Origin of the sequence: Paenibacillus sp. FA6, assembly GCF_051550225.1 — a bacterium.
Taxonomy (GTDB): Bacteria; Bacillota; Bacilli; order Paenibacillales; family Paenibacillaceae; genus Paenibacillus_AQ.
This window is the reverse complement of sequence record NZ_CP188820.1, coordinates 4959739-5190424: the sequence shown is the minus strand read 5'-3', so window position 1 is coordinate 5190424 and position 230686 is coordinate 4959739. Positions and strand designations below refer to the sequence as shown.

183 protein-coding genes, 1 tRNA gene, 4 pseudogenes and 4 riboswitches (1 of these 192 cut by a window edge) are annotated in these 230686 nt (G+C 42.3%); of the genes and pseudogenes, 46 read left to right on the top strand and 142 right to left on the bottom strand.

Features of this window, described 5'->3' with window-relative positions:
- Positions 1 to 588 precede the first annotated feature (588 nt).
- The 8 genes from ACP8HI_RS23490 to ACP8HI_RS23455 all read right to left on the bottom strand — a co-directional run bounded on the left by ACP8HI_RS23490 (position 589) and on the right by ACP8HI_RS23455 (position 10505).
- Positions 589 to 2202, bottom strand: coding sequence for an extracellular solute-binding protein (locus ACP8HI_RS23490; RefSeq protein WP_438348530.1), 1614 nt, complete (start codon positions 2200 to 2202; stop codon positions 589 to 591).
- Positions 2203 to 2225: 23 nt separating this feature from the next.
- The gene (locus ACP8HI_RS23485; protein WP_438348529.1) at positions 2226 to 3098 is read right to left on the bottom strand and encodes a carbohydrate ABC transporter permease; all 873 of its coding nucleotides are present in this window, start codon (positions 3096 to 3098) and stop codon (positions 2226 to 2228) included.
- 14 nt (positions 3099 to 3112) lie between these two features.
- Positions 3113 to 4024: an ABC transporter permease gene (locus tag ACP8HI_RS23480; RefSeq protein ID WP_438348528.1), complete on the bottom strand. Its 912-nt coding sequence runs from the start codon at positions 4022 to 4024 to the stop codon at positions 3113 to 3115.
- 155 nt (positions 4025 to 4179) lie between these two features.
- Positions 4180 to 6300: a glycoside hydrolase family 3 N-terminal domain-containing protein gene (locus tag ACP8HI_RS23475; protein ID WP_438348527.1), complete on the bottom strand. Its 2121-nt coding sequence runs from the start codon at positions 6298 to 6300 to the stop codon at positions 4180 to 4182.
- A gap of 11 nt (positions 6301 to 6311) precedes the next feature.
- Positions 6312 to 7697 carry an alpha-galactosidase gene (locus tag ACP8HI_RS23470; RefSeq protein ID WP_438348526.1) on the bottom strand — a complete coding sequence of 462 codons (1386 nt, stop codon included), beginning with the start codon at positions 7695 to 7697 and terminating at the stop codon, positions 6312 to 6314.
- 5 nt (positions 7698 to 7702) lie between these two features.
- Positions 7703 to 8614, bottom strand: a complete 912-nt coding sequence (locus ACP8HI_RS23465; RefSeq protein WP_438348525.1) for an ROK family protein — start codon at positions 8612 to 8614, stop codon at positions 7703 to 7705.
- A 26-nt stretch (positions 8615 to 8640) separates the two neighbouring features.
- Positions 8641 to 9354, bottom strand: coding sequence for a 6-phosphogluconolactonase (locus ACP8HI_RS23460; RefSeq protein WP_438348524.1), 714 nt, complete (start codon positions 9352 to 9354; stop codon positions 8641 to 8643).
- 20 nt (positions 9355 to 9374) lie between these two features.
- Positions 9375 to 10505, bottom strand: a complete 1131-nt coding sequence (locus tag ACP8HI_RS23455; protein WP_438348523.1) for an ROK family protein — start codon at positions 10503 to 10505, stop codon at positions 9375 to 9377.
- 204 nt (positions 10506 to 10709) lie between these two features.
- On the opposite strand from ACP8HI_RS23455, the gene ACP8HI_RS23450 reads away from it, so the two are divergent.
- From ACP8HI_RS23450 to ACP8HI_RS23435, 4 genes are all read left to right on the top strand, one after another.
- The gene (locus ACP8HI_RS23450; protein ID WP_438348522.1) at positions 10710 to 11405 is read left to right on the top strand and encodes a response regulator; all 696 of its coding nucleotides are present in this window, start codon (positions 10710 to 10712) and stop codon (positions 11403 to 11405) included.
- The gene (locus tag ACP8HI_RS23445) at positions 11398 to 12402 is read left to right on the top strand and encodes a sensor histidine kinase (protein WP_438348521.1); all 1005 of its coding nucleotides are present in this window, start codon (positions 11398 to 11400) and stop codon (positions 12400 to 12402) included. The genes ACP8HI_RS23450 and ACP8HI_RS23445 overlap by 8 nt, the downstream gene beginning before the upstream one ends.
- Before the next feature lie 107 nt (positions 12403 to 12509).
- Complete coding sequence (locus ACP8HI_RS23440; RefSeq protein WP_438351961.1) at positions 12510 to 13271, top strand: ABC transporter ATP-binding protein; 762 nt, start codon at positions 12510 to 12512, stop codon at positions 13269 to 13271.
- Complete coding sequence (locus ACP8HI_RS23435; RefSeq protein WP_438348520.1) at positions 13261 to 15207, top strand: FtsX-like permease family protein; 1947 nt, start codon at positions 13261 to 13263, stop codon at positions 15205 to 15207. Before ACP8HI_RS23440 ends, ACP8HI_RS23435 begins: the two co-directional genes overlap by 11 nt.
- 155 nt (positions 15208 to 15362) lie before the next feature.
- Here the strand turns inward: ACP8HI_RS23435 and ACP8HI_RS23430 are convergent, their stop codons facing one another.
- Complete coding sequence (locus ACP8HI_RS23430) at positions 15363 to 19100, bottom strand: S-layer homology domain-containing protein (RefSeq protein WP_438348519.1); 3738 nt, start codon at positions 19098 to 19100, stop codon at positions 15363 to 15365.
- Between the two features lie 74 nt (positions 19101 to 19174).
- Positions 19175 to 19894, bottom strand: coding sequence for a hypothetical protein (locus ACP8HI_RS23425; protein WP_438348518.1), 720 nt, complete (start codon positions 19892 to 19894; stop codon positions 19175 to 19177).
- Between the two features lie 398 nt (positions 19895 to 20292).
- On the opposite strand from ACP8HI_RS23425, the pseudogene ACP8HI_RS23420 reads away from it, so the two are divergent.
- Positions 20293 to 21534: pseudogene (locus tag ACP8HI_RS23420) on the top strand (bacitracin ABC transporter permease); the annotation flags it as partial.
- 199 nt (positions 21535 to 21733) lie between these two features.
- Here ACP8HI_RS23420 and ACP8HI_RS23415 read toward each other — a convergent pair.
- Entirely contained in the window at positions 21734 to 23527 is a 1794-nt protein-coding gene (locus tag ACP8HI_RS23415) for a stalk domain-containing protein (protein WP_438348517.1), read from the bottom strand.
- 199 nt (positions 23528 to 23726) lie between these two features.
- Here ACP8HI_RS23415 and ACP8HI_RS23410 point away from each other — a divergent pair, with 199 nt between their 5' ends.
- Positions 23727 to 23903 (top strand): hypothetical protein, encoded by a 177-nt coding sequence (locus ACP8HI_RS23410; RefSeq protein ID WP_438348516.1) that lies wholly within the window; start codon positions 23727 to 23729, stop codon positions 23901 to 23903.
- Positions 23904 to 24012: 109 nt separating this feature from the next.
- Here ACP8HI_RS23410 and ACP8HI_RS23405 read toward each other — a convergent pair whose 3' ends face one another.
- Positions 24013 to 24528 carry a DUF2179 domain-containing protein gene (locus ACP8HI_RS23405; protein ID WP_438348515.1) on the bottom strand — a complete coding sequence of 172 codons (516 nt, stop codon included), beginning with the start codon at positions 24526 to 24528 and terminating at the stop codon, positions 24013 to 24015.
- A 98-nt stretch (positions 24529 to 24626) separates the two neighbouring features.
- On the bottom strand, positions 24627 to 24971 hold the full coding sequence (locus ACP8HI_RS23400; protein WP_438348514.1) for a PHP-associated domain-containing protein: 345 nt from the start codon (positions 24969 to 24971) through the stop codon (positions 24627 to 24629).
- Between the two features lie 23 nt (positions 24972 to 24994).
- Here ACP8HI_RS23400 and ACP8HI_RS23395 point away from each other — a divergent pair.
- A pseudogene (locus tag ACP8HI_RS23395) lies at positions 24995 to 25393 on the top strand (MurR/RpiR family transcriptional regulator); the annotation flags it as partial.
- A 108-nt stretch (positions 25394 to 25501) separates the two neighbouring features.
- Here the strand turns inward: ACP8HI_RS23395 and ACP8HI_RS23390 are convergent.
- Complete coding sequence (locus ACP8HI_RS23390; RefSeq protein WP_438351960.1) at positions 25502 to 26962, bottom strand: DHA2 family efflux MFS transporter permease subunit; 1461 nt, start codon at positions 26960 to 26962, stop codon at positions 25502 to 25504.
- A gap of 267 nt (positions 26963 to 27229) precedes the next feature.
- Between ACP8HI_RS23390 and ACP8HI_RS23385 the strand changes: the two genes are divergently transcribed.
- The 6 genes from ACP8HI_RS23385 to ACP8HI_RS23360 all read left to right on the top strand — a co-directional run bounded on the left by ACP8HI_RS23385 (position 27230) and on the right by ACP8HI_RS23360 (position 34622).
- A complete protein-coding gene (locus ACP8HI_RS23385) occupies positions 27230 to 28117 on the top strand; it encodes a TetR/AcrR family transcriptional regulator (protein WP_438348513.1) in 888 nt (295 codons plus the stop codon).
- Between the two features lie 178 nt (positions 28118 to 28295).
- Positions 28296 to 28802, top strand: coding sequence for an RNA polymerase sigma factor (locus ACP8HI_RS23380; RefSeq protein WP_438351959.1), 507 nt, complete (start codon positions 28296 to 28298; stop codon positions 28800 to 28802).
- 1 nt (position 28803) lies between these two features.
- A complete protein-coding gene (locus ACP8HI_RS23375; protein ID WP_438348512.1) occupies positions 28804 to 29685 on the top strand; it encodes a DUF3298 domain-containing protein in 882 nt (293 codons plus the stop codon).
- A gap of 226 nt (positions 29686 to 29911) precedes the next feature.
- Positions 29912 to 31501, top strand: coding sequence for a methyl-accepting chemotaxis protein (locus ACP8HI_RS23370; RefSeq protein ID WP_438348511.1), 1590 nt, complete (start codon positions 29912 to 29914; stop codon positions 31499 to 31501).
- A gap of 522 nt (positions 31502 to 32023) precedes the next feature.
- Positions 32024 to 33481, top strand: coding sequence for a methyl-accepting chemotaxis protein (locus tag ACP8HI_RS23365; RefSeq protein WP_438348510.1), 1458 nt, complete (start codon positions 32024 to 32026; stop codon positions 33479 to 33481).
- A 151-nt stretch (positions 33482 to 33632) separates the two neighbouring features.
- Positions 33633 to 33719, top strand: a riboswitch (cyclic di-GMP riboswitch).
- A 109-nt stretch (positions 33720 to 33828) separates the two neighbouring features.
- A riboswitch (cyclic di-GMP riboswitch) is annotated at positions 33829 to 33916 on the top strand.
- Positions 33917 to 33971: 55 nt separating this feature from the next.
- The gene (locus ACP8HI_RS23360) at positions 33972 to 34622 is read left to right on the top strand and encodes an anthrax toxin lethal factor-related metalloendopeptidase (protein ID WP_438348509.1); all 651 of its coding nucleotides are present in this window, start codon (positions 33972 to 33974) and stop codon (positions 34620 to 34622) included.
- A gap of 68 nt (positions 34623 to 34690) precedes the next feature.
- Here the strand turns inward: ACP8HI_RS23360 and ACP8HI_RS23355 are convergent, their stop codons facing one another.
- From ACP8HI_RS23355 to ACP8HI_RS23305, 11 genes are all read right to left on the bottom strand, one after another.
- Positions 34691 to 40111: a MucBP domain-containing protein gene (locus ACP8HI_RS23355; RefSeq protein WP_438348508.1), complete on the bottom strand. Its 5421-nt coding sequence runs from the start codon at positions 40109 to 40111 to the stop codon at positions 34691 to 34693.
- A 70-nt stretch (positions 40112 to 40181) separates the two neighbouring features.
- Positions 40182 to 40275, bottom strand: a riboswitch (cyclic di-GMP riboswitch).
- A gap of 211 nt (positions 40276 to 40486) precedes the next feature.
- The gene (locus tag ACP8HI_RS23350) at positions 40487 to 41449 is read right to left on the bottom strand and encodes an N-acetylglucosamine kinase (protein ID WP_438348507.1); all 963 of its coding nucleotides are present in this window, start codon (positions 41447 to 41449) and stop codon (positions 40487 to 40489) included.
- Positions 41450 to 41512: 63 nt separating this feature from the next.
- On the bottom strand, positions 41513 to 42652 hold the full coding sequence (locus ACP8HI_RS23345; protein ID WP_438348506.1) for an exo-beta-N-acetylmuramidase NamZ family protein: 1140 nt from the start codon (positions 42650 to 42652) through the stop codon (positions 41513 to 41515).
- Positions 42653 to 42728: 76 nt separating this feature from the next.
- Complete coding sequence (locus tag ACP8HI_RS23340) at positions 42729 to 43433, bottom strand: PIG-L deacetylase family protein (protein WP_438348505.1); 705 nt, start codon at positions 43431 to 43433, stop codon at positions 42729 to 42731.
- Between the two features lie 2 nt (positions 43434 to 43435).
- Positions 43436 to 44401, bottom strand: a complete 966-nt coding sequence (locus ACP8HI_RS23335; protein ID WP_438348504.1) for a GNAT family N-acetyltransferase — start codon at positions 44399 to 44401, stop codon at positions 43436 to 43438.
- A 27-nt stretch (positions 44402 to 44428) separates the two neighbouring features.
- Positions 44429 to 45625, bottom strand: a complete 1197-nt coding sequence (locus ACP8HI_RS23330; RefSeq protein WP_438348503.1) for an anhydro-N-acetylmuramic acid kinase — start codon at positions 45623 to 45625, stop codon at positions 44429 to 44431.
- 1 nt (position 45626) lies between these two features.
- Positions 45627 to 46487 (bottom strand): carbohydrate ABC transporter permease, encoded by an 861-nt coding sequence (locus ACP8HI_RS23325; RefSeq protein ID WP_438348502.1) that lies wholly within the window; start codon positions 46485 to 46487, stop codon positions 45627 to 45629.
- Positions 46488 to 46504: 17 nt separating this feature from the next.
- A complete protein-coding gene (locus ACP8HI_RS23320) occupies positions 46505 to 47407 on the bottom strand; it encodes a carbohydrate ABC transporter permease (RefSeq protein WP_438348501.1) in 903 nt (300 codons plus the stop codon).
- Positions 47408 to 47497: 90 nt separating this feature from the next.
- Positions 47498 to 48943, bottom strand: coding sequence for an ABC transporter substrate-binding protein (locus ACP8HI_RS23315; protein ID WP_438348500.1), 1446 nt, complete (start codon positions 48941 to 48943; stop codon positions 47498 to 47500).
- A 56-nt stretch (positions 48944 to 48999) separates the two neighbouring features.
- Positions 49000 to 49914: an N-acetylmuramic acid 6-phosphate etherase gene (gene murQ / locus ACP8HI_RS23310; protein ID WP_438348499.1), complete on the bottom strand. Its 915-nt coding sequence runs from the start codon at positions 49912 to 49914 to the stop codon at positions 49000 to 49002.
- A gap of 229 nt (positions 49915 to 50143) precedes the next feature.
- The gene (locus ACP8HI_RS23305) at positions 50144 to 51007 is read right to left on the bottom strand and encodes a MurR/RpiR family transcriptional regulator (RefSeq protein WP_438348498.1); all 864 of its coding nucleotides are present in this window, start codon (positions 51005 to 51007) and stop codon (positions 50144 to 50146) included.
- Positions 51008 to 51305: 298 nt separating this feature from the next.
- On the opposite strand from ACP8HI_RS23305, the gene ACP8HI_RS23300 reads away from it, so the two are divergent.
- Positions 51306 to 52604, top strand: coding sequence for a 6-phospho-beta-glucosidase (locus ACP8HI_RS23300; protein WP_438348497.1), 1299 nt, complete (start codon positions 51306 to 51308; stop codon positions 52602 to 52604).
- A 16-nt stretch (positions 52605 to 52620) separates the two neighbouring features.
- The gene (locus ACP8HI_RS23295; protein ID WP_438348496.1) at positions 52621 to 53652 is read left to right on the top strand and encodes a BadF/BadG/BcrA/BcrD ATPase family protein; all 1032 of its coding nucleotides are present in this window, start codon (positions 52621 to 52623) and stop codon (positions 53650 to 53652) included.
- Positions 53653 to 53734: 82 nt separating this feature from the next.
- Here the strand turns inward: ACP8HI_RS23295 and dhaK are convergent, their stop codons facing one another.
- Entirely contained in the window at positions 53735 to 55495 is a 1761-nt protein-coding gene (gene dhaK, locus ACP8HI_RS23290; protein WP_438348495.1) for a dihydroxyacetone kinase subunit DhaK, read from the bottom strand.
- Between the two features lies 1 nt (position 55496).
- Entirely contained in the window at positions 55497 to 56633 is a 1137-nt protein-coding gene (locus ACP8HI_RS23285) for a glycerol dehydrogenase (protein WP_438351958.1), read from the bottom strand.
- A gap of 244 nt (positions 56634 to 56877) precedes the next feature.
- Between ACP8HI_RS23285 and ACP8HI_RS23280 the strand changes: the two genes are divergently transcribed.
- Positions 56878 to 57915, top strand: a complete 1038-nt coding sequence (locus ACP8HI_RS23280; protein WP_438348494.1) for a PocR ligand-binding domain-containing protein — start codon at positions 56878 to 56880, stop codon at positions 57913 to 57915.
- Positions 57916 to 57919: 4 nt separating this feature from the next.
- Here ACP8HI_RS23280 and ACP8HI_RS23275 read toward each other — a convergent pair whose 3' ends face one another.
- On the bottom strand, positions 57920 to 59503 hold the full coding sequence (locus ACP8HI_RS23275) for a PTS sugar transporter (RefSeq protein WP_438348493.1): 1584 nt from the start codon (positions 59501 to 59503) through the stop codon (positions 57920 to 57922).
- A 248-nt stretch (positions 59504 to 59751) separates the two neighbouring features.
- Here ACP8HI_RS23275 and ACP8HI_RS23270 point away from each other — a divergent pair, with 248 nt between their 5' ends.
- Together ACP8HI_RS23270 and ACP8HI_RS23265 are read left to right on the top strand one after the other, a co-directional pair.
- The gene (locus ACP8HI_RS23270) at positions 59752 to 61545 is read left to right on the top strand and encodes a putative bifunctional diguanylate cyclase/phosphodiesterase (protein WP_438348492.1); all 1794 of its coding nucleotides are present in this window, start codon (positions 59752 to 59754) and stop codon (positions 61543 to 61545) included.
- A 213-nt stretch (positions 61546 to 61758) separates the two neighbouring features.
- A complete protein-coding gene (locus ACP8HI_RS23265) occupies positions 61759 to 63396 on the top strand; it encodes a histidine kinase N-terminal 7TM domain-containing diguanylate cyclase (RefSeq protein WP_438348491.1) in 1638 nt (545 codons plus the stop codon).
- Positions 63397 to 63409: 13 nt separating this feature from the next.
- Here ACP8HI_RS23265 and ACP8HI_RS23260 read toward each other — a convergent pair whose 3' ends face one another.
- Together ACP8HI_RS23260 and ACP8HI_RS23255 are read right to left on the bottom strand one after the other, a co-directional pair.
- Positions 63410 to 63751, bottom strand: coding sequence for a zinc ribbon domain-containing protein YjdM (locus ACP8HI_RS23260; protein WP_438348490.1), 342 nt, complete (start codon positions 63749 to 63751; stop codon positions 63410 to 63412).
- A 68-nt stretch (positions 63752 to 63819) separates the two neighbouring features.
- Positions 63820 to 64704: a LysR family transcriptional regulator gene (locus ACP8HI_RS23255; protein ID WP_438348489.1), complete on the bottom strand. Its 885-nt coding sequence runs from the start codon at positions 64702 to 64704 to the stop codon at positions 63820 to 63822.
- A 235-nt stretch (positions 64705 to 64939) separates the two neighbouring features.
- Between ACP8HI_RS23255 and ACP8HI_RS23250 the strand changes: the two genes are divergently transcribed.
- Positions 64940 to 66130 carry a coenzyme F420-0:L-glutamate ligase gene (locus ACP8HI_RS23250; RefSeq protein WP_438348488.1) on the top strand — a complete coding sequence of 397 codons (1191 nt, stop codon included), beginning with the start codon at positions 64940 to 64942 and terminating at the stop codon, positions 66128 to 66130.
- A gap of 259 nt (positions 66131 to 66389) precedes the next feature.
- On the opposite strand, the gene ACP8HI_RS23245 is transcribed toward ACP8HI_RS23250, so the two are convergent.
- The 3 genes from ACP8HI_RS23245 to ACP8HI_RS23235 form a co-directional block, all read right to left on the bottom strand.
- Positions 66390 to 67403, bottom strand: a complete 1014-nt coding sequence (locus ACP8HI_RS23245) for a phosphotransferase enzyme family protein (RefSeq protein ID WP_438348487.1) — start codon at positions 67401 to 67403, stop codon at positions 66390 to 66392.
- A 128-nt stretch (positions 67404 to 67531) separates the two neighbouring features.
- Complete coding sequence (locus ACP8HI_RS23240; protein WP_438348486.1) at positions 67532 to 67798, bottom strand: CD3324 family protein; 267 nt, start codon at positions 67796 to 67798, stop codon at positions 67532 to 67534.
- A 205-nt stretch (positions 67799 to 68003) separates the two neighbouring features.
- Entirely contained in the window at positions 68004 to 68978 is a 975-nt protein-coding gene (locus tag ACP8HI_RS23235) for an aldo/keto reductase (RefSeq protein ID WP_438348485.1), read from the bottom strand.
- Positions 68979 to 69410: 432 nt separating this feature from the next.
- Here ACP8HI_RS23235 and ACP8HI_RS23230 point away from each other — a divergent pair, with 432 nt between their 5' ends.
- Positions 69411 to 70151, top strand: coding sequence for a diphthine--ammonia ligase (locus tag ACP8HI_RS23230; protein ID WP_438348484.1), 741 nt, complete (start codon positions 69411 to 69413; stop codon positions 70149 to 70151).
- A gap of 91 nt (positions 70152 to 70242) precedes the next feature.
- Here the strand turns inward: ACP8HI_RS23230 and ACP8HI_RS23225 are convergent, their stop codons facing one another.
- From ACP8HI_RS23225 to ACP8HI_RS23210, 4 genes are all read right to left on the bottom strand, one after another.
- Positions 70243 to 71304, bottom strand: coding sequence for an endonuclease/exonuclease/phosphatase family protein (locus ACP8HI_RS23225; RefSeq protein ID WP_438348483.1), 1062 nt, complete (start codon positions 71302 to 71304; stop codon positions 70243 to 70245).
- Between the two features lie 210 nt (positions 71305 to 71514).
- Positions 71515 to 72630, bottom strand: a complete 1116-nt coding sequence (locus tag ACP8HI_RS23220) for a PsbP-related protein (RefSeq protein ID WP_438348482.1) — start codon at positions 72628 to 72630, stop codon at positions 71515 to 71517.
- A gap of 69 nt (positions 72631 to 72699) precedes the next feature.
- Complete coding sequence (locus tag ACP8HI_RS23215) at positions 72700 to 73443, bottom strand: NADP-dependent oxidoreductase (RefSeq protein ID WP_438348481.1); 744 nt, start codon at positions 73441 to 73443, stop codon at positions 72700 to 72702.
- 227 nt (positions 73444 to 73670) lie between these two features.
- On the bottom strand, positions 73671 to 74153 hold the full coding sequence (locus ACP8HI_RS23210) for an SRPBCC family protein (protein WP_438348480.1): 483 nt from the start codon (positions 74151 to 74153) through the stop codon (positions 73671 to 73673).
- A gap of 207 nt (positions 74154 to 74360) precedes the next feature.
- Between ACP8HI_RS23210 and ACP8HI_RS23205 the strand changes: the two genes are divergently transcribed.
- Both ACP8HI_RS23205 and ACP8HI_RS23200 read left to right on the top strand, forming a co-directional pair.
- Positions 74361 to 75065 (top strand): response regulator transcription factor, encoded by a 705-nt coding sequence (locus tag ACP8HI_RS23205; RefSeq protein WP_438348479.1) that lies wholly within the window; start codon positions 74361 to 74363, stop codon positions 75063 to 75065.
- A complete protein-coding gene (locus tag ACP8HI_RS23200; protein WP_438348478.1) occupies positions 75062 to 76723 on the top strand; it encodes a sensor histidine kinase in 1662 nt (553 codons plus the stop codon). The genes ACP8HI_RS23205 and ACP8HI_RS23200 overlap by 4 nt, the downstream gene beginning before the upstream one ends.
- A gap of 60 nt (positions 76724 to 76783) precedes the next feature.
- Here the strand turns inward: ACP8HI_RS23200 and ACP8HI_RS23195 are convergent, their stop codons facing one another.
- Together ACP8HI_RS23195 and ACP8HI_RS23190 are read right to left on the bottom strand one after the other, a co-directional pair.
- Complete coding sequence (locus ACP8HI_RS23195) at positions 76784 to 78604, bottom strand: ABC transporter ATP-binding protein/permease (RefSeq protein ID WP_438348477.1); 1821 nt, start codon at positions 78602 to 78604, stop codon at positions 76784 to 76786.
- Entirely contained in the window at positions 78605 to 80554 is a 1950-nt protein-coding gene (locus ACP8HI_RS23190) for an ABC transporter ATP-binding protein/permease (protein ID WP_438348476.1), read from the bottom strand.
- A 188-nt stretch (positions 80555 to 80742) separates the two neighbouring features.
- Between ACP8HI_RS23190 and ACP8HI_RS23185 the strand changes: the two genes are divergently transcribed.
- Both ACP8HI_RS23185 and ACP8HI_RS23180 read left to right on the top strand, forming a co-directional pair.
- On the top strand, positions 80743 to 81729 hold the full coding sequence (locus tag ACP8HI_RS23185; RefSeq protein WP_438348475.1) for an SDR family NAD(P)-dependent oxidoreductase: 987 nt from the start codon (positions 80743 to 80745) through the stop codon (positions 81727 to 81729).
- Entirely contained in the window at positions 81726 to 82829 is a 1104-nt protein-coding gene (locus ACP8HI_RS23180) for an undecaprenyldiphospho-muramoylpentapeptide beta-N-acetylglucosaminyltransferase (RefSeq protein ID WP_438348474.1), read from the top strand. Before ACP8HI_RS23185 ends, ACP8HI_RS23180 begins: the two co-directional genes overlap by 4 nt.
- Positions 82830 to 83155: 326 nt before the next feature.
- Here ACP8HI_RS23180 and ACP8HI_RS23175 read toward each other — a convergent pair whose 3' ends face one another.
- Positions 83156 to 83377, bottom strand: coding sequence for a hypothetical protein (locus ACP8HI_RS23175; RefSeq protein ID WP_438348473.1), 222 nt, complete (start codon positions 83375 to 83377; stop codon positions 83156 to 83158).
- A gap of 134 nt (positions 83378 to 83511) precedes the next feature.
- Positions 83512 to 83661: riboswitch (cyclic di-AMP (ydaO/yuaA leader) on the top strand.
- A gap of 169 nt (positions 83662 to 83830) precedes the next feature.
- Here ACP8HI_RS23175 and ACP8HI_RS23170 point away from each other — a divergent pair.
- From ACP8HI_RS23170 to ACP8HI_RS23155, 4 genes are all read left to right on the top strand, one after another.
- Entirely contained in the window at positions 83831 to 85201 is a 1371-nt protein-coding gene (locus tag ACP8HI_RS23170) for a TrkH family potassium uptake protein (protein ID WP_438348472.1), read from the top strand.
- A gap of 237 nt (positions 85202 to 85438) precedes the next feature.
- Positions 85439 to 86020, top strand: coding sequence for an RNA polymerase sigma factor (locus tag ACP8HI_RS23165; RefSeq protein WP_438348471.1), 582 nt, complete (start codon positions 85439 to 85441; stop codon positions 86018 to 86020).
- Between the two features lie 7 nt (positions 86021 to 86027).
- Positions 86028 to 86720, top strand: coding sequence for a DUF4179 domain-containing protein (locus tag ACP8HI_RS23160; RefSeq protein WP_438348470.1), 693 nt, complete (start codon positions 86028 to 86030; stop codon positions 86718 to 86720).
- 126 nt (positions 86721 to 86846) lie between these two features.
- On the top strand, positions 86847 to 89990 hold the full coding sequence (locus tag ACP8HI_RS23155) for an ATP-binding response regulator (RefSeq protein ID WP_438348469.1): 3144 nt from the start codon (positions 86847 to 86849) through the stop codon (positions 89988 to 89990).
- A 104-nt stretch (positions 89991 to 90094) separates the two neighbouring features.
- On the opposite strand, the gene ACP8HI_RS23150 is transcribed toward ACP8HI_RS23155, so the two are convergent.
- On the bottom strand, positions 90095 to 90643 hold the full coding sequence (locus ACP8HI_RS23150; RefSeq protein ID WP_438348468.1) for a hypothetical protein: 549 nt from the start codon (positions 90641 to 90643) through the stop codon (positions 90095 to 90097).
- A 97-nt stretch (positions 90644 to 90740) separates the two neighbouring features.
- Between ACP8HI_RS23150 and ACP8HI_RS23145 the strand changes: the two genes are divergently transcribed.
- Positions 90741 to 91655 carry a phosphatidate cytidylyltransferase gene (locus ACP8HI_RS23145; RefSeq protein WP_438348467.1) on the top strand — a complete coding sequence of 305 codons (915 nt, stop codon included), beginning with the start codon at positions 90741 to 90743 and terminating at the stop codon, positions 91653 to 91655.
- A gap of 146 nt (positions 91656 to 91801) precedes the next feature.
- Here ACP8HI_RS23145 and ACP8HI_RS23140 read toward each other — a convergent pair.
- The 18 genes and pseudogenes from ACP8HI_RS23140 to ACP8HI_RS23055 all read right to left on the bottom strand — a co-directional run.
- Positions 91802 to 91948 (bottom strand): annotated as a pseudogene (locus ACP8HI_RS23140) (catalase); the annotation flags it as partial.
- 145 nt (positions 91949 to 92093) lie between these two features.
- Complete coding sequence (locus ACP8HI_RS23135; protein WP_438348466.1) at positions 92094 to 93911, bottom strand: alpha-L-fucosidase; 1818 nt, start codon at positions 93909 to 93911, stop codon at positions 92094 to 92096.
- 46 nt (positions 93912 to 93957) lie between these two features.
- Positions 93958 to 95124, bottom strand: coding sequence for a glycoside hydrolase family 88 protein (locus ACP8HI_RS23130; RefSeq protein WP_438348465.1), 1167 nt, complete (start codon positions 95122 to 95124; stop codon positions 93958 to 93960).
- Positions 95125 to 95170: 46 nt separating this feature from the next.
- The gene (locus ACP8HI_RS23125; protein ID WP_438348464.1) at positions 95171 to 95638 is read right to left on the bottom strand and encodes a hypothetical protein; all 468 of its coding nucleotides are present in this window, start codon (positions 95636 to 95638) and stop codon (positions 95171 to 95173) included.
- 716 nt (positions 95639 to 96354) lie between these two features.
- Complete coding sequence (locus ACP8HI_RS23120; protein WP_438348463.1) at positions 96355 to 97914, bottom strand: extracellular solute-binding protein; 1560 nt, start codon at positions 97912 to 97914, stop codon at positions 96355 to 96357.
- A gap of 209 nt (positions 97915 to 98123) precedes the next feature.
- Positions 98124 to 99863, bottom strand: a complete 1740-nt coding sequence (locus ACP8HI_RS23115) for a sensor histidine kinase (RefSeq protein WP_438348462.1) — start codon at positions 99861 to 99863, stop codon at positions 98124 to 98126.
- 128 nt (positions 99864 to 99991) lie between these two features.
- Entirely contained in the window at positions 99992 to 101017 is a 1026-nt protein-coding gene (locus tag ACP8HI_RS23110) for a response regulator transcription factor (RefSeq protein ID WP_438348461.1), read from the bottom strand.
- Between the two features lie 198 nt (positions 101018 to 101215).
- On the bottom strand, positions 101216 to 102076 hold the full coding sequence (locus tag ACP8HI_RS23105) for a carbohydrate ABC transporter permease (protein WP_438348460.1): 861 nt from the start codon (positions 102074 to 102076) through the stop codon (positions 101216 to 101218).
- Between the two features lie 19 nt (positions 102077 to 102095).
- Complete coding sequence (locus ACP8HI_RS23100) at positions 102096 to 102989, bottom strand: ABC transporter permease (RefSeq protein ID WP_438351957.1); 894 nt, start codon at positions 102987 to 102989, stop codon at positions 102096 to 102098.
- Between the two features lie 172 nt (positions 102990 to 103161).
- Positions 103162 to 105555, bottom strand: a complete 2394-nt coding sequence (locus tag ACP8HI_RS23095) for a glycoside hydrolase family 95 protein (RefSeq protein ID WP_438348459.1) — start codon at positions 105553 to 105555, stop codon at positions 103162 to 103164.
- Between the two features lie 301 nt (positions 105556 to 105856).
- Complete coding sequence (locus tag ACP8HI_RS23090) at positions 105857 to 108319, bottom strand: discoidin domain-containing protein (protein WP_438348458.1); 2463 nt, start codon at positions 108317 to 108319, stop codon at positions 105857 to 105859.
- 304 nt (positions 108320 to 108623) lie between these two features.
- Complete coding sequence (locus ACP8HI_RS23085) at positions 108624 to 110396, bottom strand: copper amine oxidase N-terminal domain-containing protein (protein WP_438348457.1); 1773 nt, start codon at positions 110394 to 110396, stop codon at positions 108624 to 108626.
- Positions 110397 to 110421: 25 nt separating this feature from the next.
- Positions 110422 to 110766 carry an EamA family transporter gene (locus tag ACP8HI_RS23080; RefSeq protein ID WP_438348456.1) on the bottom strand — a complete coding sequence of 115 codons (345 nt, stop codon included), beginning with the start codon at positions 110764 to 110766 and terminating at the stop codon, positions 110422 to 110424.
- Between the two features lie 2 nt (positions 110767 to 110768).
- The gene (locus ACP8HI_RS23075; RefSeq protein ID WP_438348455.1) at positions 110769 to 111170 is read right to left on the bottom strand and encodes a DUF2304 domain-containing protein; all 402 of its coding nucleotides are present in this window, start codon (positions 111168 to 111170) and stop codon (positions 110769 to 110771) included.
- A complete protein-coding gene (locus ACP8HI_RS23070; RefSeq protein WP_438348454.1) occupies positions 111160 to 111912 on the bottom strand; it encodes a glycosyltransferase family 2 protein in 753 nt (250 codons plus the stop codon). Before ACP8HI_RS23070 ends, ACP8HI_RS23075 begins: the two co-directional genes overlap by 11 nt.
- Complete coding sequence (locus ACP8HI_RS23065) at positions 111906 to 113156, bottom strand: ArnT family glycosyltransferase (RefSeq protein ID WP_438348453.1); 1251 nt, start codon at positions 113154 to 113156, stop codon at positions 111906 to 111908. Before ACP8HI_RS23065 ends, ACP8HI_RS23070 begins: the two co-directional genes overlap by 7 nt.
- Positions 113157 to 113363: 207 nt before the next feature.
- A complete protein-coding gene (locus ACP8HI_RS23060) occupies positions 113364 to 114590 on the bottom strand; it encodes an ATP-binding protein (protein ID WP_438348452.1) in 1227 nt (408 codons plus the stop codon).
- A 3-nt stretch (positions 114591 to 114593) separates the two neighbouring features.
- Positions 114594 to 115301 carry a response regulator transcription factor gene (locus tag ACP8HI_RS23055; protein WP_438348451.1) on the bottom strand — a complete coding sequence of 236 codons (708 nt, stop codon included), beginning with the start codon at positions 115299 to 115301 and terminating at the stop codon, positions 114594 to 114596.
- A gap of 385 nt (positions 115302 to 115686) precedes the next feature.
- Between ACP8HI_RS23055 and ACP8HI_RS23050 the strand changes: the two genes are divergently transcribed.
- On the top strand, positions 115687 to 115815 hold the full coding sequence (locus ACP8HI_RS23050) for a polysaccharide biosynthesis protein (protein ID WP_438351956.1): 129 nt from the start codon (positions 115687 to 115689) through the stop codon (positions 115813 to 115815).
- A 283-nt stretch (positions 115816 to 116098) separates the two neighbouring features.
- On the opposite strand, the gene ACP8HI_RS23045 is transcribed toward ACP8HI_RS23050, so the two are convergent.
- The 9 genes from ACP8HI_RS23045 to ACP8HI_RS23005 form a co-directional block, all read right to left on the bottom strand.
- The gene (locus ACP8HI_RS23045; protein WP_438348450.1) at positions 116099 to 116386 is read right to left on the bottom strand and encodes an alpha/beta-type small acid-soluble spore protein; all 288 of its coding nucleotides are present in this window, start codon (positions 116384 to 116386) and stop codon (positions 116099 to 116101) included.
- Between the two features lie 103 nt (positions 116387 to 116489).
- On the bottom strand, positions 116490 to 118088 hold the full coding sequence (locus ACP8HI_RS23040) for a hypothetical protein (RefSeq protein WP_438348449.1): 1599 nt from the start codon (positions 118086 to 118088) through the stop codon (positions 116490 to 116492).
- Positions 118081 to 118794, bottom strand: a complete 714-nt coding sequence (locus ACP8HI_RS23035; protein WP_438348448.1) for an ABC transporter ATP-binding protein — start codon at positions 118792 to 118794, stop codon at positions 118081 to 118083. Before ACP8HI_RS23035 ends, ACP8HI_RS23040 begins: the two co-directional genes overlap by 8 nt.
- Before the next feature lie 215 nt (positions 118795 to 119009).
- Positions 119010 to 120494: a protein adenylyltransferase SelO gene (locus tag ACP8HI_RS23030; protein ID WP_438348447.1), complete on the bottom strand. Its 1485-nt coding sequence runs from the start codon at positions 120492 to 120494 to the stop codon at positions 119010 to 119012.
- A gap of 205 nt (positions 120495 to 120699) precedes the next feature.
- The gene (locus tag ACP8HI_RS23025) at positions 120700 to 121029 is read right to left on the bottom strand and encodes an SPW repeat protein (RefSeq protein WP_438348446.1); all 330 of its coding nucleotides are present in this window, start codon (positions 121027 to 121029) and stop codon (positions 120700 to 120702) included.
- 165 nt (positions 121030 to 121194) lie between these two features.
- Positions 121195 to 122478, bottom strand: coding sequence for an MBL fold metallo-hydrolase (locus tag ACP8HI_RS23020; protein WP_438348445.1), 1284 nt, complete (start codon positions 122476 to 122478; stop codon positions 121195 to 121197).
- 3 nt (positions 122479 to 122481) lie between these two features.
- Positions 122482 to 124152, bottom strand: a complete 1671-nt coding sequence (locus ACP8HI_RS23015; RefSeq protein WP_438348444.1) for an ABC transporter permease — start codon at positions 124150 to 124152, stop codon at positions 122482 to 122484.
- Between the two features lie 43 nt (positions 124153 to 124195).
- On the bottom strand, positions 124196 to 125266 hold the full coding sequence (locus ACP8HI_RS23010; protein ID WP_438348443.1) for an ABC transporter substrate-binding protein: 1071 nt from the start codon (positions 125264 to 125266) through the stop codon (positions 124196 to 124198).
- Positions 125267 to 125467: 201 nt separating this feature from the next.
- A complete protein-coding gene (locus ACP8HI_RS23005; RefSeq protein WP_438348442.1) occupies positions 125468 to 126442 on the bottom strand; it encodes an ABC transporter ATP-binding protein in 975 nt (324 codons plus the stop codon).
- Between the two features lie 183 nt (positions 126443 to 126625).
- Here ACP8HI_RS23005 and ACP8HI_RS23000 point away from each other — a divergent pair, with 183 nt between their 5' ends.
- The 3 genes from ACP8HI_RS23000 (at position 126626) to ACP8HI_RS22990 (ending at position 129166) form a co-directional block, all read left to right on the top strand.
- Entirely contained in the window at positions 126626 to 127549 is a 924-nt protein-coding gene (locus tag ACP8HI_RS23000; RefSeq protein WP_438348441.1) for a LysR substrate-binding domain-containing protein, read from the top strand.
- 88 nt (positions 127550 to 127637) lie between these two features.
- On the top strand, positions 127638 to 128501 hold the full coding sequence (locus ACP8HI_RS22995) for a hypothetical protein (protein WP_438348440.1): 864 nt from the start codon (positions 127638 to 127640) through the stop codon (positions 128499 to 128501).
- 197 nt (positions 128502 to 128698) lie between these two features.
- Positions 128699 to 129166, top strand: coding sequence for a hypothetical protein (locus ACP8HI_RS22990; RefSeq protein ID WP_438348439.1), 468 nt, complete (start codon positions 128699 to 128701; stop codon positions 129164 to 129166).
- 22 nt (positions 129167 to 129188) lie between these two features.
- Here the strand turns inward: ACP8HI_RS22990 and ACP8HI_RS22985 are convergent, their stop codons facing one another.
- The 22 genes from ACP8HI_RS22985 to ACP8HI_RS22880 all read right to left on the bottom strand — a co-directional run bounded on the left by ACP8HI_RS22985 (position 129189) and on the right by ACP8HI_RS22880 (position 161402).
- On the bottom strand, positions 129189 to 129998 hold the full coding sequence (locus tag ACP8HI_RS22985; RefSeq protein WP_438348438.1) for a hypothetical protein: 810 nt from the start codon (positions 129996 to 129998) through the stop codon (positions 129189 to 129191).
- Between the two features lie 72 nt (positions 129999 to 130070).
- Positions 130071 to 131189, bottom strand: a complete 1119-nt coding sequence (locus ACP8HI_RS22980) for a response regulator (protein WP_438351955.1) — start codon at positions 131187 to 131189, stop codon at positions 130071 to 130073.
- Entirely contained in the window at positions 131189 to 132919 is a 1731-nt protein-coding gene (locus tag ACP8HI_RS22975) for an ATP-binding protein (RefSeq protein WP_438348437.1), read from the bottom strand. The genes ACP8HI_RS22980 and ACP8HI_RS22975 overlap by 1 nt, the downstream gene beginning before the upstream one ends.
- Positions 132920 to 133112: 193 nt before the next feature.
- Positions 133113 to 137495 (bottom strand): S-layer homology domain-containing protein, encoded by a 4383-nt coding sequence (locus tag ACP8HI_RS22970; RefSeq protein ID WP_438348436.1) that lies wholly within the window; start codon positions 137493 to 137495, stop codon positions 133113 to 133115.
- Between the two features lie 46 nt (positions 137496 to 137541).
- Complete coding sequence (locus tag ACP8HI_RS22965; protein ID WP_438348435.1) at positions 137542 to 137946, bottom strand: hypothetical protein; 405 nt, start codon at positions 137944 to 137946, stop codon at positions 137542 to 137544.
- A 207-nt stretch (positions 137947 to 138153) separates the two neighbouring features.
- A complete protein-coding gene (locus tag ACP8HI_RS22960) occupies positions 138154 to 138660 on the bottom strand; it encodes a hypothetical protein (protein WP_438348434.1) in 507 nt (168 codons plus the stop codon).
- A gap of 13 nt (positions 138661 to 138673) precedes the next feature.
- Positions 138674 to 139219 carry a hypothetical protein gene (locus tag ACP8HI_RS22955; protein ID WP_438348433.1) on the bottom strand — a complete coding sequence of 182 codons (546 nt, stop codon included), beginning with the start codon at positions 139217 to 139219 and terminating at the stop codon, positions 138674 to 138676.
- On the bottom strand, positions 139212 to 140945 hold the full coding sequence (locus tag ACP8HI_RS22950; protein WP_438348432.1) for an ATP-binding protein: 1734 nt from the start codon (positions 140943 to 140945) through the stop codon (positions 139212 to 139214). Before ACP8HI_RS22950 ends, ACP8HI_RS22955 begins: the two co-directional genes overlap by 8 nt.
- Positions 140942 to 141622: a response regulator transcription factor gene (locus tag ACP8HI_RS22945; protein WP_438348431.1), complete on the bottom strand. Its 681-nt coding sequence runs from the start codon at positions 141620 to 141622 to the stop codon at positions 140942 to 140944. The genes ACP8HI_RS22950 and ACP8HI_RS22945 overlap by 4 nt, the downstream gene beginning before the upstream one ends.
- Positions 141623 to 142020: 398 nt before the next feature.
- Positions 142021 to 142827 carry an ABC transporter ATP-binding protein gene (locus ACP8HI_RS22940; RefSeq protein WP_438348430.1) on the bottom strand — a complete coding sequence of 269 codons (807 nt, stop codon included), beginning with the start codon at positions 142825 to 142827 and terminating at the stop codon, positions 142021 to 142023.
- Entirely contained in the window at positions 142824 to 143570 is a 747-nt protein-coding gene (locus ACP8HI_RS22935; RefSeq protein WP_438348429.1) for an IucA/IucC family C-terminal-domain containing protein, read from the bottom strand. Before ACP8HI_RS22935 ends, ACP8HI_RS22940 begins: the two co-directional genes overlap by 4 nt.
- Positions 143571 to 143582: 12 nt before the next feature.
- Positions 143583 to 144629 (bottom strand): FecCD family ABC transporter permease, encoded by a 1047-nt coding sequence (locus ACP8HI_RS22930; protein WP_438348428.1) that lies wholly within the window; start codon positions 144627 to 144629, stop codon positions 143583 to 143585.
- Positions 144622 to 145638 (bottom strand): FecCD family ABC transporter permease, encoded by a 1017-nt coding sequence (locus tag ACP8HI_RS22925; protein ID WP_438348427.1) that lies wholly within the window; start codon positions 145636 to 145638, stop codon positions 144622 to 144624. Before ACP8HI_RS22925 ends, ACP8HI_RS22930 begins: the two co-directional genes overlap by 8 nt.
- Before the next feature lie 119 nt (positions 145639 to 145757).
- Entirely contained in the window at positions 145758 to 146777 is a 1020-nt protein-coding gene (locus ACP8HI_RS22920) for an ABC transporter substrate-binding protein (protein ID WP_438348426.1), read from the bottom strand.
- A 98-nt stretch (positions 146778 to 146875) separates the two neighbouring features.
- On the bottom strand, positions 146876 to 148504 hold the full coding sequence (locus ACP8HI_RS22915; RefSeq protein WP_438348425.1) for a helix-turn-helix domain-containing protein: 1629 nt from the start codon (positions 148502 to 148504) through the stop codon (positions 146876 to 146878).
- A 411-nt stretch (positions 148505 to 148915) separates the two neighbouring features.
- Positions 148916 to 150445 (bottom strand): malate:quinone oxidoreductase, encoded by a 1530-nt coding sequence (locus tag ACP8HI_RS22910; protein ID WP_438351954.1) that lies wholly within the window; start codon positions 150443 to 150445, stop codon positions 148916 to 148918.
- Between the two features lie 642 nt (positions 150446 to 151087).
- Positions 151088 to 153718, bottom strand: coding sequence for a family 16 glycosylhydrolase (locus ACP8HI_RS22905; RefSeq protein ID WP_438348424.1), 2631 nt, complete (start codon positions 153716 to 153718; stop codon positions 151088 to 151090).
- A 525-nt stretch (positions 153719 to 154243) separates the two neighbouring features.
- Positions 154244 to 155815, bottom strand: coding sequence for a response regulator transcription factor (locus ACP8HI_RS22900; protein WP_438348423.1), 1572 nt, complete (start codon positions 155813 to 155815; stop codon positions 154244 to 154246).
- Between the two features lie 3 nt (positions 155816 to 155818).
- On the bottom strand, positions 155819 to 157657 hold the full coding sequence (locus ACP8HI_RS22895; protein ID WP_438348422.1) for a sensor histidine kinase: 1839 nt from the start codon (positions 157655 to 157657) through the stop codon (positions 155819 to 155821).
- Between the two features lie 140 nt (positions 157658 to 157797).
- The gene (locus ACP8HI_RS22890; protein WP_438348421.1) at positions 157798 to 159447 is read right to left on the bottom strand and encodes an extracellular solute-binding protein; all 1650 of its coding nucleotides are present in this window, start codon (positions 159445 to 159447) and stop codon (positions 157798 to 157800) included.
- 105 nt (positions 159448 to 159552) lie between these two features.
- Positions 159553 to 160437, bottom strand: coding sequence for a carbohydrate ABC transporter permease (locus tag ACP8HI_RS22885; protein ID WP_438348420.1), 885 nt, complete (start codon positions 160435 to 160437; stop codon positions 159553 to 159555).
- 17 nt (positions 160438 to 160454) lie between these two features.
- Positions 160455 to 161402, bottom strand: a complete 948-nt coding sequence (locus ACP8HI_RS22880; RefSeq protein WP_438348419.1) for an ABC transporter permease — start codon at positions 161400 to 161402, stop codon at positions 160455 to 160457.
- 120 nt (positions 161403 to 161522) lie between these two features.
- On the opposite strand from ACP8HI_RS22880, the gene ACP8HI_RS22875 reads away from it, so the two are divergent.
- Complete coding sequence (locus tag ACP8HI_RS22875) at positions 161523 to 162272, top strand: glycoside hydrolase family 16 protein (protein ID WP_438348418.1); 750 nt, start codon at positions 161523 to 161525, stop codon at positions 162270 to 162272.
- Between the two features lie 185 nt (positions 162273 to 162457).
- Here the strand turns inward: ACP8HI_RS22875 and ACP8HI_RS22870 are convergent, their stop codons facing one another.
- Positions 162458 to 162811: a DoxX family protein gene (locus ACP8HI_RS22870; protein ID WP_438348417.1), complete on the bottom strand. Its 354-nt coding sequence runs from the start codon at positions 162809 to 162811 to the stop codon at positions 162458 to 162460.
- A gap of 180 nt (positions 162812 to 162991) precedes the next feature.
- On the opposite strand from ACP8HI_RS22870, the gene ACP8HI_RS22865 reads away from it, so the two are divergent.
- Positions 162992 to 163381 (top strand): winged helix-turn-helix transcriptional regulator, encoded by a 390-nt coding sequence (locus tag ACP8HI_RS22865; RefSeq protein WP_438348416.1) that lies wholly within the window; start codon positions 162992 to 162994, stop codon positions 163379 to 163381.
- Between the two features lie 30 nt (positions 163382 to 163411).
- On the opposite strand, the gene ACP8HI_RS22860 is transcribed toward ACP8HI_RS22865, so the two are convergent.
- The 4 genes from ACP8HI_RS22860 to ACP8HI_RS22845 all read right to left on the bottom strand — a co-directional run bounded on the left by ACP8HI_RS22860 (position 163412) and on the right by ACP8HI_RS22845 (position 169271).
- Entirely contained in the window at positions 163412 to 165682 is a 2271-nt protein-coding gene (locus tag ACP8HI_RS22860; protein WP_438348415.1) for a glycoside hydrolase family 31 protein, read from the bottom strand.
- 39 nt (positions 165683 to 165721) lie between these two features.
- Positions 165722 to 167335 (bottom strand): extracellular solute-binding protein, encoded by a 1614-nt coding sequence (locus ACP8HI_RS22855; protein WP_438348414.1) that lies wholly within the window; start codon positions 167333 to 167335, stop codon positions 165722 to 165724.
- A gap of 68 nt (positions 167336 to 167403) precedes the next feature.
- A complete protein-coding gene (locus ACP8HI_RS22850) occupies positions 167404 to 168243 on the bottom strand; it encodes a carbohydrate ABC transporter permease (RefSeq protein WP_438351953.1) in 840 nt (279 codons plus the stop codon).
- 104 nt (positions 168244 to 168347) lie between these two features.
- Positions 168348 to 169271: an ABC transporter permease gene (locus ACP8HI_RS22845; RefSeq protein WP_438348413.1), complete on the bottom strand. Its 924-nt coding sequence runs from the start codon at positions 169269 to 169271 to the stop codon at positions 168348 to 168350.
- A 337-nt stretch (positions 169272 to 169608) separates the two neighbouring features.
- On the opposite strand from ACP8HI_RS22845, the gene ACP8HI_RS22840 reads away from it, so the two are divergent.
- Positions 169609 to 171327 (top strand): sensor histidine kinase, encoded by a 1719-nt coding sequence (locus ACP8HI_RS22840; RefSeq protein WP_438348412.1) that lies wholly within the window; start codon positions 169609 to 169611, stop codon positions 171325 to 171327.
- 13 nt (positions 171328 to 171340) lie between these two features.
- A complete protein-coding gene (locus tag ACP8HI_RS22835; protein WP_438348411.1) occupies positions 171341 to 172945 on the top strand; it encodes a response regulator transcription factor in 1605 nt (534 codons plus the stop codon).
- Between the two features lie 81 nt (positions 172946 to 173026).
- On the opposite strand, the pseudogene ACP8HI_RS22830 reads toward ACP8HI_RS22835, so the two are convergent.
- Together ACP8HI_RS22830 and ACP8HI_RS22825 are read right to left on the bottom strand one after the other, a co-directional pair.
- Positions 173027 to 173191 (bottom strand): annotated as a pseudogene (locus tag ACP8HI_RS22830) (ATP-binding cassette domain-containing protein); the annotation flags it as partial.
- A 221-nt stretch (positions 173192 to 173412) separates the two neighbouring features.
- Positions 173413 to 177156: an S-layer homology domain-containing protein gene (locus ACP8HI_RS22825; protein WP_438348410.1), complete on the bottom strand. Its 3744-nt coding sequence runs from the start codon at positions 177154 to 177156 to the stop codon at positions 173413 to 173415.
- Between the two features lie 455 nt (positions 177157 to 177611).
- Here ACP8HI_RS22825 and ACP8HI_RS22820 point away from each other — a divergent pair, with 455 nt between their 5' ends.
- Complete coding sequence (locus tag ACP8HI_RS22820; protein WP_438348409.1) at positions 177612 to 178157, top strand: DUF7010 family protein; 546 nt, start codon at positions 177612 to 177614, stop codon at positions 178155 to 178157.
- 329 nt (positions 178158 to 178486) lie between these two features.
- Here ACP8HI_RS22820 and hprK read toward each other — a convergent pair whose 3' ends face one another.
- Complete coding sequence (gene hprK, locus ACP8HI_RS22815) at positions 178487 to 179404, bottom strand: HPr(Ser) kinase/phosphatase (RefSeq protein WP_438348408.1); 918 nt, start codon at positions 179402 to 179404, stop codon at positions 178487 to 178489.
- Positions 179405 to 180124: 720 nt separating this feature from the next.
- On the opposite strand from hprK, the gene ACP8HI_RS22810 reads away from it, so the two are divergent.
- The 3 genes from ACP8HI_RS22810 (at position 180125) to ACP8HI_RS22800 (ending at position 182985) form a co-directional block, all read left to right on the top strand.
- The gene (locus tag ACP8HI_RS22810) at positions 180125 to 180631 is read left to right on the top strand and encodes a hypothetical protein (protein ID WP_438348407.1); all 507 of its coding nucleotides are present in this window, start codon (positions 180125 to 180127) and stop codon (positions 180629 to 180631) included.
- 139 nt (positions 180632 to 180770) lie between these two features.
- Positions 180771 to 181457: a response regulator transcription factor gene (locus ACP8HI_RS22805; RefSeq protein WP_438348406.1), complete on the top strand. Its 687-nt coding sequence runs from the start codon at positions 180771 to 180773 to the stop codon at positions 181455 to 181457.
- Complete coding sequence (locus ACP8HI_RS22800) at positions 181408 to 182985, top strand: HAMP domain-containing sensor histidine kinase (RefSeq protein ID WP_438348405.1); 1578 nt, start codon at positions 181408 to 181410, stop codon at positions 182983 to 182985. Before ACP8HI_RS22805 ends, ACP8HI_RS22800 begins: the two co-directional genes overlap by 50 nt.
- A gap of 174 nt (positions 182986 to 183159) precedes the next feature.
- Here ACP8HI_RS22800 and ACP8HI_RS22795 read toward each other — a convergent pair whose 3' ends face one another.
- From ACP8HI_RS22795 to ACP8HI_RS22755, 9 genes are all read right to left on the bottom strand, one after another.
- A complete protein-coding gene (locus ACP8HI_RS22795; protein ID WP_438348404.1) occupies positions 183160 to 183363 on the bottom strand; it encodes a hypothetical protein in 204 nt (67 codons plus the stop codon).
- Positions 183364 to 183652: 289 nt separating this feature from the next.
- A complete protein-coding gene (locus ACP8HI_RS22790) occupies positions 183653 to 184936 on the bottom strand; it encodes a stalk domain-containing protein (RefSeq protein ID WP_438348403.1) in 1284 nt (427 codons plus the stop codon).
- Between the two features lie 229 nt (positions 184937 to 185165).
- A complete protein-coding gene (locus tag ACP8HI_RS22785; RefSeq protein WP_438351952.1) occupies positions 185166 to 185540 on the bottom strand; it encodes an S-layer homology domain-containing protein in 375 nt (124 codons plus the stop codon).
- 186 nt (positions 185541 to 185726) lie between these two features.
- Positions 185727 to 185897, bottom strand: a complete 171-nt coding sequence (locus ACP8HI_RS22780) for a hypothetical protein (RefSeq protein ID WP_438348402.1) — start codon at positions 185895 to 185897, stop codon at positions 185727 to 185729.
- 360 nt (positions 185898 to 186257) lie between these two features.
- A complete protein-coding gene (locus tag ACP8HI_RS22775; RefSeq protein ID WP_438348401.1) occupies positions 186258 to 187364 on the bottom strand; it encodes a M56 family metallopeptidase in 1107 nt (368 codons plus the stop codon).
- Positions 187349 to 187729, bottom strand: a complete 381-nt coding sequence (locus ACP8HI_RS22770) for a M56 family metallopeptidase (RefSeq protein WP_438348400.1) — start codon at positions 187727 to 187729, stop codon at positions 187349 to 187351. Before ACP8HI_RS22770 ends, ACP8HI_RS22775 begins: the two co-directional genes overlap by 16 nt.
- The gene (locus ACP8HI_RS22765) at positions 187729 to 188094 is read right to left on the bottom strand and encodes a BlaI/MecI/CopY family transcriptional regulator (protein WP_438348399.1); all 366 of its coding nucleotides are present in this window, start codon (positions 188092 to 188094) and stop codon (positions 187729 to 187731) included. The genes ACP8HI_RS22770 and ACP8HI_RS22765 overlap by 1 nt, the downstream gene beginning before the upstream one ends.
- Positions 188095 to 188514: 420 nt before the next feature.
- Positions 188515 to 189969, bottom strand: a complete 1455-nt coding sequence (locus ACP8HI_RS22760; protein WP_438348398.1) for an ATP-dependent nuclease — start codon at positions 189967 to 189969, stop codon at positions 188515 to 188517.
- On the bottom strand, positions 189966 to 191144 hold the full coding sequence (locus ACP8HI_RS22755) for a DUF262 domain-containing protein (protein ID WP_438348397.1): 1179 nt from the start codon (positions 191142 to 191144) through the stop codon (positions 189966 to 189968). Before ACP8HI_RS22755 ends, ACP8HI_RS22760 begins: the two co-directional genes overlap by 4 nt.
- Before the next feature lie 441 nt (positions 191145 to 191585).
- On the opposite strand from ACP8HI_RS22755, the gene ACP8HI_RS22750 reads away from it, so the two are divergent.
- Positions 191586 to 193136 (top strand): RNA-directed DNA polymerase, encoded by a 1551-nt coding sequence (locus ACP8HI_RS22750; RefSeq protein WP_438348396.1) that lies wholly within the window; start codon positions 191586 to 191588, stop codon positions 193134 to 193136.
- 294 nt (positions 193137 to 193430) lie between these two features.
- On the opposite strand, the gene ACP8HI_RS22745 is transcribed toward ACP8HI_RS22750, so the two are convergent.
- The 6 genes from ACP8HI_RS22745 to ACP8HI_RS22720 all read right to left on the bottom strand — a co-directional run bounded on the left by ACP8HI_RS22745 (position 193431) and on the right by ACP8HI_RS22720 (position 200094).
- Positions 193431 to 195995 carry a S8 family peptidase gene (locus ACP8HI_RS22745; RefSeq protein WP_438348395.1) on the bottom strand — a complete coding sequence of 855 codons (2565 nt, stop codon included), beginning with the start codon at positions 195993 to 195995 and terminating at the stop codon, positions 193431 to 193433.
- Positions 195996 to 196001: 6 nt separating this feature from the next.
- Positions 196002 to 197018 (bottom strand): AAA family ATPase, encoded by a 1017-nt coding sequence (locus ACP8HI_RS22740; RefSeq protein WP_438348394.1) that lies wholly within the window; start codon positions 197016 to 197018, stop codon positions 196002 to 196004.
- Between the two features lie 217 nt (positions 197019 to 197235).
- The gene (rlmH, locus tag ACP8HI_RS22735) at positions 197236 to 197715 is read right to left on the bottom strand and encodes a 23S rRNA (pseudouridine(1915)-N(3))-methyltransferase RlmH (protein ID WP_438348393.1); all 480 of its coding nucleotides are present in this window, start codon (positions 197713 to 197715) and stop codon (positions 197236 to 197238) included.
- Between the two features lie 366 nt (positions 197716 to 198081).
- Positions 198082 to 198234, bottom strand: a complete 153-nt coding sequence (locus ACP8HI_RS22730) for a hypothetical protein (RefSeq protein ID WP_438348392.1) — start codon at positions 198232 to 198234, stop codon at positions 198082 to 198084.
- Positions 198235 to 198543: 309 nt separating this feature from the next.
- The gene (locus ACP8HI_RS22725; protein ID WP_438348391.1) at positions 198544 to 198711 is read right to left on the bottom strand and encodes a CxxH/CxxC protein; all 168 of its coding nucleotides are present in this window, start codon (positions 198709 to 198711) and stop codon (positions 198544 to 198546) included.
- Between the two features lie 147 nt (positions 198712 to 198858).
- A complete protein-coding gene (locus tag ACP8HI_RS22720; protein WP_438348390.1) occupies positions 198859 to 200094 on the bottom strand; it encodes a S1C family serine protease in 1236 nt (411 codons plus the stop codon).
- Positions 200095 to 200508: 414 nt separating this feature from the next.
- Here ACP8HI_RS22720 and ACP8HI_RS22715 point away from each other — a divergent pair, with 414 nt between their 5' ends.
- A complete protein-coding gene (locus ACP8HI_RS22715; protein ID WP_438348389.1) occupies positions 200509 to 200742 on the top strand; it encodes a hypothetical protein in 234 nt (77 codons plus the stop codon).
- Positions 200743 to 200837: 95 nt separating this feature from the next.
- Positions 200838 to 202013, top strand: coding sequence for an IS200/IS605 family element RNA-guided endonuclease TnpB (tnpB, locus tag ACP8HI_RS22710; protein ID WP_438348388.1), 1176 nt, complete (start codon positions 200838 to 200840; stop codon positions 202011 to 202013).
- 80 nt (positions 202014 to 202093) lie between these two features.
- Here tnpB and ACP8HI_RS22705 read toward each other — a convergent pair whose 3' ends face one another.
- The 23 genes from ACP8HI_RS22705 to rpsF all read right to left on the bottom strand — a co-directional run bounded on the left by ACP8HI_RS22705 (position 202094) and on the right by rpsF (position 226747).
- Positions 202094 to 202900, bottom strand: coding sequence for an MBL fold metallo-hydrolase (locus ACP8HI_RS22705; protein ID WP_438348387.1), 807 nt, complete (start codon positions 202898 to 202900; stop codon positions 202094 to 202096).
- A gap of 5 nt (positions 202901 to 202905) precedes the next feature.
- Positions 202906 to 203658, bottom strand: coding sequence for a two-component system regulatory protein YycI (yycI, locus tag ACP8HI_RS22700; RefSeq protein ID WP_438348386.1), 753 nt, complete (start codon positions 203656 to 203658; stop codon positions 202906 to 202908).
- Between the two features lie 46 nt (positions 203659 to 203704).
- Positions 203705 to 204985 (bottom strand): YycH family regulatory protein, encoded by a 1281-nt coding sequence (locus ACP8HI_RS22695; RefSeq protein ID WP_438348385.1) that lies wholly within the window; start codon positions 204983 to 204985, stop codon positions 203705 to 203707.
- On the bottom strand, positions 204982 to 206808 hold the full coding sequence (gene walK, locus ACP8HI_RS22690; protein WP_438348384.1) for a cell wall metabolism sensor histidine kinase WalK: 1827 nt from the start codon (positions 206806 to 206808) through the stop codon (positions 204982 to 204984). The genes ACP8HI_RS22695 and walK overlap by 4 nt, the downstream gene beginning before the upstream one ends.
- A complete protein-coding gene (gene yycF, locus ACP8HI_RS22685) occupies positions 206808 to 207533 on the bottom strand; it encodes a response regulator YycF (RefSeq protein WP_438348383.1) in 726 nt (241 codons plus the stop codon). The genes walK and yycF overlap by 1 nt, the downstream gene beginning before the upstream one ends.
- Positions 207534 to 207869: 336 nt before the next feature.
- Positions 207870 to 209375 carry a peptidoglycan DD-metalloendopeptidase family protein gene (locus ACP8HI_RS22680; RefSeq protein ID WP_438348382.1) on the bottom strand — a complete coding sequence of 502 codons (1506 nt, stop codon included), beginning with the start codon at positions 209373 to 209375 and terminating at the stop codon, positions 207870 to 207872.
- 292 nt (positions 209376 to 209667) lie between these two features.
- Positions 209668 to 210444 (bottom strand): hypothetical protein, encoded by a 777-nt coding sequence (locus ACP8HI_RS22675; protein ID WP_438348381.1) that lies wholly within the window; start codon positions 210442 to 210444, stop codon positions 209668 to 209670.
- A 371-nt stretch (positions 210445 to 210815) separates the two neighbouring features.
- Positions 210816 to 212105: an adenylosuccinate synthase gene (locus ACP8HI_RS22670; RefSeq protein WP_438348380.1), complete on the bottom strand. Its 1290-nt coding sequence runs from the start codon at positions 212103 to 212105 to the stop codon at positions 210816 to 210818.
- A gap of 229 nt (positions 212106 to 212334) precedes the next feature.
- Complete coding sequence (gene dnaB / locus ACP8HI_RS22665; protein ID WP_438348379.1) at positions 212335 to 213693, bottom strand: replicative DNA helicase; 1359 nt, start codon at positions 213691 to 213693, stop codon at positions 212335 to 212337.
- 1 nt (position 213694) lies between these two features.
- The gene (rplI, locus tag ACP8HI_RS22660; protein ID WP_438348378.1) at positions 213695 to 214138 is read right to left on the bottom strand and encodes a 50S ribosomal protein L9; all 444 of its coding nucleotides are present in this window, start codon (positions 214136 to 214138) and stop codon (positions 213695 to 213697) included.
- Complete coding sequence (locus tag ACP8HI_RS22655) at positions 214135 to 216129, bottom strand: DHH family phosphoesterase (protein WP_438348377.1); 1995 nt, start codon at positions 216127 to 216129, stop codon at positions 214135 to 214137. Before ACP8HI_RS22655 ends, rplI begins: the two co-directional genes overlap by 4 nt.
- A gap of 11 nt (positions 216130 to 216140) precedes the next feature.
- A complete protein-coding gene (locus ACP8HI_RS22650; RefSeq protein WP_438348376.1) occupies positions 216141 to 217067 on the bottom strand; it encodes a DUF2232 domain-containing protein in 927 nt (308 codons plus the stop codon).
- Positions 217064 to 217366, bottom strand: a complete 303-nt coding sequence (locus ACP8HI_RS22645; protein ID WP_438351951.1) for a MazG-like family protein — start codon at positions 217364 to 217366, stop codon at positions 217064 to 217066. The genes ACP8HI_RS22650 and ACP8HI_RS22645 overlap by 4 nt, the downstream gene beginning before the upstream one ends.
- Positions 217367 to 217444: 78 nt before the next feature.
- Positions 217445 to 217864, bottom strand: coding sequence for a CBS domain-containing protein (locus tag ACP8HI_RS22640; protein WP_438348375.1), 420 nt, complete (start codon positions 217862 to 217864; stop codon positions 217445 to 217447).
- 122 nt (positions 217865 to 217986) lie between these two features.
- On the bottom strand, positions 217987 to 218985 hold the full coding sequence (locus ACP8HI_RS22635; RefSeq protein WP_438348374.1) for an LCP family protein: 999 nt from the start codon (positions 218983 to 218985) through the stop codon (positions 217987 to 217989).
- 204 nt (positions 218986 to 219189) lie between these two features.
- Positions 219190 to 220155: an ABC transporter ATP-binding protein gene (locus ACP8HI_RS22630; protein WP_438348373.1), complete on the bottom strand. Its 966-nt coding sequence runs from the start codon at positions 220153 to 220155 to the stop codon at positions 219190 to 219192.
- A complete protein-coding gene (locus ACP8HI_RS22625) occupies positions 220152 to 221141 on the bottom strand; it encodes an ABC transporter ATP-binding protein (RefSeq protein ID WP_438348372.1) in 990 nt (329 codons plus the stop codon). The genes ACP8HI_RS22630 and ACP8HI_RS22625 overlap by 4 nt, the downstream gene beginning before the upstream one ends.
- A 32-nt stretch (positions 221142 to 221173) precedes the next feature.
- Positions 221174 to 222097 carry an oligopeptide ABC transporter permease gene (gene opp4C, locus ACP8HI_RS22620; protein WP_438348371.1) on the bottom strand — a complete coding sequence of 308 codons (924 nt, stop codon included), beginning with the start codon at positions 222095 to 222097 and terminating at the stop codon, positions 221174 to 221176.
- Between the two features lie 12 nt (positions 222098 to 222109).
- Positions 222110 to 223072, bottom strand: coding sequence for an ABC transporter permease (locus ACP8HI_RS22615; protein ID WP_438348370.1), 963 nt, complete (start codon positions 223070 to 223072; stop codon positions 222110 to 222112).
- Positions 223073 to 223160: 88 nt separating this feature from the next.
- A complete protein-coding gene (locus ACP8HI_RS22610; protein WP_438348369.1) occupies positions 223161 to 224927 on the bottom strand; it encodes an ABC transporter substrate-binding protein in 1767 nt (588 codons plus the stop codon).
- A gap of 708 nt (positions 224928 to 225635) precedes the next feature.
- Positions 225636 to 225908: a 30S ribosomal protein S18 gene (gene rpsR / locus ACP8HI_RS22605; protein ID WP_438348368.1), complete on the bottom strand. Its 273-nt coding sequence runs from the start codon at positions 225906 to 225908 to the stop codon at positions 225636 to 225638.
- A 21-nt stretch (positions 225909 to 225929) separates the two neighbouring features.
- Positions 225930 to 226415, bottom strand: coding sequence for a single-stranded DNA-binding protein (gene ssb, locus ACP8HI_RS22600; protein ID WP_438348367.1), 486 nt, complete (start codon positions 226413 to 226415; stop codon positions 225930 to 225932).
- A gap of 47 nt (positions 226416 to 226462) precedes the next feature.
- Positions 226463 to 226747, bottom strand: coding sequence for a 30S ribosomal protein S6 (rpsF, locus tag ACP8HI_RS22595; protein ID WP_438348366.1), 285 nt, complete (start codon positions 226745 to 226747; stop codon positions 226463 to 226465).
- Between the two features lie 246 nt (positions 226748 to 226993).
- Here rpsF and ACP8HI_RS22590 point away from each other — a divergent pair, with 246 nt between their 5' ends.
- Positions 226994 to 227188, top strand: a complete 195-nt coding sequence (locus ACP8HI_RS22590; RefSeq protein WP_438351950.1) for a YjzC family protein — start codon at positions 226994 to 226996, stop codon at positions 227186 to 227188.
- A 474-nt stretch (positions 227189 to 227662) separates the two neighbouring features.
- On the opposite strand, the gene ACP8HI_RS22585 is transcribed toward ACP8HI_RS22590, so the two are convergent.
- From ACP8HI_RS22585 to ACP8HI_RS22570, 4 genes are all read right to left on the bottom strand, one after another.
- Positions 227663 to 227753, bottom strand: a tRNA-Ser gene (locus ACP8HI_RS22585).
- Positions 227754 to 227818: 65 nt separating this feature from the next.
- Positions 227819 to 228034 (bottom strand): DUF951 domain-containing protein, encoded by a 216-nt coding sequence (locus ACP8HI_RS22580; protein ID WP_438348365.1) that lies wholly within the window; start codon positions 228032 to 228034, stop codon positions 227819 to 227821.
- 4 nt (positions 228035 to 228038) lie between these two features.
- Positions 228039 to 228905: a mechanosensitive ion channel family protein gene (locus ACP8HI_RS22575; RefSeq protein ID WP_438351949.1), complete on the bottom strand. Its 867-nt coding sequence runs from the start codon at positions 228903 to 228905 to the stop codon at positions 228039 to 228041.
- A gap of 63 nt (positions 228906 to 228968) precedes the next feature.
- A complete protein-coding gene (locus tag ACP8HI_RS22570; RefSeq protein WP_438351948.1) occupies positions 228969 to 229217 on the bottom strand; it encodes a DUF3343 domain-containing protein in 249 nt (82 codons plus the stop codon).
- A gap of 133 nt (positions 229218 to 229350) precedes the next feature.
- On the opposite strand from ACP8HI_RS22570, the gene yyaC reads away from it, so the two are divergent.
- Complete coding sequence (yyaC, locus tag ACP8HI_RS22565) at positions 229351 to 229956, top strand: spore protease YyaC (RefSeq protein ID WP_438348364.1); 606 nt, start codon at positions 229351 to 229353, stop codon at positions 229954 to 229956.
- Here the strand turns inward: yyaC and ACP8HI_RS22560 are convergent.
- Both ACP8HI_RS22560 and ACP8HI_RS22555 read right to left on the bottom strand, forming a co-directional pair.
- Complete coding sequence (locus ACP8HI_RS22560) at positions 229910 to 230431, bottom strand: DUF4446 family protein (protein WP_438348363.1); 522 nt, start codon at positions 230429 to 230431, stop codon at positions 229910 to 229912. The genes yyaC and ACP8HI_RS22560 overlap by 47 nt on opposite strands.
- Positions 230432 to 230494: 63 nt before the next feature.
- A protein-coding gene (locus ACP8HI_RS22555; RefSeq protein WP_438348362.1) for an aminotransferase class V-fold PLP-dependent enzyme crosses the window boundary here: on the bottom strand, positions 230495 to 230686 show its end. Its footprint extends 948 nt past the window's final position; 192 of the gene's 1140 nt are visible here — the last part of the coding sequence; the start codon falls outside the window, past its right edge — the gene reads right to left on this strand; the stop codon is at positions 230495 to 230497.

Genomic DNA, 230686 nt, shown 5'->3' with positions numbered 1-230686 from the left:
ACTCAAAAATTTTATCAAGATTCAATAATGTTTTATAGTTAAATCTGATAAAAACATACAAATATAAAGATACTAAACCAATAATAAATAACACGGGAAAACGTCCCCATATTATCTCACTGATAAGTAAAAATGCAAATATAATCACTACTGTCTTATAAAAGTATACGATGGAGTAGAAAAATGAAGCTCTTAATATATTAATTATTTTAGTTTCATATGACAGGATCGAAATATATGTAATGAGATTAAACGAAATAATGAATGAAGCTAATAACAATTCTACAAAAGAGGCATTATTGATCATTAAAGAATAAATAGTATATGCCGAGAAACAGTTGACGATCGCAGCAAATAAAAATTGCATCCAAATACGCTTTGTTAGCTTTATATTAGAGAACATCTTCTTCCCATCAATGATGTTTATTACACAGTGGCATAAATATAATAGTGAAATCGGAATGGATAAAAGGGGAATAGAAGTGATATAGAAAAGGATATTCAGCACTATTAATTGTATTAACAATACTAGATTGTTATATAAATTGCTCTCGATACTAATCATTTCTATTCCCCCTAATTTACTATTTACAGCTTTTTCTTGTTAGCTTCTATTTGATTGTTTCTTTCTTCAACTAATTTATCATAACCATTATCTTTTCGGTACTTAATAAATTCATCCATTGCTTTATCAACTTCACTATCCGATTTAGCATCTAAAATTTTAGCAACCGTTTTAGACCAGTTTTGATTGATCTTTTCTGCATTCCTAGAGGATTCCTTAGATAAGTATACATCTAAACCCGCTAATTCAAATTGTGGAGCGGTATATTCTAATGTCCATTCTTTGGCTTGGTGTAAAGCTTTAGGGAACTGGGAAATACCCATTTGTCGTGAAAGTAGTGCACTATCCTGTACCCATAAGTGAGTTGTTAATCCAATCTCCTTCTCAAATCCAGCCGGATCCGTTTGTTTAAACTCAAGCAAGTCTTGATTTAACACTGGATTTCCATCCACCATGGTATACGTCTCACCTTCTCTACCATAGTTCATGACTGTATTACCATATTCACTAACCATATAGGTGAGGAACTCCATTGCTTTTTGAGGATCTTTAGCATCTTTTGAAATGAAGGTTTGTGTCCAACCCTCAATTGAAGTACCTGGTAATGCGGCTTTTCTCCCCATTGTTGACGCTGGTCCATTAATAGCAATGTATTCTTTACCCGGATTATCGTTTGCCCATATTGACATTGTATCCGTTTCACTAATTAGATCTGAGGCAAAATAGGCGAAATAACTACCATTCGTAAGTCTTGCATCTTTGTCATCTCTTGTCATTGCAATCATATCTCGATCGGTTAACCCTTTTTGTCGAACATCAACAAAAACCTTTAACCATGTTTGAAGATCTTTATCTGTATACCGATCATAGTATTTTCCGTCTTCTGTAAGGATAGGAACTCCGATAAAGTCTGCTAGAGTTCTATTAAATACCCCATTTGACTCTGAACTATCGTTAAAAGGAGATATTCCAATAGGAATGACTGATCTTCCAAGCTCATCTTTGACATCTAATTTTTGTACAGCTTCCAAAGCCGTAATAAATCCTTCAGATGTAGTCATATCAGGTTTGCCAATTTGCTCATATATATCTTGTCTTACTATGAAAGCCTGATTAGCGTAAATGCCACCCTTTTCATAATCTGTCATTGTATTTGAGAAATTGGGATAACCATAAATATGTCCATCTTCTCTTGTGAAAAACTTAAGTGTTTCGGGTTTGGCAGCTTTCTCTAGAAAATAAGGATCATATTTCTCTGCTAATACATCAAGTGGAAGGGCGAACTTATCCGCATCCTTAATTAAAGGATTCCCCCCATCCATTGTAATAATATCTGGGAATTCTCCAGATGCCATCATCGTATTTAATTTGTCATCCGTACCGCCTAGATAAGTAATATTAACCCCTGTATCCTCAGTAATAAATTTAGAAGACATATCAGTTCCCCAGGTCTGAGCGAACCAGTCAAAGTTAATATACCAATCTAAGTCTGCTGTTCCCCCATCATTCTTCCAGCTCGGTGTATCTTTATCAACTATAATAGTCGAATCAGCAGATTTCACCTCTTCCTTTTTTCCACAGCCAACTAACGAGAATACTAATATTAACGATGTAAAAATAATAATTGCTTTTCTCATAACGCTTCCCCCTTCTATAATCCTTATTCTTTTACTCCTCCGACTAACATTCCACTAATAAAGTACTTTTGCAGGAATGGATAAACCAACATAATAGGTAAAGTTGTAACGATCATTGTAGCTTGTTGCAAAGACTGTGTTGTAAATGCCTTCGAAATATATACTCCGGCTTTCGCAGAACTTGCTGCTCCTGTGCTTGTTAATAACTGATACAAATAATATTGAATCGGATATAAAGATTTATCTGTAATATAAAGTTTTGCTACAAAGAAATCATTCCATTGATACACGCCATGGAATAAAGCTATTGTTGCAAGTACAGGGCCAGATAGAGGTAGAATTATTTTGTAAAAGACTTGAAAGAAGTTTGCCCCATCAATCTTGGCAGACTCTTCTATAGAATCTGGCAAGTTCCTAAAGAAGTTCATTAAAATAATCATGTCATAAAAACTAAATAATACTGGAATGATGTATACCCAAAAGTTATTTGCTAATCCGAGAGATTTAACAACTAAAAATGTTGGAATCATTCCACCACTAAAGAACATTGTGATTATTCCCATTCGAATAAACACTTTTCTTCCCATTAAATACGGTTTACTCATTGCATAAGCTGCAAAACCTGTAATAATTAAGTGGCCTGCAACACCGATTACGGTTTTTGCAACAGTGATACCAAATGCCCGATAAATGGTTAGATCTTTCAAGATAGTTTCATAATTTGCCAACGTAAATTTCCTTGGGTATAAATAAATCCCCCCTTTCATCGCGTCATAACCGTCATTAAATGATAATGCAACGATATTAATTAACGGAAAAACAATTAATGAAACAAAGAATAACATGAACATAATATTGCAAATATTAAATAGCCTTCCATCTCTCTCAAAACCCATCTTCACACCTCCTTCTAAAATATTGAACTATCACTTAATTTTTTTGTTAAGAAATTGGCAATTAACAAAAGAATGACTGAAACAACAGATGAAAAGATTCCAACCGCAGTTGCAAAGGAAAAGTCTCCTTGTGCTAAGGCTAAGTGATACACGTATGAATCTATAACTTCACTTCGAAGCACGTTTGAAGAGTTTTGTAATACCAATGTCTGTTCCAAGTTCGATCCTAAGACAGAACCTACACGCAATACAAACATTAAGACGATGATATTTCTAATTCCAGGAATCGTTACATACCATATTCTTTTTAATATCTTTGCCCCGTCGACTTTCGCTGCCTCATATAAGGATGGATCAATCCCCGACATTGCGGCTAGATATAAGATTGTCCCCCATCCCACCTCTTTCCAAATGTCGGAAAAGGTCGCTACCCACCAGTATGCATTTGCATTTGCCAGAAATGCTATGGGTTCAGAAATGACATGCATTGATAATAACAAGCTATTGACTAAGCCTGTTGAGCTTAACCAGGATATCATCATTCCACCAAGAATTACCCAAGAAAGAAAATGAGGTAGATAGGAAATGGTTTGAGAAATCCTTTTGAAAAGTCCTAATCGTAACTCGTTAATTAAAATGGCTAGTATGATTTCTAGTGGAAAACCAATTAGCATTTTCATAAGACTAATTGCCAATGTATTGGTCAACACATTATAGAAGTCTTGATCTCCTAGAAATGCCTTGAAATTCTCAAGACCTAAAAATCCCGACCCTATAAAACCTGATAATGGAGAATAATCTTGAAAGGCTATGATTAATCCCAACATGGGTACAAAGGAGAATACAATCATTAGTATGATACTTGGCCATATCATAGCTTGTAACTGCCATTGAGACTGAAGTCTTTCTTTAAATTTGTAATACATCTTTATACATCCCCTCATCATTCTGCAAAGGTCCTAATGTCCATTCATGTAAGCGCTATCCTTTAAGATATTATATCCTCTATATTACCTAGCATCAATGAAACTTTATAACATTAATTAATGTCCTTTAATAAATTAACAAAGAATAAGCTGACTCAATACTCAATAGTAAACAGAGACTTTTCAAGATTATTGATATATACCTGAAATTCCCCAGGTTCAACTGTTTGCTGTAAATTTGCATTTAAATACTGAAGATCATCTAAAGTAATAGCGATTTCTACTGTAACCATTTGATTTGCAGGAACTGTAACGACTTGGTATTTTTTCATTTCACGCGTTGGACGTACAGTCCTCGATACTAGATCCTCAATATACAATATAACAATTTCAGAATATTCATATCGACTTGAGTTGTTGATTTGGAATGAGACTTTTATGTCTTGATCTTCCGTTATCTTCTCACTCGAAATATTAAAATTTGAGTACTCTGTATTGGTATAAGTTAACCCGTGCCCAAAAGAGAATAGTGGCCCAATCTCACAGTCTTGATATCTACTACTATAACTTGAGTCATTTGCCGGGCGTCCTGAACTGTATTCATTATAGTAAATAGGTGCTTGACCCGAATAACGTGGGAATGACATCGTTAATTTCCCTGAAGGTGTATCCTTTCCTATGATGAGTTCAGCAATTGCTATTCCCGCTTGTGTGCCTGGATACCAGCACCACAGTAGAGCAGGGATATCGTCAATGATATCTTGGAGCGCTAAAGGTCTACCTGAGAAGCAAACGCAAGCATAAGGCTTATTTGTCTTCTTAACATCTTTTATAAGCTGTTGCTGTCTTGCTTCTAATTCGATGTTAACACTGCTATGCCCTTCCCCACTTCGTTCCCAGTGCTCTCCAACGGCGACTACAATATAATCACAATTTTCCAACTCGGATTTCGGACAATCTTCCAATGTTTCATATCCATTTACCTCAAGCGAATCGTCCACTAGTTTCATGCCTTCAGCTAAAGTAACTACATCATCAAAGCTCCCTTTACACTGCCAATTGCCAAGTAGTTCCCTTGTGTTTGAGAAAGGTCCAACTATGATTACCTTTTTATATTCCTTACCTATCGGCAACATTTGGTCATTTTTTAATAACACACAACTTTTCTTAGCAGCTTCTTTAGCAAATTCTAAGGATTCCGAATTCAAAATAACGGTTCCTTCTAGTTCTTCATCTACATAAGGGTTCTCAAATAATTCCATATCATTTTTAAGTTGTAAAATTCTCAAGACAGCGGCATCTATATCATGTATGAGTGTTGGATTCTCTTCTAAAATGGTTTCATAATGCTCAAGGTATAACGTTGAGACCATTTCAATGTCTATTCCCGCTTTTAAAGCCAATTCAGCTGCTTCCTTGCCATTCTTGGCCACTCTATGATTTTGTAGTTCTGAAACCGCGCCCCAATCTGAAATAATAATATCTTCAAATTGATATTTCTCTCTCAAGATATCTTTCAGCATTTCTTCACTTGCAGTCACAGGTACCCCATTAAATGTATTGAATGAGCTCATAACAAATCTCGGTTTCTCCTGCAGAGCTATTTCGTATGGCTTACCGTAGTATTCAAAGAACTCCCTCATAGACATATCAACCGTATTATAATCCTTACCAGCAATACCTGCCCCATAAGCCGCAAAATGTTTCAAACAAGCTGCTACCCCAGACTTGGGGATCTTCCCTTCATCACACTTCTGATAGCCTCTGATCATGGCTCCACCAAGATTACCAGATAACAGATGGTCTTCTCCGAACGACTCCATCACTCTTCCCCATCTAGCATCTCGCACAAGATCCACCATGGGTGAAAAGTTGACATGTATTCCAGAAGCACGTAATTCGGATGCGGTATCCTCTGCTACCTTCTGCACAATCCTTTCATCCCAAGTACAAGAAAGGCCCAATGGAATTGGAAAAATGGTCTTATACCCATGAATGGCATCATGCATAAACAGCAAAGGAATCTTTAGCCTTGATTTCTTTAAATACTCCGATTGCACTAGATTCGTTATCTTTGCACTCGAAACACCAATTACACTACCTATCGTATATAACGTGTCTTCTTCAAACATGTGACCTGAGAAATCAGGTCCGGTTTCCACCATTTCACTATCCATCTCGCCCACATAATGTTCCCCGGTAATTTGAGAGAGCTGTCCGAACTTTTCTTTAAGTGTCATCTCTTGAAGCAACTCTATTATTTTATTATTCTCCATATCAAACCTCACTATTTCCATTCTAGTTTAGGTAGAATATCCTTTTGTAATTCGCACATGTCGTCAATCATTGCGCATGCTTGATAATAAGTAGGAGCTTGTGGATCTAGCAAAATGGCTTGTAACAATTTCGTCTTCGACTTTTCTACAAATGCCTCTAGTAATAGTTTATGAATCGTTCCCTGAATATGAATGGTTCCAATAACTGCCGTTGGCAATTCAACTGTCATGGGTATAAGTGCAATCCCACTTCCATTAACAATGGCTTGAGTCTCAACTACCATATCATCAGGAAGACCTTTTATAGCGCCGTTATTTGGCATATTTACAGCGTTTAATTGAATCTCATCGTCAAAGAAAATGGCCTCAATGATTGGAATGGCATATTCATTACTAGTTTGAACGGTTTCTTTATCGAAAATATAGGCTTGCTCTATCCAAAGTTCTTGCGTCTGCGTGTTCGAGAACAGACCTTTATCCAAGCTATTGCCGCTTGCAGAATACACAAACTCCGGTGTTCTTGAGTCTTTCTCCCATAACTTTTCTCTCATTGGATCATAGCGATACTGTAATGATAGTCCTGCGTAGAAGTCATCAGCATAAGAAACATACTCACCACAATGATTTGTACCCGGATAAGGATAATAGCCATAAATCTGATACATCGTTCTGGATAACGCAACATGATCAAATTGAGCTAAGCGATTTGCTTTCTTCTCTTTTTCATCAAATAACGGATATAAATCTTCTCCCGTTTTTTTATTCCAAATTTTTGTGAAGAATCCAAAGTGGTTTAGACCTCCACCCTCCATGCCGATTTCATCTACTTCCATCTCTAAAAATTCAGATAGCTGATCAATTCCCATATCTAAACCATGACACAAACCTACAATTTTAATAGATGTTAATTTAGAAACGGCTTCTACTAACTTCGCTTCCGGATTCGTGTAATTGATGAACCATGCATTTGGACACATCTTCTCCATGGTCTGAGCAATGTGGAGCATAGGGCCTAAATTTCTCAGCGTATGGAACATCGATCCTGGACCGCCATTTTCACCATAAATTTGTTTACTTCCATAACGACGAGGAATATGAAAGTCCTGAGACCAGTAGAAATATCTCTCTACTTCAATCGCAACGATAACGAAATCAGCTTCCTTTAGAGCGTCTTCTAAATTCGTAGTTTGCCAAAGTTTTGCCGGATTCGAAAATGCAGTAAACATTTCTGTTGCATATTTATGTGTTCTATTCACATTTTCTTCTTCAATATCCATAAGTGCAATTTCAAGATTAACTTGATTCTTCAATCGGTCTGACAGCACCATATCTTGGAGAGCTCCTAATGCAAAAGAAACACTTCCTGCTCCAATTAACGCAACTTTTATTTTCTTCATTCTTCTCATTCTCCTTTAGAATTTATTAATGCCATATACCCTGCTCCAATAATTCCTGCATCGGGTCCGAAAGTTGACATCACTATTTTTATTTTATCTCTTAAATTTTCAAGAACCTTGTTTTTAGCGCTTTCAATTATCTTTTCTATTAACCATGGGTTATTATATATAACCGCTCCGCCAACAACAAAGATATCTGGATCTATCGTTTGCATTAAAGAAGCAATCGCATTTGAGAAGTACTCAACCCAAACATGAATAACTTCTACCGCTTTTTTATCCTCTTTATGATACTGTTCAAACAATAAACACGTCGTAGCATCACTACCATACAAACTTTTACTCTCTTCTTCTAAAGCTTTGCCACTACACAGAGACTCTAGAGTTCCGTCATATAATATGGAATGATTTCGTTTACTATCGGAAACAATCATACTTCCAATCTCTCCAGCATAACCATGCGCACCATGGAAGATTTCCTTATTGAGAATAATCCCACTTCCAATGCCTGTGCTAACCGTTATGTACATGGATTGTCTGTAAGCTTTTGAAGCTCCATACTCTGATTCAAGTAACGTAATCACATTAACATCATTTTCGAAATAAACTTTATGTTCTGGAAAGTAAGATCTTATTTTCTGAATATTCATTGTTTCTAAACAAGGGATGTTTGTTGCGTCAAAAATAAATTCAGTTTTATCTTTCCATGGAATAGGTAATGCAATCCCTATCTTATTGGCTTTTTTTTCACTATCCACTTTTTCTATCATTTGTTTAATTTGATTAAAAATTTCATCAGCATTTCGAAAGCTACCCGTCAACACGGTCTCTTTCCGAGCTAACTCAAGGTTCTCATTAACCAATCCAACTCGAATATTTGTGCCTCCAATATCTACACCAATAACACTGTCACTCATTTATACGAACTCCTCAGCTTTTATTACTATTTAATATATTTCGCTGCCTCCGAATCTAGGAAGAAATCAATATGTTCATAATCAAACAATTCCTGAACAGGTAGCTTCGCCTCTAGATTTGAGAATACTTCTTTTACTATTTTGGCCTTTCGTTCACCAGTAATAGCTACAATAACTCTTTTACTATGAGCAACTTGGCTTAAGCCAAGTGTGATTCCCTTTTCCAGACCCGTTGGTTGACAGAAATATTTCTGAGCAACTTTCTTGGTTGTTTCCGATAAATCAACTACACTACTATGATTTAATACTGGACAACCCGGCTCATTTAATCCGATATGTCCATTCATCCCCATACCCATCAAACTGAACGTAATTGGATTATGATCGATATAACGATCAATTCTTAAACACTCTTGTTGTAAATCGGGAAATGTACCATCGTAAAACTCTATTTGGTCGCTATCTAACTGTACTAGTGAAAATAAGTCTTGGTTTAACATCTGATAGCAACTACCTTCAGAACTTCTATCAATTCCGACCCACTCATCTAAACTTACTATTTTGAGTTCCTTTATCCTCGAATCACTTTCTATTTCATCGGCAAATTTCCGATAACTTTTCTGGGGTGTGCTCCCTGACGCCAGACAAAAGACTGGATTTGCATCATGTAGTAAATGATCCTTCATTTCTTTGGCAATTTCGTGTGCCACTTCCTCTTCACTTCCAAAAATCTTTATCATTATTTTCACCTCCTAGAGTTTTATGCAGAGATTATTTTGATCATCTCATGTTGAAGTGTTAATACGGCGGCTCCGATCGCAGTTGAATTATTCGAATCACTGTACGTTATATTCGGCGTCCATTCCGTATATTGTTCAACATATTTTTTTGTACCTTCTAAAATACGATCTGAGAACAATGCTATTGTTTTTCCACTAATAATGATTCGATCGATATCCAACACGCTAATAATATTAGTAATCGTTAAAGCAAGGTTTCTAGATATATGATCTACACAAGCTTCGATATCTTCCTCGGAATTCAAGTCATAGGTATTTAATAAGTAATTAATACCTAATTTACTTTCTAGCCACCCTACTGAAGATGGCGTTCTCCTGTATTCCGAATCGAAACACATATACTCTAACTCTCCCGCGCTGGCATTATATCCTCGGTGCAACTCTTTATTTATGATCAGGCCACCGCCAATCCCATCACCTACAGCTATATGAACCAAATCCGTTGGTGCTTTCTCGGAATTCTCCAAATTTCGAAATTCAGCCACTGTAGAAGCGTTTACATCGTTCTCAAGAAGAATGGGTAAGTTAACCTTATTCTCTAAATTCACAATGATTTCCTCATAATAATAGTCATTTTCTTTATTATCCTGATTTCTCATTCTAATTGTTTTTTTTCTAGTATTTATCGCCCCATCAACGCCAATACCTATTCCCAGAACAACACTGTTCGTTTGCTCCGCCTTTTTCCTCAATCGAATAATTATTTCTTCAAAAATCGTTGTGAACTCTTCACTATAAAATGGGATGTCTGTATTAATAGAATAGGAATCAATAATTTTACTATGTAAATTTATAAGCAACGCAGTAATTGTTCTACCTATAACTTGTATCCCGATGGTTACATAACTATTTTCATTAAATCTATATACTGTCCTTTTTCTTCCTAAACCACCCGATCCTTCTCGGCTTTCACCAGTGGCTGTTAATATCCCAATTTGATCAAAAAAATTAACGATTTTACTCACAGTAACAAAACTCATCGACGTTTTTTCTGTAATTTCAACTTTTGCTAATCCAGGATTCTGCAATAAAATATCAAAAATTATTTTTCTATTTTCATCTTTAATATCATTTGGTAGAAATGATTTCATCTTCTCATCCCTTTCAGTTTATTTAATTACATTAATTAATCTTCTTAAATAATTAGATAAAAATATATAGGTCAATTACAGACCTCTTACATACGATTATATACATAGTTTATTGAGTGTCAATAGTTTCACAGTAAAAAATAGCACATAACATGGTTTTACTATACAATTATTGTAGAAAAACTAAAAGCGTGGTGAACCTATTTGTTTAAACTCCTATTAATTGAAGATGATACAACGCTCTTTCATGAGATCAAAGATCGGCTGGCTCATTGGTCTTATGATGTGTATGGGATTACTGATTTCGGTAACGTCATTCAACAATTTACAGACATCAAGCCTGATTTAGTCATTATTGACATTCAATTGCCTAAATTCGATGGGTTTCATTGGTGTAGAATGATTCGGTCCCATTCCAACATTCCGATTATATTCTTATCCTCCCGCGATCACCCCACGGATATCGTGATGTCTATGCAGCTTGGAGCGGATGATTATATCCAGAAGCCCTTTCATTTCGATGTGCTGATTGCCAAGGTACAAGCGATTCTTCGTCGGGTATACAATTACAATACGGACACCATAGAACTCAAAACATGGTGCGGAGCAACGGTGGATTATGAGAAAAATACGGTCACCCATGATGCGAGATCGATTGAACTTACAAAGAATGAAATTTATGTGTTAAAACTACTCATTGAGAAGAAGAATAAGATCGTAACCCGTGAGGTATTAATCAATAGCTTATGGGATGATAAACGTTTCGTAAGCGATAACACCCTGACAGTCAATGTGAATCGGCTACGAAAAAGGTTAGATGAACTTGGGTTAGGGCAATTTATTGAGACGAAGGTTGGGCAAGGTTACATGGCTATTGAAGAGGCAAATGGATATGATTAGAAAGTATATCGTGGAAAGACGTAGCTGGATCATGCTATTCATACTTCTGCAACTGCTGATCATCTTTGTATCTTTTTACGATCCAACGATCCCATTCCAATCCACACTTTACCTTGTCTTTCTATCGATGATTCTTTTTTCGACCTTCTTCGTTATTCGCTACAATAAAGAAACCCGATTCTATAAAAGCTTAGAAGAACGAGACAACAATCTAGATTTAACGAGCATCGCTAGTCCAGAAAGTCCCTTTGAGCACATGATTGAACAAAGCATGACGGATCAGGCTGAACTATTGAAACAGGCTGCCTCCCACAATCTTATGACGTTAGAGCAGGAGAAAGATGACATCCTAGCTTGGATCCATGAAGTGAAAACGCCGCTTACAGCCATGCATTTAATGATTGACCGTATAGACGATGAAACTATGAAGACTCATTTAACCTATGAATGGTTAAGAATTCATCTTCTACTTGACCAACAGCTCCACCAAAGGCGTATCCCATTTATTGAGAATGATTTGTATATTGAACATACCGATTTAGAATCTCTTATTTTTGATGAAATCAAAACATTACAATCCTGGTGTATCCACAAAGGCATCGGCTTTGACATTCATTTAGAAGTACCGCAAGTCCTTAGTGATGCCAAATGGCTCGCCTTTATCCTCAGACAGCTCTTAACAAACGCAGTGAAATATAGCTTAGCATCCGACATCATCATTAACAGTTATGTGCGAGCTGATCAGACCATCCTTGAGGTGAAAGACAGTGGGCGCGGCATTGACCCCAGAGATATCTCTCGCATATTCGACAAAGGGTTCACATCAACGACCATCCATCATGACAATACCGCAACAGGCATGGGGTTATATTTAGCCCACAAAGCTGCAAAGTCATTATCGATCCAACTTCATGTACAATCAGAACTTGGCGTTGGATCGACCTTCACATGTACTTTTCCACAAAGGAATGAATTCGTTCATATCACAGGCGTGTGACAACAATGTCACATGCTTGTGTGTTTTGTTCGGTCAATCGAAGGATAAGAAAGACGAACCCTTTTATAATAAGGATATTGAGTACAAAGAAAAGGGAGTTGTTCTATATCGTTATTCTAGAAGCAAGTAAAATCCATAAAAGTTATGGCAATAAGTTCAATAAACAAGAAGTATTAAGTGGTCTAGATATTGTTATTGAAGAGGGCGAGTTCGTTAGTATTATGGGCGCATCAGGTTCCGGGAAGACGACATTGCTCAACGTCCTCTCTTCGATTGATAAGATTAGTAATGGTACCATCAAGATCGAAGGAAGAGAGATTTCTGGTATGAAGGAGAAGCAATTAGCTGAATTTCGTAAGAACCATTTAGGGTTTATTTTTCAAGAATATAACTTATTAGATACGCTGACAGTCAAAGAGAATATCCTTCTCCCGTTATCCATTACAAAGACGCCAAAAAAGGAAGCTGAGCTGAAATTCCAAACTGTTGCGACAGAACTGGGAATTTTTGATATACGAAATAAGTATCCCAATGAGATCTCTGGGGGGCAGAAACAGCGCACTTCCGCCGCACGGGCTTTTATTCATGAACCGAGTATCATTTTTGCTGACGAACCTACGGGTGCACTTGATTCTAAGTCTGCTTCTGATTTATTAAACAAAATGAGCGAATTAAATCAGAAACGAAAAGCAACGATTGTTATGGTAACTCACGATTCTGTGGCAGCTAGTTATTGTAGTAGAGTCATCTTCATTAAAGACGGACAGATATATACACAATTAAATAAAGGCGAGGAAACAAGGCAGGCCTTCTTTAAAGACATTATGAAAACACAAGGTGTATTAGGCGGGGTGCAGAATGAGTATTAACGAACTCATCTTTCGCAATCTGCGGAAGAATCTGAAAAATTATTACCTTTATGTATTCGCCTTAATCTTTAGCGCTGCCCTTTATTTCGCATTTGTCACGTTGCAGTACGACCCATCCATGGATGAAACAGCAGGATCCATTAAAGGAGGCGCTGCGATTAAAGCGGCCTCTGTCCTACTTGTGGCTATCGTCTCTATTTTTCTGTTATACGCAAATAACATCTTTATTAAACGACGCAGTAAAGAAATTGGCCTGTTTCAATTAATAGGAATGACCAAGAACAGAATCTTCCGTATCCTTACGGCTGAAAATTTCATCCTGTATTTCAGTTCCATCATTGTAGGGATCTTTGTTGGTTTTTCCTTTTCAAAGTTAATCATCATGATTTTATTTAAAATTGTAGGTATCAATGCTATCGCAACGCTTCAGTTCTCTACCCAAGCACTAATACAAACACTGATTGTCTTTGGTGTGATCTACCTCTTGATTATGTTGATGAATATGGTGTTTATCAAAAGGCAAAGTATTCTTTCCTTATTCAGAGTGAGATCTGTAACAGAAGGAAAAGTAAACAGGGTCTCCTTCCTAGAAATGTTCATTGGAATTGTTGGCATTGTATTCATCCTTCTGGGCTATTATATATCATCGAAATTGTTTAGCGGAGACTTCACAACGATGCCCGAACTATTCGGTGCGATGATCTTTATTCTAGCGTCTGTCATCATTGGGACTTATCTTTTCTATAAAGGATCTGTCACTTTTATATTTAATATCATCCGCAAGAAGAAACATGGTTACTTAAATATTAATGAAGTATTATCCCTTTCATCCATTATGTTCCGCATGAAGTCCAATGCCGTATTATTAACCATTATTACGACGGTATCTGCCCTTGCGATTGGTTTGTTATCTTTAAGTTATATCTCATACTATTCCGCAGAAAAGACGGCCAAGACCTATGTCCTTGCAGATTTTTCGATTACAAATATTCAAGATGCCGAAGTATTTAAGGAAGCCTTGGACTCAAATGGAATACAGTATACCGATCAAATGATTGATGTCATTCAAGTAGGTGTCAATGTAGAGAACATATTAGACATGAATATGGAAGGCATGCTCGTTGATCCGAATAGCATGACTATGCCAGTGATTAGTGAAGAAGCCATACAAGATATTCAACTATCAGCCGATGAGACTCTTTTTACTGCTTCTAGTAGCATGCTGCAGCAATTCATGTCTATGAAAGATTCTGGATTCATTGAATTGAAGGGTCAGCATGACGTTATTCCGCAACAGTATAAAAGTATCAACATAGCTTCCCCTGTTTCAGGGTATTTCACGGGCGGCGGCTTGCCTGTTGTTATTGTGGACGAAGCTATATTTGAACGTTTGAAAATGGATATCGATCCAGCCATTCAAAGGGACTCTACCGTTTATATCGGAATTGATATTAAAGATAAAGGTCATATTAAAGAGGCAAATGAACTTTTTAAGGGACTAGAATTCGATACTAAGCACGCATATGATTCTCAACTAGAAATGAGCAACAATCAGAAACAGAACATGGGATTCATCATGTTTATCGTTGGTTTCCTTGGGTTAACCTTTCTGATTACGTCCGGCTGTATTCTTTATTTCAAGCAAATGGATGAAAGTGAAGATGAGAAGGCGAGTTATACCATTCTTAGAAAACTCGGTTTCACACGAGGGGATTTGTTGAAGGGGATTCAAATCAAACAACTCTTTAACTTCGGAATTCCATTAGTTGTTGGGCTACTCCATAGCTATTTCGCCGTTCAGTCGGGATGGTTCTTCTTCGGAACAGAGCTGTGGACACCGATGATTATGGTGATGTTACTTTATACTGCACTGTATTCGATCTTCGGAATTCTATCCGTCTTTTATTACAAGAAGGTCATTAAAGAGGCTTTATAATAGATTAGGAAACACAAGCTCCAGTCCTCAAGGGTACTGGAGCTTGTGTTGTATCTATATTACTTATGACAAATGAGCGGCCCATTGGCCACCCATTTTGTCTGCGTCTTTTAGAATAATTACCCGTACTCCGTTAAAGACACGCTTTTGTTTTGTTATCTCGACAACAGATTATAAATCACTTGTGCCGCTTGGGCTCTTGTAGTTAGCTCTTGCGGATTGAGCTTATTGCTCGTTCCCGTCACTACGCCTCTTTCTACTAGAGCTTGAAGTGCTTCTCGTGCATAATCTGCAATCTTTCCTGCATCGCTGAAGCTTGAGATGGTTACTGCCGTCTTATCTGATGGTAATTCACCTAGCACGTCAAGCGATCGGTACAAGAGTGTAAATAACTCCTGCCGTGTGATTTGATCATTCGGCTTGAACTGATTATTACCTGAACCTGTCGCTATCTCCAAACGCTTAGCAGTAGCTAAGTAATTCGTGTAATACGTATTACCAGCATCCGCAAAGTTATCAGCAGGATTATCGTCAGGTACTATCCCATAGGCCTTCAATACTAAGACGATGAACTGGCCTCTTGTTACTGTGGCATTCGGACTATAATGATTTGCGTCAGTACCGGAAGTGATACTACGTGCTGCGAGAAAGTCGACTGCATTGCTATACCATGAAGTATCCGACACATCTGCAAAGCTTACTTTGTTATATCCAATGATATATTGGGAAAAGTGTGTTGTAACAAAATGAGCTGATCCCTTCGCAGAGTCATATCGACCACGTACGTCTTCCAAACCTCCGGCGCTATTAATGTAGTAGACAATAACGGAGTTCTGTTGTTCACCTGCTTGTAGTACGTACGGTACACTGATGTGAATGCTACCTCCTCCAAAGGAGGTAATATCGCTCTCGCCAGCTCTAATCGACAAGTCATAAACCGGTCTGTCCCCGAGTACTGTCTTACCCTCTTCGGTTAACGAAACCTTGGCAATTCTTATACTGATATCTCCCTTATCTGCGGCCGCACTAATGCTTGCAATAGATTTGGCATCGAGAGTAATCGTACCAACATTTTCAAAATTGATTGTAACTTCAGCATTCGTGCCGGAAGCCAACTCGTTAAATACGCTTCTAGGTATGCTAAGCTCAGCCGTTTTGGTTAGTGTACTAGCTTCAACTTTAATTTCCAAGACAGCTTTTTTCCCAGTCGCTTCAGCTGTTTTGGCAAGACCAACAAAACTTGCCACTACATCTTGTGCAATGGATGCTGTGCTTACCCCTGTAGTCTTATCAATTATAGTCTTTGCCGTTGTTACCGTAGTTGTAACATTTCCTAAAGTTGTCGTAACAGACTTCGTGCTTGCTGTGGTAGAGCCACTCGATGAAGTAGCACTGCTTGGTGCAGTTCCACCTCCTGATGGAGTAGTCCCCGTGCCTGTATCAGGCACAAATGCTGGGACAATAACGTTGGTTATTGGGCTTGGCTTATAACCTTCTTTGGCTGCGTATCTCACATTGTAAGTACCTGATGCTAACCCGATGGTTTCTTGTTCTGTTGCATAGACATAACTCGTAACAGTCGACAACTTGTATTCTAACGCTCGGGTAGTACCAGAAATTTGTCCATCATTGTTCGCTAAAGAGGTAGGTGCAATCCCTCTCAGACCTGTTGGTGCTGCTTGCTCTGCCAGTTCCGCAGTATATGTCGGGACAATGACTTCTGCTGCTTTACTCGCATTGTGTCCTTCTTTAGCCGCAAATCTTACGTTATAAATACCAGGAATTAATCCGATAGTTTCTTGTTCTTTCGCATATACGTATTCCGTAACAGTGGATAGCTTGTATTCTAAGTTTGGGGTAGTACCTGTAATTTTCCCATCATTATTAGCTGCAGTAGTTGGTGCTACACCTACTAATCCTGTTGGCGTTGCTTGTTCACCATACGCTGGAATTTCAACTGTAGTGACTAACCCTGCACTGTATCCTTCTTTAGCCGCATAACGCACGTTATAAAAGCCTGGTACCAAGTCTTTAATGGATGTGCCTGTTACAGCCTTAAAATCAACTTCTCCAACAAGTTGGTATTCCTGTCCTTCCGTTGACCCTATAATTTGACCATCATTGTTAAGCTCTGTAGTAGGGGCTATACCCACAAGTCCAGTTGGCGAAGGTTGTTGCCCAACATACAAAGGTACTACTATATTTACTGCTTCGCCTGGCTGATATGGAATTATAGCTGGTCCCACTGCTGTAGTAGGGCCTTGGTATCCCGCTGTAGCAGCATATCTCACAGCATAATTGCCTGGTGTAAGTCCTGTAATCGATTGCCCTGTTACTGGCGTATATAGTTCACTTCCCAGTAGTTTGTATTCCAATGCTGTGCTAGTGCCTGTTATTTGACCATCCTTACTTTCAACTGAAGTTGGAGCTTCGGATGTCAGCCCAGTAGGTACAGCCTCCAGTTTGGAAAAGAGTTTATTCAGAGCGATTGTGGTGTTATTATATCTTGCACCAGTCGGATAACCACTTTGTATATACTCTGGTTGAATATTCGTCCAGGAATACATCAGTTCTACATGTCCTAGGATGGGAGCACTAGTTGCATCCGCATTCTTGTTATCTTTGTTGTACGTAAACAGGTATGGAACCTGAAGTCTGTCTCCGGTGATTGTGTTACCTAACTCATCAACATAACTTATGATTGAAGGTCTAGCAGCTGTATTGTTCTCCGTCTTGATATTCGTCAGATATGTTTTGACTAGATCAACATATAGATTTGCATTCGTATGATTTGTAGTTCTGATCTGAAGCTCATTGTTGTTATGCGGATTAGCGCTGCCACTTGTACCGCTGTTATTGTACGGCTCGGCAACAGTCACACCCGAGTCCAACTTCGTATCAAAGAAATAGATTTTATCGACATTATTTTTTTTGGCATATTCGTCAATGTATTTAATAACAGCTTGGGTATTCGGGCACCACGATCCGCCAAGTAGGATAGCATAATTGCCTTCACTGGCCAAAATTTGCTTCAGTTGGTGATAGGTCACGTGTTCATAGACAAGATTGCCATCCAATTCATTGAAAATCGTTGGTTTTCCTGTATTCTCGCCCTCATAATTCTTATTAAATGCCGCTTTAATATAGGAAGATTCATTAATAGTATCGTATTTCGAAGCTGCCCCGAGCACCCCTCTTACCGATGCTTTGTAAGCTTCCACCTTCGCGAAATCAAGTGTTCCGTTGGTTAAGAAATCATTTTCAGAATAACTCTTATCGAGATAGGCAACGACAGGAGCGCCATTTCCTGACGCATCCTTGTTATCTTTGTTGTACACCAATAGAAACGGCGATTCAATTTGGGGAGCAGTTATCGTAGCCCCACTCTTGTTGATATAGCTGACGTTCTGCTCTGCTATACCCTTAGGAGAAGAAAGATTCAAATTCTTCAGATACTTGTTGACTAAATCAACGTATTTGTATGCAAATTTATTATTGCTATCTGTAATTTGGAGAGTCTCCCCATCTAGCATCGTATCAAAGTTATAAATGGTGGATATCCCATATTCCTTCGCAACCTCATTGATATAGCCAATATCGGCTTGTGTATTGTCACTCCATGCACCTCCAACCAGAACAGCGTATGTTCCTTCGCTCTCAAACAAATGAACGATATCCTCATAAGTTGCTGTTTTAAACACATGGTTAACATCTTTCAATTGCTTATATACATGGTTGAAGTAATCAAAGTGACTTACTCTCCCTGAAGAGGAAATGCTCGTTAAAGCCTCTGCGGTATCGGCACTGGCTCTGCCTACTTGAAATGGAAGGACTAATAGGGAAGCTGCTAGAAGCAGCGTTAGAATTTTCTTAGACTTCAATAAATTTATCATTATGTGCACCTCGATTTATATTGGCTTATGTGATGGGTCAAGCTTCAATGAATTAAATATCATCCAATTGCTAATTAAGGACAAACCTCTTCCTCTGGAGCCGGGGTCGGAGCTGGTGCGGGTGCCTTTTCCTCTGGCGCTGCAGCAGGAGTGCTGACGGACGATGACGATTCGGATGACGTTGTCTCAGGTTGGGAAGTCTTCACAACTGGCGTTGGTGCTGGCGCCGCTTTAACTACCTCAGTAGTAGAGAAAGTTATCTTTTTTGAAGGAGTGGTTACCGGAGAGACAGTTTCCTTCGGCTGGACCGATACAACAGGTGCTGGCGCAGGTTGAATTGCCTTATTAGCTGTTACGCTTACTTTAGGTGCGGTTGTAGGCACTACTGCAGTTGCAGTAGTTGACGTATTCGTGTTGGGTTTAACCGACGCGGATACCTCAGTTACAGTTGTCTTCGCCTGCGTGTTGCTCTCTAATGATACTGCTGTTACTTTAGACTGAACTGCGGTAGGAGTAGTTGAGACTGTTGTCTCCAGTGTAGAAACTTCGGTGGTTGCCGGTACAGTAGCCACTTCTGGTGTGGATTTTTCAACTGCTGGCGTTGTAGCTTTTGATGCTTCCGGTTGAAGCGTTACTGCTGCCGGAGCTGGCACCGTTGTTGTAGATACTTCAGTACTGTTGCTCTGTTGAATCGTTGCTGCGACTGCTGGCTTCTTATTAGCAGATACCACTACGTAAGTCAGACCTGAGAAGACCAATGCGACTGTTACCAAAGATATAGTAATTTTTTTCATGTGTGTACCATCCTTTTCTCTGCGCCCGTGGGCTGGTTTTTTATTGTGAACAAACTTGCTTAAAACAAAAAGACTCAACTTGGCGCGTCACCTTCGCACCTGTTGAATCTCTGGTTGTCCAGTAGATTCATACTTCTCAACCACAATCTAGTTCATTAACACGCTGTACTCTCCTCTAAAAAAAAAGACTCAACGAAACGCATACTCTGCGCTTTTCGTTGAATCTCTGGCTGTCCAGTCGATTCCAATGGGTTTGTGATTAGTTACATATTATTCATAAAATGATGCCTTGTCAATTAATATTTATTTATCCCATAGTTATTGTCGGGATTAACTTTGTGAATGAATGGCTTGGTGAACCGGTCGAGCAATTCGAGGACGAATCGAATGGTGGCTACGCGATGATCTTTATTCTAGCGTCTGTCATCATTGGGACTTATCTTTTCTATAAAGGATCTGTCACTTTTATATTTAATATCATCCGCAAGAAGAAACATGGTTACTTAAATATTAATGAAGTATTATCCCTTTCATCCATTATGTTCCGCATGAAGTCCAATGCCGTATTATTAACCATTATTACGACGGTATCTGCCCTTGCGATTGGTTTATTATCTTTAAGTTATATCTCGTACTACTCTGCGGAGATGTCGGCGAAGACCTATGTTCCAGCAGACTTTTCAATTACAGATATTCAAGATGCCCAGGCATTTAAAGAAGCCTTGGACGCAAATGGAATACAGTATACCGATCAAATGATTGATGTCATTCAAGTAGGTGTCAATGTAGAGAACATATTAGACATGAATATGGAAGGCATGTTCGTTGATCCGAATAGCATGACTATGCCAGTCATTAGTGAAGATGCCGTACAAGATATTCAACTATCAGCCGATGAGACTCTTTTTACTGCTTCTAGTAGCATGTTACAGCAATTCATGTCTATGAAAGATTCTGGATTCATTGAATTGAAGGGTCAGCATGACGTTATTCCGCAACAGTATAAAAGTATCAACATAGTTTCCCCTGTTTCAGGGTATTTCACGGGTAGTGGCTTGCCTGTTGCTATTGTGGACGAAGCTATATTTGAACGTTTGAAAATGGATATCGATCCAGCCATTCAAAGGGACTCTACCGTTTATATCGGAATTGATATTAAAGATAAAGGTCATATTAAAGAGGCAAATGAACTTTTTAAGGGACTAGGATTCGATACTAAGCGCGCATATGATTCTCAACTAGAAATGAGCAACAATCAGAAACAGAATATGGGACTCATCATGTTTATCGTTGGATTCCTTGGGTTAACCTTTCTGATTACATCCGGCTGTATTCTTTATTTCAAGCAAATGGATGAGAGTGAAGATGAGAAGGCGAGTTATACTATTCTAAGAAAACTCGGTTTCACACGAGGGGATTTGTTAAAGGGAATTCAAATCAAACAACTCTTTAACTTCGGAATTCCATTAGTTGTCGGGATACTTCACAGCTATTTCGCCGTCCAATCTGGCTGGTTCTTCTTCGGAACAGAGCTTTGGACACCGATGATTATGGTGATGGTGCTATATACTGCACTGTATTCGATCTTTGGCATATTATCCGTATTTCATTATAAGAAGGTGATCAAAGAGGCGCTCTAGTTGCTTAAATTAAACCTTTGAGATCATCCATTTACCAAAAGACAATGATCCTTATCTAGAGTTATTAATCAGAATTCTAAGGTTTCTGATTAATAACTTTATAATAAATATGTGGATGATGCTTTTCACTTGCCGCGAATCGGCACCCATTTTACGGAGTATGAAATACTGTTGCTACCCGCCCACACTTATTCCATCCCTATCGTTTGCCTATATTTAATTCTTCCCCAAGCGTTGCCTTCTGCAACTTAACAGGATACTTCAATATCAAGGATAGCGTGTCCCATGGAACGTACAAATCACCATTGACCAGCATTACTTTAGGAGCTATTTGTTTCCCGTCAGATTCATAGGTCTGACTCGAAATAATAGCTTCTTTCCCATTTATAATCGCCTTGTTCTTTAGAGCTAAAGAAAACTCGACTTTAGTTCCGTCTTTCAAAGTAACATAACCTGTTCGATAGGCCTCATTCCATTCGTAAGTATCGCCCATCGCCTCTACGATTTGAGGAAGCGATACATGAAGCAAGCCATTGTGTTGGTAAGTTACTGTTCCCTCATTCAGTTCATTCCCATTTACAGTTACCGTTACACCTTCGACTGGTTTCTGCAGTGGCTTCTTGGAATTCTGATACCCAGGCATCTGGAAGGCTTGATTCTGAGTGCCATCGAGTTTCATCTTATATCGAACAAATTCTCCGTATTCATCGTCTTCTGCTAACCAGTTGTAATACAGCCACTCTCCCGTGATAACGATCCCCGCAACGCGACCCTTTATTAGTAGTTCTTTAGAGGATCCATCCTTCTTCATTCTATAAAATTTATCGTTCTTGTAATCGATATTGCTATATTCCGCGAAGTATAACCACTCTCCAAACTCGTTGATTCCGCCGACCATTTGGTCACTCAGTTTTTGCTTCTGTTTGCCATCCGTGCTAATCTTCCACATTCCACCTTTACCATAGTTGGCTAAAGAGTAGTATAGATATTCCCCTTTACTATCCATTACCATATATGTTACATCATATTTTTCCTCCATGACTTTCGCTCTCGATTGTCCATTCGTCTTTATCTTGTAAATGGTGCTTTCTATCGCAAAATAAGCCCATTCCCCAACTACATTTAAGTAGTGAATCCCATCCGATGTTAACGGAATATTGCTACCATTGTCCAAGTTTAACTTATACAACCTATATTTATCGTTTAGATTACTGTAATACAACCAATGACCTACGACATTTGGAAATTCTGCTCTTTGCTTCAGTTGTCGTAATCCACTGCCATCTGTATTCATCACATTCACCCATGCAGGTGCATCGATGAAATAGATATGGTTGTCGATCACCTGAATATTCTGACCCGTTTGACTCGTTAACTTGGTAAGTCCTGTGCCATCGCTGCGCATTTTGAAAATACCACTTTCCCGATGCGTAGAATCTAAGCCGACAAAGTAAATCCATCCTTCCTTCTCTACTTCTGTCCCCACATCATAGACGTTGGCAGGTGAACTACCATGCTCCAAAGCCAATTTGGGCTGTTTCAGTACAACGCCATCCTTCGTTGCGATAATGACCTTTCTTGCGCTACTATCCCAACGAACTTCAGCCCCTAACGCCGTTGCAATAAAGCGAAGCGGCACCATCGTACTATTGCTCACGATCTGTGAGGGCACATCTAACGAAACTGTCTGATTATTGACGTGGGCTTGCTTGCTGTCGATCTTTAACACAACCGCCGTACTCCCCTTCGTTCCGGTCACGGTTCTCGTTGCATTCTCCCACTTCACTGTAGCTCCCAAAGCCTCAAATATACTGCGCATCGGTACTAATGTGGTGGATTGTTTGATGATAGGGCTTGCACTAGAATGGAGCAACTGTCCATCAATCATAATCTCAATCGGAGCACTGGCCTCCGCCTTTTGTACAATCCCATGACATAAGGTAGTACTAATGATCGCTGTTAACAACAAGACCTTAACTACTGATCTCTTCATTCTTATCGCCGCCTCTTCTCTAGATGTTATAAAGCACCATTATATATATCGGTAGGATGAAGTCATCTGTTAATATAATGCCTTGTCATTCATTTGCAACGCTTATGTATAAATAGCTCAGAATTGCAAACGATAAGCCATGCATTCAATCATAAAGCTTATGGTTGAATACGAATTAGCTTACGAAGGAGCAACGATCATGACAAAACCTGATGGACAAGATCCCAAGGGACATTTCAGAAACGACAATAATAACCAAAGTCCTGCTAAGGTCCATGGTGGTGAATTAAAAAGCGGCCGATTGAGTCAAATCAAGAATAATAATCCGACAGACGATGATACACCAAATGAATACATCAATAAATCAGAAGACTAAGGAATGGAGTAGAACGATATATTATTCCCGATGATCTTATATGCATCGGGAATTGAAGTGAATTTGGACGAAGGTATTTTTACAATAAGAGATCTGGGATCTAGTATGTCTATCGTTTGATCGCCTTCGTCCAAAACCCCCCATGAATTTGATTCGGTTCATGGAAGATAACGAATGCTTTCGGATCGAGAGCAATAATCAAATCGTTCAGATGCTTTTGATTTTTGCGTTTAGCCAATATATCCATAATAAGTCGATCTCCATCTCGTCCTTGTCCGAGCCAAGAAGTTACCCCATAGCCCGCTTCACGTATTACTTGCGCCATTTGCTCATCCGGTTTGTTGCTGATTACCTTTAATGTGATATATCCAAGCGCAAGCTTCTCCTCGATCCATGATCCTACCAGCACACCCAAGGCATAACCAATCGCATAAACAGCTAAACTTGCAAAGTGGTCTAAATATGACAGAACTAGATTCAAACCTAACACATAAATCGTCACTTCCAATGTACTAATTAAAGCAGCTATATACTTCTGGCCTTTCAAGGTCAATATCATACGTAAGGTGAAAGCCGATACGTACACAATCTGAATAACAAATATTAGGATCAAAATCTTAAGCACTCATAGTTCCCCCTTTGATGTAGGTCTTGCACGATGAATTTTTTTGGTTTTCATAAAGTTCTGTTATAGCCTATGCGTTATGTTAACACAGATCATAATTACATATTCATCTTATATCTCGCCTGTTCTACTTCAGCCGATTTCACCTTCGAATGAAGATGCTGCGAAATGTGATAGTCATAAGCCCCTAACCGTATGGCGTTACGCAACTGATCAATCGTGTCACAACTTTGTTCAAATTGATTATACACACTTCCGAATTGCAATGGCTGATGTGTATCACTGCCCGCGATGACCGGTAATTCGATGAGCTCTGCCAGAGCGCTTACCTTCCCCTCCATATCCAGTCCACAATGATGTAAATCTCTACCGTTCAAATCGAAGGCATCCAGTCGGGTCAGCACCGGATAAAGTATATGTTCACGGGCCGGGCTCCACTTCATGTCTAAGTGATTTATTACGTTTCCGACTAAATCGGATTGGCATGGAAGTTCGGATTATGGCTCAAAGTGGACACGAATTGCTGGAAAGTCTCGTCCATGCAGGTCCGAATGACGTCGTTCTTTTCTTCGGCTTCGTCCGTAAATTCCCTGAAGCGACAGTCATTTTGGATCAAGCCTCCGAGTCCGGTTATACAACGATTCTGATTACGGATCTTCTACTCTCGGACATGATTGACGACAGCGACATTGTCCTCCAAGTGGACCGTGGTGACAGGGATGCCTTCCATTCCCTTGTAGCTCCAATGACCATTGTCGAGAGCCTCTCCATATCACTGGCTGGACATCGGGGAGAGTCGGCGATGGAGAAACTTCAGCAACTTCATGCAATGCGTAAGCATTACGCCTCGTTATTGCCCAAATAAATAAGTCCAATTCAGAGGATGATGAAACACTTTAAGTGCAAAAAAACTACAAGCTCTAGACACATAGGTCTGGAGCTTGTAGTTTATATCGTTATCCTGGCAACATCACTATTGGCTTACTACTTCCTTAGCCACTACTACCTCTTGTTGCGGTTCCTCAACTGATTTGTTTCTCTTGAGAAAGAATGCAAGGATTAAAGCAACAGCAGCTACTCCTGCTGACACTAGAAATGCATCATTAATTCCTTCAATTGTAGCTTTCGAAAGAATCTGTTGTTTTATTTCTGCCAAAGCGCTGTCAGAAGGTGGAGTGGCTAGTTTACTAACCGCTGCTCCCACCATTTCTGCCGCATGTGTTGCGGTGCGAGTGGACATAATGGTTACAAGTAATGCTCCTCCAATCGCTCCTGACACTTGTGAAATAGTACTATTCATGGCCGTACCATGCGGTGTATATTTTGCCGGTATAGCATTTAAACCACTGGTCATAACCGGCATCATAACCATCGCTATTCCAAACATTCTCACAGTGTACAAAGTCACTAATGTCATATATGCGGTAGTATCTGTCAATTGACTAAAGTAATACGTCGTAACAATGACGATGGCTAAACCAATGACCGATAATACCTTCGCTCCATATTTATCAAATATTTTCCCTGTTATTGGAGACATCACTGCCATAGCTAGAGCTCCAGGTAACATGAGTAATCCAGAGTCTAAAGGTGAAATACCTCTAATGTTCTGCAGGTAGATAGGCATTAACATCATCGCAGAGAACATCGCCATGTTTAATGTAACTGAAATCGCTGACGATAAGGCGAACATAGGATATTTATAAACTCTGAAGTCAAGCATAGGCTGTTTCATTTTCAACTGTTGTATAATAAAGACGGTTAAGGCAATGACCCCGATAATGATTGTGGAATACACGACTGGGGCATCCCATCCTTTATTTCCAGCTGAGCTAAATCCGTATAATATCCCCCCGAACCCAATAGCTGATAAGACAATAGAAGGAACATTGATCTTAATATCCACTTTCTCTTTGGTATCATGTAATTTAAAGAAGGCTAGAATGAACACCAAGATGGAGATCGGTGCAATCATAAAGAATAGTACTGGCCATTCATAATGCTGAATGATCCATCCAGACAGCGTGGGTCCAATAGCGGGTGCAAAGATCATCACTAACCCGAACATTCCCATGGCTGATCCACGTTTCTCAGGTGGGAATGTCATGAATAGCACAGTCATTAATAATGGCATGATGATCGCTGCCCCTGAAGCTTGAACCATTCTAGCTATCAATAACATATTGAAATTCGGTGCGAATCCCCCCAATAGTGTACCTATTGAGAATAACGCCATAGCAATCAAGAATAGCCGTCTCGCTGTATACTTTTGAATTAAAAAGGCCGTTGACGGAATCATGACACCATTGACTAACATATAACCAGTCATTAACCACTGTACGGTTGGAGCCGTCACAGCAAATTCCTTCATGATCGATGGTAGAGCTATATTAAGCAGTGTATTACTTAGCAAGGCAACGAACGCACCAATCATCAGAATGGCTATGACACTATATGATGGTTTAATCTGTTTTTCTTTTTCCTGCAATTTGAGATCCTCCTATTATTTTAATTCGGTACCCGTATAATTGTAATTATTTTCATCGAATAAAACCAACGGTACAATTTTGGACTATCGTTACAATAGGATTTATAATACACCCTTATTCTCTGTTTGACAAGTCATCAAATATAATTGTATTGTGCGTCGAAATGGGCTAGTCTAATCTAGAACAAGAGTCCAGTTCAAAGGGGCATTGATATGAATAAACGCAAAGAACATGTCATTCATAAAGCGCATAAGTTATTTATCGAAAAGGGATACCATGCCACGTCTATCCAGGATATTTTGAATCACAGCGGAATCTCTAAAGGATCCTTTTATAATTATTTCGCTTCCAAGGGGGAGCTATTTAAAGCTGTCTTCACCTCCATTCACAGCCAACTTCAGGAAGAACTGAATGCTCTGCTCATTGGGGAAGATCCTTCTGATATAGACATATTTACCGAACAAATTCATCTGATGATGACGTTAAATAGAGAAAACAAAATGTTACAACTCATAGAGGATGTCATGGCTTCGAATGATCCAGAATTAATTATGTTTATCAAACAATCTAAATTCTTCTTTTTAAAATGGGTACATAACCGTTTCATTCATATATTCTCTGAGGATAAAAGACCTTATTTATTAGATAGTGCTATTCTTTTTACAGGAATCATGCAACATATGCTTCAAACATGTCATGCCATGAACGAGACCATCACTCTGAAACAAATGATCGATTATTGCGTGGACCGTATACGGACCATTGTGGAAGAAGTAAGTACAAAAGGAATTCAGATGCTTTCACCTGATAAGGTACACAAACTAATTCCTAACTCAGACTGCACTGATTTTTTTAATAATGAACTTTCTATTGCAACACTAAGTTTGAAAAAAAGGATCGAAAAAATATGGGGTACCGATGTTCCAAAAATGTCCACGTATCTAAAGTTGTTATACTTTATCCAGGAGGAAGTGGTGAACAACAAGGAACCACGAATCTTCTTAATTGAAAGTGCTCTACTATCTTTAAATATGTGTCCCCAGATTAATGAAACGAAAGAATTCGAAAACTATCAAAAAGTATTATCCAAAATGATATAAGCAGAACCACTCCGAATCATGGAGTGGTTTCTTTAATTAATCCGAAAGTTAAAACTTTTTAGCGTTGCCCATACGTCTTAAACGTATAGACCATCACACACCCTATGAAAGTGCGGTTTAGTGCGGTTTAGTGCGGTTAAATAGGGACTTTTAGTGAAAGGAGAAGGGTATGGCCATCATGCATAACGGGAAAACAGAAAAGTTGCTTATACGTTGTATAACGGATCACAAAGAGAACGTCTATCGGTTAGCGTTCAGCTATGTGAAGAATAAAGAAAATGCACTCGATATTGTGCAGGATTCCATCTGTAAAGCCATCACATCCATAGATTCACTCGACAATCCTGAAGTCGTCAAGAGCTGGTTCTATAGAATTGTGGTCAATACGTCTTTAGATTTCTTGAGGAGGCAAAAAAGGATTCAGTTCGTAGATGATGACATGTTAGATGCTTATAGTCCTGGGAAGGTTGACGTTTATCAAGATATTGATTTAGAAAGAACGTTAGATGATCTCCCCCTTAAGTATCGAAGTATCATCGTGCTTAGATATTTCGAGGATTTAAAGATTAATGAAGTAGCAGAAGTATTAAATGAGAATGTAAATACGATCAAGACCCGGCTGTATCAGGCTCTCCAATTATTAAAAATTCAAATGAATGATGAAACTTCCAAGGAGGCAAAGTAGAATGGACCCTAAACTACAACAACTACAAGAAGAATACAAAGAAGTACCTATTCCTGACGAATTAGATTTTATAGTAAAAAAAGCTTTAAACACTAGGAAGAAAAGAAGAGTTGGCTCTAAGTGGCTAGCAGGAGTTAGTGCGGCAGTACTGGTATTCGTTATCGGGATCAACGTCAGTACGACCGTTGCAAATGCCCTTTCTACAATACCTGGCGTCAACGGCATCATCAAGGTACTCACTTTCACAGAATATAAATTGGACGATGAAACTTATAATGCAGACTTAAAGGTACCTGTCATTACCAATCTAGGGAACCAAGCATTAGAACATGAGCTAAATGAAAAGTATCTTAATGAAAACAAAAAGCTATATGATGAGTTCCAGACTGATGTGGCAGCTTTAAAAGAAGATGGTGGCGGTCATTTAGGGATAGATACAGGGTACGAAGTTCTAACTGATAACGAACAAATACTGTCCATTGGCAGATATGTAGTAAATACCGTAGGTTCTTCTTCAACAACGATGCAATATGACACGATCGATAAGGTGAATCAAATATTATTGAGTCTACCTATGCTGTTTAAGGACGATCAATATATCGTGGTCATTAGCGAAAATATCAAAGAACAGATGAAAGCACAAATGAAAGCAGATCCTGATAAAATATATTGGCTTGCAACTGAAACGAATGAAGTCGAAAGCTTCGTAGATCAGTTCCAAAATATAACGAAAGATACCAATTTTTACATTAACAATGAAGGTAAATTAGTTATTTCCTTCAATAAATATGATGTGGCTCCGGGTTATATGGGAATTGCGGAATTCATCATTCCAACAGATGTCATCTCTGATGCTCTAGTCAGTCATACGTATGTTAATTAGTTTGTGATCCGAGGGGGGGAGAATGGCGTAAGCCTACTTTCCCCTCTTTCTTCATCATGATTGATGTAGCGAGTAATCCCCTTGTTAGATTAACTCAGATAGTCTATAATCCAAAGAGCAGTATTTTGTAAGCCAGATGCCGCAAATAGAGAGTGGACCCTTCTATTTTTGGGGTTTTTTTTGTTTTTTCATATACAACAACAACTAATGAATGGAGTGACCGACAGTGAAATGGTTTTATAATTTTAAAATTTCGGTAAAGTTGATTTCTTCCTTCTCTATTATCGTAGTCATTTTGGCGACTATTGGAATATACGGATTGAACAATTTGGGTAAAGTTAATGATAGTCTGAATGATATGTACACCAACAGATTCCTTCCGGTTAATCAACTAAATGAAACGCAAATTATATATCAACGGTTACGAATTAATCTACGTGACATCAATGACGCAGAAAGCAGTTCCGAAAGAACCAGACTATTAGACATAGGAAATGGACAACGAAGTGAAGTTGACAGCAGAATCGCGGCGTATAGCCAATCCTCTTTATCAGATCAAGAAAAAGAATTACTACCCCAGCTCACTCTCGCATGGCGGAACTATCTGGAATCAGCAGATAAGGCGATTGAGTTAAGCAGTGCGGGTAAACAAGAAGAATTTAGGACTTCGTGGAATACGGGGGAATTAAGACAAACACTCGATGAATTAAATAATGTCTTACAGCACTTAATCGACTTTAATGTCACACAAGCAGATCAAGCGAGTACAGCCGGCAATGACTTGTACGCTTCTGCCCGGTCGATCACCACTACTGTGATTATTATCGCGGCGCTGCTCAGCCTCAGTTTTGGAATCTTCATCTCCCACATTATTGCGCGTCCGCTTAATCGAGTTGTTGGATTGGTCGGCAAAGTAGCTGATGGGGATTTGAGGGAAATAACAAACATCGATACGAAGGACGAAATTGGACAATTAGCAGGCTCCATTAATAACATGGTATTGAGCTTAAGAAAAACCGTGAATGGAATATTATCCTCAGCAGAAAGTGTCTCTGCAGCAGCGCAGCAGATTTCAGCTAGCACCGAGGAGATTGCCAGCGGCAGTTCGAGCCAAGCTCATGCCGCCCTCACGATGAACGAATTATTCAAGGAATTGTCTTCAGCCATTAATTCAGTAGCTTATAGTGCGGAACAAGCTGCGGAATTATCCAATAAAACGCTAGCTATTGCACAAGACGGGGACATGGTCGTTCGCTCCTCCATTGATGGCATGCATAATATCAATCTACAGGTGTCTCTATTGGAAGAAGACTCGAACAAAATCGGAGAAATCATTGAAGTCATCGATGACATTGCAGATCAGACGAACCTGCTCGCCCTGAACGCTGCCATTGAAGCGGCTCGTGCCGGAGACCAAGGTCGTGGGTTTGCCGTAGTGGCCGATGAAGTGCGTAAACTGGCTGAACGAAGCAGCGAAGCAACCAAGCAAATCACTTCTATTATTAAAGGAATGCAGGAGAATACCAAACAAAGCGTAAAGGCCGTAGTAGATGGCGTCGCCTCATCGCAAAAAACTGGAGATGCATTTGAAAGTATCATCTCCATGGTCAACGCTTCCGCCCATAATGTCTCGGAAATTGCTGCCGCGAGCGAAGAACAGGCTGCACAATCCCTGGAAGTCATGGCTTCTATTGAGAATATCTCCGCTACGACGGAGGAAGCTGCCGCGAACAGTCAGGAAACAGCAATGACGACCCAATCCCTTGCTCAACTTGCAGAAGAATTAAATAACTCTGTATCTATCTTTAAAATTTAAAAACTTCTTCGAAATTATAAATATCGAGTGATACGAACATAAGTAGACTATTATCAAGCAACGCAAGAGAGGGACCGTTTCAGCACCCATGATGGCGCCGAAACGGTCCCTCTTTTGATTCACATTATTTTATTTCATATCATCACTAAGGGATTGGACCCATGTCTCGCTTCCATCCAAAATGCGCACAGACTCATGCGAGATGGTCGATACTTGGACCTCTCCAAAGCACTAATGGGTCTCTGGCATATCAGAGAATAATGGTGCCACCCGCTGGGTCTACAAATTTCACCCCTGCAGGAAGAGTTCCCTTTACTTCCCCTTGCCGAGATGACATTGGTATTTTCATTCTTCTAGCTAACCGTAATCGTCAAAAGTCGACATTAAGATTCGGTAAAGATTAAGATGGGTACAGTAATAGTGTTGCCAATTTCTTCATGCTGTGATAGACATCACATTATAAATTCCTTAGGCTTAGCTAATTATGAACTATATTATATCAAGATAGGAGTGGGTGAGTGTATGCCTTCTAATCCATTGTCGGAGTTACATCGACGTAACAAATTAATAGTCTGGCTGTTCTGGGGTTGTTTACTGCTTGGTGTAGCTGCAGTTATCAGGTTTCCACAAGCGGTAATTGCTGCTGTTTCATCGGGTGTCCCCCTTGGCTTATTGTTCACAGTACTTGTCTGGAGACGTCTAGCTACGTCGTATATTATGTACATAGCTGCTCTTGGCTTCAATGTCATTAGCTTCTTCTTCATCTATGCAACGGATGACATTATTAACACGCTAATACTATATTTAGGGCTAGGCATCGTATCCCTTTATCACAACTATCGTCCATTACTCCTTAATGGTGTCATATCTACCATCATGCTGAACTATTTCCTCGCTACTAAACTATCTTATGCTTCTATAGACCCCATCGGAGTGAATGCATTTCTAATCCTCATGATGCTGGTACTCGTGTATCAGAGTCAGATCGGCTCAAGAATGTTAGGGATTATGACCAAGAGCAACAGTGAGTCCGAACGTGCTAAGTTGGAAATGGAGATTGTTCTTAAGGGTGTTACCGAATCTGTGGGTATCCTGACTCAATCCAGTAATCTTATGCAAGACAATGCCTTAACAACAGACCGAATCTCCAAAGAAGTCGTGATGGCTTTTCAGGAAATCGCCACTGGGGTTGAATCCCAAGCACAGAGCGTCACTGACATCTCGAATACGATGCAACAGTTAAATCTATCCGTTGCACAAGCCAATGACGCATCCATCTCCATGAGTGATAAGAGTCGTGACACTGACAATATTACGCAAGAGGGTCAAGAGAAAGTCGTTCGCTTGACTAGCGACATGTCAGAAGTGCTAGATATCGTCTCGAGGACATCTGACATGATGACACAAATGAATGAAGAAAATCAAAAAATTGAATCGATTGTTTCGACCATAGTCGGCATCGCCGAACAGACGAATCTCCTGTCGCTAAATGCTTCCATTGAAGCTGCAAGGGCGGGCGAACATGGCAAAGGATTCGCTGTCGTATCCACTGAAATTCGTAAATTAGCACAGAACTCTCATGCTGCATCAGCGGACATCACAGAAATTCTGAGCACTACTCAAAGAAACATAAGGCAGGTTAACGTTATGGTTAATAACGGTCTGCTCGTTGTAGAATCAGGAAGGAATTCCGCTGATGAAATTGCTCGCTTATTCGGTGGTATTCGTCATAATACACAACAGGTGCTGGAACAGGCACAAGACTTGGAGAACATGAATGAGCACATCCACCAATCTTCGGCCTTCGTGTTAGGTGAAGTAAATTCAGTAGCCGCGATTACCGAGGAGAATACAGCGGCCATTGAACAAGTCTTGGCGAGCGCTGAAATCCAGCAACAACATGTCTCTGAAACGGTGAATAGCATCGGTCATCTGAATACTTTGGCTGTTACGTTGGAAAGTTTAACGAAGAAATCATAGATGAATCAACCATAAAACCACTTCCGACATAACGGAGTGATTTTATTGAACATTTTTTGTTTGTTTCAGATAACTTCATCTTGACTATTAAATCTATTAATATTACTATTAATAATAGATGATAGTGATAGACTTAATTCCTAATTTAATATATTGATAAAGGCAAACCCATTGAAAAATGGCGACGCAAAACTATAGGGGCTACCGCGATATTTCGCTATGCCAGCCAGTTACCGATATAGAAGTGCAACGTTATTCGTTGTTATTCAACCCTTCTTACTTCGGTAAGAGGGGTTTTTGCTATTCTTAACTAACTAATAGTTTAATAGTTTCATATGTCAACCCTGTATTGACAAAGGCAAACCCATTGAAAAGTGGCGGCGCAAAACTAAAGGAGCTACTGCGACATTGTCGCTATGCTAGCCAGTTACCGATATTGAAGCTCAACGTTTTCTATTTGGATACGTTAGCTCTGGGAGGAATGTTTATAATGAAATGGACAAAGCGTATATTAGCTATACTTATCATATTTACATTATTTGGGGTATTACCAACACAATCAGTTCATGCCAAAAGTTTATTGCTTGATCAGTTAGTTGTCCTGCCAACAGGTGACTATAACGTGAAAGAAGCAAACGCAATGATCGGACGGATCGAGAAAATCCCGGCTCCTATCTTGAAGACTTTATCCGACAAAGGTGTAACAATCAAATTAACCAATGATATCATTACCAACGTTCCTGAATTACTCTACCTAAAAGGTGTAACCCCAAGAGGTTGGGAAGGTACTGGATTAACATGGGATGATGTACCTGGTGTCAGCGAGAAAGTTGTCGTTGTCCGCATCGGTTATAGCAAAAAAGGAAAAGGTCACAGCTCATTCAACCTAGAGATCCATGAAACGATGCACGCTGTAGATCGTTTCGTATTTAACGGAGCAAGTAGTACGGAAGATTTCAAGAACATATTTAACCAAGAGGCAAGTGTTAACTATAACAAAGATGGCTACGTTTCTGTTTATCCAGAAGAATATTTCGCTGAAGCAGCTAGCCTATACCTATACAATGATACAACACGTGAAGAACTGAAGAAGAGCACACCATTAACTTATAATTATATGGACAAGCTGTTCAATAGTTAATCTTATAGATGTTTAGATAATAACAAAAACTCCTCTCTGTTTGAACAGAGAGGAGTTTTTGTTATTACTTAAGGATACACGCGATCAGGGTTCACTTGATCCCAAGTCTCGGACCCATCTTTGATTCTACTGTAATCATGGTAGTTAGTCGCTTCGAGCACATCCGTATAATACCACTTGTCTGTCGTATTGTCCGGCCAAGCCTTAGCATCTTCATGAATACCATCTACCGTAACTTTACGATTCAATACGCTATTGATGAAAGCCATTGCTTCCGCACGCGTAATGTATTGATTAGGCTTGAATTGTCCATCTGGGTAACCTTTAATCCAGCCTTTGTTCGCTGCAGATACAATATATTTTGCCGCCCAATGATCTTTAATGTCCGAGAACAACGTGTTCTCTTGCTCATTGAGATTATCAAATCTTGATGCAATTGCAGCAAATTCTGCTCTTGTAATTTGTTGACCAGGTTTAAATGTTCCGTCCTGGTAACCAGTGATGATGCCAGCGTTCTCCATCGTAGCGATGTGTTTGTTCGACCAGCGACTACTCTCGACATCTCCATATGAGCTAATCTTCTTCAAGTAATCACTACGCGTCGCATCATCCATCAATCTGTAGAAGATCACTGCGACTTCTTCACGGCTGATCCGATTCTCCGGTTTAATTGTTCCATCTGGATAACCATTAATGTAATTAAAGTGATCATCCATCTCCAACCTTGGTGGTGCTGGAGGCAATGGTTTAACTACTGGAGGTGCCGGTGGCAACGGTGTTATACCTGATGGACCTGGTGTTGATGTATCCGGATTCGGATTTGGGTTGACCGGAGGAGTTACAGGTGTATTCTTCACATAATAGAAGATATATTCCTGTCCTTCTGCATCCCCAAATTCATATACATCTGTAGACTTCTCAGGAGTATATCCCTGAACCGCCCCTGCCGTTAATGTAACGATTGTACCTGCAATTCCTGTCACGGTCTGTTGGCCAAGTTCGACATTTGTTTCTTTATCCAAATATCTCACGATCAACTGTTGTATATCTTCAACATCATCTGTCATGTACTCGAAGGTATACTGCTGTTCAAGTGCATCCGTGATTACATAATCAAAGTTGACAATGGTTGGCGTGTATACCGCATCAGATACTGTAATCAGCTCTGCATGTAAAGGAAGTATATCCCCTACCTTGCCGCTAATCACAACAGGGTCAACCAACGGTTGTTTAGTTAATTGATCTACATAATTCACGGTTACATCTCGTTCTTCGATAATTGGAGCATTCTTTGTGTAGTAGAAGGTATGCTGCTGTCCTTCTGTATCCTTGATTAGATAGTCAAAGTCAGGATTGACTGGTGTGTATACACTACCATCAGAAGATATAATTGGTTCTGCATGTAACGGAAGTACTTCCCCTACATTGCCACTATGCGTAGTAGAATCTTTCAGAACTGTTTCAGTTCCTTCTAATACATAATTCACAGTTACATAGCCTTCTTTAATAATTGGAGTATCCTTTGTGTAGTAGAAGATATACTCTTGAACTTTAGTCGCTGTGAAGGTATAGCTGTGACTTAATGCTTCCGCTGTGTAGCCAGTCACTGTCGCCGCTGCAAGCGTAACGTTTTCTCCGGTTACACCCGCTTTAGTCGTTGCATCAGCTAGTTCCTTATCTGTACCTTCTTCCAAGTACTTCACAGTAACCGTTTGTTCGTCTGCTGTGTAGTAGAAGATATGCTCTTGAACTTCATTTGCTGTGAAGGTGTAGCTGTGACTTGGTGCTTCCGCTGTATAGCCAGTGACGGTTGCTGCTGTAAGTGTAACAATTCCTCCTAACACACCTGCTTCAGCTGTTGCAGCAGACAATTCCTCATCCGTTCCTCTTTCCAAGTACTTCACAGTAACCGTTTGTTGGTCTGCTGAGTAGTAGAAGATATGCTCTTGAACTGGAGTTGCTGTAAAGATATAGCTGTGACTTGCCTCTTTGGCTGTATAGCCAGGAATTGTCGCCGCTGCAAGCGTAACGTTTCCTCCGGTTACACCCGCTTTAGTCGTTGCATCAGCTAGTTGCTTATCTGTTCCTTCTTCCAAGTACTTCACAGTAACCGTTTGTTCGTCTGCTGTGTAGTAGAAAATATGCTCTTGGCCTGGAATTGCCGTAAAGGTATAGCTGTGACTTAATGCTCCCGCTGTGTAGCCAGTCACTGTCGCCGCTGTAAGCGTAACGGTTTCACCTGTTACACCCTCTTCAGCTGTTGCAGCTTCCAATACCTTGTTCGTTCCTTCTTCCAAGTACTTCACAGTAACTGTTTGTTCGTCTGCTGTGTAGTAAAAGATATGCTCTTGGTCTGGAGTTGCTTTAAAAGTATAACTGTGACTTTCCGCTTTGGCTGTGTAGCCAGCAATTGTTGCCGCTGTAAGCGTAACGGTTTTTCCTGTTTCACCCGTTTTTGTGATTGCAGCCTCCAATGCCTTGTCAGTTCCTTCTTCCAAGTACTTCACAGTAACCGTTTGTTCGTTTGCTGTGTAGTAGAAGATATGCTCTTGAACTTCATTTGCTGTGAAGGTATAGCTGTGATTTGCAGCTTTGGCTGTGTAGCCAGCAATTGTTGCCGCTGTAAGTGTAGCGGTTCCTCCGGTTACACCCGTTTTAGTGATTGCAGCCTCCAATACCTTGCCAGTTCCTTCTTCCAAGTACTTCACAGTAACCGTTTGTTCGTTTGCTGTGTAGTAGAAGATATGCTCTTGGCCTGGAGTTGCTTTAAAAGTATAACTGTGACTTGCCGCTTTGGCTGTATAGCCAGGAATTGTTGCCGCTGTAAGCGTAACGGTTTTTCCTGTTTCACCTGCTATAGTGGTTGCATCATCCAATACCTTGTTCGTTCCTTCTTCCAAGTACTTCACAGTGACCGTTTGTGTACCTGCTGTGTAGTAGAAGATATATTCTTGGCCTGCGGTAGCCGTAAAAGTGTAACCATCGCTTACCTTTTCTGAAGTGTATCCAGCAATTGTCGCCGCTGTAAGTGTAACGATTTTCCCTGTTACACCCGCTGTCGTCGTTGCAGCAGACAGTTCCTTATTCGTACCTTTCTCCAAATACTTCACAGTAACTGATTGTGCGCCTGCTGTGTAGTAGAAGATATACTCTTGAACTGGTGTTGCTGTAAAAGTGTAGCTGTTGCTGGTCTTTTCTGCTGTGTACCCCGCGATGGTTGCCGCTGTAAGCAGAAGTTCTTTGCCTGTTACACCACTTTTAGTAATTGCAGTAGCTAGTTCCTTATTCGTATCCTTTTCCAAATACTTCACAGTAACCGTTTGTTCGTCTGCTGTGTAGTAGAAAATATGCTCTTGGCCTGGAGTTGCCGTAAAGGTATAGCTGTGACTTAATGCCTTCGCTGTGTACCCAGCAATTGTCGCTGCTGTAAGTGTAACGGTCCCTCCTGTTACACCCGCTTTAGTGATTGCAGCCTCCAATACCTTGTCCGTTCCTTCTTCCAAATACTTCACAGTCACCACTTGCGCGCCTGCTGTGTAGTAGAAAATATGCTCTTGGCTTGGAGTTGCTTTAAAAGTATAGCTGTGACTTGCCAATTTGGCTGTGTAACCAGGAATTGGCGCCGCTGTAAGCGTAACAGTCTCCCCTGTTACACCCGCTGTCGTGGTTGCAACCTTCAATACTTTGTTCGTTCCTTCTTCCAAATACTTCACAGTAACCGCTTGTGCATTGGCTGTGTAGTTAACTGTGATCGTTACTTCTTTATTAGGCATCGTTCCAGTTACTCTTCCGCTATTAACGATTAACCCACTACCTGTACTAAGGGTCACGTTCTTGAAAGTATATCCTGGAATAACCTTGTTGCTGTAATCGGAATCTACTGATTCACCTTGAAGTTTCTTGACTACTTCAGCTGGACTTAGAACGTTATCTCCAGCCTTATATTCTACATTGAGATTATAAGGTGCTTTCACATATCCGAACCAGATGGTTGGATTAGGAGCAGAAGTAGTTAATTTCATACTTGTTGGATTATCGCCTTTTTTGAGCGAATAACCATCAACAACTTTTGCTGGTACCGAATAGGTCCCGTTGATATCAAGCGCCGACTTTCCAGATACAGTAAACGGTTCGTCGTATAGCTGTTCTGCTAGATCAGGTCTATCTACAACAACTCCGGCTGTATTGATTGGATCGCCTTGCGCATTAACATAATATCCTCTAACGGTAATAGAACCCTTCCCGAAGCTCACCTCAGGTACATCAAATTCCTTCGATGCAGATTTCTTATTAACATCTGTATAGTTCAATATGGTTGCTTTGTTTGTTGGATATAATATGTTTGGATCTGCGTTCGCATCCATCTTAACGATATAACTCATCGTTGCTGGAGAGCCCTCGGCAATGTTACCGATATCCCAGTCGATCGTTTCTGACCCACTGTTCCATTTTGTCGTTCCTTGAGAAACGGTGACATCACCGATCTTATCAAACTTGGCACCCATTGGATCGATAACTTTTGCGTTCTCCGCTGCAAAGGAAATCTTGCTGGACAATTCAGTAAAGACGTTGTTCAACTCATTACTGGTTGAAGCAAGGTATCCCTTATTTTGACTCTTATTCAATACATCTTTGGCATTGTTATCATTTCCAACATCAAGCCCTATGGAATAAATACCAATTCCCTTATCCTTGATTAGCTTGGCTTCTGATATGGTTGCAATACCATTATTATTTACCTCGTGGCCGTTTACTGTATAAATTTCGCGATCGTACCACTGACCGAACCATTTATATCCTTCGGCTAAATTATAGTTACTACCTGATCCGAGAACAGTCCCGTAATTAAAATTTGAAAGCGCAAACCCTGCCTTTTTGTCTCCAGGCCATGTATAAGTTGTCGCCTTACCTGCCTTATAGCTGTATGTCGGTGCTCCATCACTTAAGAGGACGATGACCTTGTTCTGTGCTTGGCTTCCCGCCAACAACGTATCAGCACGGTGGAGTCCTGCTTGAATGTTGGTGCCTCCACTAGCTTTAATTTTATCAATGTCTTTCTTTAGATCTCCCTTACCAGATGTCCCCTTAAATTCGGATACAGTTGTTACATCATCAGAAAAGGATACAACCGCTATTTTTGTCGTCGAATCTTTAATTAGCAAATTATCGACAAATTTATTCGCGGCCGTAATAGCATTAGTCATTCGACTCGAATCTTTCATACTTGCCGACCGATCGATGACCAATACAACGTCTGTACTGGTGTTAGTCTGAATATTTTTACCCTCAACGGTTAACGTTACCTTCCATTGACCCAGTGCCCCTGGTATAGGCTCAGCTACCTTCGTCAGATTAACTGCTCCCGGATTGGGCCATACTGGCTGATTCGTTGCATCCGCAGAGCTTGTTAGCAAGGTTCCTGGTATAAGTCCTATGAACACTGAGAATATGAGTAACCACATCGATGCACGTCTTAAACTCCGTTTCATTGTTTCCTCCTTATTATTTATGGAATTAGTTCCCCGGAACACAAAAAGGTCCAGCTGCATTAACGAGGTTAATTGCAGCTGGACGATCATAAGTCTATTAACATAGACTCTTAGATTCCGAGGCTTTGCGAACCAATCTTTCGATTAGTGTGCCAAAATATACAATTGTCGTTAGCGCAGATGCACTTTCGTGACTTACATCATATTTTTTGCTCCGTAAATAATATAAAGGAACTATCGTAGTCCAATATATTCCACATATCGAAAATTGTCAATCATTTATATTGTAACAATTCCTAATATTAATGGAGAAACCCAAGAATATAATCAATCCAATTTTCCACTCGTTCAGTTGGTTTAAATGAATAATATCGATTAAATAATCTTTATTATAGTCTTCGATATATTGTTTGTTTGCTGTTCTATTTCATTTAAGCGGTTCAATGCCATAAGCATCGCACCGCTAGATGCATCCTTTCTTGCAATAATACATTGCATCCCAGGATAGTGCTGTTCCAGCATTTTTACAAAAGCAGTCTGCACAAAGGTAGCCTTGAGCAGAACACTCCCCGCCATAGCAAGAGTTCCTTCCTGCAAAGACAGTTTTTCCACTACAGGGACCACCAGCTCGAACAAGGAACAAGCACTTTTTCTAGCAATGGTCAGAGCCACCTGATCCCCCAGCGCACAGGCATCTGTCAAGATAGGAGCCAAAGCAGCAATGTCCTTTTTATTGGTGCTTTGGTCATACACAAAACCGACGATCTGCTGAACCGTCTCCATAGAAAGTTGCTTATACACCATTCTAGTCATTTCTGTTGGAGGTAAACGACCATCATTCGCCTGTACCATAGCAGTGAGTATATCCCGACCTATACTGTAACCACTGCCCTCATCATCTATGAGGTGACCCAAACCACCCGTGCGATGAGAAAGACCCTTTTCATTTCTCCCATAACAGATCGACCCGGTACCTGCAATTAGAATAATGCCGTGCAGATGTTCTTGTGCACCGTAAAGAGCTGTTTCGTGATCGCCAGTAATGACCAGTCCTCCCTGATACCCACACTCTCTGACATTAACATCTAGCCGAGTGATAACCGTAGGATTACTGACTCCAGCCGCACCGATGCAGATCTGTACACAATGATCCAGACCGCCGCATACCCTTGCAATTGTTGCAAAAATCTCTTGAAAACTAAGACGGATACTATCCTCATCCTGCCCATTATAGTTAATAGCACCCGATGTAAAGGTATGCACGACGGACCCATTCTCATCGGCTACCGCCACCGCGGTTTTTGTACCGCCACCATCCAATCCTGCAACATATCTCATCTATTTATCACGCCCTTATATTTACCATTGTAATGATAGGTTACTCATACCACATCTTCTCTATTAATACAGATGATACTGCTGTTTGATCTGTGCAAATTCCCGACTTTCCTCACGGAATTGCTCCAATAAAGCCGAAACATCTACTGATTCGTCACGGTACAGCTTATCCCCACACAACAAATCAATAAAAGGTCTATCTTTCTCTTTCACTGGTGGTAGGAACGAGAATTGTTCGTAGAGTTGCTTGATGGTATACATTAGAGTAACACCTGTTTCCACAGCATGTATAGCGCGGGCATCCGTTACATACAACTGCACGCCCCTACAAAGTTCTCCCTGATGTTTCGAAAAAGTAGGTTTGAAATAAACCGGTCGGAATAATACCCCAGGTAACTTCTTCCCATTCATCTCATCCGCTAATTGCTCTGCCTGGATAAACGGTGCTCCTATCATTTCAAAAGGAAATGTGGTTCCTCTTCCTTCAGAAATATTGGTACCTTCAAATATACAAGTACCGCTATATAGCAGGGCGGAATCAAATCGCGGTATGCCCATGGAAGGCTGCACCCAGATACGATCAGTATCAGGAAATTGCATACTCCGCTCCCAACCATCACAGAGCACCACATGCAGTTCACAATTCCACTTCATCTGGTCATTGACCATCATCGCCACCTCGCCAGCAGTCAGCCCATAGCGCACACTAAGAGGATAATTTCCGATAAAGGATTCATAACCCTTCTTTAGAATGTTTCCTTCCACAGTTAAACCATCCAGCGGATTAATTCGATCGAGTACTACAAATTCCTTACCTGCTTTTGCACAGTCTTCCAAAGCATAGAGCATCGTATAGATAAAGGTATAATACCGTACTCCCACATCCTGAATATCGTATACTACCAGATCTACCTCTTCCAACATCTCCTGTGTCAATCGTTTGGAATCCTTACGATACAAGCTATGTACAGGCACACTAGTAATAGGATCCAGATAGGTATCTACTAGAGCGCCTGCATCTTCATCGCCACGCACACCATGCTCTGGTGAAAATAATGCGACAAGATTGAAATTCTCATGCAGAATTTGAATTGTGGATACAAAATCATGGCTTAATCCCGTTGGTGCCGTAATCAGTCCCAATCGTTTCCCCTTGAATAAGTGGGCATACTGCGCAATGCAATCAATACCGTTTCGGATCATAGCAACCCCCAGAAAATATAGTGTGATTCAGAAATGACTGTAACAATTAATTGTTACAGTCATTTCTCCTATCCGTTCATAATTCAGTTTTAAGTATACGCATCGTTTCTTCTGGAATCATGAATGTCTCTGCATATTCTTTTCGAGCCTCTATACCGCGAACTCTAGATAAATGCTTGTAGTATTCCAAGTAAGGGAAGGATTTACTTCCGGTTACGAACCAATGTTGAGACACTGCCTTAATCCATAGATCATAGGCTTCTTGGGAGAAATCCACATACACATAAGGTTTATAGTCGACTGCATCCTCCCAGTTCTCCGCATAATATAGTTTGGAGGCAAAGAATGCAGGCTTTTCCCTTTGAAATGAAGCTAATCCGCCAAAAAATCGTGCGTCGTTAACAATCAAGTGTGTCGTCATATGATCCTTGTGCATGCTGTTCTTAAAGTGCGTAATAATGATATTCGGCTTCACCTCACGAATAACATCGCACACTCGAAGGCGCATCTCCTCATTATTGTGTAACTCTCCGTCTGGAATATCGAAAACGATGGATTCTCCACCCAACATCTCGGCAAAAAGGTTGGCCTCATTCACCTTCTGCTCGCGATACTCAGCCATATCTCTCCCCGCAGGAACACCACGTTCACCCGCGGTCAGCGCCAATGTCACAATACGATCACCCTTAAGAGAATGGCTTGCCAAGACACCACCAGCCGTTAGTTCCATATCACCTACATGTCCACCTATAGCCAATATTGTTACTTTTCCTACACTCATCTTTAAAACTCCCTTCTCATGACAGAAAATTCTTTGGCATGTTGAAAACCAGCCTTCTCGTAAATACGCATGGCAGGATTATTCCTTCCGGTAAATAGGGACATATATATTGTATCGATGTTCTGAAATGCTTCACACAACTTAAAAAAGAGAATGCTGCCAAGACCATGCCCCTCATGATTCGGATGTACCCCAATCCCGGCAAAAAAGGCTCGACCATTATCCTGTCGGATAACTGGACCGGCGAATCCGACTGTTTTCCCTTCATACGCTACAATCACCATTGGAACACCCTCAGCCGTATAATTAGGGATTTGTGTATCCCATAAGGGGTTGTCGAATCCGCCCAGCATCTCATTCACTCCGCTGTGCTTTTCCGGATCAAATAGTTCCACTGCATAACCTTCTTCAGCTACTTTTTCTTCTTTGGATTTAATATCTTCTGGGATGAAGAAGTCAGCAAGATTCAGATACATCGCACATTCCCTTGAACGATCCACATATCCTTGGCTTAACAGGAACGGATAAAGCGTGCTATCTAATGGTACACCGGGTGCATTGTTATGCTCATGTTTCGGTGTATCTGGTATATACCAAGGTAATAACATGGGATTGAAGAACAGGACATCCGCCTGCTTCTTACCCAAATGTTGAAAGCGTTGCTCTAATGCATTTAACATCAACTTGTAGTTTTCATTGGTTTTGCACTCACTGGATAGAACGATACAGGTGATATAGCCTGCAACGTCCCCCAAAGGTAAGTCATCCCCTGTACATCCACAGGTAAAGCCCTTTACTAGATCAGCTTCTAGCAAAACAAATGTTGTTTCCCTATCGAAATAAGGGCTAGACAAGAAGATGTTTGCAAAACTAATTTCAGTTAGCTCCTTATATCCATCTTTCACGGCTTCCTTGTTCCACAAAGAAATAACGCCCTGAATATATTGGTTATCCCAAGACTTCATCATAATAGGATACCTCCACCCTAGTAAAATCTAGTATGATATCTTCCCCATAATGACAGCCCGCTGAGCTCCTGTGACGCTAGGAAGATTGTTTGGCAATTTACCTAACGTATAATCGGCAAGCAAGGCGAAGGCAATCGCCTCTTTGGCATCACTACTCAGGCCAACATCCTCCTGGGTAAGTACTTGTACGCCCATTGGCTCCATCTCTTGCTGAAGGAATCTCATCAGCACGGGATTATAGCTTCCACCACCACCTACTAGCATCCTATCTGACGGATGATCAAGATGGATAAAGCGGCGATAAGCCTCTCCAATCGACCATGCAGTGAGCATGGTCACTGTTGCTATAAGATCGTCTGAAGACAGACGATGTTCATGTTGATAGCTAAGCAACCTATCTACATAAGAGGAGCCAAATCGTTCTCTGCCAGTGGTCTTTGGTAAAGGCAACGTATAGTATGCTTCTTGCTGTAACAGATGAAGGAGATCCGTGTCTACACGACCCCTTTGAGCTATCGCCCCTCCTACATCCATCGTCATTTCACCGAGAGTTAGATTCGTCACAAGGCCATCGATCAACATGTTACCCGGTCCGGTATCAAAAGCGAAAACTTGCTCAGGTGTGCAACCTGCAGGTATGACGGTAATATTGCCGATACCCCCAATATTCTGTAAAAGCAAGGTTCGCTTATCCTCCCGATATAACAAATACTCCGTAAATGGAACCAGTGGTGCACCCTGTCCACCGACAGCCATATCAGCCACGCGGAAATCAGATACGCAGGGAATCCCTGTTCTAGCAGATATCACTGCGCCTTCCCCAATCTGCACCGTATAATTCAGATGATAGCCTTCTATTTGCTGAAACTCTGGAGCATGATATATTGTCTGCCCGTGAGAGCCGATGACTGCAATGTCGCTGGGAGCGAGCTTCGCTTTCGCTATAACAGACAATACAGCCTTTGCAAATAGCTCACCAAGCAGCATGTTCATGCTTCCAATTTTGTCTACTGTTGCTTTCTCAGGTTCAAATAGTGAAAAGATTCTTTCTCGAACTTCTATGGAGTAAGGCGTATTCTCGAATGCAAGCAGTTTGACTTTCGAGCCGCGACCAGAATCCCCACTTATTTCAACAACAGCCCCATCAATACCGTCTACAGAAGTACCTGACATCAATCCGACAACGTAGCGACGGTCGTACACGGGAATACATTTGCTAGTCATGTTATCCTTTCACCGCCCCAACCGTAACCCCCTCTAGGAAATACTTTTGCAGACTGAAAAAGAGAATAAACATAGGGAGAGCAGATATGGTTGCGCCTGCCATCATAGGTGCGAAATAAGTAGTGTTAGCAAATCGAAAGTTTTTCAAGCCAACCTGAATGGTCTGCATATCCATTGTATTGGTAACGAGGAACGGCCAGAAGAATGTGTTCCAGCTATCCATGAAGGTGAGAATAGCCATTACTGCTAATATGGTTTTGGATAATGGCAAGACGATTCTAAAAAAGATTTGAAACTGGTTGCACCCTTCAATCTTGGCACATTCAAGAACCTCTGTAGGAATTGTGGTCATAAACTGTTTGGCGAGAAAAATATTATATACAGTGACAAGACCAGGTAAGATCAACGCACTGTAGGTATTCTGAATTTGAAAAGTATTTACAATAAGTATGTACAAAGGTACCTGTGTTACCTGATACGGAATCATCATCGCACAAAGGAGTAAAGCGAACAGTACGTTTCTTCCTTTGAAGCGGATTTTGGAGAATGCATAGCCTGCCAGGCTGGCAAAAAACACATTGGTTATCATGACACTGCTCGCCACAATTAAAGAGTTTAATAGCCATCTGTAGGAATGTACACTGTAATTAAAGAAGAACTTGTAGGAATCCAGCGATACTTTTTTAGGAAATAGTGAATAGCTCATCGCACCTGCCTCAACGGGATCGCCTAAGGATGAAATAATCATAAAATATATAGGAAATAACGTTGCCAAAGCAAAAATTAGAAGGACGGTTATCAATCCAGCGTTTCGGATGTATTTCACTCTTTTGTTGCCTGTATATTTATTATATAATGCCATATCCGCGCCTCCTCCCCTTAATATTCCACATCATTACCAAGGAATTTAAATTGGAATAATGAAATCCCGGCAATAATTAGCGCCAATATCAAAGATTGAGCGGCAGCTTTACCGAATTCAAAATACTTAAATGCATTATTAAAAATAAGTAAACCTACCATCGTCGTTGAATTGTCGGGACCCCCACCAGTCATTAAGTAGGCGTTCTGAAACACCTGGAAAGAACCAATGACACCGGTTACTAGAAGAAATAACGTCGTTGGTTTTAGGCAAGGAATAACGATGTACCACAACTTTTGTAAGAAAGATGCACCATCTAGCTCTGCGGCTTCATAGTAGCTCTCGTCAATACCCAATAAACCAGCTATGTAGATGATAATACTTGTGCCATGGCTAGATAACCATGCCATAATAACCAAAGAGAACATGGCCGTACTACTGGATCCCAACCAGTTCTGGTTCTGAATACCGAATAAACCAATAAGCTTGTTGAAAATTCCAGATGGCATTGGATCATAAATCCAGAGCCATACGACTGATAATGAAACGCCAGAAGCGACGGCTGGCAAATAATAGACTGCTTTAAACGTCGTCTGCAACCATTTCCTTAGCGGTAGAATCAAAATAGCGACGGCAAATGAAAGAAGTAGGGCTACTGGTACTGTTAATATCGTATACACGATGGTATTTTTTATGGACTTCCAAAATAAGGAGTCACCTAATGTATTGATATAATTATCAAAGCCTATATAGCTGGAACCCAGAGGTTTATATTGCTGAAAACTGATAATGAAGGCGCTAAAAACTGGATATGCCGTAAACATCGCAAAAATAACCAAAGCAACTGCGATAAACCCATATCCCCAGACTCCATCTCCCTTTATTCTACGTTTTCTTATTGGTTTAGCTGACTGAATCATATTGCAAAACCCCTTTTCAATAATCAGTCTCTCAAATATATCTCGGATAGTCATATGTAAATTCACATGACTATCCGATTAAATTAACTATTACTTTACAATTCCGTCTTCACCGAATGCTTTAATTGCTGCTTCTTTTACTGCTTCATACATCACTTCAGGAGTAATTTCACCTGCTAGTAACGCTTGTAATTTAGGAATAATAACTTCATCCTCAATCTTTATAGCTTTTGCACCTAATTCCGCTGGAATATCAGGGCGTGCAGGTGTAGCGTGAGATAGTAGAACTTCAACTGCTGCTACATTTTCAGGATTTCTGTCAATCGTCATGCTTTCAGCAGCTTTTCTACCGCTGTCAGTGATGTGTGCTGCGAAGAGATCATTATTAGTCGTTGCTGAAACCTTACCGCTAGCTAAGAAATAAGCTGCCTTTACTACATTTTCCTTATGCTCAGCTGTTGGTTCCTTTTTACCACGGAAAGTAACATATCCATCTACAACAGTACTAGACATCGGTTCCTCACCCAAGAATGAAGGGACAGGCAAGACCATATATTCGACTTCAATACTTCCTTGTACAGCGCTTCCATCATTGGCCTTAATCTTCGCGTTATTCTTATTAGCGGAATTCTCAAAAGTAGCAAGGCCTTTACCTGTTATCATGGTTTGACCCGTAAGGAACATATTCCAACGTTTACCTGCATCCACCGAGCTAAGCTCTTTAGGCATTGAACCATCATCAATAAGTTCACGAACAGCTTTTAAAACTTCCAAATAGTTTTTGCTAGTGTAAGCGAATTTTAATTCTTTATTAAATGCGGCTGGCATACCTGCGCTTTTGATCAAGATATTCAAGTAATCTTTAGAAGTAACGCCCGCGGTCGCGAATACAAATCCGTATCGAGAAGTAGCGCTTCCATCCTTAACTACACCTTTTTTGATGGATTCGCGGAATTCCTCGTATGTCCAACCGTTTTTCTGAACACTTTTCCAATCAATTCCCGCTTCTTCTAGAAATGCCTTATTTCCGCCCAATGCATGGACTTCCATATAACCCGGAAAGCCATATAGGCCCTCACCCTTCTTCATATATTCCAATGGAATTTCATCATAATCTTTAATCATTTCTGGCGTTGCAATATCTGTGATGTCCATGAGCATTTCCTGCTGCATATATTTAGAAATACCATCCGAACCAATAAAGGCGATATCTGGAGGGCTACCTGCATTAACCTGTGTATCCAGCTTCTGCGTCATATCTTCCCAGCTAGCTGGTTCGATTTTCAAGGTCAAATTAGGATATAATTCTTTAAAGTCCTTTTCCATCTGTATAAAGTTGTCTTGAAAGTTTCCTGAAACTGGTGGAAGCAGAGCAGTAATGGTGTCTTTTGCATCAGCTGTGGGCTTTACGCTTTCCGTAGTTGAAGGCTTAGGGCTGGTACTTTCCTTAGTCGGTGAACTACCGCATGCTGTCAGTGTGGTCAACGTTAAAGTCAAAGCCAAGATTGATGCTAAAACATGCCCTTTTTTTCTCATAATAATTAGCCTCCTAAAATGATATCCGTATAGTTTAGAACACGATCAATTGCAGATTAAACAACTTTGCTGAATGTACGTATTGCTGCCTTCAGACTTCCGTCACACTCATTCAATGCTTGCTCTGCCTCCCTTGCATCCAAACCGGTTTTGATCATCATAATCGCCAGTTTACAGCTCATGGAAGCCCTTTCAAGATAATTCCCTGCTGTGTCAGTGTCCACGTCAGTTGCGGCCTTAATGATACGAATAGAGCGATCGTATAACTTTATATTGCTTGCCTTTAAGTCTACCATTAGATTGTTATAGGTCTTACCAAGTTTCACCATCGTACAAGTCGTAAGCATGTTAAGAACCAACTTCTGTGCAGAACCCGCCTTTAATCGAGTAGAGCCCATAATAACCTCCGGCCCAGTCACAGGTGCAATACAAATGTTGCAGACGCCCTCCAATTTAGAATTTTTGTTGTTCACTACACCTATTGTTGCGGCACCGATCTCAGCGGCCCTTTCCAAACCAGCAATGACGAAAGCTGCACTGCCACTCGCAGTAATACCAACAACTACGTCATTCTTCGTCACACCGCACCGCTCAATTAAAGCGATCCCCTCCTCTGCGTTGTCTTCAAAACCTTCAACAGCTAATCTTAATGCGATATCTCCTCCAGCAATATGACCTTGCACTAGCATAGGATCAATGCCGAAGGTAGGTGGGCATTCTGATGCATCCAACACACCCATTCTCCCAGATGTGCCAGCTCCTATATAAAACATTCTTCCACCATTTTTGAGCACATGATGTAAAATATCAATCGCTTTCATTATTTGCGGAATTTCCGCAGCCACTGCCGCTGGAACCTTAGCATCCTCCATATTCAGGAGTTGCAACATTTGTTCCGTGGTACATTCATCAATCATCAGCGTATCCTGGTTAATCTCCTCCGTAGTCAATCCCGCAAAGTATTCATTCATAATTCATCTTCCTATCCTGATTATTTTGGATCATTAAGTCAACAGATATTACCCCGCATGACCCTCTTCAATCCATCTATATTCTAAATTTTATATTAACTAGACCATGACGTTTCGTCAATAGTTTTTGAAATAATATTTTATAATGGAGTAATATACTGTTTTATTATTTTATAAAGCGACAAAAAAAGACATCGGCACATTACGCTTAGCCGACGTCCATATCACTTTATTTACGATGCTTGCTTGATAAAATGTTGTGAGTCTTAGTCAAATATTTCTTTACATTCTGGTATTCCGCACTGGCTACACCTGCAAAAAGAATATCAACTACGGTGAGCATAGCGATTCGTGATCCCGTGGCACCGCTTCTAATGGAAACCTCTGGAGTAGAAATACTCAGCACGATATTCGCTTTATCCGCTAACTCGCTTTTATTATATTTCGTAATCGCAATAACACATGCGCCATTCTTCTTGGCAATTTCCAGCGAATCAAGAATCTCCACTGTATCACCGGAGTTCGAGATGAAGATAGCAACATCACTCCTTTCCAGCAGTGTAGCAGCAGTGAGTTGACTGTGACCGTCAGTATAAGTGTGGCACATCTTGTTAATCCGGGAGAACTTTTGTTCCGCGTCTATACCGACCAGACCCGAAGCACCGATTCCAAAAAAAGCAATACGGTTACTGCTCCGAAGAACCTTTACAGCACGGGCGATCTCATCCCGATTGATGACACTGAGGGTATCCTCAATTGATTTACAGTTGTTCCGAGAAATATTGGCGATGATGGTTGAAAGATCATCACCTGGTTGAATATCCGTATAGGGGTCCTTCTGCAGCTCATCCATAGAGCCAAGTGATGCAGAAATACTAACAATAAAGTTGCGATAACCGATATAACCCATTGTTTTACAGAAACGAAGAACAGATGCATCACTAGTCTTACTCAGTTGAGCAAGACTCTTGATGGAAAGATGGGGTATATCCTCCATATTATCTAAAATATATTCAGCCACCAGTCTCTCAACTGGTGTCAAGCTATCCTTCATATCCCGAATCTTGATCAAAATATTATCATTAATTGCCATCTTAATTACCTACTCATAATATATTCTCCAAGCTAAGCTAAACTGAACAAACTGGAATGTTACATTTCGATCCGTCTAATTCTATATTATCATAAGCGTATTTATTCCAGAAAACAAGTTCAAGAACAGGAATACTTTCAAAATTGTGAATTCTAGAATAGAAATTTTATTTCGGAGTATTAACTGCATAGTAATTTTTTATTTCTATTTTATATTGCAGAATTTCTAAATGAAATGCTATAATAGCAGCGAGTTTAAGTTAATTTCTACAGTAGATAGTCATCGAAAGGTGGATAACATGAACAAGGTCAAGTTGAAAATAGCCATTATTGGCTCAGGTAGTACCTACACTCCAGAACTGATCGAAGGTATGATTAAGCGCAAAGATGTATTACCCATTGGTGAGCTAGTACTTATGGATATTGATGAAAGAAAACTGGAAATCGTGGGAAATCTTTGTGAGCGTATGATACAGGCCGAGAATATCCCTTGTCGTGTTATCATGACTCAGGACTTGGATGAAGCGCTGCAGGATGCCGATTTCGTGCTAGGTCAAATTCGTGTAGGCAAGTTGCCCGCCAGGGTATTGGACGAGAAAATCCCTCTCAAATATGATCTAATAGGTCAGGAAACCTGCGGTATAGGTGGATTCTTCAAAGCTATGCGTACCATTCCAGCTATGCTCCATGTTGCGGAACGCATGAAAGTGCTCTGCCCGAATGCGTGGCTCATCAACTTCTCCAATCCAGCCGGAATTCTTACAGAAGCTTTACTCAACCATACCGATGTGAAGATGATCGGTCTATGCAATGTTCCTTTCAACATGTTCAAAAGCATTCGTGAATCCCTCCAGCTAAAACAGGAGAAAATCACCTATGTTGGACTCAACCATCTAAGCTGGATTACTGCCATTGAGCAAGATGGTAAGGATTATCTGAAAACAGCGTTAGATATGGGACTCAACAGCGAGGCCATGCAGAATATTCCTTCTAGTGGATTCAGCAAGGAGTTAATCCAACTGGTTGGTGCTATTCCATCTTCTTATATGGAATATTACTACTTCAAAGAGAAAAAGCTTAAACTCACCCAAGATAGCGAGTTAACAAGAGGTGAGAAATGCATGCAAATCGAGGAAGAACTATTAAATATCTATTTAGATTCCACTCTCCATACAAAGCCAGAACTATTGTCCACTCGCGGTGGCGCAAACTATTCAGAAGTTGCGATCAGTCTCGTTGATGCAATCTACAATGACAAACAAGAGGTGCATGTTGTCAACCTCCTTAATAAGGGTGCATTAGACTTCATGGAGGACTCCGACGCTATTGAAGTTTGTGCTGTTGTTGGGAAAGACGGTGCCAAACCCATTAAGATCAGTGGTTTCCATAATCAACATATCATCGACTATATGCGTATGATCAAAGCCTATGAGCGCGAGACCGTAGCTGCTGCAGTATACGGTAATGAAGATGCCGCTATGCGTGCGCTGATGATGAATCCATTGGTAGGTGACTACGATGTAGCGCATGCCTGTTTCATTGAAATGAAGGAAGCTCACAAGGCATATCTTCCGCAGTTTTTCAAAGAAGAGGACTAATATGACAGGAGGTATTATGGACAAAAACTACATCATTGGCGTTGATGGTGGTAACAGCAAAACGGACTATTTCCTGTTTGATGTCCAAGGGAACTTTGTCGATCACATAAATACAGGCACATGCAGTCATGAGCGTTTTCCGGACGCTTATATAAGTGCATATCGCATCATGAATGAGAATATTCAGCAATTGCTTACGCGTAATCGGCTATCCATGGATGATATTGCAGCTGGAGCCTTCGGACTGGCTGGTGCGGATATTCCGTCTCAAAAGACAAACCTCTGCCAGGTTATTGAACGTATCGGATTTACACATTATGTATTGGACAATGATTCCTTTCTAGGGGTGAAAGCTGGTAGCCATAAGGGCTTCGGGATCTGCTCCATTAATGGCTCTGGCACCTCAACTGGCGGCATCTCTCCGAGCGGAAATCGTCTTCAGGTAGGAGGTGTAGGCAGTGAACTTTCTGGTGATGAAGCTGGAGGTTTCTTTCTAGCTCGAAAAGTTCTTCGTGCAGTATATGACTCCTTCTACCGCATGGGTCGAGAAACCCAAATGACTGACCCTGTTATGAAACTGATGCAAATACCAAGTAAAGAATTCTTCATTGAATATGCAGTAGATGGCACTCTTAAGCGGACTCTCCCTAATACCATGCTGATGCAAATTATGTTTGCTGCTGCTGATAACGGTGATCCAGTAGCCTTAGATATTCTAGACTACACTGCCAATCAACTGGCATACTCCACCGTAGGCTGTATGCACAATTTGGATTTTGATCATGATGTCGATATCGTTCTTGCTGGTTCTGTGTGGGTCAAAGCAGAAAGTCCTCTGCTGTTTAAACTATACAAAAATTATGTTGAAGAATTAACCCATCACCAATGCAATTACATCATTCTAAATGTTCCGCCCGCAACGGGTGCAGTTCTATGGGCATTAGAACTGGCGTTTGGTCATCCGGTAGATTTAGATACTCGCATAAGAGTCATTAGTACAATAGAAAATTTGCGGAAGAATGAAGCCATCCATAGAAGCAATTCCTAAGTTCCACATCAAAGACCGGATGTAGCATAAGCTACTCCGGTCATTTTCAAGCTTCAATTTTATTTCTGAGAAACCCTACGATTTACTTTATTACTTTTGAAAGTTCTGTAAAAATAACCCCTAATGCATGAGCGCCTGCGTCGGGATAACCTATACTTCTCTCACCAACGGTACCTGCTCTTCCCATTCGAGCAACAATTGCCTCCGTCTGTTTCGCTCCTTGGACAGCCGCATTAGCTGCTTTCGTTGAGGCAACTTTAATGTCATCGCCATCAAGTGCACTCTTTGCCCAAGATTCGGCATAAGGAACTAGCGCATCAATCAATGTTTTGTCTCCAACGACGGCACCACGGCCGAAAGCTCTCTCACCTGTATCCTGAATGCCTTTAACAACGGCGGCCATCATTTGAGCGAACTCATCAATGGATAGTTCTTGTTTGTTTCCAACATTCTTACTAGCTGCTCGAAATGCTGATCCCCAGATTGGACCAGAAGCCCCTCCACAATGCTCCATAATAATGAGGGAACACGCATCTAGGAAACTTCCAATATCCGTTGTGTGGTTTGTTACGAGATCATGCCACTCTGTCTTTAATTGCTTGAATCCCTTCGCAACACTCATACCAAAGTCACCGTCACCCGCATGAGCATCTAGCTCACAGAATGGAATCTCATTCTCAATGATGATTTCACTCATTTTATCAAGAAGATAAATGATATTATTTAAAGAAAATGTATCATTTCCAGTCTTCGCAAAGTCTTCATCCGTCACACAAGTGTAGGATACAGACGTATTCTCATCTTCCTCCAATACGACCTCGGTGTAGTTCACTTGGTCGAAAGGTTCATGAATGAATAATGCTGGCGTATCACATGCTTCACTCAATAGTTGCTTCAACTGATCGTCCAGTTTCATAATTGAAACAGATGCCCCGACCATATCTATACTCGTCATGTAATTTCCAACAAACACTTTATAGATCATTTTATTTCTGGATACTAATTCACGGATGACGGAGTTATTCAACAGATACAATTCTTGGAGTGGAGTTCCACCAAATCCATTGATCAATACGGCAACTTCCTGCTCAGCGTCCTGATCGATCTTCAAACTCTCCAATAATGCCGTCACCATTCTGCTTGCCAATTCATCCGCTGACACCATGGCTTCTCTTCGAATTCCTGGTTCGCCGTGAATACCCACACCATACTCCATCTCATTCTCTTCAAGAGTAAAGGTTGGAGTTCCCTTAGCAGGAACCGTGCAGGAGGTGTAAGCAAACCCTATACTTTTGGTATGGTCGATCGCTTTCTGAGCCACTTCCTTCACTTGACTCAAAGACATTCCTTGCTCAGCAGCTGCACCCGCTATTTTATGAACGAAGACTGTTCCCGCAACGCCTCTTTTTCCAACGGTATAGAGACTATCTTCAACAGCAATATCATCATCCACTTTAACATAATCGACCTGTATTCCATCTTCACTTGCAAGATGAGCTGCATTCTTGAAATTCATAATATCGCCGCTGTAATTTTTAATAATTAATAGCGTTCCTTTATTGGACGCAGTGGATCGAATCGCTTGGTACACTTGAATTTGAGAAGGGGAGGCAAATACATCGCCACACACAGCTACGTCTAGCATCCCTTTTCCCACAAAACCGGCATGCGCTGGTTCATGCCCACTACCCCCACCACTGATCAGTGTTACTTTATCTTTGTTTAATTCCTTTTTCTGAATGATCTTATATTTACTATTAAACGCTAAGTTTGGATGTGCTAGAACTAAGCCATTACACATCTCTCTTACTAGCGTCTCAGGCTTATTCATTATTTTCTTCATGTTATTCACCCTTACTTAATTTGTATTGTCGACCAAGTTGATCAGCTACCATAATGGCCGCTGCCACAGCTTCCTCCGTGATTGGAAATGGCATCGAATGAATAGATTCTGCCGGAATACAAGCGATTCGAGCTACAGCCAGCGCTTCCTCGTATGAAACACTATCCACGCCAATGTCTGCGAGACATACTGGAAGTCCAACCGATAGACAAAATGCGAATACTTCATTTAATTCATCTTGATCTGCATTTTCCAGAACTAATTGGGCTATCGTACTGAAAGCTACCTTTTCACCATGATAATAATGATGAGTCCCCTCAAGTGAAGTTAAGCCATTATGGATGGCATGAGCAGCAGCTAAACCACCACTTTCAAAACCAAGCCCCGATAAAAGGATATTCGCTTCAATAATATTCTCAAGTGCAGGAGTTACCATATTACAATCAGAAGCTACCTTCGCCTGAAGACCATCTTTCAATATGGTGTCATAGCAAAACTTAGCTAGTACTAGCGCTGTATTGGTTCCTTTCGCCTCACCACAGACTCCTTCACGAACACCGCATGGCATTCCCGCATTGACATTAGAGTACGATCTTGAGGTTGCTCTAGCTTCGAAATAAGTAGAGAGCGCATCTCCCATCCCTGACACAAGAAATCTTGTAGGCGCGTTTGCAATAACAGTCGTATCAATCATAACCACACTAGGGCTTTGTTTAAAATACGCATACTCATCAAACTCTCCTTCTGGGGTATACAGTACAGCTGAATGACTTGTTGGTGCGTCGGTTGCTGCGATCGTTGGCACAATAATTAAAGCTTCACCTTCTGCTACGCACTTCGCTGTATCAATGGCCTTACCTCCGCCTAATCCAATCGTACAGGAACAGGAATGTTCTTTAGCCAATTGTTGCAATCTCTGAACTTCTTCACGTGAGCACTCCCCTTGGAAGTTACTTTCAATCAGTGTGATATTAAATTTATTTATAGTAGATTCTAGTTTATCTTTCACTCGCTTTACATCATCTGAATGTGCAATGAGTAGTGCTGAATCTCCGAATGTTTTTACGAAGTACCCCAAATTTAGTAATTCATCTTCTCCCTGAACATACTTAGATGGGCTAATAAAGGCTTTTCTCATCATAAATTCCTCCTTTGATTGCTATGATTCTATTATAGTCCTACTATGGTTAGTTATCATCGAACTATACCTGCAATTATAAGCGCTTTCAGATTGTGTTTTTATGTTATCTATCTCCCAAATAGTATAATCTTGTCCTCTTATGAGGTTAATACAGTATAATAAAAGTGTCATGCTCATACTTTCATCTTTATATTCTATTCCCATTTCCATATTTCTATTCAACTATAGGGAGTGTACACTAATGAACCATTCGTTGTTTAGTTTAGACAAGATTATCGATTTAGAGAAATGGCATAAGTTGCAAGACTCTCTTGCGCTGGTCACCAAAATGGCGATCATTACAGTTGATTACAAAGGTACACCTGTTACGGAGCATAGTTACTGTCAACCCTTTTGCCAAGGCGTAAGGAAAGATTCCGTACTCTCACCCTATTGCCAGACATGTGATGCCAGAGGTGGATTGGAAGCCGTACGGCTGAATAAACCCTATATCTATATGTGCCATTTCAATATTATTGATATTGCCATTCCTATCATTATAGATAATCAATATATTGGAGCCATCATGGCTGGACAAATTAAGCTCCGCGATACAGATACGCCACTTGAACAAATTGTAACTCGTCCGGCTAGCCCAGAAACAGATGACAAGTTCAAGGCTTTAGAAGAAGACTATCTTTCATTACCCACCTTGTCATACGAAGAAGTCTCTACCATCGCCGATATGTTATTTCACCTATGCAACTACATCGTAGAAGAAGCTATTCATAAGAATTCAACGATAGATATGTATAAAAAAGCCCTATCCATGGATAGAGCTAACCCGTCTTTAGATTCAATTAGCACTTCTGATCGTAATTATCGGAATATACAAGCTATTCAAACTGAGCTTTCCAGTACTCTTCTTGACAATAAAATAAAAAAGTTTACATCCAATGAAATCCGTTCAACTAACCCATTGCTTCAACCGGCTTTTGATTACATCTATCACCATAAGAACGATAGTATTTCCTTAAGTGACATGGCGAAACGATGTCACATTAGCCCGAGTTATTTCAGCCGCATATTTATAAAAGAAACTGGAGAAAACTTCTCTGTCTTTATTCCACGCTTAAAAATGGAGTGGGCCAAGCAGCTTCTTGAGACAACGGATCAACCCATCCATCAAATAAGTGATGAATTGGGATTTTGTGATGCTGGATATTTCATCAAAACATTCAAAAAGTTCGCAACGCTAACTCCTGCCGTTTATCGAAATAGGCATCAGAACAAACCTTAAACGATTACTTCACATGTACGCTCTGCTCTACTTGTTTCTTCTTGACTGTTTTGTTAGCTACTAACGTAATAAGTAGTGCCAGCAGTAAAGCCACCAACATCGAAATGGAGAAACCAAGCCAGTTATTAGACAAGAACGGTCCCATAAATGAAGGAACATATGCGGTACCTCGAACGTTAAACACGCCGACCAATCCGCCACCTACGCCAGCGGAAAAAATCGCGCCTGCAAAGACCATTTTATTAGAGAACATGAAAGGATACGCTGCCTCAACGAATGTACCAAATCCCATATTGATCAGAAATCCGGGAGTAGCTACAGCGGCTTCCCCTTTATCTCTAGGAGCAATAATATTCGCTAGTGTAATTCCTGCTGAGACCATAACCAGCCCTACCATATCTACCGCTCCCAAGAAGCTATTCCCTGTCTTCTCCATTTCAAGCAATACGATCGGTAGAATGGCCGCATGATATACACCGCCAAGTATGGCAGGCCAGATCAATAGCCCCCCAATAACACCAGCTAGAATGGGATTAAATAATATTGCCTCATTAATGATATATTTAATAAATTCCCCTGCCTGTAGCGCGAACGGGGAGATCAAGTAATACATAATAAGTCCGGATATAAGACCTGCGAAACCTCCAGCCACGATATTGGCTGTCGTCATCGGGAAACGCCACTGCACACATTTTACAAACAAGAATTGAACAAGCAACCCAGCCCCTATTCCACCGATAATACCGCCAATAATACCGCCTTCGATGGATAGTACTCCTGCAATGACACCAGCTACAATAGATACTTCATCCAGATCGGAGATCTGCTTGGCCGCAATGACAGCTAGAACTACAGGTAATGCTTTTAGCATGATATCAAATACTTCACTGAATCCTTTTAGAGCAGGAATCTGGCTAATCGCCAATACAATAGCCAATGCGATAAATCCAGGTAGGGAAGATTGCATAATGCCTTTCAGATTGATTCTTCGCCATGGACTACCGGATGCTGATAGATTCGTGGATTGTGGATCTCCAAGAACGGGATAATACTTTATTCCCCAATACTTGCATAACGAGGTCATAAAAGACACAGCCCTTGTCCGGTTCGTCGTTCCTGTCGTCCCCGATGCCGCAATGACGTTTGCCCCTTTTGAACTAATAAGCGCCATCGATGTGCCCCCCGTTCCAACGATAGGGATTCCTTTCTCTGCCGCTGCCAGAATCGCTAGCTTATTAACATGATTCGGGTCGGCGCTCATAACAATAACACCATCGATATGACCGGCTTGGATCTGACTGGCGATTTCCGCATCTAACTCCGTCGCTGCTTGATTCGTATCTTTCAACAATCCCTCGTGGGTCTTTGAGATACGCGTTTCATCTGCATCCCATACATATAACGAAGCCGTTGTTTTCTCTTTGGCGATATCCATAGATTCCGCTGCTGCAATGAATTGCACCAACCCGATCTCAATACCTGCACTCTTACTTTGTGTAACAATTTCACCGATTAACTTTTCGGGGTCTTTTCCCCCCAGATTAAATAAATTCCCACCACTACTGCCCAAAATTGCTATACGCATCATGATTTACCCCTCGTAGGTTACTTTTGCACTTCATCTAATTGCCGCATTACCTCATTATACGGGTGAAATGGCTTCTCGACAAGAATGGAATGTTCGGTTTATTCACCATTACGCCGGCATCAGACGGCATTTATAAGGGCATATCGTAAATATTTGTGAAAATTTGTTGTTAAATAGAGGAATTCGAATAAATATGTTGAATTTTCTAAAAGCAAGATGATGGATCAGGCTTGAAATGGAGGGGCACTATGCTACAAAGAGATAAAGGCAAAAGAACCCCTGATGCGGGAAACACTTTACATAAGAGAACACTACGGAAGCCGCCAACGAAACAAACCTTCAGTCCCCTGCGAAGTTCTATTAGAATTTCCGGAATATATTTCGTCGTAGGGTGCCTATGGATTCTATTAACGGATAGAGCCGTTTCCGCTTTCATATCAAATAGTAAATGGGTCACACTGATTCATATGATCAAAGGCTGGCTCTTTGTGAGTATGACGGCTGCACTTATCTTTTTTCTCATTCTGGGAACGGTCAATCGTATCAAAAGGATAGAGAATAAGCTGGGGGTCGCTTACATAGATAAAGTCTACGCCCATGAAAGCCTCGAGTCTGCATACGAGGAGATCATAGCTACTGAGGATGAGCTTAGACAGCAATACGATCAACTTATTGAGAATCAGCGCAAGCTTACCGAAAGTGAAGAGAAGATGTTTTATCTGGCCTATCATGATGTATTGACTGGCTTGCCCAACAAGATGGCCTTATACGAGAATGGAACTAACACCATCCTTGCGGGTTCCGATAACAGTGCAGCCCTGATGTTTGTGGACATCGATAACTTTAAATATATTAACGATACGATGGGTCATGGATTCGGTGACCGTCTGATTGCTAAGGTCAGCGACAGGCTACTCTCCATTGTGGCGAATAAGGGGGACGTTTATCGGTTTGGCGGTGATGAATTTATCATTCTTCTACATTCCATCGAGAATACAGAGGAAATATCTAAGGTTGCCGACTGCATCCTTGCCAGTTTCAAGGAACCCGTCGAGATGGATAACAGTCTTCTGCACATCAGCATCAGTATTGGAATTAGCATTTATCCTGAGCACGGCAACGACATTATGGAATTGATTAAACGTGCAGACATTGCCATGCACAGGGCCAAGGAAGCAGGGAAAGGTAAGATTGTCGTCTTTGATCATCCAATGAATGATACCTTCGCCGAAAGGATGAACATTGAGAAACAGTTATATTCGGCCATGGCGCGAAATGAATTTGAACTCTTTTATCAGCCTCAGGTAGATCTAGCACTGAACAAGGTAACCGGGCTGGAGGCCCTTTTACGCTGGAATAGCCCGGAACTAGGATTTGTCTCTCCTCTTAAATTTATCAAGATAGCTGAGGATTCGCATCTCATTATTCCTCTGGGGGCATGGGTTCTACGCACAGCTTGCACTTTCCTGAAGAGTCTTCATGATCAGGGCTTACAGCATTTAACGATATCCGTCAATATTTCGATGCTACAGCTATTACAGACTGATTTTAATGAGCTTGTTCTAGATACACTACGAACTTGTGGACTTAAACCGGATTATCTGGAACTCGAAATCACGGAGTCCATTCTGGTTGAATCTTACGATCATGTGAGTAGTCGGCTGAATGAACTACGAGGACACAACATCAGAATTGCATTGGACGATTTCGGGACTGGGTATTCTTCTTTAAGTTATCTGACCCATTTGCCGATCTCCACTTTAAAGATAGACAAGTCCTTTATTGATTCGATTCATGCGGGGACACATCAAACTGCTCTGATCGAGCAAATCATCATCATTGGCAAAAGAATGAACATGTGTGTCGTCGCGGAGGGCGTGGAGCAGACCGTACAACTGGAGTACTTGCAAGAACAGAACTGTGACAAAATTCAGGGCTATTTGTTTAGCAAGCCGAAATCAGCACAGGACGTGAAGAAGTTGCTAACCGAATGGGAGAATACCGGAATTGGCACTCCACGTGATGTCCAGTATGGCACTTAAATTATGAATTCATAATAAGCCAGTTGAGGATATCACCTCAACTGGCTTATTATCTCATAACACCTTTAATTCACCTGTTAGTATTGTATTATTTTCCCTATACTTATATATTAGATTTATAATGTAAGACTTTCAACCTAAATCAGATTACAGAATAACTACTCTTAAATAAGAAGGTGTACTCTCGTGGGGCTGGTAATGTGGATTGACTTAATGTTGTTCCTGGTTTTGTTTATTTTGTTCGTATATGTATTTTTTTCTGTTACAATCACCAAGCTGCATAAAGTCTATTTAGTACTCCACTTTGCCATGATGTTATGGCCCTTATGTCAGTTTGCCATCAAAACAACGGAGAACCCTCAGTTTCAATTGTTTTATGTGAAGCTCGCATTTGTTGACGCAGTGCTAATCATTACTGGATGGTTCCTTTTCACAATTTCCCTCACCGATCAATTGCATCTTCTGAGAAAAAGGGTATCCTTGGTCCTGTTGGTTTCAGCACTATTCATAACGCTCGGCGTGATTGTCAATCCAAACGGGTTGTTTGTCCTTCCTATGTACGGAGGTTACATTCAGAGATCCTATGGTCCGATCTTTTGGTTTATGATTACGGTCATGATTACCTATGTTATTATTTCGCTTTATATTATCTATTTAGCTCTAGTATCAAACAACACGCCCCGTATCAAAAAGCAAGTCGCGCATGTGCTCAAAGGGGTTGTCGTGCTAACTGCATTTATATTATTGGACGTCTTCCTCAATGTTACCTTAGCGCTATCACCAGTCATCCCGGGAATGACATCTCTTGGTATTTCACTATCTGCTATCTTTTTCGTTATTGCCATTCATCGCGATAAAGTATTTGATCTTGTAACCATCGCTCATCAAGATATTATTAACACCATAGGCCATGGGATTGTGGTACTCGATGATAATCAACATGTTGTAGAAGTAAATCAGCCGCTGCTTCCCTATGTTAACTTCATACATATAGGTGATCACTTCAATATAGAGATGATCCTGCCACGAGAACAATCTACTAGCCAATTTGATGTGTTCCTTCATACTTATCGAGAACAGCCTTTGGAGCGGGCAGAAATTGAAGCTTTCTATCCACAATTCAATATATATACCAAGATTCATGCTGCACCTATTCTAGTTAATGATGTCATGGTTGGACGAATTGTAACGTTTCAGGATATGACCGAACTTCACCAACTCATTGATGAGGCCCACCTTCAAAATGAGATCCTACAGGAACGTAATCTAGCACTAATTAGAATACAGAATGAACTGTTTCAAACTAACCGGAAACTCAAACAGATGGCCCTAACCGACAGCTTAACAGGCTGTTATAATCGTCACTACTTGACGCAACAGCTAGAGCAAGAAGTGATGAAAAACATGAAATATCAATCACCATTTGCAATCTTTTTATTAGATATCGACCTTTTTAAATCAATCAATGACAATTATGGCCATTTGGTCGGCGATATCGTGCTATGTAAGACTGTAGATATCATCAAAAAAACGCTTCGGCAAGCTGACATTTTGGCCCGCTATGGTGGAGAGGAATTTATAGTCTATTTACCAAATACGAATCAATTACAGGCAAATATTCTGGCTGAACGTGTTAAATCAACCATCGAGATGAATAAAGTGGCTATCGATGATGGCGCTTATTTTGTATCCATCACGATAAGTATGGGGTTGCTATCCATTAATAATTCAACGAATTTAAATACAAACAACCCCAAAATTAATTTAAATGATTTGTTTGAGTCCGTGGATAAAGCTTTATATCAAGCCAAAGAAGAAGGGCGCAACCGAATCGTTAGTGTTGCAATATAAATCCACAACGCATTTATAACTTTTTAACAAATTCTGATTTTAACTTCATGGCTCCAAAGCCATCAATTTTGCAGTCAATATCATGATCTCCATCAACTAGTCGTATATTTTTTACTTTTGTACCTAGTTTTACAACCGATGAGCTTCCTTTGACTTTGAGATCTTTAATTACCGTGATAGAGTCCCCATCGTTTAAGACGTTACCATTCGCATCTTTGACAACCTTTGTATCTTCATTATTCTCGGTCTCTGATTCTAAAGTCCACTCATGGGCACATTCTGGACAAACTAACAGACTTCCATCCTCATAAGTGTATTCTGAATTACACTCTGGACAATTTGGTAAATTAGACATGATGTAATGTCCTCCATTCGTTATGGTTAATGCTTCTATACTGCCATAGTCTTCACATATTGACAAACCTATTTATTCTCTATAATCTCCACAAACTTTGTGGATGCTGGTGACAAGGGTACACTTTTCAAAAAGCAAACGCCTATACTTCTCTTCGGTATTTCTTCAGTGAGGTGTACTTCATATAATAAACCTTTATTTAAATACTCTTGGGAGAATTCTTTCGTCACACAGGCTATCCCTAAATTGATTTTGGCAAACTCCAACAATAAATCATGTGATCCTAATTCAAATTCCGGAGAAATCTTTACACCTTTAGAGATCATATAATCCTCGACATACTTCCTGGAATTTGAATTCGGTTCAAGTAATATTAACGGCAATTTGACTACTTCATCAAGGGTTAAAGGTTCAGATAATATTGCCTTATATTTCTCCCCACACACAAATATATCATGAATATCTATACATGAACGGAGCTCTAATGTAGGATCATCCAGCGGAAAATTACAAATTCCAATATCCACTTCACCTGATTTCAATATAGAACAGATCTCTAATGTTGTGCCATTAACTATTTTAAACTTGATATTTGGATATCTATTATGGAAATCTTCTAAGTAGGGGAGTAAATAATACCTGGAAATCGTATCACCCACACCGATCTTTAATTCACCTGTCGTTAAATTCTTAAACTCCAAAATCTTTTCTTCCCCAACAACAATTAAATTAATAGCCGAGTTAACATATTCAAATAAAAGACTACCTTCGTTTGTCAAAGTTACCCCTTTAGGTGTCCTATTAAAAAGACGTGTATCTAGTTCTCTTTCTAATTGCATGATCGCTTGGCTAACCGCAGGTTGTGTCATATAAAGCTCTCTTGCTGCCTTAGAAAAACTTTCGCTTTTTCCTACCTTACAAAACACTTTATACAAATCTAATTTACTTACCATATAAGCACCTCTTATACCTATCATTCAATATATTCATTTTACTTATATCACTGGACTCATGTATATTACAAGTAAGGTACATACTCAAGTAGAAACAGCTATGCCGTCCTTTTTCACAGACGCATCCGTTTCAGCGGAAATATAAGGACTAGAGTACCAAGTGAAACTTATACTTTCTTATATTTTAACATAAACTTAATGGTTATCATTTCATAGTTAATAAGGAGCGATTATATTGGAAAGAGTCGTTGGAACAGTTGTTAGAGGTCTACGTTGCCCAATCATAAATCGAGGGGACAATATCGAAGAAATCGTTGTAGCTAGTGTGTTACGAGCTTCAGAAGTTGAAGGATTTACAATTAATGATAAAGATATCGTGACTATAACAGAATCCATCGTTGCTCGTGCTCAAGGTAACTATGCTACGATCGATCATATTGCTAAAGATGTTAGTTCCAAATTTGGAGAAGATACGATCGGAGTCATTTTCCCAATCCTAAGTCGTAATCGGTTCGCCATCTGTCTGCGCGGTATTGCCAAAGGGGCTAAAAAAATTGTCTTGATGCTCAGCTATCCATCTGACGAAGTGGGTAATCACTTAGTGGATTTAGACATGCTTGATGAAAAGGGAGTTAATCCTTGGACAGATGTTCTAACAGAGAAGCAATTCCGTGATCATTTCGGATACGGTAAACATACGTTTACAGGTGTTGATTATATTGATTATTATAAATCTTTAGTCGAAGAATACGGTGTTGAATGTGAAGTTATATTCTCCAATAATCCGAGGACCATTCTAGATTATACAAAGAATGTTCTTGCCTGTGATATACACACGAGATTCAGAACGAAGAAAATATTACTTGCCAATGGTGGGGAGAAAGTATATAGCCTAGATAACATATTGTCAGAGTCTATTGATGGTAGTGGATATAATGAAGATTATGGTCTGCTAGGATCAAATAAATCAACAGAAGACGATGTTAAATTATTCCCACGTAATTGCCAACCTGTTGTTGATACAATACAACAAATGCTCAAAGACAAGACGGGCAAAGATGTTGAAGTGATGATCTATGGAGACGGAGCCTTTAAAGATCCAGTGGGTAAAATATGGGAACTTGCTGATCCCGTTGTATCACCCGCTTACACAGCAGGGCTCGATGGTACTCCTAATGAAGTAAAGTTAAAATATCTTGCTGATAATAACTTTGCTGATTTAAGAGGAGAAGAACTTAAACAAGCGATCTCGCAATTCATTAATAATAAAGATGCTGATCTAGTTGGATCGATGGAAACACAAGGTACTACACCTAGAAAACTTACTGACCTTATCGGTTCCCTATCCGATCTAACTTCAGGAAGCGGAGATAAAGGTACACCTATTGTCTTCATCCAAGGTTATTTCGATAACTATACAAACTAACATTAGTGTCTGTACCATTTGCCTTAATTTAGTTCTACGTTATGCATCTGTTGGCGGAGCGTAAGCGATCCTCTATTTTATCTGAAATAGAGGATCGCTTACCCTAAACCTAAATTATATAATTCTTTATCTGTTAAAAAGAGCAATACTAGTCTTTACTAGTATTGCTCTTTTTTAGTTCTACACATTCAAAATACATCTTTCGAAATGCTTAAATACTATTTAATTTATTTCATCAAAAGGGTGATTTTCATTATAATTAGAATAGAGGTTCGATTACTTCTAATAAGAATGAATGACCACATAAATATTCTCGTATGTACGCTTGCGCGTACTTCTGCTCATCGATTAGACCGGAGGTCTCTCTTGGATCAGAAGCATGATGGCAGTAATTCTCGATCATAAACATAACGAAGAAACATTCTAGATGTCGAATATAGCCCGGTTCGAGTTGTCGTACACTCTCATAACCTTGGATAACCATCCCTCGTTGCTTAGGATTAAGCTCTAATAACAAGCCTGCCATATCATAGAGATAGTACCCATAACCACACCTCCCGAAATCAATCGGATAGGGGTGATCCTCGGTAAAAACGATGTTACCCGTATGTAAATCCCCATGAATGAGTCCGTAGTTCTGGTCGCTGTGCTCCATTACAGCAAGTTCTGATAGTATTTTTTGGGCAGCATCTTGGTATAACTCCCAGCCCTCGTTCGATAGAAAACGTGTATGGTAAGGCTCTAATTTCGTAAATTCACGACTAAAATGATCAGAACCCCATTCAGGACGAACAAAATTAGCAGGTGGAGCAAAGCTTGTCGCCTCATGATGCAATCTTCCCATCATAACGCCCACATTATAAACACAGCTGTCCGAAAGCTTCCCGCTTGCATGATCGCCCTCTACCCAGCGCATCATCGTCACACAAGGATGTCGATATCCTTCTTCCGTTCCAATCTCCAATACATAAGTACCATTACAGCTTGCCAGCCCCTCTGGTACATTGAGCTCACTCGATTTGTTCAATGCATGAAGAAGGGCAAGTTCTGAAGCGATTTCCTCTTTGCAGAGTCGTGCCGAATGAATACGAAGTAAATAACACCCCGTGGTACTTGTCTCAATTTTATATGTGATCGTATCTGACAGTTGGATAAATTGAATCCGTTCCCACTCCAAGTCATACTGTTGTAATGCCGATAAGGCAACTTTCCTCGCTCGTGCTAACAATGAACGCCTATTTTCATCAGTGTCATACTGAAAAAATTCCATCATATGCTGATCCCCCTTGTACAGGTAATTATAAAAGTGGTGGCACCCTGATAATATATAATAAACATTTTAAAATGTATTTTGCACAAAAAGGCCACATCAGAATTTCATCCAATGTGACCTTGTATCCTCTACTTTTTAACGTACACAATCTTCTTAATACTATCGAAGGAAAGACAAAATTGACCTGAAAGTTGATCAATTGTCATTCCAGCGGAAAACTTTTGCCGGATCTCATGGTTTCTAAGATTCAAATAGCTTCTGCCACCTGAAACTTCGCCCCATTTCTTACGTGATTCTTCAGGTTTGGGGACATACACTAAGCCACCATGTACATATTTCTGTATTTCCTTTAGCAATTCTTCCGGAAAAATCAGATCAGCGTTTACATATTTCATGATCACTCTACTCCTTAAAATAGTTGGCGTTTTTAAGGTAGCAAAGTCTATTCTACAAACAACCATCATCCTACAAGGAAGGCGGCAAATTATTTCTTCGCTCTATACAAACAACCGCCGTTGTTCATAGTGTAGACCTTGCATAGAGCTTATTTCAAACCTTGTCATGGTGGCCTCCCTCCTAAAGTGGTGCGACTGAATAAAGTTAAGTTAGACGGTAAACCGCGAATGGTTCACCATAACGAAATGGATCGCTGATTTCATCCAACTGTTTAGTTACTTCAGTATCGAGATGTATATCTACACTCTCTAAATTAGCCTCTAGTTGTTCGACACGTGTAGCACCCACTATTACTGTCGAGACAGCAGGCCGATCCATAAGCCAGGCAATCGAAATCGCATTAGGAGTATAGCCATGTTCTGCTGCAAGCTTACTTATATTTTGTCCAAGTGTTATCGTTCTTTCATTGAGAAATCTGTTAAAGTTCGGGTCGGTAACCGCTCTTGAACTTGAAGGTGCTTGGTCTATTGACGTATATTTTCCACTTAGAATACCACCTGCTAAAGGGAAATAGGGGATAATACCCACACCCTGATCTAAGCAGAAAGGAACAAGTTCCTGTTCAGGCGTTCGGTCCGCGAGAGAATAACTAACTTGAGTAGAAACATACCGCGTATAACCTTTGTGCTCGCTAATACCCTGCGCCTTCATTAACTCCCATGCAGCATAATTTGATGCTCCAATATAACGAACCTTCCCTGAAGTAACCATATCATCCAAGGTACGCAATGTTTCGTCAAGCGGAGTATACGGGTCAAATGTATGAATTTGATACAAATCAATATAATCTGTTTTTAAACGTCTAAGACTGTTTTCAAGTTCCTGTTGCAAATGATAGCGTGATGAACCACGCTCATTTGGACCATTGCCCTTCACTAAACCAGCCTTTGTCGCTAATACAACTTTATCTCGTCTTCCATCCAAAGCTTGCCCAATAATTCTCTCCGACTCGGAGTTAGCATAAATATTAGCCGTGTCTATAAAATTAATACCGCTATCCAAGGCATAATGTATGATCTTCGTAGATGTGTCCTGATCAGCCCGTTTTCCAAATGCATTGGTTCCAAGTCCTAATGCCGATACCTCTAATCCACTGTTTCCGAGACGACGATATTCCATGATCTCCCACTCCTCTGCATACAAAAATTAATAACCTTACAAGTAGAAACGGCTTCGCCGTCCTTTTTCAAGGACGATGCCCGTTTTAGCGGAAATATAAGGATTAGAGTATCAAGTGAAACTTATACTTCCTTATATTTTCAAAAGACACATTAAGTTAACAGTTCACGACTACTTCCACTTTCCATTTTATCACTATCTGTGATGGGGTTCACCATCGATATTCATTGTGATCACCCTTATGTTAATACATAATAAACAAGTAGAAACGGCAATGCCGTCCTTTTTCAATAAGATTATGCTTTCGATGCTAGTGATACTTCATATCACTTTAAGGCACCCGTTTCAGCGGAAATATAAGGAATAGAGTATCAAGTGAATCTTATACTTTCTTATATTTTGAGAAAGACTTTGGCGGTACATTAGAGTTTGATGAGAGGTACAGAAAGGGGAAAGATCGCAATCGTGGAATATGTGAACTGGAAAAATGGTGCTCACAGGCATAAATTTATAGCATCTTTTAGTGGAGGAAAGGACAGTTCTCTAGCTCTATACAAGGCTATGAAAATGGGAACGGCAGTTGGACTGATCATGATGCTCGAGGAAGAGGGGAAACGTTCTAGATCCCATGGAATGCCTCCAGAGCTCATACGTGCCCAAGCTGAATCTATAGGTCTACCAGTATATACTGGGGCCGCTAGTTGGACTGATTATGAAGAAGTGTATATGCAACTCTTAGCGCATGCTAAGAGTCAAGGAGCAGAAGTGTTAGTTACCGGAGACTTGGACATGCCTGCTCATGGTTGTTGGCATGACAAGGTTACGAAGAATGCGGGATTAAAGCTTGGGATGCCTCTATGGGAAATGGATCATAAAGAAGCAGTTGAGGAGTTTATCCACCTTGGATTTATTACGATCATTGTGACTGTGAATCTATCCCTAGGCATGCGAGAAGACGATTTAGGGCGAATACTAACCCTTGAATATGTAAAGGAGCTCGAAGCTCGTGGCATTGACCCTTGCGGCGAAGGTGGCGAGTTCCATACGACAGTTATAGATGGTCCGCTGTTCAAACACCCTATTCCTGTTCGTAAATGTCAGATTGTTAGGGACGGAGACTATGCATTTCTGCCATTGGAACTAGATCAGGCAGAAGATGTAGGCAACAAATAAATACCACTATTTTACCGTGTCATCTATAGAACGAAAATTAGGGGCTGTCTCAAAAGTCATGAAAATGGCTAGAGACAGCCTCTCCTCATACTTATTTCAAAATAAAACGGCCTGTTACCGGGTTATGATCACTGTTCTCGAAATCTAGATCATGCCCATTCACACTCACAATCTCGATGTTCGGAGATACGAGGAAGCCATCAATGACAGCAAGGAAATTCACACCCTGCTGATAGGGTATATCTAGTGTCCGTACGCTCGGAATAGTCGGATCATTCGCCCATTGGAAGCCTTCTGCGCTGAAGGTTTCAGGAAAATTCTGTAGCCATTCCGGCCACTCCTGCTGTGTAGCGAATTTCTTCGGCTCTGTTCCAGGCAGGGAATGATTCCAGTCACCACCAAGCAGGAGATAACTCCCCTTCTCCGTCTCTTGTCTGATGTAATCAGCTAGGAAGTCCAGTTGTTGTTTCCGAATTTCACCACCCTTGTCAAACGCTGACAAGTGCAGATTAATCAGAACGAGTTCCTTACCGTTATCTACAGGAAATCTACTTGCAATAAAGGCACGGTCTAACTCCATCTGCTGCACAGGCCAGCTTTCTTTACCAGGCAGATCAAATCGAGTATGAGATGTACTTTGAAACGTCGATAATGTTAACAATCCGCTTTGTACCGCACCCATCGGATGCAACACAGGAACGGGTATCCAGGGCACCTTATAGTTAAAGGCAAACGTGCTACTATATTCTGATAGTAAGTTACTTAGTTCATCGACTTCGTTGATGTGGTTGCTACGTGAGGCGTCTTTATCGACCTCCTGTAGTAAATACAGATTTGAACCGATTTCTTTTAAAATAGTAGCAATAGAGGATAGATTCTCCTCTGTCTGCTTCTTGCTGCTTGAACGCGACATTGTTCCACCATCCATGAAGAAGTCCTGTCCCTGATCGAGCCCCGCATAGCCAATATTGAAGGTAGTAACTGCGAATGGGTCACCTTGCTTAAGCATGTGGGTATTGTTATTGTCGGTATGGAGTTCCATCTGTACGGGTGGCTTATAATCGGTCGCCGTAACATAGATAAGAAATATAGCAATAATACTAACTGGAATGAGCACGATCCAGCCCAACAGCTTTATAGATTTCTTGACCATGATTGTTTCCTAACCTCCTTGTTAATGTAACTCTTCAGTATAATAGCACTGATGCTACAGAGATTGTACCATCGCGAATACATTATTTATAATTTGTAATCACGCAAGCTAGCCCCTTCTCTAAGAGAAGAAGCTAGCTTGTATCATGTTATGTTATATCGAAACCGATATTCCTTGGCAACGGGGACGTCCGCATCTCCAAGTGGCTAGTTACTCTCCATTAAAAGTAAGTGTATTGGTGATATCTTGATACACTGGTTTTTTATCGCCAAAGTACTGTTCAAGCGTCCATAAGATGACCTGCGTAAAGTGAGTTGGATGATCAACAACCGTAATCAAATATGCGATCTTGACCTTATTGACTTCGCCGGAAATCTCGAATTGGAGAGCATCCCTTCCGCCGACTTTCGTCTTGACCGGATCAGTAATCTTTAGGTCTTCCAATGAACCGTTCATTTGATCCACTATCAGTTTATGATAATCTTCCAATACTGCGCCATCACCGAATAGTTCCTTTTCCTCCGATATGACGCCCACATAATCTTCCGTATCTATTTTGGCAGCCTGTATATTCGCATCTGGAATCAGATTCGGTTGTTCAACCCAATTAGCAGGAAGGGTGATAGTTAACATACCATCCTCGCTATTGAATTCTGAAGCTTTGCCTTGATCCGATTTAATTGTGGGGGATAGGCTTATGCTGTCATCTTCCTTCAGAACCTGAAATGACTGAATAATCTGCAAGAATTCATCCTTGTTGCTTGAAAACCCGCTCTCTGATGACCAACTAATGATCTGGTAAAAGCGATTGCCTTTTTCTATTATTGCCGCCAAGTAATGAACCTTAACCTTTTGAACCTCACCCGTAAATTCAACCAAGTTCGCTGAAGCACCTGCGATTTCTGTATCTTCTGTACTCAGTATTTCCATATCGTTTACACTAACTTTAGTACTTTCTTTAAATATGTTTACAAAGTCCTCCAAACTCGTATCGTCGGAGAAATCTGTTTTCTGGTTCGCAATAACCATGACATATTTCTCCTTGGACTCATTAGAGGCAGAAACGATAGCAGAATCGTTCAATTCCTTATCTTCTGTCCAATCCTTCGGAAAGGTCAGTTGGACATCTTCATTTGCACTTTTAATGGCAGTACCTTTAAAATCTGGTGTTGGGCTATCTTTCGTTGTGTCGATAGATTGTTGGGGATCTGGGCTGACTGGTGTAGTAGATGCTTTCTCTTCTTTTTCGGCGCACCCAGATAGAACTCCTGTTACTAAGACGGCTGTGAGTACCATCCACTTAAATCGTTTGTTAATAATAATCATCTTCTCCTCTTCCTGTTAAATATTAGTTATTGTAAGGTAACATTTACCTTTACCCTATAAAGGGCATCTTCAAACCGGATGGCAGTGATGAATGACATCTCGTGCGCTTATTATGGTGGCAACTGTTGCATCCTTCTTCATGAGTTTCAGTGCATCTCCGTATGCCACACCGCCAAGCGTATCCAACATAAAGTCAAATTCCGTTGTTGTATCGATGCTGCCCAGATCATAAGCGAGAACTTCATCCGCTCCTAAATCACGTACAAAGTCACTATTGTTCGAGCTGGTCGTTGTCGCCACATATGCGCCACGTGCTTTCGCCACCTGAATGGCAATGGAACCAATCCCACCACTTCCCGCTAAGATTAGAACATGGTCTCCGGGCTGAACATTTCCTACTTCTACAAGAGCCTGCCAAACCGTAAGCCCCACCAATGGGAGTGAAGCTGCCTCAACATAGGTTAAGCCTCCAGGCATCGGTGCTACAAGATTTGCAGGAACTACGATTTCATCTGCATACGTACCCTGCTTCTCCATTTCAGGTCTAAAATAGACATTATCTCCCGCTTGAAACTCTTTCACATTGGATCCTACAGCAGTCACTGTCCCTGCTGCATCCCAGCCTAAAATGAGGGGTAATTCATACGGAAAGTCATTTTTCAAAAATCCTTCCCGTACTTTCCAGTCCACAGGGTTTACCCCACTTGCTTTTATCGAGATTAATACGTCCCCTGGCCCTACTTGTTCTGTTGGAATGTTAATGGTTCTTAGCTGTTGTTCATCTCCATATTGTTCAATGCCAATGCCTATCATCGTAGTGAAGACCCCTTTTTAGGTATCATTATGAATTCAATACAACATAAATAATAGTACGCACCTTTTAGTACCTATAATTATCTCTTAATCCCCTAATTGGAAAGCAAACAAATTAACATAGATAAAGCTTTCATTTCACTGATGCGGAGCTTTTAATATTTGCATAAGGAAAACCGCCAAATAAATCCTGGCGGTTAATTACCCAGAGGGGAAATATATTTAAGCTATTTTTCAGGCAAGTTCTCAATGAGTTGCGAATATCTTTGATGCCATATCTTCCATTCATTCTCACGTGATTCTAGAGTCATATCATCCAATAATGCACTGATGACATCCAAACAGACATGCCAACCCGCAAGATCCCTTGGGGTATGATCTGTCATCTTATTTATCTTTTCTAGTAAGACCAAGCGACACCCATCTGTCTGCGGATACAGCTCAAAACGAACACGATCTTCACCCCAAGTATATTCCAAAACAGAAAACAGTTTAAGTTCGATAATTTCCATTTCCTCAAACGTACCATCTTGCATGTCAAACTTAATCATACCACCCTCACGAAGATCATCGATCCTAAGTTCAGAGAACCATTTCGCAAGGTTATCATTCTCCGTCAATGAAGCCCATACTTTTTCAATGGAATGCTTTAGGTGACGCTCAAAGCGAGCAGTATATCCGTTCTCAACTTGTTCTATGACAGCTAACATAATAAACCTCCTCTACTATTGAAAATTAGTTCTTACCCTCTACTCTCTATTTTCGCCACTTTCATTAGACATAATCCAATAGCTTCTCAACTATACAGTAAATTTTAACACCTACAGACTTAAAGTTGCATACAAAAAATCAGTATACTACAATAAATTGATTACGATTTCCTTTTATAATCGGGTAATAAGGAGTAGATGTCCGATATGAATCACATTGCTGTGAAACAGCCCTTAATACTAATCGTCGAAGATGAGCCTCGAATGAGGGAATTGATTGCAGACTATTTAGAAGAAGAGGGCTTTGACATTATACAAGCAGCCAATGGCCACGAAGCACTTGAACATGCGCACCGTACGCCGCCTGATCTAGTCGTCCTTGATATTATGATGCCGGGCATGGATGGGTTCGAGGTATGCAGACATCTTCGCAGTCATTCCCAGACCATTATTGTCATGTTAACGGCCAGATCAGAAGAAGAAGATAAATTATATGGCTACGAGTTGGGAGCCGACGATTATGTCACGAAGCCATTCAGCCCCAAAATATTGATCGCCAAAATTAAAGCATTATTAAGCCGATGGAATTCTCAAGATGGATCCACGCAGCTAAAGGAACATCGGGATTTAGAAATAAACGAACAAGCCCATGAAGTCCATCTTTATCGTAAACGACTTGAATTATCGCCGAAGGAATATGAATTATTGCTGTTGTTCTCCCAGCATCCAAATCACGTATTAACAAGGGATACGCTTCTTAATCGTATATGGGGGATCGATTATTTCGGTGATCCCCGCACGGTAGATACACAGATCAAAAGGCTTCGCAAGAAACTGGGAAACCAGTCAGGATGTATCCAAACCGTACGCAATATTGGTTATAAATTTCAAGAGAACCTTATGAGGTCATGATGAAAAGAGAACGATTGTATTTCAAAATATTCTGGGTTGCCTTAATCGCTCTGATCCTATTTACAATCCTATGGATGGTGCTGCAGACTACATTTTTCGGTACCTTCTATGTTCATCAGAAGTCAAATGAACTATCACAGAAATTGGACAAAATTTACCATAAATATGCCGAAGGCGTATACGATCTCAACGTTAAGCCAGCTGAGGTCGTTGACTTCGAACAGCGATTTTACGGCACAACCGCCACATTGTACAAGCAAGGACATAAGATCAACGTATATGCTGGAGGCTATAGCGCTATGCCCTCTATTCCTATGTCACCTTTAATCATGCAACCTCATTATGATATTTCCATTCATTCTGATTCTCCCCGGCCCGCAAAGCCCTCGTTGGATGATCAGAACATAGAAATGCAACCTCTCCTACCAACAACCTATATGAATCCCTATAGTGAACGACTATCGGATGCCTTAAGTATTTGGCTGCAAGATGCCGACCGATTTAACACGCTCTCCGAAACAGGCCAGGTGATCGTTACGAGAATATCATCCTTTGATGCCGATAACGAGAACATGCTAGTCGCTGCAGTAAAGCTACCGAACACAGTGAACCCAATTGGTGGAGATGCTTATCTAATTGCGCTGGCTACACTCCAGCCTGTCGGCGATGCCGTTCAAGTCATGAGCAGATTTTATATATACTTTTACGTACTGGCTGCATTTCCTATTTTACTATTTGCTTATTTCCTTTCACGTACCATCACATTACCGCTTATCCAGCTGAACAAAGTGGCCAAACGTCTGGCTAAGCTCGATTTCACCGCAGTTGTACGCATGAAACGAAAAGACGAAATCGGTCAACTCGCGGAAACGATGAACAGCCTCGCCCGAAATTTACAGCAAACGATGGCTGATTTGCAGGAAGCCAACACTAAATTGCAGGCTGATATCGAGAAAGAAAAACAACTTGAACGATTACGCAGGCAATTCGTAGCCAACGTGTCGCATGAGTTACAAACGCCAGTCAGTCTAATCCAAGGCTATGCGGAGGCACTCAAAGACAATGTAGGTCACGGATTGAAACGAGATAAATATGCAGGAGTAATTATCGAGGAATCGGAGAGAATGGCCCATCTTGTAGCTGATTTGCTAGACTTGTCCCAATTAGAGAGCGGTCGATTTTCGCTACATTGGTCACAAGTTCCGCTTCAAGAAACGGTACGCTCGGTATTGATTAAATTAGCTCCTCTCTTGAATGGAAAATCCATTCACCCCCAGTTGATTGGATTCGACACAGAAGAATGGTGGGTACAATCGGACAGACAGCGGTTAGAGCAAGTGCTAATCAACCTACTCGGCAACGCTATACGCCATGTGCCCGTTCAAGGACGTCTGGAAATACGCGTGGTGCGGAAACACTCATCCGTACGATTAGAAATCACGAACGAGGGCCAGCCTATTCCAGAAGGAGACCTGCCCTATATCTGGGACACCTTCTACAAGGCAGACCGCTCAGGCAGTCGTGAACTTGGGGGCACGGGTATCGGCTTGTCCATTGTAAAAGCTATATTACAACGACACGGCAGCCAGTATGGCGTGCGCAACGAAGAAGATGGCGTAACCTTTTATTTAACACTACCTCTTCAGGACAAAGATTAAAAACAGTCTAACCCCCCTCTGATTAGGGAGTTTAGACTGTTTCTTTAATTACACTATCCTCTATTTTCGAAGTGCCTCCGCTGGCTCGGAAGCAATTAATTTCCGACTTACAATCGTACTTAACAAAAGAATGATGATGAATGTTGATATCACTGTCATCACAATTTGTGAGATTCGTATGATGAAATCCCCGCCTAGAAAAAGGCTGTATACATAATTGATGACGAAGAACATCCCCATACTGAACACAGTTGATGTACATGATAACAGCATATTTTCAGCAGATAAAATCCCTCTAATCCACCCCTTATTATAACCGAGTGCTGCCAAAATCCCTATTTCACGGTATCTTGCATTCGTTTGTTTAGCAAGTAATACGCTACTTATGAATAGTGCTATGGATAAAATAAGAATGGAAACAGCCAAAAACAGTTTCTTTAAGTTGTTAAACGTATTTTCCAATGCGGCAACCTGCTCAACAGCCGTTTTGGTCGTTATATTCTGTTTCGTTAGCCCCTCCGTTACCGATACGATATCCGAAAAGTGGATCACATCATAAGAAACGGACGATGGCTTCTCTTCTCCCACACGATCATACATGGATTGTTCTACATCAGCACTGATGAAAAAGTCATCATATCCTGCGTTATAGATTCCACTAATTGTTAAAGGGTGACTCTTGCCTCCATATTCAAGTGTTACCTCTTGCCCAATGAGCTCATGGATGTTATTAGTAAATTTCTTACCCACACTTGGTGTAATAGAAATCTCATTCTTTCCAGATCTCGGCATGATGCCATAAGACATATTTTCAGTAGCTTTCGGCATCGGTATCTTCTCGTCAAAATGAACCTTTTCTTTATTTAAGGTAAGGGACAGGTCTTGTAAAACATACTGATAATAAATATTCTCAATTCTAGGATCCCCACTTAATAATTGGAATGGATCTTCATTCTGATCTAACTTTATATAGCCATTATTAAATGCGGTATTCTTGTTTGTAAACTCAGTGATAGACTTACTCATGATATTGCTAGATGAGAGCGACACAACAAATAACGAGATTCCCATAGCAATGACCATACTAACCGCAATATAGCGAAGTAGATGCACTCTATAATTCTTAACAGCTCGCTTCCATATGGAGACTTTGGCTTTGACGCGATCATTACGTTGCTGTGTTTCTGTTGCTGGTAGTACTTGTGCTGGTGTTGTCGCCGCTGCTTCAGATGAAACAACCTCGAGCTTCCCGTCCACAATGGATATGACTTCATCAGCCCATGTACATATCTTGATATCATGCGTGATAACAACGACCAGCCGATCCATCGATATCTCTTTTAAAATATCCATAATCTGATCAGATAACTCGCGATCGAGTGCTCCCGTTGGTTCATCTGCAAATAGAATTTGTGGATCATTCACAAGTGCTCTGGCAATCGCAACCCGTTGCTTTTGACCACCTGATAGATTCTCTACTTTTTGCTCTGCCTTCGTTTCAATGCCCAGTTTGGTGAGTAGAGCAGTCACCTTGATAAGGTTTTCTTCCGCCGGCTTCCCATTCAATTCTGCTGCAAGCATAATATTGTCTACAACGGTATATCCACTTATTAAATTATAACTTTGAAAAACAAATCCAATATGATTTTGCCGAAATTGGCAGAGTTCTGCTGGATTCATTGCCGTAATCTTCTCATCGCATACCGTAATCGTTCCATTGTACTGACTATCAAATCCTGCAAGTAGGTTTAAAAGTGTGCTCTTCCCACTGCCTGATGCTCCAAGAATACAGGTTATCCCTGTATCTCGGAACCGATAGTCAATATGATTGAGTATGGTTTGATCACCATATCGTTTCGTTACTTCTTCTAATGTAATCATTTATCTATCACCTGACTTCAATGATTTGAACAAATTCACGGTCGGAATAACGACCGATGCAACTACTCCACACAAACCACATAGTAGAATGATCAGTCCTCCCGCTATAGCGAATGTTGTTACATCCATAATACCGGCACCTGTAAATGACTTCATAGCCATATTGATGAGTGGAGAGGTGACTAAGAATAATCCCATCGTTGCTATCCCCACAAGTAGGTATTCTATAAACGTAATCTTGGTCAGATTGCTATTACTGTATCCGTTTATTTTATAAATAGCATATTCCTTCTTCCGCATAGCTGCCGTCATGAACGAAACAGCAAGGGAAACGACTAGGGCAAGAACACTAATGACGATAACAGCTGAGCCCGATTGCTCTTTAGCCTGATCATTTAATCGAACCATATCTTCCACAAGTTCAAATCTGCCGTTAGGGACAATACCACTGGCGAGTAGCTCGTCTTTCAATGAAATCATATCCTCGGGAGTCTTTGCTCTCATAGAGAAATTAGATGTTTTGGATGCCATATTCGCTTGTTCACGCATTTCCATCACCGATGATTTACTGAAAAAGAACGAGTCATTCACCGGGTATTCCTTAATCTCACCGTTATACTCGTAGACAGCTGTTGTATCCGCCACACCAACAATCGTCGTCGTTGTGCCTACAGGCATTTCCACAGGCTCTCCTGAATCCCAATTATATAAAATACCGCTGAGTTCTATCGTTTTACCGATGAGATCTTTATTTGAAACACCTAGCATATCCCCTAAACTACTGGAGACAACAACTTCATTCGTATCTCCCATAGGCATCTTCCCAGCTAAAAGCTTTTTAAATACAGGGACATTACCTGAGGTTTCAATCTTATGTTCCTTGCCATCGACTACAATCGTAATGTTATTCACAGCTTGGGCAAATACGATATGCTCTACACGTTTATCATTTAAATATTGATCATACAGACCACCGATATCCTGATTTACATCGACAGCTGGCTTTTGCTCTTCTTCAGATTCGCTTGGACTACCTGCACTGATGAAACTCGCTGCAAGTTCAATATCCAAAATTCCCTCACCCATCGTGGCATACAATTCATTAAAACCACTCTGACTCGTATTTTGAATGCTACCTGATGTATTCATGAGCAAGAAACTGGTGGATACAAGTATGGCCAGTGCTAATACAGCATATCTGCTTAGTTTACTTTTGACATTGGTAATCGAAACGGATAAGGCTCGTTGTAATGACAACGCTGGTTTCGCTATCTTCTGTGATGATGGTAACGATTTACCTTGTTCTTTCACCTTTTCCGAAATAACTTCACCCTTGTCCATTTCAAAAACGCTACTATGGTCGTCAAGCATCGAGCGATCATGAGTTACGATAATCACTGTTCGTGTTTTGGCAATGAGCTTCAGTATATTTATAATCGTGCCAGCAGACTTCGGATCAAGCGCAGCTGTTGGCTCATCTGCAATAATCACTTCAGGATTCTTCACAAGTTCTCTTGCAATAGCAACACGCTGTTTCTGTCCACCAGATAGATTCCTGACCTTCTGGTTTGCCAACTCACTAATTTTAAGTTGTTTCATTGTGTAAGTGACCAATTCATCGGAAACAGCTTCATTTAAATAGAGAGGCATTTTAATGTTATCAAACACACTTAAATCCTCGATCAAGTTAAACTCCTGCCATACAATCCCGATTCTTTTGTTGTAATACTCATTCTTTTCCTCTGTACTAAGCGTTTTTAAGTTTTGTTCTCTGTAATACGCCTCTCCTGTGAAATCTTGATCCAACCCAGAAAGTATTTTGAGAAGCGTCGTCTTCCCGCTCCCGGATGCGCCAATGATAAAGTTAAGTCCACCTTTTATTTCAAGAGATATGTTTTTGAGTGCATACTCCTGGCCGAATAGTCTCGATACATTTTTAACTTTGAACATGTTTTTTCTCCTATCATTTTTGAAGGTATATATCTATTCCTATACTATACATGGATCATGTGTCAGCTTGATGGCGGAGTGACAAGGGTTATGATCACTGTTCTTATTTTGTCATATTGGCGTAACATACGAATACTATAATTATTTTGTTAGATAAGAGAAGAAGATTTGCATGGGAGGAACGAACATTGAAGAACACAACGATATTAATTACCGGGGGGACAGGTTCTTGGGGACAAGCACTCGTACAAAGATTGCTAGAACTAGACCCTAAAGAAATTCGTATATTTTCCCGTAATGAGTCCCTTCAAGTAGAGATGCAACAGGCATTTCATCATAACCCCAAACTAACGTTTATCATTGGGGATATTCGAGATAAATATGAACTTATGCAGGCTTGCCATCAGGTGGATTACATCTATCACTTAGCAGCCTTAAAGCATGTACCGATCTGTGAACAACAGCCAGACAGTGCAATGAAAACCAACGTATTGGGAACGCAACATGTCATTCATGCGGCGATTACACATGGGGTTAAAAAGGTTATTTATGTATCCACCGATAAAGCTACGCATCCCTCTAGTACCTACGGTATGACCAAAGCCCTCGGCGAAAAACTAGTCGTTCATGCTAATCTCAGAGAATCCAAGACCAAGTTCGTAAGCGTGAGAAGTGGAAATGTACTCGGGTCCACCGGTAGTGTAATTCCGATTTTCAAACAAAGAATAGAGAATGGATTAGACATTTCTCTAACCGATTCCAGAATGACTCGGTTTTTCCTTACCATAGGTGATGCTATTACATTACTCCTTAAAGCGACAGAAGAGAGCATAGGCGGGGAAGTTTATGTCACAAAAATGCCTGCTTGTAGCATTAAGGATATGGCAGAAGTATTAATTGAGGATCTAGCAACGACTGCAATTCAGATCAATGAAACAGGGATTCGCCCCGGTGAAAGCCTAAATGAAGCACTTATTTCCGAGTTTGAAAGCAATCATTCCATCAATCTGGATGAGCACTATTATGTCATTCTCCCACCTTTTCAAATAGAAGGGTTACAAGATGCTTATGCAACCCGGGTTCCGGTAGATTTCCATAGTTACGATTCTAATCATGTATTAATGAGTAAAACAGAGATAAGAGAAATGTTACAAAAGGGTGGTTTCTTAGGATGAGGACCACAATCGTGTTCACTGGTGGGGGCTCCGCGGGTCATGTATCAGGCAATCTTGTATTGATACCTAAGTGTGTAGCAGAGAATTGGGACATCCATTATATAGGTTCTGAACAAGGGATTGAGAAAAAGCTCGTGTCTGACTACAAAGAAGTGACGTACCATGCCATTTCTACTGGCAAACTAAGGCGGTATTTCGCTTGGAAGAATGTGACCGACGTGTTCAACGTCATGAAAGGCATCTTTCAATCCTACAGACTCATCCGAACAATAAAACCAGATGTTGTTTTCTCTAAGGGTGGTTTTGTCTCTGTCCCCGTTGTGCTTGCGGCAAAACTCAATAAAGTGCCAATTATTATTCATGAACCAGATCTGAACCTCGGACTAGCCAATAAAATTTCACTTCCTTTTGCCACCCATATGACTACCACCTTTCTAGAAACGGCACAAAAGCATCCTTCCCCCAAAGCTGTTTATGTGGGTCACATCATGAAAGATGGCTTCAAATTAGCCGATAAACATCGTGGATTAGCCTTCTGCGGTTTCACTTATGAGAAGCCAGTTCTTCTTATTATGGGAGGTAGTCTCGGAGCACACAGCATTAACCAAATCGTAAAAGGTGTACTTTCAGAGTTAATAGATACATTTCAGGTTGTTCATATCTGCGGGGAGGGCAAGGTGGATCATTCCCTCTCTACGCATAATTACAGAGCTTATGAATTCGTCAAAAGTAGCGAATTACCGAATCTATTGGCTATGGCCGATGTCGTCGTGTCTCGTGCAGGCTCCAACTCCATTATGGAGCTACTTGCTTTGCACAAACCGATGTTATTGATACCGCATACGAATGGTGGGAGTCGATCTGGTCAACTTGCCCAGGCCCAGTATTTTCAACAAACTGGCTTTGCTGAGATGTTACTTCAAGAAGAAATGACCACTCAAGGCTTTATTAACGCGATTAGGATATTATATGAGAATCGCTATAAATACAGGGATACAATGAGACAGCATGAGAACGGCGGAGGAGCCGACAAAGTAATGGATTTAATCAGGAAAGCAAGCATATATGACTCAAGAGTCTCAAGGGAAGATTCGGTTTAGCTGGGTATGAGACTAGCATCTTGGTTACTCCTCTGTTTCATCGCTGTTGTCAGTATGTTGTTCTTCTTTGGCCTATCTTTACAGTCGTGAGAAGTCGGAAGATATAGTGGAATCGGTCAGGGAAATTAAATTAAGGGCACCCTTTTGGGTGCCCTTAATGGTTTGGCGCAAACGTTTAACGTGTCATCATCTTTTAACCAATTAAGTATTATCAATCATATAAATGAGTTGCACAAGATTACCTTCTACTTGATAAGTCATTACGAATATGTAGACTCCCTTATCTTCATTCGAAAGGTCTATTGTAACGTATCAGGGTTCTCCGCTCAAACATTTACATCAAACACGATCTCTTTCATCGTTTTATTGTTTCTAGCACCCGCTAAGTTAGGTATCACTTTATTCCCATCTAATCCTGTAACCAGGTTTTCCACTTCCACGATAGGTCCTTGTAGAGATCCCACTTCAACCACTTGGAGATCAGCCAATAAGTTGTCCAGTTTCGTTAAACCTTGTAGAGGAGAGAAATCAGTGATTTCGTTTCCCATGAACAGTTGACATTCCTCAGACTTTCTTCCTTTACAAGCATAAACGCAAGGAGTATGATAATCACTATTCTAATCCTTCGTAATCGTCTTAGAAGACCATTCAAATCACTTTTGATAAAGAAATGCTAACCTATACGTCTTTATCGCTTAATTCCCCCATGTGGGGAAACGGGGAAACCAAACGTAGCCATTACTGGCACACTGGGGTGAATCTCGATTCGAGTAGGGCGACTCTCACGCCCGAATCCGTCAGCTAACCTCGTAAGCGTATCGAGAGAGGCAACAAATTTCGTGTGCACACGGGTTTATTTAATGATCCCTTCGAAGCCTACGGAAGAGTTTCCTCTTCCGTAGGCTTCCTTTTTGTTGCCTATTCTGTACGATTACCAGGGACCTAAATAAGGTTGCTAATACCTTTTATGATATAAACAAAATTAAGGAGATATGTAATCTATGTTGGGTAAAAGTAAAATACGAGTCTGGCTAGAAGAACGGTCACCTGCTCAGGTTATAAGCGGCTATTATTTACTGGCAGTAACCATATCAATTCTATTATTCAGTATCCCAGGAGTGCATAGACTTGGAGTTAAAGTGACCTTTTTTGACACCGTCTTCACAGCTGTCAGTGTAGTAAGTGACACAGGCTTATCTGTATTTAATATTTCAGAGACCTATAGCGTATTTGGATATTTCGTCATTATGCTCGTATTGCAATTCGGGGGTATTGGCATTATGGCTATGAGCACATTCTTCTGGATGCTTTTGGGTCGAAAAATTGGATTGCGTGAACGCCGCTTGATCATGGTCGACAACAATCAGTTCGCATTATCAGGACTCGTTCAATTAGTTAAAGATATCCTGAAGATTATTCTCCTGACAGAGCTTATAGGAGCACTCATTTTTGGTTTTCATTTCTTGAAATATTATCCGACTTGGAAGGATGCATTCCTTCAAGGCTTGTTTGCATCAGTTAGTGCGACGACAAATGCTGGGATGGATATAACTGGAGAGTCCCTTTCACCTTATGCGGGCGATTACTTCGTGCAACTGGTAACTATTATATTAATTATTTTTGGTGCCATTGGATTTCCTGTATTAATTGAGGCGAAGGCATATTTATCCAGGAAAAAGATGAAGCTTGATCACCCTTTCCGCTTTTCATTATTCGCAAAGTTGACGACATCTACGTATGGAATTCTTCTTGTTATTGGGACAATCCTTATTCTGTTACTTGAATATCAACATGCTTTTAAGGGGATGACTTGGCATGAAAGCTTTTTCTATGCCTTCTTTCAAGCGACAACGACGAGAAGTGCCGGGCTTACTACAATGGATATCAACGAATTTTCAATGCCAACACTTTTGGTTATGAGTGTTTTCATGTTTATTGGAGGATCCCCCAATTCTGTAGGCGGGGGAATACGAACGACGACATTTGCTTTAAACATATTATTTATTTATCACTTTGCAAAAGGAAACCGTGAGATCAAGATCTTTAATCGAGAGCTACATCAAGATGATATTCTGAAATCACTGGCCATTACGCTATTAGCTATTGTCATGTGCTGTGTATCGGTTATAGCTATAAGCATTTCTGATAAAGAACAGCAGCTTATTGCTATATTTTTAGAAGTTTGTTCTGCCTTCGGTACAGTTGGCTTATCTATGGGAATTACCCCGGATCTCAGCATTGTTGCAAAATGCATTCTCATGGTTTTGATGTTCATAGGAAGAATCGGTTTAACTTCTTTCTTGTTTGTCATTGGCGGCCAGAAAAAGAACGCAAAGTTCCATTATCCAATAGAGAGGGTTATTACAGGTTAATCAAAACATTCAGAGGAGGAATGGGTTGTAGATTATTTAGAAAATGAGGCTTTGAAATTATACAAGCAGCCTAAACCCCCTTTATGAGAGGTTTAGACTGCTTTTCTCTTTATTTTCTAAGTCCCTACGCTGGCTCCGCCGCAATCAATTTCCGGTTTATAATCGTACTTCATATGCGATGTCACAAAAGAGCTACTTGGAATTGTTATATAGACGAAAAGCAAAGGAGGTGATTGCTTGGAAGAAGTGAGACCCAGCAACAGTGCCGCAGAGCAAATAGAGACCGCTGTTACACTTGTAAAGGCTGGAAATCATGAAGCTTATACATCTATCATTCTCAGATTTCAAAAGCCCATGTACATCTATTGCTATCATCTGCTCAAAGACCGGGAAGAGGCTCAGGATGCGGTTCAAGAGGTTTTTCTCAAAGCCTATCAGGAAATTCATCGTTACGAGCCTACCGTTTCCTTCTCAGCATGGTTGTACACGCTTGCCTATCATCACAGCCTCAACCTGTTAACAAAACAGCGCCGAAGGTTAAGGATTGCAACGTACTTTAGGCAGCAGGAGGAACCTCCAGAGCACATCCCACAGCAGGAATCGGCTGTAGCCTTATTGCTTACCTATCTTACCCCGGAAGAAAGACACATTCTACTGCTCAAAGCAGTAGAGCAATACAATTTTGAAGAGATCGGCCAAATCATGGACTGTAGACCAGCAACCGTACGGAAAAAGTATCAACGCTTACGCCAGAAGCTCATGGTACAAGCCACCAAAAAACGAAGGGTAGGCGGATTATTTGCGCAATCAAACGAATGACAGGCAAATGGAACATATTGAAGGCATGATCCGGGAAACCGGGACGCCGGAGTACAGCCTCAGCACACAAATTATGAATCGAATAGGAGAGAATACCATGAATAAGACTACTAAACGAGGTAATATGCTTAAGAAAGTATTGATCGCCAGCACTACTGCAGCAGCACTTGGACTAGGGATCATCAGCACTGGCTTTTTCTCACCGGTAATGGCAGATACGCTAGGCCAAGTCCCCCTAATAGGTAGTATATTCCAGAATAACGTGGATAACGGACTGAAATCCGCTGCAGAGAATGGCCTTATTACCAAGCTTGGCATAAGCGATACCCATGAAGGCGTAACGCTGACAATCTCAGAAGCTTACTACGATGGAAGCCGCCTGTCGATTGCCCTTGAACGCGAGGGAGTAACCACGACCGAAGATCGGTTGATTGGTCCATGGGAAAATCGGGAAAAGGGCTTGCTCGTGACAGAAGAGTTTATCATTCTGGTAAACGGCGAACGAGTCAATTTAACGAGCGTGATGCCATTCATCAACTCCGATCATACTGTACAAAAGAACGCGGCTTTGGTGGATGTTACAACCGATGACGGTGAGCAGCTGCCGGATCAATTCGATTTAACGATTCAGGCCAAACTGGCGGGAATCGACAATACTTTTGAATTCCAGGTGCCTGTGAGCAAGGCTGAAGCCCAGTAATCCTAATAGTTATACAAATCCCCCCTGTGAAGATCAAGTTACTTCATAGGGGGGATTTTCTCTCTTCATTCATTTGAACTTACGACGTGGTTAGGCGCTCTGCAAATAGAGGTATCTACGCTATATATGTCGAATTTCTTTATTATTATGATGATGCGAATAAGAAATACAACCACCCTGAAAAATATAACGATTATTCTATTATTCCTTAGCATTCTCCTCGGCCTTCGCTGGGTTTGGTCCGAACTTTTTAGTACTTCTGAAACCCCAAGTGCTGTCAATGGTGTACTCGACATGCGCGGCTTGGACTTAAATAATTCCCCTGCAATCCCGTTAAACGGTGCATGGCAGTTCTACCCCGATCAATTATTGTCTCATTCAGATGCGCAGATATCGGAGATTGAATCCCGTTATACTCAGGTTCCGGGAGATTGGAGTAGCGCGCTGGCGAAAGAAGGGAACTCCTCGATTGGGTACGGAACATATCGGTTACGAATTCTAGTCGATCCACTGGAGCGGCCTGTTTCATTTTGGTTACATGGGATTCAAGCCGCTTCTGCCGTGGAGACAAATGGACTGACCGAGGGCGATATCGGCAAACCTGCCACAAACGCGATGGAGTATAAGCCCAAGAATATCTCCTATACAGCATCCTTCTTTGTAGAGGGTGTGGAAGAGATTGAGTTGCTTATTCGAGTAGCTAACTTTGACGATCCATATAACGGCGGTATCCTTCGCCCCATTCGCTTTGGTTCTCAGGCAGCGATCGACTATGTGCGTTTGTATTCCATCGGGTCTCAACTGGTTACGTTTATAGTTTTGCTGCTCCACACTTTGTATGCTTGTATTCTCTATTGGTTTAATCCCCATGAACGGACTTTGTTCCATGTCTGTATGTTAACGCTAACTGCCGGAATTGCGATCATGATCGGTCATGATAACCTGCTCTTACTATGGTTGCCGCTCAACTATACATGGGCGCTGAAGGTCAGGCTACTCTGTCTCCTTTGGCATTCCCTTTTTATTCTTCTTCTTTTCAGAGGATTCTCTTCGGCTCCTCAGAAGAGCGTATGGTTGCGAACATTCACCGTGGCGCTCATTTCTTATTCCGTATTTCTGCTGACTGCTAACGCTGCATGGGTGAATGGATCGACTGCACTTGGGGTATTTATGTTTTTCTACTTATTACCTTTTGCCTGGTTAGTTTATATCATAGGAACAATGATCTTCAGGAAGCAAGCCGACAATGACGGCGTCTTCTTGCTGCTATCCGCAGCAGGGATTATCTCAAGTCTCATCTGGAGCTTATGGAATTCTTACACTGTCGTTTACTATCCAATAGATATCATTGCAGCCATTATTGGTTTTTCTGCCTACTGGTTTAAGAAATACTTCCGAAATTCTATAGAAAACACTAAGCTAAATGAACAGTTAAAAAAGGCTGACAAGCTGAAAGACCAATTTCTCACTAATACTTCTCATGAACTGAGAACGCCGCTGCATGGCATTATGAATATTGCCCAGACCGTTGTAAATAAAGAGAAAGAGACGTTGAATGAGAGCAGCCTTAAAGATATGGAACTGCTCATAACGATCAGTCGCCGCATGTCGCACATGCTTGGCGACCTGCTTGATGTCGCGCGTCTCAGGGAACACCGCATCGTACTGCAACAAGAGCCTCTACAGATTCAATCGATCATCCCGGGCATCATCAGCATGCTCAAATTTATGATGGAAGGAAAGTCTATCCATCTGAATATGGATATCCCAGAATCGATACCGCCAGTCATGGCCGATGAGAAAAGACTCGTGCAAATTTTATATAATCTATTGCATAATGCCCTCAAATTCACAGAGGAAGGAGCCATCACCATTTCCGCTGAGATACGGGACAGGCATGTCGTTATCCATGTCTCCGACACAGGGATCGGCATGAATCCGAAGACTCAATCGCATGTATTTCTTCCCTATGAACAAGGATCTTATGGAATAAGCGACGGGAGAGGAATTGGACTCGGTTTAAGCATATGTAAGGAGTTGGTCGAATTGCACGGTGGTGCATTGACCGTTCGCTCCGAACTGGGTAAGGGCTCCGTATTTAGTTTTGATCTACCGTTAGCTAACGGGACGAATCTCTCGTCGATGCAAAACCCGCTTCAACTTCACCCTATAGCAGACGAAACGGAAGTTCTGCCCGCTGGATTGATGTTTCCAAACACCTCAATCGACGAATTGGCAACTTCCGTACTTATCCCGCCGCTTTTGAATGCCGGGAAGATCAATATTCTTGCAGTTGATGACGACCCGATCAACCTAAATGTGCTTGTTGGAATTCTATCGTCGGAGCCGTATAACATCACAACAGCTCATTCAGCCCGTGAGGTGTTAGATTTGCTAGGTACCCAAACGTGGGATCTCCTAATTGCCGATGTCATGATGCCACATATGTCTGGATACGAGTTAACGCAGAAAGTAAGGGAGATTTACTCCATATCAGAGCTGCCTATTCTACTGCTGACCGCGCGCAGTCAACCTTCTGACACTTATACCGGATTCTTGTCAGGAGCCAACGACTATGTGACTAAGCCTGTAGATGCGTTGGAACTCCAATACCGGATCAGGGCACTAACGACGCTGAAGCAATCCATAAATGAACGGTTACGAATAGAAGCCGCCTACCTTCAGGCACAAATTCATCCTCATTTTCTATTTAACACGCTTAATTCAATTATGGCACTTAGTGATATAGACACGGAGAAAATGCGTAATCTGGGCGATGCCTTTGCATCCTTTTTGCGGATCAGCTTTGATTTCCTCAATACGGGAGAACTGATCGAGCTGGCCCATGAACTGGAGTTAGCCGAATCCTATTTGTATATTGAAAAGGTTCGATTCGGAGATAGGTTATCTATCATATGGGAAGTTGAACCCGACATCAACTTGCTTCTCCCTCCACTTTCCATACAGCCACTGATTGAGAATGCTGTCAAACACGGTCTTCTTAGTCAAAACAAAGGCGGTACGCTTCATATTCGGATTACTCGCCAAGATAGCTTCACGCTTATTGAAGTACAAGATGATGGTAGGGGTATGGAAGAAGATAAGGTTATTCAACTGTTGAGTCCAACAATGAAGGGAAAGAGCGGAATTGGACTGTCCAATACGAATCGACGATTGACACAATTATACGGTCAAGGCTTGTCTATTTTCAGTAAGCCCAATGAAGGAACAACCGTTTCATTTATCATTCCCAATACCCATAGTAAATAGAGTAGCTGAAAGCCTATTTAATAGTCCCGCTCATACAAGGAAAGAGGCATCTCATAAGTTCATTATGAACTCATAAGATGCCTCTATTTCTTATACGATGTGAACTAGCTCAGTTTCAGTTGCTCGTACTCGCTTAATTTACCTTCGTAGATCAAATGCAGCCGGTCGCTTTTCCGAAAATCATCCGGAGTCACGAGCGCAGGCAGCTTATTCCATATTTTGATGCCAGACCGCTCCAGAATTTCCGCGACGAATTGCGAACAAAAATAGGAGTTGCTGAATTCAACGGGTTCCTTCAATGCGATGCCAATGACGCCTAGAATGTTATAGAGATACTTTTGGTGCTTTTGGATAAAGACCTGCAACACCCGCTTCATCTTCTCAATTTCACGCTCGGAGACTTGAAGCTCATAGATCACGCACGTCGTATTCGGATACTTGCTGTACGTGCCCGTTTTAATATCTTCCTTCACGAATCCTCCATTCAGGGGGTTATTCGGGTGCTTCCTCCCAAAGCTATACAACTCCGAAAGTTCACGGTTAAAGGAAATCGAGGCATGATTGTAAGGCGCCTTCGTGTAGGTTTGAATGACTCTTGTAAAAAGAGTTCCGGTATTCGTAAGCAAAATAAAGACTGAGCGATCAGCTTCCATTTACAAAATTTCCCCTTATCATTTATGAACGTTTCCTTCATAATAACATATGATCCCTTTAATGGAATCCTATCTCGTGATAAGTTGGTGATCGGCAATGAACAGTTCGCTATTAACGTTAGTGCTTATTTTTGCAGGCTTATCAGCCATCCAATTGATTTATTTTCTGATAGGTAGAATACAACCGGATAAAGACTATACGCCCATTGGATCTCGAATTAAGACCTGGTGGGGCATGCTCTTCATCTTTTGCTTGGCAACCCTTTTCAACCCGGTCGTTTCACTGCTATCCCTAATGGTACTCACCTTTTTCGCTCTGAAAGAGTATTTCTCCATGATCAAGTCAAGAAAAGCCGACCGCAGACTGTTTCTGTGGGCGTACTTATCCATTCCCCTGCAGTTCTATTGGATTTATATCGGGTGGTACGGGATGTTTATTGTCTTTATCCCTGTCTATGTATTCTTGCTCCTGCCGCTCCCGCGATTGATAAACAAAGGAACGTTAGGATTTCTGCACAGCGTCAGCTCGACCCAATGGGGACTCATGCTGATGGTTTTCGGGCTTAGTCACTTGGCCTATTTCCAATTTGCTACGCCGCAGTACGGGGCGGGACTTGTGCTATTTCTAGTGCTGTTGACGCAGCTCAATGATGTCGTTCATTATCTGGCATCGATCTACTTCGGCAAGCGAAAAGTGGTTCCGACTTCCAACCCGAATTTGACATGGGGAGGTTTTGCATTCGCTTTTATCGTAACGACAGGGGTCTCGTATCTGATCTACCCCTACCTGACACCGCTTAATCCGACCTTCGGGGTCTTATCCGGCATGCTGATCAGCTTGAGCGGTTTCTTCGGCAGCTTAACGGTTTCCGTGCTGAAGCGAGATTTGTTAATTGGTGATGGCGATAAGTTCGAAGCTTTGAAAAAAAGCTACTTAAGTCGGGTCGATAGCTTGACCTACACCTCACCCGTCTTTTTCCACGTGATCCGTTATTTTTTCGATTTCATGTAGTCATTCTTGTAGTCGATCATTTCCTTACCCTTTTTTTAAATCAATAAGAACTAGCGCAGTTTTACGAAAATCAATTTTAATAAAGGCGGCACTATGAAATATATCAAGAAAGTTCGAAATAACTGATATCCTGCTACGATAGATAAATCGGTATTCGCTCCGCCGAGCTTCTGAGCCTCATCCCAGATGAGAGGATGAATGCCTAGAAGCGGCTCCACATGAGATTTCACAAATCACGATACTCCTCCCTTATTTATGAGCCGGAGGGTATGTACGCCGAAGCCTTCCATAAGTGCTCATTAGTAAAATATGATTAGGGCAATAAAAAAAGAGGGTAGCCATAATTACGACGTCCTCTGGCTATCCTCTAGATAAGTCCAAGCGTTCACTTTTCTTCGAACCTCGTGTGCTTGTAGCGATATGCAATCCCATATTTGCTCATACCTGCAGCAGTTTCAAACATTTAGGCTCCATCAGATAGGCACCCGTAATTCGTTCTGCTTGAAGAAGTATCTTATATTCTCCTGCTGCAGGAAAATGAAGTTCCCCAACATGGAAAAGTTGGAAGCCATGAGATCCCCCGGTAGACTGCACCTCAGCCTGTAGCGTTTGGCCTGCTGCCTTGATCAGGAAGGTCCCACCGCCGCCATTCGTTCCTTCTTCGCTGCGATATTCGATACAAACACGAAATTTCGCCGGTTCTAATGTCCGGACGTTCCAGACCGCCGCATCCTCCTTCTCCGTCCAGTCCAGCAGATTATCCCGGTCCCTTTTTCCCGTATCATACCGGAGGGAAGGACCGGAGACCTCGCTTTCAAATACCCCCAGTTCATGCAAGGTATGTTCTTCCGAATGCAACAGTCTGACCGAATTTCCCTCAACCGTTCCTGCGCAGACGACTGCGATGACCAGCGGCTTGGCGTTAGAAGAATCGCCAGAGTCCATTAAGTCAGGGAGTTCGACTTCCAGATCCTGCTCTGATACCTGTAAAAAAGCCATCTCCTTGCCGCCATCTAGCGCATACACTCTTTGAACACTGGTCTTCAGGCCGGGAACGATCAGTTTGCACCCCGCCGGGCGGTCGAAGACATGTAGATACAGCGTGTTTCCTTTCAGGGTGCACCTTCCCCAGAAAGGTCTGGCTGTGGGCCCCGCTCCGGCGCCGTAAATACTGTCACCATTGGTATCCAGCCAGCTACCAATTTCAAGCAAAATCGACTCGGATACCGGATCCCATTCGCCTGTAGCCATCGGGCCGATATTGATGGCAAGGTTTCCGTTTTTGCTCACGACATCGATGATCTGCCTAATGATCGCTACGGAGGACTTCCAGTTGTGATCGGATTTCTTATACCCCCACGAGTCGTTCAACGTAATAATACTTTCCCAATCCCGCCTGAGTGTGCGAGTCACAAGCTGGTTATCCGAAGTATTGAAATAGTCCCCGAGAGGGGCTTTCCATACCCGGCTGTTGACCAAGCAATCTGGCTGAAGTGCGTGAACGGCCTCCAAAAACTGCTCCCCCTGCTCCTGTGTCAGCTTGCCCCCGCAATCAAACCACATTAGGCCAACCTTTCCATAGTTCGTCATCAGCTCACGGACCTGAGGGATCGATTTGCTGTGCAAATAGCGCTCAAAGCGCGTGCGTTTATCCGAATCTTGTATCCATGTTTCGACTTCGTCATAAGCGCCGATATTCTCTGGATAATCCCAGGTATTCCCCTGTGAGTCAGGATCATGCCAATCCATGGCATGGGAGTAGTAAATTCCGAGCACCATCCCTTCCGTGTGGCACGCTTCCGCCAGTTCTCTAAGCGGGTCTCTCCCAAATGAGTTGTGCTTGACGCTCGAATAATCCGATACCTTCGAGTCATACAACGCGTATCCATCATGATGCTTGGCTGTAAAGATGATATATTTCATGCCAGCCCGCTTGGCCGTTCGCACCCACTTGACCGCATCAAAGGCTGATGGATCGAAGCCTCTCGCCATTTCCTCATATTCGGCAATAGGGATCCGGGCGCGAAGCATAATATGCTCGCTGTATGTCGCCTGTATTTCTTTCCCCTTCCACTCGCCCGCCGTCTGAGCATATGGTCCCCAGTGAATAAACAAGCCCAACCGCGCATGCCGCCACCACTCCATACGCCGGTTTTGTTCGTCGTCTAGCGACGCTACGTCCGTTTGTATACTAAACGGATCATCGAGCAAATTTTCAGTCACAGCTTTCACTTGATTCGACCTTTGTTTTTTCATCGTGTGTCTCCATTTCCTAGATTTGACTGTCTCGCCATACAGTCCATTACCACAACTGTAGAGCGGTTCCCCGGAGCTTGGATACGGCCTCGACGAAGAAAAAGTCGCCATAGATCAGCGGCGTATCAATATGTACGCCTCCCGGCAGATTGGAAGTCCCGGATAGGATCAACCCTTCTTCTCCCGGAAGGTCCCAGGCGCCATAATGCTCATGAAGGGACCGAATGATTTGTTCTGCGGCGCCGAGGTACAAGAAAGATTCGGCCTGCGGTACAATCTTTGCCAGCTCGATCAGGCCGCAGGCCGCACAGGCACCAGCCGAAGTATCACGCGGCTTCCCGCCTTCTTCCGATGCCCTAAAATCCCAGTGAGGCACCTTGTCTTCCGGAAGATTTGCTAGAAAGAAATGAGCTGCCCTTTTGGCTCCATTCAGGAATCGATCATCTCCGGTATAGTTATAAGACAAGACAAGCCCGTAAATCATCCAAGCACTGCCCCGTGCCCAAGCGGATTCTTCTGCATAACCTTGACCGGACATGGCACCTATTTTTTCTCCGGATTCCGAGTCGAATTGAAGAATATGATAGCTGGATCCGTCCGGACGAAGAAAATGCTCCAGCACGGTCTCCGCATGCGCCGCGGCTATATGCCGGAACCGCGGATCCCCCGTGACTTCCGATGCCCAGTAAAGCAGGGGTAGGTTCATTACTGTATCAATGATGGACCAACCAGACCGGTTCACCTGCTCCGTGTCATGCCAGGCTCTAATAAATTTCCCCTTCAAGTTAAAACGGCTGGCTAACTGAGAGGCCGCCATCAGCCCTCGCTGCTTGGAGCGCTCATTGCCGGTCATGCGGAAATTCGCCACAGCCGAGAGCGTCCAGATAAAACCGGCATCATGATGGACGGCGAGAGCATACAGCGGTTCATCCAGTCTTTCCTCAATCAGCTCAGCAATTTGCTGCATCGATGCATGATTCCCGTCCGCGGAAATCTGCCACAAAATACCCGGCCAGAACCCTGCGGTCCACCACGATGGGCGCATGTTGTCGTATAAACCGTCGACGGAAGCATGCGGAAAACTGACGCCAATCCGCTTGCTAATCCGTTCCACCTTATTCTCAATTTGCTGCCATACTCCTTCAGCCCATTCCTGCATGGAATCCGGAATTCCTTGTCCGTGAACTTGTTGCTTGGATACTGCCTCTTTCATATGATTCCCTCCTGTTATGCTGATTATATTTATGAGTTGTCCCTTTTCAGGTCGTTGTCCTCAGCGGTATTACCATATTCCAGGTATTTTTCGCATTTCGAAATCCTCCCGGGCCATCCGCTACCGCTCCGAATAAATGCGTAGGAACTCCTTCCTGAAACAGAAGAAACGGCCGCTCGAAGCTACCCATCCACCGCTCTGTGCCGTCCTCCCAGCGGACCAGCCGAGAATACGACTTGGTGGATTCCGCCATACGCCAGTCGGTTCCATCTTTGGAAACAGCCAGAATCCCGCCATGCCTTTCTCCGCATAGACGGCCGTCCATATCCTTGGCGATCATACTGTATCCATCTGAGGTCCGCCAGATGAACGGGTCCTCAATGTGTAACTGTTCAGGCGGAAAGAGCGGAGCGTCTTGAATAACGTGATACGGTCCTTCATAACCTGTGGCCTCTGCAACCCCGAGTGTCATCTGTCCATGGGTACCTTTTTCGTATTTGCGAGCTTTATACACCAGCAGAACGGAGCCGTCTTCACGGATACACGGAGCGGGATTGGACGTTAGGAAGCTGTCGAACTTGCCAGTCCGAGTGGGCAGAATAGGTTCGTCAAGCCTTGTCCATGGCCCGTAGACGCTATCGGCAACGGCTAAGCCGACGCGTTTGTTAGCGCGAGCGGCAATGACGCGGTAGTCGTCTGCTTCCACCGTCTCGCCGGGCTTCGATTCAGTGAAAGGATGGGTTGTGCCCATATAATACAGCAGATACTTATCTCCATAGCGAAGGATATGCGGATTATGGGTGCTTAGCCCATCCCAGTATTCCGCTCCCCGCGCAGGTAATACAGTTTCCTCGTACATATAGGGTCCTTCCGGGGTGTCAGATGATGCGCGGACAATCTCCGACCTTAGCAGCCATCCCGGGTGCATCGGTAGCCACTTTGGCCAACGGGATGCGAATAGATGAAAGCGACCGTCCTCCCCGCGCACAACCGAACCGCACCATATCCACCAGTCGTCCATGCGCAATCCTCCGTTCAAGGGAGCAGGCATCATTCGGTCTATCAATGAAAAAGTCATTTATCCCCCACTCCTTTATTGATTCTCATCCATTAACCCATATCTTTTTGCTGCGCTGCTACGGAGCCATTCAATGAAGTTTGACTCACTCTTTCTCCCTCCTAACAAGGAGGAAGCCTTTCGCAAGAAGAGGCTTCCCCAGTATCAATCTATTAACGGTTTTGTTGCTCAACGATACCTTCTTTGCTGTTGTAGCGCTCAGTGGCTTCCTTCACGATCTCATTGCCGCCCTTTTGCTTGTAATCTTCGATGACTTTAGAGAAATCGCTAATTGACTCTTTGCCATAGATCATTTTGACCATATGGTCGACGATCAATTTCGGCGCCTGATCCGGACGTTTGGAGGCAAGATCAGGGAACTTGCTGAAAGACTTGAGATCGGGTACGAATCCGATGCCGCCTATGCCTTCTTTGCTCAACGTTTCATCCAGCGCTTTCAGCACATCCAGACCTCCCGGAAGCAGTTCAGTCCGTTCACGATTGATCGTTCCATCCCCGACCCAACGCATCTGGTTGCGAAATTTTTCCTCGTCTTGAGCAGCCTTGTTCTCCGGTAGCTTATAATCAATTTTTCCGTCTTTCACGAAATAATTTTCACCTTCAATCCCAAAGCTGTAGAAATTTTTTGCTTCCTCCGTCTGCATCCATTCAAACATTTGGATAATCCGGCCAGCCTTTTCCTTGCTGACCTTGTTGTTGATATATAGAGAGGTATTGACCGAACTGTACAAACCGTAGCCTTTTTGACCTTTTTCACCGATTGGCGACGGGATAATATCCACTTTCGCGTCTGGATTCATTGCGGCTACTTGGGTCCGGAGATCAAGCAGGTTTTGCGCGTTAGCCGTCCATACCCCTGCATTGCCTGCAGCAATATTTTCGCCGTATTGTGTTGCCTGGATCGTCGCAAAGTCCTTCTGAATGAGGCCTTCGTCATACATCGTTTTATAAACGTTTAGTGCTTTTTCCATATTCCCGCTATTATAAAATTTCGGTACGATCTGTCCGTCCATCTCGACAAACTGATAGCCTAGTGCATCATACGCTCCAAATACGATATCCGCATATTTAAAGTTCTCCCTCATCTGATAGGGAGCGCTCACACCGAGCTTCTTAAATGCGCGTAGAACGTTCAGGAAATCGTCAATTGTTTCAGGCACCGGAAGACCGGTTTTCTCCAGCAGGTCGGTGCGAATAAAAGTAGCACGGCGTGACGGATTGCTGAGCCATGTTGGAATGCCGTATATCTTTCCGTCGTAGCTGACCTCATCCCAAGCTTCCTGCGGTACAGCCTTCATTAGGTTAGGCGCATACTCCTTCAGCATGTCATCCAGCGGCATAAAGATGCCAGCCTGAACGGACCCAGCCATGGATTTATCCGTGGCTCCTCCGACATTCTGAACGACATCCGGAATATCACCTCCAGCGAACTTGACAGCCATTTTGGAATCAAAGTCCTTCAGAGTAATCAGCTGGATGTCTAAATCGACATTAGCTCTTTTCTCCAGCTCCTTGATCCACTTATCGTCATTGATATCCTTGGAGCTTTCCGCGTAAGCGTTTCCACTTGTGTTAAATGAAATACTGAACTTCAGTGGTTTCGAATCATCCCCCGCATCGGCATTGCCGCCCGATGTTTCTTTGCTTCCGCATCCTACGGTGAGACCCGTGACAAGCGTCACCGACAGGATCAGACTGGCCCATTTCTTCATCTGGATTATCCCCTTTCATTTATGTAAGAAGGTATTCGGTCTACCTGTAATCATCATAAAGCTTTATTTTCGCAACTCACATGGGGCGGATTACTGTGGAGATGTGTTTTTTTGTGGTCGCTTGTGTATAAAAAAGGGCCATCCTAAAAGGTCCGGTATCAGACCTAGGACAGCCCCTTAATCCTCTCCCCCGATCTGGCTCAGCTCATCTAGCTGCCCTCTCCTGTAGGAAAGAATGGGGTTTCATACGAAAGCTCAGCTTGTCCTTGATATTCCTTATCGTTGGAAATCGGCATTCTCATGGTCATCCGGGTTCCCCAAGCGGGACTGCTCTCCACGGTCACACCGTACTCTTCTCCAAAGACGAGCTGAATCCGCCGATGAACATTGGGTACGCCGATTCCGCCCGGGCTTCCCATGTTTTCCTCTCCGTCTGCCAACTTGTTCTCGCTAAGTTTGGCGCGCAGCTCCTCAAGCTGCTCAGGAGTCATCCCTTTTCCGTTATCCCCAACACTGAACCAGAAGGAATCGTCATCCTCTCCGGCGTCAATCGTAATCGTGTGATGATCTTCAACGCCGTAACGGAAGGCGTGCTGAAATACATTTTCCACCAGCGGCTGAAGTGTCAGGCGGACCATTTTGCGCAGAAGCAGCTCCGGCTGGATACGTACATCAATCTCAAATGACCGGCCGATCCGGTGATTGATAATAATCATATAGTACATCACATGCTTTAGCTCATTCGCCACTGTTATCTCTTCCAGATTAGTGCGCACCGAATAATGTAGCATATAGGACAGAGCTTGGACGATTTCCGATATTTCGTCCGAATCTTGAATAACCGCATAGCAGACTACCGTCTCGAGCGTATTGTACAGAAAATGCGGGTTAATCTGCAGCTGAAGGGATTGGAATTCGGCCTTCTGCCGTTCAGCCTGTATCTCTTTATTTTTCAGTTCTGTCTGATACACGGTTTCCACCAGCTCTGAAAGGCGATTTACCATTAGATTGTAACGAATCATCAACTCTGTAATTTCATCCCTTCGCTTCGGGAGTGGGATGAATTCCCAGTTACCCTTTTCCGTCTGGCTCATCCCTTTCATCAGCGCACGAATCGGCGTTGTAATGGACTTGCCGAATCGGCTCGCCAAGAACAGAGCCATCATCAAAGTCAACACCGCGACAACGAAAATAGAGTTTTGGATGGTAATAAGCGGCTTTTGTAGCTGATTGTACGGAATGGATACAACCAGTTGCCAACCTGAGTAGTCCGCTTGGCGGGTAATATAGGCCCGTTCCATGCCTTCCGCCGAACTGCGGAACATCATGGTCCCAGCCTGGGCGATCTGCTTACCCAAGCTAGCCGGGACGACATCCCCAGCTTTCCCTTGATCGTTATGGTATTGGATCCTTCCTTCTCCATCTACAATGAAGAAATAGCTGTCCGGACCAAGATTGATCCCTTTCCACAGCGTGGACAGCTCCTCCGCCTTGACTTCGATGCCTACAAATCCTTTCATCTCCGGCGATTGGAGACCGCGGATGCTCCGGTTTAAGGTCAGCATCGGCATATCATTTCCGAGGATGCTGTAATTCATAATAGTGAGGGCACCGCTACCATCTGTGTGCTCCTTGAAATATTTGATCTGTTCTGCGGTTTCTGCAGGCGTAAAGGACGGCGCTGAACCGCCGTTATAATAATACAGCGCGTTCCCAGAGTAGCCCATGATGTACAATGCTGCGATCTCGGGATTCCGAATCCAGACCGGTTCGACGATTGCATCCCGGATATCGGTCGTATAGAGATAATTTTCATATTCCTCACGATCTGCCGGCAGGTCAATATATTGTTTGACTCTCATATCGGACAGCAATGCCACGGTGGAACGCTCATAGGAGGACAAATACAGGTTAGTGTGATGAACCGCATTATCCACAATCTGAATCATTTGACTTTCGGTGCTTTCTTGCAGCTGTTTGGCTGAAATGCTATAAAATGAGATCCCCACTGCAGATAGGGAGAGTAGAATGACAATAGTAAAGTAGAAGAGCAACTTCAGGCTGAGGGTTGCTCTCATTATTCAATGCCAAACGAAGCGCGGTATTCCGAAGGCGACACCCCGAAGAAATTTTTAAACGTCTTCGTAAAATGGGGATAATCCTCGTAACCTACTAGAATAGCAATGTCGGTGATCGTCAGAGTTGGGATAGCAACCAACTTGCGCGCTTCCTCCATCCGCTTTTTGATCCGATAGTGCACGAAGGTCTCCCCTGTCATCTTTTTGAAAAGTGCACTGAAGTAGGTCCGGGCGAGTCCTACCCGTTTGGCCACTTCCTCAAGCGTTATATTCTCGGCGAGATGCCGATCAATGAACGCCTTCGCCTCCTCGATCGGATCTTTAAAGTTGCCTTTTCGGTTAAGCTGCAGCTCAGCCATAATCCCGCTTACCTTTCCGGCAAAGGCGACCATCGCCTCCATCTTCGTATTGGCGGTCCCCTCTTCTTCGCGGCATTGGGACGTAGGCTTCCATCCCCGGCGTTCCAGCCGCTCGACGATCATGGTTAGGCAGTCGTTCAACACAGCTTCCATACGAATGAGGTTCAATCCTTCAAATAAACCGGATCTTTTTCCCTCTTCAAGCAGATGATTTGTCTCTTCCCGCTGCAGCATCCAGATGGTTTGTTCCAGCTGTTCCGCCCAATCCACGTATTTATGAACAGGGATAATGTTACCAGTCATGCCGGAAATGAGTTCCTTCAGCATATCATGCACATCCTGCTGGATGACTGGCTTCAGCATATATCGCTTGACGCCGTATTCCATCGCCCGCTGTGCGTATTGAAAGTCACTGTAACCGGAAATGATCGCCACCTGAATATGTCCATATTCACGGTAAATCCGTTCGCATAATTCAAGGCCATCCATCCGCTTCATGCGCAAATCCGTCAGCACCAGATGTGGCTCCAATCTCTGGATCGTCTCAAAGGCCGATTCCCCGTCATCAGCTGTATAAATGGCAGAGAATGATGCCGGGTAACGCTGCACCATTTTGACTAGACCTTTTTGAATAATAGGCTCATCTTCCACAATCAGTACACGCACTTGTATCAAATCCTCCCCTGAAATATCTGGATCTAGCCGCCTGGCGGTATGAACTTGATTTGAAGTTACGTATTTGTCAACGCTTACATAATGGTCCCTTTTACTCCTGACTGGATCATTAATCTTGGCACCGTAGGGTTCTATCTTAACATATCTCGACAATCGAATAACGCCTTCTTTTCAAGGTGACAGGCCTTATTACTTAATCGAACCTAATAGCATCCCTTTGATAAAATACTTTTGCAGGAATGGATACACGATAATAATCGGTATGACAGAGACGATGATTACCGCCATTTGCACACCCGCTGGAGACACCTCATTTGCATTTTCTAGCAGGCTACCGGCCTGGCCTAGATCGTTGCTCAAAACGATTTCCCGGAGCCGTAATTGCAAAGGATAGAGCGCCCGACTATTAATAAAGTATAATGCCGATGAATAGGAGTTCCAATGCGAAACGGCGTAGAACAAGCCCATGGTTGCCATGACCGGCTTCGACAAGGGAAGAATCACACTTACCATCGTGCGCACCTCTCCCGCTCCGTCAATTTGCGCGCTGTCGATCAGTTCCCTAGGAAGAGCCGTAAAGAAGGAACGCATGATGAACAAGTTATACGCGCTGATGGCCGATGGGATGATCAGAACCCATAAGGAGTCGATCATATGCAGATTTTTGATAATCATATAATTCGGAATAAGCGGAGCATGAAAGATCATCGTGATTAGAATGAAGATCAGAACAGCCTTACGAATTGAATATTCGGATCTGGACAATGGATAGGCAAGTGATGCTGTTAAGATCAGATTAATCAGTGTGCCCACGACAGTAATGAATAGACTTACCAGAAATGCCCGCCAGATGGAGCTGTCACCGAGAATAACCTGATAGTTCGTTATGGTCCAATCGATTGGAAACAGTGTGACCTTGCCCCCATTAATTGCATGGGTGCTACTGAATGATTTGGCGAGTACATGAAGGATAGGAAAAACCATCAAGCATCCGATCAATGTTAGGAAAGTATAGTTAATAACGTCGAATATGCGACCTTTTTTTCTCATTTTGGCATCCATCTCCTTTCTAGTATAGCCCTTCTCCTGAAGCCTTCTTGCTGAGCGTATTCCCGCCCATGACGAGCAGTAATCCGATAACCGATTTGAATAATCCGATGGCCGTCGTGTAACTATACTGCTGGTCTATAAGGCCGACCCGGTAAATATACGTATCGAGAATATCGCCACGGCTCTCATTCAGTGAATTGATGAAGACGAACACCCTTTCAAAGCCAAAGTCGAGGAAGTTACCGATGTGCAGCAGGAACATGATGGTGATGGTCGGCAAGATGGTCGGGATCGTAATGGACAGCGTTTGTTTCCACCGGTTAGCTCCATCGATTTTTGCGGCCTCATACAGCTCGGGGTTTACACTAGCAAGCGCCGCTAAATAAACAATGGTGCCCCAGCCGCTGTCTTTCCAAACACCAGTTCCAACCAGAATGATGCGAATATACGACTCTTCACCTAGAAAGTAAATCGGTTCGATGCCAAATGCATTCAGGGCTTGATTCACGATCCCTGTCGTCGGGGACAGAATGCCGATCATGATTCCCCCGATAATGATCCAAGAGAGAAAATGGGGCAGATAAACCACGGTTTGTAGAATTCGTTTATAGACCGCTTTCCTTACCTCATTAAGAAGTAGTGCGAAGATAATCGGTATAGGAAACGCAAAGACCATATCATATAAGCCGATCAGGGCGGTATTCTCGAGAATCCGCAAAAATTCCGGGTAGGTAAACATCCGGCGAAACTGGTCGAGCCCAACCCACGGGCTGCCGGTAAAGCCTTTGAATATGTTGTACTCTTGAAAGGCCATGACGGAGCCCGCAAGGGGTAGGTATTTAAACATGATAAAGAAAATGATTCCCGGCAATGAAATGAGATACAGCGCCTTATATCTGCGCAGATTGTTCATTCGCCTTTTGAATGGCGAAAAGGCTTGTGTGCCCGTGGGAACAGCAACGGGCGCTTGTTGTGGCATAGGTATCGCTCCTTTGTATTCATATCGTTATATCGCTAATGTTAATCCTTTGTACGGAGCATCGAAATGGAATTTTGTCGTCTCGCCTGTGTTTTATTACGTTTGACTATCGTGATCGAATTTGACGAGTCTCACCTGAAGACGAAGAAAGCACATACTCAAATCCTTCATGGCTTGGAGACCCTTCCGGAATATTCGTACCCGGCTTGCCGCATCCCGGTAAATCGAGCGGAATGGTAGACCAAAGGCGGTATTCACCCGCAAACGAGGAGTGAATCGTAGCTTCGGAAAGCTTCCCGTTGCGCCAGGAGATATCGACAGTGTATCCCCCCCTTGCCCGCAGCCCACTTACGCTACCGGAATCCCATTCTTTCGGAAGGGCCGGCAGCAGCCGAATCTCTCCCCGATGGGATTGCAACAGCATTTCTGCCACTCCTGCGGCCCCGCCGAAATTGCCGTCAATTTGAAAAGGCGGATGACAGTCCAGCAGATTCGGGTACGTGGACGAGGCAAATAGTTTCATCAGATGTTCATGGGCTTCCTCTCCCATACCGAGGCGGGCATAAAAGTTGATGATCCATGCCCGGCTCCATCCGGTATGTCCGCCGCCTCCAGCGAGTCGGCGTTCAAGCGTTCTCCTGGCTGCTGCGGCAAGCTGCGGCGTGTGCCGCATGTCAATCTGCTCACCCGGATGCAAGGCGAACAGTTGCGAGATATGCCGGTGACCGGGGTCTTGTTCCTCGTAGTCATGCAGCCACTCCATAATCTGTCCATGTCTGCCAACTGCCGGCAGCGGAAGACGATGAAGCGTCTCGTGCAGTTCGGAGAGGAACGCTTCATCGTCTTCTCCGGTGAGCGCCGCAGATTCCACACAGGCGGATAGCAGTGAATACGCGATTTGCAAATCCATCGAGGGCCCCATACACAGGCTGCCGCTACTACCGTCCGTAAGAATGAAGAGATTCTCTGGGGACACCGACGGTCCAGTAATCTTATAGCCGCCCTCCTCGACCATATAATCGAGGAGAAACAGCGCCGCTTCCTTCATGGCTGGATAAGCCCTTTCCTTCAGGAACGTAAGGTCCATGCCGAAGCGGTAGTGCTCCCACAAATGAAGGCAGAGCCAAGCGGCGCCCATTGGCCAGACCGTACAGGTTGTCAGGATGCCCTCTGGCCGGGTCTCCGCCCATAAATTGGTGTTATGATGAGCGGTAAAACCGCGGCAGCCGTACATTTCCCTAGCGGTTGCTCGTCCGTTCACCCGCATCCGCTCGATTAGATCAAACAGTGGCTCATGGCATTCTGGCAAACTGAGCACTTCGGCCGGCCAATAATTCATCTGTACGTTAATGTTAATCGTATATTTCGACTCCCATGGCGGGGTAAAGCTGGCATTCCATATTCCCTGCAGATTAGCCGCGAGAGTACCCGGCCGGGAGCAGGATATCAGCAGGTAGCGCCCATATTGAACGTAAAGTGCAGCTAGTCCCGGATCCCCGAGCTCCTTGGGAATGCGTATATCGGTATGACCTGCTTGTACCATTTCTTGACTCCGTGCATGCTGTAACCGTAGCAGCCGCTTATCGGTAGGGAGTCCAGCGTACGGATCACCGTCCCTTGTCAAATCGATGGCAAAGCATGCGAACCGGGATCGGTATTCCTCTATATGCCGCTTTAACAAGGCTTCAAACGGCTGAGCCGCTGCCAGTTCCAGCTGTTCCAAACAGACCCTTTCTGGCTGATCCACACGGAAGGTGCTTTGTCCCGCCAGCAGTAGAGTCACGGCCTCCGCCCCCTCGATCGAGATAAAGTCCCCAATTACCCTCTGCCGGCCTCCTTGTATTACCGCCCTGAATGCGGCGCAAAACCGGACACCGTCCGTTCCGCATTCCCCATTCATCAAAACGGTATCGGAAGGGCCAGCTCTGCAACCAGAATCGAACGGACGCCGCATTAGATTGGCGGCCAGCGTGAGGTTAGCTGGCCCGTCAGCCGTCAATCGGATGACCAGAACCCCATCCGGCTCACTTACAAAATACTGCCTATAATAGCGAACACCTCCGGAACGGTATGATACCGTAACGACCGCGCGCTCCAAATCGAGCTCGCGCACGTAGTCTTCCATGGTCTCGCCAGCATGCAGAAACTTCAGAATCAGATCGCCGAGCGGTTGGAATGGTTGTTCATATTTTGGCGAAGAAGTCATCGCCATTCGTGCCAAATGCTCAGCCTCCACCTGCCTGCCTTCTTTCAGCAGCTGCCGGATCTCCGCCAAATGGGGCTGAGCCGAAGGATTGACAGCCCTTCCGGGGCCCCCGTACCAGATCGAATCTTCATTTAGCTGTATTTTATCCTGTTCAATTGCGCCTGAGACCATAGCCCCGAGTCGCCCATTACCAATGGGGAGGGCTTCATTCCAATCTGCCGCCGGACTCGTATACCATAATCGAAGCCGCTCAGCTTCTCGTTCGGCTGCCGGCAAAACCGCCTCTTTTTCCACTTGTCTCCTATCATTCAACTCTTATTCACCTGGCCCTTCCTACATTTCCGCTTCAGAAATGATCATTTTGATCGGCATCTAAGACATTCCTACAGTGATTCTAGTCTTCATGCTACTCCTGATCATGCGATCTCTCCATGGCATAGATTGCTGGAGGTTGTGTTTTTTTATGATGCCAAACAAAAAGCCATAATTGCTCCCGTCGACCTGTTCTCTACAAGAGAAAAGTAACGAAAGCTACATGGCTTTCAGAATGCGAATTAATGAACTTAATGATCCATTAATCCGGAGGCTGCTGCATTTATTTTTTTATGTTATTGAGCGCATTTCTTCCCAAACGCTCCATCAGCTGCTGCTTATACAGACTCTGCATGATGACATGCTGACCACAGTTGTCCCAATACCCATCACTGCGCGGACGGGGATCATAGTTGTTTGGCACCAATCCCGGTACCTTCCGGCCGACATGTCCGATGGAGTAGTTTTGGGCGGTTGGCGGCCTTTGGGAAGTGAGTTCGCCCTGCGTGTTCCAGGTAACATAGTTCGCGCCTGCCCAGCCATGTCCAGTACCAAGCCATGCCCGGTCACGAATGGAGATCGGAGCCTTAATATTATCGAACAGTCCACCCACCGACCAGCGGTGATGTGGCTCACTCGTGTTGTAATTTTTAACGGTTTTGCTATCCAGAAATACGTTTGGACCCGATACCCAGCTATCTATGGCGAATGCATGCCGCGCTGTCTCCGTGTAAATCCGCTGCGTTAAATTGAGCTGTCCCATCTGATGTATGACATAACGGCGGCCACCGATAATAACGCTGACCATATCGTACATTTTGCTGTCTTGAACCGTAATCCACTTGGAATTGCGGCTCATTTGTACGAGAGAATAAGATAGATGGTAGCCGGTCACATCCCGAACCCAGCCATTTTTCACGCTGTTGAACACGACAAAGCGCTCGGCATGATTCTCATCTGCGTAATAAGGATCGGTTGTATCGCTATCTATCGCCGTATCCATGATACTCGGATCAAACTCAGACTCTACCCTCATATTCTCGACACCCACCTGTTGAATCCGGGCACTGTCTGTGTATTTATAGATCTCCCCGCCGCCCCACTGGAATTCGATGGCGCTAGCCAGCGGCGCGTCAACCGTAATCGTATTCCCTTCAATGGCGGTGATGACCCGGTCGAAATCCAGATTGAACGGCGACCACTGGATTACGCTGCCGCCCGGGCGGTTGTAAATGTAATCCATGCTTATTTCGTGAATCCAGTTTTCGTTCCCGATTCTGCGGACAACGATCTGGTCGTTGATAAAATAGGCGCTGCCGTCCTCCACATGGAAAGTACGCGAGCCCGATGGAACATACAAATCAGAAATGGTCTGCTTTGAGCTGCTATCAAGCGTGAGATCAGCACTTTCCCCGATTTCGATTAAGTTTCTCGGAATCGCCCCAGTACCGTAGATGAGTGTGCCTTCTTCGTCCTGGCCTTCGCCACGCAGTACGATCCCACTCGCTTTCACGATCAGCGTGCCTCCGACTTCATATCTGCCTTTTTTCAGCAGGACCGCGCCACGAATTCCGTCCTTATCGAGCGGCAGCTTGGCTAACTCGTCAATCGCTGCCTGAATGCGTGCTGTTGCGTCGCAGTCCGCCGGTGAAACGGTCGCCTTAATAGGTACATCCGGGATTTTGACGCCGCCTCCCTTATAACCGACATTGGAAAAGTCCAAAATTCGGTTACCCCGATAATCGCCGATATATACCATATTTCCGTCTTTACCTAGAAAGGCGATTTGGCTATGTCCCGGGGAGATGCTCTTAGGGTCCAGCACGGTAAAATAGAAAGAATCATACCTCGGAGGTTTCCCGTCCTGCTTGATGATCATGCGCAGTTCATAAGAACCCATCCGCACTGCCGTGCCGGACGGCGTCCATTCTACCGCATGACCTTTGACCAAAGAGGTTTCCGGCAGCTCGGCAACCAGCTGCGTCCCGTTAAAGATCAGCTCGCCAGCAACCTGTCCGTTTACGGTCAGTGTCAAAGAAACCATCGGAAAGACATCCTTCGGCTCAAGTACTGCGGGCTGACCGATTTCTATCTTCATCCGCGGATGCTTCAGCGTGGAAATGGCTACACGGGCTTCATCCTGAAATGTTACGGGATTATCCACAACAACCCATAGAGAGTCTGATTTTAAATCTTTGGAAGATTGTACCCCCGCCTGAATCAATGAAGCCCCGACCTGATTTGCAGTGACCTTGCCTGAAGGGGATACCGATACATTCATCGTAGATGATTTAAAGCTTTTTACCACATCCTGAAGGTCAACGATGCTGCCGGACTTCAGCTCCCCCTTCAAGTGCAGCACTCCCTCCCCTCCTTTATTCAGCCTGAACTCGCTATTGTTTGGGTACTCTATTCCCATTGAATCCGCAATAAAGATACGTTTAAGATTAGTCGGTGCCGGTGCTTCCGTATTGTTGTAAACGGCGAGCTCGGACAATTGCACATTCAGGTCCTTGCCCGGATTTAAGTTCAGCTTGAGATACCTTGCGCTGACTGTGGCAAAGCTGGCTGATTCCGCTACGCACATATTATTGTTTTTGCAGTAAACTTCATTCCAGGTCGTTTGGTCATTCGAATACAGGAGCTGGTAGCCCTCCAAGTTGTCGGCATGATTCAGTTTAAATATCACTCTGTTAAAGATTACCTCGCTACCTAGGTCAACGGAAAATGACAATTTCATAACCATCCTTTCTGTCCCCCGCATCGGGCTTATTCATCCAACCATATAAAAATCACAACGTAACGCATACATATTACCTTGCCTTAAGGAGAATTAACATGTCATTTTTATCGTATGGATTGTGTTTTCTTAATCATCTTCGGGTATTTAATGCTTCAATTGGAACGGTTCATCGATAAAAAGATAGGACTGCCCCTTAGGTCTGATGACCTTCGAGACAGTCCTTGTAAAATAAGTTATTTTCCAAAAATCACCGGGTTACTTGGCCTATTTTCAATTTGTTACGCCGCGCTTTGATTAATTAGTGTTATTATTCTTTATTCGCAGGCAGGGGCAGGAATAACAATGTGAATGGTAAATTACTTCCAGCAGCTGGCGAAATCCAAAGTTCTACCTTTTCCTCGGCGCCCTGTGTTCGATACAGAACGGATGCAGAATCCTGTATGGATGAATTGTGCTTAATATCAACTACATTCTGATTAACTCTAGCTGATCCGAAATACCGGCCACCACGTGGATTAAACGCGATGATTGTATTAGCATTCACGTGATTTAGAACAATTTTGTACAGAACCCCATAATTCCCCGAGTTGGTAGCAATCGTGCCCTTAATTCCGTCTCTTCCTTGTTGAAAAGGATCTGTCGTATTGTCCGTAAGTGGCAACCGTTGGGCAGATTCACCCACGAGTCCATTATATTCGAAAATGCGTGTTGAATCTGCAAAGGTTCCACGAACAATAGATTCATGCGGGTCAAGGTCGGGTAGGGTGGATATTACTTCGAGAGGGTTATGATCGGCTGTGACCATAAGGATCGTGTATTGAATAGGGGAATCGCTCATAAGGTCACCATTCATAGAAATGACATCCCCAGAAGCAGCGGCTAAGGTACTTAATCCCTCGAATATCACTTTACTTTCTCCTGCCGCAAGCTCGATATCCTGGTGTTCATTCCCCGTAATGGCTGAATTTAAATATCGTGTACCGGCTAACCTTCCTGACAATTCAGGATAAGGGGACGGTCCCGCTATGCCTAAACTCTGAATATCTAGGTGTGCAGTAACTTCGTTTTTATTTTCTGCAATCATATAAAATTTAGCTTTTTCGTTCAAATTATTCATATGATGGATCATAAAACGGGTAGGGCCCATGATGGTATCCTGATAAAGAATGCCTTCAGAATTAACAGTCTCGGGTCCGCTTGCGCGAAATAAAGTGTAAGGTTCCGTTGTGAATGTATAGGGTAGTGCTTTCATTGATAATACTGAGCTTCCATGGACTTCGAAATTATTGCCGATGGGTGTATACAGCTTTGCAAATTCCTCTGAGCTATAGAGAGTCTCTGACGTAATTTCAATTTGTTGTTTATAGACTGAAGTCAAGCCATGCTGATCCGTCACTTCTAATACGATTTCAATGATTCCCGGTTGGAAAAAGGCGGGTTTATCGTTCACCCATTTACGATCAACGATAGAGTTCTCTTCATCTGTGCTCTGATCTGTAATCGTAATAAGTTCACCCATACGATATTTATCCTTATCAGTTGTAAAATAAGCTATAGGAGCTTGATTCTGCTGAATTGGAGCAGATGGTTCTACAGGGATTTTCAAAGAAATTTTATTACCCTCTAGTGTATATGGAATTTGAAAGGCCGTGGTCAAAGATGTTAATGGGATCATGAATACACCCTCATCTAGGTAAGATGCCCCTCTCATGGTTTTAGAGGCACCATTAACCTGATACGTAGGACTGTTTAATGTGAATTCCGCTTCATAACTTCCGCTAACTAGGGTGATTGTTTTGTTTTCAGCTCCATATTTTAGAGAATATCCTATAAGCTCTGCGATAGAACGTAGGCTTACGTAGGAGACCCCTTGTTTTACATCCGTTTTACGGGATGAAGTCGTCTTGATTTCTTTGAATTCTATTGTACTACTATTTACATAAATAATAAGTTCATTGGATAGGTTGACTCCATTTATTACTTGCGCGTCGGCAGCTGGTGCAGCCTGCATCGGTACAGCTATTCCTATTTGAGCTAAGATGATAATAAGAGTAACAATTGCTAACTTTTGTACTTTCATATGGTTTGATAACTCCTATTCATTTTCATTTCATTCCTATAATCACTACTCCGATTAAAATAATGCCAGTTCCAATCCAACGGTTTAAAGGAACCACCTCTCCGAATATACTCCATGCAGCGATAATGCCTATGACGTACGCGAGACTTTGCATAGGGTAGGCCAAACTTAATGGCAAACGCGATAGAACAAACAACCATAATATGGTAGCTATACCGTAAAAGGATATGCCTAATAGAACGAGTGGCGAGAACATAACGGTTAACATGTTATTTAAATGCATACCTCCCTGTTGATGGAGCCCCATTTTCCAAACGAGTTGTCCAGCCACAAGGAACACAATATTAAGCAATAGGATTAAGTAAGCCATCTTTATGGGGTCACCTCGATCGCACAGGAAACTTTCTCTTCTTGTTCACTAGGAGTTCGAGCTGTGAGTTCGTAAATTTGCTTCTCCTGTAGTCCAATGGTTTGGGTTAGCACAATGACGCGATGAGCCAGTGAAGATACAGCCATAGTCAAATGGAGTAAAATAAACAGAATGGCTACAACACTTATCAAATAGAGAAGTGAGGGCGCATAGTCGATATTGAGCAGATGGGCTAAGTAGTCGAGAATGGTAGGAAATAAAGATAATACCATCATGAATATGCTTAATAAAAGCCATAGTAATGCGTACTGCTCTCTTAACTTACGTTTGCGGATCAGATAGAGAATGCTAGCAGCAAAGGTGAGGCTGATTCCAAAACTAAACATATAAATGTTAGGATTCATAACCTAATTCCCACACTTTCTTTTTCTTCGTTTTCATAATAAGTACAGCTAGGATTACCTTGCACATGTAGTAGATGGATTTAAATGACGAAATGCTGGATACGCCGCCATGACGTGCATTCATCACGACAGGCACTTCAGTGAAAGTGCAGTAACGATTATACAGTAGCATCAACGCTTCCACTTCAGGGTAATCAGTAGGATACTCCTGAGCGAACAAAGCTATAGCTCTGCGATTACATAGACGATAGCCGGAGGTCGGATCGGTAATCTTCCGGCCGGTAAGCCTTGTTAAGAGTGTAGCTAACAGTTCAATACCGATCCTCCGGGTAAAGGTGGACTGAAAGCCGGTCTTTTCAATAAAACGTGATCCTACTACCATATCTGATTTATTCTCTATCATAGAGGCTAGTAAGGAGTTCAGATTGATGGGGTTGTGCTGGCCATCGCCATCAATCTGAACAGCGTAATCGTAATGATGATTAGCTGCATAGCGATAACCGGTCTGGACTGCACCTCCGATGCCCAAATTACAGCTCAGATTGATGACTTGTGCCCCTGCCTTCTGAGCAAGTCGGCCCGTATCATCCGTGGAACCATCATTCACAACCAGAATATCTACATAGTCTATATCTTTGTGTATTTGCGAAATAACATGTTCGATGCCTTCTTCTTCATTGTAAGCAGGGACAATAACGAGAACCTTCGGTCTGATCGAATGGATGTCTATATTGTTTAACATTTCTCTTCTCTCCTCGCTAAATATGTAGTGATGTGCGGGTGAATGATCCAGCGTAAAATGGCTGTAATAACAATACTATCCATAATGATAATTAGTGGCATGACGGTATAGTTGTAGCGAAATTCAGGTACGAAAGCCAATCTGATAACAGACATGACCATGAAAATAACCCCAAGCAGAACATAAGGCGCTCTCCATTTTCGTGTAAAGGCGGCAAGAGCAACTACTGAGAAACTGACTAAACCTAGATGTAACATATTTCTTAATAAACTAGGCAACACCGGATACAATGGTGTATGACCACTTCCAAAATACATATGGGAGTAGATGTATTTCAATTTGCCTACGGTGTACCATTTAGTGAATTTCCAAGTGTGCTCTGTAAATCCAACCTTTATTCGTTCTTTGGCAAGTTCCATCTGCGTTTTACCCTTGCGGTCAACCATGCCGTCTTCATAGTTGTTGTCCGGATAGGTTCCAGCTTGAAAAGGATTAACTTGCGTGGAGGCGATAATGACCTCATTCATTGTAATCACATTTCGAATCACCCAAGGTGTTAGTATGATGCCTGTCCCGATGCAGGTAAATAACAGAAGCCTGAGCGTAAGCCGAATATTTCTTTTCTGAAAAAAGTGTACTGCGTAGATCGGGAAAATAATGATGAGAAATTCAGAACGTATTAGTACTAAGAGCCCCACCAATGCACCACTTATTAGAGCGAACGTTTTCGTGTTTTTTTCAAACGTAATCAGCTGCAGATATACATACATTATGAGAACGAACGCCGCAAGTGTCTCGGTGAGAATTGCTCCGTTACTCCATATAAAGGGCGGGTACACAGCAGCGATAGAGAGCGCTATGAGAGCAACGAATTGCCCGCTAAGCTTTTGTGAAATTCGATAAATCATCCATAATGTCATGAGACTGATGAGTACCTGAATATAGCGGATATAAGGAAAGGGATCATTACTTTTGTAATCCACTATTTTATATATAGCTGCCATGAAAAGCGGGTATCCAGGGGTAACCTTAGCATTTGGTATCGTATCCTTATAAGCGTAAACTCCCTTTTCCAGTAGCTGCCTCACCATCAAGTCATAATGAATGGTGTCGTGAGATACATTGTGCTGGACCGACTGAATGAAATCGATTCGCAAAAAGGTGGCTAAACCGAAAATAAGAATGATTAGAACGATGAGAATGGGTTTCTTATGGGTATAAGCTTTGGATAATAAGATGGGCATGATCGACGGTTCTCCTTTAAGAAATGAATTGAACTTAAGCTATGTCTATAAGATTACTAGAGAGTTCTTAACGGATAGCTATCAAGGTCCTTAATAAATCCTTAATAAATGCTTAATAAAATCAGTATATTTGGAGTACAACGAGGAGCCTATCTATGCTACGCAAAAAAACCTCCACATTTCAGCGGAGGTTTAGTTTAATGAATGTTATGAATGGGCTGGAAATCGGGTCTCAAAAGTCGTCTTCACTCGGGAGCTCGTCACAGAAATCTCTCCGCCATGAACCTCAATAATACTTTTCGTAATGGCAAGCCCAAGTCCTGTACCGCCCGTTTCCTTCGATCTTGATTGCTCGACTCGGTAGAACCGATCAAACATATATGGTAGATCCCTTTCCGGAATTGGATTTCCATAGTTACTGATTTGAACAACAACCTGTCCATCATCTTCTTTAAGAATATGAATATCTATAACCTTGCCATCATTTCCATATTTAATGGCATTGGACAAGAGATTCTCATAAGCACGAACCAACTGGTCTCCATCAACGCGTATCGTTATAGGCTGCTCAGGTGCATGAATTCGGGCAATCATACCTGACCTTTCCATACTTGGGACAAATTCCTCAGTAAGTTGACGGAAGAAACCCGTAATATCCAATTCCCTCAGATTAAGAGGCATACCGTTGTTAATGCGTGTGTATTCAAACAAGTCATCGATCAATTTTTTTAAACTTAATGATTTATCATAGGCAATGTTTATATAATAGCGAAGCTCCACCTCACTTATATAACGGTCCTTATCAATCAGCTCCAGAAATCCCAGAATAGAGGTTAGTGGGGTTCTCAAATCATGGGATACTCCTGTTATCAGATCGTTCTTGGTCTTCTCAGCATGTCTTTCTTCTTGAATGGAATCGTATAGCTGTGCACTCATCAGATTAATACTCTCAGCTACTGCCCCTAATTCATTGTCCGATCTAACGCTGATATGGGTATTGAAATTCCCTTTAGCAATCTCATTCAGTCCCTCTTTAATTTGCTGCAAATAGCTGTTTATTTCTTCAGTAACATGGTTGATATTCAATGCAATGTTTCCAAGTTCATCCGCTGATTTCACGGGTATAGTAGTGCTTAATTTTCCTTTTGTCATTTCTACCAAAGAGTCTGCAATTTCCTGTAAGTAGTGAATAATCGGCCGACTGGTCCAAAAATAAAAAAGGAAAAATAATAGAAACCCTGAAATATACAATAAGGGCTTAGACCCAATCGTGTTAATCACCCACTTTAAGGGGGGGTTAATGGAAGGGAGTTCAATAATGTAGCTGCCCAGCGATTGACCTATCAGTAGGACCAGAGATGTTAGGATGATGCTAATCATTAAAATTAAAAGAAACTTCCATCGGATCGAATTAAAAGACTTCGTATTGACCATCAACTAGGCCTCCTTTGAAGACTTCATTTTATAGCCGATTCCCCAGACCGTCCTAATGAACCTAGGATTTTGTGGATCTTTCTCGACTTTTTCACGGAGTTTACGGATGTGGACCATCACGGTGTTTTTAGATTCCATGAAAGGCTCGTTCCACACCTCTTCATAAATTTTGTCCATGCTCAGCACAATGCCCTGATTAATAGCGAGGAACTTCAATATAGCAAATTCCCGTGGAGTCAGGTTAACCTCCTGCTCGTCAACCGTTATAGTATGGGTAGCAATATTGATAACCAATTCGTCGATGACGATCTCGTTAGCTTTGGAAGTGTGGTTGTTATTGAGTTGCTTGTATCTCCGCAGATGTGATTTAACCCGGGCCATCAAGACGAGAGGATTGAATGGCTTCGTTACATAGTCATCGGCTCCGATGCTGAGACCAGATATTTTATCAATATCCTGAGTTTTAGCAGATAGCATGATGATAGGGGTGTTATTATGTTCGCGGATTCTCATGCATGCTTGAATTCCATCCATCTTAGGCATCATCACGTCAAGAATAATCAAATCAATGGGGTGACATTGCAGTAGCTCTAGAGCTTCGAGGCCATTCGAAGCCTTATACAGAATATATCCTTCATTTTTCAAGTATATCTCCATAAGTTCGACAATTTCCTTCTCATCATCTACGAGAAGAATGGTTTCTTTGGGCATTCAATGGACACCTCTTTGTATATTTTGAATATCGTAGTGGGAGTTCGATATGATATGAACTGCACATAGCATATCATAAACGCACCTTTACATTGTTGCGTACCATATCAGGTTAACAGACAGACCTTAAGATTGTTATGTTCTAATCCTTAAGATTCACTTAACTTTTTCATGGTATAGTTCACCGTATCATTCTAACGGCATGGAGGACTAGTCATCGAATTTATTCGGTACTATTGGACGATAACATGCATATAGCATTTAGGAAAAGACCTACTTTTAATCCTAGTGAATGAAAAAAATATGGGTGCTAGTAATTCATACAATAGATGTATCGCTGAAGCAACGGGTGATTATGTAGCAAGCACTGATAGAATTGTTTGAAGTGGACAATGGAATTGACATTATTGGCACTCGTCACGGGGAAAAAATTTACGAAGTACTTCTTACTAGAGAAGAAGCGGCAAAAGCAATGAATATGGGGACTTTTACAAAATTCCTGCAGATAACCTAGATCTGAATTATGGGAAACATCTTGAAGAAGGCTCTCTCATTATATTTACATGAACAGGGTCACGAAGTCACTACCTTTTCGCGAACATCGTCCCCTTATTGCCAAAATATAAATGGCATAGATATTTTAAATCAAGCGTGTGATTTAGATCCATCAAGAGCTGTCTATCTAAATAGTTACTTACCACACGCCATTGTTGATATATTGAAAGACACCCATACTAAACTAATCCATGCCGCAACCCTGTACGGCCTCATTGGTCAACCTTCATCCTAGAAGTCTTCTATGGTTCCTCCCTCTTCACTAGTTGCTCTTGAGCAAGACGAACCATTTCCCGAACCATGGCACCACCAATTTTACCTCCAACATGGCCTACCGATTCTGAAGTCAGACCGCCATTGTCACCTGGCTGCAAAGGTACACCAAGCTCCTTAGCCACTTCGTATTTCACGTCGTCCGGTCGATTCGGATCAACGGCATATCCCTCATTCTTCATTACATTTGCTTTGAAAGTCTGCATCCCCTGTTCAACCCCTGGTACCACATATCTTCTTTTTCCTCTGGCCATCATGATGCACTCCTTCGATGTCGTTTCCCCTAACATACCCAGAGGCACATGGTTTCATCCCGATTGGAGTGTGGCAGCATCATATTTAAAATGCTTTTACTAGCTCTTAGAGCAACTGAAACAACCGCTCCCCATGGATCCGAATATATCTATACATAACACCACATAGTACTAGCATCACTATCCCTATACCTAACAAAATGAGATTTCCATTTACAGGAGATAGAAGAAGGAATATACCTAGTGGAATCACTAGACTAATGAACCCAAGAAGCATAGATACAAGGACCGCCGCACTCTGCTTAATGACGGTAACTTCACTTGTCCACTCTAGCTTTGGAAGCTTCAAATTAACAATCACGCCCATCAATGCGGAATACGAGGCATATATCAGTGGAATTATAAGTAACAGTAAACTTTCCATCCATCCCGTGCCAAGCGATACCATTAGCATCACAGAACTAATCACTAGGGCAGGTATGGTAACGGTAAGATTCACGGCAACTTTGCTAAGCAGGATAGTGTGTTTTGGCACAGGTGAGCTTGTTACAATCCACAGATGATTACCTTCAAGAGAAATGGAACTCGACGTTGTACAACTCAGAACGACAAACAAAGAAACGACCAGTGGAGCTAATGTGCTCAAATAATCAGACAATTGTGGGATTTCTATAAGTTCTCCCAACTTTTCCGGACTAGTAAATAATAATGAAATTGACATTACAAGTAATAGAATCATGCCCATCGCTGTATTCAACACATATAAGGAAGAACTAATATAGCGGCGCAGCTCCTTCTTATACAATGCACGAAATGGCGAGGTTACCCCCAAAGGTTGCATCGTATATTTACTACTTGCATGCGAGGTTGTTAAGCCAGTATGAATAGCTTTATATCTTGTGCTGAGCACAGTGGAGAATAACATAAAGACAAGTAGTGATATTACAATAAATTGAACAAGTGAACCGAGTTGATATGAACACACGGCATCTACATACATGCTCGCAAGAGGATAGAGCTTAAATATCATATCTGCCAGCTCCCTGCCCATATCAGCAAGCATTTGCTCGTCACCTTTCATCCGAAATGAACCAAGCATAAATACAATAATTACCGCGAAGGTCAATACGAGACTAATCATTCGACTAGCTCTGAAACGGGATGCAATCCAGCTAATGAGTGAGCCAATAACCGTTGCAGCAATGATGGGTAGTAACGGAATAAAGAAAAGTGTCATGAGAAAAAATAGATAGTATAACGCCCCAGGATTTACTTTTATAGCATAAACTGCTCCTGCTGGTAACATCACTATCAGAACAAAAAATAGATTCAGCACATAAAGCTGAAGAACACGACTGGCTACAACATCACTCGTCCTGATGGGCAGTGACATAAGTAGGTCGTAGTCTTTATAGCTAAACAATACACTGCTAGCCTTATAGATCGTTGTGAAGAACCCAATCACAGAAGTGACAGCCATCATAATAGCAAGCAACAGATCCATCCTACCCAGTTGTTCAAAGGTTAATGCCATTGCATAGCTATATCCAAACGAGACTACTCCTGCCATCACTATACCAATCAAAATTCCGATGCTTAATACAATTAATTTGCGTTTTTCCTTAACATCACTTGTATGCAACGCTTTATTCACACCGAATGAAGACAGCAACTGTATCTTCGTTAATCTCCATATATTAATCATTGGCTATCAGCTCCAAGAATACATCTTCAAGACTATAATCACCTTTAACGTCCTCCGTCTTGCCATGGGTAACCAACTGACCCGCTTTGATAATCGCAATCTTATTGCAGATCTTCTCCGCCACATCCAACACATGCGTTGAGAAGAAAATGGCACTCCCACTGTTGCACAGATCGGCCATGATTGTCTTTAATGTGTGGGCAGCCTTCGGATCAAGTCCAACAAAGGGCTCATCTAGTACTAACAGCTTCGGTTTATGAATGAGTGCAGAGATGATAGCAAGCTTCTGCTTCATACCATGAGAATACGATGAGATCATATCACCCAAATTCGCTGTAATCTGAAAGGCATCACCGTACTGTTGAATAAGTGACTCCCGATCTGCTAAGGATACTTTGAAAAGATCGCCAATAAAGTTCAAGTACTGTATGCCCGTAAGATGATCATACAGATCTGGGTTATCAGGAATGTAAGCCGTGTTCGCTTTGCAAGCTACAGGGTCCTTCTTAATTGAGATGCCGTCAATTTCAATATCCCCCTCTTCAAAATCAAGGACACCAACCACTGCCCGGATAGTCGTTGTCTTCCCTGCACCATTATGTCCGATAAAGCCATAAATATCGCCGCGCTCGACTACTAGATTCAAATCGTTTACTGCCTTTTTACCACCCTTATAACTTTTGGAAAAATGTCTAATTGTAAGCATTCTCTTCCACCTCTCCATTCGTCTATGTATAACTCTTAAATAACGTTAACTATAATACGTACAACCTATGCAAATCGTTCACTTACTATATCTATAATTTAAAAAGACAAAGCGACCTCACCCCGTTATAATACCGAGTAATGGTCGCTTCTTCATCATACTTTTTGATAACTATTTAACTTAATCTCAGTTAGTGGCTATTACCTATTTCACTATCATGTCCCACAAAAGGTTCGGTAAGGACGAGTTGACTCCTCAGGTAGAGTAGCGTATACAACCTGTTCTGGTGAGTGTGCATAGGGATTAGAAAGAGCATCTAGCAGTTGCTCCATGACACTGTAATCTCCATCTTTCACTGCTGCTTCTAACGCCTCTTCTACCCGATGATTTCGAGGAATAACCGCAGGGTTGCTGTTTCGCATCAACTCATGTGCTGCGTCTTTCGATTCCGGCTGTCTTTCTAGTCTCTCCTGCCACAACGTATGCCATTGAATAAATTCAGGAGTACCAGACAGAACTATATCCTCTACCGTATTAAAAGTTAAGGCAAGGAAAGTATTCGTATAGTCCGCATGATACGTATCCATCATACTGAGGAGATCCTTGATGAGCGCCTCATCCTCTAGCTCTTCATTAAATATGCCAAGTTTCGCTCTCATTCCTGCAATCCAAGTATCATAATATAGCGTAGTATATTCTGATAACGCACCCTGAGCCAGTTCGACGGCTTCAGATTGATTGTCATGAAGTAATGGCAATATGGCTTCAGCAAAGCGTGCAAGATTCCAACTACCAATATTCGGCTGATTCCCATAAGCATAGCGACCTTGTCTATCAATGGAACTAAACACCGTCGCAGGGTCATAGGTATCCATAAATGCACAAGGACCATAATCAATCGTTTCGCCACTAAGAGCCATATTATCGGTATTCATTACTCCATGAATAAAGCCAACCAATTGCCACTTTGCAATCAGTATCGCCTGACGTTTGATGATCTCCTGAAATAAATGAAGATAACGGTTCTCAACATCTTCAATCCTTCCCACATCTGGAAAGTGTCGTTGTAATGTATACTCCGCAAGAACCCGAAGATCTTCAACATTTCCCCATTGTGAAGCATACTCAAACGTACCTACACGCAAATGACTGGCAGCCACGCGAGTCATAATGGCACCTGGCAAATCATTCTCGCGAATGACCGATTCACCCGTCGTTACCACCGCTAGACTACGAGTAGTAGGAATTCCAAGGCCATGCATCGCTTCACTAATGATGTATTCGCGTAGCATCGGCCCAAGTGAGGCCCGTCCATCCCCTCCGCGAGAGTATGGCGTTCGACCTGAACCCTTTAGTTGTATGTCCAACCGTTCACCTTGGGAAGTCATATGCTCGCCAAGTAACACAGCCCGTCCATCCCCTAACATCGTGAAATTCCCAAATTGATGACCTGCGTAAGCCTGAGCAAGGGGTTCAGCCCCCTCCGGAATTCTGCTGCCAGCAAGCACCGCTACGCCTTCTTCACTTTGTAGCGCCTCAATGCTTAACCCTAAAGATGTTGCCAACTTCTCATTGAGAATAACAAGCTGTGGCGAACTTACAGGCGTTAGGTTAATACGGCTACTGAATAATTGTGGCAGACGAGCATAACTATGTTCAAAGTTCCAACCCGCCTCTAATCTTTCATCTCTCTTTGTCATTGCCATCACCTTCTTTTCATTTTTTTGAATGCTATGTATTTATCTAACCCCATATTTACATATAGAAGTCCTTTTAGGGTCTACTTCTTCCCATTTATTATACTCTTACTATGCAAAAGATGGACAAGAAAAAACAATCACAGAAAGCAACATCCGTAACCCGGATTTCTGCTTCTGTGATTGTTTAATCCACTTATGATTCCCTTCAGGACTTCGCGGATGCCATCGTCCACAGATTCAATATAATCGTGACTGCACCCAAAATAACCGTGGTCCACATTGCCCCTGATTCCAGTGAGAAAACGAAAGGTTGAATGACAAACCAAATTCCGGCGAGTAGTGAGACCCAAGTCTGCCATACAGCCCACCCTGAAGAATCCTCTTGGCACAAAGCCCAGCCAGATACAATCAACAAGACGGCTCCGACAGCAACACTGGTCCACAAGGCTCCTTCCTGATCGGAATAGTCAAAGATCCATGGTGAGATGATGAACCAGATACCAATAATAGCTGCTAATCCGTTCCTCAACTTCATGACCAACACCCCCGATAAAATACTGTACTACGACACTTACATTTTTAACGTATGCCTTTTGGAGATTGATCAGAACCAATTTATTAACAAATGTCCAGCCAGCGTGGAGGTGTACTCCCTGAAACACAGCCATTTCTCTTTGATACTCTCACATTTTTAGCATCTTTAAAAAGTCAGCATCTCCCCAGGACAGAGCGAATGAAGCGTATGATGACCTTCATCCCGTAGTACAGTGAGCAAACGATCCGTGCGTGTCTTGGAGGCATGTGCAAGAACTGTGGCCTTGCTTGGAATCCACTCCAGCATGTTTCGAACATCAGGCAAACCTTGATGGACCTTATACCGGACATGATGTACCTGAGCACCGATGTTACTCGTCTTCAACAGTAACTCGCCATGCGAGCCAGCAGCCAGATGACCTGTCAGAATAACAGCATTGTTCGCCGAGCAGGCTAGCCGCTTATAGTACCATTGCGCGGTTTCAGATTGCATCATACCGTCATCGGTAAAAATAATTGCCCCTTCCGTTCGGGATAACGCCTGCTCGCGTGCCTCTTTGTCAGCTACAATGTTCAGTCTGTCGCAGGCAAGCAGCGCCTCAATACGTGCAAGTGCATTGTCATGCAACCAATCTGGCATCTCCACAAGTTGGTGAAGCTTCTCCATGAGCGCTCGCTCCACAATTATATCTGCTTCAGGAAAGGTCTCGCTCGCCCACACGAGTAATTCCTGACCTCTACCATAGGTCGGTACGGGATAGAGCACAGTACCATTCTGCCGCAATTTCTCTCGGGTTATTCTTTCAAGTTCCTCTAGCCCGATCGCCTGAGAACCTGGGTCAGCTCCATAAGCTGCATCTATAATTGCCAAATCTGCATAGGCTTGCTGTCCCGGCAAAAGCACAGGTCGATCAGCAGCAAGTAAGCCGGACTCCTCCGTGTAATCCCCGGAAAAGTAGATCAGTTTGCCCGCCCAACTCAGCACAAACCACACCGAACCGGGAAGATGACCGCTACGGCCCCATTTCATCCGCAATCCGGGGAACACCTCCACCCAATGACCCGAAACAGATTTATCCTCCAGGTACACATAATCAATAGCAGCAATATGTCGATCATCATAAGGCAGATCAATGGACTGAGAACGAGCATAACGACTCCACGCTTCAAAATACACTGGGAGCTGTTGTGCAGTTGTACGGGTTGTCCATACCTGCCCCTTAAATCCATGCTTATATAATAACGGGATAGCCATCGAATGATCCTCATGAGCATGGGATAGAAACACTGCCTTGAGGCGAGGTAGGACTTCTTCACCTATGAGTGGATACTGGCCCCCGTGTTCTTTTTTCCCACCGCAATCCAGTAGTATGACTTGCTCTTCATGCTGCAATAAATAACAGGAGCGGCCGTGTTCTCCGGCCCCTCCCCAAACGGTTAAATGAGTCATAGGCTATTCCACTTTCTGTTTTGAACTAAGATAAGACATTGCAAGCAGTAGCGCAGTCGTTATGCCGACGGAAATAACCGCCATAGCCATTCCCATCGATACCGCCCCCTGCTCGAACTGGGCGAAGATATATGTCGCTGAAGTCTTCATGCCGGGCGGCAGAATCAGCAAGGACGCAACCAGCTCGCGATTGGATATCGTAAAGGTCATCATCCACCCTGCCAGCATTCCCGGCAACAGAAGTGGAATCAGAATCCTTCGCAGGACATACAGCTTGCGTCCGCCAAATACATGGCCCGCCTGCATTAGCATAGGATCGATCTGTCCATAGCTGGACTTCACGTATTGAACGGTGTAGGGAAGGAATAGAATGACATAGGTCAGCACCACCATGCCGTACGTATTATACAGCGGAATCGGCATCCATTTGGCATTCCACAACAGAATTAAGCCGACAACAATGACGATACCCGGCACTGTATTAGGTAATAAGCTGAACAGGTCAACGAGCTTCTGTCCCGGTGTGCGGGAGCGCTGCACGGTTAGCGCAAACCAAGTGCCTAGCACGACCGCTATCGTCGATGCAACGATCGACAAGCCAAAGCTGTTCAACAGCGCGTTCAGACTTTCCGACCCAGGAGCTAATAAATCAGTGTAATGTTGCAGCGTCAGATTGCTCCAAGCGAGTCTTTCGCCACGCAGCTTGAGTAGCGATGCTATAATAATTGAAAAGTATGGAACCCCGATCGAAGCTAATAATAGCAGACCGATATAGAGCCAGCACAGGAAGCCTCTCCAACCTTTAACGGAAGCGTATTTGTTAACAGTCCCCTTGCCACCGACCAGACGATAAGAATAACGGCTACTAATAACGCTCTGGATGTACCACATGACCAAACAAGAGGCGAGTAAGACAGAAGCAAGTGACGTTGCCTTACCGAAGTCAATCGGCCAACTTGAGATGTATTTATGGATTTCCGATGTCATGACATAAAAGCCGATCTTACGGCCAAAGGTCGCGGGCGTGCCAAATTCCGCTATCGTTTTGACGAAGATTAATAACGCACCCATGACATAACTTGATAAGAGCAGGGGAAGAACGATCCGTCTAATACGGTAAAAGAGTCCACCCCCATGCACAGCTGCTGCTTCCTCCATGTTCCCACTGATTTGGAGAAGCGAATTGCGAAGTAACAAATACAGGAAAGGAAACAGATGCAGGCCCATAATGGTAACCATCCCCCCGAAGCTGAAGAACGCAGGGGTCCAAGCTGAAGCCGCCGGGATAAATTGTTCCATATAACCGTTGGTCTGCATAAATAACATCCAGCCCATCGAACCAATGTAGGGAGGAGTCATGAACGGAATGAGTAGCACAATATCCAGCCATTTATGACGTCGCAGTTCCGTCTTCGCCATAATCCAAGCCAGCGGAAATGCTAGCACTGTTGTTAAGGCAATGACACATAACCCCAACCAGATGGAATTGAACAGTACCTCACCCAGATCGCTCTGCATGATATTACGTAGCGGCGCCTGTAAATCAAAAGTCTGGTCAGGATACAGACTCGTCCAAAAGATCATCATCAGCGGTGCTAGCACCAACATGCCAAGTAACAGCAGTGCCAGCACTAGCCAGATCCATCTATATGATTTGAAAGTATTGGTTTGCATTGTCGTACCACCCATCTAAGCCCGAACCACCGAGCTACCTATCCTACTTAAACAATTGTGTGAATCTCGTTGTAACACTATCACTGTTGTCATTCATCCACTGCCAGTCCACATTGAAAGTGGCTATCTCACTAGCATTCGTGCGATCTTTCGCCTCAACATCCGAGCGACCTGGTAGTAAGTATGCGTTAGCTACCATCTTTTGTGCCTCATCTGAAATCAGATAATCGATAAATGCTTTGGCATTGTCGGTGTTTGTGCTCGTCTTCATAATAGCTGCTGGGCGCGGGCTGATGACACTTCCTTCCTCAGGGTAAACAATATCAATAGGCTCTCCTGCGGCCTTCGCTTTATAAGCCATATAATCAACACCAGCTGCAACAACGGATTTGGCTCCTGTAATCACCGGATCGAGCGCTTCCTGATTAGCTCCAGCCATCGCTACACCATTCTGCTTATAGCTGTCAAAGAGTGTCCAACCGTTCTCCCCTGCATCACTCAGATAACCTGAGATGAAATCTAGCGCAGAGCCAGATAAGGATGGATCGGGAATATTCACTTTGCCCTTCCATTCTGGCTGGCCTAAATCTGCCCATGAAGTAGGGGGTGTCTGAACAAGCTTCGTATTATAGACGATGCCAAGTGCTGATGCACTATAGCTGAAATAATGTCCGTCTTTATCAGACCAATCCGTAATTAGTTTGTCCGCGTTGGCAGCCTCTGGGTATCCCAAGAGCATGTCATCCTGATTAAGCCCTTGCATCGCCGGCAGTGAAGCAAGTACAACAACATCTACGGCTGGATTTGATTTCTCAGCCTCCATACGGGCAAGTATTTTCCCCGTTGTCCCTTGAAACATCTCTACCTTGACACCTGTTTTGACTTCAAAGCCCTCCTTGATCTTGTTAGCCAAGCCTTCCGGACCTGCGCTGTAGACGGTTAGAGTGCCGCTCAGCTTCTTTTCCGTGTCTTGCTGCTCAACCGGTGCTGATACTGATTTTACCGGAGCTGTCTCCGCAGGTTTTGCATTGTTGCCCGCTGCTCCACAACCGACTAAACCTATTCCCATACATACTGTCAAAGCAAGCATCCTACCTTGTTTAGCAATTTTCATTTGTATTTCCCCCTATTCATAGTGCGCCGCCTGTTCAGACTGGCATGATTCAGAACTTACATTAACGAATCGAATAACTTATAGTGTGAGTTCAAAAAGTCGATTTTCCAGCACCGAGAAGACCGGCTGAATTCAATCTTCGACGTCGATTAGGCCTCTTGATATGCTTCGTGATCAAAAGATGACTTTTTGAACAACCTCTTATAACACGACATCATGTACATGTTCTGGAGATACATATACTTGCATCGTCTCACCGATTGACAACCGGGAAGGAGAGTACGCTGTCCATATTCCAAGATCCTTATGCATATCCAGCTCAACTTCATAGCGATCTCCCATGTAGCTGGCATGACGTAACGTACCCTCAAAGCGATGATCAGCGGTGTTCTCCTCCCTCCAGCGGATATGCTCGGGTCGAACCATTCTTTTATCCTTCATCAGCCAATTCGACTTGCCTATGAACTGGGCGACGAAGGGATGTGCTGGGGCGCTGTAAATACGCTCAGGCGTCCCTCGTTGTAATATTTCTCCCTCTTTCAACACCACGACCTCATCCGACATACTCATCGCTTCTGTCTGGTCATGTGTGACATAGAGTGCTGTAACACCGGTCTCCTTGACTAAATGCAACAGCTCTGCCCGCATCTCATCGCGCAGCATAGCATCAAGGGCGCTGAGCGGCTCATCGAACAGCACGAGCTGTGGCTTCATTATGATCGCCCTAGCAAATGCCACCCGCTGCTGCTGACCACCAGAGAGCTGATGCGGAAATCGCATCTCTTTACCTTCCAGTCGTACGGTTTTCAGCGCATGAAGTACGGACTCCTTTAAGCCTTTTTTCCTTTTGGCTGCGCGCAGGCCAAAAGCGACATTTTCAAAAACAGTCATATGCGGCCAAAGTGCAAAATCCTGAAATACCATCCCAAAATTGCGCTGGTGAGTTGGCTTATTAATTCGTTGATTCTTCGAATAATAGCACTCTCCATCCACATGAATCTCACCTGCATCGGGAGTTTCAAGTCCAGCCAGCATCCGTAGCAGTGTTGTCTTGCCGCAGCCTGAAGGACCAAGTAGCGTAGTGAAGCTGCCTTTGGCAATCGTCAGGTTTGAAGGGCGTAGCGCCTGAACTGAACCAAAGGACTTCTCTAAAAGCCGGATAGTGATATCTCCCATTTTTGTTAACCTGCCTATTCTTTTAACTTATATCAGTCTTGTTATCAGTATAATGGTGGATTATTCTCCCTTTGTCTTAGCTATGTAAAGGAAAGATTAACTTTTTAGTGGATTTGTTTTAACATTCATCGAATTTTTCTATGCTACAGTGAGTGGATAAAGCGGAATTGGAGGCGTTAGCACATGAATTTGCTGAAATACCAAATTGTTGAGCTTCTGGAAAAGCATAAGAAAATCACAACGGTTGCCAACGCACTGGAACTAAAGCAGCCGACCATCACTTATCATATGAAAAAGTTGGAGCAGCATATGGGCGTCAAACTGTTTGAGTCGCGTTCGGACAAGACCCTACTCACTGCACCTGGGAGGGCTCTACTCCATTATGCCTCCCGCATCAACAAGTTGACCCGTGAAGCAGAACGTGTCGTGATGGAATATGGCAGTCTCGCAAGAGGTAATCTCACCATTGGTGCCAGCTATGTTCCGGCCACCTACGTGTTACCGGAGATACTGAGTGATTTCTCCAAGGCGAATCCCGGCATAGAATTATCGGTACTGGTTAAGCCAGCGCCGATTATTAAAGAGATGCTTTGGAATCATGAGATTGATTTGGGGATCATGTCCTCTGAGCCTTTTGAGATGTCTTTCTTATCTACTCAGAGCCTCTGCGAGGATGAGCTGGTTGTCATTTTTTCACCTGATCATCATTTGGCTTCCTATGAAGTGCTCAATCCGGGCTTGATAGCGACGGCTAATTTTGTTCTTCATGGCAAAGACTCAAGTACAAGGGAAATGACAACGAGGTGGCTGAACGATCACCAGGTTGGTCTGATTGGTCCGATCGAGCTAGATTCGATCGAAGCCATCAAGCAGACCGTGCAACGGGCCGGACATATTGCCTTTATTTCAGGTCTGGCTGTACAAGATGAGCTTAAGCGAGGACACTTGCTCATGCGACAAATACCTAATGCCCATTTCCAGCGTTCCATCTATTGCTGCTATAACAAGGATCGTTATGAATCCCAATTGACCGAGAAATTTATTGATGCACTACATCTAGGTTTTAAAAATTCTCATCTCTCATCTATTAATTATTGGAATAATTAACAAAACCAGTATCCTTATTTGGTATCTTCATGACAATGGACCTTTAGAGTAGTAATTGTAATCCCATTCATGAATAGGAGTTGAGAGGATGAAACATTGGTTGGCAAAAGCAAGTGCAATGTTCCTGAGCGCGACACTGTTGGTATCGGTATTGCAGGCAAGTGAGACAGTTCAGGCGAAAGGACAGGAGGCTAACATGGTTCCATCCTACGAGGTCAAGCTGCTGCTGGATTCTACACAAGTATTGGATGGGAGTCATCTACTGACCCCTGCTATACTGTCCGAATTCAATCTATCCAGTCCTAAGCAGGCTAATGTCGAGTACTTTGATACCAACAACCTAAATCTCGATGGTAGTGGCTGGAACGTTCGTTTTCGCAAAAAGGAAAGTAAAGACAACTACGAGTTAAACTATAAAAAACGATATGCGATTCAAAATGGCGATATCGGAGCTGCTTTGACCCTTGCGAATAGTGAAGGCTTTGATATTACGGATGATAATTATGAGGCTGAGGTAGATTGGGGATATGGCAAGCAAACCTTAAGCATATCGCTGGACAAAAAGGTCAGCACTTCATTAAATGGCGCCTTAGGACTTCCATCAGAAGCAGTTACCCGCGGGCTACTACTGGACAAGTTACCCGGCAAGTTGAAAGACTGGGGCGCCAGCAATTGGGGCAAGACACAGCTTCAAAATACCCGCGCTTACGGCCCTGTACTTACCAGTAAATACGAAGGTAGCTGGAATGGGCTAGAGGTAGATGTAGAAATATGGCCGATACGTGATGCAGCCGGAACAGGCATTGAGCCACTTGTAGAAATATCGTTCAAAACAGCGGATTATAACACTGCCAGCATTAACCGTACAGCACTTATTAACAGCTTAAACGATAAAGGCTGGCTCATTCCGGCAGACGGGCTAAAAACCCAATTAATGCTGAATCGTTACTAGCCCAGTTCCATCGTCTACCGCTCCACAGGCAGGTTCATTTCCTTAATGGGATATTTGGATGTGGTAAGAGGAAAGGACTACTGAAGATATCCTCAGTAGTCCTTTTATAATAAGGAGTCGCAATTGTCCAACCCGCCCCCCCTCTGCTATTCTTAGTATTACAAGCAAGTACCGAAACCAGAGGAGACAAGGCGGACATGAAATCAAAAAGAGCAATGATTGAACGGAGAAACGCCGAGCGACGCGTACGCCGAGAACAGAAAAGGAACCCACCTGGGCTATTATCCAAACTGTTCGACCGGATATTGAAGCCGGTACAGGTGTTGTTTATTGTCTCCCTTTTCGTCGCTGCTATCTACCCTTGGTTCATGAAACTCGTCCCCGGTCTAGAAGGCACAGAGTTGATCGCTTACACAGCTGAACGGATTGCTACCTTCCTGCTTTTTGGTATCCTGGTCACCGGCTCCATAGTAGGAACGTGGCTCCTCTTTAAGCGGACGGACGGCTTACCCAGCAAAGTTCGCAAGAAACCGGACAGCAAGCGGACGCAAATCATGAAAGCCGTTGTGCTTCTATTCTTTGCTCTAGTTTTTGTTGTATCATCCATCATCTGCTGGGCCCAGTTAAAGGCTATGGCGAGAATAGGGCAGTTCCTGCTGAACTAAGGTTTGACCAATGAAATGGCCTTTAGTGCAATACTAATGTCATTATCCAGATTAAGAAGGTTGCCCCGCAAATAATAATTTCAGCAAAGTGTATCAGCATCACCTTATCATCACCCTGGTTCGCTTGACGAATTCCGAAGAAATGACAATGCTGAATGATATAAATAAACCCACAAGCAAAAACTAATTCAGCTAAGAACCAAGCCCCATCTGGTAAACTCATGACATAGTTGGAATTACCACTTGTCCCCAGACTCAGTTCAAATCCGAAATGCTTAGATAACATAAATGACAAGACAATCATAATAAAAAGGATCAGCGCTAAGCTGAAGGGATGTTCTCTGTAATCGATCTGTCGCAGTAAATACCGAATTTTATGACTTTTGGGTTGAATGTCCTCCCCCTCTTTATCCTCGCCCTCATCCTTCATAATATAAAGAAACGAAAATCCGAGAAATCCCAAGAACAGAATGGGTTGCAGCAGACTGACCGCCACCCCGAAATCAAAAATAGATATGATGACCAGCGTAACAAGAAAAAAAACAATCAGTCTGCCTCCAACCTTCTCCTTTTGTCTCCACATCTTATTGATGAAAACCCGATTATCCTTGCCTGTTCCTGAATCATTATTTATGGTCTGAGTAACCCGCCTTCTTTCATGCTGGATGATCAAATACGCAATAATCGTCAAGCATATTCCGAGAACTAGATAGATATATGTTTCTTTCGAATAGGTAACATACGAATCATAAGTATCTACGACCCAGAGACCATCCGAAACAATAATGAGTAAGCCAATAATCAAAATATAAGGAGCCGCTTTATAAATCATTATCCTCTACTCCTTTTTTTATTTATAGTATCAGTAATTTTAAAAGAACCCCCTCAATTTACGAGGAGGCGCTTACTGATATCGTTCATAAAGTTGGTGAAAATCCGATGAAGGCTGCAAGCCAAGTTCTTGAAGCAGTAATTGCGTATAGTGCTCATAATAGTTATGTAGGGACTGCCGATCTCCCATCGCGCCGAGTATATTCAGTAACAGCAAATTGGACTCTTCTTCATATTCATTACGGGCTACTATTCTTCTCGCAATTTGCTCTGCTTCTCTAAATCGCTTCTGTACTAGTAGCCAGTTCGCAAGACTCTTAGCAAAAAATTGGTACACAGTCACTAACCGCTCATGTTCTACAATGGCCCACACGTAAAGTTTATCCTCAAACAACTCGCCAAAAAACTGTTTCTCCAACTCTATGGCCTTCGTTCCATTTGCTTCATTGAGTTCGGATAACTCCTCCACCCCTTGTTCGAATTGAATAAAGTCGACATCGGTTTGATCCAAGTCTACACGGTACTGTTCTTGCGCTGAAATGACCATTTCCTTGAATCCATGCATCGATAACACTTTCCTAAGCTGATAGACGATGGTATTGAGATACGCTTCCGCATTCTTAAGGGGCATCCCCGGAAAGATATCTTCCAAAATTCGAATTTTAGCTACACTTCGGCCTCGATAAACGAGTAGATAGGCGAATAGCTCCATGCTTTTCTTAGACATCCATTTCACTACGCCTGCTTGCTCACTACTAGCCTCGAAGCAACCCATTCCCCGAACAACCAGCTTATTAAGTGTGAGGTTGGTAGCAGTATCGGAAGAAGAGGCACTCCGTCTAATAGCTGCTCTATTCATCGTCTCCGTCAGACGCCTTCTGGAAATCGGCTTAACCATATAGTCCAATGGATACACATCGTAAGCTTCAATAGCAAAATCCGCATGGGAGGTTGTAAACACGATGTCGAGATCAACACGAATCGAACGCAAGCTACGGGCCAACTCCAATCCATCGTCCGCAGCAATCTGAATGTCCAAGAATGCGAGATCCACATCGCTGTCCCGTACGAAGGTTAACACCTCTGCCGCATTCTGGAAGCTTCCGACAAGTTCCACATCTTCGATATCCGACAGCAATCGTTTCATAGCCAACAACATGGCTGGCTCATCATCAACGATGAGAACTTTCATCACTCTGCTCCGCCTTTCATAGTGAAGTGAAATACGCTTCCTTGCCCTAGTGTGCTCTCCGCCCATAAACTTCCGCCACTTAGCTGCACGAACTGCCGACTTACGAGCAGTCCAAGTCCCGCTCCCTTTTCTCCCATAGTGCCAGCCAGTGAGTTGAGCTCCTTCTCAGCAAATAGCTGACGAACCTGCTCCTCTTCCATCCCCACCCCGTTATCGCCGATGGAAACAGTAACCATATCCCCTGATAACCCGGCATACACATGAACTGAACCGCCCAATCCGGTAAATTTGATGGCGTTGGATAATAAATTCCGGATGATTAAGCCAATCGCTTCACGGTCAGCATATACTTGAGTGCCTGAGGGAATCGTGTGATTCACGCTTATCTGTTTAGCCTCACTTTTAATATGTAGCATATGACAACAATCCTCCACAACCTCAGACAACTCCAATAACTGTGGACGAAGTGCCATGTCTTCCCGCTGACTGCGGAACCATTCTAACAAATTATTAGCCATGCCAAGTGTATTACGAATCTGGTCACCTAGCGTCTCAATGATTTCCCGATGATCCGGATCGAAACGCTCTCTATCTTCTTCCAACAACTCAACGAGTTGAAATTGCAACGCTAATGGACTACGAATATCATGCGACACGATCGTAAACAGCTGATCCTTCAACTGGTTGAGCTGTGCAACCTGCTCTAGATGCCGCTCTTTCTCCGTAATATCAACCATAAGGGAAATACTGCCCTGCCCCTGCTTACCTAATATACGTAGCGGATATACGTTCACGCTGTAAACCTTTCTTTCTGCATCCACCCAAGTAGCAATCTCTACACGCCCCTGTTGCATGGACTTGCACAGCTTATACCATTCCGGCCAAGGCGCCAGTAGCTCCACCATATTCCGACCGTAAATAGTATCATACCCCATCTCTGAGAACCATTGGGAAGCCTGTTTGTTGCTGTCGATAATTCTACCCGAAGCATTCGCTATCACAATACTTTCCTGCAGCGTATCAAGCACAATATTCCTAGCAATCGGAACGGTAGAGAAGAACTTAATCCGCAGCGTAATGACCAGCATAATCGTTCCGATAATTCCACAGTAAACCGAGAACGAAAGTAACCAGGACGACCATTCGGGATTCGTGAATTTTAGTATCTCAAGCACAAGCGGAAATGAACTCAGAAACAGAATCAACATCCCTGGTCTACGAAAATCGCTACGGATATTCCGTACATACTGTAATAGAATATAAAGACATATAGCCAGGATGCAGTAACAAGTGACTGAGAAAGCGACTGAATAGATGGTCCTCGTCGTGACTAAATGACCGTTATACAGTTCAATCGTACGATAAATCACATGAAGCACAGGATCGAACCACGACAGCAGCGACCAGAGCGCGAATACCGAGAACAGCATGATCTTCCATCGAAGCTTTAATATTTTGTCGCGACCAATCAAGTGATACACGAATAGGATAAAGAAAGGTACGATAAAATTAAGCGCTGTATTCTGAATATTGCGAAAAAGAAGCTTTTCCATTAATTCATAGCTGCTTTTCTCCATAATGATACCAATGGAGTAAATAATCCGGCACACGATTAAGCCCATGAGGTAACTTACTCCGCGTTCTCTTCTAAACCTATACATAAAAAATAAAATGATGCCCATCATGATCAACGATGCAATCATCAAAACAAGCTCTATAATAGGATCCATGGGGTAGTTCCCCTTAAGTTTGACGTAAAAAGATGAATAAATTTATCCTCGATTCTCTCAATATAGTATACGAAACTATCAAGTGCAATGTAAGACCCTCCAAATTTTAAATAAAAAAAGCCGAAACAAGCACCATCACAGTGCTCATTTCGACTTCCTTTAGTTCGATCTCTTTTACAGTGGATAACTGCTACTAGCGTTTGATATGAGTCAACCATCTGTAGAAGATCGCAGCCATTTCCGCACGGGTCATCCAGGCATCCGGGGATAACATAGCTTTACCGCGCCCCTCTATAATCCCAAGCGCAAGCGCCATATTGACATCCGCCTTCGCCCATTCGGATACTACATATGCATCCTCGTACTCTTGAAGGTGATCTATCGACGCTTCTGTTCTCAACTCCATCATCTTCGTGATCCGAGTCAGCATAGCAATCGCCTGCTCCCGTGTGATCAAATCCTCACCTCGGAATGTACGATCCTCATAGCCTTGGATGATTCCGTATTGTACAGCTGTTTCAACAGCATCTGCATACCAATCCGTTGATGCAACATCATCGAATCGACGATCATAAGGCATCACTCCAAAGCCAAACGTCCGTACAGCAAACGCGGCAAACTGGGCTCTGGTCACCCAAGTGTTCGGCTGATAGCTACCGTCCTCAAAGCCGTTGGCAATGACACGAGAAGCCATATCTTCCACAATCCGTTGCGACCAATTTCCTCCTACATCATGAAAAGAGTCCTTGTACTGTACAAGTGTGAATATACCATTGGTTGTGTTGCTAATCTCAGCAAACCATTGATTTCCTTGTTGCACTTTTCTCGTTGGAATATGTGCTAAGCCATTGGGTCTCCATTCCACAGCGGTCGTAAAGTTAGCATCCTTCACCGGAAGCCGAAGCTTCGCGAACTTAGCGAATCGTTCAATCGAAGCAGACCGATTCTCATACTTCACTTGGAGAGCTAAGGATATCGGGGTATTCACCACTTCCATCCCATCCAAAGGTACGATTTCCCCAAGCTTATCCTTCTCCCATTTCATCGAGAGTACAAACAATAGATTCGATTGCTCCGTTGCCTGAAGCTGCTTCAATACCGAATCAGTAGTGATTTCTGTAATCGGAAAGCGATAGACAACCTCTTGATGCTCCACCTGGACGAATCCTTGGGGAACAAACAATTGATCCCATGCTCGCTTCTCAATCTCAACGACAATGCTTTCCTCAGTAGCTGTTGAAGCGATGATCCATTCGTCACTGACTAATGTGGCTTTATGACCGACACCATTCACTCGAATGTCATATTCCTGCTTTACCGATTGCTGTGCATTGACTGAAGTATTTGTTGGCCCGCCTGACGGTCCAATCGGTGGGACCACATTAGGTCGCGCTGGCTCTCTAGTGACGTTGATCGTATAAATCTGAGGTGTTCCATCCAGCAACATTTCAGCCCGGAATGTATTCAAGCCTACTTGAAGCGGTATATTATCTTCCCACATAAGCTCGGTCTGATTCATATACAATCTCGCATCCGTGATATTTAACGTTTGGTCGTATGTTGCTTGGGTACTCGATATCTCATACGGTATAGTCGCATGATATACATTCTCTACAACAGTCGGAGAGAAAGAAATCCCTGCTAATGAAACAGGATGAACGAAAGGAAGTGTTGTGAAGCTTATGTTGCCGCTGTAGCGCGTGTCCCATTCGGTTACTGCATACGAGCGAGCATAGTATGTTGTATCTGGTTGCAGCCCCGTTAGTTCGATACGCTGCTGCCCCGGACTCTGCAATGCGGTGGAATAGACTGCATCTGTAACCGATGGATTCGGTGACGTACTGACCGCAATTCCGCTTTCAATAAATTGATCCAAATCACTGGATAACACTTCATACGTTCCATATGCTGATGTCGCTTCCTCATCATATATGGCTAGAGAGACGGACCAGTTCTCTATACTGAAGGCTCCATTCGCTGAATAGTCAAAGACTACATCGCCCGTCTTCGCAGCTACTACCTTCCAGTAATAAGGAATCCCAGCATATAAATGACTCGTATCCATCGTATATGACGTTTCATTTGTTAATTCCTTTGTTTCCACTACATTTTTAAATTTCGGATCCGTTGCCACTAATACGATCGTTCGGTCATAATCCGCATCCGCATTCGGGTTATCCCAGGTGAAGGTAACCTCTGGCGTGTCCTCAGGAAATACCGTACCGAAGGCTGGTGTCTGTAAATCCGGTGCCAAAGGTCTTCCCAGAGTGGATTCTAGGACAACAGGTACGTATTCTCCTCCAGTGAGTATAATAAACTCCGCTCGCTTCGGTATGAAGCGCATCGTCTCTCCTGATCTTAGATGTATTGGCCAAGTCCTGGTTTCACTCCAATCAATCGTTTCTCTTAAATTGATTTCTTCCCCATCACTTGGCTGATGTTTCTCAAACTGAGCTTGAATCTCGCCTGTTTCTTCGAAGAAGATAAATTGAACGGTACCTTCTTTCCAATCATTATTTATATTGTTAAATTGGAGAATAGCTTGGCGTTTACCCACTTGCCCACCGACCACAACATGATAGATCTGACCGGGAGACTTTGCGAAATTGATTCCAATAAGCGGGTATTCCTCGAAGTATATATCTGTTTTGGAGGATCGATCTATTTTTAACCTTCGCACTATTTCTCCATTCATTGGAAAGTCGATGCCCAAGTCCAGCGTATTCCCTACAACTGATGTTCCTGTTATGACCTGACGCTCATCCTGCACATTGGAGAACACAGGGACATCTTCCAGATTAGGAGCAACGATCCGCAGACCAACTAGCTCTGTCCGTATTTCCTGTTTGACTTCATCATAATAGGTTTTCGGAAACATCATTTGCCGATCGCCAATATATAGTGGACTATCCCCGTAACTAACTTCTGAAGCCTTATAAAGTACCCCAGAGTCTGGATGGGTAATTTGCCAACCACCATTATAGTCTTTCTGAGCAATCAGCCCCGAGGAGTCCATCCAGGTCATTGAATAGCTATAATCCTTCTTCAACTGGCTCGATTGATACGTTGTATAATTAATAATATGAATCCAACCGCTGTTTACATCAGCGATCGTCACATGCTCACCATCCGTATGCATAGAAAGACTGTAGCCTGTGAATGGATAGGTATGTATCAGAGTCAGCTCATTATTAGAAGGATTGACCGAATATTGCTGAATCTCATTCTCCAGTGCGACTAATAACTGCCCATCAGGGGTAAATATAATATCATAAACCTCTTCCCACATCGTATCAATGATGCTTAAATCATTCGTAGAGATAACGACAACAGCCCCATTCTGATTCAAATCAACGGCATACAAATGCCCATTATAATAGGCTAAATTGTATAGCTGATGACCCAAGTTGCGAGGCATACTCCGAACATATAAACCTGATGCATCGTATTCATCCAGCCTTCCTTCATAATAATCCAAAATAAAAACATGACCGTTCTCAGCTAGGGCGATTTTCAAATCAGCATCTATATAGCTGGTCTCTCGCTCACTCCCAATGGATCCGGTTAGTTTATACGTATTGCTGGACGAATCATACTCATAGACTAAGATTTCACCACCATATGTCGTATTAACATATAGGGTACCTTGATTATCGACTTCAATAATAGCGCTTTCAGCGGAATACTCATGCAAGTCGATACCATATTGCTGCGTCCCATTCAAATACACATTAGCCTGATTATTATGTACGGCTACCCCCATCACATGCGAGCCGTCCGCTGAAACGGACAATGATGAAAAGTTCCAGCCGTCCAGCTGGATGCAGCCTACATCGCAAGAAAATGCTGGATTGTAATTGCCCATTACATAAGCATTTTGCTTAACCACAAAGCTTCCCGCGGGCTCCTTCACAATGCTGTTAATAGATTTACCCCAGGTCGTCGTATTTGTCGTGATGCTAGGATTCGCGTCTGTAGGGTCAATGGTATAATACTTATCCATTTGATTTGCTGCTGCGTACATCAATCCATCGTATACTTTCTGAATGGATGTGATCTCTTCAGAGAATATAACGACTTCAGCATCCACGATCGTCTTTGCGTCCAAATCATACTTCAACATCGGACGGACCGTATCGCTTTGTTTGTGAATGATATATAAATAATTTCCGTCTGCTTCCTCTGAGAATACAATCTGCTCAGGATAGAAGTCCAATGCGCCACCGGCCAGCCAAGAAGCCCCAGCCACCTCCCTAGCAAGTTGATCTCGATCGACTAGTAAGCCATGATACGTGCCATCCGTTCCGAAATGGAAGATGTCCCTTTTGTTCCCCATGGGCAGCTGTGCAATGACGAATAGATCATCAGTCGAGCTCGACTCTATCTGCTGAACTTTCTCCATGCCACCTCGATTAGGAAAGGTGAACGCATCCTCGGCCCACCCCATATCAATCTCTTCGAACCTCACTGACGTATCCGCTGCTGCGGCATTCGCAACAGGTAAAGCCGCCAAATTCCCTCCTAAAGTTGACAGCACTAGCGCTGTAACAAGAAAAAACTTCATAAATCGTCTCATTTTATTCCTCCATTACTCATATAGAAATGTTTATTCGTTATGAACACTAACACATCGCAATGAAAGAATTATGAAAGAAACTTGGCATTACTAGAAAAGTAGATAAGTAGGTAGATAGATAGGGAATCCTATAGGTGAAAGATTGAATTTCAGGTTCTTGAACAAAAGAAATTGCCCCGCAAACGATAATTTCAAAAAAGTGTATCAGCATCAACTTATAATCACCTGGATTACCACTTGTCTCCAAACTCAGTTCAAATCCGAAAAATCCCAAGAACAGAATTGGCTGCAGCAGACTAAACGCCATACCAGAATCAAAGATAAAAATGATGACCAGCGTAACAAGCAAAAAAAATAGCCTGTTTCCAACTTTCTCTTTGTCTCCACATCTTATTGATGAAAACCCGATTATCCTTACCTGTTCCTGAACCACTACCTGTAATGATGGCAAATTTGTTCTCTAGTCACATCCATAATTCCTCATGATGTTTAATCGAAAGTAAGCAACACAATACTAACCTTCTCTATTCTTCCTACCGTTCGAAATTTTATGACGCCATAAATCAGATATTGAGCGGTTATCACTTCATACTAACGATAGGTAACGTATACCAACAAAAAAGCAGCCACAATTGGCTGCTTTCTGTCTGACCGTAGACTAGGCCTGATAAGGAGGGAGCTCCGTTACTTTCAGTTTACCGTCGACTCTTTTAACTGTGTAGGTAAACTTATCGGTGATCGTGTCAAACTCCCTAGTCTGGAACAAGGTTCCGTCTTCCTGCTTAAACGTAATCACAAATTTATATTCATCCTTGCTTTCTTCGGGCTGATCAAGAATTTCTTTAAGGGAAATCTTAGGTATCATCTTTAAATACTGATTGAATAATTCTTGCTCGTCATCAGGGTCCGTATCAGGAGATAGACTTTTGAGACCCTCATAGCTACCACCGTATAACTCGACCAACTTTTCAGCGTCCTGATTGGCGATGGCCTGAATGTATTGCTCCAGCGTAAGTTGCGGATTCTCATCGGCATTGATATCCGTACTCTCCTCCTGATGGTTTGCTGGCGGACTCATCTTATCTGAGTTCGCCTCATTATTGTTACTGCATCCCACACCGAAGAAAGCGAAGATGACACATATGAAAAGAATATTTCTCATCATTCATCTTCTCCTACTAGTTTAATGTTAACGTTTTTTTCCAAGTTAACTCTTTACCTTCCGCATCTTTGAATAGGAATATAACCTGACCTTTCTCACCTTTCATCGTATCCGGGTATATGAAACCCATAAATTCTCCATTTCCACTAATGTAAAATCCATCTTCCCCATCGGCTCCGTGCTGAATGGCATCTTGAAGCGAGTTTACAATCAGGTTATCCTTGGAGATCCACTGGATTTCGGCTAGAGTAAATCCTTCTGGGACCTTGTTCACTGCAAAATCAAAGCTATTTCCCTCCATTGGTTTCGGCGTCTGATCGATAATAATTAAAATTTCCTCGTCGGTGTTAGCTGAATTATCATTGGCTTCAGCTGGCTCCGTAACAGCAGTATTCTCTTGATTGGTTTCAGCTGGCTCCGTAACAGCGGTGTTCTCTTGATTGGTTTCAGAGTTTGAGTTTGAGTTTGAGTTTGAGTTTGAGTTTGAGTTTGTACCGCACGCGCTGATCAGAAGCAGCACGCACAGAGTTGAAATGAGATAGATGACTCTCTTGTTATTCATTAGGTTCTCCCCTGCTTTCATTTAATGTGTAATAAAATGCAACGCCTTGATTCGTATTCACCACACCATACTCGCTTTCATGAAGCTCCAAGATATGTTTGACGATCGCAAGTCCTAACCCGGTCCCTCCGGATTTACGATCCCGGGAACGCTCAATTCGATAGAATTGATCCCATATCCGGCTTAGATCCTCCTCGGAAATGGGCAATCCGGTGTTCTCGATTACCGTGGTTACCTTCCCGTTAAATGTACGCCTAATGTCAATTGTAATGACACTATTCTCCTCTGCATGCCGAATCGCATTACTCAATAAATTTAGAACAACCTGTTCGATCCGTCTATAATCCGCCTTTATGAACAACTCTTCCTCTTCGTCATTGTTTAACCTGATCTGGAGGTGATTGCTCTCCAACTGCTGAGAAAACGAATCGGCCGCCTCTTGAATCAGATTAGTAATGGATATGCTTCTAGGCTGTAACCGAATGGCTTTGACTTCGAATTTGGAAAGCTCCAGCATATCCATAATTAAAGCATTCATCCGATCCGTTTCATTCACGATGAGGGCAAGGTACCTGTCTCTTTTTTCGCTCGCCACTCCATCCTGCAGCCCTTCCGCGAAACCCTTAACAATACCTAGAGGGGTTTTCAATTCATGGGAGATGTTCGCGATAAACTCTTTGCGAAGCTGCTCGTCCTCCTGTAGTTTCTGGTTGGCGTGGGTAAGCTCCTTTAAGGTTGTATCTAAATTCTGAGACAACGCAATCATATTTCGCGACAGCTCCCCGAATTCATCCTTCGAATGGATTTCAGGCTGCACGGTAAAGTCTAGCTTGGCAAGACGCGCTGCCGAACGGCTTAATATTACTAAAGGACGTGAGACCATTCTGGAGTAAATAAAAGACAGAATAATCACAAGCACAAGAATGATCGGCGCCATATAAACAAAATATTGCTTGAGTATCTCGACTGCTTCCCCAACTGGCTGCAGAGAGGTCATGACGAATAAATAACGATTGCCATTGGTACCCTCTGAAAGTGATCGAATGAGAACGGCATAATCGACACCGCTCCATTTGTCCCTCCATTCCATCTGAACCGGTGAACCATTCTGTAAATGAGACTGAAATTGTTCAGCTTTCGGTATCCAGTCCAGAAGCGCTTCATCTATAAGGGTATCTTGATACAAAGGATTGTACGATCGCTGCTCAGGCAGCATGAAATCCATTATCCTTCCTTTCACACGTACCAAACCCTTTTCGAGGTCTGAGTTAATCCGCTGTATGACCACAGGATGCAGGATGGTATCTCTCTCATCCATGTAAATCCCATCTATCACCAGCAAATCGCCGATTTGAATTCCTTGCGGGATATCATCCATTTTCATTCCATTCATTGGAATACGCACTGTAACGGTCTTGCCGTCTGCTTGCAGCTCCAGAAAATAAGGATTGATGGTTGTTCGTATAAACTGATTATTTAAAATGGCGGTACTGGTATCATTATCATTCATAAATGTACCGAGAAGCCGCGAGACCTGTTGTTCACTCTCTGCCTGTTTGAATTGATCCGCGAACTGACTCATATTCCGTTCTAATGAGTTGATCTTGGACGTCCGATAATATCGCTCGAAGAACAATCCTTCTGCAAGCATCACTAGAGAAAAAACAATCAAAATCAGAACAGACGTTACAACGAAAAGTTTAAGGACTACTCCATGCCTTCTCATGCTTCCATCTCAAATTTATAGCCAGCGCGAATGACGGTGCATATATATCGGCCTTCGTCCCCGAGCTTTGATCTTAATTTTTTGATATGGGTGTCTACTGTCCGTAAGTCCCCCGAATAATCATATCCCCATACCGCGTTCAGAATATAATCACGGGGCAAGACCTTACCATAGTGCTTGGTGAGAAAGAGGAGCAAATCGTATTCTTTCGGTGACAAATTAATCGTATTTCCCGCCACGGATACCGTATGTGCCATTCTGTTCACCAATAAATCACCATAGATAAGCAGATCTCCTTCACGTCCAACAGTACCTTCCTTTCTTTTCATTAATGCTGTAGCGCGGGCTACTAATACCCTCGGGCTTAAGGGCTTCGTCACATATTCATCGGCACCTAGCTCGAACCCCATCATTTGATCATCGTCTTCCACCCTTGCCGTGATCATGATAATTGGAACGTCCGACTTCTCGCGAATGCGCCTGCATACCGACCATCCGTCCATTTCAGGCATCATAATATCCAGAACAATCAGGTCAACGGAGGTCTTTTCGAAAATTTCAAGCGCGAGTCTTCCGTTCTCCGCTTCGTACACTTCCCATTGTTCCTTTTTGAAGTAATCCGTTATAAATTCACGCATAAGCATGTCATCTTCAACTAACAATATTCTTCGTTTCATTGCCGCACTCTCCACATCCACCCGCAGTCCTTCTTAATTTAAATGTAGACATAAAGGCTCTTATACCATCATGTTATCACTTTCTTCATCATGTACACTACACCTCCGTTTGTACCTTCAAGACCAAGTATAGAGAACTCGTGTGTACTTCGTGTGTACTTCGTATGAATGTCAGAAGGACAGCTCCCTTTTATTGAACAATCATGTTGGAACAGATGATGAACTGCCTCTAGTAGTAGAAATAACTTGAAGGATGTGTCCATTTTCCCATACAATTGTGCTATTAAAAAAGGGCACCCATTGAGGGCACCCATCCGTGTATACATATGTGGTTCTAACATAACTTAGGTTTGTGCTAATTAATTCCCCGCTGCTAATTCCTTATTCATTCTCGGAATCTATAAGGTTGGAATCATTCTCCCTTTGCCGTTGGGATAACAGATCGGTGTACCGAATTGACTATCCACACCGATGCGACATTTCAACCCATATATACGTTCAATATTCTCGCTCGTAATGATTGTCTCTGGAGCTCCCTGGATAAGTACTTGTCGATCTTTGATAGCTACAAGATGATCCGCATAACGGCAAGCTAAATTAATGTCGTGCAAGACCATAACGATTGTCCGATGTTGCTCTCTGTTTAAATCATACAGCAAATCTAAAACTTCAATCTGGTGAGCTATGTCCAAGAATGTCGTTGGTTCATCCAATAGAATGGTTTCGGTATCTTGGGCTAGACTTAGGGCAATCCAAGCTCGTTGGCGTTGTCCACCGGATAATTCATGAACAAATCGTTCTCGTAATTCGTTCATGCTGGTAACAGTCAACGCATGCTGTACCGCTGTCTCGTCTTCATTCGTCCATTGCTTAAATGCACTCTGATACGGATATCGGCCCTGCTTCACCAGTTGCTCCACCGTTACGCCTTCCGGAGCGAGCGGTGATTGAGGCAATATAGCTAGCCTTTGGGCGACCTCTTTCGATTTCATTCTTAAGATATCTCGGTCATCAAGGAATACACTGCCACTCTGCGGTTTCAACAATCTAGCAATCGCATGTAGTAGCGTCGATTTACCACATCCATTTCGACCGATAAATACAGTGATCTTTCCTTTGGGTATAGCTAAATTCAAGGATTCAATGATCGTCGCGTCACCGTATGATAATGTTAGTTGCTGGACTTTGATTTTGGTCTCGCTCATGATGTCAATTCCTCATTCTTGGTCATATTCCGTCGATAAGGACAGTTGTCGCAATAGCAGCTTCCTTCAGCAGCTTCTTCTAACTTAAAATACAAACAGCACGTTTTTCGATATGGATTTCTTTTCTGTTCCTCACTTAATTTCATATAACGGGTGAGCGGGTTTTTTTCTAAATGAAACATATTCCCGTTCGCATGCTTCAAGAAATAAAAGTCACTTTCCAGCCGCTCCAGCTTGACCTCATCCAATTCGTTCTTCGACATTTTACGGTAGATCGAATTTATCCGTATCACTACATTTTCCCATAATATCGCTAAGGAAATCCCCGTAACTCTATTCAATATAAGTATCATCGGCGTAATATGAGTTGTAAACAGCTCACGAAGCACGTTTTCACGCCATTCGTCTCGCTTCACGCCATTCGGATCACGCCATTCGCATGCACTTACTTGAATGACTAATTTCTGTTCTTTATTTAATCCACATGCGGACACTGGTATATGAAGCGCGCTGTTGAATTCCACCATACTATACAGGGTAGATGATACAACAAGATACGCATACCTTTTTATGAACATAGAAGCAGTAACCCGTAAGTCTGGCGCATTGATAAGCACCATATGCTCATGCAAATACAATTCACTAGTTCCTTCATTCAATAAGCCGGTTATCCTTGCTAATTCAGTAGACATCCCATCGTCGGGATACACATCGAATGCTTTTAGTTTAAATAGACGATCCATAGGTACCCTCCTTTAGAATGACTTCCGATTTTTGATGAGCAAGTATATAAAGAATGGCGCTCCGATTCCAGATGTAAACACGCCTGCCGGAATATCTAGTGGTTGAAAAGCAACTCGAGCGATCCAATCTGCAAGCACAACAAATATAGCACCCATGCAAGCTGTTACAATGATTAGAAGTGATGTATGTTGACGTACGATTCTTCTAGAAATATGTGGCGTTAGCAAGCCAACAAAGCCGATTCCACCTGCTACTGACACCGATATCCCACATAATAAAGCACTTAAAAACAAATATAAAATTCGAAAACGTTTCAAAGGTAATCCTAGCTGTTCGGCTACCACATCACCATAACTGTACAGTTCGAATTTTCGTCTATAACCCAAGATCAGTATCATTAAAACTACAAAACAGACAAGAATCGATATGGCTTCCAACCAATTCACGCCATATAAGCTTCCCGTCATCCACAAATAAGCACGTTCTGCTGACATCGTTGACGAAGTGATGAGAATATACATTACAAGTGCATTAGCAAGCGATGCCAAACCGATTCCGACTAACACAAGTCGACTGGAGGTTATCAACGGATGCAGAGAACACAAATAAATAATCAAGAATGCCACAATGGCGCCAATGACAGCAAAGATAGGTGTCCATTGAACACTTATGGAATCGCTAAAATACGTTATAAATATAACAGCGCTTACCGTAGCTCCGCCAGTCACCCCTATAACATCTGGTGAAGCAAGCGGATTGCGTATGATACCTTGTACAATTAGACCAGCTACAGCGAGCGATGCACCGACAATCATCCCCGCTAAGACGCGCGGCATCCTTAATTCTCCTAATGCAAATTCATTCTCAATCGGAGCTAAATGAAACACATAATTCACCACTTCATGAAATGGAATAATATCAAGCCCAACCATTAACCCGAGCAAAGCAACTAGCGCTAAACTAACCCCTATTACCAGCGTCTTATATACTTCTTTTTTGATGACAAAAAATGAAAACTTCTCATGCTTTGATCGTACGACCCATCGGCGGCTAGCCACGTAATCGCCCTCCTTTGAATGCGATATAAATGAATAACGGCGCTCCGATAAATCCTGTGATGACTCCTAAAGGAATTTCTCCAGGCGGATTAATTAACCGTGTACTAATATCTGCAATGAGTAAGAAGATACTTCCTAATACAATGGAATAGGTCGTCAACCAGCCATGCGAATGACCGACGAGAGCCCTCGCTAAGTGTGGAATTATCAATCCAACAAAAGCCACATTACCGATTACTGCTAAGGAACCTCCCGCAAGTACAACCATTAGACCAAGCATCATCAATTTCATCACCATCACATTTTGTCCTAAGCCTTTAGCAACGCTTTCGCCAGATGCGTATATGTCCATAGACCTTCCCAAAAAGCACACCGAAATGAGTGCAACGACTAGAAACGGCATCACCGCCAGAATCATGTCTAACGTACGGCCGCTAATTGTACCCGCCATCCAGAACAAAACATCGCTCATTCCTTTTTGATTCATCATCAAAATAATCTGAGTAAAAGAAACAAATGACGCATTCACTGCAATGCCGGCCAAAATAATCTTCACCGAAGTTGTCCCAGAAAAGCTGATTGAGCCAAGTAAATAAACGAGTAACGCTGCAACCAACGCCCCTAAGAAAGCAAAATAAACAATGATGTTTAAATCAGACACTTTAAACATTACGATAACTACGACAATAAAAAAGATCGAACCCGAGTTTATCCCCAGAACACTGGGAGAACCTAGCGGATTACGTGTCATAAGCTGGCTAATAACACCCGCCACGGCCAGTGAGGCACCTGTAACGACAGCAATAACCATTCGTGGGAACCGCTCTCTCCAAAGAATGATATGCGTTGTATCTTGTGCTTGATACGATGTAACCAAACTATAAATATCAGCGAATGTGTAGTGCTTACTGCCGAACATCAAGCTCGATATCATACAAACAAGTAATAGAACAACTAACAATAATAGGCCGAACAGCTTCCTCTTATTCCGCTTAACAAGTTGTATCATGTAATCACCATTCATCGGTTTGTAGTTGTTTCAATGTTAGAGAAAACCCGCTTTAACAATGAACATGATTTGTTCATTGTTAAAGCAGGTGATCACTTGCAAAAGCATCATTCACTTCTTTATTTCAATTCAAATAAATCATACAAGCTGTCCAGCATCAGGTTAGCTGACTTATAACCAGCGCCAGTACTCCAATACACCTCATCAACTTGATAAACTTTATTGTCTTTCACCGCATCGAGCTCCTGCCACAACGGATGTGACGTCCACTCTTTGTAGTTGTTCTCAGCCATTTCAGAGTCTTTTGACGCATTAAAATTAAAAATTGCATTGACGTTCAGATCGAGTATACGTTCTTTAGACGTAATCTTCTCTCCCCACTCCTCACCTTCACTACCTACCGGACGTTCTAGATTTTTAAAACCTAACTCATTCAGAATCGATCCAGAATAACTATTATAATACACTCTCATATGATCGGAACGGAAGTTCGTAATCGCCACTTTAGCCGGCATCTTGCCGTCAATTTTCGTTTTGAAATCCATTACGCGTTCGTCCCACTTAGCTAACAATTCCTTTTCTGTCTCCGTCTTATTTAATGTATCTGCCATTAAACTCAAGGTATCCTTCCATTCATAGACGGTTTCATCCATAACCGTTGGAGCAATCTTGGATAATTGCGGGTAAATTTTTTCGTGACGAAATTTAGAGCCAATGATTAAATCTGGTTTTAGCTTGGCGATCTGCTCCAAGTTAGGCTGCAACTCTGAACCAAGCATCGTTACACCTTCCAGATCAGCCCTTAAATATTCATAAATCGGTTGCTGATCCCACGATTCCACGACTCCAATGGGTTTCACGCCAAGCGCAACAGCTGTATCGTTTGCCCCTTGATATAAAGTGACCACCCTTATCGGTGTCCCTACTATTTCCGTATCCCCTAGCGCATGCTGAATAACTCGGGGCTGATTTGATTGTTCCTCATAATTCACCGATTCTTGCTCATTACTGACGTTGTTAACTACTTCCCCCTGATTGGTCTTCACTACTGCATTCCCGCTGTTATTCGCTCCACATCCTGATAACATAAGCATAGCGACAACTATAGAAGCAACTACCAGCTTGCTTGATCTAAACATTCTATTTCCCTCGTTTCCTAGGCTCCCCCTAATTGAGATTGATTCTCATTCTTAATTATACAAATATAAACGTCCCTGAACATGGACATTTACGTCCACTATTTGGACGAATCCGGCATCAGTAGCTGAACCAGCTTGTCCAACAATAAGTCATGCGACAAGGATGTATAACATGTATACAAGTGTTGACTTTCGTACATATCATAAACCGCCTTATTGCGAACTGCTTTCAAGGCACGCCACTTCGGATTCGCATACAACATGCTTACTTCTTTGTGGATCATTTGGTCAATAGCCTCTGTATCATGATCATGGTGCCTATAGCTAGTTAATATGATGCGATCAGCATCGAACTCACCTAGCGTGTCCAGAGATACCTCTTTGTAATGAGCAATCTCAGCCACCCCATAAGGAACTGCTAGCTGCAGATCATCATATACAACCGCACCAATGTTGCGCTGACCATACACGCACATTTTCCCTTCGCCAATTCCGACGATAAGTATGGTGTCGTTTCCAACTTTAGATTTGATTTGTTTCCTCAACGCCTCCGATTTGTTCTCATAACGCTTCAACCAGTCGACGGCTTCCTGCTCCTTGCCCACGATCTTAGCAATTGTCTGCAGATGAATACGCCAGTCTTGGAAGAAGGGTAGCGTTATGGTCGGGGCGATCAAATCAAACATTTTCTCTTTTTGAGATTTCGCAAAATCGCGATACTCGCACGTCACGATCATATCTGGCTTAGCTATCATCAGTTTCTCCAGGTCCGGATTAGTATCTCCAATCACTATTGTGTTGCGGAATTGGATGGTCACCGGGTAACTATTGTTGATAACAGCGGCGTAAGGCTCTATTCCCAATACAATCAAATGACCGGTTACCAAATGCTTCAGTGAAGCAATCTTGTCGGAATATTTGATTTCTTTCACATAGGAGGTTGGCGAGCGTCCAGTCATAGCTTTAAATTTGCGACTGAAATAAAACTCGTCTTTAAACCCGACGCTGTGAGATATCGAACGTAAGGTAGCGTTAGACAATATGAGCAGTTGTTTCGCATGGTTAATTCTCACTTCAGTTAAATATTCGATCGGACTTTTCCCAACCTTTTTCTTAAACGCACGAGAGAAATAATCCGCACTTAACCCTGATATTTCCGCTAATGTTTCCCGTGTAATATTAAATTGATATTTCTGCTCGATATAATCCAATGTCACGTCTATTGCCTGATTGAATTCCGGTTTTTGCTCATGAACCGCTTCTTTAAATAGAACGACTAACAAATCTTGAAACAAAATATTGGCCTTCATTTTGTCCCATGGTTGTTCACTATTTCTCTTTCTTGCAATCTCATGAATACGATCGATTAATAAGTGAAAGTGATGAATCATCAGTTCATCTGGACAACGCAAATCCGCAGTCACAAATTGACGGTCGTCCCCAGCCTTCAGAGCATAGAACTGAATATGGTAGTAGTCGGGAAGGTGATTCACTTGGATATTAAGCTTTACTGCTGCATCAGGTGGGATGATGAATACCTTTTGCCTGGACAATGAGTATCTTCTTCCATTTATAACGATGTCGCCTGTAGCCTCTTTGAACAACAAGAGCGCATACAACGACGCATCCTGTTGAAATACATTGTTGCTTGATACGATGTGCTTCATATGTTCCAATTTATATATATAAGAAGATAACTGCTTAGAATGATCAGAATCGTTCTTCATGAAGGCTCCGCCTTTCTTCATTTCCTATATCTTATCTGTTTCTTCTCAGTATTCACAATAAGTTCTGCGGACGTTTATGATGTTCAAATCGAACCGCTAAGTCCATTCATGACGTCGTTATTCTCTGGTGGTCATGAGGTAACCCTCTTGTTTTGTTGCCTTCATTTTCTCATGGATGCCCTGTCGCACTTGGCTTGACAATCCGTCATTAAATATATAAAAACTCTCAGCGATCAGTACAATCAAGAAAATTCTTGGCCAATTTGTTAAGAAGTTACTGAAAATTTCAGAACTAAAACCATTTTCATCACTGAGGGTGAATTTCTGGCCCCAGCTAACTGATCACGCTAAAAAACTAAAGGAAGCATAAATCTGCCGAAACGGCAATTTATGCTTCCTTTAACATACAGGTTATTCGGATTTGCTTGTTTCTTTACCCGCTAAGCCAAGTGTCTGCGCTGTTGAAGTATGAACTTCTCGGATAAGCTCTGGGTTGTTCAACAGTGACTCACCATAAGAAGGAATCATTTCTTTTATTTTTGGCTCCCACGCTTCTATATGTTGTGGGAAGCATTTATTAATTACCTCAAGCATAACGTGAACAGCAGTAGAAGCGCCTGGAGAAGCACCTAGTAACGCTGCGATTGAACCATCCGCGGCACTAACAACCTCCGTGCCAAATTGAAGCGTTCCTTTGCCACCGGCCTCAGTGTCTTTAATAACTTGCACACGTTGACCCGCTACCACTATATCCCAATCCTCGAGTTTGGCGTTCGGGATAAACTCTCGTAACTCTTCAATGCGCTTTTCTTTCGATAACATCACTTGCTGGATCAGGTATTTTGTCAATGACATCTCTTTTGCGCCTGCCGCCAACATAGTGAAAACATTATGCGGTTTTATGGAAGTCAGTAAATCAAACATTGAACCGGTTTTTAAAAACTTGGGTGAGAAGCCCGCAAATGGGCCGAATAGCAACGACTTTTTGTTGTCGATAAATCTTGTGTCAAGATGCGGAACAGACATTGGCGGAGCACCAACCTTAGCTTTCCCGTATACTTTTGCATGATGCTGCTCTACAACATCCGGTTTGTTACACACTAAGAATAGGCCGCTTACCGGGAATCCTCCAATATGTTTTCCTTCAGGAATACCCGATTTTTGCAGTAAATGAACGCTTCCTCCCCCGCCTCCGACAAAGACGAATTTTGCAGTATGACGTTCGACGTTACCGCTATGGAGATTCTTCACTTTCAATTCCCACGAGCCATCGCTAGTACGATTAATATTATCAACACTATGTTTGTATTTTATATCGACATTTTTACTCTTTAAGTGGTCAAACAACATGCGCGTTAAAGCACCAAAGTTGACATCCGTTCCAGAGTCAATTTTTGTTGCCGCTATAGCTTCATTCGCTGGACGCCCTTGCATAATAAGCGGAATCCATTCCATCAGTTTTGCTGGATCGTCGGAAAATTCCATTCCTTGAAACAAGGGATTGTTTGACATCGCTTCAAAACGTCTCTTTAAAAAAGTTATATTCTCTTCCCCTTGTACCATACTCATATGAGGCAATGGCATGATAAAGTCCTGCGGATTACGGATAAGATTACTGTTTACAAGATAAGACCAAAACTGCATTGAAACCTGAAACTGTTCATTAATATTTATAGCTTTGCTAATATCTACAGAGCCGTCTAGTTTTTCGACAGTATAGTTAAGCTCGCACAATGCTGCATGCCCAGTTCCCGCATTATTCCATTCGTTAGAGCTTTCCTCTCCTGCGTTTTCAAGCTTCTCAAACACTTTAATTTCCCATTCTGGTACTAATTCTTTCAGCATTGTCCCCAAAGTCGCACTCATAACTCCGGCACCAATTAAGATGACGTCTATTTTAGTTTCACTGTTGCTCATGTTAACCTTCCTTACTCCATATATTTGCAGAAAGGATGTATGCGCTTGCGCTTCTGCATAGACGTCACACCTTTTCTGTTTCAACTATACCATATATAGTATATTACAATTATCTGATAATTAAAAACTAGTAAAAAGTGAAAAGTACATCCGCAAGGTTCTAGGAACACACAAACCAATCGCTACGTAATGAGTTGAAAGTCATTTTGGCTTACTATCCCCCATACCACAGCAAATACGATCTCATCGAATTGGTGTGAGGATGGTAGGAGTAACTTTAGGAGCGACAATTTACCACACGACTGATGACACAATCGTTTACAGAGGCCTAGCTTTAAAAAGGTGATTCATACATACTCATTTATTTTCAAGGGGTTATCCGTAAGGCAGTTTCATCTGCCTTACGGATAACCCCTTGCTTGCTGTCGCTTTGGCTGTTTTTCTCAATGCTACTGGGTCTTATTTACAAATTAGGTTCGTATATGGAGTGAACGATTGGGGTGTCATCGTTTTTATTTCCGTTCTTGGGGAGTTAGGTTGGGTTCTCTGCACAGAAGTTCGGCGTGGGTGAAACAATTAGATAGGCGAGGGGGAAGATGTAAGCCTTCCCCCTCGCCTGTTATAAGCAATATTATATTTCCTATTGTCTGGCTAGGGTTACCCTGTTTACTCTGCTGTTCCTTGGGTTACCCCATGGATATACGTGAGCTGTGGGGTATCCAGTGCCCCTTGCCCTAGATTATAAGTAAAGAAGTACTCGAGGGTATCCCCATATTGCAGGTTATTTACGGGATAGGTATAGTTACCGTTCCCCATTGTGGTCATGGCCACGTTTAGCTGCCCGCCATGATTTAACTTATAGTGTAAATCCGCAAAGGTTGCGCCATTCACATAAAATATCACATCATCGCCTATTTTCTTCAGGCCCCGCACCGCATCACCGATGGTTATAATGGTGGATGCCTCCGGTAGAACAGTGATGGTGCAGGAGGCCATCTTATTGCCATCAACTGTTGTAGCCGTAACCGTTGTCGTGCCTGGAGCAAGCCCCGTCACGACACCCGCCTGATTCACGGAAGCGACACCGGTATTGGAAACGGCCCAAGTTACCTGCTTATTCGTTGCATTAGAAGGTGCTACATTGGCATTTAACTGCACATTCTTGCCTACTTCCATCTGCGCAGTGGTCTTATTTAAAGTTACACCGGTAACTGACACGTTTTCAGAATTTCCGTCACTTTCTTTATAAACACGCACATAATCGACCTGCATCGTTGCAGGAATATCGGCTGGATCTGGGACCAGACCGCCGTCAAAGTGCCCGCCAATAGCCAAATTCATAATAATGTAGAAAGGCTGATCGAAAGGTGCATTCGGATTGTTCGGTGCAGCTGCGGAATACCATTGATCTCTGGTAACTTTGAAGAAAAACTTGCCATCCACATACCATTTGATATTATCCTCTTCCCAGATCATCGAATACACATGGTAATCATCTGCAAAGGTTTCCCCTTCAGCGAAGTGATATTCACCAGCAATATATCTATTCACAGGCCATTGTCCGCCAAAGTGTACTGCACCGCTGGTAGTGCCGGGCAAACGTCCTTTCGCTTCCATAATATCAATTTCGCCAGAGGCCGCCCATGCACCATAAACAGAATCTTCTGGAAGCATCCAAAGTGCCGGCCAGACGCCATTGCCTGTAGGCAGCTTTGCACGAATGTCCACTCTGCCGTACTGGAAGGAAATATGATCCTTGGTGTTAACTTTACCGGAGGAGTATTGTGCATACCGACTTGGATCCTGCGGAAAGGACTTTGGATCGTTCAACGCCCTGATATTCAGCTTACCGTCCTGTACAAATACATTTTGAGCACTGTCTGTATAGTGCTCCAACTCCGCATTGCCCCAACCCCAGCTATTCGGGTCGTTGCTGATATAATAACCTTGTTCATAGTTCCATTTGCTCGTATCGAGCTCTGTTCCATTAAATTCATCCTGCCAAATATGATTCATGCCCGCGATAGTCGGGTCGCTCGGTGTTCCGATTGCAATATCCTCTTGATCGGTTACATCCGGACGGGGAGCATCTGGATTGCCTATCAAAGTATAGTAGACGAAATTGTTGCCGACACTTCCACCTGCCTGCCCATTTAATGGATAGCCAATACGTATCTGCATATCCACCTGAATTGGCTGGAACCAGAGCCCATAGATATAATCGGCCCAATATCCCCACTGATTGGCATCTGACATGTTATTGTAACCATTGCCAGAGTATGCAAATCCGCTCTGACTGGAGTCCCCCATATCTACCCATTGTCCGTTAGTGTTGATCTGGTATACGAAGTTTCCAAGCTCAGTGCCTATTGGTGCTTCCCCGTCAATTTTTGGAAGCGGTATGCCTATGCTACCCTTGACATCTGCTGTTAAGGTCGTTCCATCATAAGGGGTAATGATATATGAATTTCTTACTGGCACATTAAAGTTAATTGTATAAACTACGTTAGCCAAAGAGGTTTTGGATTCTAATTTAACATCGATAGACTCCGTTACTGTAAACCAGTAGCCACCGCCTCCTTCGGTGAATTGGCCGAAGTTACTATCATATATCCAACCACTGGCTGCATTATTGTCAATATCCACCCATGTACTGCTGTTTACAGGTTTTACATACACCTTCAAATCATCAGCCACGGCGTCATAGATTATGGCCGGATTATTGTTGAAAATAGGATAGGTAAAGCCTGCACCACCTGTAAAACCTGCTGTAATCTGCGGTCCTTGTGTAGGCGTCATAGCAGTGATGGTTGTTTTGTTTATGTTTTGAAATATAAGTGTATATTCAAGTGTAACCCCATTCGCCTTGGAGAACAGCTGAATCTCTGTCGTTGCGGAGAGGGTGAACCAATAGCCATTCATGCCTCCATCGCTCCAGTGCCCCCAGTTTTGGTTATAGATATATCCGCCAGCACTGTCAATGTCGACCCAGTTGCCATTGACTTTAACATTTACACCCAAGTCATTGGAAACATCATTCCAGGTGGTGGAGCCACCGTTGAATATAGGCATTACAAACCCGTAACTAGCTTGCCCAACCCCTGATTTTGAGATTACCGGCCCGTCTGTTGCTGAAAAGTAAGCCATAGAGGTAACTGTGGTTGCTGTTCCCTCAATGGCCTGAACCCTCGGTGTTGGCAATAGGCCCGTGCTAACCAACATAACTACTGCCAAGACCAAACTCAATACCCCTTGCTTATACCATTTATCCGTATTTCGAGACTGCTTCCAATTCATAAATTTCCCTCCCTCAATAAATTAATGTTTTTGCCGTACAAAGCACTTGAAAATAATACTTAATAGAAAGTGAAAATAGGGGATGTACCTGTTAACGGGAAAGGTAGTCATTATCACCTCGCTTAAGAACCGTATAGTCCTTCTGTTTACGACTTAGTTCGAACAATACGCGGGTAAGCTTACTGCTCACAGACTGATTCCAATTTGCAGCAAGATCTGCATGCACAGCATGGCATACTATTCCAGATATTTGAGCTCATGTTGTGTTACTGTAACACCTTCTGTGGGACCGACGGACTCTCGGGCTTTCTGGTAAAGTAGTTCCGCTCCCTTCGGGCCTGCGGCTCCTTCGATGTTTTTATGCGAACGGTTCTGTGTGTGCATTAAGGAAACCGCTTACATTTGTGGGCACCTTTATTGTATCTAATATAGTAATCAGATGAAAAGGTACATTTGTTTTTGTTATGACCCATTTTTTTGGGTTTTGATGCGAAAGAAGGTGCGACAACAGCGATATCGCCCGATTCATAGCACTGTGTCATGGTATCTCCCCTCACTTTCATACTTCCGCCGCATCAGCTGCCGGTACTCTGTGGGTTGCATCTCCATCACATCCCGAAATGCCCGTGTAAAGCTTTTGTAGCTTTCATACCCTACCATGGCAGCCACCTCGACGATTTTATATTCGGTTTCAGCCAGCAGCCGCCGAGCTTTATCCAGGCGCACATCACGCAGGTATTCTGCAAAGCCTTTGCCGATATTCTTCTTAAACAGGTTTGAGAAATAGGCATAATTAAGTGACACGTGATTGGATACCATCGCCAAGTCCAATGGCTTATGGTAACTTTCATGTATAAAGCGGATCGCTTCGTTCAAGTCCTGCGTGTTGCGATAACTGCACTTATATTCATAATAAAACTGGTTAAGCCGAAGCAACTGCTGTTGCAATGCCTGTATATAATCGCGAATGCCCGGATAATCGAAAAGATTACGCAAACATTCAATATCCAGCGCTTCTTCCCCCATGTAGGGGCGGATAACACGCTCATATTCCTCCAGCATCTGTACCGTGGCGCGACATAGCTGCTGTGTGTAGCGGATGTGATAGCGTTGCAGCACACCTTTGTGGAAAATAGTGGAAATCCCTTGAGTGATTTTACCGCTGTTGTTGGCGCCGATTAATTGGAACAGGGCATATAACTCCTCATGGGGAAGTTGCCACTGCTGCTCCAGACGCTCAATATGCGTTGGCAGGATGCAGCGCTTATCTGGAAACAAGTAGCTGTTGCGGTATAGATCCAACACTTGTATATAGCTGCTCGGTAGCCCCTTTAATCCTTGCTGCGGGTCGGTCATAGCAGTGATGGCATCAATCTGTCCTGCCTTGAGTGCGGCGGGCAAAGCACCCGTATCTACAGCCGCATCAACGGCAAGGATCAGGTGCGGGCCGTGTTGCAGGCATATACACCCCCGCCTGCCGTATACGCCGTAGGCAATAGATTCCATCCTATGGGCACTGCTTGCCCCCGGTTGGTTAATCCATAGCTCCTCCCGCAGCAGGCACAGGCGGTAGTTGCGCCACAGCTCTGGATTTTGCTGCTGGGTCTGTAGGACCCATGCCTCATCGTTGACGGCGCCCTGCATAAACATGCACAACTCTTTGCGATCTGTCTCCCGGGCGCGGCGGGATAAATGCTTCATATTGCGCGAGAGCTCCTGCTGTGTTCTTATCTCCTGCCATACATGCTCTATCGCGGTTTGCAGATCCTCGCTCTTCACAGGCTTGAGTAGGTAGCCCTTTGCCCCAAGTCCAATGGCTTGTTGGGCATAAGCAAAATCGCTATATCCGCTAATAATCAGGTAATCTACCTTGATACGTTCCTCTTTGGTGTGCGCCATTAGCGTAAGTCCATCCATGTCCGGCATCATGATATCGGTAATTACCAACTGGATGCTGTGCTGACGTAATATTTGCAACGCCTCAATCCCGTTGACAGCACAGTAAATGGTGTCAAGCTGCAGAGGAAATTGCCGCAGCATGGCCTGCAGGCCATCGCGTATGTGCTTTTGATCGTCCACAATCAGAATGTTGATCATGCCCTACCACCCTCCAAGATTCACATTTTTCCAAGGCAAGCGTATCGTTACACAGGTATAGGTGCCCTGCTCACTGTCAATCGAAAGACCGCAGCCTTTTCCATAATGAAGCTGCAGGCGCTTATGCACGTTTTCTAGACCCAGTCCGTTTTTGCTGGTGACTATCGGCGTATCTGAGTTTCCCTGCAACACAACCTGCAGATGGGTCAGCATCTGCGGTTCAACACCCGCACCGTCATCACGTATCTCTATTACTAGTAGGCTGTCATTCTCTACCCGTACAGTGATTTGGATACGCACACTGCCCCCCAAGGGTGCCGCGTGATGAACAGCATTTTCAACGATAGGCTGCATGCACATTTTAGGAATGGCATAACGAAGCACCTCCTGGGGAAGATCCGCCGTCAATACGACACCCCTTCCTTCCATGAAATTCATGAATTGGATATAACTTTGTATGTTGGCGAGTTCCTCACTAAGGGCAACGGTATCGCTGCGCCACTTCATGCTGTAGCGCAGTAGCGAACCTAACGACACCAGCGCATCGGCAATAGCAGGCTGCCGCTCAACAACCGCCAGCATACGGATGGATTCCAGCGCGTTATACAAAAAATGTGAATTTATCTGTGAATGCAGCGAGTGCAGTTGCGCATTTTTAGCAATTAATTGCTTATCTACCACCTGCGTCATTAGCTGTGTGATCTCATCCAACATTTTGTTATAATTAACGGCCACCTCGTCGATTTCATCTCCGGTTTCATTTTCATCCAGACCGGTATCAATCTTCGCATCCAGTTGGCCTTTCCGTACCTTGCGCATAGAAGATAGCACGCTGTCCAACCGGCGGAATATGCGCCGGGTGGTATGCGATACTAATAGCATGATCAGCAGCAGTACGCACAATGTAATCGCTACCACAAATGCATACCAACTTCGCGGGCCCTTCATCAGCGCCTGATGGGAGGCGATATCCACCACATAGGCGTTCAGCGGAGCGATATAGCGATACAGCGCGTAGTAGGTATGATCTCCTACATTGACCTTAATGGGGCTGTTCTGCTGCAGCACATCAAGCTGCTGGTGAATACCTCCAAATATTTCGTCCAGTTCCTCCCCGGCACTTCGAGAAAACGCATGCTGGGGATTGTATACATATCGGGAAGGATTCGTTCCATCCATCACAACAGAAAAGAAATCTCCCCCGGTCTCCTCCAACAGGTCGCTGAAAAATACGCTGTGCTGGGCGCGAATCTCCATAATGCTGGGGCGTTTGTGCTGCTGATCTTGAAGGCGTACCAGCCTGTAGTAGGATAGTGTTTGCTCACCATCCTTAAAATCAAATATGCGGTATGCCGCGCCGCCTTCATCCCGAAGTGTTACCCAGTAATCCTGCGGCGAAAACTTGTCATAATGGTAGATTTCGGGCCATATTTCAACCAGGTTCGGGTTATCGACATAAAAGCTGAGTTGGCTTATCATCTCGTGGCTTTGGATGATATTATGCATCTGCTCAAATTGGTTTTGCCTAAATTTCACCAGACGCAGACCATCCTCGCGCATATTGGAGTGAATAAAATCCACAAATGCCTTTTGAGTTAGTGCGGTGGAGGAAGCGTTTTCAATAATATTCATTCTGCTACGCAGCTGTTCGCTTAGCCGTGAAACATGGCTGCCGCCAGTGGCCATAGCGTCCTTGTATAGTTGGGTTTCCTGAATGCGGATAAACAAGAAGGATACCGCAATAGCAGGGATGACAATCACTAAGCTAAAAGCCAGAAACAGCTTTTGAGATATGCGGGAATTGCGGTAAATCTTTCTCATTTTATTAAGCAGATACTTCATTATAAGTACCCTCCCCATCTTATGTAATATACCATATATTACAACTTCGGGGGTAGATAACTAAGTGCTATTGATACCACTGAAATAGGGAATACCGGCCACCATTTCGGTGACCGGCAGTCATAATTATATAGGCTTTGTTACTCCGCCATTTTTGCTTTTCGTACATCTAGTTCAGCCTGTCTGTACTCCATTACCTCATCAAAGCCGTAATTCACGCGGCGTGCAAGGAAATTGTCAAATATTTTATCAAAGGCAGCTTCATCCTTGGCGGTAATAAGCTCAGGCAACACTTCCTCCCAATTTTGGGAGATACGTGCCCAGGCTACTGCTACATCAGAATCGCCTTGTGGATCTAAGCCCTTATAAATGCCGCTGTCAATATCGGCCTGACCGTTAGCAAAGTCCTCCATTTGCTTAATGACAGGGACTTGCTCCGGTCTCCACTGGTTGATAATTACGGGATTTCTCACCATCCAGTAGGTATCCATAATACCGTATTCCTTTTCCATTTTCTCAACGTCGGTTTCGAGCAGTTGTACCATTTCAGCTTTCAACTGCGGCTTGCCATCCACCATTTCCCATGTTTCGCCTTCCTTACCAAGGAATAAATCCCTTTGGCCTTCTTCACTAGCCAAATATGTCAAAAAGCGAATGGTACGCTCAGGGTTTTTGTTAGATTTGCTGATCATGGTAACCATCCAGCCATCCATATTGCCTGGGAACAGTTTAGCGTTGTCACCCTTGCTGTTTTGCGGTCCATCCACTGCGATGTAGTAAGAATCCGGGTTTGCACCGGCCGCCAGCATAGGATTAACAGCCGTCATTCCCGTCCATTCGCGAATCATCATGAAATAACGGGCGTTGTTTGTCTTTTCTTCTACTTGAGTGTCAGAATCGACCAGAAAATCTACATTAATTAGTCCGCGCTCGTAGGCAGTACGGAATGTTTTCAGCCAGGTAATATAATCCGGATCGGTGATACGATCGTATACTTTACCGTCTTGCTCAGACGGAACAGCCAGCAAGTTTTGCAGGTACTCGCTCATCCCATAAGGTACATTCCCTTGTGCAAATAATGGGCTAATCGGCTGGTCCTTATACTTGGAATATTGATCCTTTAGCAATTGCAGTGCGTTCAGGAAGCCCTCCGGGGTAGTTAAGTCCGGGCTACCCATATCTTCATACAGATCTTTTCTCACCAAAAAGGTTTGGTTGGCAGCCGTCATACCGGTTTCATGCATCAGGTTGGGGCTGTATGAATCATTCGGCACGCCATAAGTATTACCATTGTCTTGACGATACCACTTCAGTGTACCGTCACCCGCCACCTTGAAGAAGTAAGGATCATACTGCTCTGCCAGTTCATTTAGGGCATACACATGGTCGCCTTCCCATAGCTTTTTGACAGCGTTTTCCCATGAGCCCATACTAATCAAGTCCGGCAACTTACCAGAGGTCATCATCAATGTCATTTGCTCGTTAGCTTCGCCGGAGGGTACCTCAAGTTTAACATTAACACCTGTTTTCTCCGTCACATACTTGGAAGTCAAGCTTTCTCCCCAGCTGTGGCCATACCAGGATGCACCTACAAACCATGTTAAATCTACAGGGCTAGTATCCAGCTTCCATGCAGCTTCATCAGGATTCAGCGTTGATTCACTAGGCGGGGTTTCGGACTGCTGCGTATCGATAGGTGGCGGCGTACTTTCAATTTCCCCAGACTTGGTACATGCTGCTATTGCCAGCATCAGGATTACTACTACAACTAGGTTTATCCATTGCTTCATGTAATTATGTTTCATTACACCATCAACCTTTCTTTACTACCGTTTTATTTTGTATATTCAGACCATACACCTCTCTACACGATGTCCTAGATAGACATATGACACTTACCCTTTTATCGCGCCAATCATCACACCCTTGACCAGATAACGCTGAATAAAGGGATAAAACACTAGAATAGGTAATGTAGCCACCATCATAGATGCAAATTTAATCGAATTACCTGGCAGCTTCGCGCCGAACTGTGCCATGGCTTGCTGTTGCATGAAAGACATGGAATTCTCTGCAATGATTTTGTATAACAAGGTTTGCATCGGCATCTTATCCTGTGAGTAGATATATATCACGCCCTGATAATAATCGTTCCAATGATATACGGCTGAGAAAAGTGCTATGGTTGCAATGACTGCCATGCTGTTCGGTAGTACAATTCTGAACAGGACGCCATAATCCGAAGCTCCATCTACCTTCGCAGATTCCTCTAGACTGTCGGGGATCGTGCGAAAAAAGCTCATAAAAATAACCATATTGAAAAAAGTGTACATGGCAGGAATGATGAATACCCAAAAGCTATCGTATAGGCCCAGCTTAGTCATTAGAATAAACGAGGGAATCAGTCCACCTGAAAACAGCATCGTAATCAAGGCGATTTTCATATACACCTTGCGGCCAATGAGGTTAGTCTTACTCATTCCGTAAGCCACAATAGCGGTAAACAACACATGCACCACTGTCCCTATCACTGTGCGCATCGTGGTGATGTAAAAACCGTTCATCAAAGTTTTATCATTAAACACGACATTGTAGCTATCGAACGATATAGCCTTTGGAAACCAGTTAACCGTACCTAATATTGCATGCTGCGGTGCATTGAGCGAGTTTATGAATACAAACCACATCGGGTACAGCGTTAAAAAGCAAACAGCCAGCATTAGCACGGTATTGCAGACATCAAATACTCCGATGCGCCGAAACCTTATGCGTTTTTCCATGTATCTGCCCTCCCTTATTAAAAGATGCTATCGCCAGTTAGTTTTCTTGATGTGAAATTAGCCAAAAATAACAGTCCTAGCGCTACAATAGAGCGGGCAAACAGAACGGCCGTTGAAAAGGAATGGCGCCCAGATACTAAGCCCATGTTATAGATATACAAATCCAGACTTTCAGCCATCTTCATATTCATGTTGTTCTTCAACATAAAGATCTGTTCAAAGTTACTGCCCAATATTCCTGCAACAGCGAGGATAAACAAAATTGCGATCGTAGGGCGTATGCTCTGAATGGTGATATGCCACATGCGCTGCCAGCGGTTTGCGCCATCCAGCTCCGCTGCTTCGTATAGCCCCGGATCAATGCCAGATATTGCAGCTATGTAGATGATGGCACCCCAGCCGGTTTCTTTGAGCGTATCGGAGAAATAGGTAATCCACCAAAAGTACTTAGGATCGCTATTAAACAGAATTTCTCGCTCTTGAAGCCCCAGTGCCATCATCAATTGGTTGACCACACCTCCCTCGCCTAGCCAGTTGAGCATGATGCCGCCAAAAATGGTCCAGGCAACAAAGTGCGGTAGATACGAAATGGTTTGTACCGTACGCTTAAAGCGAATATTCCGTATTTCATTGAGCATCAGAGCAAATAAAATAGGAATTGGAAAGCCCAACACTAACTTAATGCTGCTCATCCCTAGAGTATTGCGGATAGAGCGCCAGAAACGTTCATCCGTAATGAAATCCTGGAAGTGTTTCAGCCCTACAAAGGGTGATTCCAGCATGGGTTTGGCAATACTGTAGTCCATAAATCCGATAATTAGCCAAAGCATAGGGATATAACAAAAGATGGACATCCAGATAATTCCGGGGATTACCATACTTTGCAATTGCCATTGCTTTAAAAACATTTTCATTTGTCCTGTTTTGTATTGGAACACATTCTCTGCCCCCTTCCTTTTCATCATATGAAAAGGTTCATGGAAAAAAAAGGCCACGATTATTGTCCCTATCCCATTTTTTTAGGTTTGTTTGACCCACCGCTAAAATTAAGTATGCTGTGAATAGATGAAAGGAGTGTGGAAGAGATGAATAAGCTTTTATGGCAGCAGGACTTTTTAGATAGAAATACCGATTTGAGTGCATGGAACATTCGCCTTGGCAACGACTTAATTGATAGCAATGGCAAAGTCATATGTACGGGTTGGGGAAACGGTGAGCAGCAGTTTTATACGGGTCATTCTAACAACCTGTATATCGATGAATTTGGCTTAAATCTATGCGCGCGCCGCGAAACTATTGAAGAAACGGACGGGCGGTCCTTTGCATATACATCCGCCCTTTTAGACACCAAGGACCATCTGTCTTTTTGCTACGGTAAGCTAATTGTGCGCGCAAAGCTGCCGGTAGGACAGGGGTTATGGCCTGCCATCTGGTTGCTTCCGCAGGAAGAGGCTTATGGCCCTTGGCCCGCCTCCGGCGAGATAGATATCATGGAAGCCAAAGGCCGCCTACCCCAGCATATATTCGGCACGCTACATTACGGGAAGGACTGGGCAAATAAAAGCACCGATGAGTTCTCCCACCAGTTTGAAACCGGTACGATTAATCAATTCCATGATTATGCGCTGGAATGGGATGCTAGCTCCATCCGATGGCTGGTAGATGGACATTGTTTCGCCGAGTGCCGTCTGCAGCCGGGCATTATGCCCTTTGACGAGCCTTTTTATCTAGTGCTCAACCTTGCCGTAGGCGGCTGGTATGACAATGTGCCGGTGGATGAAGCTGCGCTGCCGGCGGTAATGACGGTTTCAGGCATATGGTTGTATCAAGGGTAGGCAGGGAACTGTTCCGTTTACTCATCCAAAAGTGCAACCGCCAGATTGAATACATGAACACGAATTTGTTCGATGTTAGCCAACCCGTTACGCTGAGCCAAATTAGCGATTGTAAGCACATTTCCCTACGAATGTAGGGGGAGATAAAGGGCACCCATTTGGGTGCCCCTTGTTTATACTTTACCCTAAAAGCGACCCAGCGCGACAAATACAGCTAACGCTATAAAGATGATGTTCATCCCGGCCCCCTTGTATTCTTGTCGCTTCGCGTGAAATCCTGCACCCAGAAGCATGACTACTGCAAGGGCTATCGCTGCGATTGGTGTCAGGGACGGCGCAACTCCTATTGCAAGAGGTAAGATTAATCCCACTCCGCCCAGCACTTCCGATACCCCGATAAAAGTAACCAAACCTCTCAATGAATCTTTTATCCAAGGTAACTTAGCCTTTGCCTTTTCAAATTGAAATGCTTTCATCGAGCCAGTAACAATAAACATCAATGCTAAAAGTCCTTGTACAATCCACAATGCGATATTCATAAGCGAATGTCCTCTCCTTACGCCGTTTGGCTTTCATGGTATTTGAATATGACCTATTATTAGAGTTATAATAATCCCTAGCATGACTTATTGGAAGTAGGCACTAAAATTAAACATAGTATACAAAAGTATACCTTAATACATTAACTTATATTATTCATTACTTTAGGAGGAATTCGAATGCCTGATCGTTGCAAGGTCCACACTGCATTAGAGATTCTAGTCGGGAAATGGAAGCCTGTCATTCTGTTTCAGCTTTTCACAAAGGGTACGATGAGATTTAGTGAGCTTCAAAGGGCAATACCGGATATAACTAAAAAAATGCTTACCGCACAACTAAGGGAATTAGAGTACCACGATATCGTTCATCGAGAGATCTATCTCCAAATCCCCCCCAAAGTTGAATATTCCATAACGGAATACGGTAAAAGGATGACCCCTTTATTAATGGCGATGAATGAGTGGGGAGTAGCCCATGTCGAGCATTTGAATGAATTATATGGGGAAGAGCGAACCGTGGAATCATTGGAAGTAAAAGGTGAACTAATAGAGCCCGTTCAAAAGGCCTAGGCTCTTTGAACAGGCTCTATTATAATTTCATTATCGAATCTGCAGTTTATTCTCGATCAGATTCAATTCATACATTCTCTGTTCGATTGGGTGAAAATACTTGCCTGCGCATACTTCATCTGAATGAACTGCATAAGGCTTGAACTCGACCTCTTCCCAATTTATAGCTCCCGTATGCTCTGCTGGTTTCACCTGCGGAATAATGCTGCCTGATTTAATTAAGATAATAATAGGTATATCTCCAGCCTGAATAGCAAGCCATGTGCCGCCTTCATAGGTCTGACCCGTTTGGTAATCAATCCACGTGCCATGCGGAACGTAAACCTTTCTACCAAGTTCATTCTCAAACAAAGGTGCCACTAGCATATCACTTCCGAACATATAAGCATCATCTACCAGCCATGCATTCGGATCTTCAGGATACTCTAAGAACAAGGTTCGCATCATTGGTAATCCTTGCTGACTGCACAGCTGCGCCTGTGTATAAATATAAGGCATCAAACGATATTTAAGCTCAGTTGCTTCACGGAACTGATCCATAAATTGTTCGCTATACTCCCAAGGCTCTTTCGGTGGTGCCCCATGGCAGCGACTGTGGGAAGTCAGCATGCCGAATGGCATCCAACGACGATAAAGCTCTTCCGGACTGCGGTGAACGAATCCACCAATATCATGACTCCAGAACGAGAATCCGCTTAGACCAAGTGATAGACCTGCTCTGAGTGATGCTGCCATTGCACTGTTCGTATTCTCGGCATCTCCGCCCCAATGAATTGGATATCGCTGACTTCCAGCCCATGCGCTTCTTGCCCAAATAATCGATTCCTCATTGATTTCCTCTGTCACTTCACCAACAGCTTTATTGTAGCGTAGAGGGTACAGATTATGCTCATACAAACCACTTTTGCCAGAGTGATACATCCCATGAAGAGGTCCAGCTTCACCAAAGTCCACCTTAATCGCGCTAACACCGATTTTCAGCAAATTGGCGATTTTCTCTTTATACCATTCCACTGCTTCCGGGTTGCTATAATCGAGAATAGCATCCTCTGTTGGCAATCCTCCATTCAAGTTCTTAACATGGAGTCCACGATCAATGATTTCCTGATAAAATTCATTACCCGGAGTAAAATATGGTATCTGCCAAAGACTGACTCGGAAACCTTGCTCACGTAAATCCTTGATCATTTGGACCGGATCATCAAATCGTGAAGGAGAAAATTCATAGTTGCAACGCCAATCCTTCTCAAACCAACCTGTATCTAGATGAATGACATCACAAGGAATTTGATATTCCCGTAGCTTATTTGCGACTTCTCGCGCTTCTGCCTCTGATTTATACGTGATTCGGCTCATCCATAGACCAAAGGACCAAAGCGGAGGTACAGGACTTCTTCCAGTCAAAGCTGTATATTCGTAAAGCAATTGTTTAGGCTGTCCGAAGAAGAAGAAGAAATCCAGCTCCTCATCTCCTAAGTAAATATTGTTCATATCATCAAAAGTCTGTCCAAAGTCCATCGTCATTGGAGCACTCGAATGAATAAACATTCCATATCCCCTGCTGCTCATAAAAAACGGGATTGGTTTATACATATTAGCTGTTTGAGCACCAAGTGCATCCCTTGTCCATAAGTTCACCTTTTGCCCGCGTTTATTAAGTCCCGTAAAAGATTCGCCGCAGCCAAATATTTTCTCTTGAGGAGATAAAGTGAAGCTGGCTGCAATCGTCGTCTGCATATCAGCATTTGATCGGACATAAGAAAGTGGTATTTTCGTGTTCACCAGTGAGAAATTATCCTGCATATGATAGGTCTGGGTTAAAATTCGTCCATTCGCATCCTTGAAGATCAGATGAAACGGATTTAACTGTAGGATGACAGAACCAGCATGACTAACCCACTCTATTTCATTATCACGCTTCACTTGCTTCCAACTGGAGGAAGACGGAATTTCCTCAGGAATCATAAGCGAAGGAGATTCACCAAGTCTACTGTTTTTCGTTTTGAATCGAATACGAACAGTAGATCCGGAGACGAATGAAATAGAAAACGGAAATTCAGGTGATTCCGCATATTCAACAGGAAACTCCCATGGTCGGGTTGGTTCAAAAGCATATTCAACTTGATTAAAGGAGATTCGAGACTTCTTAGCAAAACGCTCAAAGCGTAATTTACCAGTTCCCCCCTCCTCTAAGCTGCCTTCTGCCATATTCATGGCAAAGAAATAAGTGTTCTCCAGCTTATTAAATTCTTGACTCATATCTAATGTTTCATTTAAGGACGATGTGTATGACATATTCATGTTGCCCACCCCTTTAGCCGATGATGACAAAAATATAGTTTATTTTGCGCTCATATAACGGTTATACGCATCCGTACGAATTTTCATTAACTCTTCCAATCCCATATTATTGAGCTTTTTAATATAGTCATCCCAACCTTCATCAATTCCACCTTTAGTTACCCATTGCGCACGCGTGGCTCTTGCATAGCCATCAATATCCGTTGTTAAAGTCGGTAGTTCCTGGAATTCCTCTGCTGTATACATAACTCTAGGATAAGGTGCTGTTACATATTCAGAACCCAGCTTGTTGATCTCTAGTTTCAGACCGTCCCCTGTAGTTGGGTTAAGGACAATTTTCTGTTCAAAGGAAGGACTCACATATTTAGGTCCGAAATCACGGAGAGATTGCTCCCAATACCAAGCATCCGCACTTGTACCAGCTGGTGGATCCATCAGTGTATAAGTTCCGTCATCGTTCTTCTTGATAACCGTGTCAATAGCACCCCAGAAATTCTGAATACTTGCTTCATCCGTGTAGAATTGGTCCGCCCAGCGAGCAGCAACCTCTGGATACTTACTAGAAGACGTTATTAGCAATTGATTACGACTATAGCTTAGACCATTCGGATCTCCACCTTGATATCGTATTCCATCTGGACCTGCGATTGGTGCGATCGTAACATATTGATCAGACCATTTACCAAAAACCGCATCTGGAGTCCACTGATAGGAGAATCCGATAATTGGAGCATCTGCATTCTGCTCCTTCGCTGCTTTCATACTGCCATCTTGGGTAAACATCTCTTGATCAATTAATCCTTCAGAATATAGTTTATGAGCCCATTTGAGACCCTCTTTATATCTTTCTGAAGTATAGTTATAGACGGGTACTCCATCTTGAATGGACATGAAATTGTCATAAGCATCTGTAATGCCAAATGAATCAAGTAAATAGCCTAAGCTCTTTGATTCTGAGAATGGGATCTCATCATCTTTGCCGTTTCCATTCGGATCATTTTCTTTGAAAGCTTTAAATACGGTATACAACTCATCAATCGTTTCCGGTACCTTCAGTCCCAAATTATCCAACCACACCTTATTAATTACAGGCTGGAATCTACTTTCAGGGCGGGATGGCAATCTTGAAGGTAATGAGTACATCTTGCCATCAGGATATGTGCTGATTTTCTTCAACTCTGGTGATTCCTGCATTGCCTTACTAAGGTTTGGCATATGCTGCTCAATTAGATCATCTAGCGGAAGGAAATAACTTAAGTTATTAACAATATCGGAATCACTAAAAGTCTGGTCTCCTAAAATAATATCTGGTAGTGTACCACTAGCAAGCATAATCGATTTCTGCTCAGCCCAGTCATTAGAGGATACAACCTGCCATTCGATTTTTACATTGGTATTCTTCTCTAAATCCTTGAGGAACTGATTCTGAGTAAAAGTGTCCCCCATGTTTCCCCAACGCATCGTTAACACTTTCAGCGTGACTGGCTCATTGACAATTGGCAGTCCCTCTTTATTCAATAGATCTGTCGAATTTGGTGCAGAACCCTCTGTCTTATTTCCACTGCCGCACCCAATAAGGCTAAATACCAGCGTAAATGCTAGTAGAACTGTAAGCGACATTCTCAATGATCTCTTATTAGTATATTTTTCCATTCGTAATTCCTCCATTTCATAACTTGTAATGTAGTCGTAGTTCGCCATGCCCCTTCAGTCTGTATTGATCAACCTTTCACGGAGCCAATCATCACCCCCTGGTTGAAGTATTTTTGTACAAATGGATATACACACATAATCGGAACTGTTGCAATGATGATGACGGAATAGCGCATCATACTAGACAACCGCAGCGCAATCTGTGCTGCTTCACCAGTTCCCATCGCAGATTGCATCTGATTGGTGATCAGTATATTACGCAATATCAACTGCAGCGGATATAAATCGGTATTCCTCAAATAAACCAAGGCGTTAAAGTATGAATTCCAGTGTCCAACCGCAATCCACAATGCCAGTACCGAAATAATGGCTTTGGATAACGGCAGAACGATCTGAGCGAAATACCGAAGATGACCGCAACCATCGATCTGCGCCACTTCCCATAGATCTTTCGGAATACTGTGCTGAAAGAAGGTTCTGGCAACAATGATATTAAACACGACAACGGAGAAAGGCAGTACCATAACCCAGAACGTATCATATAAATGTAGATCCTGAATGGTCAAGAACGTCGGAATTAAACCACCATTGAAGAACATCGTAAAGATGAAAAACAAAGCTATGGATTTCCTTCCAACAAGATCATTTCTAGATAAAGCATATGCTGCTGATATATTGACAATTAAGCCAATAGCTGTGCCGACAATGGTATATAGAATGGTGTTTCCGTAGCCCGTCCAGATGTTTGAATGCTTAAACAATTCCTTATAACCATCTAGGGTAAATCCGCTGGGAAGCAGCCATACATTACCGTTTGATACTTCAGATGGATCACTGAACGAGGCAATTATGATGAAATAAATCGGATATAATACGACCACTAGAAAAACTACCGCAAAAATGTACATAAATATTTCAAACGTTTTGTCTGAAAAGCTGCTCTTTACTCTAGTGTTTTTTGTTGGTTTCTTTGCTGTATCTATCACTGTACTCATATCATCCTACCTTTCTGCTACCATAAGCTGTTCTCACTGTATTTTTTCGATATCTGGTTGACTATGATCAGTAGAATAAAGCTAATGACCGTGTTGAACAGGTTGACTGCTGATGAAAAGCTATATTGGCTGCTGATAATCCCCATTTTATAAACATAAGTGGAGAGAATTTCACTTGAGGTGATATTCAAGTCATTCTGCATCAGATACACCTTCTCAAATCCAACTGCAAGCAATCCGCCAACCCGCAAAATCAGCAACGTAATTGCAGTAGGTATAAGCATCGGAATATCAATATAAAGAATTCGGTGCATGCGGTTTGCTCCATCTACTTTGGCCGCCTCATATAAGCTCGGATCAACCGAAGAGAGAGCAGCTATAAAGATGATGCTGTCCCATCCAACATGCTGCCATACATCCGACCATACATATATGCTGCTAAATAAGCTGGAAGAGCCCATCAAATCAGGAGCCTTAGCACCAAAGAGATTGAATAAATTTCCAACAAGCCCCGAACTAGGAGATAGCAAAATCAGCATCAACCCCACCATAACGACAGTCGAAATGAAATGTGGAAGATAGGATACCGTCTGGAAGAATTTCTTAAACCCGGTTTCTCTCATCTGATTGACCATTAGTGCAAGCATAATAGGGATTGGGAACGTTAACAGACTGTAAAAACTGATAATAATGGTGTTCTTAATCGTTGTGGAGAATTGATAGGAGTTAAAGAACTTCTCAAAGTACTTTAATCCTGCCCACGGACTTCCATTAATACCTAGGGCTGGGCTGTAATCTTTAAATGCAATAATGATTCCGTACATCGGTTTGTAAGCAAATAAAAGAGTAAGGATCATAGCTGGCAGAAGCAACAAGTATAACCCCCAGCCTCTTCTAATCTGTTCTAACTTATGCTCTAAATACAATTGACCGGATTTCATGATGTCCCTCCTTCTATTCACATGAACCATTTGGAGTATTGCGCTACTCCCCTTAACACTTCCTAGTATAACGTCCTACTAGAGCATTAATCAGACACTATGAAAGCGCTATCTGGACTTCTCTGGTCTACTTCTTTGACATATCATTATTCCTTGTCCCGTCTGCCAATAACACAAGAATGGTAATCGGACATTTTATCATGTTATCCAGACTTTACAGTCTAATCATTCTGAATTTTATATTTATTTCAATGAAAGCCCTTTATAATGGTGCTGTACCATTTGTTTTTTATTATGTATTCATTGTAATTAGATGCTTATGAAAGGGCGTGGATTCTTGGCCACCCGTACGAACAAATCATACCCGATCCAACATTATGTAAAAATCATGCTTTCCATTTCATTTATCGTGCTTATTCTGGATTTTGTAATCAGCATCTCTTCCATTGCCATCGTGAAGCAGCAGTCTACAAGATATCTGCAAGACACAGCAGATATTTATATTAATCGCATCGATCATGATTTTACTTATATAAAGAATTATATGGGATGGACACTTGCGCACGATGAAAACATGGAAATGATGAATGACTATCCAGTAGACAGCCCCGAGTATATAAAGTCTAACGAAAAGTTGTACTGGCGTTATAGTGAACTGCAAAAAAATTATGCCCAGGATTTTAATTTCTTTTATTATTTAAAAGACCAACCCTATTTTCTAAATTGTGCTCCGATAAGTATCCCTTACTCTGATTACCAAGAACTGAAGAGACAGATTATGGTCTTTATCGACGATAACAACGTTTATGAAAAGTACTATTCCCAATGGAGACCCATCCTTATAAAGGATAAACATTACATTATCAATATCGTTCCCTATCACAACAGCTTCATGATCAGTATGATCTCAGCAGATAATCTCATAGAACCGCTTAGCCAAATTAACTTGGGAGAGAACGGATTTGTATCCTTAATAAGCGACGATGGGTTAAATGTATCCAGTCCTATTACAAGCAGTGGTAAGCTGATAAACCCAGAACAAGATAGCTCACCTTTTATGAATCTTATCCAAACTAGAACGAATGTTAATAGTGAATTTAGCAATGCATCTTTCTATGTAAAGCTGGTTATCCAATTTGGTATATTTGAAAAAATTATGATTGCCCAAATGCTCACTATTCTCTTAGCTGTCATCATCATATTCAATATTTGCTTCCTTACGCTATATTTCAAGCGAAGGGTGTTAACGCCGATTAAGATTTTTTCCTATAACCTATCCTATTGGACCGATGATAACGAATCGCTTAATATGGAAAGCAGCAAATTGATTGAACTGGAGAAAGCCAATAAGCAGTTCTTTGATCTGGTAATGAAAATCAAAAAAATTAAAATTGATCTATATGAACGCGAAATTGAGAAGCAAAGAATCCAGCTTAATTATATGAAATTGCAAATTAAGCCCCATTTCTTTCTTAATTGTCTTACGAATATTCACAGTATGGCGCAAATGCAGATGTACACAGAAATACAGAACATGGCGCTGTCTACCTCCAAATACTTTCGGTATATTTTTCAGAACGATCAGGATTTCGTCAAGCTAGAGAACGAATTGGAACATGTGAGACTCTATCTCGAAATTCAGCAGCATCGATATCAGAACGCATTTATTTATCACATCGAACAAGAGGAACAAACAGTTAATATGGAAATTCCACCGTTAATGCTTCAGACTTTTATAGAAAATGCGATTAAATACGCGATTTCGAGAGTAAATGAAGTAGAAATTCTGCTTACAGTAAAGCATGAGCCAGATGAGAACATGATTGTAATCTCCATATCAGATACTGGACCTGGTTTTCCACAGGATGTATTGGATAAGTTAAATGGCGGGCACGCATTAGACCAAATAGATGGTACGCGGATCGGCATTATGAACACAATTCAAAGACTTGAGTATCTCTATTTGAAGAAAGCACAAATTAGCTTCGCCAATTTAGAAGGCGGTGGCGCTTGTATCACTCTATACCTGCCAGACCTTAATGAACGGCAAATTTGAATGGAGGTATCCCATGAATGTACTCCTTGTTGATGATGACTTTTTTGTCGTAGCCGCATTAGAACAGAAGATAGACTGGAAATCGTTGAACATTGAGACAGTGTACACGGCAAATAATGTCGCTCAAGCCCGAGATATATTACAGAGGCATCCTGTACAAATTCTAATTTCGGATATCGAAATGCCGCAAGGAAGCGGACTGGAGCTCCTAGCTTGGATTCGTGAGGAGAAATACTGCCTACAGGCTATCTTTTTGACCAATTACGCAGATTTCAATTATGCGCAGAAAGCAATTGAATTACAGAGCTTTGAATATTTTCTCAAGCCAATAGAATTTGACAAGATGATGTTAATCATTCAAAAAGCCATTGCAAAAGTGAAGGAGCAGCAGCAAAATGAGAAAGCTATACAGGAAGGCTCTTTCTGGCAGAACAATCAAGCCCAAATCATTGAACATTTCTGGCGCAAGCTAGTCAGCGATAGCATCTCCTTACCCCTGACGGCGAATGCCATCGCTAACTCAGTTAAAACACAAAATCTCCCCTATCATATGACGGAGATCTTTCAACCCATATTAATCAACTTTTTTCCTTATCACGGAAGCCTTGCTAAAGAAGAGAACGGTCTATTTGTCTTTGCACTACTTAATGTGTTACATGAATTATTTCATAACTCTAGCTTTACAGTCGAGACGATCTGGCAGCATCAAGAGAATAATTGGATCCTCATCTTAAAATGGAAGGAGGAGCGTACTCAAAGTTCTGCAACCCTTATGGAACTTTGCTCCTTATTCATCCACCAAGCCAATCAATATCTAAAATGTGATATCTGCTGCAATGTTGCACCGCCCGAAAAACTGGAGGGAATCAGTCAGATCATCAAACAATTGCTAAATATCAGTGAAGAAATGGCCAAAACTCGAAATAATACTTTCTTTATTGAAGATTATTACAAGGATCATAGAGCCAATTATATACCACCCAATTTAGCGCCTTTAGAAGATTTGCTGAATCACAATAAACCAACTGCTTTTCTCGAACAAACGACTCAGTATTTGAAAGAAATGACAAAGAACAACACTCTTAACACCTCTGGTCTTAGTTTGTTCAGACTGGATATACTACAGCTTGTATATTCCTTTCTAAAAGTCAAAGGCGTTGAGGCACATAAAATCTATACGGGCAAAACTAATAATCAATTATTTGTTCGATCGCTATCTTCCATTGAGGATATGGAGGAATACCTTAAATACTTAGTGAACACGGCAATGGAATACCGAGGCCTCGCATCACAGCCCAAGTCAATTGTTGAAGAAATGAAACAATACATTCAAATACATTATGGAGATGATCTGACTCGCAATGATCTTGCGGAAATCGTCTATCTCCATCCTGATTATCTTGCAAGAATATTCAAAAAGGAAACTGGCATATCATTAGGGAGCTACATCATTCAAATCCGAATCCTGACTGCCAAGCACCTCTTAGAAACGACTAATTTGTCCATCTACACCATCGCAAGCAAAGTCGGATACGCCAACTACTCCCATTTCTCCAAAATTTTCAAGCAAGAAGTTGGCCTTACTCCACATGAATATAAAAAAGCTCATCTCATTTGACGTGAGCTTAATCCGATTACAATACAAAAGACCCTCAAGAGAGTCACTTTTTTCAAAGTGTCTATTCTATAGGGTACATTTTATCTTTATCGTTGATGTTTTCCCGGCACCATTGGGCCCTAATAAACCGAGAACCTCTCCACGATTCACATGAAAAGAAACATCACGAACGGCATGTATCTTCTCTTCTGTTTTTCTTTTCCCATATACCTTGCTAATACCCCGTACTTCAATCATTTTCTCCACCCTATAACCATCCTCTCCCGTACGATATAAAAAGTAATTCCATTGATCTATTTATTATATTTTAGGATCTCCATTTTATTAAATGGCTTCAGATGGATACCTCCTCCGTCTGAGGAAGGAGATTTGTGTATTGGTTGTGGTTGTACAAGTAACCACGAAAAACCACATCTCTTTGAGATGTGGTTGGAATCATATTTATATCTTTTATTGCAAGAATAATGCTATTCAGCATTCTTTCCTTGTAACAGATTCATAACCATCGTCACAGCCTCGGCTCTTGTTACCATCCCACCTGGGACGAAATTGTTATTGCTACGTCCCTTGACGATACCTAGTTCCCTCATAGCGAACACAGCTCCCCTAGCCCAGTCCGGTATCTCACGATCATCAGAGAAGCCAGTCGAAGCCAATGTTGTCATATCCGTCCCATAAGCCCTTGCAATCATGACGGCCATTTCGTTCCGCGTGATGTTACCATACGGACGGAAGTTGCCATCTGTGTAGCCAGTTACAATCCCAGCTTCTACAACTTGAGAGATTGCTTGCTTCGACCAAGCTGGAATCTGCTCTGAATCTGCGAAGCTTAACGTGACTCCTTCACTTGCAGGCTTCAGCGCATTCATCAGCATCGTTACGAATTCGGAACGCGTAACAACGCCGTTCGGCTTGAGGCTACCATCCGTATACCCTTTGACAATGCCTTGCTGTACCGCTTGTTTAAGCATGGATTCCGCCCAATGACCGACAATGTCATTAAAGTTCACTTTTGTTGATCCAACTGCTGAGGGAGCTTCTATAGGTAATCCCGTCACTTGATCAATCACCCACACGGCATACGTATTGAAGTCTTTAACCTCTACACTTATACGATTTCCGTTAATGATTCCCCCTTCCATTTTGACCCACTCATGCATCGCCTCATCATAATAAAAGATTGCTGCTGTTTGACCGCTATTCAGTTCCGTTGAATCGAACACTAGAGTTAGTGTTGCAGACTTATTTAGATTCCCTAGGAAGTTCTTCTGAATGTCGTACAGCTCGCTTGCAGCAACTCCATTGTGACCCGAAAGTTCCTGCGTATTCGCTACCTTCTTAATAGTGATCTCTAATAGCTGGCTGTTCGCATGAGCTGGAATGGTCATAAAGATTTTGCCGTCCAAGCTCACCTCTCCAGCACTTCCTACCGGAAGTGTAAGTCTTCCATCCGCTGAGCGTACGGGGATGTTACTTGAACTGTTACTTAAACTGTTATTTGGGCTACTACTTGAATTACCACTTGAGTTGTTATTTGAGTTATTACTTGATGCCATTGGTGTCACACTTGCCGATGCCAGCGAGGGAGCTGAGTCCCCTGCGGCATTCGTCGCTACTACAGTGAACGTATATGCCGTGCCGTTCGTCAATCGCTTGAACGTAACAGAACCTGCATCAGATCGAGTCTCCGTTAATCCTCCCGGGCTAGACGTCACCGTATATTGCGTAATCACACTTCCTCCATTACTTGCCGGAGCATCAAAGCTCACCGTAGCTGCCCCGTCACCTGCTACTGCCTTTGCATTCATAGGGGCATCGGAAGTTTCAATTACAGTAAAGCTTGCGCTTGCTGCATCAAGCATATTCTGATGATCATCTCTTGCCACATTCCCAGCAATGTTAACTTCATAAACACCAACACGAAGTGCACTGTTAAATAGCAACGTAAACGTCTTGTCATCCTCGTCATAACCTACCGTATAATCTGTGAAGACGCTACCGTCTTGTGTCATACTGATGAGAGGTAAGGCATTTACAGAAGTGAGTAAAGCTCCATCCAACCAATACACCGCTTCACTGACTGAAACGGATACTCCCGCTGGTGGCCTTATGAATTGTTGTTGATTCGTGAATCCGCCGAATGTGACCACAGGCTTGTCCGCGTCGTACATGAATCTAATCGTGTTTGACATGGCATTGCTGTTTCCTGCTACATCCGTTACCGCGCCCGCAGCAACCGTTATGGTCACAGTCTGACCGCTCATCGTCGGAGTAATCATAGCGGTGTACGTCGTTGCATCCACAACCGTAACATCAGATGCCGTTCCATTGTCGACTACAAGGTCTTCATCCGCAAAGCCAGTTACCCCTTTATCGAAGGCGATCGTTATCTGAAATGCAGCGTTGACATGACCGCCAGCTGAACTGGATAGTGTTGCAATAGGTGGCATAGATTGATAGTTTAGTATGATATCTGCTGGCAGAACGGAATAGTAATGTCCATCATAACCATACCAAGGAATCGTCACCGTTGTATGATTTGCTAAGTTACTTGCTGGCGTAAATATTAACGTATCTAATTCCACAGGAGTTAGCTCATATTCATTCGCAGGAACCATCGTCATTGTAGAACCATTACGTTCAAAGGTCATTGTACCTTGCGTGTTCAAATTAGAGGGTACGATGAACTTCACAGCAACTAAATCATCACCATCCAAATCGTGGAAATGAGAGGCATCCGAAAAGTCATCTGCGGTAAATGCTGCATTCTGACCTAGTTCTGCCACTTTCGTTAAGTCCCTTACTACAGGCGAACTTCCAACTTCAATCGTTACCGTACCTGCTTCACTGGCAATCCTTCCTTGATTATCATAGCCATTCCAAGTAAAAGTTACTGTTCCCTGAAACTTATTATTCCATGGAACAAAGGTCAGTTTATCTAGATCCGCTACAGCAATTTCAATACCTTCCGAAACAGGGACACCGTTTAACTCTAAGTGGCCTTTTGAGGTGTCTGGTAAAGTTTCTATCACGATTCGTTGTAAATTTTGTCCATTGAGGGTTAACCCACTAATTTCGAAAAAATTATCCTGGAAATCCTCTGCCTCAAATGAAGTTGTAACATCACGTTGGCTAGATTTACTGAAATCACCTGCTACTAGATCATGTGTAGATAAGGAAATCACATGCTGTACTTCACCAGGGCTTGTACCGTTTTGCACTGAGCCCCCGGCAACACCACGATCCTTAAATAACATCATATTTACAATGTATTCTTTTGAAGGGTCGATACTTGAACCACTGCCACCTAAATTGATTTTCCAATCCTTAGAATCGCCTGCAACTACATTCGAAAACAACTTATAATCGGTACCTTTATTACGTTCAATCATTACTCCTGACTCTACGACTCGTTCTATCACGCTGACTTCCATCGAATAATTACCAGATTCTTTGGCAATGAAGCTAGTATCTACTGATACCCTATCCTTTTCTACTTTAAGCTGAGCTTCTGATAATTCTGCAAATTCCCTGCTGCCACCGTCGATCACGAGCTGCGCCCAATCAATAATTACAGTCCATCCCTCGTTAAAATCACTTCTTGTAAAATAATGATGGGTTGTGTTCGCTAGAAATAAATCCTTCGGATCATCTGATGGGAACAATTGCTGTATCATGCTAGAATCTAATTCGAAAGCTGTTGTATTCCAATAATTATTTTGACCAGACAATGCTCCAACCAAAAATTCACTAGGCACTTCCTTTTTATAATTCTCAGACTTGCTCAAAGAGAAAGGGGTGTAATTGGGGCCCAATTCAATATCCTTTGCATTACTCGACATATAGACTCGATCCCACTCGCCTGTACTGGATTTATCAGATCCGTTCGTATTCAGTTCGTGTACATCTACATCAAATGCTCTGACTAATAAAATCGCATTTTTTTCAGGTTTTGTCGTTACATTTGGAATTTTCATGTCAATCATATATTTACTATCACCATTACCGATAGTGCTATCCATATCATTATCAGCCGCGGAATTAGGATCCCCTCCTCCCCAGTTATCATCATCTACGAAATAAGTTGCCCCATCTCGATAGACAATCGTAGCAGCTTCCGCCACATTTTGGGTACCTAGTAATCCCCATTGTCCAAAAGCTAATAAAAATATCAATAATACCAGTAACGATCGTTTCGACCATGTTTTCATTTAAACACCACTCCCTTGTTTATCAATACATTAAGCATATTAGCTCTCAACCTACTTACATTGAATTTTCGCGAGTATAGATAACTTCTAATTCCAACGCTATCTCCTACTATAACCATAAGTTCTGGTCCGAATTGTAGTCCGCATTACATTTTTGATGATGTATCAAAATAAAATTATTATTGCCAGCGTGAAAAGGAGTGCCTCGTTGGGCACTCCTTTCTCCTAGACTCAAAAGCCATTTAAGCCATCATTTCTTTACCCAATCACTTCGATATCTCGGATATATTCCACAACCGATCGATACATGCGCGCTAAGATCGGGATTATCATATACCAATCCATGTGTGATACGGCAAGTTGACTCTCGCCTCCACCATTTCCAATATAGTAAATAGAGTGAGTTGGTGCTATATTACTAGATTAGACTACTACACTGATAGAGGAGTGCACCTATGAGTAAAACACTTGAGGAGTTACAAAAAGAAGTCATATTTGAAGCAAGAAAAGGGTTCCCGCTGTTGCTAGCTGGAGTAATTGTCTTTTTTATATTTACCTTTATGCCCTTAATTTTCCCAGTAGAAACTGTGCAATTAATTTGGATATTTGGCTTAGGTGCCATTTTTCCTATTGGTATTCTAATTAGTAAAATCCTTGGCGTTAATCTATTCACTACTGGCAATCCATTAGGTACTCTAGGAGGACTAGTTGCAGGTCCCCAAGCCTTTTATATACCTGTATTCATCCTTGTGTATATGAACATACCTGAGTATCTTCCCTTCACCATCGGTTTACTCGCAGGCTCTCATTTCCTGCCATACACGTGGATTTATAAAAGCAAAGCTTATTTATTTGTTACTTTAGGTACTTGTCTTTCCGCTTTAATTTTAGGTAGCCTCCTGGTTGACCAAGCATTCACTCTCGTACCTCTAGCCATTTCTATGGTGTACGGTGTTGGTGTTCTTTTAATTCGTAGAGAGCTCAAAACCGATCTTGTTTAATCCACCGATTCCTTAATATGAATTACATACAAAGCCACCCACTTCATAATGAATTGGGTGACTTTTCTTTTCATGCAGTGGATGTATGCGGTAAATTATTCATATCATTCTGCTGACGGATCTCCTTCTCCTTGGATCATGATATCGATTTGGCGAACCTCGCTTGCAATACCTTCTACAACCGCAACAACGTAAACAGCGTATTTCGTATTATATTTCTCTACGAAAATGTGATTGGTAAAAGCGTTCTATCCAATATGATTAGCTTATCTTCTTTTAAAATAATCATTGTAAAGAGCCCTTCGAGAATGAAGGGCTTCTTTACCGAATTACTTCTGCATCTCGTTTGCAATCCGACCCATGAACTCTTCAGCAGCACTATAGCCGAGCTGCTTGAGATACCAATTATTCGCCGCTGCCTCGATCAAACCTGCTACATCGCGTCCCGGCTGAAGCTGGACTTCTATATGCGGTATTTGAACGCCGAGATATTCCGTGAACTGTGGTACTACCTCTAGCTCATTGTTCAGGGAATTCTCCTGCCACGGAGATAGCTCAATATCGAGCACAATTCGCGTCTCGTCCTGAAATGCCCTGCGCCCATATTGGCGTACAACATTGATCAGTCCAACGCTGCGTAGGGCAAGGAACTCGCGTGTAGTCTCATTATGTGTTCCGAGAAGCGTCGACGGGCCCAGCTTCTTAAGTACGACAATATCGTCCGCCACAAATCGGTGACCTCTTCCGATAAGCGTATGAGCTGTCTCGCTTTTGCCAATTCCGGATTTACCCCTGAGCAGGATGCCTATGCCGGATACATTCATACATACCCCATGGATCGACACCTCCGGCGCCAAATTCTTCACCAGATAGCTGTCCAGCTTGCCGATAAATTCCGTTGTCGTCTCGGGCGTCCGCAGTAGCGGTATGCCTTCCTGATCACAAAACAAGGTCAAATAGGGAATCTCCTGCTGTCCTGACGTCACAATAAAACATGGCGGATGATATTTAACAACGTTTCCGATATGCAACTTGCGTTCCTCTATAGTAAGCGTCAATAAATAGGTAATCTCCTTACGTCCGAGTACTTGCACCCGCTCCATAGGGAAAAAATCAAAATACCCTACAAACTCCAGTCCCGGTCTGTGCGTTCGTGGACGGGTAATCACGCGATCCATTCGGCTTGCTCCCGCAAGTACTTCCAATTGGAATACCTCCGTAAGGCTTTTAACAGTGATCGTCTTCATGTGTCTCTCCTCCTACGACAGGGTGTACTCCTAGATACCCCTGATGTTCAGCACTTTGGTTTTTCGGATATATTCCATAACCGATCGGTACATTCCTGCTAATGAGGGCCAACAGGCGGCCCTTATATCTAAAAGTTCTTTCTCTGAACCGGTATCTACACCTCGCAAATAGAATCAGCTTGACTCTCGTCTACCCAATGATATTTTTCAATGCATGGACCCTCAACTTGTTCAAAGTTCGCTGAAGGAAACCACTCAGAATAGATCCGTCTCCAACCTATCTTCCATGTAGTCGATAGCCTGACGCAGCAATACTAACGTCTCCATCATTTCTCATCTCCTTTCTCCTTCAGTCTAAGGGTAGTAGGGCATTGGTTCCTGTCTTGTAATGCTCCGTTTTGTCCTGTAAAACTTGCTGTTCCTTATGACATGATACTTCCCGTGAAACAACAAATCAACACAACCATCGACTTCAAGATCCTCAAAGTAATCTTGAACGACATAGCACATATCCTTCAATCACTCGTCATCCATGATGAAGCCTTCTACTAGATATTCGTTCCATCTAACGACAAGTTAAACGAATCTAGGTAGGATACTAGACACGTTCGGGCAATTCCTAGATGCCGCCATATTCCCGACACAATCAGCTGATATATTAAGTGTGTAGCCGCCGAACACCATAATAAAGAATACAAAACACTCTAGGAGGAAATTAATATGAAAAGAACACTAACCATCGCTTCACTTGTACTCGCTATATCTACTGTCGGGGGATCTGCCTATGCAGCCAGTGACATCGAAATCGGTAAGACCAATAAATCCAGTATAGCTTCAACAGGTATCGTTCTTCTGGCGACGGAATCATCTAAAGCAATCAGTATAGATGAAGCAGCCAAATTGGCTGACGACACGAACTTCGTTAAAATGGCTAAAGAGAAAGGTATTACGCTAGAGGAATTGTTCGCTCAGCTTGAAAAGGAAGGTAAGGTCACTAAAGCTGTTGCCTCAACTGAAGCTGCAAAAGCTACAGGTGCTATCGACTCAACGATGGCTAGTGAAGTAACTGCAAGTACACCATCCAGTGAAGCGATCAGCCTAGACAAAATGGCAAAAGAACAGGGCATCACGGTAGATGAACTGATCGCTCAGCTTGAAAAAGAAGGAAAACTTATGAAAGCTGAAAAAACAACAACATCCACACAAGCAGAAAAAATCAATAAATAACATATAGAGCGCTGCTAGAGCTGTCACAAAAGTAAACTTCTAATCCGGAGAGCTTTTGGGACAGCTCTGTTGTTCAATAGAATGAATATTGGTTACAATAATACTGTGAAGCATGATTATGGAAGGATGGGTTATTTCCTTGAAACGAGTATTGTTAGTTGAAGATGAGCTGCCAATCGCAAGCTTACTTCAGGCATATTTGGAAAAAGAGAATTATGAAGTAATGTGGAATTCGGGTGAGGGTGAAATCGATGTGATGGAGCAGTTTCTCAGTTGGAAACCCGATCTCGTATTGTTAGATCTCATGCTTCCGAATGATCAGAACGGAATTGACATTTTATATAAAATTAGGGAACTAGGAAGCTGTCCCGTCATCATTCTTACGGCACGCGGCGCTGTACCAGACCGTCTTCAAGGATTTGACCATGGGGCGGACGACTATATTTCCAAGCCATTCGATCCCCAGGAAGTCATGGCCCGAATTCAAGCAGTACTTCGCCGCTCAGTCTATATGATAGATTCGAATGTTATGCGGCTCGGTAGTTTGGTTATTGACGCGGACACTCGGACGGTTACGGTCGGAGCTGAGCAGGTCCCTGTGCTTCCCCGCGACTATCAACTGCTCGAATTTCTAACGGCGCATCCAAATCAATGCTTTGAACGTGATCAGTTACTTAATCAAGTGTGGGGAATGGACTTCGAGGGTGGGGATCGTTCTGTCGATACCTCCATTAAACGGCTACGTAAGAGTCTTCAACCATGGCCTGCAAGCGAGGGTGAAATCGAAACGATTAGAGGAATGGGGTACAGTATACGTGTTTACTAAGTATCCTGGTAAGTCCATACACAACAATGTAGAAGCTCAACCGCATGCTACCTCTGTTTCCCTTGTGCGATATTGGACATGGCGCTATATGATCATTCTACTCATTATGCTTATGGGGATAGGTTTATTTGGTATGTACTGGATTCGAACGAGTACTGTGGAACAACAGTTTCAGCTACTTGAGGCGAGATCTGCCATGATGAGCGATTCATTTGGCAAAATGGATGATTTCCTGCAAGCCACTACAACGTCACCTGCAAATTCTATAGAAAAGATTCCAACAGCCCCCAAGACATCAGAGAATATCCCATTGCAGGAATCCGTCCCTTCGATCCCCTCAGAACTCGTCCCTTCGATTCCCGATGGTTATCAATTTCAATTATTTAACGTTTCAGGTGAGATGATTTATCTTTTTAGCAATGCATACACGGAGGAAGGAGTTTACCTCAACTCCCCGCCTAGACAAAACGAAGTCCTTTCAGGTGAAAAAATTCGTGATAAGGTCGACACACAGTCAGGAAAGTGGCTACGTGTTGGTGTGCCCTTCTATAAAAACAACCAAATTTCAGGAACACTCTATATGACCGCCCAATATAACGAGGGTCGTTTGCCCCAAATATATGGTCTCATTGTCGTTACAGTTGGGCTTATTTCCTTGTGCGGCTGGGCTGTCGTTTTCGTATTGTCCCGCTCTCTCACAAGGCCGCTCATTCAACTAGCTAGTGCAGCCAAACAACTTTCATCAGGTAATTACCAGCCGTATTTGCCTGATCCGAGCCTCGTCAGGGAAAGTGAGATTAGTGAGCTTATTCAAGCTTTTCACGAAATGACTGGACGTCTAGACCAACTTGAACGTATGCGGACCGATCTGCTCGCAGGAGTCTCACATGAATTGCGTACGCCAATCACCTCAATCCGCGGTATGCTCCAAGCCATTCAGGAAGGCGTAGTCACGGGTAGCAAAGCTAACGAGTTCATAAATATAGGATTAAATGAGGCAAAGCGGATGCATGTCATGGTGAACGATCTGCTTAATTTCTCTTCAATGGAGTCAGGTGTGATTCACCCTGAAAAGTCTCAGGTCTTGCTTCAGCCGTTATTAGAGGAGATTATTCAGCAGTTCCATACCATTCAAACATCTCCATCCGTTCAAGTGGAACTTGATATGCTATCTTCCAATTCGGTATGTATCTGTGATCGATCACATCTGAAGCAAGTTGTTCTCAACTTGCTTAGCAACAGCGCCGCAGCTGCGGCTACAATCATCAAGATTACTGTAAGAACGACTGAATCTATGCTCACTATCGATATTTCTGACAATGGCAAAGGGATTGCTCCTGATGAAGTCCCATATATTTTCGAACGCTATTACAGAGGAAACAGTCGCCGCAAGAAGAAGCAAGGGCTCGGCCTAGGATTATCGATCTGCCGCTTACTCGCCCAAGCTAACGGCGGAACAATCGAGTTACTGCAAACAGCATCGACAGGTACCGTATTCCGGCTGTCATTTCCTCGCGAATCGCACTAAAAAGGTTAATCATTATATAAGGAAGTCACCTTAAGAAAGGAAAGTACCCAAGTGAGTAAGGCTTAATATTTCGCCATAAAATATTAAGACTATAGACACGATAAGGGGAATGGCTCTTTGCTAACGCTTCACTCGTTGTAAATTCATTGAGAGATAGTCTAATAAGTCAGCCTCCTATTTCTGCATGCTCAATAGTTCAGATTCAAATTTTTCAAGCTTTTCAAAAACACCATCAACCCATACTTGGTCATCCCATAGTTTTGGATCATGAAGTTTTCTATCAGCGGGATGTCCTGTTACGATAGTATCTACACCATCTTTGGTTCCAAAGTACAAATCAACCATTTTTAATGTCTTGTTTTCTGCTTGAACTAACATTTTGAGGGTCCTTCCTGACCCTTGGTTCGCAAAGCGGAGAAAGATGCGGGAGGTACAGCCCCGAGGGGTGCGGAGATCTACAATCTGTCTGGAATATCGCACCTCCTTGAATACAGTAGCTTCCGCTACTTCTCGTAGCATATTAAGAAGTAGTCGGCATTACACCTCGTTAAAGAGTCCTATTCAAAAATAGAGCCCGCCATTCTCCCAAAGAGAATGGCCCGACTCTATATCTGTTAAGATGTGTTTCTATTACCAAAGGTTCAACTGCACCTCATGCAACCTTGTTTTAGGGTAGCCGATGAATCGACCATACTGTATCCGTACTGAAACCAAGCGTTAGACCGTTAGCTTCGTAATATAATCCAACTTGGTCACCTGCTTGCAGCTCTACATCACCGGATAGCGTCACCGTCGCACTACTTAGTACAGTCCTTATAGTTAAAACTAACGCCACATTGACGTCCAAGATTGGCATATAACCTTTTATTAAATCAGTGTTGCCATTCTTCTTTACGGTAAAAACTGGATCAACCCCACGTCCTAAGCTTGTACTAACTGCAGTGTTAGTCTTATAGTTAACAGTGGCATGTATGGCATACTTGCCAGTGGCCGGCACCGTAAATATCCCTGTAGCAGGATTAAATGTAGGGCTTGCGTAATAAGGAGACGCCTCACTCCAATTCGTAAATAACGTGCTACTAGCGATTGAGTATGTCGTACGCGAAACAGAAAATCCTTCCGAGGCAAAAGAATTCCCCACTGGCCCTGGATCTCCTTGTGGTCCCGCAGGGCCTGCCGGGCCTTGTGCTCCCGCTGACCCTGGATCTCCTTGCGATCCCGCAGGGCCTGATGGGCCTTGTGCTCCCGCTGACCCTGAACCTCCTTGTGATCCCGCAGGGCCTGATGGGCCTTGTGATCCCGCTGGCCCTGAACCTCCTTGTGATCCCGCCGGTCCTGATGGGCCTTGTGCTCCCGCTGGCCCTGAACCTCCTTGTGATCCCGCCGGTCCTGATGGGCCTTGTGCTCCCGCTGGCCCAGTCGCTCCGGTATCGCCTTTTTCGCCCTTGACTCCATTGCCTTTAGAATTCTGCGATTCTTGGACAACCGATGGTTGAGTACTGATGGTGATGGTTTTCATGGTGGAATTCCATTCTACTTTTGCACCGAATAATTCGGCAATAAAACGTACCGGTACCATAACCCGGTTCTGAATGATCTTAGCAGGTTGATCGAGCGCGACCTTCTCCTCTACATCACCGACTTTAGTGCTGGCGGTCGGGTTGCCGATAATCAGCGTACCCGATGCATCTCCTTTAAAAACCGCTATTGTTTGTGTAGAACTATTCCAGTTAAGAGACACGCCAAGCGAGTCTTCAAGGACCCTCAACGGCATAAGCATGGTTCCTTTATGGACAACGGGTTCGACGTCACTCGGGATTAGGCTATCATTAACTATAATAGAAATCTCGGCCACTTGGCCGACCGGAGCCGCCTGAGCAACAGGAACTGCAAACAACGTCATTACAAGCATAAGTACAATGGATAATTTCAGTCTTTTTATTTTTATCACTTTACTTCCCCCCACATTTATGCATTTTTAGTGACGCGATCGGATCCGACTCCCATTTATTGGGGGTCGTGAATTTTGTGACGCACTACGTTTTTTTGGTTTAAACATATAAATGCTTCCCTCACGGCAACAGGTTTTTATTATTTCACTTGCCTACCGTATGGGGAGCATATCAACCTTTGGGGATATCCCCGTTATGTTAACACTGCAATTAAATCAAATTCAATTTTTACAGCAATCGCTGCACGATCGCCGTGACCTCCACTCTTGTCATGAAAGCCTTCGGTGCAAGCTCCGTACTGCTTCTACCGGATACGATGCCGGCATTCAAGCAGTCGACAATACTGGCCCTCGCCCAGTCAGAAACATCCGATGCATCCGCGTAAGCTTGGAGCCGTATCTTGGTGTTTGGAGTCTGGGACTTTCCTTTCGTTATTTCCATCGCTTTAGCGATCATGACCATTGCTTGTTCACGAGTGATCTTATCCTCCAGTCGGAATGTACCGTCCTTGAAACCGTTGATCAAGCGATAAGCCGATGCGGTGTGAATGACGTCGTTAAACCAATCCGCATCCTTAACCTCCGGGAACGGGGCTGTCCCGATTTCCGGCTTAAGGCCGAGCCCGCGAACAAGAATAGCAGCGAATTCAGCGTGCGTAATATCATCATCCTTGCCAAAAACGGTGCCGTTCCGGACACGCTTTGTCCTGCATAGATACTGAGCGTAAACACAATTCCCGAGCTCCCGTAATCCACCATATACAAGTCAATTTGATTCAAATAGCCGGACTTACCCGCCGTAAAGCTTTGAGCAAGTCCGTTCGCCCGATACGCGCCCCCCCGGATCCCCTGCTCCGGATGTTTGGTCAGGCGGATCATCGAAGACGTCGTCCAGACGTAAATACCTTCCTTCTTTTCCGTATGTCCCCCATTCATTATTTTTCACTTTCTCCTCTCTCAATTTTGGAGTTTATTCCATAATCACCGCTAGACGGACAAAATTAATCATTAGATTTCTCAAAAAAACAGGTATTCGATTACATTAATTGCGGCTCCCTGACTCTAGCCGGTAAATAATATTTTAATATAATAATCCAATGATTTTTGTAATCCCAATTACAAAATAATAAAAATAGTTGAAATATTTTTCACCGTCACTTATGATACGGTTCTCCGTAACACTCAAAAGGCGAAGTCTTCCGTTTTGCAGGAGGACTTCGCCTTAAAATATTAAGACTATAGACACGATAAGGGGGATGGCTTTTTGCTAACGCTTCACTCGTTGTAAATTCATTGAGAGATGGTCTAATAAGTCAGCCTCCTATTTCTGCATGCTCAATAGTTCAGATTCAAATTTTTCAAGCTTTTCAAAAACACCATCAACCCATACTTGGTCATCCCATAGTTTTGGATCATGAAGTTTTCTATCAGCGGGATGTCCTGTTACGATAGTATCTACACCATCTTTGGTTCCAAAGTACAAATCAACCATTTTTAATGTCTTGTTTTCTGCTTGAACTAACATTTTGAGGGCCCTTTCTGACCCTTGGTTCGAAAAAGGTAAACTTACGTAGTAGACATTTCCATCAAGTTTCTTGAACTCTGCTTCCTTAAATTCATTTTCTAAACCGAATCTCACACCAGATCCTCCGTTTAATTCCCTTCTTTGTTCTAATTCCAACATTTTAATTGTAAATTTAAGAAGATTCTCATTAGAGATGTAGTTTTTAAATGATACTGCTTTTTGTTCTGCAATAGCTCCGCTATATAAATTTAAAAAAGCTTTTCCAAATGTTACAACGGTTTCTTGATCATTATCACTAATTTGGTTTCCTTTAATTGAAAATTGTTGATTTGCTAGGTCTCCTAATATTTCTACTGCTGATTTCTCAGGTAGTTCAAGAGAAACTTCTTCACCTGGAGGGTTATTATTTGAGCCAGTAATTTGTTCTAATTCATCTATTCCCTTCATTTTGGGATTTGCTATCAATCCAATCCCAACTGCTATCATAATGACAATGGAGAACACAAGTACCCAGAACCTTGGTTTTCTATAATTTAACACGTTTTTAATCCTCCCTTTTACATTTCCCTCACCAAAAGCAAGCGGACTTCCATTCAAAATATGTCTATCCGTAGCAAGCGTTAATAATGATGACGCGTAAGACTTTCTTATATAAATATCAGAATTCATCTTTTTCAGTACACGTTCATCACAGGAAAATTCCATATCCCTACTCATTAACATGAATGCTACCCATACAAGAGGATTAAACCAGTGCACGGACAATACCAAGAAGGCTACTGGCTTAATGATATGATCATATCGTTTAATGTGAGTCTGTTCGTGTAGCAGGATGTAGCTGTGCTCCTCAACATGAAGTCCAACGGGCAAATAAATCTTTGGTCGTATCAAGCCATTATACATAAAACCCAAATATATGACCCAATCTGTATGTAAATCTGCAAATGATTCACACTATCCCCAACAGTCAGTGCTGGTAGTGTCCCGCCTACAAATGAATCGACCACTTCTATCCCACTATTAATCTGCGGACTTTGCTGATGTATACTATCTTGAGGGATTGGATTCCTATCCCCATTCCTTGGCAATAGACTAAATACACTCTCAAATGTGAATGGATTGATAAGCCGAAAAGCTACCACACCCCATAAGGCATAAGAGATGACCTTCGGGGCTTTTTTAAGTAATAGCCTGATTATTATCACAACAAGAATGACATAGCTTGCTGTAAGGCTCATGTTTAAAACAGAAAGAAATAGTTCGCTCATTATTCCCCCCCCTTATGCTCATCAATCAACTTTTTCAGCTCCTCTGCTTGGTGTTTACTTAATTTTTTTCCTCCCATAAACGCTGTTAAAAATTTGGGAAATGACCCTCCGTAGGTATCTTCAACGAAACGTACGCTTTGATTTGCGTAATATTCATCCTTTGTAATTAAAGATGAAACAACTGAATTTTCATTTTGAAAAAAACCTTTTTCACACATTTTTTTCAGCACGGTATAGGTTGTGGACTTTTTCCAATTCATTTCTTTTTCACATAGTTTCACAAGATCACCAGAACCAATCGGTTCGTTTTTCCAGATTAAATCGGTAAACTTTATTTCGCTTTCTGTAAGTTTGTATCCTTTCATTTCACCCCTCCTTGGTCTATAGTCTATAACTTATAGACCAGATGTCAATAGTAAGCTACAACTTATAAAAAAATTTCCTAATCGCTTTGTTTATCGCACGAAAAAAAACCACCAATTAAGAGTAATAACCCCTTATCCAGTGGATAAATTAACTTTACATATCTATTTCAAAACTACTCCTGATTTAAACTCAATGGTAAGCTTATCATCCTAAACAGTTATTTATTCTACTAGCCGTCTCACCAGTTGCTCTTCATTTTCCTGAAAGTCGCATAACTGTTCATTCCACTCCCAGCAAGGAGTCTATACCAATAATTTCGCCCTATTTATGATACGGTTCACCGTATCATAAATAGGGCGAAGTTTAAGAGCACCCCATTTTAGAAGCCATCTCATATATGTATACCTAGATTATACATTTTATCTATTAAAATCCTTAGAGAATTCACTAAAAAACCCTTGATATGCTACATCATACATTTCTCTTAACGTTTGATCTGTCATACTAATTTCAAATAAATATGCTATCAGTTGTTCATAACTAATACCAATTTGTCTAGGAAATTCAACGATCCAATCATGGTGGTCTCTACCATCTAATCCATGTAGAGCAGTATTTATCCTTTGAACATCTCTGCCACAAACTAATGCTAATTGATTTCGATTCGACTTTGCTATTCTCTTTAGCAATATTTCAGGAGCTTCTTCCCCTGGCAAAAATGTATAATTCCAATTATTCCCTTCTAATGCGGTACGATTTCGTTCGTCTCCGTCAAATAACCCAAATAATTTGAACCACGGACCAACGAAAGGAAAATCATTTATTTGATGTATAATTTTACCTTTTGATCCAATGTCAACAATCTCATACTCTTGTAAAATACTTGGATCAAACCTGCCTAACCAACATTTACTTAATTCTCTAGCACAACGATCTTCAACCAATATTACTCCTAATCTGTTTGATTTTAGTCCAAGTGAGTACATGTATTCCGAACCATAAGTCGGTGTAGTTATCTCTACAGACTCATTGACTCTAGAAAGAAGTCGAATATGTTCCATAGGTATATTTTTAATAATACTTGGGGAATGTGTAGTCAGTATTATCCAAAGACGCTTATCGGCGGCAATTTTTGCAATGACATCAAGTAATGCTTCTTGTGAACGAGGGGCTAAATATGATTCTGGTTCTTCCATAAGCACAACAGAATTTTTATCTATACGATGGAGATTCCATAATAAATAATGAACCGAAATTTCCCCCAATCCCATCGCCTCAGATCCGTATTCCGCACCGTCAGATATAACTTTAAAATAAGGAATTATTCCATAACTGTTTAATTCTAATTCGAATGTTTCACATGATTGATAGTCTTTCCCAACTATGTAAGAAAGAAGTCCTCTTTCTTCATCCGATGCCTCCCGTGGCATCTCAGCCTCAAGCAATTCATTAAGATTTGGCATATCGGAAAAGATATCAATCATTGATGGTGCATGAATCGAACCATCTATCCATATCGACTCAACATCGATTGTCTCTGGATCTGATTCTACTACGCTTGATGATACGAGAACCCTTCTCGTAATCGTTGAACCGGCATTAAAAAACTCACCAATAAGCTGTGACCCTTCAAGCTTAACATTAATCGATTTGAATTTTGTTAGGCGTTCAGAGGATAAAACACTTGATATAGCATTTAATAATGTGCTCTTACCTACACCATTACCACCACATATTGCTGTTATTCCACCTAAAAATTCAATATTACCTGTTCCAAGACCTTTTAAACTTTCATATGTGATTTTTGATATTTTAAATCTATATGATTTTTCATATAGGTTTCTCCAATTATCTTCAATTCTAGCTGTTCTCATAACACAACTCCCCATTCAGAGCTGTCGATATAATTTAACAGTGCATTCTCTCTATCCACATCATCTTTAATAATGTACCCAATAAAGGAATCTACTTTGTTCAATTTATTATTATCTATGTTCAAATTTAAACCCCTACTATATATACGGAAACAAATCCATATCACCGCGTCACGAATTAATATTGAAGAGACATCAGCAACTCTTGAACTTGAACGATCTGAAAATAAGTTAAATAAATCAAAAGATACCTGTGATGGGAGATCAAATTTAGTGTGTCCCAGTTTATAACTATTTCTTGATGTCTCAAAACTATAAATAAAGTTGCCGATCTCCAAAACTTCTCTTTTGACTTGCACCTCTCCGATCTGCGTTAGAAATATAAGCCAACTTAATAAAGTTGCTTTATTAAATCTAATCGAAGTATCAAAATATCCAACTGCTACTGAGAATAGTTCGAGTGATTTTTTAGCTTTATTAACTGCATAATCACTAAAACCGGATTCATCTCTAAATTTGTCTGCTAGAACATTTGAAGTAACTTTCCCCATCAGACTTCCGGCATCAAGATATAAGCACAGTCGAGCTACCACATCATCATATGCCATCCTTGAATTAGAAAATCCTATATCCTTTCTTGTCAGCCCAGTTTCGTGAAAAAATTCTACAATTAATTTCACTTGTTCTCGAGCTGGTCCATAAAAAGCATTCCTTTGTTCAGCTGAAGTTAAATTTGTTGGCTGATTAAGTCTAAAGAAAAGTTCTCCTGGTTCACTCGGAAGATAATCAGTGATGCTATAAACTCTAAGAGTGAATTTATCAAATCTTCTTCTCCAAAAATCAGGAAGATCATTGTAATAATTACCATCTAATTTCATGATGTCTTCATTTAACGGTTCAATATTACCATCTATTGATATATCGCCATTAACAAAATCCCGAATTGCCACCAAACGCTGTTGCCCATCCAATACGTCTTGTTTTCCACTCTCTTTAATCTCAACCACGTGAATGGGTGGCACATGCCATTCTCTTAATATACTGTCAATTAACCTGACCTTTTTCACTTCACCCCAAACTTCTCCTCTTTGAAAATTTGGTTGCAAATTAATATCGCCATCAAAAATTCGACTTACTATTGTTCTTATATCAGGATCCGAAGGTATAAGTCTCATTTATGCATCCTCCTAAAGTAAATATATTCCTATTATAGTCTTTATATTGGATTAATTATATAAAATCCCAGCCTACTTATGGTACGGCTCACCGTAACATTTATAGAGCGAATTTTAATGACACATATATGTTTTTAATTCTTAATAAAACTGCAATTCAAAATGTTATCATAGCCATATTGTATAATATACCACCCTCTTAAATGCTCCTTATAAATATACACCTCCCTACGGCAAGTTAGCTTTTCAATCTGTATATGCTAAGTCTGTTATTTCAACTTGATAGGAGATGTAAAGTGGTACTATGATTAGGAAATACTAATTTTTACGTTCTCATAAATAATCAAATCACTCATAGAATGACACCCATTCATTTCCTTGAAGTATTACAATTTGTAATCTATACTTGGTTACATTGAAATTAATACTTGAGGTGACAATATGAAGTTAACAGAAAATTCGTTGAACTGGGCAAAAAAACATATTACAAAATATTATGATTCGGATTTTTATGTGAAACCCTTCGAATTTAAAGCTATTTGGTCAAACTGGAGTGAAGTATTGTCTTATCTTTCTAGCACTGAATTAGAAATCTTAATAACATCTGTAAAACGACCGATTGTGCATCCAACACCAAAGCATTCAGGCGGCTTTAGGATGGTACATCAATTAGACCCCTTAGATACTATTATCTATACAGCTATGACCAGAGAAATTGCAGAAATTGTTGAAGCTAAAAGAATTGATACTACAGAAGATGTAGCCTTTTCTTATCGAATCAATATAGATGAAACTGGAGAACTTTTCGAAAAAGGAAACGGTTATGGAAAGTTCAAGAATAAGAGTATTTCCCTATCTGATTCATATAATTATGTACTTGTAACTGATATAACTGACTTTTACAATCAAATTTACCATCATAGACTTCAAAACTCTATTCAATCTTGTGGTACTGGACTAGATAAAATCTCAGTACTCATAGAAAAGTTCATGATGGAGCTCACCAATAATGTATCACGAGGAATACCTGTTGGTCCACCTGCAAGTATTGTAATGGCCGAAGCCTTATTAATAGATATAGATGAATTTATTCAAGGAAAAGATTTACCCTATATCAGATACGTTGATGATATTCGTATCTTTTCAAATTCCAAAGAACAACTTAATACACTCTTACATGAGTTAACTGCATATCTGTATTCAAATCACAGATTGATTTTATCTAGCTCAAAAACAGAACTACTAAACTCTGATGATTTTGTCTTTAAATATATTGATGATCCTGTAGAGTTAGAAAAAGTTGAAATACATAACGCTATAAAAGAATTAGATTTAATCGTGACCGGAGATTACGGATTCCTTGAGATGACACACACTCTTGATGACCTTCCAAATGAAAGTAAAATAAAAGCACAAGGGTTGGCTTTTCAATTACTGATTGATAGGATTGTTAAACTTGATAAACTTGATTTAGGACTCTCACGTCATATATTACGTCGTTCAAAACATCTTAAAAGTCGAGCAATACTAAATACTCTTCTTTTAAATTTCGATTTCTTTACACCTGTAATAAGAGATGTAATATTGTATCTAGAATCAATCACTACTGATAAAATGTTTGAACATAACCTTCCACTTTTTGAGGATATTATTTCAAACTCATCTGCTGCAAGAGTTCCTCATATAAGGTATTGGTTAAGTTACTACTTCGCATCAACAAAATTCACAAAGAAATCAACACTGCTTTCTCAATTTGTTTCACAAAGTTCATTACGGGAACAAGGTTTATCTGCTATTACCCATCAGAAAGTATCATGGGTTCGTGAAAATAAGGATCGCATTGATCAAGTAGGCCCTTGGGAAAGAAGAATGATACTTTATTCGAGTCAGATACTAAGTAAAGATGAAAGAAACCATTGGATGAATGCTATAAGTAGACGAGACGATATAGTTGATCGGTCTATTGCTCATTACATTAAATCTTTACCATAACAAATTTAACACTTAGCGTTACTTCTTATTTAATTCTGATTCGCACTTGTATTTTGAAGCTACTGAAACTCCCCGCAGTGATGACTCAAGTAACCAAGATGAAAGTGACAATGACTGAGGATTTCTAATATCTATTAAGGTATCATCCTAAATTGACCTATCCATTGAAGCAGTAAATTTCACGACTCACAAGGGTGAACGACCAAAATTCTGCCCTACCTATGATACGGCTCACCGTAACATCTATAAGGCGAAATAAGAACACCATTTACGGTGTTCTCCCAAAACAATCTATTATTCTACAATTTCTATTTCAATTTCAATCTGAGTCTCAATCATAGTCTCAACTCTTGCTCTTATTTCATCATAAATCTCAATATCCCGATTGATCGCTTCGAAACTCACTACCAAAGAGTATGCAGCTTTTATATTAGGATCTTTACTCCAGCCTGGATGTCCAATAACTGCTATGTTAAATCCGCCCGTTAATTGATGAGATTTGAGAACTGCCCAGTCTTTCTGAAGAGTACTTGAGCTTCTTGAAAGCCCCTCAATTCCAGTATCAACTCGACTTCCTATAGTCCAGGGGATACTAGATTCATCATCTCTATCCTGATGATTCCTACCATGTAACACTCGATTACTAAATGAATCCGTAGACTCTCCAATATTACTTGTTTTCCAATCTAACCATGATGATAAATATCCACGCACCTTCTTCCTTGTTCTTCTTGGTTTAGCCACATATGATAAAGTTATTTCAACTAAAATATCATATTCCTCGCCAACAGATCTTAAAGACTCAGGAACAGGGACTTCGTAAATATGTGCATCACGAGCAAAGATATCAGTACTTCCAGAAGTTACAAGTGTCACTCTGTAAGGAGTGTTAGTAGTCGCACGATCTAAATCGGGAATGCCATATCCAAGATGCCTAACAATATTTTTCCTTTCACTATGTAGCTTTGCTAATGCCCACTCTGGCCATCTAGCAGATTGTGCTATTAACGCTCTATAAAGTAATGTTGGTTCAGCAGGAAGTAATTTTTGTATCATGGCAGCGATATGTGTCACCTTTGGAGCCGCAAATGAAGTCCCAATTCCATCATTTGCAAATGCTGGTGGTGATGATCGCAATAATTCTGGACAAACTTCTGGAGGTGAAGTGAAGTTTGCTGGATTACCATTATCCACTGCATATGTTCCACCATATTCAACTACATCAGGTTTTATTGTATCCCATATTCCAAGTCCCGTTGCAGAAAATGCAGAGGGCCAGCCACTCTTACCGAGAGATTTTTTGTCAACTTGATCTAAATCAGAATGACAAATCGAACCTACAGTTATAGATTGTAAACTTTGGGCCGGACTGGGCATTCGACAGGATCGTTCTAATAAATACTCCGGATAATTCCTACCTGCGTTTAAATGTTGACTAATTCCGATTCTGAATGGTCCGCTAAAATCTACATATATGTTGCCTGCAGCTTGAATGAATAACACGTCATTATTATAGGATAAATTATCCATTTCCGCAGCCCAAGAAGACATGTGTTGTACCTTAAATGGGCCAAAAGCAGTTATTGAGTGATTGTAAATTCTAGTATTATTTGAATAAAACTTCTCAACTATCTTCCTCAACAAGAGCGGAGGGAATAGTCTACTGGGCATAGCATTAAATTCGTTTAACACCCTTGCATTTTGTATCCAAAATGGAATAGGAAATATTCCATCTCTAGGTATTTCTCTAGGATAAAGTACAGCTCCTGCTACCCTTGTTCCATGTCCGCCCCCCGCCACCCTATCTGAGACATCCACCTCACCGGGTAAATAACAAGTTGACATTGTCGAGTCAATTGCAGATGCCAGTAACCTGTGGCCTTCTGATATCCCACTATCAATAATACACACTTTAGGTGCATCCTCTTCTGGAGGTATAATCTCTACAGTAGATTCATATTGGCCTGGGTCATTAGGATCTCCTTCTCTGAAATTAACCTCCTCTGGCTCAACTACTTCAAAGATATAAGGAAAATTTAAAGATATATCCTTTAACCCTTTACCATTCACTTTTACTCTTGCAGTAAAGCTATCAGATAATGAAGCAAATCCCCCATCTTCTTCAGTAATGGAAATAATTTCTCCACCGTGTTCTTCAATAAATCCTTCCAGTTCTATTTCTCTCTGAATCTTCAACTCATCAACTTTCATATATATATCTTGAACTTTTACTTCCCATCTTCTTTGTCTGATAAGCAGGTGTTCATCGCTTTCCCCTTCATTGACCTCAATAGCTTCTGGAATCACAAAAGTTCCTAAGCATTCTATTCCCAAGTCTACAAAGTATAGATTGGCTTCATCAATTCTAGACCACTCAGAATATAATTTTTCAGAAAGAATTCTACTCAAACGGAGATCGACATTTTCTACTCCATATAATTGGTGTACTTTTGCTATACTTCCTGATCTAGGTAAACTACGAGAAAAAGCCTCTAACCTATCTAAAAAGATATTTAAATCAACATCTTTAGTTGCAACAACAACAAAACCATCTTCTTGTTCGGAAACTATCTCAAAGCCAAAGGAGCGTAAAAAATCCAAATCCACATTAGGATCTATTTCTAACAAGATTGGGATTGCTAAAGGTAGTTGAGGCAACCCTTCACGCTGCCTAGTTTCTATTCTCTGGTTCCATAACGATTTAATACTTGAAACATTAGTTTTAAGGAAGTTCCCATGTCCAACACGGTTAATATTATTTTGTTTTGTTATCTCTGATGTCTGCCCACCACCTGTTAAGTATGCCCTATCTTTGATCTTCAATGGTAAAGATAAATGGCTGAATTTTTGTTGTACCATTAGCTACTACCTCATATTTTCATAATTTTTTGTTTGACTTATTACGTTAACTAGGTTTTCAAAAGTTACAGTATCATTGCCTTGAAGGATACATTCCTTGGCAGAATTTTCAGCAATCTTAACAATCTCAGCAGCTGAAAACCCTTCGAGTTGCCCTACTATTTGATTCCAATCAACGTTATTTGATATTTTCATCAATGATAAGGTCATTTTTACTAGTTTTGATATTTGGCCTTCACCTGGTTTTGGTAATTCAAAAGCGTCATCAAATCGTCTAAACAATGCTTTATCCAATGAACCCTGTAAATTTGTCGTTGCAACAATCAAACCACTTCCATTGAATTCATCTAATAATTGTAATAGTGAATTTACAATACGCGGCATTTCACCTACATCCTGACCAGAATCTCTTGATCTTGCAATAAAATCACATTCATCCAGTAAGAGTAAACAAGGATTTTCGGCAACTGATTCGAATAAAGTCCTTAGATTTACAGCAGATTCACCTAAGTAGGATGACAAAATCGAATCAAATCTTACCTTTAATAGAGGCAAGCCAGTATTCCAAGCTAGTCTTTGTGCGCCAAGAGTCTTACCACAACCAGGCGCTCCATAAAGAAGAATTTTTTTGCGGTGTTTTAATCCAAATTTAGCGAGCCTATCCCTTGCAGTAAATTCTTTCTCAACAGTTACAAATCTTTGCTCTACGTCATTTGGCAGGACCATATGATGCTCCAGTTCATTTCTAGGAATCATTGTAGCTAATGGCTGATTGTATCGCCGATCCATTGGCAAGTTTATTAAGGTTCTCTTTTCACTCATATTCGAATGAGTATTATTAGGGACTATCCCTAAATTATTTGAAACTACTGTAGAATCTAGTATATTATCTAATTGTTTAGCAAGTGCTTCGTGTCCCTTTTTCTTTTCGTCTTCAATAATGACATCGGCAAGTTGTCGAAGGCTTTTGCTATCCGTTTCATTAATTGCTTTAAATAGCCTCTTCATCAATGAAGCATTCATACTTTGTCCCACCCTTCTAAGGAGATTTTGGATCCATTGAAATCTGTGAACTTACCCGATCAATTAACCAAATAAATTTTTTACTTTGATTTTATCAATACCTTTATCATACCTCACATTTCTTTTCAAGTCCCAATATTATATGCAAGAACCAATAAGTTTTACATACACGTTTAACTTTGATTGTCTGCTACGTATAGTTAACATTCTTTTCGCTCTATTTATGGTAAGGTTCACCCCGATTAATCTTCACCGCCCGGTACACCTGCTCCGTCAGCACCAGCCGCATCAGCTGATGCGGCAACGTCATGCGCCCGAAGCTAAGCTTCTGCTGGGCGCGACGCAGTACTGCATCGGAGAGCCCATGGCTGCCTCCGATGACGAATACGACATGGCTCGTCCCGTAGGTACCGAGCTTGTCGATCTCAGCGGCCAGCTCTTCCGAGCTCCATAGCTGGCCGCCGATAGCGAGCGCAACGACATGCGCCTCGCTCTTAATATGTGCAAGGATGCGTTCGCCCTCGCGCTCTTTAACAATAGACACCTCAGCTTCGCTTAACGTATCAGGTGCCCTCTCATCCGCTACCTCCACCATCTGGAACTTGATGTATGGAGTAAGCCGCTTCGCATATTCCTGGATGCCCAACACTAAATACTTCTCTTTCAATTTGCCAACGCCAATAATCTGAATAAACACCTTAATCCCTCTCCCCACTGGTATGTATTCTTTCACAACAACACCCTACGGCTATCTAACTTTGAAAACACCCTATTCACTCATAATCTTCTCAATCTTAATTCTTGCATCTATACACTCATCCTTACAATTCACACTGCTACTTGTCCATTGTACTCCCTATTGTCTTTGAATCTTATTTTCCATGCTTAGCAATAACGCTTATCATTCTTCTTTATCGTGCCCTTATTTTTTTCACTATCTCTATCTTTATCTTTACCTCTTACTTTAGTACTTACTTTTATACTCCCACTGGTATTGATGGTACTTATATTCGTACTTCTATTAGTATTCATATCCATTTCCGTACCTTCACATAGACTGTCTTCATCCTTGGCCTTTATCTTTATCTTTATCTTTATCTTTATCTTTGTCTTTATCTTTGCCCTTGTCCTCGTCCCTGCCCTCATCTCTTACTCTCACCCCAACAAGACTCACATGAAATAAGAAGTCTTCCCCCAATCCTACTACCCATCCCACCGAACGTGAAAGTAGCACCCTCATCCAATTGTCCCGATAAACGTGCGTAGCAGCGCAGAGAACGGAATTGTTCTGGAGAAGCGTAAGCGTTCGCCTAAAAGCTTTCTGTAAGAAAGCTACTTCGTAAGCATCAACTCTTTATCCCCGGATTTCCACCGCTAACAACGGTAAATTCAAAGAAATCCGGGGATAACAGCGATCGGAAGAACAATCCGTTCTCGGAGCGGTCTCACACATTCCCGTCTTCGAAGCGCCCTCCACGTCATCCCCTACAAACACAAAAAGGGCGCCACTTTCACGCCCCTTCTCTCACACCACCAAATACTGCGCAGCATGCTCACACTCAATACATTTCACTGGCGGATCCCAGTCGGAGAATTCGGTCTCCTTCAAGTCTACAATATCTGGTGCGTCTTCATATTCATCAACGAATTTGTCGATCGCAAGTTCTACATGATCTTTGCATACTACGTACATGAATGAAAGCATCCTTTCTGTCCTACACTCTGCTGATGTTCCATCTATTATAACCCGAATTCGCCCATAACACATCAATAAACTACATAGAGTCCACTATTCGCTATCTTCATCCTGCTACTCCGCTAACCGTTCATTCCCATCACGCTACTCCACAGGCTTATCGCTAAGCGTCAGCTTCACAACTTTCAATACACCCTCGCGATAGAAGGTAACTTCTAGAATATCACCAATTTTCCGCTCATCATAGAGGAACTTGCGGAGCTTCATCGTTGATTTAATCGGTATATTGTCCAACTTAGTAATAACATCATTCAACTTCAAACCTGCATCTAGCGCAGGACCAACAGCATCCAATACCAAGACGCCATCCTTGACATCACCTGGTAGTTTCAAGCTCTTACGTTCTTCTGCATCCAACGGCGCGAATGAATTGTTGATATCGACCGTATATACACCGATATAAGGTCGCGTTATTTTGCCTGTTAACATCAATTCATCAACGATATGCATCACATGCTTGCTCGGGATAGCGAAGCCAAGTCCCTCAACGCCCATATCGGATATCTTCATCGTATTAATTCCAATCACTTCACCGTTCAGATTCACCAAGGCACCACCACTATTACCTTCATTAATGGCAGCGTCTGTCTGTATCACTTCTTGCTCCCAATCGTATACGCCGTCCTTATTCATCGACACTGGAATAATCCGATTCGTGTGGCTCACTATTCCAGAAGTAAGTGTATCTCCTAACCCTAACGGGTTACCGATAGCAATGACTGTCTCTCCTAACCGAAGTGTACTCGAGTTGCCGATCTCAGCGATCGTATGTATCTTCTTCCCATCAATAGAAAGAACAGCAATATCGTTAACCACATCTGTTCCCACCAATGTCGCTGGGATCAAATCTCCATCCGTCGTCATCACTTCCAGCTCATCTGCTTCTGAGATGACATGATTGTTCGTGATAATATAGGCTAGACCATTCTCTTTCTTGAATATGACGCCCGACCCCAGACCGGATTCATCTAAGTCTAACTCATCCTTCTTCAGATCCTTATAATTAGCAATACTCACCACGGCTGGACGTACCTTCGCTGCTGCCTGGATCAATCGTTCAAAGGGATCCGTCTCCATCTTGATCGGTACTGCACTCACTGCAGCTACCTCTGTAGTTGAATTAGGTACTTCAGTAACCAGACTGAATAATAATACAGCGACCATTGCACTGATCACCGAACTAATCACAGATATTTGTAACGTGGACATTCCTTTGCTATGAGCTTTGGACCAACTTCCAGAATTGGGCTTTACTTTGGTATGCTCTTTGCTCTGTCTTGATACTTTGGTCGAATAAAATTCATCTTCGAACAAACCCATAGTAAATCCTCTCCCTTTGTTATTACCCTCTGACAACCTGACTATTTGATCACATACTTATATAACAGTCTTACAACCGTAAAAGTTGCATATTTTAACCACTTTATTTTATATATCACCAAATAACATCACTTTGAATATGAATTAGTCACTTTCTTAATAAGAAAAGTTAAAATTCATTCAGATTGGAATATTTTCGGATGGAACAGACTACACTAATAACAAGTCTCTGATTCTAGATTAATAATTTTCCAGTTTCATAGCTTTCTAGTTTCATAACCTCAGAGCGCTTCACAGCATATGTTCGTACTGTTCATTGTATCATATGTAGCGCAGCTACATAACCTTTTCACATTCATTTTCACTGGTTAATAGTGGGTACATTATCCGTTCGAGGGAGGGAATAATTCACACATGGAAAATAAAAATATTTCAATGGATATCATGCACATGATGGCCAAGCTCGGAGATATGAAGGACGAGCATTATCGTAATACCCTTGCCATAAGCACGATCATTGAACTTCTTGTAGACAAGGGGATTCTCACTCGTGAGGAATTGGCTATAAAAGCCGATGAACTGGATCAATTTATCATTTCCCGAAAGAAGACTCCCACCTCAATGAATATGAAGGGCGAAGCCCAATGAGTAGGTGGGAGATTAATTTCGGTTGGCGATAGCCAAATCCCTCCCCCATATGATATAATAGAACAAATGTTCCTGTTCGAATGGAGGTATGATTCATGTTAGTAAACAAAGCATACAAATTTCGTATCTATCCAAACAGAAAACAAGCAGAACTCATTCATAAGACAATCGGTTGTTCAAGGTTCGTCTTCAATTTTTTCCTTGCCAAACAGAAAGAAAAAGATGCCTATTGGTACATCGTTGAAGAAATGAGACAGAATGGTCAACTACCATCCAACAATTGGAAGGGTGCCTTTTTCAATAAATATGAGTCTGTCAAAGCTGTGCGTGAATTGAAAGAATATTATCCCTTCCTTAAAGAAGTAGATAGTATTTCCCTTCAAAAATCGGTCGAAAACTTAGCGGATTCATTCCAACGCTATTACAAAAAGCAAAACAAACAACCACGTTTTAAATCAAAAAGGAATTCTGTTCAATCTTATACAACCAAGTATACGAATGGAAATATAGGTGTCATAGGAAATCGCATGAAGCTGCCTAAACTTGGATGTGTTTGCTTTGCCAAAAGTCGTGAAGTCGAAGGTCGTATATTGAGTGCTACCGTCAGATGTAATCCATCTGGTAAATACTTTGTTTCTTTAATGACTGAAACCGAAGTAATCGAATTACCTAAAACAAACTCGATCATTGGAATCGATCTAGGCTTATTAGATTTTGCTATTTTCTCGGATGAAACGATCCATTCGAACCCTAAGTTTTTCTATATGTTAGAAAAGGAATTAGCCAGAGCACAAAGAATCATGAGTAGACGAAACATAGGTGGTTCAAATTGGTATAAAGCCAAAATAAAAGTAGCGCGTATTCATGAGAAGATTACCAATGCACGAAAAGATTACTTAGACAAGATCTCAACCGAAATTGTCAAAAACCACGACATTATTGGGATGGAAGATTTGTCGGTATCGAATATGCTTAAAAATCGCAATCTGGCTAAAGCAATCAGTGACATATCATGGTCACAATTCAAGAGTATGATTGAATATAAAGCGAAATGGTCCGGAAAACAAGTCGTTACCGTTGCTAGAAACTTTCCTTCCAGCCAGCTCTGTTCAAGTTGTGGCTATAAAAACATAGACGTTAAAAATCTCAGACTACGTGAATGGGACTGCCCAGAGTGCCATACCCATCATCAAAGAGATATTAACGCAGGAATCAATCTTAAAAATGAAGCCATCAGGCTTCTAACCGCAGGGACTGCGGGGCTAGCCTAATCCATAACCGACCGTTAGGTTGGTGTTCTTAGGAATCTCCCACTTCAAACAGACTGTAAGGTCGTTAAGTGGTGAGTAGTTCAACGCTTGCTCACCTTATCCCATGGCGTAGGTCGATCATAATAAGTATCACACAACTGGAAATCCGTTTCTTTATAGAAACATCCGCGCTCTTCCATCGCATCACGTACTGTCATTTTAGCCAAATCCATCATATTATGATCTCGACTTAAATGTGCCAAATACGTACGTTTCGTATCACCTGTAAGGAGCTGACTCATCGCTTCCCCTGAAGCTTCATTGGAGAGATGCCCCATATCGCCTAGAATACGACGTTTCGTATTCCAAGGATAACGACCCATTCGCAATAACTCAATATCGTGATTCGCTTCTAGAACTAATACATCAGCATTCGAGATAGCCCGCTTCACCTTATCGCTGACATAGCCTAAATCCGTAGCCACACTTAGCTTCTCATCCCCATCATAGAAATTGTAGCCTACGGGTTCTGCTGCGTCATGGGAAATACCGAAGGATTCCACGCGAAGTGTTCCGAAATCTTTCACTTCTCCACTATCCATCACAATCCGATTCTCTTCTGCAATCTTACCAATTGATTTATTCATAGCATCCCATGTTTTCTCATTTGCGTAGATCGGAAGATTGTATTTACGAGCGACAGGGCCTAACCCCTTAATATGATCCGAATGCTCATGTGTAATGAGAACACCATCAATTTCCCCGCCACTTAACTCTCTTTCCTGCAATAACTCATCTATCCGCCGCGCACTAAAACCCGCATCGATTAACAGTGTCGTCTCCCCGTTCGTAACCACCGTTGCATTCCCTGTCGATCCACTCGACAGCACTGTAAATGATATCCCCATAACGATTACTCTACTCCTTTGCTTTCTTTCGTCTTGGAACTAATAACGTCCCCACTGATGCCCTGTACATAATACACTTCATTCTCAAGTGTGAAGCGCCAAGCTGGCGCAGCTACCTGATTCTCGGAGTCAAACATCTCGCCATAATAGCCTAACTGGATGTCCTTCACAACTGAATTAGGTGCAATATATTTATTGATTAAAGTAGCTAACGCATCTACAGCAGTTAACACCTTCTGTTGCTCTTCCTCATTGGATGACACCATCTTAATGTTCGCTTGCTGATACGAGACTATTTTTCGATCACTATATATTAACTTTAACCTTAGTTGGTCATTAAAGAGTGGCCATTCCTCTTCCACTAAAGGATGGAACATAAACACCCCGTCCTCGCTCTCCATTGGATCATAACGATACTCTTTGAAATTCGGGATCTGATTCCCTAGTGCTTTCACTAACTCATTACCCATGAAGACTAGCTTACTATCAACAGGGGTATCTAGCTCTACGATGTCCATATTCTGATCACTAATAAAGTGATAATTAATTTTAGGAAGTACTGGGGTACGTGCAGGTATAAGACATAATAGTTGAATATTTTTCTCCTGCATTATTTTCTGTGTATTACTATCAAGTGAAGTGTAATCCAAGTTCGTGCTTGCTTGTTCGCTTACATCATTCCATAATTGATAGCCCAACACGAGATTTAGCAATAAAAAAGCGTAGATCAACACATTTTTAGCTCGTCCCCAATCCATTCCCTTCCCTCCCTATCCCTATTGAGTCCTATTCAATTCGTCCAACTTATTTGTTCAGCACCATCACTCCACCAGTCTGAAGCTTAACAGCCCATACAGGTGTGAGTAGTAGCCCTTCCTCATTACTTGTAGGCAAGTACGCAGGGTACAAGTCCACTACTCTGGATTGTCCACTGATGCCTTTTAAGTGAGCTCTTAGCTCTTCCCCACCAGGTAACATCTTCATTTCCTTCTTCGTTTCCTCAGACTTCATATAGATGAGAGAGCGCTCATATGTGGATACCGTTCCTTGATGTAAATTAAGATTGATCGTCCCATATTGGAATTGTGGTCTTTCTAGAATTGGATAAGTGCCATAATACTGCTGGAACACCACCTCGTTCTGATCCGTACCTCCGCCAGCAAGACTCAATCGATAATCCCCATCCCATCCCCCATGCTGGTTCACGAAATCAACCGCCGCTAGCACCTCTTTATCCATATCAATTTCCCCATCCGGCAGTGCCGCAGGATCTGTATATCTCATCCACTTCTGTTCCTGTCTTACTTGCAAGCTCCGCTTACTATCCGTATATATTTCAGAGCCGTTCTTCTCCCTAATATTACGAGTAATGCTGGGATCGAAGAATAAGCTGCGTTGCATTTGTTCTGTTGTATACGCATCAATACGCAGTGTCGTCGCTACCATCTCCACCTCTGTCTCAGGAATGTAGTACAACCCATTCTGTAAAGTATACGGTGTCCATGTTAGTCCGAAATCCACATGCTGTTGCACATCCTGAACCGTAAGGTCGGCTTTCCCTGCCTCGTATACGACGTCACCTTCCGTACTGAAAAATAAAGCATGTGCCTTCGTTTCATTATTGACATTATAAATCCAGATTCGGTCTATTTGCTCCGCTTGGAATAATGAGTCTGGGTGAATCTGCATCACTCGTTGCAGTAATGATACAGGAACGCCAGCCCCGAAGGTCAATTCAATCCCCGGATTCTCCGTGCGTATTTCTGCGATATTCAGATCCTGCAAAGAACGGCGCTGAAAGCTATCGAAGCTCCGTCCCTCAAGTCGAGAGAAGATCAGATTATAGAACGTAGAATTGGGATAAAATACAGTATGTTTATTGTCACCCATATGAATGATCATTTTATCAGGATAAATCAAACTCTCTACGTTGGTTTCAGGTCCCATATCCTCTGCCTTGAGATATTTAGCTGCCGACTTAATGACCGAATCACTGCCCGGAAGGCGATACATGAGATAATAACTCTCCACTAAGCTACTCAAGACCAACAAGACGAGTACGATCGACTTCAACTTCTCTTTCATGTCATCACACCCCAATTTTCAACTAAAGGAAGCGTAAAGGTAACCTTCGTCCCTTGTCCAAATTCAGATTGGAGAGCCATAACTCCTCCATGGGCGCTAACAATTTCCCGGGCAATCGAAAGACCGAGTCCAGTCCCTCCCATATTACGCGAGCGCGCCTTATCTACCCGATAGAAACGATCGAATATACGCTCTAAGTCCTTCTTTGGAATGCCAATCCCTGTATCCTGTACTGAAATCGAAATCTGGCTATCCTCAGTCAACCTAGCTTCTAACGTAACAACACCACCATCAGGTGTATATTTAAGGGAATTAGATACAAGATTATCCAACACTTGATCGATCTGGTCACGGTCGAATAATACGCTATAAATACCCGATTGTACCTTTATATTAGATTCAATATGTTTCTGCTGCATCTGAAAAGAAAACCGATCCGTTACATCCTCCAACATTTCCAGCACATCCGTCGGTTCTTTGCGCAGGGAGGCTTCCTTGTTATCGAGCCTTGATAAGTGAAGAAGATCCGTCACTAGACGAATCATTCGTTCCGTCTCATTCTGAATCACACCCACGAATCGTCGAGCTAGCTGTGCATCCTCTAACGCACCATCATCCAAAGCTTCTGTGTAGCTCTTAATCGTTGTCAGTGGCGTTCGTAATTCATGCGATACGTTCGCTACGAACTCGCGCCGTGATGCCTCTAACTGCTCTTGCTCCGTTACATCCTGCAATACGGCAATAGTCCCCGCTATCCCGAATTCTCGCCGATGAATAGGTGTGAAGGTAACTCGCACCTTATATGTGGTAGCCATCTCTTCTGGACTCATCTCAAGCAGTGCACTTTGAATGGATCCCTCTGCAAAAGATTCCGTCTGCTCTGGATCAAGTCCTAGCAACTTCGTAATATCCCGACTATCTAACTCATCTTCATCTAAGCTTAACATCGCTCCAGCGCGGCGGTTCATGAGAATAACCTGTCCCGTTTCATCCGTGGCAATGACACCATCACTCATATTCGTAAGGATAGAGGCTAATTTCTCCTTCTCTTCTTCATTCTGTAAGAGTGCATTCTGCAGACGACTCGTCATATAATTAAATGCCTCACTCAATTGCCCGATCTCATCGTTACCAAACACCGGCATCTTCTGATCGAAGTTGCCTTCTGCCACTGCTGTTGCATGGCGTGTCATCTCTTTGATAGGCTGAGTAATCGTATGTGCCAGAATAACGCTAAGTATCGCCGTTAACACTAGTGCAATCAGCATTCCTGAAATGAAAATATTGTTAACCCGCCCAATCGTATCATGCAATTCGTTCATAGAAGCAACGATATAGACGGCGCCCACAATTTTACTATTATAAATGACTGGCTTCGCAACCACTCGTTTGCGCTCATTATCTTCGTCAATCACATATTCCTCATTATCACTAATCCCTTGAAGTGCTCGGCTTACTACCGTCTGCGTGTTCTTACGTCCCACATAATCGGCATGGGTAGACAATGAGGTAATCAGTACCTTCCCACTCGCATCGAGAACCTGAATTTCTACACCACTAAGATTAAACAGGTTGTTGATGATCACGCCCAAGCTTTCCACCGAGTTCTTCCCTGCCTCAGCATCTCCACCCAATTTCTCCGCGGACATCACGGATAGAAGTTCTGCTTGTTCCTGCAGATCATTCGTGAAATTGCTGGTAAGTGAATTCTTCATAGCGCTCACGAAATAGACACCAATTAACTGCATGGCAATTAGAATCAGGAGCATATATACAATGATAAGCTTGGCTTGAACAGTACGGAATAAGGAAGCCGGCTTCATTACAGACCCCCGTTTTTAAGACTTCGCATAACATAACCAAGCCCCCTGCGGGTAAGAATATACTCCGGTTTGCTAGGGTTCTCCTCAATTTTCTCACGAAGTCGGCGAATGGTTACATCCACGGTACGCACATCACCGAAATACTCAAATCCCCATACAGCTTGCAATAAGTGCTCACGAGTCATCACTTTACCCGCATGCTTCACGAGATAGAACAGCAGTTCATATTCCCGATGCGTTAGGTCAAGTGGTTCACCATTTTTGAATACTAAATACATATCCGTATCTATAAACAAGTCAAAGAAAGGTATACCTTGCCTCTCAGAAGCTACACTCTCTTCCGATGCTGCTGCCATCTTATTGACCCTCCGCATATGCGCTTTGACCCGGGCTAGCAGTTCTCTTGTACTAAAAGGCTTGGTCACATAGTCATCTGCACCCAGCTCTAAGCCGAGCACCTTATCAATTTCGCCATCTTTAGCTGTAAGCATAATAATGGGGAATTGCAAATGAGCAGCCCTAATCTCGCGGCACACGTCCATGCCATCTTTACCTGGTAGCATGAGATCAAGTAGCATAAGATCAGGCTTCTTAGATAAAGCTAATTCAACGGCGGTAATGCCATCAAATGCACATATAACGTCGTACCCCTCTTTTTCTAAGTTGAATTTCAATATATCAGCAATGGGTTGTTCATCATCTACTACTAGAATGGTTCCCTGCATGAATGTATCCCACCTTATATTTCAATCAATCGGTTGTTAGTCCTCTTCTTATTTTACCACACCTGAATGCCTGTCACACCCTCATAAGTATCTTATCTATACAAGTAGAAACGGCAATGCCGTTCGTCCCTTTTCAAAAAGCTTATGCTTCCGATGCTAGCGATACTTCGTATCACTTTAAGGCACCCGTCTCAGCGGAAATATAAGGAATAGAGTATCAAGTGAAACTTATACTTTCTTATATTTGCAAAAAAGAGCATCACCCCCAAGATTAGGGTGATGCTCTTACGTCATCAACAAACTTCCTCATATAAATTCGAGTTCAAAACTCTATTATTAATTCAAATATTTCATCGGGTTCTGGGCAACATCATTCTTCAATATTTCAAAATGTAAATGTGTTCCTGTAGAGCGTCCTGTATTCCCCATGACACCGATGCCACTTCCCTTGGAAACCGTCTGTCCCTGATTGACCGAGAAACTACGTAAATGGCCGTACAGTGTCGTGTATCCATTGCTATGATTAATAATGACAGCTTTACCGTAACCGCTAATATTACCAGTGAAGGTGACAACACCCTCATCAGCTGCCATAATGGTACGATTTCCTGAAACGAGGTCGATCCCTTTATGTTGCTTTCCCCATCGTGAGCCATATGTACTCGATATGGTCGCCCCACTTACAGGCCAGGCGAATTGCCCAGATCCTTGTCCGGCAATCTTCGTACCTTGTAGCACAACTTCGGTAACAGATTCTTTAATGACATCTTGGCTGAGCCACTGTTCATCGACAACTTGACCGTTCTCTTTGGTCACCAAGTATTCCATGACTTTGAGTCCTTCTTGCCCAGGGCGAACCACTTTTGATTTCCCTGCTTCAAGCTCTGCTGTTTTTCTAATTTCAACTTTGGGAGCCGTCACAATCTCTTCAGATACTTGTTCAAGCGTTGTAACGGTTACCGGTAGCTTTGGCACCGTAAGCTTTAAAGTATCTCCGATTTGAAGATATTTCTCCACGATATCAGGATTATTTGAATAGATTTGCTTCTCGGTAATATCATATCTCTTCACAATTGAGCTTAGTGTATCCCCTTCTTCTATCGTATACACGATGGGGGCCTCATTCGTTTCAGTGAGAAGTGATGTGACTTCCTCTAGGCTAAGTATCTGATCAGGTTCTGTGGTAATAGGCGTAACATCCACCTTTTCTACAATATCAACTGATTTCACCGTGGATTCTGGTGCGCTCGCCACACTCACTTTAGATGCTGGAATCGAGCCGCTCATCATTTTAACTTGAAGCTGCTTCTTTTCTGCTTCTGGTAAGTATTGCTGTTTCACTTGATTTAATATATCGTCTACTGTTTCCTGATCCTTTACAATCGCAACGACCTTGCCATCAATCTTGAGCTCGACCCCTTTGGCATATGCACTTAGCATGCCGTCCAGCTTCTTCAGTGTTGGCTCGCTGTCTACTTCTGCTTTGAAAGCCACTTCTACCTTAGTTGTAACATCTTCCGTCTGCAGAACCATTTCCACATTCGGATATTTATTCTGATATTCTTGTCGCTTCTGACTGAACAATTGTTCAATTTGAATTGGATTCTCGACGCTTCCGATCTCCTCATCACCGACATAAACATTATAGTAAGCAATCTTGTTAGCATTCACATATTGGTTACCGGCAAGCACAATAACTACTGTTATTGCGATTCCGGTTGCTGTTATCGTTAGCCATCTTTTGGTTTTGTTCCCATCCGCTTGTTCCACAGGAAGGACAAATTGTGTGATGTTCCTCCATATATTCCTTACCCATGGTATATCGTTGAAACCTTTCATCATTTATCTCCTTTGCAACCAGATCTTTATTTGCGTTTAATTAATAATCTTCTATTTCCAAATGTTTATACTTCCCAATTCTTTATATATTAAGTAGCGTTCTCTAAAAATAAATTATTCTAAAAGGTTTCAAAATTTTAACCTTTAGCTCCATGTTTACTTTAACATAACATTTGCAATCAATTCAACCTTTGATAAATACCAAAAAAAACCCGCTATTACGCGGGTCTATAGTTATTATTAATATTCCATTGTTCTTCAATAAATGACAAATAAGTGACATTCACAATCACTGTTATGATTTAAGTAAAGATAACAGCTTAGCATATTCATCTTTATCTAAATATTCAGATAAGACTTTCTCTACTTCAGCCAACTCTTGTTCGGTCAGACCATTCTCCATGGCGACGGTGATTTCCTGAATTTTCTCTTGAGGAAGCTTCGTCATTAATATGTTAAATATCTCTTCCTTGTCACTAGCAATGAGACCATCCTTCTTACGAACCATTTCATCGGGTGTGACCACGACTTGTTGATCCTGTTGCCCTGCTCCAGCGGCTTCCTCTGTAATGGTTTGTCCCATCACTGGCAGTGCGTCAACCGGTGGCTCCTCATCAGAAGGCGCTTGCACTGCACCTGGCTCTGAAGATGTCCCACCCTTCTCTGTCATTTCTTCGGAGTCTTTCGTATCCTCCGTATCTTTCGCTGCAGTCCCCATCATCCCTTGCAACATGCCTACCAAAGCAATGGGCTGACCTGGAAGCTGTATATTGAAACTCGCTAACATCGATTTAAGATAAGCATTCACGACCCACCCTGATGTGAATACTGTCAATGTACTGACCAATACTACCGTTAGAACTACCTTACACAACCACACTAGAAACTTCATGATTTTATCCTCCTTCACAGCCCATGATCCGATATCCATGTTCATACTCTCATCAGCAGTATTGACCAGAAGGTTGGGGTTTAATCCCATGAATATTACATTCACGTCGAATTTCTGTCTGCATTCACACTCTCTTACCTTCTTCAAATCCTGTAATCGAAGTGGCGTATTGTCTTTCAATACCCTTATCCCGACCGATCCTTCCTCAGTTAGATGTACCTAGCTTCGCTAGGCACGCAGTTGCATTATGTACAACTAAATTCAACCTTTTCCCTCTTTAGCCAACTTTAATTGCAAAACCTACATCTAAATCACTGGAAATTCCACTTTTCAGCGTTATCGCTACTTTTAAGTGTAGGTTTTGCAACTATCTCCATTGACCTCAGCCTTTCCTGCTTATTAAGTGTACTTTTTACATCTACTTTAGCCTCACCTTCGCTACCTTCATGCGAGAAGTGCTCCAAAAAGTTTATACTATTATATTAATAAGAGCCCACCAGTCACAGAAGTGACCCGCAGGCTCCTTTAGGTATTTCTTAAAAAACTAAATTCTATGATTCATAGATCGGAAGAACCTGGTTCGTCTGATCACGGTTACGTCCTACGGAGAATATGGCAATCGGAATACCCGTAAGTTCAGATACACGGTTCACATAGTTGCGAGTGTTCTCAGGGAGATCAGCCAACGTCTTGGCTCCCGTAATATTTTCACTCCAACCCGGTAACTCTTCATATACGGCTTCACATTCTGCAAGCATCTTCAGGCTAGCCGGGTAATGATTGATAATCTCATCACGATACTTATAACCGGTGCAAATCTTAACCGTCTCAAGGCCAGACAAGACGTCTAAAGAATTCAAAGATAACCCTGTTATTCCGCTGACACGACGAGCATGACGTACCACAACACTGTCGAACCAACCTACACGGCGAGCACGGCCAGTAACTGTTCCATACTCATGACCTGTTTCACGAATAAAGTCACCGATCTCGTTGTTTAACTCTGTTGGGAATGGACCATCTCCGACTCGGGTTGTATAAGATTTCGCCACGCCAATCACCTGTTGAATCTTGGATGGGCCTACACCAGCTCCGATACAAACTCCACCAGCAGAAGGATTAGATGAAGTAACATAAGGATAGGTTCCTTGGTCAATGTCTAACATCACACCTTGAGCACCCTCAAACAATACTTTACGATCCTCATCAATCGCATCATTCAATACAACCGATGTATCTTTTACATAATGACGAATCACTTCTGCATATTCCAGATACTGCTTCAGAGTCTCTTCCACATCAAGAGGTTCTACTCCATATACCTGTTGCAGCACATGATTCTTCTCTAGCATCATTTCGCGAAGTCTTAACTCGAACTCTTCTGCATCCATCAGATCTGTTATACGAATGCCATTACGTGCAGCTTTATCCATATAACAAGGGCCAATCCCTTTACGTGTCGTACCGATCTTATGGTCACCTTTACGGTCTTCTTCAAGCGCGTCTAGAACGATATGATATGGCATAATGACATGAGCACGGTCGCTAATGACCAAGTTATTAGTAGTAAACCCATTATCATGGATATAGTTTATCTCTTCAATAAGTGCAGCTGGATTAATAACCATTCCATTACCAATAACGCATACCTTATTTTCATAAAATACACCCGATGGAATAAGACTCAGCTTAAACTTTTTATCGTCAATCAGAATGGTATGGCCGGCATTATTTCCACCCTGGTACCGAGCCACCACATCGGCACTCTCCGCGAGAAAGTCTGTGATTTTCCCTTTGCCTTCGTCTCCCCATTGCGTTCCCACAACGACTACAGTTGACATATTCATTCCCCTTTGGGTGCTATTGCACCTATTATTGACATCATAAATCTTGCGCTTAGCATATGATTAGAGCGCTCAAACCATACACAACAGTGCATTAAAGCAACAATAATAGTTTAACAGTCCATTTTTTTGAAGTCAAATAAAAAAACGAACGATCACACCATAAGGGCTGTGATCGTTCGGAAATAGACTATTAATTACGAAACCTAATGGCTTACCCTATTGGTTATCCTGCAAAAGGATCAGATTGGGCTCCTTCATAGCTAACGAATTTATTGAAATTCTTGAGAAAGACCAGTTCTACCGTGCCTACAGGTCCATTACGCTGCTTAGCAATAATGATCTCAATAATGTTCTTCTTCTCTGAATCCTGATTATAATAATCGTCCCGGTATAAGAAAGAGACAATGTCGGCATCTTGCTCTATCGAGCCAGACTCCCGCAAGTCACTCATCATAGGTCTTTTGTCTTGCCGTTGTTCTACACCCCGACTTAACTGAGACAACGCTATGACTGGCACCTCAAGCTCACGAGCGATCTGCTTTAATGTTCTAGAGATCTCGGATACTTCCTGCTGACGGTTCTCTCCAGCTTTACCACGACCGTGGATCAGTTGAAGATAATCGATGACGATCATACCGAGGCCCTTCTCTTTCTTCAGACGGCGACATTTCGAACGAATGTCTGCCACGGTCACGCCCGGCGTATCATCAATATAGATTTCTGCTTCAGATAATGAGGATATCCCCATTGTGAGCTTAGCCCAATCATCATCCTTGAAATCCCCCGTCCGCATCACGTTCGCATCCAAGTTAGCTTCTGCACAAATCATCCGCTGCACGAGCTGAGGTGCTGACATTTCCAGACTGAATATAGCTACAGTCTCATTGGCACGAACCGCAACATTCTGAGCAATATTCAGCGCAAATGCCGTTTTACCGACCGATGGTCTAGCCGCTACGATAATAAGGTCATTCTTCTGGAATCCGTTCGTCATTTTATCCAGATCAACAAATCCCGATGGAATTCCTGACGTTCCGCCTTTATTCTCATGCAGCAATTCCACTCGATCAAACACTTCCATCAATACGTCACGGATCAATACGAACCCGCTTCCGCTACGTCGATTAGAAATCTCCAAGATCTTGCGCTCGGCATCACCAAGCATACCCGAAACGTCTTCGCCACCCGTATAGCCTTCGCTAACAATCTGAGTAGCTGTTCGAATTAACCGCCGCAGCATCGACTTTTCCTCAATAATCTGCGCGTAATATTCCACGTTGGCTGCCGTTGGCACGGAATGAGCCAGCCTCGCTAAATAGCTGACACCACCAATTTCCTCAAGTTGTCCACGATCCTGCAACAAAGAAGTCAGCGTAACTAGATCGATCGGTTGATTATCCTCACCCAGTTGTAGCATAGCTTCAAAGATTAATTGGTGTGGTTTATCATAGAAATCCTCTGTATTTACACGCTCCATCGCGGTAATTAGAGCTTCATCCTGTAGTAATATCGCACCAATAACAGCTTGCTCAGCCTCTAGATTCTGAGGTGGAATTCGATCGTAAAACTGCTCTCCGCCCATTTTAGCCCTCCGCTACTAGAACCTTAAGTGTTGCCTTTACTTCAGGATGTAGCTTCACTGGTACTTGAGTTACACCTAACTGCCTAATGGGTTCACCTAATTCGATCTTACGTTTATCAATCTTTACACCTTTAGCCGACATTGCTTCTGCAATCTGCTTACTTGTGATGGCTCCGAATAGACGACCACCTTCACCGGCTTTCGCTGCAAGCTCAATGGTCATTTCCTCAAGCTTTTTGCCAAGAGCTAACGCTTCATCTTTTTCCTGTTGTTTACGTTTCTCCTCTGCTGAGGTTTGATTCTCAAGAGTCTTCATATTACCATCTGTCGCTGCACGCGCTAACCCACGAGGAAATAGAAAGTTTGCTGCATACCCTTCGGACACTTCCTTAACTTCGCCCTTTTTAGCTTGACCCTTCATATCCTTTAGAAAAATGACCTTCATTCCAATAAACCCTCTTTCTCTTCAATTTGATTCAGTACATCCATTAGTTTCACTTCGGCTTCCGAAACTGTACACTTCAGCTGTACCGCGGCATTCGTCAAATGACCGCCACCGCCTAACATCTCCATTACGACTTGTACATTCATCCGTCCTAGAGAGCGGGCACTAATACCAATCAGCCCATCCGGACGCTCACTAATGACAAATGAGGCTACCACATCGGTCATCGTCAGAAGCGTATCTGCAACCTGTGCAATTAATAGTTGTGAAATAACAACCCCTGACTCCGTCACCGCAAGTGCGACGTGTTGATGAACCATCTTCACTTTCTTAATGATGTCTGCCTTAGCCAAATACTCCTGAAGATCCTCTTTCAGCATCCGTTGGATCATCACGGTATCCGCACCACTACGACGTAGAAATCCAGCAGCCTCAAAGGTTCGCGAACCTGTATGAAGTGCAAAATGCTTCGTGTCCACAATAATTCCAGCTAACAGCATGGTTGCCTCGATCGGAGTAAGTTGTATTTTCTCATGAATATACTGTAGGAGCTCCGTAACTAACTCACTGGCAGATGAAGCATATGGCTCCATATACACAAGTACAGCATCATTAATAAACTCTTCACTTCGGCGGTGATGGTCTACCACTACAATCCGAGACGCATTATGCACGAGCTTCGGTTCCATCGTCATAGATGCTTTATGCGTATCTACAACCACTAATAAGCTATGTCCCGTAAGCATTTGTAAGGCTTGCTCAGGTGTAATAAATCGCTCTACTAGCTTCTCATCCTTCTCGACCTGTACTAACATCCGCTCAATCGAAGGATTGTTACCTGATAGCACGATATAAGCATCTACATTGTACATTTGAGCTGCTTTCAGCACACCAATCGAGGCACCGATCACATCCATATCCGGCATCTTATGCCCCATAATGAACACTTTATCACTCTCTTGCATAAGATCACGAAGTGCATGAGCGATCACCCTAGCACGTACACGCGTCCGTCTCTCTACAGCATTCGATTTACCCCCATAAAAGGATAATCGCTGTCCAGCCTTCACAGCCGCCTGATCGCCTCCGCGTCCAAGTGCCATATCAAGGCTGGATTGAGCAAGCTCACCCAATTCGGAAATATCCACTGGACCAAAAGCCAGACCAACACTCAGCGTCATCGGCACCTTCAGATCAGCCGTCATCTCTCGCACTTCATCGAGAATAACGAATCGACTTTTCTCCAATTCTTGCAAAGATTTATGATTTAACAACATTAAATATCGATCAGAAGAGAGACGCCGTAAATATACATTATATGTTTTTGCCCAGAATGTGATCTCATTAGACGCCTTAGCAATCAGGGCCGTTCGCTGTTGATCATCCATCCCCTGCGAAGCTTCATCAAGATTGTCTAGTAAAATCATGCCCAAAGCCAACTTCTCATCCTCATACCGGGTCCTAAGTACGGCAAGCTCCGTAATGTCATGCAAATAGATAAGTCGTTCATCGGGAATGACAATAAACTGATAATGACGATCTTCATAGTCTACTTCTATCTGATGTTCCTTATTAAGTTGATCCTTGCTGCCCTCTTTCTTATCGCTAATGGAAGCCATCAACTGAGGGAATATATCCTGTAATGAGCTACCAATCAATGACTTTCGCTTAAACATTACACTAACGTAACGGTTATTCCACTCGATGGTTCGGTCCTCGCTATACAGCACAATACCAAAGGGTAGCATACTTACTGCTTCTGCCTCCACCCGTTTAATACGGAATGAAAGACCATTGATATATTCAAGTAAATCTTTGCGGAACGCCATTTCCGTCTTTAACATCAGATAGCTGAGAACAGCTACAATGCACAGACAGACTATTCCTAGTGGCCAGTTATACCACGTTACAAAGATAACCAGTAGCAGTAGGAGCATAAACGCCCATACGCTATTGTAGCCGTGCCAGCGTTTCTGTAGAAATTTAGGCATGACTCTCCATCCTATCCTTTTGGTTTGGTCATTAGCTGACGCAATGGAAATGCGATGTCTATAATACCGATAATCGCCATCGGTGGAAACAACAATATAGGAATAGCGATTAGAATTGGAACAATCGAATGCCATTTACGATGATGGGCTAGAAAGAAGAAGAACCCTATCGCCTGGATACAGAAGAAAATGTTCAATACGGGAACCAGATTCGCAGAAATCATCGTGAAATAACCACTTGTTGAGTCCAGCGTAATCATTTCAATCACGACACCAAGCAAATAGTACCAAATTAAAGACCTTGGAAACCTCCACTCCCTTGCGGGTTTAAGCTTCATCACAGGGTAACCCATACTGCTTAGAATTGGTCGAGCAATCACATGTGTGATCACAGCCATCATAAAGGAACTAAGGATCAATGCATACGGAATCTTTTGCATCATCATATCCATCAACAACTTCATATCCTCTGTCGACCACACAAATTCTGCTGGAAGAGTACCGTTAGCTACCATGTCTTGCAATGGTTTCATCGTGAGATTCACCGCATCTTGCATATACCCTGAAAGATCAAATTGGAACAAGACTGTACCAATAAAGAGTAACAAGAGCATCTCAGTCAGAATCGTAGCGGTCCCAACGCCAATGGTACGAATAGCGGGCGCACCCTTCTTATAACTTCTCCCCATCAAGATTGCTGGAATTACAAAATATAAAGCCAGCAACAAATAGACGGGATGAATGAATAAAGCAACCAACCAGACCGGAATGACATGGGTCAAGAACCCTTTAATACTCAATATGTTAAATAGAACAACCACAGGCACAATCAACAAGAATGCCGTTACGATCGATAAGTTAGTTAGCAATGAGAGAATAAGGAGCAAATAAACTCCAGTCCACGCTAACGGTTTCCAACTCAATTTCAATATGTTCACCTCTTACGCAAATGTTCTTCAAGTGTGGAGATATCCTGATACCACTCCTCCAATTGATGCCCTTCTTGCTTATGTTTTTTAAGTTTGTCAATTAACAACTCATCGATTTCCCGATAAGACACACCTAGCCTCCGCGCTAGAATATATGAGCTCATAATTAAGCTAGCAATACTATCACCCACTCGAGCTGTACTACCTTCCCATAGAGCTTTAAACAATCGGGATACATGGTCGACCACTTCCGTCTTCAGCCATTCGATCACTTTAGCGCGTTTGGCTACATCCAAATCTTTCGGCATATTGGACACGTTAACCTCCCAAAAAAGCTTTATTCTTGATTATATCACAAACGGATTACTCCTACACTAGGCTTGACTTCATGCTATCGATTCTTTGGATACAAATCTCTCACAATACTCAATAATCTGACTTCGACGCACAATGCCAATAAATCGATTCATATCATCTACAACGGGTACAAAGTTCTGAACTTTGGCTAGATTAATCAAATCTTCCATGTTGGCATCAATCGAAACAGGCTTATTACTCATCTTTATAGGGATATCCCTTATTAGAAACTTTGAAGCATTCTCAAAAGTCACCTTGCCCTCAGAATTCTTCATATACCATAATAAGTCACCTTCTGTAATCGTACCAGCATACTCCCCATTGTTATCCAGCATAGGTACGGACGTATACCGGTGAAATTCCATCCGTTCCAACGTTTGCCTTAACGTCGATTCAAGAGTCAAGCATACCACTTCTTGTTTCGGAAGCAGAAAAAATGCAATGTTCATATCATATAATCCTCCCTGATCTTGGTACAGAGTTCACTATCTTCATACGTTCACAACCCAGAAATGTTCCAATAGATGCTAAATCAGCAGCCCTACTCGGTTGGGCTGCTGACTGAAGTAACTTACTTTGTTGTTTTCTGATCTTCCGGCATCAGCAATGAATAAGTTGATATCGAGTGATTCATCCAATTATCAATTAAATCTTGTGCAAACTTGAGATCTTCCTCGTTGGCCTTCTCATAGGAAACTCCATTCAGGCGCATGTTCTCGCCCATAACGGTATAACTTGAAATTTGCACTTCACTTCCACTTAATAACTGTTTAGCTAGATCAATAATAAACTTGGGTTGCATGTTCGTTTGAAGATTAGTACCCATAATATCTAATAATTCTGGAATATTAGCTAACTGGTTCAAGTTCATCATCTTCTTGGCCACTTGGTCTAAGAATACTTGTTGTCTCTTTGTCCGATTGAAATCGCTGTCCTCGCGGTAACGTACATAATTTAATGCATCCGTACCATCGTAGATCGACTGATTCGCCTTGATTGTGAATTTCTCATGATCTGCTGCTTTATTTACAATATCCTTTTGGATGGGAAGTTCAATACCTCCAAGCGCATCCACAGCATCTCTCAGACCCACGAAGTTAATGGTAGTATAATAATTAATCGTATGATCAAGTAGAGCCTCCATCGTATCTTTCGCCATCTGTTGTCCGCCAAAAGCGTAGGAGTGGTTAATTTTGTCCTTCTTATCTTTTCCTATAATCTCTGTGTAGGTATCACGTGGAATGGAGACCAACAATATCTTCGATTCCTTCGGACGTACTACCGCATAAATCATGGTGTCTGACCGCGCAGGTTCATTGCCACGCTGGTCTGTACCCAATAGTAAAACAGAGAAAGGCTTACTCTGCAGCGCAATAGGCTCTGCCTTAGGAGTAGTTATATCCTCCTTTAGCGGCTTATATGACTTCTCCTGCAATGTGTTCTCCACTTGATCGGATAGAAAGATATCAAACGCAAGCACAGCTAGAGACTTACGAAAGATAAAAGCTCCCCCTAAGATCAATACCAATACTATAGCTACAATTGTATAACTTTTTGTTCTTTTCCTCATGTTTATGTTCCTTCTTATCATCTGTAGTATAAAAAAAATACGTGAGCATACCAAACTATTGTAAACTTTATCTCGCAAAAAGGAAACTGGAAAATGACTTTACAGCTAATTCCATCTAATATTTTATACTAAAAAAGCAACAGAGGAAGTCCTCTATCGCTTACATACCCTATATATTTATATAATAGTTGACATCATACAATATTATACAAAGTGGCACGCCACAAAGTGATCATTACCCACATTCCGATACTCTGGATTCTGTTGTTTACAAATATCTGCAGCAATCGGGCAGCGAGTATGGAACTTACATCCAGACGGTGGATTTGCAGGACTTGGTATATCCCCCTTAAGAATAATCCGTTCCCGCTTCAATGTGGGATCAGGAATCGGTATCGCTGACATTAGAGCTTTTGTATATGGATGTAGTGGATTTCTGAACAATTCCCTCTTCGGGGCCATCTCCACCATAGCTCCTAGATACATCACCCCTACCCGATCACAGAGATGCTCTACCACGCTCAGGTCATGCGAGATGAACAAGTACGTAAGACCCTTATCCTGCTGTAAATCGCTCAGCAGGTTAATAATCTGTGCTTGGATCGATACATCCAACGCCGATACAGGCTCGTCTGCTACGATAAATTCAGGATTCATAATAAGTGCACGTGCAATACCTATTCTTTGACGTTGCCCACCAGAAAATTCATGAGGATAGCGATTATATTGATAGCTGGCTAATCCACAAATATTCATCGTCTCCAGGACACGTTCCTTCAACTCATTCCGATGAACTAGCCCGTGATCAAGAAGAGCTTCACCTATGGCTACACCCACCTTAACTCTTGGATTCAGTGAACTATACGGATCCTGAAATATAATTTGTATCTTAGGTCGAAGGTGACGCATTTTCTCCTTAGGAAGCTTATAGATATCTTCCCCCTTGAATAGTACCGTCCCCGCAGTTTTCTCTTGCAAACGAAGTATTGTGCGACCGATGGTGCTCTTACCACAACCAGATTCACCTACAAGACCAAGTGACTCCCCCTTGTTAATATGAAATGAGATATCGTCTACCGCCTTGACATGCCCTATGGTCCGTGAGAATACTCCACCAGTAATGGGAAAGTACTTCTTAAGATGCTCGACTTCCAGTAATGATTCGCTCATTGTACTTCCCTCTCTTCTTCATATAACCAGCAGGCTACTTTATGATCCTTATTTGCATGTGAACGGAAGGGGGGTTTTTTCGTTGTACAAATATCCATACAGAACTCGCATCGTTCATGGAAATGGCAGTTATCGCCTAGATCAACCGGGTTAGGAACCTGTCCGGGTATCGAATATAATCGTTCCTGTTCTTGATTCATAATCGGTTTTGCTTTCAAGAGTCCCTGCGTATAAGGATGCTTAGGTTCTTTAAACAACTCCAATACCGGTGCTTCCTCAATCACCTTTCCTGCATACATCACAACAACATAGTCAGCCATTTCAGCCACGACACCGAGGTCATGAGTGATCAACATAATGGAAGTATTGAGCTTATCCTTAATATCACGCATTAAGTCCAGAATTTGTGCTTGGATAGTTACATCTAGCGCAGTAGTCGGTTCGTCAGCAATTAGCAGCTTTGGATTACAACTAAGAGCAATCGCAATCATTACCCGTTGACGCATACCCCCACTTAATTCATGTGGGTATGAATTATATATTTTGTCCGCACGTGGTATACCAACCATATCAATGAGTTCGATCGCCTTAATACGGGCCTCTTTACGATTCATCATGAGATGAAGAATAATCGGTTCAGCAATCTGTTCACCTATCGTTAAGACTGGATTAAGGGATGACATGGGCTCTTGAAAAATAATTGAGATTTCATTTCCACGGATAATACTCATATCACGCTTGCTCATCTTCAGGATATCCTTACCTTCGAACAGAATCTCTCCGCCAGCAATTACTCCTGATGGTGTCTCAATTAACCGCATCAAAGACATTGCAGTAACACTTTTACCACATCCTGATTCTCCAACGACACAAAGTGTCTCGCCTTCACGAATTGTAAAGCTGACATCATCTACAGCTTTAACAATTCCATCGGACGTATGAAAATGCGTTTTTAAATTACGAAATTCCACTAAGTTTTTAGCCATATGACATCTCCTATCTTAAGCATACGATTGCCCTATTTCTTCATCTTTGGATCCAGGGCATCCCGAAGGCCCTCACCGATAAGGTTGATCGCAACAACTGTCAGTAATATACACGTCCCTGGTGGAATCCACAACCATGGTCTTTTGCGGAAATCAATCATATTATTGGCTGCTGAAATCATATTGCCCCATGATGGGGTAGGTGGAACTACACCAATTCCTAAGAAACTCAGAACCGATTCATAAAGGATGGCTCCTGCCACCCCCAATGTTGCGGAGACAATAATAATGGGAACAACGTTAGGGATCAAATGACGAAATATTTTACGACGATCACGTAATCCTAATGCTTCTGTTGCTTGCATAAATTCCATCTCTCGAAGGGATAAGATTTGTCCACGTACAAGTCGACTTAGACCCGTCCATCCCAAGAGTCCAATGATCAACATGAGATAGTAAATACGATTTCCAGAGTCCACTTTGAGATCAGATAACACCGCGCCCAGAATGATCAGTATTGGCAATGTCGGTAATGCCATGAATATATCAGCAATACGCATAATGACCGCGTCAATTCCTTTACGATAAAACCCAGCAATCGCACCTAGCGTTGCCCCGATAACCACCGATATGGAAGTTGCTACTAACCCAACTCTCAAGGAAATTTTTCCGGCAAGCATTACTCTCAACAGAATATCTCGTCCTAGCTTATCCGTTCCCAACCAATGCGCCCTATGAGGTGACAGATTCTTATCAGCAATGGTGATATCCTCCAAAGTATAGGGAGATAACAGTGGCCCTATAAAGCTAAGGATAAACATAAATATTAGTATAATAAGTCCCATTAAGGCTAACCGATTCTTGACAAATCGTCGCATCGCCAATCTCCACGGAGAAGAAGGTGCTTTAACTATAACTTGTACATTCGTCTCTATTATTGCTACGTCTATGGACAACTGTATCCCCTCCTACTTTAGGCGAATTCTTGGATCTGCAACACCGTATAATACGTCGGAGAGCAGATTGCCCAGCAATGTAAGTACTGCAAGAAATATCGTGAATCCGAGCATAAACGGATAGTCACGCATACTGATAGATCCTAGATAAACTTGACCAATCCCCGGCCAAATAAATATCTTCTCCAGTATAATCGCTCCACCAAACAAAGCTGGTAGTTCAAAGCCGAGTAAAGTAATGGCAGGAATCATCGCATTACGTAGGGCATGTTTAAATATAACCGTCCGCTCTTTCAATCCTTTTGCACGGGCTGTTCGAATATAATCCTGACGGATGACTTCCAGCATAGAGGTACGGAAATAGCGTGTAAGACTACCCGTACTAATCATGGTTAGTACTATCGTAGGTAACACCATGTGACGAGCTACATCCTTAATATATTCCCATCCAGTAGCCCCAAGTCCAGCTGTTGTCATACCGCCTACGGGAGTGATTCCGAGCCCTAGGCTAACTAATAATATAAGTAGAAGTCCTATAAAGAATGAAGGTAGCGACATACAGAGAAATATGAACAGCGTAATCATCTTATCTAAGAATGAGTGTTGGAATTTGGCTGAGAACACCCCTGCAAATATAGCAATAATCCAACTTAATACTAAACTTGTAAATGCAATGACAACGGAATTCCAAACATACGTATTAATGACCTTTGTGACGGGCTTCTTATGTTGTAGCGAATCACCCATATCACCTACAGCCATATTCCCCACCCAGTCAATATAAGCCTTGGCTATTGGCTTATCTAGGCCGTAGATTTCACGAAGCTGTGCTTCTTTCTCTGCCGTCATATTGGGAGAAGCTTTAGCAGTAATATAATCTCCTGGAACCATACGGGAAATGGCAAACACAATCATAGTGATCCCAATGAGTGTTGGGATCATTTGCAGCAGTCTACGGAATATGTATTGCCTCATATTATTCCTCCTGGCTATTATAATGGGATATGCTCAGCCCATATGGGCTGAGCATATCTCCTTCTATTCTTACTGGTTATAATTATTATTATTTGGAGATTTCCACTTTATTCAGACTAAAAGTGAAGTGTTTATATGGCGTCAGATCGAATCCTGTAATTCTTCCGTTAACAGCCCACATATCTCTTCTTTGATACATAAAGATGTAAGGGAGATCTTTGTTAATCTCTTGATACATTTCTTTATAAATTTCTTTACGTTTTTCTTGATCTAATTCAGCTTTCCCCTTTTTCATTAGCTCATCTACTTTAGCATTTGAATAACCAATATCGTTTTGTGCACCATCAGAAGTATACACAGTGTTATCCGGATCTGGAGTCAAGCCCCAAGCTGCGAAGTACATTTCGAAAGTTCCTGCATCCTTTTTAGCCATAATAGCGTTGAAATCAAGTGTCTCTGGCGAGATATCAATACCTAGTTCTTTATAGTTCTTCGTCATAATTGGAAGTAATGATTCTACAACGGGGTTATCTGCTGTTGCAGAGAATTCAATTTTGAATTTCTTTCCGTCTTTCTCACGAATACCATCGGTACCAACAACCCATCCCGCTTCATCAAGCAGTGATTTAGCTTTCTCGATATCGAAGTCATAGGTCTCAACACCCTCTTCGGTGTAAGCCCAGCCTACTTTAGATTCTGGAACGTTGATAACGTCTGCAAATTTACCATATACGCCTTCTACAATTTCTGCACGATTCAGACCAATTGTTAGCGCTTGGCGAACTTTAACATCAGCGAATTTAGCTACCTTGTGGTTAAAGGCAATATATCCGTACCCATTCGTTGGAGTAATGGTAACATCTATGAAGCCATATGATTGCAATTCTTCTACATTATCTTCATTGACTGTAACTGCATCCATATCGATTTCACCAGCTTGGAGCATCGCTAGCTTCGTATCATCTGTTGTAACCTTAAAGATCAAGTTTTTGACTTTTGGAGCACCAGCGAAGTAATCCGGGTTTGCTACAAATACCACTTCTTGCCCCGCTGCGTAACTCTTAACAATATATTTACCGCTACCGATCGGTTTATCATTTAGTTCTTTAATGGAATCTAATTTTCCAAATGCATAACCTTTACCGTAATAAGCTTCAGGCAATAATGGAATATCACCAAGCGAATCTTTTGTTATGGCTGTCTTTTCAGTTACATTTATTTCTATTGTGTTATCATCGATAACCTTTACACCAGAAATATCCTTGGCTTTACCATCATAGAAATTCTGACCACCTGCAATTTTTAAGGACAGTATATCAGATTCCCCATCATAAGTTGGATCATGAAGCACTTTCAGTGCAAATAGGAAATCCTTCACAGTAACCGGTGTTCCATCACTATATTTAATATCTTTTTTTAATTTAAATATATATTTCAAACCATCATCAGAAACATCTATGCTTTCAGCAAGACTTTCTTTGTAAGTCCCATCTCCTTGAACCTCAAGGAAACTATCAAATACGGTTTCCACAACATATTTATCGTAAACCGTTGACCAGAAGAACGGGCTAAATGTACCATTTGGTGCAGTCATACCAATAATGAGTGTGTCTGCACGATTTGCAGCTGGGGCTGGGTTAAGCGACATATCGCTAGCTGGGAATACACCATCATTCTTCCCATCATCCGTCACTACTGGCTCTACCGGTTCTGCGGGTTTCACTGGCTCGACCGTTTCAGTAGTAGCTGGTGGAGTTTCTTTAGCTGGTTCTGCGGTATTATTTCCTGAACATGCTGACAAAATGGTAATCATAACTAAGAGAATTAGCATCATACTTGATAGTTTCTTCTTCATAGTAAGTCCCCCTCGAGATTATTTAACACCATGTAACCATTCATATTCTGAAAGAAGCCTATAATGTTAATTAATCACCCTCCTAGGATCATCTTGGAATGGCTGATACTAATCTTTATAGATGCTTTTCATGGTGTTAAATTCTCCCCCATTGCACATTCACAATAGTGCAACGGGGCGCCAAAGCTTTAAAGCGAAATAAACCAACGGTCAATAATGAAGTGATAAGGGAATTAGTCCCTTTGTTAAATTAATGTAAATCATACAATGTTATAATAACTTACGTCAACCTATTTTTTATTTAATTTTTATTTTTAATAAAACCGCATTCATTTCATTATACTCTATTTATTACCATAATAGTATTTAAGATTTTATGTTATATAGCACCTATTCTACTTATATGTTGGTTTATGTAATAATACGCGTGATATTATCTAACATTCGCGGATTTTCGCTACTATACCACAATAAGTGACTCTATTTAATCGACATTTATTTTCTAGTTCACTCACTACAGATTTCCATACACTGTACAATGTATATTTCATTATAGAATTTAGTATTCCTTAGATTTCAACGTCTTATATGGAATCTTGAAATCTATAAAGAGTAAACCTCAGGTTACTCCAACAAGGTCCATACTTTTAGACGCAAAAAGAGACAGCTGCATAGGCAGCTGTCTCTTCAGTGTACAAATATAGACTACTATTCAGTAGTGTATGGCATCAAAGCGATTTGACGTGAGCGTTTAATAGCAATTGTCAAAGCACGTTGATATTTTGCACTAGTTCCTGTTACACGACGCGGCAAAATCTTTCCGCGTTCGCTAACAAACTTCTTAAGCAAATCAATATCTTTATAATCAATGTGAGTAATTTTGTTAGCAGTAAAGAAACATACCTTTTTACGCTTATTACGTCCGCCACGGCGTGCCGGTCTTTTATCATTATCAGCAGATTCTCTTGGTTTAAAAGCCATGCTAGTCAGTCCTTTCCATAATTAAAATGGCAAATCATCATCCGAAATATCTATCGGTTTTCCGTCATCGGAAAAAGGATCTTGATTGTTGTTTTTATTGCGCGAGGCCTGATTTCCGCGTCCCTCGCCTCCGTTAGAAGGTTCTTCACGCGCTGCACTACTACCTCCACCACTTCCACCTTCGCGGTTTGGTGACTCCAAGAAACGAACATTATCAGCAATAACTTCAGTGACGTATACACGTTTACCTTCGTTATTCTCATAGTTCCGAACCTGAATGCGTCCTTCTACTGCCGTCAAACGGCCTTTACGCAAATAGTTGGCGCAAGTCTCGGCAAGCTGTCTCCAGGTTACGACCGGAATGAAATCCGCTTCGCGCTCCCCGCCCTGTGCCGTAAACGGACGATCTACGGCGAGCGTAAACTGCGTTACTGCCACCCCTGCAGGTGTGTAGCGCAATTCTGGATCCTTCGTTAATCGGCCGATCAGAATGACACGATTCAACAATTTAAGTCCCCTCCCTCAAGCGATTTAACTACAAAACCGAAAATGAATTAAGCTACGTCATTGGTAATGAGATAACGAATAACATCGTCAGAAATTTTCATAAGACGCTCAAGTTCGTTAATAACTTCTGGTGTACCGTTGAAGTTAACTAGAACGAAAGTACCATCATTAAATTTCTTAATCTCATACGCAAGACGGCGTTTACCCATTACATCATGCTTTGTAATTTCCCCACCGTTGGAGATGATGCCTTGGAATTTTTCGACTGCAGCCTGAACCACATCCTGCTCAATGTCAGGACGAATAATGTACATCACTTCATATTTGCGCATATATTTTCACCTCCTCATGGACTCACGGCCCCTGATCTAACGTCAGGAGCAAGGAACGAGCGTTAACTCGCACCTAAACATTATACCTAATTGTCATGCCCTATGCAAGTCTATCCTAAAATGAAAGTTTATAAGGTCACCTTTTGATCAACCTATCTAACTAATCCAATCATTGGACACATGATTCTTTACAACTGGTACACACTAATGAGGTAATCCATTTTTCATTTCAAGGAGGATACCATGATGGGTGAGCATACAGAATTTAGACCTGGAGACAAAGCACCAAATAACGGTCATTATATGGAGTTTGGAGAAATCGGCGTTGATACGGCCATTCTAGACCCTAAACACGTCAAGCTTCGAAAGGGAGAACGATTCCCTAACACGAGCAACCAGAATCGAAAGTGGAAAATGAAAGACAAAGGAAAGTCCCATTAATTATTATCAAAATAAGTTTTTTATTAAGTTCATGTATAAGATCCTTCTTATCTGATCATAATATTAGCAAGCGGTGCATGAGAGAGGTGTGGTTCCGTTGGACTACTTAGTCAAGCAGATACGACATCAGCCTTACATTAAGTTGGGGGTTGGAATTAGTTTCTGCGAGAGATATAAGCAAGAATTAGCGTAAAGCTTAGACTTTTCTTGTATTTCAAACAAATCACCGGAAATCTAAAGTTTCACTGAAATATGTGAATGTAGAAGAATACCAAATCGACACGCACCGCTGTCACTGAAGGGTCCTCACGGACCCTTCTTTGGCGTATATATCATAGAATCGCGTGATCAGTTCCCCTTATTGCAACTATCAAAACACGTTGATATTGCTGATATGTCCTTCTCTCCATGAACAACAAAAAACCTTCTATACATACATGATGTACAGAAGGTCAAATTTAAATAATATAGTAATGGCGGAAAGAGTGGGAGTCGAACCCACGCACGCCTTGCGACGCCTAACTGATTTCGAGTCAGCCCCCTTGGACCACTTGGGTACCTTTCCACAGCAGAGTTTATTATACCGTGAAGAGTCTGAAATTGCAATCACAAACTACATCGGTAAGCCCTTTATTCCATCGTTTCTGACGGAGGTATCGTAGATCGAAGAACCTTCTTCATATTCTTCTCAAATTTCACACGCGGTACAAGTACACTGTGCTGACAGCCTACACATTTAATCCGAATATCCATTCCCATACGGATAATCTCCATTTCATTACTCCCACATGGATGTTGCTTCTTCATCTGTACAACATCACCCAATTGAAATACTTTACGTTCCATTCTTCTACTCCTCCCCGCCTTCTCTTATTGTGGATTGTTCCACCATCGCTAATTGTAAGGACTCTTCTTCTTCAAGCGCTCGCTTAATCACCATCTGAATTTGACGTTCTACTTCTTCTCGAGTATTAGGTAGACAATCCGCTACAATACGAATCGCATATTCGCTTGTACTTAATGTTTGAATACCAAGTACATCAGGCGTTCTGATCATTTCCATACTACCCTCTTTTATACCCTCTGTGGCTCGCTGTATAAGTTTAAGCGTATCTTCTAGATGATGTTCATTCTTCATCGGAATATCTACAATTGCCAATGAATTAGATAATGAGTAGTTAGTCACCGTGGTAATCCCCCCATTAGGCAAAATATAAACTTCACCCGTATGGCTTACGATTCGAGTAGTCCGAATTCCGATCATTTCCACTGTACCTCTAAAAGCACCTGTCTCGATCACATCACCCACTGCGAACTGATCCTCTAGTATAATGAAGAATCCAGTGATCACATCTTTAACCAAACTTTGCGCACCGAATCCTATGGCTAGACCCAGCACTCCTGCACCTGCAAGCAGCGGAGCTAATTCAAAATTAAATTCAGCTAAAACGATCAGAACCATAATAAAGTTACACGCCACTGAAGTTACATTTTTCATTAATCCACTCACAGTCACAAACCTACGCGGATTCATTCTTAGCTTACTATTCTCCTGACGAGCCAATGATCGATCGATCAGCTTGTATACCACCTTAATAACTAAACGGCTCAGTAAGAAAATAACAATAATTCGTATGCCTGCAATGAGAACTGTTATCCACATATCCCCGTCCGTTATCCAGTTCCATACCTTATCCTTAAATCTCAGAACCTCCATGATGGCTGCCTCCGCATCCTCACTACCAACTTCCAAATATGGCAAGGCCATTCCTCCTTACATCTAGATGACTTCATAATGCTCTAAGTTGTTTTTCATAAATATCCCCCGGATCTCAACCTTCTCTTGTTCAATGATGTTCTGAACAACAGCTAACTCCTCACTAGGAAAAAGAATAGATAATGCGCACCCGGCTGTGACATCTTTAGGTGTTGGGAACAAGTCGATCTCAATATCTGCATATTCCAGCAACATCTCAGCCCTCAATGCCTGCTGCGTAGAATCAAATGCAATAAGAAGCCATTCTTCCATCATGCAGCCTCCTATTTCATATTTACAACATCTAATTACCATTCGATTTAATAGATTCAATAGAACCTACGTATAAATAACCCTCTTCGTCCATATACTAGATACTACTATCTGCCAATGAAAGGAAGATCCTATGAGCCCTCTTTCTAAACCGATCTCAAATCAGCAACCTTCTTGCTTAAAAATACCATATACCGACCCTGAAATCCATTCAGTACTTACTCATCGCTTACTCTTTCACCTTTCTCAGGTAAAAGAAGGTCAGCCCATTATTGTCGTATGCGTAGGTACCGACCGATCTACAGGGGATAGTCTCGGTCCACTCGTAGGCACTTCATTATCTCGTTATGAGAGTCACCTATTCCATATCTACGGCACTCTAGACGAACCTGTTCATGCCGTTAACCTGCAAGAAAAGATATCTACCATATACGAAACTTATCATCAGCCATTCGTCATCGGTATTGATGCCTGCTTAGGGCAATCTTCTAGCATTGGTTGTATCCAGATCATAGATGGTCCTCTAGCGCCAGGAGCTGGGGTACATAAACAATTACCGCCTGTAGGCGATATCCATTTAACTGGAATCGTTAACGTCGGCGGCTTCATGGAATACTTTGTTTTGCAGAACACTCGTTTAAGTCTAGTCATGCGGTTATCTGATATCATTGCGATTAGTTTATACAGTGCGATTAAGGAGTGGAAGTCCCACTCAACAGTTTTTGCTTTGCGAGAGTAATAGCTCGCTTCTCCTCTGCAGTCAAAGTGTATGTTGAATCACCTTGTTTGAGTGGCTTAGCGTATATATAGGAATTATCCCTATTATAGATCGATGTAAGCACAATACCATTGGAGTGATCGTCGATGATCGCAACGGAGAAACTTAGGTCACTGCCACGTTCTTCAAACGCATTGTATTTTATAAGTCCAACATTTCCTTTGACAGACTGCAGCTTTTTCAGAGTGTCTTCTAGCATTTCTCCCTGTTGACCATGATCATCTTGCAACCGATCAAGTTGTAATTTCAGATCAATAAGGAGACTCTCTAAATTCTCCACGCCACCGCCAGACATCATCTGCTCATATCTACGACGCAATTTATTTAATTTAGATAGTTGCTTAAACATCAAAATTAACAATACCAACACAACAAACATAATGATGCCTATATATAGTGCTAAATGTTCTATGATTAAATCGTTGAGATCTGACATTGATGCTTCATTCCTTTTCCTGGACTTAAAATCAACAATTCTTTAGAGTGAAATCTGCCACTTTCATTTACACAGTTGTTTCATGGCCTTAATGAGCGTGTCCATTTCAACGTCTGTTGTATCCACCCCTACACTAGCACGTACAGCACCACTTTTATCCGTTTGCACGGCATAATGAGCAAGGGGGGTACAATGGAACCCCGCTCTTACAGCAATACCGTATTCACGATCTAGTCGAAAGGCAATCTCAGATGA

Coding starts and splice junctions, on each gene's coding strand:
- yycI (WP_438348386.1), bottom strand. CDS start 203,658: ATGGATTGGGGACGAGCTAAAAATGTGTTGATCTACGCTTTTTTATTG.
- ACP8HI_RS22680 (WP_438348382.1), bottom strand. CDS start 209,375: ATGATGAAAGGTTTCAACGATATACCATGGGTAAGGAATATATGGAGG.
- ACP8HI_RS23065 (WP_438348453.1), bottom strand. CDS start 113,156: ATGCCCATCTTATTATCCAAAGCTTATACCCATAAGAAACCCATTCTC.
- ACP8HI_RS23040 (WP_438348449.1), bottom strand. CDS start 118,088: ATGATTAATATATGGAGATTAACGAAGATACAGTTGCTGTCTTCATTC.
- ACP8HI_RS22760 (WP_438348398.1), bottom strand. CDS start 189,969: ATGAGAACAGCTAGAATTGAAGATAATTGGAGAAACCTATATGAAAAA.
- rpsF (WP_438348366.1), bottom strand. CDS start 226,747: ATGCGCAAATATGAAGTGATGTACATTATTCGTCCTGACATTGAGCAG.
- ACP8HI_RS23315 (WP_438348500.1), bottom strand. CDS start 48,943: ATGAGAAAAAAAGGGCATGTTTTAGCATCAATCTTGGCTTTGACTTTA.
- ACP8HI_RS22640 (WP_438348375.1), bottom strand. CDS start 217,864: ATGAACATTGCATTTTTTCTGCTTCCGAAACAAGAAGTGGTATGCTTG.
- ACP8HI_RS23320 (WP_438348501.1), bottom strand. CDS start 47,407: ATGATTCAGTCAGCTAAACCAATAAGAAAACGTAGAATAAAGGGAGAT.
- ACP8HI_RS22705 (WP_438348387.1), bottom strand. CDS start 202,900: ATGGGGATATCATTTACAGTGCTGTCGAGTGGATCGACAGGGAATGCA.
- ACP8HI_RS23055 (WP_438348451.1), bottom strand. CDS start 115,301: ATGCCCAAAGAAACCATTCTTCTCGTAGATGATGAGAAGGAAATTGTC.
- ACP8HI_RS22870 (WP_438348417.1), bottom strand. CDS start 162,811: ATGAATATCGCATTGTGGATTGTACAAGGACTTTTAGCATTGATGTTT.
- murQ (WP_438348499.1), bottom strand. CDS start 49,914: ATGAATGAATACTTTGCGGGATTGACTACGGAGGAGATTAACCAGGAT.
- ACP8HI_RS22625 (WP_438348372.1), bottom strand. CDS start 221,141: ATGGCTAAAAACTTAGTGGAATTTCGTAATTTAAAAACGCATTTTCAT.
- ACP8HI_RS23360 (WP_438348509.1), top strand. CDS start 33,972: ATGAAATGGACAAAGCGTATATTAGCTATACTTATCATATTTACATTA.
- ACP8HI_RS23245 (WP_438348487.1), bottom strand. CDS start 67,403: ATGATGGAATTTTTTCAGTATGACACTGATGAAAATAGGCGTTCATTG.
- ACP8HI_RS22955 (WP_438348433.1), bottom strand. CDS start 139,219: ATGAATAACAAGAGAGTCATCTATCTCATTTCAACTCTGTGCGTGCTG.
- ACP8HI_RS22655 (WP_438348377.1), bottom strand. CDS start 216,129: ATGCCTAAATTTCTACAGAAACGCTGGCACGGCTACAATAGCGTATGG.
- ACP8HI_RS23355 (WP_438348508.1), bottom strand. CDS start 40,111: ATGAAACGGAGTTTAAGACGTGCATCGATGTGGTTACTCATATTCTCA.
- ACP8HI_RS22765 (WP_438348399.1), bottom strand. CDS start 188,094: ATGAAAGGATACAAACTTACAGAAAGCGAAATAAAGTTTACCGATTTA.
- ACP8HI_RS23150 (WP_438348468.1), bottom strand. CDS start 90,643: ATGGAAGCTGATCGCTCAGTCTTTATTTTGCTTACGAATACCGGAACT.
- ACP8HI_RS22635 (WP_438348374.1), bottom strand. CDS start 218,985: ATGAGGAAAAGAACAAAAAGTTATACAATTGTAGCTATAGTATTGGTA.
- ACP8HI_RS22945 (WP_438348431.1), bottom strand. CDS start 141,622: ATGAAACGAAGAATATTGTTAGTTGAAGATGACATGCTTATGCGTGAA.
- ACP8HI_RS23005 (WP_438348442.1), bottom strand. CDS start 126,442: ATGGGAGATATCACTATCCGGCTTTTAGAGAAGTCCTTTGGTTCAGTT.
- ACP8HI_RS23465 (WP_438348525.1), bottom strand. CDS start 8,614: ATGAGTGACAGTGTTATTGGTGTAGATATTGGAGGCACAAATATTCGA.
- ACP8HI_RS23170 (WP_438348472.1), top strand. CDS start 83,831: ATGTTGGGTAAAAGTAAAATACGAGTCTGGCTAGAAGAACGGTCACCT.
- ACP8HI_RS23425 (WP_438348518.1), bottom strand. CDS start 19,894: ATGAAAAAAATTACTATATCTTTGGTAACAGTCGCATTGGTCTTCTCA.
- ACP8HI_RS23160 (WP_438348470.1), top strand. CDS start 86,028: ATGGAACATATTGAAGGCATGATCCGGGAAACCGGGACGCCGGAGTAC.
- rplI (WP_438348378.1), bottom strand. CDS start 214,138: ATGAAGGTCATTTTTCTAAAGGATATGAAGGGTCAAGCTAAAAAGGGC.
- ACP8HI_RS23115 (WP_438348462.1), bottom strand. CDS start 99,863: ATGATTCAGATTGTGGATAATGCGGTTCATCACACTAACCTGTATTTG.
- ACP8HI_RS22745 (WP_438348395.1), bottom strand. CDS start 195,995: ATGGTACAACAAAAATTCAGCCATTTATCTTTACCATTGAAGATCAAA.
- ACP8HI_RS23275 (WP_438348493.1), bottom strand. CDS start 59,503: ATGATGCGTATAGCAATTTTGGGCAGTAGTGGTGGGAATTTATTTAAT.
- ACP8HI_RS23340 (WP_438348505.1), bottom strand. CDS start 43,433: ATGAGTGTAGGAAAAGTAACAATATTGGCTATAGGTGGACATGTAGGT.
- ACP8HI_RS23390 (WP_438351960.1), bottom strand. CDS start 26,962: ATGATTGGTGCGTTCGTTGCCTTGCTAAGTAATACACTGCTTAATATA.
- ACP8HI_RS23020 (WP_438348445.1), bottom strand. CDS start 122,478: ATGACTCATTTAACCGTTTGGGGAGGGGCCGGAGAACACGGCCGCTCC.
- ACP8HI_RS22775 (WP_438348401.1), bottom strand. CDS start 187,364: ATGTATAATGGCTTGATACGACCAAAGATTTATTTGCCCGTTGGACTT.
- ACP8HI_RS22610 (WP_438348369.1), bottom strand. CDS start 224,927: ATGAAGAAGAAACTATCAAGTATGATGCTAATTCTCTTAGTTATGATT.
- ACP8HI_RS23195 (WP_438348477.1), bottom strand. CDS start 78,604: ATGATTACATTAGAAGAAGTAACGAAACGATATGGTGATCAAACCATA.
- ACP8HI_RS22845 (WP_438348413.1), bottom strand. CDS start 169,271: ATGAAATCCGGTCAATTGTATTTAGAGCATAAGTTAGAACAGATTAGA.
- ACP8HI_RS22850 (WP_438351953.1), bottom strand. CDS start 168,243: ATGTACATTTTTGCGGTAGTTTTTCTAGTGGTCGTATTATATCCGATT.
- ACP8HI_RS23265 (WP_438348491.1), top strand. CDS start 61,759: ATGTTGTTCCTGGTTTTGTTTATTTTGTTCGTATATGTATTTTTTTCT.
- ACP8HI_RS23215 (WP_438348481.1), bottom strand. CDS start 73,443: ATGATAGGCATTGGCATTGAACAATATGGAGATGAACAACAGCTAAGA.
- yyaC (WP_438348364.1), top strand. CDS start 229,351: ATGAGCCCTCTTTCTAAACCGATCTCAAATCAGCAACCTTCTTGCTTA.
- ACP8HI_RS23220 (WP_438348482.1), bottom strand. CDS start 72,630: ATGATTATTATTAACAAACGATTTAAGTGGATGGTACTCACAGCCGTC.
- ACP8HI_RS22560 (WP_438348363.1), bottom strand. CDS start 230,431: ATGTCAGATCTCAACGATTTAATCATAGAACATTTAGCACTATATATA.
- ACP8HI_RS22720 (WP_438348390.1), bottom strand. CDS start 200,094: ATGGGTTTGTTCGAAGATGAATTTTATTCGACCAAAGTATCAAGACAG.
- walK (WP_438348384.1), bottom strand. CDS start 206,808: ATGAAGCCGGCTTCCTTATTCCGTACTGTTCAAGCCAAGCTTATCATT.
- ACP8HI_RS23075 (WP_438348455.1), bottom strand. CDS start 111,170: ATGAATCCTAACATTTATATGTTTAGTTTTGGAATCAGCCTCACCTTT.
- ACP8HI_RS22890 (WP_438348421.1), bottom strand. CDS start 159,447: ATGAAGCAATGGATAAACCTAGTTGTAGTAGTAATCCTGATGCTGGCA.
- ACP8HI_RS22645 (WP_438351951.1), bottom strand. CDS start 217,366: ATGCCGAAAGATTTGGATGTAGCCAAACGCGCTAAAGTGATCGAATGG.
- ACP8HI_RS23045 (WP_438348450.1), bottom strand. CDS start 116,386: ATGATGGCCAGAGGAAAAAGAAGATATGTGGTACCAGGGGTTGAACAG.
- ACP8HI_RS22580 (WP_438348365.1), bottom strand. CDS start 228,034: ATGGAACGTAAAGTATTTCAATTGGGTGATGTTGTACAGATGAAGAAG.
- ACP8HI_RS22695 (WP_438348385.1), bottom strand. CDS start 204,985: ATGAAAGAGAAGTTGAAGTCGATCGTACTCGTCTTGTTGGTCTTGAGT.
- rpsR (WP_438348368.1), bottom strand. CDS start 225,908: ATGGCTTTTAAACCAAGAGAATCTGCTGATAATGATAAAAGACCGGCA.
- ACP8HI_RS22995 (WP_438348440.1), top strand. CDS start 127,638: ATGAAACATTGGTTGGCAAAAGCAAGTGCAATGTTCCTGAGCGCGACA.
- ACP8HI_RS23385 (WP_438348513.1), top strand. CDS start 27,230: ATGAATAAACGCAAAGAACATGTCATTCATAAAGCGCATAAGTTATTT.
- ACP8HI_RS23305 (WP_438348498.1), bottom strand. CDS start 51,007: ATGGCAATTAATGATAATATTTTGATCAAGATTCGGGATATGAAGGAT.
- ACP8HI_RS23400 (WP_438348514.1), bottom strand. CDS start 24,971: ATGAAGTGGAGCCCGGCCCGTGAACATATACTTTATCCGGTGCTGACC.
- ACP8HI_RS22590 (WP_438351950.1), top strand. CDS start 226,994: ATGGGTGAGCATACAGAATTTAGACCTGGAGACAAAGCACCAAATAAC.
- ACP8HI_RS22740 (WP_438348394.1), bottom strand. CDS start 197,018: ATGAATGCTTCATTGATGAAGAGGCTATTTAAAGCAATTAATGAAACG.
- ACP8HI_RS22725 (WP_438348391.1), bottom strand. CDS start 198,711: ATGTACGTAGTATGCAAAGATCATGTAGAACTTGCGATCGACAAATTC.
- ACP8HI_RS23430 (WP_438348519.1), bottom strand. CDS start 19,100: ATGATAAATTTATTGAAGTCTAAGAAAATTCTAACGCTGCTTCTAGCA.
- ACP8HI_RS22865 (WP_438348416.1), top strand. CDS start 162,992: ATGCCTGATCGTTGCAAGGTCCACACTGCATTAGAGATTCTAGTCGGG.
- ACP8HI_RS23260 (WP_438348490.1), bottom strand. CDS start 63,751: ATGTCTAATTTACCAAATTGTCCAGAGTGTAATTCAGAATACACTTAT.
- ACP8HI_RS22915 (WP_438348425.1), bottom strand. CDS start 148,504: ATGAAGAACGATTCTGATCATTCTAAGCAGTTATCTTCTTATATATAT.
- ACP8HI_RS23205 (WP_438348479.1), top strand. CDS start 74,361: ATGAATCACATTGCTGTGAAACAGCCCTTAATACTAATCGTCGAAGAT.
- ACP8HI_RS23445 (WP_438348521.1), top strand. CDS start 11,398: ATGATTAGAAAGTATATCGTGGAAAGACGTAGCTGGATCATGCTATTC.
- ACP8HI_RS23010 (WP_438348443.1), bottom strand. CDS start 125,266: ATGAAAATTGCTAAACAAGGTAGGATGCTTGCTTTGACAGTATGTATG.
- ACP8HI_RS23175 (WP_438348473.1), bottom strand. CDS start 83,377: ATGGGAAACGAAATCACTGATTTCTCTCCTCTACAAGGTTTAACGAAA.
- ACP8HI_RS23485 (WP_438348529.1), bottom strand. CDS start 3,098: ATGGGTTTTGAGAGAGATGGAAGGCTATTTAATATTTGCAATATTATG.
- ACP8HI_RS23080 (WP_438348456.1), bottom strand. CDS start 110,766: ATGGCTTACTTAATCCTATTGCTTAATATTGTGTTCCTTGTGGCTGGA.
- ACP8HI_RS23255 (WP_438348489.1), bottom strand. CDS start 64,704: ATGGTAAGTAAATTAGATTTGTATAAAGTGTTTTGTAAGGTAGGAAAA.
- ACP8HI_RS22615 (WP_438348370.1), bottom strand. CDS start 223,072: ATGAGGCAATACATATTCCGTAGACTGCTGCAAATGATCCCAACACTC.
- ACP8HI_RS23285 (WP_438351958.1), bottom strand. CDS start 56,633: ATGAGAAAAGCCTTTATTAGCCCATCTAAGTATGTTCAGGGAGAAGAT.
- ACP8HI_RS22810 (WP_438348407.1), top strand. CDS start 180,125: ATGAAAAGAACACTAACCATCGCTTCACTTGTACTCGCTATATCTACT.
- ACP8HI_RS23210 (WP_438348480.1), bottom strand. CDS start 74,153: ATGTTAGCTGTCATAGAACAAGTTGAGAACGGATATACTGCTCGCTTT.
- ACP8HI_RS22980 (WP_438351955.1), bottom strand. CDS start 131,189: ATGAAAGTTCTCATCGTTGATGATGAGCCAGCCATGTTGTTGGCTATG.
- ACP8HI_RS23380 (WP_438351959.1), top strand. CDS start 28,296: ATGCATAACGGGAAAACAGAAAAGTTGCTTATACGTTGTATAACGGAT.
- ACP8HI_RS22770 (WP_438348400.1), bottom strand. CDS start 187,729: ATGAGCGAACTATTTCTTTCTGTTTTAAACATGAGCCTTACAGCAAGC.
- ACP8HI_RS23350 (WP_438348507.1), bottom strand. CDS start 41,449: ATGAGATATGTTGCAGGATTGGATGGTGGCGGTACAAAAACCGCGGTG.
- ACP8HI_RS22825 (WP_438348410.1), bottom strand. CDS start 177,156: ATGAAAACATGGTCGAAACGATCGTTACTGGTATTATTGATATTTTTA.
- ACP8HI_RS22935 (WP_438348429.1), bottom strand. CDS start 143,570: ATGGATCGTCTATTTAAACTAAAAGCATTCGATGTGTATCCCGACGAT.
- dnaB (WP_438348379.1), bottom strand. CDS start 213,693: ATGGGCGGAGAGCAGTTTTACGATCGAATTCCACCTCAGAATCTAGAG.
- ACP8HI_RS23490 (WP_438348530.1), bottom strand. CDS start 2,202: ATGAGAAAAGCAATTATTATTTTTACATCGTTAATATTAGTATTCTCG.
- ACP8HI_RS23200 (WP_438348478.1), top strand. CDS start 75,062: ATGATGAAAAGAGAACGATTGTATTTCAAAATATTCTGGGTTGCCTTA.
- hprK (WP_438348408.1), bottom strand. CDS start 179,404: ATGAAGACGATCACTGTTAAAAGCCTTACGGAGGTATTCCAATTGGAA.
- ACP8HI_RS22950 (WP_438348432.1), bottom strand. CDS start 140,945: ATGAGAAGGCATGGAGTAGTCCTTAAACTTTTCGTTGTAACGTCTGTT.
- ACP8HI_RS23460 (WP_438348524.1), bottom strand. CDS start 9,354: ATGATAAAGATTTTTGGAAGTGAAGAGGAAGTGGCACACGAAATTGCC.
- ACP8HI_RS22575 (WP_438351949.1), bottom strand. CDS start 228,905: ATGGAGGTTCTGAGATTTAAGGATAAGGTATGGAACTGGATAACGGAC.
- ACP8HI_RS23410 (WP_438348516.1), top strand. CDS start 23,727: ATGACAAAACCTGATGGACAAGATCCCAAGGGACATTTCAGAAACGAC.
- ACP8HI_RS22905 (WP_438348424.1), bottom strand. CDS start 153,718: ATGAATTGGAAGCAGTCTCGAAATACGGATAAATGGTATAAGCAAGGG.
- ACP8HI_RS22885 (WP_438348420.1), bottom strand. CDS start 160,437: ATGGAAAAACGCATAAGGTTTCGGCGCATCGGAGTATTTGATGTCTGC.
- ACP8HI_RS22920 (WP_438348426.1), bottom strand. CDS start 146,777: ATGTTTAGATCAAGCAAGCTGGTAGTTGCTTCTATAGTTGTCGCTATG.
- ACP8HI_RS22990 (WP_438348439.1), top strand. CDS start 128,699: ATGAAATCAAAAAGAGCAATGATTGAACGGAGAAACGCCGAGCGACGC.
- ACP8HI_RS22795 (WP_438348404.1), bottom strand. CDS start 183,363: ATGTTAGTTCAAGCAGAAAACAAGACATTAAAAATGGTTGATTTGTAC.
- ACP8HI_RS23120 (WP_438348463.1), bottom strand. CDS start 97,914: ATGAAGAAATGGGCCAGTCTGATCCTGTCGGTGACGCTTGTCACGGGT.
- tnpB (WP_438348388.1), top strand. CDS start 200,838: ATGTTAGTAAACAAAGCATACAAATTTCGTATCTATCCAAACAGAAAA.
- ACP8HI_RS23345 (WP_438348506.1), bottom strand. CDS start 42,652: ATGATCCGAAACGGTATTGATTGCATTGCGCAGTATGCCCACTTATTC.
- ACP8HI_RS23130 (WP_438348465.1), bottom strand. CDS start 95,124: ATGAAAGAGGCAGTATCCAAGCAACAAGTTCACGGACAAGGAATTCCG.
- ACP8HI_RS22970 (WP_438348436.1), bottom strand. CDS start 137,495: ATGAGACGATTTATGAAGTTTTTTCTTGTTACAGCGCTAGTGCTGTCA.
- ACP8HI_RS23270 (WP_438348492.1), top strand. CDS start 59,752: ATGCTACAAAGAGATAAAGGCAAAAGAACCCCTGATGCGGGAAACACT.
- ACP8HI_RS23335 (WP_438348504.1), bottom strand. CDS start 44,401: ATGATGAAGTCTTGGGATAACCAATATATTCAGGGCGTTATTTCTTTG.
- ACP8HI_RS22900 (WP_438348423.1), bottom strand. CDS start 155,815: ATGATCAACATTCTGATTGTGGACGATCAAAAGCACATACGCGATGGC.
- ACP8HI_RS22750 (WP_438348396.1), top strand. CDS start 191,586: ATGAAGTTAACAGAAAATTCGTTGAACTGGGCAAAAAAACATATTACA.
- ACP8HI_RS23480 (WP_438348528.1), bottom strand. CDS start 4,024: ATGTATTACAAATTTAAAGAAAGACTTCAGTCTCAATGGCAGTTACAA.
- ACP8HI_RS23475 (WP_438348527.1), bottom strand. CDS start 6,300: ATGGAGAATAATAAAATAATAGAGTTGCTTCAAGAGATGACACTTAAA.
- ACP8HI_RS23330 (WP_438348503.1), bottom strand. CDS start 45,625: ATGACTAGCAAATGTATTCCCGTGTACGACCGTCGCTACGTTGTCGGA.
- ACP8HI_RS23235 (WP_438348485.1), bottom strand. CDS start 68,978: ATGGAATATCGTCGTCTCGGAAACAGTGGATTAGAGGTATCGGCATTA.
- ACP8HI_RS23435 (WP_438348520.1), top strand. CDS start 13,261: ATGAGTATTAACGAACTCATCTTTCGCAATCTGCGGAAGAATCTGAAA.
- ACP8HI_RS23060 (WP_438348452.1), bottom strand. CDS start 114,590: ATGGTCAATACGAAGTCTTTTAATTCGATCCGATGGAAGTTTCTTTTA.
- ACP8HI_RS23100 (WP_438351957.1), bottom strand. CDS start 102,989: ATGAACAATCTGCGCAGATATAAGGCGCTGTATCTCATTTCATTGCCG.
- ACP8HI_RS22880 (WP_438348419.1), bottom strand. CDS start 161,402: ATGATGAAAAGGAAGGGGGCAGAGAATGTGTTCCAATACAAAACAGGA.
- ACP8HI_RS23190 (WP_438348476.1), bottom strand. CDS start 80,554: ATGTTCAAAGTTAAAAATGTATCGAGACTATTCGGCCAGGAGTATGCA.
- ACP8HI_RS23085 (WP_438348457.1), bottom strand. CDS start 110,396: ATGAAAGTACAAAAGTTAGCAATTGTTACTCTTATTATCATCTTAGCT.
- ACP8HI_RS23155 (WP_438348469.1), top strand. CDS start 86,847: ATGTCGAATTTCTTTATTATTATGATGATGCGAATAAGAAATACAACC.
- yycF (WP_438348383.1), bottom strand. CDS start 207,533: ATGCAGGGAACCATTCTAGTAGTAGATGATGAACAACCCATTGCTGAT.
- ACP8HI_RS22860 (WP_438348415.1), bottom strand. CDS start 165,682: ATGAATATGTCATACACATCGTCCTTAAATGAAACATTAGATATGAGT.
- ACP8HI_RS22895 (WP_438348422.1), bottom strand. CDS start 157,657: ATGAAGTATCTGCTTAATAAAATGAGAAAGATTTACCGCAATTCCCGC.
- ACP8HI_RS23455 (WP_438348523.1), bottom strand. CDS start 10,505: ATGAAATCATTTCTACCAAATGATATTAAAGATGAAAATAGAAAAATA.
- ACP8HI_RS22630 (WP_438348373.1), bottom strand. CDS start 220,155: ATGAGCGAATCATTACTGGAAGTCGAGCATCTTAAGAAGTACTTTCCC.
- ACP8HI_RS23365 (WP_438348510.1), top strand. CDS start 32,024: ATGCCTTCTAATCCATTGTCGGAGTTACATCGACGTAACAAATTAATA.
- ACP8HI_RS22855 (WP_438348414.1), bottom strand. CDS start 167,335: ATGGAAAAATATACTAATAAGAGATCATTGAGAATGTCGCTTACAGTT.
- ACP8HI_RS22975 (WP_438348437.1), bottom strand. CDS start 132,919: ATGGATCCTATTATAGAGCTTGTTTTGATGATTGCATCGTTGATCATG.
- ACP8HI_RS23295 (WP_438348496.1), top strand. CDS start 52,621: ATGGACAAAAACTACATCATTGGCGTTGATGGTGGTAACAGCAAAACG.
- ACP8HI_RS23325 (WP_438348502.1), bottom strand. CDS start 46,487: ATGGCATTATATAATAAATATACAGGCAACAAAAGAGTGAAATACATC.
- ACP8HI_RS22875 (WP_438348418.1), top strand. CDS start 161,523: ATGAATAAGCTTTTATGGCAGCAGGACTTTTTAGATAGAAATACCGAT.
- ACP8HI_RS23025 (WP_438348446.1), bottom strand. CDS start 121,029: ATGAAGTTGAGGAACGGATTAGCAGCTATTATTGGTATCTGGTTCATC.
- ACP8HI_RS23230 (WP_438348484.1), top strand. CDS start 69,411: ATGAGAGGTACAGAAAGGGGAAAGATCGCAATCGTGGAATATGTGAAC.
- ACP8HI_RS23240 (WP_438348486.1), bottom strand. CDS start 67,798: ATGAAATATGTAAACGCTGATCTGATTTTTCCGGAAGAATTGCTAAAG.
- ACP8HI_RS23145 (WP_438348467.1), top strand. CDS start 90,741: ATGAACAGTTCGCTATTAACGTTAGTGCTTATTTTTGCAGGCTTATCA.
- ACP8HI_RS23090 (WP_438348458.1), bottom strand. CDS start 108,319: ATGGTTATGAAATTGTCATTTTCCGTTGACCTAGGTAGCGAGGTAATC.
- ACP8HI_RS23105 (WP_438348460.1), bottom strand. CDS start 102,076: ATGAGAAAAAAAGGTCGCATATTCGACGTTATTAACTATACTTTCCTA.
- ACP8HI_RS23030 (WP_438348447.1), bottom strand. CDS start 120,494: ATGACAAAGAGAGATGAAAGATTAGAGGCGGGTTGGAACTTTGAACAT.
- ACP8HI_RS23135 (WP_438348466.1), bottom strand. CDS start 93,911: ATGAAAAAACAAAGGTCGAATCAAGTGAAAGCTGTGACTGAAAATTTG.
- ACP8HI_RS23470 (WP_438348526.1), bottom strand. CDS start 7,697: ATGAAGAAAATAAAAGTTGCGTTAATTGGAGCAGGAAGTGTTTCTTTT.
- ACP8HI_RS23000 (WP_438348441.1), top strand. CDS start 126,626: ATGAATTTGCTGAAATACCAAATTGTTGAGCTTCTGGAAAAGCATAAG.
- ACP8HI_RS22960 (WP_438348434.1), bottom strand. CDS start 138,660: ATGATGAGAAATATTCTTTTCATATGTGTCATCTTCGCTTTCTTCGGT.
- ACP8HI_RS22715 (WP_438348389.1), top strand. CDS start 200,509: ATGGAAAATAAAAATATTTCAATGGATATCATGCACATGATGGCCAAG.
- ACP8HI_RS22940 (WP_438348430.1), bottom strand. CDS start 142,827: ATGAGCGAGACCAAAATCAAAGTCCAGCAACTAACATTATCATACGGT.
- ACP8HI_RS22925 (WP_438348427.1), bottom strand. CDS start 145,638: ATGATACAACTTGTTAAGCGGAATAAGAGGAAGCTGTTCGGCCTATTA.
- ACP8HI_RS23415 (WP_438348517.1), bottom strand. CDS start 23,527: ATGAAGAGATCAGTAGTTAAGGTCTTGTTGTTAACAGCGATCATTAGT.
- ACP8HI_RS23035 (WP_438348448.1), bottom strand. CDS start 118,794: ATGCTTACAATTAGACATTTTTCCAAAAGTTATAAGGGTGGTAAAAAG.
- ACP8HI_RS23300 (WP_438348497.1), top strand. CDS start 51,306: ATGAACAAGGTCAAGTTGAAAATAGCCATTATTGGCTCAGGTAGTACC.
- ACP8HI_RS23180 (WP_438348474.1), top strand. CDS start 81,726: ATGAGGACCACAATCGTGTTCACTGGTGGGGGCTCCGCGGGTCATGTA.
- ACP8HI_RS23070 (WP_438348454.1), bottom strand. CDS start 111,912: ATGTTAAACAATATAGACATCCATTCGATCAGACCGAAGGTTCTCGTT.
- ACP8HI_RS22755 (WP_438348397.1), bottom strand. CDS start 191,144: ATGAGACTTATACCTTCGGATCCTGATATAAGAACAATAGTAAGTCGA.
- dhaK (WP_438348495.1), bottom strand. CDS start 55,495: ATGAAGAAAATAATGAATAAGCCTGAGACGCTAGTAAGAGAGATGTGT.
- ACP8HI_RS22570 (WP_438351948.1), bottom strand. CDS start 229,217: ATGGAAGAATGGCTTCTTATTGCATTTGATTCTACGCAGCAGGCATTG.
- ACP8HI_RS22985 (WP_438348438.1), bottom strand. CDS start 129,998: ATGATTTATAAAGCGGCTCCTTATATTTTGATTATTGGCTTACTCATT.
- ACP8HI_RS22820 (WP_438348409.1), top strand. CDS start 177,612: ATGAGTAAAACACTTGAGGAGTTACAAAAAGAAGTCATATTTGAAGCA.
- ACP8HI_RS23225 (WP_438348483.1), bottom strand. CDS start 71,304: ATGGTCAAGAAATCTATAAAGCTGTTGGGCTGGATCGTGCTCATTCCA.
- ACP8HI_RS22835 (WP_438348411.1), top strand. CDS start 171,341: ATGAATGTACTCCTTGTTGATGATGACTTTTTTGTCGTAGCCGCATTA.
- ACP8HI_RS23015 (WP_438348444.1), bottom strand. CDS start 124,152: ATGCAAACCAATACTTTCAAATCATATAGATGGATCTGGCTAGTGCTG.
- ACP8HI_RS23375 (WP_438348512.1), top strand. CDS start 28,804: ATGGACCCTAAACTACAACAACTACAAGAAGAATACAAAGAAGTACCT.
- ACP8HI_RS22670 (WP_438348380.1), bottom strand. CDS start 212,105: ATGTCAACTGTAGTCGTTGTGGGAACGCAATGGGGAGACGAAGGCAAA.
- ACP8HI_RS23280 (WP_438348494.1), top strand. CDS start 56,878: ATGAACCATTCGTTGTTTAGTTTAGACAAGATTATCGATTTAGAGAAA.